This is a genomic window from Chromohalobacter sarecensis (assembly GCF_023061135.1).
In the GTDB taxonomy this organism is placed as follows: Bacteria; Pseudomonadota; Gammaproteobacteria; order Pseudomonadales; family Halomonadaceae; genus Chromohalobacter; species Chromohalobacter sarecensis.
Window position 1 is genome coordinate 1 of sequence record NZ_JAKGAN010000003.1, and the last position, 230686, is coordinate 230686.

The 230686-nt window shown below is 60.0% G+C and carries 209 protein-coding genes, 1 tRNA gene, 1 other RNA gene and 1 pseudogene (1 of these 212 cut by a window edge); 112 read left to right on the plus strand and 100 right to left on the minus strand.

Annotated features, from left to right (window positions below; all coding sequences use genetic code 11):
* Positions 1-1169 precede the first annotated feature (1169 nt).
* The 8 genes and pseudogenes from L1071_RS05790 to L1071_RS05820 all read left to right on the plus strand — a co-directional run bounded on the left by L1071_RS05790 (position 1170) and on the right by L1071_RS05820 (position 8691).
* The gene (locus tag L1071_RS05790; RefSeq protein ID WP_246969846.1) at positions 1170-3191 is read left to right on the plus strand and encodes an ATP-dependent nuclease; all 2022 of its coding nucleotides are present in this window, start codon (positions 1170-1172) and stop codon (positions 3189-3191) included.
* The gene (locus tag L1071_RS05795) at positions 3176-5200 is read left to right on the plus strand and encodes a UvrD-helicase domain-containing protein (protein ID WP_246969849.1); all 2025 of its coding nucleotides are present in this window, start codon (positions 3176-3178) and stop codon (positions 5198-5200) included. The genes L1071_RS05790 and L1071_RS05795 overlap by 16 nt, the downstream gene beginning before the upstream one ends.
* A gap of 515 nt (positions 5201-5715) precedes the next feature.
* Positions 5716-6312: a restriction endonuclease gene (locus tag L1071_RS05800; RefSeq protein WP_246969851.1), complete on the plus strand. Its 597-nt coding sequence runs from the start codon at positions 5716-5718 to the stop codon at positions 6310-6312.
* An 83-nt stretch (positions 6313-6395) separates the two neighbouring features.
* A complete protein-coding gene (locus tag L1071_RS05805) occupies positions 6396-6797 on the plus strand; it encodes a hypothetical protein (protein WP_246969853.1) in 402 nt (133 codons plus the stop codon).
* A 17-nt stretch (positions 6798-6814) separates the two neighbouring features.
* Positions 6815-6976 carry a hypothetical protein gene (locus tag L1071_RS05810; RefSeq protein ID WP_246969854.1) on the plus strand — a complete coding sequence of 54 codons (162 nt, stop codon included), beginning with the start codon at positions 6815-6817 and terminating at the stop codon, positions 6974-6976.
* Between the two features lie 575 nt (positions 6977-7551).
* Positions 7552-7932, plus strand: coding sequence for a VOC family protein (locus L1071_RS16300; RefSeq protein WP_378110383.1), 381 nt, complete (start codon positions 7552-7554; stop codon positions 7930-7932).
* 5 nt (positions 7933-7937) lie between these two features.
* A pseudogene (locus L1071_RS05815) lies at positions 7938-8062 on the plus strand (type II toxin-antitoxin system prevent-host-death family antitoxin); the annotation flags it as partial.
* Positions 8063-8214: 152 nt separating this feature from the next.
* On the plus strand, positions 8215-8691 hold the full coding sequence (locus tag L1071_RS05820; RefSeq protein ID WP_246969856.1) for a YbhB/YbcL family Raf kinase inhibitor-like protein: 477 nt from the start codon (positions 8215-8217) through the stop codon (positions 8689-8691).
* A gap of 247 nt (positions 8692-8938) precedes the next feature.
* Here the strand turns inward: L1071_RS05820 and L1071_RS05825 are convergent, their stop codons facing one another.
* From L1071_RS05825 to L1071_RS05850, 6 genes are all read right to left on the minus strand, one after another.
* Complete coding sequence (locus L1071_RS05825; RefSeq protein WP_246969858.1) at positions 8939-9781, minus strand: nitrilase-related carbon-nitrogen hydrolase; 843 nt, start codon at positions 9779-9781, stop codon at positions 8939-8941.
* Between the two features lie 12 nt (positions 9782-9793).
* Complete coding sequence (locus tag L1071_RS05830; RefSeq protein WP_246969860.1) at positions 9794-11113, minus strand: MmgE/PrpD family protein; 1320 nt, start codon at positions 11111-11113, stop codon at positions 9794-9796.
* 114 nt (positions 11114-11227) lie between these two features.
* Complete coding sequence (locus L1071_RS05835; protein ID WP_246969864.1) at positions 11228-12109, minus strand: glycine betaine ABC transporter substrate-binding protein; 882 nt, start codon at positions 12107-12109, stop codon at positions 11228-11230.
* A gap of 64 nt (positions 12110-12173) precedes the next feature.
* Positions 12174-12905: an ABC transporter permease gene (locus L1071_RS05840; RefSeq protein WP_246969867.1), complete on the minus strand. Its 732-nt coding sequence runs from the start codon at positions 12903-12905 to the stop codon at positions 12174-12176.
* 3 nt (positions 12906-12908) lie between these two features.
* Positions 12909-14090 (minus strand): ABC transporter ATP-binding protein, encoded by a 1182-nt coding sequence (locus L1071_RS05845; protein ID WP_246969870.1) that lies wholly within the window; start codon positions 14088-14090, stop codon positions 12909-12911.
* A gap of 62 nt (positions 14091-14152) precedes the next feature.
* On the minus strand, positions 14153-14818 hold the full coding sequence (locus L1071_RS05850; RefSeq protein ID WP_246969873.1) for an ABC transporter permease: 666 nt from the start codon (positions 14816-14818) through the stop codon (positions 14153-14155).
* A gap of 258 nt (positions 14819-15076) precedes the next feature.
* Between L1071_RS05850 and L1071_RS05855 the strand changes: the two genes are divergently transcribed.
* Positions 15077-15937 carry a nitrilase-related carbon-nitrogen hydrolase gene (locus L1071_RS05855; RefSeq protein ID WP_246969876.1) on the plus strand — a complete coding sequence of 287 codons (861 nt, stop codon included), beginning with the start codon at positions 15077-15079 and terminating at the stop codon, positions 15935-15937.
* 10 nt (positions 15938-15947) lie between these two features.
* On the opposite strand, the gene L1071_RS05860 is transcribed toward L1071_RS05855, so the two are convergent.
* The 6 genes from L1071_RS05860 to leuS all read right to left on the minus strand — a co-directional run bounded on the left by L1071_RS05860 (position 15948) and on the right by leuS (position 23856).
* Positions 15948-17987, minus strand: a complete 2040-nt coding sequence (locus L1071_RS05860) for a CocE/NonD family hydrolase (RefSeq protein WP_246969879.1) — start codon at positions 17985-17987, stop codon at positions 15948-15950.
* Between the two features lie 77 nt (positions 17988-18064).
* Entirely contained in the window at positions 18065-18964 is a 900-nt protein-coding gene (locus L1071_RS05865) for a glycine betaine ABC transporter substrate-binding protein (protein ID WP_246969881.1), read from the minus strand.
* A 172-nt stretch (positions 18965-19136) separates the two neighbouring features.
* Positions 19137-19613, minus strand: a complete 477-nt coding sequence (locus L1071_RS05870) for a DUF488 domain-containing protein (protein ID WP_246969884.1) — start codon at positions 19611-19613, stop codon at positions 19137-19139.
* A 54-nt stretch (positions 19614-19667) separates the two neighbouring features.
* On the minus strand, positions 19668-20726 hold the full coding sequence (gene holA, locus L1071_RS05875) for a DNA polymerase III subunit delta (RefSeq protein ID WP_246969887.1): 1059 nt from the start codon (positions 20724-20726) through the stop codon (positions 19668-19670).
* Positions 20723-21217, minus strand: a complete 495-nt coding sequence (locus tag L1071_RS05880) for an LPS-assembly lipoprotein LptE (protein WP_246969890.1) — start codon at positions 21215-21217, stop codon at positions 20723-20725. Before L1071_RS05880 ends, holA begins: the two co-directional genes overlap by 4 nt.
* A 56-nt stretch (positions 21218-21273) precedes the next feature.
* The gene (gene leuS / locus L1071_RS05885) at positions 21274-23856 is read right to left on the minus strand and encodes a leucine--tRNA ligase (protein ID WP_246969893.1); all 2583 of its coding nucleotides are present in this window, start codon (positions 23854-23856) and stop codon (positions 21274-21276) included.
* A 178-nt stretch (positions 23857-24034) separates the two neighbouring features.
* Between leuS and L1071_RS05890 the strand changes: the two genes are divergently transcribed.
* Positions 24035-24565, plus strand: coding sequence for a zinc ribbon-containing protein (locus L1071_RS05890; RefSeq protein ID WP_246969896.1), 531 nt, complete (start codon positions 24035-24037; stop codon positions 24563-24565).
* Positions 24566-24644: 79 nt separating this feature from the next.
* Here the strand turns inward: L1071_RS05890 and L1071_RS05895 are convergent, their stop codons facing one another.
* A complete protein-coding gene (locus L1071_RS05895; RefSeq protein WP_246969899.1) occupies positions 24645-25244 on the minus strand; it encodes a methyltransferase domain-containing protein in 600 nt (199 codons plus the stop codon).
* A 190-nt stretch (positions 25245-25434) separates the two neighbouring features.
* Here L1071_RS05895 and L1071_RS05900 point away from each other — a divergent pair, with 190 nt between their 5' ends.
* Both L1071_RS05900 and L1071_RS05905 read left to right on the plus strand, forming a co-directional pair.
* A complete protein-coding gene (locus tag L1071_RS05900) occupies positions 25435-26598 on the plus strand; it encodes a zinc-binding dehydrogenase (RefSeq protein WP_246969902.1) in 1164 nt (387 codons plus the stop codon).
* Entirely contained in the window at positions 26595-27683 is a 1089-nt protein-coding gene (locus tag L1071_RS05905; protein WP_246969904.1) for a proline racemase family protein, read from the plus strand. The genes L1071_RS05900 and L1071_RS05905 overlap by 4 nt, the downstream gene beginning before the upstream one ends.
* 70 nt (positions 27684-27753) lie before the next feature.
* Here the strand turns inward: L1071_RS05905 and lnt are convergent, their stop codons facing one another.
* From lnt to miaB, 5 genes are all read right to left on the minus strand, one after another.
* A complete protein-coding gene (lnt, locus tag L1071_RS05910) occupies positions 27754-29223 on the minus strand; it encodes an apolipoprotein N-acyltransferase (RefSeq protein WP_246969907.1) in 1470 nt (489 codons plus the stop codon).
* 77 nt (positions 29224-29300) lie between these two features.
* The gene (locus tag L1071_RS05915) at positions 29301-30194 is read right to left on the minus strand and encodes a CorC family transporter (RefSeq protein ID WP_246969910.1); all 894 of its coding nucleotides are present in this window, start codon (positions 30192-30194) and stop codon (positions 29301-29303) included.
* A 108-nt stretch (positions 30195-30302) separates the two neighbouring features.
* Complete coding sequence (ybeY, locus tag L1071_RS05920) at positions 30303-30764, minus strand: rRNA maturation RNase YbeY (protein ID WP_246969913.1); 462 nt, start codon at positions 30762-30764, stop codon at positions 30303-30305.
* Positions 30761-31843: a PhoH family protein gene (locus L1071_RS05925; protein ID WP_246969916.1), complete on the minus strand. Its 1083-nt coding sequence runs from the start codon at positions 31841-31843 to the stop codon at positions 30761-30763. The genes ybeY and L1071_RS05925 overlap by 4 nt, the downstream gene beginning before the upstream one ends.
* 117 nt (positions 31844-31960) lie before the next feature.
* Positions 31961-33307, minus strand: a complete 1347-nt coding sequence (miaB, locus tag L1071_RS05930) for a tRNA (N6-isopentenyl adenosine(37)-C2)-methylthiotransferase MiaB (protein WP_246969918.1) — start codon at positions 33305-33307, stop codon at positions 31961-31963.
* Positions 33308-33806: 499 nt separating this feature from the next.
* Here miaB and L1071_RS05935 point away from each other — a divergent pair, with 499 nt between their 5' ends.
* Entirely contained in the window at positions 33807-34424 is a 618-nt protein-coding gene (locus L1071_RS05935) for a TIGR04211 family SH3 domain-containing protein (RefSeq protein ID WP_246969920.1), read from the plus strand.
* Positions 34425-34484: 60 nt separating this feature from the next.
* On the plus strand, positions 34485-35126 hold the full coding sequence (gene tmpT, locus L1071_RS05940; protein ID WP_246969922.1) for a thiopurine S-methyltransferase: 642 nt from the start codon (positions 34485-34487) through the stop codon (positions 35124-35126).
* 24 nt (positions 35127-35150) lie between these two features.
* Here the strand turns inward: tmpT and L1071_RS05945 are convergent, their stop codons facing one another.
* Together L1071_RS05945 and ggt are read right to left on the minus strand one after the other, a co-directional pair.
* Positions 35151-35705, minus strand: coding sequence for a YajG family lipoprotein (locus tag L1071_RS05945; RefSeq protein ID WP_246969924.1), 555 nt, complete (start codon positions 35703-35705; stop codon positions 35151-35153).
* Positions 35706-35891: 186 nt separating this feature from the next.
* A complete protein-coding gene (gene ggt / locus L1071_RS05950; protein ID WP_246969926.1) occupies positions 35892-37622 on the minus strand; it encodes a gamma-glutamyltransferase in 1731 nt (576 codons plus the stop codon).
* Positions 37623-37808: 186 nt separating this feature from the next.
* Between ggt and rpe the strand changes: the two genes are divergently transcribed.
* Complete coding sequence (gene rpe, locus L1071_RS05955) at positions 37809-38495, plus strand: ribulose-phosphate 3-epimerase (RefSeq protein WP_246969928.1); 687 nt, start codon at positions 37809-37811, stop codon at positions 38493-38495.
* 12 nt (positions 38496-38507) lie between these two features.
* A complete protein-coding gene (locus L1071_RS05960; protein ID WP_246969931.1) occupies positions 38508-38807 on the plus strand; it encodes a GIY-YIG nuclease family protein in 300 nt (99 codons plus the stop codon).
* A 7-nt stretch (positions 38808-38814) separates the two neighbouring features.
* On the opposite strand, the gene L1071_RS05965 is transcribed toward L1071_RS05960, so the two are convergent.
* Entirely contained in the window at positions 38815-40464 is a 1650-nt protein-coding gene (locus L1071_RS05965; RefSeq protein WP_246969933.1) for a dihydroxyacetone kinase subunit DhaK, read from the minus strand.
* 55 nt (positions 40465-40519) lie between these two features.
* Positions 40520-41818 (minus strand): NAD(P)/FAD-dependent oxidoreductase, encoded by a 1299-nt coding sequence (locus L1071_RS05970; protein WP_246969935.1) that lies wholly within the window; start codon positions 41816-41818, stop codon positions 40520-40522.
* Positions 41819-42084: 266 nt separating this feature from the next.
* Between L1071_RS05970 and L1071_RS05975 the strand changes: the two genes are divergently transcribed.
* Both L1071_RS05975 and trpE read left to right on the plus strand, forming a co-directional pair.
* Positions 42085-42756: a phosphoglycolate phosphatase gene (locus L1071_RS05975; RefSeq protein WP_246969937.1), complete on the plus strand. Its 672-nt coding sequence runs from the start codon at positions 42085-42087 to the stop codon at positions 42754-42756.
* Positions 42757-42984: 228 nt separating this feature from the next.
* Positions 42985-44472, plus strand: coding sequence for an anthranilate synthase component I (gene trpE / locus L1071_RS05980; protein ID WP_246971093.1), 1488 nt, complete (start codon positions 42985-42987; stop codon positions 44470-44472).
* Between the two features lie 61 nt (positions 44473-44533).
* Here the strand turns inward: trpE and L1071_RS05985 are convergent, their stop codons facing one another.
* Together L1071_RS05985 and L1071_RS05990 are read right to left on the minus strand one after the other, a co-directional pair.
* Positions 44534-44674, minus strand: a complete 141-nt coding sequence (locus L1071_RS05985; protein WP_246969939.1) for a hypothetical protein — start codon at positions 44672-44674, stop codon at positions 44534-44536.
* A gap of 146 nt (positions 44675-44820) precedes the next feature.
* Entirely contained in the window at positions 44821-45273 is a 453-nt protein-coding gene (locus L1071_RS05990) for a DUF2501 domain-containing protein (RefSeq protein WP_246969941.1), read from the minus strand.
* 391 nt (positions 45274-45664) lie between these two features.
* Here L1071_RS05990 and L1071_RS05995 point away from each other — a divergent pair, with 391 nt between their 5' ends.
* From L1071_RS05995 to trpC, 3 genes are read left to right on the plus strand one after another with little or no spacing between them, the layout of a single operon-like run.
* A complete protein-coding gene (locus L1071_RS05995; protein WP_378110389.1) occupies positions 45665-46249 on the plus strand; it encodes an anthranilate synthase component II in 585 nt (194 codons plus the stop codon).
* A 13-nt stretch (positions 46250-46262) separates the two neighbouring features.
* Positions 46263-47294: an anthranilate phosphoribosyltransferase gene (gene trpD, locus L1071_RS06000; protein WP_246969946.1), complete on the plus strand. Its 1032-nt coding sequence runs from the start codon at positions 46263-46265 to the stop codon at positions 47292-47294.
* A complete protein-coding gene (trpC, locus tag L1071_RS06005) occupies positions 47294-48106 on the plus strand; it encodes an indole-3-glycerol phosphate synthase TrpC (protein WP_246969950.1) in 813 nt (270 codons plus the stop codon). The genes trpD and trpC overlap by 1 nt, the downstream gene beginning before the upstream one ends.
* 89 nt (positions 48107-48195) lie before the next feature.
* Here trpC and L1071_RS06010 read toward each other — a convergent pair whose 3' ends face one another.
* The 3 genes from L1071_RS06010 to ydiJ all read right to left on the minus strand — a co-directional run bounded on the left by L1071_RS06010 (position 48196) and on the right by ydiJ (position 53539).
* Positions 48196-49995 carry a cation:proton antiporter gene (locus L1071_RS06010; protein WP_246969953.1) on the minus strand — a complete coding sequence of 600 codons (1800 nt, stop codon included), beginning with the start codon at positions 49993-49995 and terminating at the stop codon, positions 48196-48198.
* Between the two features lie 153 nt (positions 49996-50148).
* Entirely contained in the window at positions 50149-50349 is a 201-nt protein-coding gene (locus tag L1071_RS06015) for a DUF2905 domain-containing protein (protein ID WP_246969956.1), read from the minus strand.
* 10 nt (positions 50350-50359) lie between these two features.
* The gene (ydiJ, locus tag L1071_RS06020) at positions 50360-53539 is read right to left on the minus strand and encodes a D-2-hydroxyglutarate dehydrogenase YdiJ (protein WP_246969959.1); all 3180 of its coding nucleotides are present in this window, start codon (positions 53537-53539) and stop codon (positions 50360-50362) included.
* 240 nt (positions 53540-53779) lie between these two features.
* Here ydiJ and serS point away from each other — a divergent pair, with 240 nt between their 5' ends.
* The 10 genes from serS (at position 53780) to urtE (ending at position 68438) form a co-directional block, all read left to right on the plus strand.
* Positions 53780-55057, plus strand: coding sequence for a serine--tRNA ligase (gene serS, locus L1071_RS06025; RefSeq protein WP_246969962.1), 1278 nt, complete (start codon positions 53780-53782; stop codon positions 55055-55057).
* A 165-nt stretch (positions 55058-55222) separates the two neighbouring features.
* Positions 55223-56095 (plus strand): uroporphyrinogen-III C-methyltransferase, encoded by an 873-nt coding sequence (gene cobA / locus L1071_RS06030; RefSeq protein ID WP_246969965.1) that lies wholly within the window; start codon positions 55223-55225, stop codon positions 56093-56095.
* 268 nt (positions 56096-56363) lie between these two features.
* Positions 56364-58241: an allophanate hydrolase gene (gene atzF, locus L1071_RS06035; RefSeq protein WP_246969968.1), complete on the plus strand. Its 1878-nt coding sequence runs from the start codon at positions 56364-56366 to the stop codon at positions 58239-58241.
* Positions 58238-61930, plus strand: a complete 3693-nt coding sequence (gene uca, locus L1071_RS06040; RefSeq protein ID WP_246969971.1) for an urea carboxylase — start codon at positions 58238-58240, stop codon at positions 61928-61930. Before atzF ends, uca begins: the two co-directional genes overlap by 4 nt.
* The gene (locus L1071_RS06045) at positions 61927-62676 is read left to right on the plus strand and encodes a GntR family transcriptional regulator (protein ID WP_246900887.1); all 750 of its coding nucleotides are present in this window, start codon (positions 61927-61929) and stop codon (positions 62674-62676) included. The genes uca and L1071_RS06045 overlap by 4 nt, the downstream gene beginning before the upstream one ends.
* A gap of 81 nt (positions 62677-62757) precedes the next feature.
* Positions 62758-64023, plus strand: coding sequence for an urea ABC transporter substrate-binding protein (gene urtA, locus L1071_RS06050; protein ID WP_246971109.1), 1266 nt, complete (start codon positions 62758-62760; stop codon positions 64021-64023).
* 221 nt (positions 64024-64244) lie between these two features.
* The gene (gene urtB / locus L1071_RS06055) at positions 64245-65813 is read left to right on the plus strand and encodes an urea ABC transporter permease subunit UrtB (protein ID WP_246971113.1); all 1569 of its coding nucleotides are present in this window, start codon (positions 64245-64247) and stop codon (positions 65811-65813) included.
* A complete protein-coding gene (gene urtC, locus L1071_RS06060; RefSeq protein WP_246900885.1) occupies positions 65810-66862 on the plus strand; it encodes an urea ABC transporter permease subunit UrtC in 1053 nt (350 codons plus the stop codon). Before urtB ends, urtC begins: the two co-directional genes overlap by 4 nt.
* On the plus strand, positions 66859-67728 hold the full coding sequence (urtD, locus tag L1071_RS06065; RefSeq protein WP_246969974.1) for an urea ABC transporter ATP-binding protein UrtD: 870 nt from the start codon (positions 66859-66861) through the stop codon (positions 67726-67728). Before urtC ends, urtD begins: the two co-directional genes overlap by 4 nt.
* Entirely contained in the window at positions 67728-68438 is a 711-nt protein-coding gene (gene urtE, locus L1071_RS06070; protein WP_246969977.1) for an urea ABC transporter ATP-binding subunit UrtE, read from the plus strand. The genes urtD and urtE overlap by 1 nt, the downstream gene beginning before the upstream one ends.
* Positions 68439-68587: 149 nt before the next feature.
* Here the strand turns inward: urtE and L1071_RS06075 are convergent, their stop codons facing one another.
* Positions 68588-69409 carry a DUF1206 domain-containing protein gene (locus tag L1071_RS06075; RefSeq protein ID WP_246969981.1) on the minus strand — a complete coding sequence of 274 codons (822 nt, stop codon included), beginning with the start codon at positions 69407-69409 and terminating at the stop codon, positions 68588-68590.
* A gap of 212 nt (positions 69410-69621) precedes the next feature.
* On the opposite strand from L1071_RS06075, the gene L1071_RS06080 reads away from it, so the two are divergent.
* The 4 genes from L1071_RS06080 to L1071_RS06095 all read left to right on the plus strand — a co-directional run bounded on the left by L1071_RS06080 (position 69622) and on the right by L1071_RS06095 (position 74035).
* Entirely contained in the window at positions 69622-69852 is a 231-nt protein-coding gene (locus tag L1071_RS06080) for a hypothetical protein (RefSeq protein ID WP_246969984.1), read from the plus strand.
* On the plus strand, positions 69842-71359 hold the full coding sequence (locus L1071_RS06085; protein WP_246969986.1) for a sodium:solute symporter family protein: 1518 nt from the start codon (positions 69842-69844) through the stop codon (positions 71357-71359). The genes L1071_RS06080 and L1071_RS06085 overlap by 11 nt, the downstream gene beginning before the upstream one ends.
* Before the next feature lie 441 nt (positions 71360-71800).
* Entirely contained in the window at positions 71801-73558 is a 1758-nt protein-coding gene (locus L1071_RS06090; protein ID WP_246969988.1) for a methyl-accepting chemotaxis protein, read from the plus strand.
* 102 nt (positions 73559-73660) lie between these two features.
* Positions 73661-74035: a Rap1a/Tai family immunity protein gene (locus tag L1071_RS06095; protein WP_246969990.1), complete on the plus strand. Its 375-nt coding sequence runs from the start codon at positions 73661-73663 to the stop codon at positions 74033-74035.
* Between the two features lie 347 nt (positions 74036-74382).
* Here the strand turns inward: L1071_RS06095 and L1071_RS06100 are convergent, their stop codons facing one another.
* Positions 74383-74535: a hypothetical protein gene (locus tag L1071_RS06100; RefSeq protein ID WP_246969992.1), complete on the minus strand. Its 153-nt coding sequence runs from the start codon at positions 74533-74535 to the stop codon at positions 74383-74385.
* Between the two features lie 180 nt (positions 74536-74715).
* On the opposite strand from L1071_RS06100, the gene L1071_RS06105 reads away from it, so the two are divergent.
* Positions 74716-74967, plus strand: a complete 252-nt coding sequence (locus tag L1071_RS06105) for a type II toxin-antitoxin system RelE family toxin (RefSeq protein ID WP_246969994.1) — start codon at positions 74716-74718, stop codon at positions 74965-74967.
* A gap of 27 nt (positions 74968-74994) precedes the next feature.
* Positions 74995-75357: a helix-turn-helix domain-containing protein gene (locus tag L1071_RS06110; protein ID WP_246969996.1), complete on the plus strand. Its 363-nt coding sequence runs from the start codon at positions 74995-74997 to the stop codon at positions 75355-75357.
* Between the two features lie 10 nt (positions 75358-75367).
* Here the strand turns inward: L1071_RS06110 and L1071_RS06115 are convergent, their stop codons facing one another.
* The 3 genes from L1071_RS06115 to bioB all read right to left on the minus strand — a co-directional run bounded on the left by L1071_RS06115 (position 75368) and on the right by bioB (position 76882).
* The gene (locus L1071_RS06115; RefSeq protein ID WP_246969999.1) at positions 75368-75517 is read right to left on the minus strand and encodes a hypothetical protein; all 150 of its coding nucleotides are present in this window, start codon (positions 75515-75517) and stop codon (positions 75368-75370) included.
* A gap of 128 nt (positions 75518-75645) precedes the next feature.
* Positions 75646-75730: transfer RNA gene (locus tag L1071_RS06120), tRNA-Leu, on the minus strand.
* Positions 75731-75832: 102 nt separating this feature from the next.
* Positions 75833-76882, minus strand: a complete 1050-nt coding sequence (gene bioB / locus L1071_RS06125; protein ID WP_246970002.1) for a biotin synthase BioB — start codon at positions 76880-76882, stop codon at positions 75833-75835.
* 94 nt (positions 76883-76976) lie between these two features.
* Between bioB and L1071_RS06130 the strand changes: the two genes are divergently transcribed.
* From L1071_RS06130 to L1071_RS06155, 6 genes are all read left to right on the plus strand, one after another.
* Entirely contained in the window at positions 76977-77675 is a 699-nt protein-coding gene (locus tag L1071_RS06130; RefSeq protein WP_246970005.1) for a ComFC family protein, read from the plus strand.
* A 33-nt stretch (positions 77676-77708) separates the two neighbouring features.
* Positions 77709-78692 carry a serine/threonine protein kinase gene (locus tag L1071_RS06135; protein ID WP_246970008.1) on the plus strand — a complete coding sequence of 328 codons (984 nt, stop codon included), beginning with the start codon at positions 77709-77711 and terminating at the stop codon, positions 78690-78692.
* Positions 78693-78864: 172 nt separating this feature from the next.
* Complete coding sequence (folE, locus tag L1071_RS06140; protein WP_246900859.1) at positions 78865-79419, plus strand: GTP cyclohydrolase I FolE; 555 nt, start codon at positions 78865-78867, stop codon at positions 79417-79419.
* Between the two features lie 58 nt (positions 79420-79477).
* A complete protein-coding gene (gene folX / locus L1071_RS06145) occupies positions 79478-79876 on the plus strand; it encodes a dihydroneopterin triphosphate 2'-epimerase (RefSeq protein WP_097023008.1) in 399 nt (132 codons plus the stop codon).
* A 44-nt stretch (positions 79877-79920) separates the two neighbouring features.
* Positions 79921-80361, plus strand: coding sequence for a hypothetical protein (locus L1071_RS06150; RefSeq protein ID WP_246970010.1), 441 nt, complete (start codon positions 79921-79923; stop codon positions 80359-80361).
* Between the two features lie 117 nt (positions 80362-80478).
* Entirely contained in the window at positions 80479-81936 is a 1458-nt protein-coding gene (locus L1071_RS06155; protein WP_246970012.1) for an NAD-dependent succinate-semialdehyde dehydrogenase, read from the plus strand.
* A gap of 128 nt (positions 81937-82064) precedes the next feature.
* On the opposite strand, the gene purH is transcribed toward L1071_RS06155, so the two are convergent.
* The 7 genes from purH to aroQ form a co-directional block, all read right to left on the minus strand.
* Positions 82065-83654 (minus strand): bifunctional phosphoribosylaminoimidazolecarboxamide formyltransferase/IMP cyclohydrolase, encoded by a 1590-nt coding sequence (purH, locus tag L1071_RS06160; protein WP_246970014.1) that lies wholly within the window; start codon positions 83652-83654, stop codon positions 82065-82067.
* Positions 83655-83754: 100 nt separating this feature from the next.
* Entirely contained in the window at positions 83755-84054 is a 300-nt protein-coding gene (gene fis / locus L1071_RS06165; RefSeq protein WP_246900847.1) for a DNA-binding transcriptional regulator Fis, read from the minus strand.
* The gene (dusB, locus tag L1071_RS06170; RefSeq protein ID WP_246970016.1) at positions 84051-85082 is read right to left on the minus strand and encodes a tRNA dihydrouridine synthase DusB; all 1032 of its coding nucleotides are present in this window, start codon (positions 85080-85082) and stop codon (positions 84051-84053) included. Before dusB ends, fis begins: the two co-directional genes overlap by 4 nt.
* A gap of 97 nt (positions 85083-85179) precedes the next feature.
* On the minus strand, positions 85180-86079 hold the full coding sequence (gene prmA, locus L1071_RS06175) for a 50S ribosomal protein L11 methyltransferase (RefSeq protein ID WP_246970017.1): 900 nt from the start codon (positions 86077-86079) through the stop codon (positions 85180-85182).
* Positions 86080-86147: 68 nt separating this feature from the next.
* Positions 86148-87494 (minus strand): acetyl-CoA carboxylase biotin carboxylase subunit, encoded by a 1347-nt coding sequence (accC, locus tag L1071_RS06180; RefSeq protein ID WP_246970019.1) that lies wholly within the window; start codon positions 87492-87494, stop codon positions 86148-86150.
* A gap of 70 nt (positions 87495-87564) precedes the next feature.
* Positions 87565-88029: an acetyl-CoA carboxylase biotin carboxyl carrier protein gene (accB, locus tag L1071_RS06185; RefSeq protein WP_246970022.1), complete on the minus strand. Its 465-nt coding sequence runs from the start codon at positions 88027-88029 to the stop codon at positions 87565-87567.
* A 62-nt stretch (positions 88030-88091) separates the two neighbouring features.
* A complete protein-coding gene (aroQ, locus tag L1071_RS06190) occupies positions 88092-88529 on the minus strand; it encodes a type II 3-dehydroquinate dehydratase (protein ID WP_246970025.1) in 438 nt (145 codons plus the stop codon).
* 215 nt (positions 88530-88744) lie between these two features.
* Between aroQ and L1071_RS06195 the strand changes: the two genes are divergently transcribed.
* Positions 88745-89755: a DUF2333 family protein gene (locus L1071_RS06195; RefSeq protein WP_246970028.1), complete on the plus strand. Its 1011-nt coding sequence runs from the start codon at positions 88745-88747 to the stop codon at positions 89753-89755.
* 64 nt (positions 89756-89819) lie between these two features.
* Here L1071_RS06195 and ppa read toward each other — a convergent pair whose 3' ends face one another.
* Positions 89820-90350 (minus strand): inorganic diphosphatase, encoded by a 531-nt coding sequence (gene ppa, locus L1071_RS06200; protein WP_246970031.1) that lies wholly within the window; start codon positions 90348-90350, stop codon positions 89820-89822.
* Positions 90351-90612: 262 nt separating this feature from the next.
* Between ppa and L1071_RS06205 the strand changes: the two genes are divergently transcribed.
* Entirely contained in the window at positions 90613-92259 is a 1647-nt protein-coding gene (locus tag L1071_RS06205; protein ID WP_378110387.1) for a protein kinase domain-containing protein, read from the plus strand.
* A gap of 205 nt (positions 92260-92464) precedes the next feature.
* On the opposite strand, the gene L1071_RS06210 is transcribed toward L1071_RS06205, so the two are convergent.
* The 16 genes from L1071_RS06210 to L1071_RS06285 all read right to left on the minus strand — a co-directional run bounded on the left by L1071_RS06210 (position 92465) and on the right by L1071_RS06285 (position 114075).
* Positions 92465-93538, minus strand: coding sequence for a DUF6708 domain-containing protein (locus L1071_RS06210; protein WP_246970036.1), 1074 nt, complete (start codon positions 93536-93538; stop codon positions 92465-92467).
* Position 93539: 1 nt separating this feature from the next.
* Positions 93540-94652: a hypothetical protein gene (locus tag L1071_RS06215; RefSeq protein WP_246970039.1), complete on the minus strand. Its 1113-nt coding sequence runs from the start codon at positions 94650-94652 to the stop codon at positions 93540-93542.
* A gap of 23 nt (positions 94653-94675) precedes the next feature.
* Positions 94676-95746 carry a DUF6708 domain-containing protein gene (locus L1071_RS06220; RefSeq protein WP_246970042.1) on the minus strand — a complete coding sequence of 357 codons (1071 nt, stop codon included), beginning with the start codon at positions 95744-95746 and terminating at the stop codon, positions 94676-94678.
* A 1-nt stretch (position 95747) separates the two neighbouring features.
* On the minus strand, positions 95748-96992 hold the full coding sequence (locus L1071_RS06225) for a hypothetical protein (protein ID WP_246970045.1): 1245 nt from the start codon (positions 96990-96992) through the stop codon (positions 95748-95750).
* Positions 96989-98065: a DUF6708 domain-containing protein gene (locus tag L1071_RS06230; protein ID WP_246970048.1), complete on the minus strand. Its 1077-nt coding sequence runs from the start codon at positions 98063-98065 to the stop codon at positions 96989-96991. The genes L1071_RS06225 and L1071_RS06230 overlap by 4 nt, the downstream gene beginning before the upstream one ends.
* A 1-nt stretch (position 98066) precedes the next feature.
* Positions 98067-100742 carry a T6SS effector BTH_I2691 family protein gene (locus L1071_RS06235; protein WP_246970051.1) on the minus strand — a complete coding sequence of 892 codons (2676 nt, stop codon included), beginning with the start codon at positions 100740-100742 and terminating at the stop codon, positions 98067-98069.
* Positions 100739-101581 carry a DUF4123 domain-containing protein gene (locus tag L1071_RS06240; RefSeq protein WP_246970053.1) on the minus strand — a complete coding sequence of 281 codons (843 nt, stop codon included), beginning with the start codon at positions 101579-101581 and terminating at the stop codon, positions 100739-100741. The genes L1071_RS06235 and L1071_RS06240 overlap by 4 nt, the downstream gene beginning before the upstream one ends.
* 48 nt (positions 101582-101629) lie before the next feature.
* A complete protein-coding gene (locus L1071_RS06245; RefSeq protein ID WP_246970055.1) occupies positions 101630-104284 on the minus strand; it encodes a type VI secretion system Vgr family protein in 2655 nt (884 codons plus the stop codon).
* Positions 104285-104325: 41 nt separating this feature from the next.
* Positions 104326-106995 carry a type VI secretion system ATPase TssH gene (tssH, locus tag L1071_RS06250; protein WP_246970057.1) on the minus strand — a complete coding sequence of 890 codons (2670 nt, stop codon included), beginning with the start codon at positions 106993-106995 and terminating at the stop codon, positions 104326-104328.
* Complete coding sequence (tssG, locus tag L1071_RS06255) at positions 106992-108068, minus strand: type VI secretion system baseplate subunit TssG (protein WP_246970059.1); 1077 nt, start codon at positions 108066-108068, stop codon at positions 106992-106994. Before tssG ends, tssH begins: the two co-directional genes overlap by 4 nt.
* Entirely contained in the window at positions 108032-109867 is a 1836-nt protein-coding gene (gene tssF, locus L1071_RS06260) for a type VI secretion system baseplate subunit TssF (RefSeq protein ID WP_246970061.1), read from the minus strand. Before tssF ends, tssG begins: the two co-directional genes overlap by 37 nt.
* Complete coding sequence (tssE, locus tag L1071_RS06265) at positions 109867-110349, minus strand: type VI secretion system baseplate subunit TssE (RefSeq protein WP_246901188.1); 483 nt, start codon at positions 110347-110349, stop codon at positions 109867-109869. The genes tssF and tssE overlap by 1 nt, the downstream gene beginning before the upstream one ends.
* 117 nt (positions 110350-110466) lie before the next feature.
* The gene (gene tssC, locus L1071_RS06270) at positions 110467-111966 is read right to left on the minus strand and encodes a type VI secretion system contractile sheath large subunit (protein WP_246901186.1); all 1500 of its coding nucleotides are present in this window, start codon (positions 111964-111966) and stop codon (positions 110467-110469) included.
* A 12-nt stretch (positions 111967-111978) separates the two neighbouring features.
* Positions 111979-112515: a type VI secretion system contractile sheath small subunit gene (gene tssB, locus L1071_RS06275; RefSeq protein ID WP_246901184.1), complete on the minus strand. Its 537-nt coding sequence runs from the start codon at positions 112513-112515 to the stop codon at positions 111979-111981.
* Between the two features lie 58 nt (positions 112516-112573).
* Complete coding sequence (locus L1071_RS06280) at positions 112574-113329, minus strand: hypothetical protein (protein WP_246901176.1); 756 nt, start codon at positions 113327-113329, stop codon at positions 112574-112576.
* 281 nt (positions 113330-113610) lie between these two features.
* Positions 113611-114075 (minus strand): copper resistance protein NlpE N-terminal domain-containing protein, encoded by a 465-nt coding sequence (locus L1071_RS06285; protein ID WP_246970063.1) that lies wholly within the window; start codon positions 114073-114075, stop codon positions 113611-113613.
* Positions 114076-114313: 238 nt separating this feature from the next.
* On the opposite strand from L1071_RS06285, the gene tssJ reads away from it, so the two are divergent.
* The 9 genes from tssJ (at position 114314) to L1071_RS06330 (ending at position 127913) form a co-directional block, all read left to right on the plus strand.
* On the plus strand, positions 114314-114820 hold the full coding sequence (tssJ, locus tag L1071_RS06290) for a type VI secretion system lipoprotein TssJ (RefSeq protein WP_246970065.1): 507 nt from the start codon (positions 114314-114316) through the stop codon (positions 114818-114820).
* A 79-nt stretch (positions 114821-114899) separates the two neighbouring features.
* Positions 114900-116246, plus strand: a complete 1347-nt coding sequence (tssK, locus tag L1071_RS06295; protein WP_246970068.1) for a type VI secretion system baseplate subunit TssK — start codon at positions 114900-114902, stop codon at positions 116244-116246.
* On the plus strand, positions 116243-116956 hold the full coding sequence (icmH, locus tag L1071_RS06300; RefSeq protein WP_246970071.1) for a type IVB secretion system protein IcmH/DotU: 714 nt from the start codon (positions 116243-116245) through the stop codon (positions 116954-116956). Before tssK ends, icmH begins: the two co-directional genes overlap by 4 nt.
* A 15-nt stretch (positions 116957-116971) precedes the next feature.
* Entirely contained in the window at positions 116972-121000 is a 4029-nt protein-coding gene (locus L1071_RS06305; RefSeq protein ID WP_246970074.1) for a type VI secretion protein IcmF/TssM N-terminal domain-containing protein, read from the plus strand.
* 33 nt (positions 121001-121033) lie between these two features.
* Complete coding sequence (gene tagF / locus L1071_RS06310; RefSeq protein WP_246970077.1) at positions 121034-121981, plus strand: type VI secretion system-associated protein TagF; 948 nt, start codon at positions 121034-121036, stop codon at positions 121979-121981.
* A complete protein-coding gene (tssM, locus tag L1071_RS06315) occupies positions 121978-124464 on the plus strand; it encodes a type VI secretion system membrane subunit TssM (protein WP_246970080.1) in 2487 nt (828 codons plus the stop codon). Before tagF ends, tssM begins: the two co-directional genes overlap by 4 nt.
* A 399-nt stretch (positions 124465-124863) precedes the next feature.
* A complete protein-coding gene (locus L1071_RS06320) occupies positions 124864-125394 on the plus strand; it encodes an Hcp family type VI secretion system effector (RefSeq protein WP_246970084.1) in 531 nt (176 codons plus the stop codon).
* Between the two features lie 258 nt (positions 125395-125652).
* Positions 125653-126759, plus strand: a complete 1107-nt coding sequence (gene tssA / locus L1071_RS06325) for a type VI secretion system protein TssA (RefSeq protein ID WP_246970087.1) — start codon at positions 125653-125655, stop codon at positions 126757-126759.
* 2 nt (positions 126760-126761) lie between these two features.
* Positions 126762-127913, plus strand: coding sequence for a hypothetical protein (locus L1071_RS06330; protein WP_246970089.1), 1152 nt, complete (start codon positions 126762-126764; stop codon positions 127911-127913).
* On the opposite strand, the gene L1071_RS06335 is transcribed toward L1071_RS06330, so the two are convergent.
* On the minus strand, positions 127904-128173 hold the full coding sequence (locus L1071_RS06335; protein WP_246970090.1) for a PAAR domain-containing protein: 270 nt from the start codon (positions 128171-128173) through the stop codon (positions 127904-127906). The genes L1071_RS06330 and L1071_RS06335 overlap by 10 nt on opposite strands.
* Positions 128174-128312: 139 nt before the next feature.
* Between L1071_RS06335 and L1071_RS06340 the strand changes: the two genes are divergently transcribed.
* Positions 128313-129533, plus strand: coding sequence for a type VI secretion system Vgr family protein (locus tag L1071_RS06340; protein WP_246970092.1), 1221 nt, complete (start codon positions 128313-128315; stop codon positions 129531-129533).
* Positions 129505-130871, plus strand: a protein-coding gene (locus L1071_RS06345; protein ID WP_246970094.1) for an IS3 family transposase whose coding sequence is annotated in 2 segments (ribosomal slippage) — positions 129505-129967 and positions 129967-130871 — 1368 coding nt in all. Because the reading frame shifts where the segments join, the coding sequence is not laid out codon by codon here. The genes L1071_RS06340 and L1071_RS06345 overlap by 29 nt, the downstream gene beginning before the upstream one ends.
* An 81-nt stretch (positions 130872-130952) precedes the next feature.
* Here the strand turns inward: L1071_RS06345 and gatB are convergent.
* From gatB to gatC, 3 genes are read right to left on the minus strand one after another with little or no spacing between them, the layout of a single operon-like run.
* A complete protein-coding gene (gene gatB / locus L1071_RS06350; RefSeq protein WP_246971121.1) occupies positions 130953-132404 on the minus strand; it encodes an Asp-tRNA(Asn)/Glu-tRNA(Gln) amidotransferase subunit GatB in 1452 nt (483 codons plus the stop codon).
* Positions 132404-133864 carry an Asp-tRNA(Asn)/Glu-tRNA(Gln) amidotransferase subunit GatA gene (gatA, locus tag L1071_RS06355; RefSeq protein WP_246970096.1) on the minus strand — a complete coding sequence of 487 codons (1461 nt, stop codon included), beginning with the start codon at positions 133862-133864 and terminating at the stop codon, positions 132404-132406. Before gatA ends, gatB begins: the two co-directional genes overlap by 1 nt.
* Positions 133865-133905: 41 nt before the next feature.
* Complete coding sequence (gene gatC, locus L1071_RS06360) at positions 133906-134193, minus strand: Asp-tRNA(Asn)/Glu-tRNA(Gln) amidotransferase subunit GatC (RefSeq protein ID WP_246970098.1); 288 nt, start codon at positions 134191-134193, stop codon at positions 133906-133908.
* A 189-nt stretch (positions 134194-134382) separates the two neighbouring features.
* Here gatC and L1071_RS06365 point away from each other — a divergent pair, with 189 nt between their 5' ends.
* The 7 genes from L1071_RS06365 (at position 134383) to tldD (ending at position 144442) form a co-directional block, all read left to right on the plus strand.
* Positions 134383-135420, plus strand: a complete 1038-nt coding sequence (locus tag L1071_RS06365) for a rod shape-determining protein (protein WP_040241875.1) — start codon at positions 134383-134385, stop codon at positions 135418-135420.
* Positions 135421-135543: 123 nt separating this feature from the next.
* Positions 135544-136467 carry a rod shape-determining protein MreC gene (mreC, locus tag L1071_RS06370; protein WP_343315508.1) on the plus strand — a complete coding sequence of 308 codons (924 nt, stop codon included), beginning with the start codon at positions 135544-135546 and terminating at the stop codon, positions 136465-136467.
* 20 nt (positions 136468-136487) lie between these two features.
* Positions 136488-136946, plus strand: a complete 459-nt coding sequence (mreD, locus tag L1071_RS06375; protein WP_378110470.1) for a rod shape-determining protein MreD — start codon at positions 136488-136490, stop codon at positions 136944-136946.
* A 52-nt stretch (positions 136947-136998) separates the two neighbouring features.
* Positions 136999-137601, plus strand: coding sequence for a Maf family protein (locus L1071_RS06380; RefSeq protein ID WP_246970105.1), 603 nt, complete (start codon positions 136999-137001; stop codon positions 137599-137601).
* Positions 137602-137632: 31 nt separating this feature from the next.
* The gene (rng, locus tag L1071_RS06385; protein WP_246970108.1) at positions 137633-139096 is read left to right on the plus strand and encodes a ribonuclease G; all 1464 of its coding nucleotides are present in this window, start codon (positions 137633-137635) and stop codon (positions 139094-139096) included.
* A 4-nt stretch (positions 139097-139100) separates the two neighbouring features.
* The gene (locus tag L1071_RS06390) at positions 139101-142991 is read left to right on the plus strand and encodes a YhdP family phospholipid transporter (protein ID WP_246970111.1); all 3891 of its coding nucleotides are present in this window, start codon (positions 139101-139103) and stop codon (positions 142989-142991) included.
* Positions 142988-144442, plus strand: coding sequence for a metalloprotease TldD (gene tldD, locus L1071_RS06395; protein ID WP_246970114.1), 1455 nt, complete (start codon positions 142988-142990; stop codon positions 144440-144442). Before L1071_RS06390 ends, tldD begins: the two co-directional genes overlap by 4 nt.
* Before the next feature lie 123 nt (positions 144443-144565).
* Here the strand turns inward: tldD and yjgA are convergent, their stop codons facing one another.
* Positions 144566-145084, minus strand: a complete 519-nt coding sequence (gene yjgA / locus L1071_RS06400) for a ribosome biogenesis factor YjgA (protein WP_246970117.1) — start codon at positions 145082-145084, stop codon at positions 144566-144568.
* A 109-nt stretch (positions 145085-145193) separates the two neighbouring features.
* Between yjgA and pmbA the strand changes: the two genes are divergently transcribed.
* Positions 145194-146534, plus strand: coding sequence for a metalloprotease PmbA (gene pmbA / locus L1071_RS06405; protein ID WP_246970118.1), 1341 nt, complete (start codon positions 145194-145196; stop codon positions 146532-146534).
* 73 nt (positions 146535-146607) lie between these two features.
* Here pmbA and mgtE read toward each other — a convergent pair whose 3' ends face one another.
* From mgtE to L1071_RS06465, 12 genes are all read right to left on the minus strand, one after another.
* Positions 146608-147960: a magnesium transporter gene (gene mgtE / locus L1071_RS06410; RefSeq protein ID WP_246970120.1), complete on the minus strand. Its 1353-nt coding sequence runs from the start codon at positions 147958-147960 to the stop codon at positions 146608-146610.
* A gap of 142 nt (positions 147961-148102) precedes the next feature.
* On the minus strand, positions 148103-148645 hold the full coding sequence (locus L1071_RS06415; protein WP_246970122.1) for a BUD32 family EKC/KEOPS complex subunit: 543 nt from the start codon (positions 148643-148645) through the stop codon (positions 148103-148105).
* Positions 148646-148684: 39 nt separating this feature from the next.
* Positions 148685-148954, minus strand: a complete 270-nt coding sequence (locus tag L1071_RS06420; protein WP_246970124.1) for an HPr family phosphocarrier protein — start codon at positions 148952-148954, stop codon at positions 148685-148687.
* Positions 148941-149837, minus strand: coding sequence for an RNase adapter RapZ (rapZ, locus tag L1071_RS06425; protein ID WP_246970126.1), 897 nt, complete (start codon positions 149835-149837; stop codon positions 148941-148943). The genes L1071_RS06420 and rapZ overlap by 14 nt, the downstream gene beginning before the upstream one ends.
* A gap of 41 nt (positions 149838-149878) precedes the next feature.
* The gene (gene ptsN / locus L1071_RS06430; RefSeq protein ID WP_246970128.1) at positions 149879-150355 is read right to left on the minus strand and encodes a PTS IIA-like nitrogen regulatory protein PtsN; all 477 of its coding nucleotides are present in this window, start codon (positions 150353-150355) and stop codon (positions 149879-149881) included.
* A 6-nt stretch (positions 150356-150361) separates the two neighbouring features.
* A complete protein-coding gene (gene hpf, locus L1071_RS06435; protein ID WP_040241842.1) occupies positions 150362-150670 on the minus strand; it encodes a ribosome hibernation-promoting factor, HPF/YfiA family in 309 nt (102 codons plus the stop codon).
* A gap of 136 nt (positions 150671-150806) precedes the next feature.
* Positions 150807-152240, minus strand: coding sequence for an RNA polymerase factor sigma-54 (locus L1071_RS06440; RefSeq protein WP_246970130.1), 1434 nt, complete (start codon positions 152238-152240; stop codon positions 150807-150809).
* 124 nt (positions 152241-152364) lie between these two features.
* Entirely contained in the window at positions 152365-153090 is a 726-nt protein-coding gene (lptB, locus tag L1071_RS06445; protein WP_246970133.1) for an LPS export ABC transporter ATP-binding protein, read from the minus strand.
* 48 nt (positions 153091-153138) lie between these two features.
* Complete coding sequence (gene lptA, locus L1071_RS06450; protein ID WP_246970135.1) at positions 153139-153663, minus strand: lipopolysaccharide transport periplasmic protein LptA; 525 nt, start codon at positions 153661-153663, stop codon at positions 153139-153141.
* Positions 153660-154247, minus strand: coding sequence for an LPS export ABC transporter periplasmic protein LptC (gene lptC / locus L1071_RS06455; RefSeq protein ID WP_246970136.1), 588 nt, complete (start codon positions 154245-154247; stop codon positions 153660-153662). Before lptC ends, lptA begins: the two co-directional genes overlap by 4 nt.
* An 8-nt stretch (positions 154248-154255) precedes the next feature.
* Positions 154256-154798, minus strand: a complete 543-nt coding sequence (locus tag L1071_RS06460; RefSeq protein WP_246970138.1) for a KdsC family phosphatase — start codon at positions 154796-154798, stop codon at positions 154256-154258.
* Between the two features lie 8 nt (positions 154799-154806).
* On the minus strand, positions 154807-155787 hold the full coding sequence (locus L1071_RS06465; RefSeq protein WP_246970140.1) for a KpsF/GutQ family sugar-phosphate isomerase: 981 nt from the start codon (positions 155785-155787) through the stop codon (positions 154807-154809).
* A gap of 144 nt (positions 155788-155931) precedes the next feature.
* On the opposite strand from L1071_RS06465, the gene L1071_RS06470 reads away from it, so the two are divergent.
* The 9 genes from L1071_RS06470 to hisD all read left to right on the plus strand — a co-directional run bounded on the left by L1071_RS06470 (position 155932) and on the right by hisD (position 162804).
* On the plus strand, positions 155932-156783 hold the full coding sequence (locus L1071_RS06470) for an ATP-binding cassette domain-containing protein (protein WP_281504462.1): 852 nt from the start codon (positions 155932-155934) through the stop codon (positions 156781-156783).
* Positions 156780-157562: a lipid asymmetry maintenance ABC transporter permease subunit MlaE gene (gene mlaE / locus L1071_RS06475; protein ID WP_246970144.1), complete on the plus strand. Its 783-nt coding sequence runs from the start codon at positions 156780-156782 to the stop codon at positions 157560-157562. Before L1071_RS06470 ends, mlaE begins: the two co-directional genes overlap by 4 nt.
* A complete protein-coding gene (gene mlaD / locus L1071_RS06480; RefSeq protein WP_246970147.1) occupies positions 157559-158023 on the plus strand; it encodes an outer membrane lipid asymmetry maintenance protein MlaD in 465 nt (154 codons plus the stop codon). Before mlaE ends, mlaD begins: the two co-directional genes overlap by 4 nt.
* Before the next feature lie 15 nt (positions 158024-158038).
* On the plus strand, positions 158039-158704 hold the full coding sequence (locus L1071_RS06485) for an MlaC/ttg2D family ABC transporter substrate-binding protein (protein WP_246970150.1): 666 nt from the start codon (positions 158039-158041) through the stop codon (positions 158702-158704).
* Positions 158701-159054: an STAS domain-containing protein gene (locus L1071_RS06490; RefSeq protein WP_246970153.1), complete on the plus strand. Its 354-nt coding sequence runs from the start codon at positions 158701-158703 to the stop codon at positions 159052-159054. Before L1071_RS06485 ends, L1071_RS06490 begins: the two co-directional genes overlap by 4 nt.
* Before the next feature lie 150 nt (positions 159055-159204).
* Positions 159205-159459, plus strand: a complete 255-nt coding sequence (locus L1071_RS06495) for a BolA family protein (protein ID WP_246970156.1) — start codon at positions 159205-159207, stop codon at positions 159457-159459.
* A 12-nt stretch (positions 159460-159471) separates the two neighbouring features.
* The gene (gene murA / locus L1071_RS06500) at positions 159472-160734 is read left to right on the plus strand and encodes a UDP-N-acetylglucosamine 1-carboxyvinyltransferase (RefSeq protein WP_246970159.1); all 1263 of its coding nucleotides are present in this window, start codon (positions 159472-159474) and stop codon (positions 160732-160734) included.
* Positions 160735-160801: 67 nt separating this feature from the next.
* Entirely contained in the window at positions 160802-161455 is a 654-nt protein-coding gene (gene hisG, locus L1071_RS06505) for an ATP phosphoribosyltransferase (protein WP_178997151.1), read from the plus strand.
* Between the two features lie 17 nt (positions 161456-161472).
* Positions 161473-162804: a histidinol dehydrogenase gene (hisD, locus tag L1071_RS06510; RefSeq protein ID WP_246970162.1), complete on the plus strand. Its 1332-nt coding sequence runs from the start codon at positions 161473-161475 to the stop codon at positions 162802-162804.
* A gap of 73 nt (positions 162805-162877) precedes the next feature.
* Here hisD and L1071_RS06515 read toward each other — a convergent pair whose 3' ends face one another.
* Positions 162878-164095, minus strand: coding sequence for a Do family serine endopeptidase (locus L1071_RS06515; protein WP_246970165.1), 1218 nt, complete (start codon positions 164093-164095; stop codon positions 162878-162880).
* 102 nt (positions 164096-164197) lie between these two features.
* Between L1071_RS06515 and L1071_RS06520 the strand changes: the two genes are divergently transcribed.
* Positions 164198-164956 carry a Nif3-like dinuclear metal center hexameric protein gene (locus tag L1071_RS06520; protein ID WP_246970168.1) on the plus strand — a complete coding sequence of 253 codons (759 nt, stop codon included), beginning with the start codon at positions 164198-164200 and terminating at the stop codon, positions 164954-164956.
* Between the two features lie 116 nt (positions 164957-165072).
* On the opposite strand, the gene L1071_RS06525 is transcribed toward L1071_RS06520, so the two are convergent.
* A complete protein-coding gene (locus L1071_RS06525) occupies positions 165073-165528 on the minus strand; it encodes a Z-ring associated ZapG family protein (protein ID WP_246970171.1) in 456 nt (151 codons plus the stop codon).
* Positions 165529-165734: 206 nt separating this feature from the next.
* On the opposite strand from L1071_RS06525, the gene zapE reads away from it, so the two are divergent.
* The 5 genes from zapE (at position 165735) to L1071_RS06550 (ending at position 169290) form a co-directional block, all read left to right on the plus strand.
* Complete coding sequence (gene zapE, locus L1071_RS06530; protein WP_246970173.1) at positions 165735-166898, plus strand: cell division protein ZapE; 1164 nt, start codon at positions 165735-165737, stop codon at positions 166896-166898.
* A gap of 170 nt (positions 166899-167068) precedes the next feature.
* A complete protein-coding gene (gene rplM / locus L1071_RS06535) occupies positions 167069-167497 on the plus strand; it encodes a 50S ribosomal protein L13 (protein ID WP_011507504.1) in 429 nt (142 codons plus the stop codon).
* Between the two features lie 13 nt (positions 167498-167510).
* Positions 167511-167900 (plus strand): 30S ribosomal protein S9, encoded by a 390-nt coding sequence (rpsI, locus tag L1071_RS06540; protein ID WP_133696846.1) that lies wholly within the window; start codon positions 167511-167513, stop codon positions 167898-167900.
* Positions 167901-168112: 212 nt separating this feature from the next.
* The gene (sspA, locus tag L1071_RS06545) at positions 168113-168739 is read left to right on the plus strand and encodes a stringent starvation protein SspA (RefSeq protein WP_246970175.1); all 627 of its coding nucleotides are present in this window, start codon (positions 168113-168115) and stop codon (positions 168737-168739) included.
* A gap of 65 nt (positions 168740-168804) precedes the next feature.
* Positions 168805-169290, plus strand: coding sequence for a ClpXP protease specificity-enhancing factor (locus L1071_RS06550; RefSeq protein WP_246970177.1), 486 nt, complete (start codon positions 168805-168807; stop codon positions 169288-169290).
* Between the two features lie 30 nt (positions 169291-169320).
* Here L1071_RS06550 and L1071_RS06555 read toward each other — a convergent pair whose 3' ends face one another.
* From L1071_RS06555 to L1071_RS06570, 4 genes are read right to left on the minus strand one after another with little or no spacing between them, the layout of a single operon-like run.
* Positions 169321-169887: a BON domain-containing protein gene (locus L1071_RS06555; RefSeq protein WP_246970179.1), complete on the minus strand. Its 567-nt coding sequence runs from the start codon at positions 169885-169887 to the stop codon at positions 169321-169323.
* A gap of 10 nt (positions 169888-169897) precedes the next feature.
* Positions 169898-170491, minus strand: a complete 594-nt coding sequence (locus L1071_RS06560; RefSeq protein ID WP_075369821.1) for a phosphoheptose isomerase — start codon at positions 170489-170491, stop codon at positions 169898-169900.
* Between the two features lie 20 nt (positions 170492-170511).
* A complete protein-coding gene (locus tag L1071_RS06565) occupies positions 170512-170883 on the minus strand; it encodes a YraN family protein (RefSeq protein ID WP_246970181.1) in 372 nt (123 codons plus the stop codon).
* Positions 170864-172669, minus strand: coding sequence for a penicillin-binding protein activator (locus L1071_RS06570; protein WP_246970183.1), 1806 nt, complete (start codon positions 172667-172669; stop codon positions 170864-170866). Before L1071_RS06570 ends, L1071_RS06565 begins: the two co-directional genes overlap by 20 nt.
* A gap of 165 nt (positions 172670-172834) precedes the next feature.
* Between L1071_RS06570 and rsmI the strand changes: the two genes are divergently transcribed.
* From rsmI to lpxC, 17 genes are all read left to right on the plus strand, one after another.
* The gene (gene rsmI, locus L1071_RS06575; RefSeq protein WP_246970185.1) at positions 172835-173695 is read left to right on the plus strand and encodes a 16S rRNA (cytidine(1402)-2'-O)-methyltransferase; all 861 of its coding nucleotides are present in this window, start codon (positions 172835-172837) and stop codon (positions 173693-173695) included.
* Between the two features lie 66 nt (positions 173696-173761).
* An RNA gene (gene rnpB / locus L1071_RS06580) (RNase P RNA component class A) lies at positions 173762-174115 on the plus strand.
* A 97-nt stretch (positions 174116-174212) separates the two neighbouring features.
* The gene (gene rsmH, locus L1071_RS06585) at positions 174213-175208 is read left to right on the plus strand and encodes a 16S rRNA (cytosine(1402)-N(4))-methyltransferase RsmH (RefSeq protein ID WP_246970188.1); all 996 of its coding nucleotides are present in this window, start codon (positions 174213-174215) and stop codon (positions 175206-175208) included.
* 8 nt (positions 175209-175216) lie between these two features.
* Complete coding sequence (gene ftsL / locus L1071_RS06590) at positions 175217-175543, plus strand: cell division protein FtsL (protein ID WP_246970191.1); 327 nt, start codon at positions 175217-175219, stop codon at positions 175541-175543.
* Positions 175540-177252: a peptidoglycan D,D-transpeptidase FtsI family protein gene (locus L1071_RS06595; RefSeq protein WP_246970193.1), complete on the plus strand. Its 1713-nt coding sequence runs from the start codon at positions 175540-175542 to the stop codon at positions 177250-177252. The genes ftsL and L1071_RS06595 overlap by 4 nt, the downstream gene beginning before the upstream one ends.
* Entirely contained in the window at positions 177252-178781 is a 1530-nt protein-coding gene (locus L1071_RS06600) for a UDP-N-acetylmuramoyl-L-alanyl-D-glutamate--2,6-diaminopimelate ligase (RefSeq protein ID WP_246970195.1), read from the plus strand. Before L1071_RS06595 ends, L1071_RS06600 begins: the two co-directional genes overlap by 1 nt.
* A complete protein-coding gene (locus tag L1071_RS06605; protein WP_246970197.1) occupies positions 178778-180136 on the plus strand; it encodes a UDP-N-acetylmuramoyl-tripeptide--D-alanyl-D-alanine ligase in 1359 nt (452 codons plus the stop codon). Before L1071_RS06600 ends, L1071_RS06605 begins: the two co-directional genes overlap by 4 nt.
* Positions 180137-180145: 9 nt before the next feature.
* Positions 180146-181228: a phospho-N-acetylmuramoyl-pentapeptide-transferase gene (gene mraY, locus L1071_RS06610; protein WP_246970199.1), complete on the plus strand. Its 1083-nt coding sequence runs from the start codon at positions 180146-180148 to the stop codon at positions 181226-181228.
* Position 181229: 1 nt separating this feature from the next.
* Entirely contained in the window at positions 181230-182597 is a 1368-nt protein-coding gene (gene murD, locus L1071_RS06615; protein ID WP_246970201.1) for a UDP-N-acetylmuramoyl-L-alanine--D-glutamate ligase, read from the plus strand.
* Positions 182591-183775 carry a putative lipid II flippase FtsW gene (gene ftsW / locus L1071_RS06620; protein ID WP_246970203.1) on the plus strand — a complete coding sequence of 395 codons (1185 nt, stop codon included), beginning with the start codon at positions 182591-182593 and terminating at the stop codon, positions 183773-183775. The genes murD and ftsW overlap by 7 nt, the downstream gene beginning before the upstream one ends.
* Before the next feature lie 32 nt (positions 183776-183807).
* The gene (gene murG / locus L1071_RS06625) at positions 183808-184869 is read left to right on the plus strand and encodes an undecaprenyldiphospho-muramoylpentapeptide beta-N-acetylglucosaminyltransferase (protein WP_246971123.1); all 1062 of its coding nucleotides are present in this window, start codon (positions 183808-183810) and stop codon (positions 184867-184869) included.
* Between the two features lie 40 nt (positions 184870-184909).
* Positions 184910-186322 carry a UDP-N-acetylmuramate--L-alanine ligase gene (gene murC / locus L1071_RS06630; RefSeq protein WP_246971126.1) on the plus strand — a complete coding sequence of 471 codons (1413 nt, stop codon included), beginning with the start codon at positions 184910-184912 and terminating at the stop codon, positions 186320-186322.
* Entirely contained in the window at positions 186319-187263 is a 945-nt protein-coding gene (locus L1071_RS06635) for a D-alanine--D-alanine ligase (RefSeq protein WP_246970206.1), read from the plus strand. Before murC ends, L1071_RS06635 begins: the two co-directional genes overlap by 4 nt.
* A gap of 6 nt (positions 187264-187269) precedes the next feature.
* Positions 187270-187992, plus strand: a complete 723-nt coding sequence (locus L1071_RS06640) for a cell division protein FtsQ/DivIB (protein ID WP_246970209.1) — start codon at positions 187270-187272, stop codon at positions 187990-187992.
* A 201-nt stretch (positions 187993-188193) separates the two neighbouring features.
* On the plus strand, positions 188194-189465 hold the full coding sequence (ftsA, locus tag L1071_RS06645; protein ID WP_246970212.1) for a cell division protein FtsA: 1272 nt from the start codon (positions 188194-188196) through the stop codon (positions 189463-189465).
* Between the two features lie 38 nt (positions 189466-189503).
* Positions 189504-190688, plus strand: a complete 1185-nt coding sequence (gene ftsZ / locus L1071_RS06650; protein ID WP_178997189.1) for a cell division protein FtsZ — start codon at positions 189504-189506, stop codon at positions 190686-190688.
* A gap of 115 nt (positions 190689-190803) precedes the next feature.
* Positions 190804-191715: a UDP-3-O-acyl-N-acetylglucosamine deacetylase gene (gene lpxC, locus L1071_RS06655; RefSeq protein ID WP_246970214.1), complete on the plus strand. Its 912-nt coding sequence runs from the start codon at positions 190804-190806 to the stop codon at positions 191713-191715.
* 92 nt (positions 191716-191807) lie between these two features.
* Here lpxC and L1071_RS06660 read toward each other — a convergent pair whose 3' ends face one another.
* A complete protein-coding gene (locus L1071_RS06660) occupies positions 191808-192269 on the minus strand; it encodes a DUF721 domain-containing protein (protein WP_246970217.1) in 462 nt (153 codons plus the stop codon).
* 68 nt (positions 192270-192337) lie between these two features.
* On the opposite strand from L1071_RS06660, the gene L1071_RS06665 reads away from it, so the two are divergent.
* The 4 genes from L1071_RS06665 (at position 192338) to L1071_RS06680 (ending at position 197812) form a co-directional block, all read left to right on the plus strand.
* Positions 192338-192712: a hypothetical protein gene (locus tag L1071_RS06665; RefSeq protein WP_246970220.1), complete on the plus strand. Its 375-nt coding sequence runs from the start codon at positions 192338-192340 to the stop codon at positions 192710-192712.
* 73 nt (positions 192713-192785) lie between these two features.
* Complete coding sequence (gene secA / locus L1071_RS06670) at positions 192786-195524, plus strand: preprotein translocase subunit SecA (protein WP_246970223.1); 2739 nt, start codon at positions 192786-192788, stop codon at positions 195522-195524.
* Between the two features lie 31 nt (positions 195525-195555).
* Positions 195556-196764 (plus strand): bifunctional glutamate N-acetyltransferase/amino-acid acetyltransferase ArgJ, encoded by a 1209-nt coding sequence (gene argJ, locus L1071_RS06675; RefSeq protein ID WP_246970226.1) that lies wholly within the window; start codon positions 195556-195558, stop codon positions 196762-196764.
* Between the two features lie 103 nt (positions 196765-196867).
* Positions 196868-197812, plus strand: a complete 945-nt coding sequence (locus tag L1071_RS06680; protein WP_246970229.1) for a Nudix family hydrolase — start codon at positions 196868-196870, stop codon at positions 197810-197812.
* A gap of 82 nt (positions 197813-197894) precedes the next feature.
* Here the strand turns inward: L1071_RS06680 and yacG are convergent, their stop codons facing one another.
* From yacG to pilB, 5 genes are all read right to left on the minus strand, one after another.
* On the minus strand, positions 197895-198128 hold the full coding sequence (gene yacG / locus L1071_RS06685) for a DNA gyrase inhibitor YacG (RefSeq protein WP_178997204.1): 234 nt from the start codon (positions 198126-198128) through the stop codon (positions 197895-197897).
* A 1-nt stretch (position 198129) separates the two neighbouring features.
* Positions 198130-198768: a dephospho-CoA kinase gene (gene coaE, locus L1071_RS06690; protein WP_246970232.1), complete on the minus strand. Its 639-nt coding sequence runs from the start codon at positions 198766-198768 to the stop codon at positions 198130-198132.
* A gap of 10 nt (positions 198769-198778) precedes the next feature.
* On the minus strand, positions 198779-199621 hold the full coding sequence (locus tag L1071_RS06695; protein WP_378110448.1) for a prepilin peptidase: 843 nt from the start codon (positions 199619-199621) through the stop codon (positions 198779-198781).
* Between the two features lie 70 nt (positions 199622-199691).
* Positions 199692-200924 (minus strand): type II secretion system F family protein, encoded by a 1233-nt coding sequence (locus L1071_RS06700; protein WP_246970235.1) that lies wholly within the window; start codon positions 200922-200924, stop codon positions 199692-199694.
* A gap of 32 nt (positions 200925-200956) precedes the next feature.
* The gene (gene pilB, locus L1071_RS06705) at positions 200957-202699 is read right to left on the minus strand and encodes a type IV-A pilus assembly ATPase PilB (protein ID WP_246970238.1); all 1743 of its coding nucleotides are present in this window, start codon (positions 202697-202699) and stop codon (positions 200957-200959) included.
* Between the two features lie 344 nt (positions 202700-203043).
* Here pilB and L1071_RS06710 point away from each other — a divergent pair, with 344 nt between their 5' ends.
* Positions 203044-203496, plus strand: coding sequence for a pilin (locus tag L1071_RS06710; protein WP_246970241.1), 453 nt, complete (start codon positions 203044-203046; stop codon positions 203494-203496).
* A 113-nt stretch (positions 203497-203609) separates the two neighbouring features.
* On the opposite strand, the gene L1071_RS06715 is transcribed toward L1071_RS06710, so the two are convergent.
* Entirely contained in the window at positions 203610-203897 is a 288-nt protein-coding gene (locus L1071_RS06715; RefSeq protein ID WP_246970243.1) for a hypothetical protein, read from the minus strand.
* Positions 203898-204229: 332 nt separating this feature from the next.
* Between L1071_RS06715 and L1071_RS06720 the strand changes: the two genes are divergently transcribed.
* Positions 204230-205675 carry a TrkH family potassium uptake protein gene (locus L1071_RS06720; protein ID WP_246971132.1) on the plus strand — a complete coding sequence of 482 codons (1446 nt, stop codon included), beginning with the start codon at positions 204230-204232 and terminating at the stop codon, positions 205673-205675.
* A gap of 4 nt (positions 205676-205679) precedes the next feature.
* On the opposite strand, the gene L1071_RS06725 is transcribed toward L1071_RS06720, so the two are convergent.
* Together L1071_RS06725 and L1071_RS06730 are read right to left on the minus strand one after the other, a co-directional pair.
* Positions 205680-206858 carry a 1-acyl-sn-glycerol-3-phosphate acyltransferase gene (locus tag L1071_RS06725; protein ID WP_246970246.1) on the minus strand — a complete coding sequence of 393 codons (1179 nt, stop codon included), beginning with the start codon at positions 206856-206858 and terminating at the stop codon, positions 205680-205682.
* A complete protein-coding gene (locus L1071_RS06730) occupies positions 206855-207784 on the minus strand; it encodes a recombination-associated protein RdgC (protein ID WP_246970249.1) in 930 nt (309 codons plus the stop codon). Before L1071_RS06730 ends, L1071_RS06725 begins: the two co-directional genes overlap by 4 nt.
* Positions 207785-208135: 351 nt before the next feature.
* Here L1071_RS06730 and gyrA point away from each other — a divergent pair, with 351 nt between their 5' ends.
* From gyrA to rpsA, 6 genes are all read left to right on the plus strand, one after another.
* On the plus strand, positions 208136-210832 hold the full coding sequence (gyrA, locus tag L1071_RS06735; RefSeq protein WP_246970252.1) for a DNA gyrase subunit A: 2697 nt from the start codon (positions 208136-208138) through the stop codon (positions 210830-210832).
* A gap of 55 nt (positions 210833-210887) precedes the next feature.
* Entirely contained in the window at positions 210888-211973 is a 1086-nt protein-coding gene (gene serC / locus L1071_RS06740; protein ID WP_246970255.1) for a 3-phosphoserine/phosphohydroxythreonine transaminase, read from the plus strand.
* Positions 211966-213087: a prephenate dehydratase gene (gene pheA, locus L1071_RS06745; RefSeq protein WP_378110444.1), complete on the plus strand. Its 1122-nt coding sequence runs from the start codon at positions 211966-211968 to the stop codon at positions 213085-213087. Before serC ends, pheA begins: the two co-directional genes overlap by 8 nt.
* Positions 213088-215340, plus strand: a complete 2253-nt coding sequence (locus L1071_RS06750; RefSeq protein ID WP_246970257.1) for a bifunctional prephenate dehydrogenase/3-phosphoshikimate 1-carboxyvinyltransferase — start codon at positions 213088-213090, stop codon at positions 215338-215340.
* Entirely contained in the window at positions 215337-216035 is a 699-nt protein-coding gene (gene cmk / locus L1071_RS06755; RefSeq protein WP_246970259.1) for a (d)CMP kinase, read from the plus strand. The genes L1071_RS06750 and cmk overlap by 4 nt, the downstream gene beginning before the upstream one ends.
* 194 nt (positions 216036-216229) lie before the next feature.
* Positions 216230-217909, plus strand: coding sequence for a 30S ribosomal protein S1 (gene rpsA, locus L1071_RS06760; RefSeq protein ID WP_246970261.1), 1680 nt, complete (start codon positions 216230-216232; stop codon positions 217907-217909).
* A gap of 134 nt (positions 217910-218043) precedes the next feature.
* Here the strand turns inward: rpsA and L1071_RS06765 are convergent, their stop codons facing one another.
* From L1071_RS06765 to L1071_RS06780, 4 genes are all read right to left on the minus strand, one after another.
* Entirely contained in the window at positions 218044-218781 is a 738-nt protein-coding gene (locus L1071_RS06765; RefSeq protein WP_246970263.1) for an RNA methyltransferase, read from the minus strand.
* Between the two features lie 159 nt (positions 218782-218940).
* Positions 218941-220584 (minus strand): chaperonin GroEL, encoded by a 1644-nt coding sequence (gene groL, locus L1071_RS06770; protein WP_246970276.1) that lies wholly within the window; start codon positions 220582-220584, stop codon positions 218941-218943.
* A gap of 76 nt (positions 220585-220660) precedes the next feature.
* A complete protein-coding gene (locus L1071_RS06775; RefSeq protein WP_246899302.1) occupies positions 220661-220951 on the minus strand; it encodes a co-chaperone GroES in 291 nt (96 codons plus the stop codon).
* A gap of 179 nt (positions 220952-221130) precedes the next feature.
* Complete coding sequence (locus tag L1071_RS06780) at positions 221131-221661, minus strand: FxsA family protein (RefSeq protein ID WP_246970278.1); 531 nt, start codon at positions 221659-221661, stop codon at positions 221131-221133.
* A gap of 196 nt (positions 221662-221857) precedes the next feature.
* On the opposite strand from L1071_RS06780, the gene L1071_RS06785 reads away from it, so the two are divergent.
* The gene (locus L1071_RS06785; RefSeq protein WP_246970281.1) at positions 221858-222619 is read left to right on the plus strand and encodes an SDR family oxidoreductase; all 762 of its coding nucleotides are present in this window, start codon (positions 221858-221860) and stop codon (positions 222617-222619) included.
* Positions 222620-222706: 87 nt separating this feature from the next.
* Here the strand turns inward: L1071_RS06785 and L1071_RS06790 are convergent, their stop codons facing one another.
* Positions 222707-222979 (minus strand): ComEA family DNA-binding protein, encoded by a 273-nt coding sequence (locus tag L1071_RS06790; protein ID WP_246970284.1) that lies wholly within the window; start codon positions 222977-222979, stop codon positions 222707-222709.
* 221 nt (positions 222980-223200) lie between these two features.
* On the opposite strand from L1071_RS06790, the gene pyrF reads away from it, so the two are divergent.
* Entirely contained in the window at positions 223201-223902 is a 702-nt protein-coding gene (gene pyrF, locus L1071_RS06795; RefSeq protein WP_246970287.1) for an orotidine-5'-phosphate decarboxylase, read from the plus strand.
* Between the two features lie 3 nt (positions 223903-223905).
* Here the strand turns inward: pyrF and lapB are convergent, their stop codons facing one another.
* From lapB to L1071_RS06810, 3 genes are read right to left on the minus strand one after another with little or no spacing between them, the layout of a single operon-like run.
* A complete protein-coding gene (lapB, locus tag L1071_RS06800; RefSeq protein WP_246970290.1) occupies positions 223906-225090 on the minus strand; it encodes a lipopolysaccharide assembly protein LapB in 1185 nt (394 codons plus the stop codon).
* On the minus strand, positions 225091-225396 hold the full coding sequence (locus tag L1071_RS06805) for a lipopolysaccharide assembly protein LapA domain-containing protein (RefSeq protein ID WP_246970293.1): 306 nt from the start codon (positions 225394-225396) through the stop codon (positions 225091-225093).
* A gap of 41 nt (positions 225397-225437) precedes the next feature.
* Entirely contained in the window at positions 225438-225734 is a 297-nt protein-coding gene (locus L1071_RS06810; RefSeq protein WP_040241697.1) for an integration host factor subunit beta, read from the minus strand.
* A gap of 224 nt (positions 225735-225958) precedes the next feature.
* On the opposite strand from L1071_RS06810, the gene L1071_RS06815 reads away from it, so the two are divergent.
* Both L1071_RS06815 and L1071_RS06820 read left to right on the plus strand, forming a co-directional pair.
* On the plus strand, positions 225959-226237 hold the full coding sequence (locus L1071_RS06815; protein ID WP_246970296.1) for an FAD assembly factor SdhE: 279 nt from the start codon (positions 225959-225961) through the stop codon (positions 226235-226237).
* Between the two features lie 55 nt (positions 226238-226292).
* The gene (locus L1071_RS06820) at positions 226293-226604 is read left to right on the plus strand and encodes a hypothetical protein (protein ID WP_246970298.1); all 312 of its coding nucleotides are present in this window, start codon (positions 226293-226295) and stop codon (positions 226602-226604) included.
* A 36-nt stretch (positions 226605-226640) separates the two neighbouring features.
* Here the strand turns inward: L1071_RS06820 and L1071_RS06825 are convergent, their stop codons facing one another.
* The 4 genes from L1071_RS06825 to L1071_RS06840 all read right to left on the minus strand — a co-directional run.
* Positions 226641-227813, minus strand: a complete 1173-nt coding sequence (locus tag L1071_RS06825) for an FUSC family protein (RefSeq protein ID WP_246970299.1) — start codon at positions 227811-227813, stop codon at positions 226641-226643.
* The gene (locus tag L1071_RS06830) at positions 227810-228076 is read right to left on the minus strand and encodes a hypothetical protein (RefSeq protein ID WP_246970309.1); all 267 of its coding nucleotides are present in this window, start codon (positions 228074-228076) and stop codon (positions 227810-227812) included. Before L1071_RS06830 ends, L1071_RS06825 begins: the two co-directional genes overlap by 4 nt.
* A 174-nt stretch (positions 228077-228250) precedes the next feature.
* A complete protein-coding gene (locus L1071_RS06835) occupies positions 228251-230215 on the minus strand; it encodes a DNA topoisomerase III (RefSeq protein ID WP_246970312.1) in 1965 nt (654 codons plus the stop codon).
* 100 nt (positions 230216-230315) lie between these two features.
* Positions 230316-230686: the 3' end of a hypothetical protein gene (locus tag L1071_RS06840; RefSeq protein ID WP_246970315.1), read on the minus strand. 1549 nt of this gene lie beyond the right edge of the window; the window shows 371 of its 1920 coding nt (coding positions 1550-1920); the start codon falls outside the window, past its right edge; the stop codon is at positions 230316-230318.

Consider the following 230686-nt stretch of genomic DNA (forward strand, 5'->3'; position numbering starts at 1 on the left):
GGAAACCGCCCAGTTCAGCTTCCCCTCCTAAGCCACACGCACCGCTGAACGCACGCCCGCGCCGCTCACTGAATTGACCCCCGATTGTTGGACGGTTGGTTCCCTTAACCGGTGGCCAACTCCTGACCCGACGAACAGGAACCGCATATGAGGCAGCCACATCTGGGCGAGAGGGCCATGAAACTCGAAGCCCAATAGCTATCCGGAAGATGTGGAAGTAGATGCGGCGGGTAGATGGGAGGAAGGTCGCGCGTCTTACCCTGGGAGGTCTGTTCGCCTGCCATTGGCTACCGATACCGTGAGGTGTCGGGAGGGGTGAACAGGAGTCAGCAGAGGCCATAGTAGGCTCTCTAACCAAGAGTTGAAGGGCTGAACCTGTCACGAGTGGATAGTTGACCGCTCTCTGATGTGTATGAGCAGAAGCCTCCTTGGAGGGCTCTCGATAACTGTATGGCGGGCCGGAAGCCCAAAGACTGTCGAAGCGCTCAGAGCACACAGGCGGGCGAATTCAGCAGAACGAAGCTCAGCCCAATAATGGGAGGCAGGAACCGCCGTGGTACGGATCCGTATGCCCGGTGGTGTGGGAGGACGGGGCTGGTGACGGCCCCTTTTACCCGATTGTACACCTTTCGTGTAGCGCTATGTTAATCGACGTTAAATTACGCTAGGTTAAGTATTGTTTGATTCTGCCGATACAACCTAATGAACCGGGCGGTGGAGTGTTCAGTGCTTCGCCTGGCGGTAGCGTGGGTGCAGCGGTAGCGGGGTAGGGTGTTGGTTCCAAGGTGACGGTGCCGGTAAAGACAGCAGGCACGCGAATTCTGCATAGGTTGCCTAATTATTCTGAGTAACGTTTAAAATCAATTGCTTGAATTCGGAATAACGGGCTATATAAGCTTTATTGAACACGCGTGCTCGTTCAAGTGGGGAAATGAGCGTGCCATCTAAAATGCTGTTAGCCTTAATGGTCGAGGATAGTCTTGGATGCGTCAAAATTCGATTAAATCCGGGCTCTCAAGATCAGCAATAATACTAAGGATACCTAGTTGTGGCTGAATATAAAAAATATAGAATAACTCCATGATAGATGCAATTCATGATGTGGTCGGTTTATTAAACGGATCGGAGTGGGAGTTTAATGATTCCCTATTTATTCGGAGGGATTAAAAATGCACATAAGTAAGGTACGCATACAGAATTTTAGGCTACTTAAAGACACAACGCTAGATTTAGTGGGTGATTCAAATAGCCAGCTCTCACTTTTGATTGGAAAGAATAACTCGGGCAAGACATCTTTTATTGTACTGTTTGAGAACTTTTTGAAATCCAAGCGCTTTTTCTACGATGACTTTCCTATGAGTCTGCGTAAGAAAATCCTTGAAATTTGTGACGAGACAGATGTCTATTCATTGGCAATAAGACTTTCCCTTAAGATAGAGTATGGTGAGGAAGATAATCTTCAGAACATCTCTGATTTTATTGTGGACCTAGATCCAATGTGCAACACTGTACGAATTGCCTTTGAAGCAACGGTCGACAAATCAAAATTATTGAAGGATCTTGAGGTTGTTACCAAAAGAAAAGATGAATTCATCAAAAAGAACCTCTCTGATTATATTCAAATTGGGTACTACATCTTTGATAGCTACAGTGATTTTGAGGCTGAGCATCGTTCAAACTTAATCAAGAAGGAAGCGTCCGATGTAAACAATCTAATCAACCTGAAGGTAATTCAAGCGAACAGAAGTGTTACAAGTTCAGATGCAAGTCCTCAAGACCGAAGAATTCTCTCACACTTAACAACGCGGTTCTATAACAGTAAAGTTAAGATGTCGCATGATGATCTTTACGACATCAATTCATCTATTATAGACGCTGATATTCAACTAAGTGCCAACTATAAAACCTTCTTTGAGCCATTTCTTGAAAACGCAAAGTCCTTTCTTGCGCTTACAGCCTTAAATGTTGTATCTGATCTTCAGTCCAAGGAGGTCATGGCAAGCCATTCCAAAATTACCTATGGAAAAGATGACACCGAACTTCCTGAACACCTAAACGGTTTGGGATACATGAACATACTCTACCTTCTTCTCAATATAGAGATTGAAAAGGCTGACTTTGAAGAGACGGGGCGAGATATAAATATTCTGTTTATTGAAGAACCTGAAGCTCACACCCACCCACAACTACAGTATATTTTCATTGAACAAATTTCCAAGATCTTAAACGGGATTAAGGGACTTCAAACTTTTATATCAACGCATTCAGCTCATATCGTCAAAAAATGTAATTTCAAGAATATTCGTTACTTTCAGATCCCAAAGGGCGAAGAGAATGTAGACATACGAAATTTCTATATAGAGTTACAAGGAAGGTATGCTGATGAAGAGAATGCTGAAATTGATAGGGTGGAAAAGAAACATTTTAAATTTCTAAACCAATACTTATCCATCGAGTCCTCAGAACTCTTCTTTGCTGAAAAGATAATCTTTATAGAAGGCGCATCTGAAAAGATGCTTCTTCCATACTTCATTAATCAGTTTGATGAAGATGATATGGGTGATGAGGATGATACTGCACTCACGTCTCAAAATATATCAATCCTTGAAGTCGGAGCAAACGCCAAAGCATTTAAGCATTTCCTTGACTTTCTTGAGATAAAGACTCTCATCATTACAGATCTAGATACAACAGTGCAGCAGATAAAGAAGGGAGAAAATGGTAAGAAGAATAGCGTTAGCTATCCGGCATGTCCTGCAAAGACCGGTACACATACTAGCAATTCAACCCTGCGGCATTACTATAACTCACCGGAGTTTGAGGATGAGAGCTTCCCTGCATGGATGGAAAAACTAAAAAACCATGATCATGATGACCCATCGCCATTAATCAAGATTGCCTATCAGAATATTGAAGAAAATGGGTACCAGGGTAGAAGCTTCGAGGAGGCATTCGTGAGTGCGAACATGGATAAAATAGGCAGTAACCTTGAGGATGTCGACGGACTTAAAAACAAGGACAATTTTGATGAGTGCAAGTCTGACCCTGATCAGTTTGTGGGTGATATGCTTGACAGTAAGGGGAAGTCCAGCTTTGCGTCATCTTTACTCTACCTCGCTCTCTCAAAAGAAGACCTGAAGTGGAATATCCCTTCGTATATTAAGGAGGGACTAAAGTGGATAGCCAAGTAACCCCACTGCAAAGAATTCAAGAATGCAAAGAAAACAAAAATAGTTTTGTTTTGCAAGGAGGGGCCGGATGTGGGAAGACAGAAACACTAAAACAAACTCTACAACTACTATCCAAAGATTATCCTAAGAAGAGAATTGCGTGCATTACCCATACCAACCTTGCGGTAAACGAAATCATAGACCGTGTAGGAGAAGACTACAACATATCCACCATACATTCATTTCTTAGCTCATTAATCAAGAACTACACCAGAGCCATCCATAAAGTTGTACATGAGATATTCACAGTGGATGAGCTAGAAAATGAGACCAAGGAAAGTTCAGAGTTAGTCGGTAATGAACTCAAGAAAGCAAATCATGACGACTACAAGAAGACCTATAAGAAGTATGCAAAGTTAAAATACATTGCCATAGGTGAAGCCTCACCAAAAGAGCTTGGCAAAAGAGAGTATGATAAAGCACCGGATGAGATCAATCAGACACTCAATGAAAATATAGCTGAATTGAATACTGAAGTTCGACAGATCATTGAGAGTAAGAATCATAGGCGTATAAGGTACAATGAATCACGTTTTGACAGATTCAATGACCTTTCATTTGGGCATGATAGCCTCCTCAAGATCACAAGTTTGCTCTTTCAACGTTATCCAAAGCTTGGAAAGATCTTGGCTGATAAGTACGACTTCATCTTGGTCGATGAATACCAAGATACACACGAGGACGTAGTTGAAGTGTTCTTAAAGCATCTCACTCAAGACAGGCAAACCACAATAGGATTATTTGGGGATGCAATGCAAAGCATATACTCAGATGGTATTGGGGATGTGCGTGCCTATATTGAATCAGGTGATCTTGTCGAGATACCAAAGGAAGATAACTTTCGATGTTCTGAACAGGTAATTAACTTTGTTAATGCTCTTAGAGGGGATGCTCTTAGGCAAGAACCAGTATTCAAGATTAGAAACGATGGCACCAAGGAGACCTTAGAAGATAGGCAAGGTCAGGTTAGGCTGCTTTATGCAATTTGGGGGGATAGTAAACCTCATACTCATAGTAGTCCTGAAGACAAGCAAGTATACCTTGATTTCGTCGACAAGTTAATTGACTTGGTTGACGATGAAGGGGGCCCTTATAAGAAGTTGATGCTTACAAACAAGTCAATTGCAGGGAAGGTTGGGTTTTTCGCGCTCTATAAGATATTTTCTGATAGATATACGGAAGTCAAAGACGAGCTCGAAAGGGTGTTTTCAAGCATTCAGGTACTTGACCTAGTAGAATTATGTAATGCCTATAGTGGATCAAAAAAGAGATATAATTTCATACTAACCGAACTGAAGAAGTCGGGGTTTGTGCTTAACAAGCTTGAAGATAAAGAGAAAATTGTTGCTGCATTTGAGAAGATTACTTCCGGTGATTTAAGTATTGCTCAAACGCTTGAGATTGCCTTTGAGAAAAGGATGATCAGGAAATCAGACAGTTACCTAGCGTATATAGAGCGTAGGGACACATTTTTGGCTGATCTAGAAAAAGATAATGAATACCAGAAATTCAAAAAGAGATTTGATTCAGGAGTTAACACCATAACTAGGATGGAAAGAGAAGGCATTGAACTGACTGAGGAAGTGTTTAATGAGTTAAAGTACAACCTTAAAAAAGAGAAGTTCTACGAGGAGCTATTCTCTGAGTCGATATCCTTTAATGAGGTAATCAACTATTATAGGTACCTTAATGAAGAGTGTGGCTATATCACAATGCACAAGACTAAAGGATCCGGTATTGAAAACGTTTTAGTTGTTCTCGATGAGTATTTCTGGTCTCGCTACAAGTTTAAGTTTAATCCTAGCAGTACTGAAGCTAGTAGCGTCTTCACGCCCCCAAACATGAAGCTATTTTATGTGGCATGTTCACGAACGATTAAGAATCTAACTGTTGTTAAAGTGGTAACCAGTGATGAGGAAGAACACCTACTAACAACATTTCCGGACTTTGAAAAGGTGGTTGTGGATTAGGGAAATGGTCATCCATTACAAGAAGTGAAGAAAGAAGAGGTATATCTTAACTATTGAAAAGAGAGATAAATCGGCTAACAAATAGCTGCACGGAAAAAATACTCGCTGCGCTCCTATTTTTCCGGTGAGCAAGCCGTTAAGCGGTATCTCTGTCTGGGGCCGCTCGTCAGTTCACATGCTAAAAATCGAAAATTTGAAGAGGTAAGATCATGGGGTTAGGTGGAATAAGTATCTGGCAGCTGATAATCATATCTTTAATCTTGTTTCCTCTCATTCATGTGCTTGCTTCGGGGCGGTCGCATGGTGGTGCAAAGTTTGGCTGGTTTGCAGCAGTGTTCCTCTTTTCGTGGCTTGCGTATATTGTTTTCCTCATAGTTACTCAGTCGGCCAAAGACGCGGCATCTGTTTCGAATGAGTAGCGCCCGGAAGCCGTTTAACAAGGCGCGTCAATTCGCACACTTCGTGCGCCGGACGCTCGCAAGCTCGCGCCGTTGCGCTTTGCGTTAGGAGATAAGATGAACACCATAGAAAAGGGGGATGCACTGGAAGATCAAGCTTTTGATCTCCTTCAGGTGGAGCTTAGTCAAGGTCGACTTGGTATGGATTCGGCATCAGGGAAGATCTTTAAGAAGAAAGGCTACTATTCAAGAGATCGCGAAAAAGACATCATTGTCGATATTTCTATTGAGGTCTGGCCTATCGGGGCACAGAACTATTCGCTTCTCTGGGTCTGTGAGTGTAAGAATTATGGTCATGCCGTCCCTGTTGACGATGTAGAAGAATTTAAGGCCAAGCTGGACCAAATTGCTGGGAAGAACGTTAAGGGGGTAATGGCTAGTAGGAATTCCTTCCAAGGCGGAGCGATTTCTTTCGCAAGGAATCAAGGAATTGGTCTGGTGCGGGTTATGCCCGGCGACCAGGTGACATGGATGATGCAACTGACGACGACCGACACATCATCTGCAAATCGACTTAATCCTCGAGAATTCAATTCGGCCTTATCCATTGAACGGCATAAGGCGATAGGACGGAGCTTTTATGCAGCCTATGATGGTTATATTTTTGGGAACTGGCAAAGCTTGCTGCGGCACAGCATCGGTGAAATCTCCTAACAATACGCTGCTGTCGGATAAATTTTCCGCTGCGCTCCAAATGTACCGCAGAGCGTGGCGTTATAGCGCCCTAGGTTGAAGGTATGAGGGTTGATCAAGATTATTTGAATAAGTTAACAAGGCCATTTGCCACTGAGTACAGCCTCACCGTTTCTCAATATTTCCAGAGGCTAGATGCCAACAATACTCCTTACGAGGAGTCGGAAGGAAAACTGAGCGAGAAGTTCCTACTCCATATAGAGCACCTTATTGATGATGGCTGCATTGTCGGCCCCAATCGAGAACAATCCGGCGCCTCCCAACTGGGGCTTAAAATTGGGGTCAATCGTCACGCCATTATAGTCAATGATGGTTGGGTTAAATACATAAAGCCATCGAAGGATGGAATAGTGAAACCAATGGTTATATGGCTTAGAGATCACACCTTAGGTGCGATATTGTCGGGTTTGGTGATTGCCATAATACTGGCAGCTCTGAACCTATAGAAATGAAGGAAATTTTAATGAAGGGGATTTTGGTTGAGTTGAACCCGGATCAAATCGAAAAAGCCAAAGAGATTAATGGAAGCGGAAAGAAAATTACGTATCAGTGGTCTGTGGTCGGTACGGACAGATTTTTGGCACAGAAAAGCAGTGCCGAAAATATTACTCCGCATGGAATGTGATATTCCCTAAGCTTTTCGATGGCGGTGAAGAGAGAAAAGGCTATGAGCCATCAAACTATGAATAAATATTCGGTCTGGTAAATATACTGATATCAGAGAATGATATTAGAAAATAGTAAAATTGCTATAACAAGGCCAGCCACAGCGACAGCTTTTCCGTTGCGGCTTTGCCTTCACTACAAAGCTGCGCGTGTTGGCGGCGTTGAGGCTGTAGAAACCCCCCGCTGACATCTTGGTCTTGGTAGGATCGGGAAAAGAGATGATGAGTGGTCGGCATGCCCCGCTTCAAGCCCTATAACCACGATTAGAGCGCCATGATGGTGATCAACTATAAAAACCCGCTTTAGCCGGGTACCTTTAGTATGCGGTGTACTACCTTATCGAGCACAATCTAGACTTGTCGATTTTCCACCCCAAGTACCGCCTTTAATCATCTTCAAGGGGCTTGAGTTGGTGAGCGACGATATCACGAAAATCGATCAGGTTGATGATTGGTAAAATTAAGGCGAGATGCAGTAGAGGCAACTCGAAACTAGGATTTATACGGCCTCGTTCATAATCTAGAGGAATTTTTTATGCATAAGAGTAGACTGCAGGCACTTGTAATAGATTGTGGAACTGATCAGTTAGACGGGGACGCGGCATTCTGGGGTGCGGCATTGGGCTGCAAGGTCTTCAGCTACAATGCGGAGCCGGAGGACGAAAACTACCGAGGGCTCGAGGTCGACCCGTCACAACCGTTGATGCTCGTTCAGAAGGTGAGTCATCCCAGTCGTGTCCACCTCGATATAGAAACCGATGACATTGACGCAGAGGTGGCACGGTTAGGGCGATTAGGCGCGAAGAAGGTAGGGCAAGTACGTGATTTTTCTATACTGGAAGCACCTAGCGGCCATCGTTTCTGTGTCGTTCCAGTGCAGCGGCCTGATTTCTATGAAAAGGCTAATATTTGGTAAAAGTAGATGGCCTGATGGAAACGGTCTATCTGCCGCGCTTCCCTGCTAATGCCGAGCATCTGAATAAATCAATTGCGCAATACAAGGCTGGAAAAGTGCCAAGCGGGAGTTGATAGATGGAGATGAATAGTCGCTTGCTCTGCTGGATAAAAGAATCAAATCCTACCGGTATCACTATTGAGGAGGGTTGAATCCTCCACTGACGCCATCACCTTCTAGGTAGCCGGCGTTGTTGTGGCGCCGGTCCGTTTTTTGATCCATCTCGCTTTCAGGGAGGCCTCCATGCCTTTTGCACCGTCCAGCATGCACGTCGAAAGCCCCGCCTTTACGCCGAATGGGGCGATTCCCACGCGGCATTCGGCGGAGGGTGATGATGTCTCGCCGGCCTTGAGCTGGAAGGATGCGCCGGAGGGGACCAAAGGTTTTGCGGTGATCTGCCACGATCCGGATGCGCCGTTGGTCAAGGATGGCAGTTATGGTTACGTGCATTGGCTGCTTTACAACCTGCCGGCGGATGTCACGTCGCTGGAGGAGAGTACGACGGTGGGCTCCGCCGGTCTAAACGATGGCGGCGCCGTCGGTTATGGTGGCCCCATGCCGCCGCAGGGCCACGGGCCGCATCAGTATTATTTCTGGGTGCTGGCGCTGGATACCCTTACCGAGTTGCCCGAGGGGCTGACGCAGCCGGAGCTTCTCAACGAGCTGGAGCCGCATATTCTCGGCATGAGTCGGTTGGTGGGGACTTATCGCCGCGACTAGGCAGTCTTTGTCTGAAACTGCCTGCGCTCGGCCATACTGCGTTAAAAATCAGCTCAAATTGCTCATTTACACCCCGTAAACTCCGCCTTTTCGCTGATTTTTGCCTTGTCTGACCTTCGCTCGTCGACGTTTCAGATAAAGCCTGATTAGCTATTAAAGGCTCAAAACTGCTGCACTCTGAACTCGGCGCCTTCCCTTGGGAGGCGCCGAGTGTCGTTTGGGCCCTGGCAATGCGGTGCGTTGCCGGTTAGCGGTGGCCGTTCATCAGCTCACGCACCAGCGGCGTGTCGGCGTTGCGATGAGTGGGCAGTTCGAAGCGGGCGCGGGCGATGTCAGTGCGTGACAGGGTCGCGTCGATCAGCATCTCGCGATCGTCGGCCACGGCCAGGGTGTCGCCTTGTGGTCCGAGAATGCGCGAGCCGCCCCAGAAGTGGCTGTCGCCTTCGGGGCCGAAGCGGTTGGCCATGATCACGGGCGTGCCGTAGGTCATGGCGTAGAACTGCAGGTTGAGGGGCCAATTCTGTTCGTTTGAGAAGTCGTCGCTGACGATGCCCGAGGCGGAGTTGATCGGCGCGCACAGCACCGTGGGCCGGTCCAGCAAGGCGGCGTGTACCAGCCCGGGGTTCCACAGGTCGGCGCAGATCAGCGAGGTCGCCGACCAACCAGGGCGCACCGGGAGATGCGTCAGCTTGTTGCCATGAGTGAACAGCTTGCCTTCTTCCAGACCGCCGTAGGTGGGCAGGTTGAGCTTGCGGTGCACGGCCTGGAGCTCGCCATGCTGGAGGATCGCCAGGGCGTTGTAGTATTCGCCGGGGCTGGCTTCCTCGACGAAGCCCACTACCACCTGCATCTCGCCGGCTGCCTGGGCGAGGTCGGCCAGGCGCGGGTCATGGGCGGGGTAGGCCACGTCGATCACCCGGTTGCCCAGGCCGTAGCCGCTCAGCGAAAGCTCGGGAAAGACCAGCAGCTCGAGCCCGCGTTGGTGGGCCTCGGCGATCCGTTCGCGGTGGCGCTCAAGGTTGGCGTCGACATCGCCGAGAGTGGCGTTGATCTGCGCGGCGCCGACGCGAAGGTGATCCTGGTAGTGCATGGTGGCGTCTCGCTATTGTTTGGAAAATGTGGGGGCGCCGAGCAGCGCCAGCAGGTCGCTTGCCGGGCGTATCTCGAGGCTCATCACTACGTCGTGCAGCCGGGCCGCACGTTCGCCCAGCACGGGTTCGGCCAGCGCCCAGTACTTGGCGAATATCTCGGCATCCGAAAGGGGCCGGTCCGGATTGCCGCGTGCCTCGAAGTCGGCACTTTCGATAACCTCGCCGCTGTCGAGATGCAGTCGGGCGCGCGCCCAGCGCTCGGCGGGAAAGCGCGCATTGAAGGTGTCATCCTCGTGGATTTCCACCTTGCTGGCCAGGGCCTTGAGGTCCGGGGCGTCGAGTTCATCGCTGACACCCGCGACATCCACGGTGCCGCGGCCTAGGGCGCAGGCGACGGGCCAGGGCAAGCTGTACTGGGCTTGCTCGGTGGTGGTCGGGTGCGTCACGTGCAGGCGCTTGCCTTCGTGGAAGGTGACGATCTCGATGCGCGCGATGGCGGAAGGGTCGCGCTGCTCGGCGTGCAGTGACAACACGGCTTCTACCGCGGGCTGGGCCCAGCGGCAGACCGGGTAGGCCTTGAAGTACTGCTCGTGGAGATACCAGCGCTGGCCCAGATCCTGCCAGATAGCGGCTACGTCCGGCGCGGTGACGGTCAACGCCGGGGCGCCGGTGAAGCCGTCTTCGGCCAGCAGCGCCGCCGAGACGCCGGTCATCGCGCCCCAGCCGGAGCCATCCTTGAGCATCGTGGGATGATCGATGCAGCGCATCATCTGGCTGCGCGGGCCGTAGAATTCGGCGATGCCGAGGGCATGATGCAGGGTCTCGACATCCGCCCCGCGCAGGCGCGCGGCCACGGCGGCGACGCCCAGGGCGTTCCAGGCGCCGGAGGTGTGATAATCCGGGCTGGTGGCGTGCAGGGCGATACCCGCGCGGGTGGCGATTTCGTAGCCGTAGGCGAGCAGGGCGAGGAAGTCGTGTCCTGAAAGCGCATTGACTTCGGGCAGCGCCAGCAAGCCCGGCAGCAGGGCCACGCCGGCATGCCCCTTGGTCAGCACCTGGCCGTCGTGGGCGTCGAGCGCGTCGATCAGCCAGGCGCCGTGCAGGGCGACGCCGGTGGGCGAGGCCTGGCCGGCGGCGAACAGCAACGGGCGCTCACCGCCGTGCTGGGAGATCGCGAAGCGCGCGGCCTTGTCGGCAAGCGGCGTACGGGTGGCGCCGGCGGCCACGCCCAGCAAATCGAGCAGGCAGCGCTTGGCCTGATGAAGCGCTTCATCGTCGAGGCTCGAAAGATCGAACCCATGCATCCAGTCGAGGGGCGTTTGGTCGTGCATGGCGGTGGCCTCAAAGGCGGGTGGTTGATGAAGACACGAGGGGCGTAAAAGAAGGCCGCGCGGAGCGGCCTTCGTGGTGATCTAGCACGGTGGGCGTGGCCTCTCAGGCGCCGATCACAGCAGGTCGTGTTCCTTGAGGAAGTTTTCGGCGACCCGCTCGATGGACGTCCTGTCGACATCGACCTTGGCGTTGAGCGAGGCCATGACATCGTCATCCAATAGCGCCGAGAGCTTGTTCATCTGATCGGCAAGATCGGGATGCTCGTCCAGCGTTTCTTGGCGCACCACCGGTGTCAGCGCATAGCTGGGGAAGAACTGCTTGTCGTCTTCTAGGGTCACCAGATCGTAGGCCGGGATACGCCCGTCGGTAGAGTAGGCGATGGAGACATCGACTTGCTCGTCGCGCAGTGACGGCAGGGTCAGACCGAAATCCATGCGCTTGATGTTGGAGCGGCCGAACTCAAAGTCGTAGGTCTTTTGCAGCGGACGCAGGCCGTCGTCACGAGCGTAGAACTCCGCATTAGAGGCGAAGGTGAGTGCTTCACCGCCGTTGATGGTGTCGGCAAGGTCGGAGATGGTTTCGATGTCTCTCGACTTGGCGTCGTCGGCACGCATGGTAAGGGCGTAGGTGTTGTTGGCATCGGAGGGTTCGAGCCACACGAGCCCCTTTTCGGCGTCGAGCTCTTTGACGCGCTGGTAAGTCTCATCAGGCGAGAGCTTCTCGGTAATCTTGTTATAGGTGATCAGCGATGTACCGGTGTACTCCCAGTACAGGTCGATCTGACCGTTTTCCTGCGCCTGGCGCAGTACGGCGGAGCCCATGCCGGAGCGCTTGTTGACGTCATAATCAAGGGCGTCGAGATATTGGCTGGTCATGCTGGCAAGGATCTGTTGCTCGGTGAAGTTCTTGCCACCGACTTCGATTTCGTCGGCCTGGGCGGAGGCCAGGCTGCCGGCCAGTGCCGCGCCGGTGAGTAGCGTCATCAAGGTTTTCATGGTGTCACTCCTGATTTGTTGTGACGGATGCGTCTTGGCGTATGTTCTGAATGTTACTGCGTCGTCAGGCGCGGGATGGGTTGACCCCGCGCGGTACCAGTAGAAAAGCGGTGATGGCGATGAGCATATCGACCACGACCGCCAGCAAGGCTGTGGGAATGGCGCCGGATAGCATCATCACCGGGTCGTAGAGGTCGATGCCGGTGAAGATCAGTTCGCCCAGGCCGCCCGCGCCGATCAAAAACGCCAGCGGCACCGTGCCGATGTTGATAGCCAGCGCGGTGCGGATGCCGGCGAAAATCACGTACAGGGCGTTGGGCAGTTCGACCCGCAGCAGCCGCTGGGTGGGCGACATGCCGATGCCGGCGGCGGCTTCCATCAGTGCCGGGTTGACGCCCTTGAGGCCTGTGTAGGTGTTGCGGGTGATGGGCAGCAGCGTGGCTACGAAGAGCCCGAACACCGCCGGCACGGTGCCGATGCCGAGAAAGCTCATCGACAGCGCCAACACTGCCAGCGTGGGGATGGTGGTGCCGACGTTGAGCACCTGCATCATGGATTCGGCGACGCGCGCCATGCTGGGGCGCGACAATAGAATGCCCAGCGGGATGGCGACGACAATCGCCAAGCAGCCTGACATGACGGTTAGCCACAGGTGCTGCACGACGAGATAGTGGACGTCAGGCAGATAAAAGATGAAGTCGTCGATCACGCCGCTGGACTGGCTCCAGATGCCGGCTAGAAAGACGGCCACCAGCACCAGCAAACGACCGGCGCCCGCGAGGTTCAGCGTCGGCATGGTTTACTCCTTGATGGCCGGTGAGGGAGAAGCCTCGGCGGCTTTGGCGCCACCCTCGCCCTTGGAGTGGGCGCGATAGCGCGAGCCCAGGTGGTGGGTGATCGCGCGCTGGGTGATCTGACCGATGATTCGCCCGTCGTCGTCGACGCAGGGCACCCAGGTCATGTCATTGGCGAACATCAGCGAGGCGACCTTGCGCAGGTCGTCGTCGAGGGTGACCACCACCGGCACGCTTTGGTAATGGTCGCGGCAGTGCCCCTGGGTGGTGCGGGCCACGGCGGCGTTGATGATGCCCACCGGTTGGCGCTTGTCGTTGACCATCACGATGCTGTTCACGTAACCGTAGGCTTCGATACGCTCAAGCGCGGCGTCGAGCGTATCGTCCGGGCGCACCAGGCCGATCTCTTCGCTTGCCAGATCGCGGACCTTGACCAGGTTGAGGCGCTTCAGTGCGCGGTCCTCGCCGAGGAAAGACTCGACGAAGTCGTTCTTGGGCGCGGCGAGCAAATCATCGGGTTCCGAGTACTGGACCAGCTTGCCCTCACGAAAGATGGCGATGCGGTCGCCCATCTTGATCGCTTCGTCGATGTCGTGACTAACGAACATGATGGTCTTGTTCAGTTCCTGCTGCATTTTCAGGAACTCGTCCTGAATCACCGCGCGGTTGATCGGGTCGATGGCACCGAAGGGCTCGTCCATCAACATCACCGGTGGGTCGGCGGCCAGTGCCCGCGCCACGCCGATGCGCTGTTGCTGTCCGCCGGAGAGCTCGCTGGGATAGCGCTTGAGAAAGGCATCCGGCTCCATGGCGATCATGCGCATCATTTCCCGAGCCCGCTCGCGGTACTTGGCCTTGTCCCAGCCCAGCAGCTTGGGCACCACGGTGATGTTTTCCTCGATGGTCATGTTGGGGAATAGACCGATCTGCTGGATCACGTAGCCGATGTTGCGGCGTAGATCCTGAGTGTCGAGGCTGGAGGTATCCTCGCCATTGATGAACACCTTGCCCGAGGTCGGCCGGACGATACGGTTGATCATCTTCAATGTGGTGGTCTTGCCGCAGCCCGAGGGGCCGAGCAGGATGCAGATCTCGCCGCTGGGGACTTCCATGCTGATGTGGTCGGCGGCGGTCACCGCGCCCTTGGGCGTATCGAAGACCTTGGTCAAGTTGTCGAGTCGAATCATGAAGTTATCCTTGTCGGGTCGGCAGCCTTTGCAAGTCGACAGAGAATGCCGTGGGTAACGGCTCAGGTCGCAGCGGCTTCGCGTTCCATGCCCTTGGGGGTCAGGCGTTTCTGCAGGGCCAGCAGCGCATAGTCGACGATGATCGCCAGCACACTGACGGCCACGGCGCCGAGGATCAGTTGACGCGGATCGGACTGGGAGATACCGCGGCTGATGAGCGTGCCGAGCCCGCCGGCGCCGATATAGGCGGCGATCGCCATGACGCCGATGTTGAGCACCACGGCGGTACGTACACCGGCCATGATCACCGGCACGGCGAGCGGAATCTCGACCATGCGCAGGCGCTGATTCTGGCTCATGCCGACGCCGCGCGCGGCTTCGCGCAGGGCCGGGTCGACGTTGTTGATGGCGGTGTAGGTGTTACGGATGATCGGCAATTGCGAGTACAGCAGCACCGCGATGACCGCCGGCATGTAACCGATGCCCTGACCGATGATCGACAGGATCGGAATCATGATCCCGAACAATGCGATGGAGGGAATCGTCACGATGATCGAGGCGATATACAGCACGGTCTTGGCGGCGCGCTCGTTTTTGGTAATAGCGATGCCGATGGGGACGCCAGTTAGTGTGGCGATACCCACCGCAACACCCACCAGACTGATGTGTTCGAGGGTAAGGGTCCCCAGCAACTCGAGATTGTCGAGAAAGTATTGCAGTAATTCCACGGGCACGGACCTCGCACTCGCGAACGAGTGTTTTGTTTGAGCGCTTAGAAATTTCTTATATGTAAGGAGTTTTATAAGTTCGTATTATGTAAAGAGCATAACACGCTCTTCGCGAGTGCCCGCCGTTTTGGGCATTAGGATGTGTCATATGATTCATTTTCAGTGGCAATGGGCATTCGGTAGGAAACTCATCGACTTCGCCGTATGCTCATTGGCGATAATCCAGTGTTTTGTTTTTCCTTGCAGGAGGCCTGCATTTTGAGCACTCGCAAGACGCATTACCGACTCGCCGCCGCCCAGATTCAATGCGCCTTGGCGGATGTCGCGTGCAATTTCGAGACGCATCATCGTGTCATCGAGGAAGCCCGTCATCGGGAGGTCGATGTGCTGGTTTTCCCTGAACTTTCCCTGACGGGTTACGACCTGGGAACGCGCGTCCCCGAGGTCGCGATGGACCGCGACGACCCGCGCCTGCTCCAACTGGCGGATGCCGCCGGTGACATGCTCACCGTGGTGGGCTTCGTCGAGCGCTGCGGTCGCGGCGAATATGCCAACGCCATGGCGTGCCTGTGCGAGGGCCGCATCGTCGCCGTGCATCGCAAGGTCAATCTCTGCACCTACGGCGGGCACGAGGAAGGCAAGCATTTCGGTAAAGGGCAGGCACTCACCGTCGCCGATGCCGACGGCCTCACCTGTGGTGTGATGATCTGCGCCGATCTCTGGAATCCGGGCCTCGCCCACGCGGCCATGCTGGAGCGGCCTGACGTGATGCTGGCCCCGGTCAATGCAGCGACGGGAATGGTCGACGGCGATTTCGATGACGAAGGCAATTGGCTGATCTGCCTGAAGTTCTACGCCATGATGTACGCCACGCCGATGGTCATGGCGCATCGTTACGGCGCCGAAGGCGACGCCTGGTTCTGGGGCGGCAGTTGCATCGTCGGCGTCGATGGCAAGGTGCTGGCACGGGCCGAGGACGGCGAGACGCTCGTTAGCGCCGAGATCGACACCGACGAGATTGCCGCCGCGCGTTTCGCGATGCCCACCCACCGCGACGCCGACACCCCGCTGATCGCCTCACTGATGGCGCAGCGGTTAGAGCGGGAACGGCGCGGTTGAGATCGAGCGCTTACACCCAGCGTCGCTGGCGGCGCGTTTTCCAGTGCCGGTCGATGAAGCGTTCGCCCTCCTCGAAGGCCTGCAGGCGCGCCTCTAGATAGAACCACTCGGCGTCGCAGCTCAGTTCCGCCCAGGTCTCGGTATGTACCTGCCAATCGCCGCGCTGGAAGGTCTGGTGCCAGCTCTTGCTCATGGTCGCGGTGGCCGGTGCTTCGGGGTGGATGGCGTAGCGTTCGTCCGCCGAGGCGATGTTGGTCAGGCCGTGGTCGTAGGCGATCTCGCCGAAGTCGTCGATGATGGCATGCCGTGTCCAACCGTCGGTTAGCGAGTGGGTGACATCTCGGGACTGCGTGCCCGCACGTTTGATTCGATGCTGCATGGGCCCGGAAAAGACTGCCGGTTCGAACTGCACGGGCGGCGTCTCATGCGAGGTGCGCTGGGGCAGGGTGAGCCGCGAGTCGGCTTCGTGCAGGGTCAGCGTGACCGGATAAGGGCTCGGCCAGACCAGCGGCCAGTAGGCGGTGGTCACCGAGACGCGCAACCGATGCCCGGCAATGAAGCGATAGCAGGTCTGGTTCAGTGACACGGTCACGTCGAGCGGTGTATAGCATGGTACGTCGGACGGCGTGACGTGGCTTTCGCGGTGGCAGAGGTTAAGCACACCGTAGGAGACGCGTTGCGAGACGTCCTCGGGCGAGACGTCACACACGCGAACGATCAGATTGGCGCGCGGCTGGTCGACGCTGACCCGCAGCGAGAGCGTGGGGCGCCCCAGGATCAGCGTGTCGGCATCCAGCGGATCGGTGTCGTAGGTCAGCGAGTGCGCGTCGTCGCCACGCTGGTCGCCGGCGATCTCGGGGCCGCTGCTGTGGGGGATGTACTCGCCGCATTGCAGGCCGTTGTCGGCGGGCGCACGCAGTTTGGCCACGCCGGGGCGGGCGGCGCCGTCGTTCGGGGCGTGTAGTTCGCCGTTGCCGAGTGCCAAGACCCGTGAGGATATGTGCGGGCTTGGCCACTGGGTTTCGGCGAGCCATTCGCCGGGAACCTCGAGCCGGTGCGGATCGGCCTCGGAAAAGGACGGACAGAACACGCGATACAGCGGTTCTTCCATGATGCCGGTGTCGCGATCCTTCAGCCAGTGATCCCACCAGCGCAACGCTTCCTGAAGAAAGCCGATGGTCGGCCCCGGCATCGCCAGATGCGGATAGGCATGCGGCCAGGGGCCGATGATGCCGCGCCGGGGGCAAGGCGCGTGCTCGAGAATCTCGGCGACGAAATTGACATAGGCATCGGCCCAGCCGGTGACGGCCAGCGTCGGCGTCGTCAGGCGCGAATAGTCCTCGCACACCGAGCCGTGACGCCAGTAGGCATCGCGCGTCTGGTGATCGAACCAGTTCTCGGCGACGAAGGGTTGCTGGGCGAGCCGGTGCCGCCAGAGGTCGCGCCAGTCGTTGCGCAAGGCGGGATCGGGCGGTCGCGACATGAAGGAAAGCGATGAAGCCGCCCAGCCGAAGTTCTCGTTGAGCACGCAGCCGCCCTTGTAGTGGACGTCGTCGTGATAGCGGTCGACGGTGGCGCCGACGGCGATGATCGCACCGAGTGCTGGCGGTTGGCGCGAGGCCACCTGCAGTGAATTGAAGCCGCCCCAGGAAATGCCCATCATGCCGACACGACCGCTGCACCAGGGTTGCTCGGCAATCCAGGCGATCGCCGCGACGATGTCGTCCTGCTCGCTGGCCAGGTATTCGTCCTCGAGCACGCCGTCCGAGTCGCCGCTGCCGCGCAGGTCGATACGCAGCGCGGCGTAGCCGTGGCCGGCGAAGTAGGGATGCATGCGTTCATCGTCGGCACTGGTGGCATCTCGCTTGCGATACGGGATGCACTCGATGATCGCGGGCACGGGATGGGTCTCGGCATTCGCCGGTCGCCACATTCGTGCCGCGAGTCGGCTACCGTCGGGCAGCGGAATGAACACTGCCGGTTCCTCGACGATCGGGTGCGGGAAGTCACGCACTTCCCGGGCATCGGGTTGGCTTCCACTCGGAAACATGGGGCGTCCTGTCGTCAGCAGGGGCGATGCAGGCATCGCCCCAGGGAAGGAAGAAAGGAAAAGAAGTGGACGAGGCGTTAGAGCAGGTCGTTTTCGGTCAAGAAGTCCTTGGCGACCTTTTCGATGTTCTGGTCGTCGATATCCACACGACGGTTAAGATCGATCAGCGTCGTGTCATTCAAGGCGGCAGACATGTCGTTGAGCAGGGGCTTGAGGTCGGGGTGCGCGTCGAGCGTTTCCTCGCGTACCACCGGTGCGAGTTGGTAAACCGGAAAGAATTGCTGGTCGTCGTCGAGCACTTCGAAGTCGAAGGCGCCGTTGCGGCCATCGGTGGCGAACACCAGCGCCACGTCGACTTCGCCTTCGCGCAGCGCGCTGTAGGTTAGCCCTGAGTCCATGCGCTTGACTTTCGAGCGCGGAAACTTGAATCCATAGGCTTCCTGCAGCGGCCGCAGACCGTCGTCACGGGCATAGAATTCGGCATTGGAGGCGAGCGTCAGATCGGTGCCATCGTTCATCGCCGTGGCTAGATCCGAAAGGGTGTGGATGTCGTGCTTCTCGGCGTCGGCCTCGCGCATGGCGAGCGCATAGGTGTTGTTGGTATCCGAGGGATCCAGCCAGATCAATCCTTTCTCGGCATCCAGGCGCTTGGCGGTGGCGTAGGTCTCGGCGGCGTTGTCGGGTTGCGGCTGATCATTGAACAGGATCACTGAATTGCCGGTGTATTCCCAATAGAGGTCGACCTGGCCGTTCTCTTGCGCCTGGCGTAGCACCGAGGTGCCCAGGCCGTCGCGCTTGTCGACGTTGTAGCCGTTGGCTTTCAGCAATTGGAAGGTAGCCGAGGTGAGAATCAGGTGCTCTGTATAGTTGAGACCGCCGACGACGATGGGGTCGTCATCTTGTGCGTGAGCCGTGGTGGCTGCGGCGGAAAGGCTCAGTCCCAGGGTGGTTAGCAGTGTCGTGATGGGGTGCTTCATGGCAGCGACATACCTCTGTTGTTATAGAGCGTTATCGGGTTGCGACTTTCGTCGTTACCCAGAGTAACGCACCCCGCTGCCAGGATTGATGAGAATCCATAATGCCTGCGATTTCGGACGCCAACAGATGACAAAGCAAGCGCCATGGCTGGGCAATAGTCAGTGGTGAGAGTCAGTGGTGAGGGGGAGGGGACTCCGTCGAAGACGCGTCGTCTGCGTCGGGCTGCTTGATCTGATCGGCATAGCACGGCGAGGAGGCGGGCGTGTGATCGCCTGTCTCGCGGTCTTCGTCTTCCAAGGCCTTGAGCAGCATGTCGCGTAAATACGGTAGATGCGAGCGCTGCGGCTCGCGGGAGGCGGTCAGCAAGGTGAGCGTGCCTTCGCGCGCCCAACGCATGAGGGGCAGCAAGACATCGGGATCGTCCTCGACCTCCCAGCGGTAGCGATAGCTGAACACGGTGTCGTTGAGCTCGCCCTGATGCCAGCCACGGCGCAAGGCGTTGGAGGGCGAGGCGTCGCGATACCAGTCGGTCAGTTGCAGCGACTCGCGGCGTTTACCGCGTGGCCATAGGCGGTCGACGAGAACGCGTGCACCATCGCCTTCTTCGGCGGCCTGATAGATACGTTTGAGTGCGATCGTATAAGACATCCGGTTCTCCTCCGCCAGCCACTTGTCATGTCGCAAGTGGCTCGCTCTCTCGGGCTAGGCGATACGATAGGAATATGCCATCTCGGCCAGGGGGCCACGTCCGCCGGCCAGGGTGAGCGAGAGATCGTGAAGCCCTTCCCAGACGGGCAATGCCGCAGCGCCCTTGATGGCCAAGTCCAAGCGCTGTGCGAACAATAATAGCTTGTGTAGCCGCTTGAGCGGCATCCGCTTCAAGGCCTGCTGATAGAGCGGACGACGCTTGTCGGGAATCGGCGGACGCTGTGCCTTGCAGGCGTGATCGAGGCTTTGCCCCTGATCGAGGTGCTGCGCCAGCGACAGGAAGATGCGTAGCTCACGCGTCAATGCCCACAGCACCACGGGGGCTTCGAGGCCTTCGCCGCGCAATCCACTGACGATGCGCGAGACGCGCACGCGGTCGCCGCGCAGGCAGGCGTCGATCAGCGTGAAGACATCATAACGTGCGTTGTCCTCCACGCCGCCGGCAATGGCCTGGGTATCGAGCCGCGCGTTGGGCGGATTGATCAGCGCGAGCTTCTGCAGCTCCTGGTCGGCGGCCAGCAGGTTGCCTTCGGTGCGCTCGCCGAGCAGGCGGGCGGCGTCCATGTCCAGCGACAGCCCATGGCGCGATGCGCGATCCCGCACCCAGAAGTGCAGGCGCTGGTGATCCACCGGCCACACCGGAACGAACACGCCGATCTTATCCAGCGCCTTGAACCAGGCACTCGACTGCGCGCGCCGGTCGAGGCGCGCGCTACTGATTAGGAGGATATCGTCGCTATCCTTGGCCTGGCGGGCGTAGGCATCGAGTGCCTTGGCGCCTTCCTGGCCCGGCGACTGACCGCCCAGGCGTAGCTCGATGAGCTTGCTCGAGGCGAACAGCGACATGCTGGCTGCCGACTCCGTCAGGCGTCCCCACTGAAAGCCATTTTCCACGTGGAGGACTTCGCGTTCCTCGACGCCACGCTGGCGTGCCGCGGCGCGGATGGCGTCGCAAGCCTCCATGTGGATCAACGGCTCGTCGCCGGCGACAATGTAGACCGGCTGGAGGCGCTTGCCGAGCGCCTCGTCGAGTTTATCGGGAAAAACCTTCATGGCGTCTCGAGCGCGCGTAGACGGTCGACGAGTTGACGTGCCGCCTCCTGACGCAATGAATCGAGCGCTTCGTCACGCAGTTCGTCCTGCGACAGCAGATTGTTGTTGTCGACGCTCAGCGTGGTGCTGGCCTCGAGGGTTTGCTGGTCGAGCAGGTAGGCATTGTCCTCGCTGCGTTGCACCGAGAACGGCACGCTGAGGGTCAGGCGGCGTTCCTGATTGCTACCGGCGCCTTGCGTCAGGCGTGTCTCGCGGATTTGCTCCTCGCTCAGGTTGACGCGTAACGGAGCCTCGTCTTCGAGCGTGGTGCCAGTGCCTTTCAGCGCTTGTTCCACGGCATCTTCGAAGCGTCCATCGGGGGACGATAGCGTCAGTGAGGGAACATTGAGCGCGGTGGCGTCGAGTCCACGCAGTTGAAAACCGCACCCGGCGAGCAGCGTCGTCAGGGTCAGCAGGAGCAGAGATTGGATGATGAGCGAACGGCGCTTCACGCAGGCCTCCTTGCGGGCTGGGACCCGCTCCTCGGGGAGCGGGCGTATGGGCCGAGTCAGTTGGCGACGATATTGACCAGCTTGCCGGGCACGACAATGACCTTGCGCACGGTCTTGCCCTCGGTATGGCGGCGCACGTTTTCCGCTTCGAGCGCCTGGGCTTCGACAGCGGCTTTGTCGGCCGCCGCCGGGACTTCGAGACGGGCCCGCAACTTGCCGTTGACCTGCACGGCGAGCTCGACACTGTCCTTGACCATGGCAGCCTCGTCGGCCTGGGGCCAGTCGGCGTCGATGACCGGCGTTTCATGCCCCAGGGCTTCCCACAGCGCATGGCAGGCATGCGGCACGATGGGTGCCAGGATCAGCACGCTGGCTTCCAGCGCTTCGCGCGTGACCGCCAGGCCTTGTGGCGTGTCGGCGTCGTCCTCGTTCTGGAAGCGACCCAGGGCGTTGACCAGTTCCATGACGGCAGCGATGGCGGTATTGAACGTCGTACGGCGCCCGATATCGTCGCTGGCCTTGGCAATGGTTTCGTGGGTCTTGCGGCGCAGCGTTTTCTGCTCGTCGTTGAGCGCGTCGACATCCAGCGTGGCGGGCGTGCCGGCGTCGAGGTGATCGGCGACGAGTTTCCAGAGCCGCTTCAAGAAGCGGTGCGCGCCCTCGACACCGGAGTCCGACCATTCCAGCGACTGCTCCGGCGGTGCGGCGAACATCATGAACAGGCGCACGGTGTCGGCGCCGAAACGGTCGATCATCGACTGTGGATCGACGCCGTTGTTCTTGGACTTGGACATCTTCTCGATGCCGCCCATTTCCACCGGTTGGCCGTCCTCACGCAGCACGGCGCTGACGGGGCGGCTCTTGTCGTCGCGTTTGACGTCGACATCGGCGGGGTTGAACCAGTCCTTGCTGCCGTCGGCGTTCACGCGATAGAAGGTCTCGGCGATGACCATGCCTTGGGTGAGCAGGCGCTGGAAGGGCTCATCGCTTTCGACCAGGCCGAAGTCGCGCATCAGCTTGTGGAAGAAGCGCGCGTAGAGCAGGTGCAGAATCGCATGCTCGATCCCGCCGATGTAGAGATCCACCGGCAGCCAGTAGTTGGCGCGTTCGTCGAGCATCGCCTCCATGTTATCGGCACTGGCGAAGCGCGCGTAGTACCAGGAGGATTCCATGAAGGTATCGAAGGTATCGGTCTCACGCGTCCAGCCCTCGCCGAGGTCATAGAAATCCGGCATCTTCTTGAGCGGCGAGCCGGAGGCGTCGACCTCGACTTCCATCGGCAGAGCGACGGGCAGTTCGTCATCGGTGAGCGGCACGGTCTGGCCTTCGGGCCCGTATTTGACCGGGATCGGCGCGCCCCAGTAACGCTGACGCGCCACGCCCCAGTCGCGCAGGCGGAAGTTGGTCTTGACCTGGCCGCGTCCTTCGGACTCGAGCCGCGTGGCGATGGCGTCGAAGGCCGCTTCGAAGTCGAGCCCGTCGTACTCGCCGGAGTTGATCAGCGGACCATGCTCGGCATGTGCGCCCTGGGATACATCCGGGGCGTTGCCCTCGGCATCGGCGATCACCGGTTCGATGGCGATGTCGTACTTGGTGGCGAATTCCCAGTCGCGCTGGTCATGGGCGGGCACGGCCATAACCGCGCCGGTGCCGTACTCCATGAGCACGAAGTTGGCCACGAAGATCGGCACTTCGCGCCCCGTCAGCGGGTGAAGCGCCTTGTAGCCGGTGTCCATGCCTTTCTTTTCCATGGTCGCCAGCTCGGCTTCGGAATTGCCGCCGTGCTGACATTCCACCAGGAAATCGGCCAATGCCGGATTGTCGGCGGCCGCCTGCTTGGCCAACGGATGGCCCGCAGCCAGCGCCATGTAGGTGGCGCCATAAAGCGTGTCGGGACGCGTGGTATAGACCACGAGCGGGTCGGCTTGGCCGGCGACATCGAAGGTCAGTTCGACGCCGGTGGACTTGCCGATCCAATTGCGCTGCATGGTCTTGACCTGCTCGGGCCAGTCGACCTCGTCCAGATCGGCGAGCAGTTCCTCGGCGTAGTCGGTGATCTTGAGGAACCACAAGGGGATTTCCTTGCGCTCGACCGGCGCGCCGCTGCGCCAGCCGCAGCCCTCGATGACCTGCTCGTTGGCGAGCACCGTCTGGTCCACTGGGTCCCAGTTGACGGTCGACATCTTCTTGTACACCAAACCTTTTTCGACCAGTTTGGTGAAGAACCACTGTTCCCAGCGGTAATAGTCGACGTCGCAGGTGGCGAATTCTCGGTTCCAGTCGTAGGCGAAACCCAACGCCTTGAGCTGACGGCGCATGGCGTCGATGTTGTCGTAGGTCCAGGCACCGGGCGGGACGCGGTTCTTGATCGCGGCGTTTTCGGCGGGCATGCCGAAGGCGTCCCAGCCCATGGGCTGAAGGACGTTCTTGCCCTGCATGCGCTGAAAACGCGAGACCACATCACCGATGGTGTAGTTGCGCACGTGCCCCATGTGCAGTTTGCCGCTGGGATAGGGGAACATCGACAGGCAGTAGAACTTCTCCCGGGTCGCGTCCTCGACGGCCTTGAAGCACTGGTTGGTGTCCCAGAAGGTCTGGGCGGCGGATTCGATTGCGTGCGGCGTGTACTGTGCGTCCATCGGTTTGATCTGGCACCTTGCGTTAGGCTTGGCTTGAAGCGGATAACGCCCGGCCTCGCGATGTGGTAGAACGGAGCTGGGCGGGACGTTGTCCGTATGTTATGACAGGCCGTCAGGATACCCCAGTCGTGCGCCTACAGGTAGGGGCATGACCTCGACGACAGGCAGGAGAAACGTTATGAGCGAACGTCACGATCAAGAGCATCGCCTGAGCCGTGCCTATGAGCGGGTTCTCGAACGTCTCGAAAAAGGCGCTGGTGACCTGTCGTGGGAATCATTGCAGCGCGAAATGGACGACGCTATCGAGTTTGAAGCGGAGTTCGAGAATTACACTAAGGATGAGTTGTCCTTGCTGCGTGCCTGGGTCGAGCGTGACATGCGCGACTTGCGGGGATTTCTGGCCCGAGGTGGCGAGGGCATCGCCACCTGGCTGGGAATCGATCTGGGGATCATCTCGCGGCGCGTCACCGAAGCGCTGTTCTCCATCGCCGACCGCACCACCGTCGATCAGGCCCGCTTCGAGGACGATCTCGAAGCCGCCCGCGCCGATTATGTCGAAGGCGAAATGGCAGTCCCTGGCCGCATGCGTTGCGTGCACTGCGACACAGAAGTGGTGCTCGAATCGATCACCCTACTCGAACCCTGCCATCAGTGCGGGCATCGTTACTTCGCGCGGACCTCGGGAGCGACACCGTCTGCAGACGTCTGAGCCGTGAGCGGTATGAGGGGTAACGGGCGGTGGCATGATGCCGCTCGTTATCGTGGCCTGTGGTGCTTGGCACGCCACGTCAGCAGCGCGTGAAGCAGACCATCTGCGTGGAGCTGCCGACAACGGGATCACGCGGGCCGACGTCTTCGAAGCGGGTCTGGTAACCGTGGCGTTCTGCGACGCCGTTGCACCACGATTGGAACTGCGCGCGGGTCCATTCGAAACGATGATCATCGTGGCGGCGCTCGTCGTCGGGCATGCCGTGGAGAGGGTTGTATTCCTTGTTGGGTGTCGTGATGACGACGAACTTGATCCCCAGCTTGCCGAAAATCGCTTTCTCGACTCGGGACAGGCGATCTGGATCGATGTGCTCGATGGTTTCCAGCATGACGGCGCCATCGATGCCGGTTTCGGCCCAATCGCAATTTTCGAAGGAGCCCAGACTGACGTGCAAGCGCTTATCGGGCCTGAGTATGTCCAGGTTGAGCCGGTCACGGGCGTAAGCCACGGCCCGGGCGTCGTTGTCGATACCTATCAGGCGGTTGAACTGCTTGTACTCGCTTAGCCAGCGCAACAAAACGCCGTGACCGCAGCCAAGATCGACAACGTGTTGTGCGCCGGATGCCACTAGATTATCGACGACGGCGTGCAGGCGGAGCTGATGAAGATTTGTCGCCATCAGCGAACGTTCCGCATAAGTGCTTGAGGGGGAGAGTTGAGCATGGCGCGAATTATCGCCGGAGTCTGTTTGCCATTCAACTAACAAGTCGCCTAATTAGGCGTCCTGTGAAGGGAGCAGTAATCCCTTGGCAGAGCAAAAGTTTGATATCGTCGCATCGCCAAGCAGCGACTATGAGGAGGACACAGACATGCGCAGCGAGACGCTACCCGACACGATGGCGGCGATGTTACTGACCGAGCATGGAGACATCGACAAGCTGGTCTACCGGCAAGACGTTTCCGCCCCCAGGCCCGCTAGAGGCGAGGTTCTGGTGCAGGTGACCGCGACGGCCAAGAACAATACCGACCGCAAGGCGCGAGAAGGGCTTTATCCGACCAAGGACAAGGGGGATACGACCTCATTCCAGATTGGAGGCTCACCGACGCTGACCTTTCCGCGCATTCAGGGCGCCGATGTGGCCGGGCGTGTGGTGGCTGTCGGCGAAGATGTGAGTGCTGAGCGCATTGGCCAGCGCGGATTGCTGGATTTCAATATCTACGCCGATGCGCGTCCCGACATCAATCTGACGCCCGACTATTACGGACATGGCGCCGATGGTGGCTTTGCCGAGTACATTGCGGTGCCGTCAGCGCAGTTCCACACGGTGGATAATCCCGAACTGGCCGATGCCGAACTCGCGGCGATGGGTATGTGCTCCTATCAGACCGCTCTGCACATGTTGAATGCGGCCAACGTCAAAGCCGGGGAACGTGTGCTGGTGACGGGCGCCAGTGGCGGCGTGGGTACGGCCCTGATTCGCCTCTGTCGTATCATGGGGGCGACGCCTTACGCTCTGAGCCAGCCGGACAAGGCGGAGGCGCTGCTGGCGCTGGGGGCGGAAGCCGTACTGGATCGCTCGGACATGCAGGACTTCACCGAGAAGGTGCGCGCACTGACGCAGGATCACCCCATCGACGCGGTCATGGATCTGGTCGGGGGTGAGATGACCGATCGCTTCATCGACACTATGATCTTCGACATGACGCGCCGTACCACCTATCCACGCTTGAGCATTGCCGGCGCCAGCGGCGGCAATATCAGCGAGATCATGTGGACGCGGATTTATTTGTATCAGGTGCAGATATTCGGCGTCTCCCATGGCACGCGCGACGAGGCCGAGCAGTTGGTGGCCTGGATTCGCGAGGGGAAATTGAAGCCGGTGCTGCACGCGGCCTTCAAGCTTTCCGAGCTGCATGACGCGGAGCGCTATTTCGTCAATCGCAACAGCAACTACCTGGGCAAGATCGTGATTGTCCCGGATTCGCAGTGGCAAGCGCATGGCGCGCCTTACGCGCTGAAGGAAGAAACATGAGTGAAAAACTGACGCTGCAACTAATCGACCTGCATGCCGGCGGCGACGTCAGTCGTATCGTGACCGGCGGTATCGACCCGCTGCCGGGCAACACGGTGCGCGAGAAGATGGAATATCTGCGTGAGGATGCCGATGGCCTGCGTCGGCTGCTGCTCAACGAGCCTTACGGTATTCCCGAGATGTCAGTGGACCTGCTGGTTCCCGCCAGCGATCCGGAAGCCGAGGTGGGTTACATCATCATGGAGGTGATGGGCTATCCCATTTACTCCGGCTCCAACACTATCTGCACTGCCACGGCCGTGTTGGAAAGCGGGATCGTCCCCAAGCGCGAGGGATACCAGCGCTTCATTCTGGAATCTGCGGCCGGTCTCGTCCATATCGAGGCGCGGGTGGAAAACGGCGTCGTGGAAGGCATTACCTGTGAAGGGTTGCCAAGTTACATCGACACCTACCGGGCCAGCATCCATGTGCCCTCGATCGGGGATGTAACCTACAGCGTGGCGTATAGCGGCGGATTCTACGCCCTGGTGGAAGCCGCTGAGCTGGGCTTCTCGCTGAATCGGGACGAAGAGGCGCGACTGGCGGAATGCGCGCATGCCATCGTCGAGGCGATCCAGGCCGAGCGGGGCTTCTCTCATTACACCCTGGGTGATGTGGGACCGTTACCGTTTCTGCACTTCATGGGCCCGGTGGAGCAGGTTGCGGATGGTTTCTTTCGTTCGCGCTCGACGACTTACGTGCATCCCGGTGTGATCTGCCGCAGCACAACCGGCACGGGTACTTCGGCGCGCCTGGCGCTGATGCACTACGAAGGCGCTCTCCAGCCGGGGGATAAGCTGGAGACCATATCGCTGCGTGGCACCGGCTTTATCGGCGAATTCACCGGCTCGCGTCAGGAAGACTCGCACTGGGTGGCCGAGAACACCATCACCGGGAAAGCCCATGTGCTGGCGCGCTCGGACATCGTCATCAACTGCAACGACCCGCTGGTGGAGTGTGGCAGCCTGCACCATATTCTCACCAGTGGTCATCGCAAGGCTGAGGCGGCATTGCCGGTCACCGAGGAGGCGTCCCTGTCGGACTAGGCCCATCCCGACACGACGCGCGGACTTGACCGTGCGTCGTGCCGCGAGAGGGCGTTGACCTCGACGCCCGCTACTGGCGGCGCCGCCAGCGCAGACCTGGGATGAGCAACAGAGCGGCGAGCAGCCAGGTGGGCCAACTGCCGGTGCGCGTGAACGGGGTAAGCCCTTGCATGGGCTGAACCTCGCCACTGATGCTGGCCGTTTCGAAGCGTGGGGCGCGCTGGGTGATATGGCCTCGGGCGTCGATGATGGCGGTGACGCCGTTACTCGTCGCACGCATTACATAGCGGCCGTTTTCCAGGGCACGTAGCTGGGCCATCTGCAAGTGCTGGAGCGGGCCGATGGAGTTCCCGAACCAGGTGTCGTTGGAGACGGTGAGCAGCACGTCGGCGCTGCGTGCGCGTTGGGCGACCAGGTCGGCATAGATGATCTCGTAGCAGATTGCGACGCCCAGGCGCATATCGGCGGCCTGGATCGGGGCTTGGTCGGAGGCGCCGGCGGTGAAGCTCGACATGGGGAGATCGAAGAAGGCGATGACGCCGCGCAGCAATCCTTCCAATGGTAAATACTCACCAAACGGGACCAGATGCTCTTTGCGATAGCTGCCTTGGCTGTCGCTCATCCCGATGACCGCATTGTAGTAATCGCCTTGATCGTCGCGCTGGACGATACCGGTCAGCAGGGCGGTATCGGCGGGTAGCGTCGCCTGTACGCGTTCCAGAATGGGGCGTGCCTGGGACGCGAACATCGGCAGGGCGGTTTCCGGCCACACGATCAGATCGGTGTCGTCGTCCTGATCACGGGTCAGCTCGGCGTAGGTGTTGGCGGCTTGGCGTTGCCCCTCGGGGCTCCACTTCGAGAGCTGCGGGAGATCGCCTTGCAACAGGGCGACTTCTTTGGGATCGCCCTGCGGCGAAGTCCACTGGTTGGGCAGCACGAGTGGCAGGCACCACATTGCGACGAGTGGCGCCAGTGCCCACAGGCGGCGCTTCAACAGCGCCACCAGCAAGGTGCCGCTGAGAGCGACGATCAGCGATAGCAGGTAGACGCCGCCGATGGGGGCCCACGGCGCCAACGGCGATTCGACATGAGCACTGCCGAGCAGCAACCAGGGGAAGCCCGAGAACGCCCAGGTACGCAGTACCTCACCGAGAACCCAGACGCCCGCGAAGGTGATCACGGACCATCGCGCGCTGGTGAAACGCCGATAGAGACCGAATACCACGCCATAAAACAGCGCCAGAGTGACCACGAGCAGTGCGGTGAGAAAGACCGCTAATGGGACGCCGGTGTAGCCGTAGTCATGAATCGACACATAGATCCACGACGTGCCGGTACCGAACAAACCCACGCCATAGCTCCAGCCGCGCAGCGCTGCCTGGCCGGGCGTGAGGTCGTGGAGACCGTAGAAGACCAGGGCGACGGCGAAGGGCCCCGCCCACCACCATTCGAAAGGGGCGAAGGTGAGCGTCGTGAGTGCGCCGGCAAGCAGCGCGACGAGATATCCCATCCAGGGGCGATAGGTGCGGGAAGACAGCATGAGGCACTCCTTGTCGAAGGTGCCTCTTATAACAGAGCGCGGCGCTGTGGACCATGCCATGTATGCGCCTGATTTACTTACTGCCTTGCGTCGCTCTCTAACGCTTGGGTCTCATCCTCGGGGCAGGGCGAGACCTGCAACAGGCGGATACGGCGATTGTCGGCATTGAGCACGGTGAAACGCCAGGTGCCCAGGTCGGCGTATTCGTTGCGTCGCGGCAGGTGCCCGAAACGTTGCATGACCAGGCCGCCGACGGTATCGAATTCCTCGTCGGGGAAGGCCGTGTCGAAGCGTTCGTTGAAGTCCTCGATGGGCGTCAGGGCGCGGATCGCATAGGTGCCGTCGCCCAAGTCGCGAATGTCGTCTTCTTCATCGATGTCGTGTTCGTCCTCGATGTCGCCGACGATCTGCTCGAGGATGTCTTCGATGGTCACGATGCCCGCGGTGCCACCGTATTCATCGACCACCACCGCCATATGATTGTGGGTGTCGCGAAATTCCTTGAGCAGGCTGTTGAGACGTTTCGACTCGGGAATGAACATCGCCGGGCGTAGGATGTCGCGCAGTTGGAAGCGTTGGCGCTCGGCGTCGCTGAGCTTGAGCAACGGCAGGAGATCCTTGACCAGCACGATGCCCAGCACCTCGTCGAGGTTTTCGTCGATGATCGGATAACGCGAGTGCGCGGTCTCGAGGATAATCGGCAGGCAGTCCTCGGGGCGCTGATCGACATGCAGGGCGGTTACCTGGGAACGCGGGATCATGACCTCGCGCGTTTGCTGATCGCTGATCTGGAAGGCGCCTTCGATGATGGTCAGCGCGTCCTGGTCGAGGCGCAGTCGTGTACCGGCCTCGCGCAGGAAAGTGAGCAATTCGTCTCGTGAACTCGGTTCATCGGAGTCGTTGGAAAAAGCGTTCAGCAGTTTATCCAGCCAGGATTTGCCACCCTGGCTGCTCGATCGGTCTTCGCTCATGCAATAGGTCTCTCGTTCCTCATGGACGATAAAGCAGGGATGATAAAAGTGCGTGCACGGCCACGGGCCGAGCATCGTGGGGCGTCGAGATGCGTCCCGGGCGGAGGTTTACTCGGCATAGGGATCACCGATCATGAAACCTGCCAGTAGCTCGCGCTCCAACGCTTCCATCTCTTCGGCTTCACGCTCATCTATATGATCGTAGCCGAGTAAATGCAAGGTGCCGTGGATCACCATATGGGTGTAATGATGCGCCAGGTGCTTACCCTGAGCAGCGGCCTCGGTGACGACGACGTCGTGGCAGATCGCCAAGTCGCCAAGCAGGGGCAAGGGGACGCCGGGCGGCGTTTCGAAAGGGAAGGAAAGCACGTTGGTGGGCTTGTCCTTGCCGCGATAGTCGCGATTGAGCGTCTGGCTCTCCTCCGGAGAGACGAAACGCACGGTCATTTCCGTGCGCACTTCATCGGGGTGACGAGCGAACACGGCGCCCACCCAGGCTTCGAGGTCGGCCTGGGTGGGAAGCGCGGTTTCCGTGTCAATGGCGACCTGGCGGTCGATATCGAGGCTCATGCGTCTGCCGGCTCGTCGTTATCGCGGCGGGTGTCGTTTTCTTCGCGCTTGGCTTGTGCACGCCGTTCGCGGCGGGTGCGTTCCTGCTCTTCCTCGACGCTCTCGAAAGCATCGTAGGCTTCGATGATGCGCTGGACCAGCGGATGGCGAACCACGTCCTTGGCGACGAAATGCGTGACCCCGATCCCGGCAGTGTCCTTGAGTACATCGAGCACTTGAATCAGCCCCGATTGATTGCCGCGCGGCAGGTCGACCTGGGTGATGTCGCCGGTGATCACGGCGGTGGAGCCGAAGCCAATGCGCGTCAGGAACATCTTCATCTGTTCGCGCGTGGTGTTCTGGCTCTCATCGAGAATGATGAAGGCATTGTTGAGCGTGCGCCCGCGCATATAGGCCAGCGGAGCGACCTCGATCACTTGCCGTTCGATCAGCTTGCCGACCTGTTCGAAGCCCAGCATCTCGTAGAGCGCATCGTAGAGCGGGCGCAAGTAGGGGTCGATCTTCTGTGCCAGGTCGCCGGGGAGGAAGCCCAGGCGCTCGCCGGCTTCTACCGCCGGGCGCACCAACAGGATCCGTCGTACCTGTTGCTGGTTGAGTGCCTCGACCGCTGCCGCGACCGCCAGATAGGTCTTGCCGGTGCCCGCCGGACCGACCCCGAAATTGATGTCGTGATCGTGAATGCTGGTCACGTAGGTCTGCTGGTTGTGACCGCGTGGCTTGATCAGGGCACGCGGGGTGCGGATGAGCACGCCGCCTTCGTCGAGGGTGTCCTCGGCGTCTTCTTCCAGTGACTCGAGGTCGGATTCCTGCAGGAAAAGATGCACGGTATCCGGCGTCAGCTCATTGGCTTCCGTCTCGCGGTAGAGGTGTTCGACGACATTGGCGGCTGCCTTGACGTGCGGGCCGGGGCCTGCGAGCTGAAAGGTGTTGCCGCGATTTCGCAACGTCACGCCCAGACGCGACTCGACGAGCTTGAGGTGTTCGTCCTGCTGCCCGCATAGGCTTGCCAGGCGCATGGGGTCATTGGGTTCGAGCGTCAGCGTGAGGATGCGATGTGCCTGCGAAGTGTTCTGGCTCAACTCGGAGAGATCCATGGGTTGGAAGTGTGATTTCAGCTTAGCGCCCCGGACAACGCCGGGGCAATGATCCCGCGCAAGGATTCGTCACGCTAGCAGACAAAGGTCGCTAGCAGTGCCTCAATAGCGCGCCGGAGAGGCCAGATCGCCACGCAGGGAGTTGGGCAGTGCTTCGGTGATCTCGACATCGACGAAGTAACCGATGAGCTCGGTCGGGTTGGGCGCGCGGAAGTTGACGACCCGGTTGTTCTCGGTGCGACCGGAGAGCTGGCCGGGGTCCTTGGGCGAGAAGCCAGTGACCAGGATGCGCTCGGTCTGGCCGACCATGCGCCGTGAAATCTGCATGGTCTGCTGGTTGAGGCGTTCCTGCAGGATCGCTAGACGCTGTTTCTTGGTCGCTTCCGGCGTTTCGTCTTCCAGATTCGCGGCCGGGGTACCCGGGCGCGGGGAATAGACGAAGCTGAACGAGGCGTCGTAACCGATGCGCTGGATCAGGTCCATGGTATTCATGAAGTCTTCTTCGGTCTCACCGGGGAAGCCGATGATGAAATCCGAGGAGAAGCTGATATCCGGACGCAGCGCACGGATGCGCTCCAGCTTGTCGACATATTCCTCGACGGTATGGCCGCGCTTCATGGCCGCCAGGACGCGGTCCGAACCGGCCTGCACGGGCAGGTGCAGGTGGCTGACTAGCTCTGGAATCTCGCCGTAGGCCTCGATCAGGCTGTCGGAGAATTCCACCGGGTGCGAGGTGGTGAAGCGGATGCGGTCGATGCCTTCCACGGCGGCGACGCAGCCGATCAGCTCGGCGAGGTCGATTTCATCGCCCAACTGGTTCTCGCCGCGATAGGCGTTGACGTTCTGGCCCAGCAGGTTGATCTCGCGCACGCCTTGATCGGCGAGGTGGATGACTTCTTCCATCACCGGCTCGAAGGGCCGCGAGACTTCTTCGCCACGGGTGTAGGGCACCACGCAGAACGTACAGTACTTCGAGCAGCCTTCCATGATCGAGACGAACGCGGTAGCGCCGTCCGCCGTGGGCTTGGGCAGGTGGTCGAATTTCTCGATCTCGGGGAAAGTGACATCGACCATGGAGATGGTCTCCGATCCTTTGCCCGAGTCGAGCATGCTCGGCAGCCGATGCATGGTCTGCGGCCCGAAGACCATGTCCACGTGCGGAGCGCGCTTCTGGATGTTGCCGCCTTCCTGGCTAGCCACGCAGCCTCCGACGCCGATCACGAGATCGGGATTGGCGGCCTTGAGCTTCTTCCAGCGCCCGAGCTGGTGGAAGACCTTCTCCTGGGCCTTCTCACGGATCGAGCAAGTATTGAGCAGGATGACATCGGCCTCCCGCTCGTCGTCGGTCAGCTCGAGTGCATGCGATTCGCCGAGTAGATCCGCCATGCGTGCGGAGTCGTACTCGTTCATCTGGCAGCCATGGGTCTTGATGAAGAGTTTCTTCGCCATACCGATCCGGTCGGTGCGTCGAGCGCCCGACATATGTCCGTGATTGGGGTGAGTAAAAGCGTGGCCTTGAAGCGTGGCCCAGCTTGTCCAGGATAAGACGAGATATTATACGGATTGACGGCACCGTGGGCCAGCCTTGCGGCTGAGTCGAATCGCCCGCGATGATGCCGAGGCTGTGATACGCTAGGATTTCTCGCGTGAGGTGCCTCGTGAAGGTACCCTGCGGACAGTCAAGAGCGGTTCAGGATGGCGGAATTTTCGTGTCCGATGCGCTGGTTATCGCGCGACGATGAGCGGTTAAAAATTGCACGATTTGTCGCTATGACAGACATTGCGGTGGTCTCGCCACCGTCAAGGTCCGGTTTTCCCAAGACTTATCCACAGAATGTGTGGATGGTCGCCCACCGAGTCGCGACAGGAGGTCCTCTCGGCTGGGCGATACAACGCGTGGAGCAGTACGTACTCGTGAGCCGTTCGTCATTCATGAAGAAGCCACGTTATGTCTAGAATCAAACCTTTGATGCTGAGCTTGGTCCTCGGGGCCTGCGCTTTCAACGCTCATGCACAAGACGATGGGCAGCACTGGGTCTCGGACAAGTTGCCGACCTATGTACGTAGCGGCCCCACCGAGGGCTATCGTATCGTCGGCACACTCGAGAGCGGCGACCCCGTGACGCTGCTCGAGCGCCAGGGCGACTATAGCCACGTCCGTGGCGACGATGGCGATGCCGTCTGGATACCCAGCCGCTACCTGCAGGACTCGCCGAGTGCCAGCTCGCGCTTGCCCGAGTTGCAAACGCGTGTGGATGAATTGACCTCGAAACTCGACGGCATCAATGAAGAATGGGAACAGCGCGTGGAGGACATGACCACGAAGCTGAATAGCAGAGCCGAGCGTATCGAGGAGTTGGAATCGCGTAACGCCGAATTGGATAGCGCTTACAGTGACGCCCAGGAAACCACGCGTGAGCTCAAGGCGCGGCTCGATACGCAGGAACAGGATCTCTTGATGCGCTATTTCACCTACGGTGCTGCCGTGGCCGGCGCCGGCTTGCTGGTGGGCTTGATCGTGCCGCACCTCCCGCGTCGGCGTAAGCGCCGTAGTGGATGGTTTTAATGGCGTGTCGAGGGCGTGTGCACGATGGATGGAAGAAGGAAAGAGGGGCGTTAACGACATATGGCGACGGATGAGTGGCTGGCGCGTTGGAAGGAAGGCCGGATCGGGTTCCATCGGTCGGCGCCGCATGACGCCTTGATGCGTCACTGGCCGTCACTCGGGGCGGAGCCCGGCGACAAGGTGCTGGTGCCTCTGTGTGGCAAGAGCCTGGATATGCGTTGGCTGGCCGAGCAGGGACATCCCGTGCTCGGCCTGGAGCTCTCGTCGTTGGCCATCGAGCAGTTTATGGCCGAGGGCGAGGCGCCGGTATCCCGCTACACGCAGGGTGCTTTCTCGTGCTGTCGTCAGGGCTGCATCGAGCTCTGGTGTGGCGATTTCTTTCATTTCCATACCGCACAGGCTGAGGAGTTGTCGGCGTTCTACGATCGCGCGGCGCTGATCGCGTTGCCCGAGGCCACGCGGCAACGCTATGCCTTTCACCTGGCGCAGTTATTGCTGCCCGGTACGCGCGGCTTGTTGATCAGCTTGATGGATATGCACTCACCGGAGGGCGGCCCGCCGTATTCGGTGGCCGATGACGAAGTCGAGCGTTTGTTCGCGGCGAACTTTGAACTCACGCACCTGGAAACGCGGCCACCGGATGATTCGGGCAAGCAGGAAAGCGTGTGGTCGCTGATACGGCGCGGGCCGCGACCGGCATGATCACCGTCGCGGCGCTGGCGTGCGTCAGTTCTTGAGCTGACGGGAAAGTTCGGGGTCGCTGAAGGCGCGCCGCAAGGCATTGCTTAACAGGTCGCTGACCATGCGGTTGTTGGAATCCCAGTCAGGCTTGATGGCGAAGCTCTGCTTGCGCTTGGCTGTATAGGTGCCGGTATAGGTACCGCCGTCGTTGGCGACCTGAGCGCGTAGTACGGCTTGTAGTTGGGCGGCGTCGAGCATTGGCGCATCGGCCTCGACGGGCGCGTAACTGAGATCGGCGAGCGTCAACGTCAACGTCGCATTGGCGCCACCGTTCTTGACGGGGGAGAAGCCCATGCGGCGCAACGCCTGTTCCGCCTGCGTCTGTAGCTTGGGAATGACGTCATGCGCGGGGACGCGGATCGTCGATGTCGATGCGGGTGAACCGGAGCGCGTGCCCAGCACATCGCTGCGGCGACCATCGACGACGTCGAGGGCGATTTCCTGCCCGTTTCCCGTGTGAGGAAGATCCGTTCCGATATCGGGCTTGACCTGAAGAATCTGGGGGCTCTGGGCGCAGCCAGTCATGAGCAGAGGTGTCATGAGTAGCGCGACGAGGGCGAACGCGGGACGTTTTGTGACGGGAATGAACCGGCGCATACGCATTGTGTGTCCTGGAAGAGAGTGAAAACAGGTAGCCGAAATCCGGCTGCGAGTATAGCGATCCTCGCAAGCGCGAACGAACCCCTTTTTGCCCCGACCCTGCGTCTTTATTCACAGCCCCAATATCTACAGCCCCAATGCGGAAGATGTCGAACGCCGTGGGTCGGCGCCGCCGTAATAGTGTCCGTCCTCGATCAGTACCGACTGCGCGGCGCCCATGGCGGCTTGTTGCGAGACCGTATGACCCATGGCTTCGAGCAGGCCGATGGTGTCCGGGCTGATACCTTCCTCGATGCGGATCTCGTCGGGCAGCCACTGGTGATGGATGCGTGGCACGCTCACCGCGCTTTGCACGTTCATGTCGTGATCGATGACGTTCATCACCACCTGCAGCGTCGTAGTGATGATGCGTGAGCCGCCGGGGCTACCGGTGATCAGGAAGTTCTTGCCCTCTTTCTTGACGATGGTGGGCGTCATCGACGACAGCATGCGCTTGTTGGGCTCGACCTTGTTGGCCTCGCCGCCGATCAAGCCATAGGCATTGGGTGTGCCCGGTTTGGCGGAGAAGTCGTCCATTTCATTGTTGAGCAAGAAGCCCGCGCCATCGACGACAATGCCCGAGCCATAGCTGAAGTTGAGGGTATAGGTGTTGGACACGGCCAGCCCGTTGTCGTCGGCGATCGAGAAGTGCGTGGTCTCGTTGGATTCGTAAGGCAGCGGGTCGCCCGCCGCAATGGTATCGCTGGGCGTGGCACGCCCCAGATCGATCTGCTCACGCAGCTCGTCGGCGTAGGCCTTGGAAGTGATGCCCTCGAGCGGAACATCGACGAAGTCGGTATCGCCCAGATACTCGGCGCGGTCGGCATAGGCGCGCTTCATCGCCTCGGACATGACGTGGATGGTGCGCGCCGAATTGAAGCCCATCCCGCCGATGTCATAGCCCTCGAGGATGTTGAGCATCTGCACGATATGCGCGCCACCGCTGGACGGTGGGCTCATGGCGTAGACGTCGTAGCCGCGATAGGTGCCATGCACCGGCTCGCGAATCGTCGGTTGGTAGGCAGCCAGATCCTCGGCCGTCATGAGCCCGTCGTGTTTTTCCATTTCCTGGGCGATGAGGTCGGCAGTCTTGCCCTCATAGAATTCGCGCGGGCCTTGGGCCGCAATGCGCTTGAGCGTTGCCGCGAGGTCCGGCTGGCGGAATGTTTCGCCGGCCGCATAAAGGCTGCCATCTTCCTTGTAGAACACGGCGCGTGAGGCATCCCATTGGCTCAGGCGTTCGCGTGCGTCGCGCAAGCCATTGGCAAAACGCGGCGGTATCTCGAAGCCGTCTTCCGCGAGCCGAATGGCGGGCGCCAGGGCCTCGGCGAGGCTGAGCGTGCCGTATTGCTCCAGCGCCATGGCCAGGCCGGCGACGGTTCCCGGGACGCCGGAGGCATTGTGGGTGTAGCGCGAGAGCTCGGAGACCGCCTCGCCTTGATCGTTCTGAAACATCGTCTCATAGGCCGCCGCCGGCGCTTTCTCGCGATAATCGATGGCGATGACCTTGTCGCTTTTTTCATCGGAAATCAGCATAAAACCGCCGCCACCGATATTGCCGGAGCGTGGCTGGGTGACGGCCAGTGCGAAGCCTGCGGTGACCGCCGCGTCGACGGCGTTGCCGCCGTCTTGCATGACGTCGCGGGCAATCTTCGAAGCCAGGTAATGGCTGGTGGCCGCCATGCCGTGTTGGCCTTCTTGCGGATGGAAACGCTCGCCTTCGAGAATCGCCTGCTGGGCACTAGCAGCAAGCGGCAGGGTGGCGAGTACCGCGCACAGTGCCAGACGTCGTCCATGGCGCAAGGTAAATCGAATCATGCCGGGCCTCTCGAGAGTGATGCGGTAATACGACGCCGCGTTTTTATGAGGAGTTGCTTTTACTATCGAAGGCGTCGCCTGAATATGCAAGGTCGTCGTGTTCGAGCAGACCCATGTGCCTGTTTTTCCGCCCGGCATTCGCTAGAATGAAGCCTTCATTTCCAGCCGACAGCACCTTTATTGCTTATGTCCGACTTCAAGATTGCACCTTCCATCCTGTCCGCCGATTTCGCCCGTCTCGGTCAGGAAACGGAGGATGTGTTGGCATCCGGCGCGGATATCGTGCATTTCGATGTCATGGACAATCATTACGTCCCCAACCTCACCATCGGTCCGATGGTGTGCAAGGCCCTGCGTGACCATGGCATTACCGCGCCCATCGACGCGCATTTGATGGTCAAGCCGGTGGATCGGCTGATCGGGGATTTCATCGAGGCAGGGGCGAGCTACGTCACCTTTCATCCCGAGGCCAGCGAACATATCGACCGCTCGCTGCAGTTGATTCGCGATGGCGGCTGCAAGGCCGGCCTGGTCTTCAATCCCGCCACGCCGCTGCATTACCTCGACTACGTCATGGACAAGCTCGACATGGTGCTGCTGATGAGCGTCAATCCCGGCTTCGGCGGGCAATCCTTCATCCCCGGCACGCTCGACAAGCTGCGCGAGGTGCGCCAACGCATCGATGCCAGCGGTCGCGACATTCGTCTGGAAGTCGACGGTGGCGTCAAGGTCGAGAATATCGCCGAGATCGCGCGGGCCGGGGCGGATACCTTCGTCGCCGGGTCAGCGGTGTTCAAGGCCCGCGACGAGGCGGATCCACACCGTTACGACAGCGTCATGCGGGCCTTCCGCGACGCTTTGGCACAGCGTTGAGTCAGTTGCCTCATGGTCGATGACGAGCGCGCCGCCCAGGCGCAGGTCTGGTATCTCTACCTGATCGAAACGGCGGCGGGCGCGCTGTATACCGGGGTGACGACCGATGTGACGCGGCGTTTGCGCGAACATCGCGATGGCAAGCGTGGTGCGCGGGCCTTGCGTGGCAAGGGGCCGTTGACCTTGCGTCACTCGGAATACGTGGGCAGCCATGGCGAGGCGCTGCGTCGCGAAGCCGCGCTCAAGAAACTCAGCCCCGCCGCCAAGCGTGCCTGGCTGGCGGCACGCGAGGGCGGGGCGTCGTCGTCATAGGTCGTCGTTATAGGCAGCGGGCCAGCGTTTCGAAGACCCGCGCAACGGCTTCAGCGCCAGGATCGACGACACCTTCCAATGCACTGTCGGGCACATAGGCGGCGCGTCCCGCCCGCGCGCGGGAGAGCGTCGCCGTGTGCTCTGCGCCTTGACGTGCCGCCTGGGCTGCGTCGGCGAGCGTGGCGTCTTTCTGGAGTGCCTGAAGCGCGGGAATCAAGGCGTCAAGTAGGGTGCGGTCGCCGAGTCGGGCGCCGCCATAGGTCTGCATGCGCTCGACCCCTTGCCAGAGACTGTCGATCAGGCCGCGCTGTTCGAGGGCGGTCGCCGTAGCGGTAAACAGGATCGACAGCAATACCCCGCTCGAGCCACCCATGCCGGTAGCCAGACATTGTCCCAGGCCTGCGAACAACCGCTCGGGGTGTGCGGTATCCAGGTGGCCCGCTGTCAATGCCTGTTCGATGGCATCGGCGCCTTCGACCAGGCTGCTGCCGGCATCGCCGTCGCCGCTGCGGGCGTCCAGCCCGTCGAGATCGTCACGTGCATCGCGCAAGACACTGAGTACTTGTGTGAGCGCCGCCGTAACGTGCGTCGCCTGGGGCGCATTGTCTTGCAGTGCGCCGTTGCGGGCGGTGAGGTTGGGCGTGAAGGTGTCTGGCGGACATACATCCCGGATGCCGGGCCAGGCGGGCGCATCAGTGGGCGCTAGCAGAGCCGTACGCATGGCGTCGTCGGCGGCCATTAGCGTCACCGAGAAGCCGTGCATGTCCAGCGAGGTCATCAAGGGCGCGGGGCCGATAAGCTGGGGCAGTCGTATCGGGCCGAGGTTGTCGATCAAGCTGCCGCTCAACACGCCCATCTCCTGGGTCGAACAGCCGCCGAGATTGTTGATTAGGGCGAGCCAGCCGTCGGCGTGGCCGCGTTCATCGAGGGCGGCCGCGAGGGGCGCAACGACGTGGTTCATGGCATCGCGCGCGCTATCTGGTGCGATATGCTGGACGCCCGGCTCGTTGTGGATGCCCAATCCTAGCTCGGGGCTTCGGTCGGGACGCGTTTGGCCCGGCAGGGTGGCCGGCGTGAGCGCCATGCCCATCGAGGCCATGCGCTCGCATGCGTGTTGAGCGAACGCTTGGATGTCGTCCAGTGTGCCTTGCTGCTGTGCGTGATAGCCGGCGATCTTGTGAATCAGCAAAGTGCCGGCAAGGCCGCGTGGCTGTGGTGTGTCGGGCAGAGAGATATCGTCGGCGACGATGACCATGGCGACCTTGAGACCTTCGCGACGCGCATGTTCGGCGGCCAGCCCGAAGTTGAGCCGGTCCCCGGTGTAGTTCTTGACCACCAGCAGACAGCCGGCTGGCCCGCAGACTTCTCGAATGGCGGCGAGCACGGCATCCATGCTGGGCGAGGCGAACAGGCTGCCGGATATCACCCCGGTCAACATACCCTCGCCGATGAAGCCGGCATGCGCGGGTTCGTGCCCTGCGCCACCGCCGGAGAGTACCGCGACCTGCCGTTGGCCGTGTGTGTCGCGGTCCCAGTCGCGGCGAATCAGGATGCGGACGCCGCTTTGCGGCTCGGCAATACGCAAGGGGGCGAGGTGGCCGGCGGCGTAGAGAACGTCGTCGACGACGCGTGAGGCGTCATTGAAAAAATGCTGCATGAACGGGCTCCATGATCGAGCGATAGGGGCTCTCGATCATGGTGGCCTCGCTGGATCAGTGCAACTTCATTCGTGGGCGGATATAGCGGTTGAGGCCGTCGACGACGACGGTCATACCGGTTTTGACCACGCCATGAATGGCTAGTTGATGCATACGGTAGAGCGAGGCATAGAACAGCTTGGCCAGGCGCCCCTCGATGAACAGGCTGCGCGCCGAGGTGCCTCGCATCAGGCTGCCCACGGCATCGAAGTGGGCTAGCGAGATCAACGAGCCACGGTCGCGAAAGACGAAGGGCTTGAGAGGCTTTTCATCCATGGCCGCGCGTAGGTTGTGATACAGCAGGGTGGCCTGCTGGTGGGCCGCTTGTGCGCGCGGTGGTACGCGCGTGTCGTCGGGCTGGGGGCAGGCGGCGCAATCGCCGAAGGCGAAGATGCGCTCGTCGTCGAGGCTCTGCAGCGTCTGGTTGACCTTGAGCTGATGATTACGCTCAGTGGCAAGGCCTAGCTCGGAGAGAAACGCCGGTGCGCGAATCCCTGCCGCCCAGACGTTCAGATCGGTGGCGATGCGCGTTTCGTCGGCGGTAATGAAACCGTGCTCATCGGCGCAGGTCACGCGGGTATCGACGTGGATCTGCACGCCGAGCTTTTCCAGTTCCTTATGCACGGCCTGGCTGATGCGTTCGGGGAGTGCCGGCAGAATGCGTGGTGCCGCCTCGATCAGGTGGATCTCCAGCTTGCCGCTGTCCATGGCGGTGAAGCCGTAGCTGTGCAGCATCTTCGAGGCGCCAATCAATTCTGCGGCGAGCTCGACGCCGGTGGCGCCGGCCCCTACCAGGCCCACGCTCAACTTGGGATGCGTCCGGCGTTCGGGGTCGCTGTAACGCAGGAAGGTGTTGAGCATGTTTTGACGGAAGTCTTCGGCTTGCCCGGGGCTGTCGATGAAGTGGCAGTGCTTGGCGACGCCGGGGGTGCCGAAATCGTTGGAGACACTGCCCAGCGCCATGACCAGATAGTCGTAGTCGATCGTACGCGCGGGGAGGATCACGACACCGTCGTCGTCGATGATCGGCGCCAGCGTGATGGTGCGGTTGTCACGATCGAGATTGCTTAGCGTGCCGCGTTGGAAGCGGTAACCATGGGTCTTGGAGTGACCTTGATAGGAGACTTCGTCGAGGCTGGAGTCGAGCACGCCCGTGGCCACTTCGTGCAGCAGGGGTTTCCAGATATGGGTCGAGTTGCGGTCGACGAGCACGATTTCGGCGCGTTGGCGCTTGCCGAGCTTGCGCCCCAGGCGGGTCACCAGTTCGAGGCCGCCGGCGCCGCCACCGACCACCACGATGCGGGGTGTGGACATACAGACTCCTGGAAAAGAAACGTTGAAAAGGGTGCGAAAAAGGGTCGCCAGGGTCGGGGCATCGCGATGGGTCAGCCAAGACGCAAGTAAGGTGGCAATGACTTGCGTGTCGTGCCGGGAGGGCGATGGCGCCTGGTGTCGGCGACGTCTGCGTATAGAATAACGCTGTTCGCGTATCAAGAACACCGTGAGGCACGCGCGACGCCGAGTTTTTGCGTAATATTACATGCATTATGCTAGGCGCTTTCTGGTTCAAGGAGACGAGTATGCCGTCCAGCGCGATACATCCCGCCCTCGAGGGCATTCGGCTCGCGGTCTTCGATCTCGACGGGACCCTGATCGACTCCGTGCCGGATTTGGCGGCGGCGGTCGATGGTGCGCTTTGCGAGCTGAGATTGCCGGAAGTCGGCGAGGCAGCGGTGAGAGACTGGGTCGGCAACGGTTCTCGCAAACTCGTCGAGCGAGCGCTTTATGCCGTCGGCGCGCAAGATAGGGACCTCGATGAGGTACATGAGGCCTTCTTGCGGCACTACCGGCAGGCGCCATGCCGATTGACGCAGGTCTATCCCGGCGTTCGCGAAGCGCTCGAAGCGCTTGCTACGCGTGGTGTGACAATAGGGTTGATCACCAACAAGCCGACGGCGTTCATCGCCCCGATCCTGGAATCTCTGGAGATTGAGCATTACTTCGCGCTGACGCTGGGTGGCGATGCATTGCCCACCCGGAAACCCGATCCGGCCCCGCTGCTGCATCTGGCGGACCGGCTCGGGGTCGCGCCGAGTGCATGCCTGATGGTGGGGGATTCACGCCACGACATAGAAGCCGGTCGGCGGGCGGGTTTTCGTACATTGGCGGTGCCATACGGGTACAATCACGGCGAACCGGTGGCCGCGAGCGAGCCGGATGTCGTGGTTGAATCGCTGGGGGAACTCGTTTAATGTTTTTTCGATGCTGGCGTTTATTACGCTAAGCCTTTGATAATCATCTGCTATAACGGATAGCGTTTCATGGATCTGGATGCCCCCTCATTGCGTAGAGCTCATGCGTTGATGCGCACAGTCAAACGCTGGCGATGGTGATGCTCGCCGACCCCTCCGAGTGTCGGCTCCATGCGGAAGTGCGAATTCGTCACGACGTAGACTCTCACCAAAGGAATGCAGGGCATGATGACCCCCGAACGCTTCACCGAGCTGGTGCAGGCCGGCTATAACCGCATCCCCGTGACCCGCGAAGTGCTCGCGGATCTCGATACGCCGCTCTCTACCTATCTCAAGCTGGCCGATGCGCCCTGGACCTTCCTTCTCGAGTCCGTGCAGGGCGGCGAGAAATGGGGGCGTTATTCGATCATCGGCTTGCCGAGTCGCGAGCGCATCGAAGTGCGCGGCCAGGTGGTGCGTCATATTGCCGACGGCGAAGTGCTCGGCGTGACCGAAGTCGATGACCCGCTGGCGTGGATCGAGCAGTTCCAGGCGCGCTTCAAGGTGCCGCAGGTCGACGATCAACCGCGTTTCGACGGCGGTTTGGTCGGCTATTTCGGCCACGACACCATCCGTTATATCGAGCCGCGCCTGCGGGGCGTGGAAAAGCCCGATCCCATCGGGGTGCCGGACATCCTGCTGATGGTTTGCGATGAACTGGTGGTTTTCGACAATCTTTCCGGGCGTCTGACGCTGTGGACGCACGCCGACCCCGATGTGACGGATGCCTATCTGCGAGCTCTGGAGCGTCTCGAAGCGCTGGAAATGAAGCTGCGCAGCGCCACGCTCAATACCGTCAGCCCCGGCACCGGCGGACCGGCGGTGGAAGAAGGGGACTTTACCTCCGGGTTTACCGAGGCAGGCTTCAAGGACGCGGTCGAGAAGATCAAGGAATACGTGCTGGCCGGCGATGTCATGCAATGCGTGCCCTCGCAGCGCATGACGATCCCGTATCGCGCGGCGCCGCTGGATCTGTATCGCGCGCTACGTAGCCTCAATCCGTCGCCCTATATGTTCTTCTTCAACCTCGACGATCATCATGTCGTCGGCTCGTCGCCGGAAATCCTCACGCGCCTGGAAGACGGCGAGGTCACGGTGCGCCCCATCGCCGGCACGCGGGTGCGCGGACAAAGCGAGGCGGAAGATAAAGCGCTGGAAGACGAACTGCTTGCCGACCCCAAGGAGATCGCTGAGCATTTGATGTTGATCGACCTGGGCCGCAACGATGTGGGGCGCATCAGCGAAACCGGCTCGGTCGAGGTCACCGACAACATGGCCATCGAGCGCTACTCGCACGTCATGCATATCGTCTCCCACGTGACCGGCAAGCTGAAGCCCGGCATGTCGGCACTCGACGTGCTGCGCGCCACCTTTCCCGCCGGCACGCTCTCCGGTGCGCCCAAGTTTCGCGCCTTGCAGATTCTCGACGAGCTAGAGCCGGTCAAGCGCGGGGTATACGGCGGGGCAGTCGGCTATCTTTCCTGGCACGGGAACATGGATACCGCCATCGCGATTCGCACGGCGGTCATCAAGGATGGCCAGCTGCATGTGCAGGCCGGCGCGGGAATCGTCGCCGACTCGGTGCCTGAGCAAGAGTGGCAGGAAACCCTCAATAAGGGCCGCGCGCTTTTCCGCGCGGTGGCGATGGCCGAGCGTGGTCTCGATAACCTGGGTTGAGGTTGTTGAATAAGGGCAAGGACGGCGCTGCGCGATGACGTAGCGCCGTGCTGGGACACGTTTAGCGAGAAGGCGATTTTTTGGACGACTTCTTGCGATTCTGATATTTCTCGGCCATCTGCTTGGCCGTTTGCTTTGCCTTCTCGCGGTTCTCGGGCTTGCGGAACCAGTTGGCAATGGCTGCGCCTATCATGCGTTTCATCGGTGCCTCCTGCGGATGGCGATATTCTAAGTATAGATATGGCATCGTCGTGCGGCGAGATCAAGTGCCCACCGTGAGCGTGCCGTCAATGCTCGGTACGGCACACCTTACGCGCAGTGGTTCCAATATGAGGTCCCTTGGAGGAGTTAGCCTCCAGCGAAAGACATGGCCTGGTCGGCTACCATCCCACAGGCTTTCTCGCCGACTTTGTCGCCGAGGGAGGCCAGATTGAATTCCTGGCCGTCGCCCTGAAGGAGACCGCTCAAGCCTTCTTGGTAGTCACTGTCATCGGTGGGTTCGGAATTGACTCCCAGTTGTTCCATTACCTGGTTCTTCGCGATATCGGCGGTGCTCCCGAGATAGCCGTTATCTTGGCAATAGCTGATCACGCCCGTGAGATTGGTCAGGCTTCCGGGATTGAAGGAACCGCTGGATAGCGTGCTCAGCAGGCCGGCGCTTTCGTTGCCTCCCCCCTCACTACCAGACATCATGTCCGTTGCCTCATCTTTCATGCTATCGAGAGAAAATGCCTGCGCTTGCCCAATAGACATGAGGCCTAGCAAACCGGCGAGGGCGAAGCTTTTAAAACGTGTATCCATGCAATCGTATCCATGTCAGTAAAGAGCGATCTCCACGTATGCAGCACGCAGGAGCTGTTCTTATGACCAGCTGTCTACACTGGCGTTCCTACTGGACGAGCATTCGCGCACGGGAATGCTCGGGAATGTCCGTGCGACTGCCTTGACAGCATCTGCCCGGCCCCACACTATAACGGTATGACTATGTTCACTACGGCAACCGCATGGCAAGGGCGTCTCTACATCTGACGGGGCGGCTTTCGCGTGTCTGAACATCAATGCCGCCTGCGAGGCGGCATTTTTGTGTCTGCCAACTCGCGGAAGGGATGATTCGGGCTTGGTGAGTAAGAATGTGGCTAATATTTGCTTGGCTTGTGGTTTTGCCATATAAAATCAGGAGTTTATGCCCGAAATGATCGTGATGATCGATAACTATGACAGCTTTACCTACAACGTCGTGCAATATCTGGCGGAGTTGGGGGCCGAGGTCGTCACCTACCGCAACGACGCTATTACTCTCGAGGAGATCGAGCGTCTGGCGCCGAGTCATCTGGTGATCTCGCCGGGGCCGTGCACGCCCAACGAGGCGGGTATTTCCCTCGAGGCCGTGCGCCATTTCGCGGGCAAGTTGCCGATCCTCGGCATCTGCCTGGGGCATCAAGCCATCGGCCAGGTCTTCGGTGGCGAGGTGGTGCGGGCACCGCAGGTGATGCACGGCAAGACCTCGCGGGTCGAGCACGATGGCCGTGGCGTGTTCGATGGTTTGGTCAATCCGCTCGAGGTGACGCGCTATCACTCGCTGGTAGTGGCCGAGCAGGGGCTGCCGGAGTGTCTCGAGATCTCGGCGCGCGTCGTGGCCGATGACGTCACGCCTGGTTTGATCATGGGCATGCGCCACAAGACGCTGGATATCGAGGGCGTGCAGTTCCACCCCGAATCGATCATGACCCGCCAGGGCCACGAGCTTCTGGCCAACTTTCTGAAACGCCGCGCGTAACGAGGAGCGAAACATGCAGATGCAAGAAGCCATCGGCGCGGTGATGCGTCGCCGCCACCTGAGCTTCGACGACACCCACGCGGTGATGAAAGCGATTATGACCGGTGAGGCCAGCGACGCCCAGATCGGCGGCTTTTTGATCGGCCTTTCGATGAAGGGCGAGACGGCTGACGAGATCACGGCGGCCGCGCAGGTGATGCGTGAATTGATGCTGCCCGTCGAGATCGACCGCACCCATCTGGTGGATATCGTCGGCACGGGGGGAGATGGCGCCAATCTGTTCAACGTTTCGACTGCCGCCAGCTTCGTGGTCGCCGCCGCCGGCGGGCGTGTCGCCAAGCACGGCAATCGTAGCGTGTCGTCGTCTTCCGGGAGTGCCGACCTGTTCGACGTGGCGGGGATTTCGCTCGATCTGCCGCCGAACGAGGTGGCGCGCTGCATTCAGGAAGTCGGGGTCGGCTTCATGTTCGCACCCATGCATCACCAGGCCATGCGTCATGCCATCGGTCCGCGTCGCGAGATGGGCGTGCGCACCGTGTTCAACATCCTCGGGCCACTGACCAACCCCGCCAATACGCCGAATCAGCTATTGGGCGTCTACGATCCCGCGTTGCTGACGATCATGGCGGAAGCCTTGAAGCGACTCGGCAGCGAGCATGTGCTGGTCGTCAACGCCGAGGACGGCCTGGACGAGATTTCCCTGGCCGCGCCGACGCGCGTCGCCGAGTTGCAGGACGGTGAGATTCGCGAATATACCATCGCACCGGAGGACTTCGGCCTCGAACGCCAGTCGCTGGCGCCGCTGAAAGTAGTGACCGCCGAGGATAGCCTCAAGCTGGTCAAGGCCGCGCTCGTCGGCGAAGGCCCGGCGGCGGATATCGTGGCGCTGAATGCGGGGGCGGCGCTTTATGCTGCCGGCGTGGCGGACACGTTGAAAGAGGGCGTGCTCCTGGCGCAGGATGCCCAAGGCTCCAAGCTTCCGCTGGAGAAGATGAAAGAGCTCGCGGATTTTACGCGCATTCTGGCCCATAAGGACGACCGCTGATGAGCCACGAACATGACACCGGCCTGCCGACGATCCTAGCCAAGATTCTGGCGCGCAAGAACGACGAGATTCGCGAGCGTCGTGCGCGCGTCAGCGAAGCACAGCTTCTGGAGCAGGCAGGCCAGCAAGACGCGCCGCGTGGCTTCGTCGCCGCGCTCGAGCGTGGCATTGCGGCGGGCGATCCGGCGGTGATCGCCGAGGTCAAGAAGGCCTCGCCCTCCAAGGGCGTGATACGTGAGGACTTCCAGCCGGACCAGATTGCCAAGGCCTACGCCGAGGCCGGGGCCAGTTGCCTCTCGGTATTGACCGATGCCGACTTCTTCCAGGGTCACGAGCGTGACTTGCAGGCGGCGCGCGAGGCCTGCGCACTGCCGGTGATCCGCAAGGACTTCATCGTCGATTCTTATCAGGTCAGCGAGGCGCGCGCTATCGGCGCGGATTGCATCCTGCTGATCGTCGCAGCACTCGATGACGCCCGCCTTAAAGCCTTGCACCAACAAGCGCATGACCTAGGCATGGATGTGTTGGTGGAAGTCCACGATGCCCATGAACTGGAGCGTGCACTGGCGCTGGATGTGACGCTGGTGGGGATCAATAATCGGGATTTGCGCACTTTCGAGACATCGCTGACGACGACCTTCGAGCTACTGCCGCGAATTCCGTCGCATATCACCGTCGTCACCGAGTCGGGTATTCATACACGTGACGATGTCGAGCACATGCGCGAGCACGATGTGAATGCCTTCCTGGTCGGCGAAGCCTTCATGCGGGAGCGGGATCCCGGGAGCGCGTTGCGCCGCTTGTTCTTCTAGGCGCTCATTCGCTAGTTTCTTATGCCGTCCCCTATCGGGCCGCCTTGTGCGGCCCGATGGCGTTGGGGGCATTCAGAATTGTGGGGTGTTCAGAATTCGGGCGAGTCGGGATAGACCAGACTGATGAGGGTATCCCCGGCACGCGGGGTGAGCGGCGTCCGGTCGTTGGCAACCCGAATACGGCCGTTGGGGCCGATGCAGAACAGGGGCAACAGGCGGTTGCGGTGCGCCTGACGGTAGTCCTTGATGCCGAAGTTGGCGCTCAGCTTGGCCTTGCGGATCTCGCCGCCACGATAGACCACGCTCGAGAGCTGGGCATAGGTCACGTCTTCGCCGAAGACCATGGGCAGGTGGTCCAGCGCCTGTTCCTGATGGCGGTGGGCGTGCTTGCTGTTACCTGCTGCGAGACGAAAGACCTTGCCGTGCCCCAGTACATGTTCGAAATGCAGGATCGCCAGGTTGTTCAGTTCGCGGTAGGGCGACAGCGGCAGCAGATGGCCGATACCGGTCAACTCGAGATGCTGCGTGGCATGCTCGGAGAGCGGGTTGCCGTAGTAGACCGGCAAGCCGGCCATACGCGCTTCCTGCACGGCGTCCCAACTGTTGTCGGTCAGGCGTACGGTGAAACCGGATTCTTCCAACGCCTTGGCGACGGTGCGCGCCACCGGGTTGGCGCCGATGATCAGAAAACCGGTGGGCGGCGGCTCGCTGACCTTCAATGCCAGTGCAATGGGGCGTGACAACAGGCTTTGCACCACGACAGTGCTGATGATGACCAGGAAGGTCACCGGCACCAGCATTTCCGCGCCCGGCATGTTCAGGTCCTCGAGCTTGAGGGCGAACAGCGATGCCACGGCAGCGGCGACGATACCGCGCGGCGAGAGCCACGCCAGCAGCGCTTTCTCTCGCCAGTTGAGGCGAGTGCCCAGAGTGCAGACCCACACCGCGAGGGGCCGGGCCACACCTACCAAAATGAGCAGGAACGCCCAGGCGGGCCAGGAAAGTTGCGCGAGCTGATCGACGGTCAAACGTGCGGCGAGCAGGATGAAAAGCCCCGAGATCAACAGCAACGAGAGCGTTTCCTTGAACTCGATGATCTGTTGCGTGGGTACCCCGCGCATATTGGCCAGCCACACGCCCATCACCGTTACCGTCAACAGCCCGGATTCATGAAAGAGCATGTTGGAAAGCGTGAACAGCGACAGCATGGCCATCAACGTGCCGAAGCTGTGCAATCGCTGTGGCAACCAGTGGTGACGCAGCACGCAACCCCATAGATAGCCACCGAGACCACCGAGCCCGAAACCGATCAGCGCCGTCTTGGCAAACAACACTAAGGCGTGGGTAGCGGCGCCGTTGGACGCGCCCAGGGCGACGTATTCGTACACCAGCACCGCGCCGATAGCGCCCACCGGGTCGATCAGAATGCCTTCCCAGCGCAGGATCTGCGAAAGATGCTCGCGGGCGCGCAGCGTCTGCAACATGGGCAGTACCACGGTCGGCCCCGTCACCACCAGCACGGCCCCCAGGACGCTGGCCATTTCCCACGACAGTCCTAGCGTATAGCGTGCCGCGACGATGGCGATGATGCCGGTGACTAGCGCGCCCCAGGTGACCAGCCGTCGGACGATATGACCGTGGCCGCGCAGGTCGCCGAAGTCGAGCGTCAGGCTGCCTTCGAAAAGGATCACTGCCACGGCCAGTGAGACGAGCGGAAACAGCAGGTCGCCGAGCAGCGCGTCGGGCTGGAGCAGACCGGTGACGGGGCCCATGACGATACCCACGATCAAAAGCGGCAGGATCGCCGGCAATTTGAGACGCCAGGCCAGCCATTGGCAGATCAGCGCGAGCAGGCCGATCAATGTCAGGTCGACGGCAGCGTGCTCCATGGTCGCGCTCCTTGGGTTGAACGAAAGCGCGAAGCCTAGCGTCGCCTCACGCTAGTTGCAATGCATGGCAAGCGTTAATGATGAATGTGTCGACATCGCGACTGGATGCCCCGTTATGGTATGTCTCGCTGCACCGTTTTGATGTATGTCGATTCAGCGATTGAATAGCCACAACAGGGCCGATATGACCACGCTGACCAGGATCATGGTGGTGATCGGAAAATAGAAGGCGAAGCCTTCACGCTTGATGGCGATATCGCCGGGCAGATGCCCGAGGGGTAGCTTGGAAAGCCAGGGCCATAACAAGCCGATGACCACGATAGCCAGGCCGATGAAGATGAGAGATCGGGACATGTCGACTCTCTTAAAGGGTGCGTTTGAGCGCCGTCAGCAAGCCCTGTAACGGATGCAGCAGTTCGGCCTCGGAGAGGCGCTTGGCCTGGCTGCGGCACGAGTAGCCGGTGGCCAGCAGGCGCCCAGCATTGGTGTCGTCCTCGACCGGCGCGCGCCACGAGAGATCGTAGATTTTCTCGGATGTCTCGCGGTTACGGGCTTCGTGGCCGTAGGTGCCGGACATGCCGCAACACCCGGTGGCGACGCTTTCCAGGTTCAGCCCGAACGTCGCGAATACCTGTTGCCAGGCTTTGGTAGCGCCCGGCGCATTGGTCTTCTCGGTGCAATGCGTCAGCAGTTTATAGCCTGGATCTGCGGCAGGTTCGAACCCGCTGGGTACCAGAGCGTGCCCCAGTGACAGCAGCCACTCCTGCAGCAGCAGTACCTCGGGCACGGCCTCGGGCCCCAGTGCCTTGACGTACTCCTGACGATAGGCGAGCGTCATGGCCGGGTCGATGCCCACCAATGGCACGCCGAAATCGGCGAGCGTTTTGAGACGCTTGGCCTGGGTCGTGGCGGTCTTTTCGAACGCGCCCAGAAAGCCTTGCACGTGCAGTGGTTTACCGTTGGCGCGGAAGGGCGCCACGAAGACGCGAATATCCAGCCGCGAAAGCAGCTCGACGATATCCATCACCAGCTTGGCTTCGAAGTGGCTCGTGAAAGCATCCTGAACGATGATCACGCTGCGCGCTTTCTGGCGTTCGGTCAACAGGCCCAGCGCGGTGGGCGTGGCCTCGGCGATGCCCCAGGCCCTGAGTTGTTTGGTGAGATCTGCCCGAGACAGGCGTGGGGTGTCGACCATGCCCAGCGGCCCGGCGAGCAGGCGCTCTGCCAGGCGTGTGTTCAGCAGGGCGTTATATGCGGGCGCTATCGGTTTGAGATAGGGCACGAAGAATTCCAGCGAGCCGATCAGGTAGTCGCGTGGCGGGCGCAAGTAGCGGTTGTGATAAAGCTCCAGGAACTGCGAGCGAAACTCGGGAACATTGACCTTGATCGGGCACTGGCCGGCGCAGGACTTGCACGCCAGGCAGCCGGCCATGGCGTCATACACCTCATGGGAGATATCTTCCTGGCCGCGTCGTTTGCGCAGGGTGTTGCGCAGGCGCTGCGGGAAGGCCTTGGTGGCGCCCCAGAAGCCCTCGGCTTGCTTCTGGCGTGATTCTTCGATGACATCGATGCCGGCCCGATCCTGCAGGCGCAGCCATTCGCGCATCAAGCTGGCGCGTCCCTTGGGCGAGTGGACGCGCTCGCGGGTGGCCTTCCACGAGGGGCACATGGCGTCATTGGGGTCGTAGTTGTAGCAGGCGCCGTTGCCGTTGCAATACACCGCGCTGGCATGGTGCTGCCAGACCCGCTCGTCGATCTGCCGGTCGCTTTGCCCTCGGGTCGGCACGCCGTCGATGGTTAGCAGCTCGGGGTCGACCCATTTGACCGGCTCCGCTTCGGTGGCTTCAGGCGAGCTAACCGTTGCATCGTTCGTGGAAGATGTATCGGCGGGCGTGGCGATCTTGCCGGGGTTGAGCTGATTGTGCGGGTCGAACGCTGCCTTGAGGCGTTGCAGGCTGGGATACAGCTCGCCGAAGAATTGAGGCGCGTACTCCGAGCGCACGCCCTTGCCGTGCTCGCCCCAAAGCAGGCCGTGATAGCGCTGGGTCAGGGCGGCGACCTGATCGGAGATCTCGCGGATCAGGGCTTCCTGCGCCGGGTCTTTCATGTCGATGGCCGGGCGCACGTGCAATACGCCGGCATCGACGTGGCCAAACATGCCGTAGGCCAGCCCGTGGGCGTCGAGCAGGGCGCGGAACTCGGCGATGTAGTCGGCCAGGTGCTCGGGCGGGACGGCGGTATCCTCGACGAAGGGAATCGGGCGCTTTTCGCCCTTGGCGTTGCCGAGCAGGCCCACCGCGCGTTTGCGCATGGCGTAGACACGGCCGATGGCCTCGCGGCCTTCGGCCAGGGTATAGCCCAGGCGCTCGACCTGGGTATCGGTGCCGAGGTGCGTGCAGAAGGTCTCGACCCGGGCCGCCAGGCGTTCGGGATCGTCGTCATTGAACTCGACCAGGTTGATGCCGTGGATATCCTCGCCCTCGGCGGGGAAGAACTCGGCCACGCCGTCCCAGACGAAGTCCTCCATGGCCAGCGTCAGCACCTTGTCGTCGACCGTCTCGATGGAGGTGGGACGCGGCTGGGGTGAGGTTGGAAGCCCCTGCGGCTGGGTCGATGAAGAGCTGCCGCCCATCAGCGCCTTGGCATCGCGCAGGGCATCCATGAAGCCTCGGTAGCGGATGTTGACCAGCGTCGAATGTTTGGGAATCGGCAGCACGTTAAGCGTCGCCTCGGCGAGAAAGCCAAGCGTTCCCTCCGCGCCGCACAATACGCTGTTGAGGTCGAAGTCGCCGTTGTCACGATACAGGTGCGCCAGGTCGTAACCCGTGAGGCAGCGGTTGAGCGGCGGAAAGGTGGCCGCGATCAACGCGCCTTGTGTGTCGGCGATCTCACGGACGGTGCGATGCGCCTCGCCGATGCGATCGTCGCGCGCGCAGGTCTGCGTTAGCGACTCATCGGTCAGCGGCTGGCTGTGCAGGCGTTCGCCGCCGAGCAGCAGCATGTCGAGTGCCAGCACGTGATCGCGGGTCTTGCCGTATTCGCAACTGCCTTGGCCGCTGGCATCGGTGGAAATCATGCCGCCGAGGGTGGCACGGTTGGAGGTCGACAGATCCGGGGCGAAGAACAGCCCATAAGGCTTGAGAGCGGCGTTCAACTGATCCTTGACCACCCCGGCTTGGACCCGCACGCGGCGGTTTTCTGCGTCGATCTCGAGGATCTGGTTCATGTGCCGTGACACGTCGATCACCAGGCCATCGGTGAGCGACTGGCCGTTGGTGCCGGTGCCCCCGCCGCGGGGTGCGAGCACGATGGCTTGAAACTCCTCGCGCCCGGCGAGACGTGCCAGACAGGCGAGATCCTCGGCATCGCGCGGATATAGCACAGCCTGCGGCAAGCGCTGATAGATGGAATTGTCGGTGGCCATCACCGTGCGATTGGCATAGTCCGGAGCGATCTCGCCGCTGAAACCGGCCTGGTCGAGCGCCTCGAGAAAGCGCAGATAGGGGGTGGCGGTGCGTTCCGGGGTATCCAGGGGTGCGATCATGAAGTCTCAAGCCATCGGTCAGCGCCGGGCGACGGTTTCTGCGACCATCTGGCCGTGCGGCGTCGTCGGGACGATACAGTCTGGGGGTACTTTATTGAGGGTATTTTACTGCAGCACGTTGCGTGACGCATCCCGCCAGTACGCTCGAGAAGGCGGCGAGCGTGGTGAACGGCGTGGCTTTTCCCTACAATGTGGGCCTATTCACGTGGCTTCATTATTTCTTTTCGACGGATAAGATCCATGCTCGATCCTAAATTGTTGCGTAGCGACCCGGCATTGGTCGCCGAACGACTGGCCCGTCGCGGCTTTACTCTCGACACGACGCACCTCGAGACGCTGGAATCGCAGCGCCGCGAGCTGCAGACCGAGACCGAACGCCTGCAGAACGAGCGCAATACGCGCTCCAAGGCGATCGGCCAGGCCAAGGCATCGGGCGAAGACATCCAACCGCTGCTCGACGAGGTCAGCGATCTGGGCGAGCGCCTCGACGCGGCGAAATCGCGCCTTGCCGACGTGCAGGCGCAGTGGGACGAGTTCGCGGCGGCGCTGCCCAATCTGCCCCATGACAGCGTGCCCCAGGGCCTTGATGAAGCCGATAACGTCGAGCTGCATCGTTGGGGAACGCCGGGCACGTACGACTTCGAGGTGCGCGATCATGTCGATCTGGGCGCCAAGTTCGGCTACCTCGACTTCGAGATGGCGGCCAAGTTGACCGGCTCGCGGTTCGCCGTCATGCGCGGGCCCATCGCGCGTCTGCATCGTGCACTGGCGCAGTTCATGCTCGACAAGCAGACCCGCGAGCACGGTTACGAGGAATGCTACGTCCCGTATATCGTCAATGACGATTCGCTCACCGGCACGGGGCAATTGCCCAAGTTCGGCGAAGATCTGTTCAAGCTGGAAGGGGAGAATGACTATTACTTGATCCCCACCGCCGAGGTGCCGCTGACCAACATGGCGCGCGAGCAGATCTTCACCCCGGCTGAATTGCCCTTGAAGCTGACGGCGCATACGCCGTGCTTTCGCAGCGAGGCCGGCGCCTATGGACGCGATACCCGCGGCATGATTCGTCAGCACCAGTTCGATAAAGTCGAGATGGTGCAGATCGTCGAGCCGGAAACCAGCTATGACGCGCTGGAAGCCATGCGTGGGCATGCCGAGGCGATCCTTCAGGCGCTCGAGCTGCCGTATCGCGTGGTCACCCTGTGTGCCGGCGATATGGGCTTCGGTGCCACCAAGACCTACGATCTCGAAGTCTGGCTGCCGAGCCAGGAGACGTATCGCGAGATTTCTTCGATCTCCAACTGCGAGGATTTCCAGGCGCGTCGCATGCAGGCCCGTGTTCGTCATCCCGAGCAGAAGAAGCCGCAACTCGTGCACACGCTCAATGGTTCCGGCCTGGCGGTGGGGCGCTGCCTGCTGGCGGTGCTCGAAAACTACCAGCAAGCCGATGGCGCGGTGGTGATTCCCCAGGCGCTGCGTGCCTATATGGACGGCGTCGAGCGGATCAACGCTTGATGGCTATATGAGCGGAGCATGTCATTGCCGTACGCGGGCAATGGCATGCCTGGTCACTTGGTTATAACCTTCCAACCAGACGTTCCTTCCTGCGGATAGTCTAGACCCTTATCTTTTCGGCTATATAATTTCGTGTTTTAAGTCGATTCGGGAATAAACGACGCCATGCCTGCATCTCCCCATGACGCCACATCACGTCAACCGAGCGCCACGCCCGGCCTTGGGCACGTCGCGTTGGTGGGCGCCGGCCCTGGCGATCCCGAACTATTGACGCTCAAGGCGCTACGTCTATTGCAGCAAGCCGATATGGTGCTGCATGACCGCTTGGTCAGTGATGAAATCATGGCGCTGGCCAATCCCGAGGCGCGGCGGCTTTATGTCGGCAAGGCGCGCTCCTCGCATAGCGTGCCCCAGGAAGGCATCAATCAAGCCCTGGTCGACTGGGCGCGCGCCGGTCATCGCGTGGTGCGGCTCAAGGGCGGCGATCCGTTCATTTTCGGGCGTGGTGGCGAAGAACTTGAGACCCTGGCCCAGGCGGGTATCGCCTTCGAGGTGGTGCCGGGTATCACGGCGGCGAGCGGTTGCGCCGCCTATGCGGGGATTCCGTTGACCCATCGCGATCATGCCCAGTCGGTGCGTTTCGTCACCGGGCACCTCAAGAACGGTGGCTGCGATCTCGAGTGGCCGACCCTGGCGCGCCCGGGGCAGACGCTGGTGTTCTATATGGGACTGGGGTCGCTGGCGAGCATCCGTCATGAATTGCAGGCGCATGGCTTGCCGGGGCAGACCCCGCTGGCGCTCATCGAGCAGGGCACCACGGCGCGCCAACGCGTGCATGTGGGCACTCTAGAGACACTCCCCGAGGCAATGCAGGCGGCCATCGATGCTGGCGATATCCGCCCGCCGACATTGATCGTGGTCGGCGACGTCGTCTCCCTGCACGGCACGTTGGACTGGTTCTCGCCCGATGCCGCGACCAGCCAAGGCTGGCAAGACGGCAAACATCCCACGCCGCTGGGTAACGCCTCCAGCATCTGATCTGCAAGCGTCTCGCGCATGTTGCGGCTATCGCTTCTCCTTTGCTCCCTTTTCCTTTCCTTTTTATGTGCCACAAAGGTGCGTTGCATCGTTGATGCTGGCCTTTATTGGTGCGACATCGGGTTGTGAGTGTCCTTGGTCGGTCGCGTTTACAACGAATTTTAAGAATAAGTTTTTGATATATAGGAATTTTATTGAGGATTCCTGATGTTGGCATGACCCCTGCAAGCGTCTTGTATACCAGATGGAATGCAGGGGATATATGCCGATGGCCACCGACCAAGTAGAAACGAATCGTGCCAACGAAACGCCATCCTCCCTTCAAACGAAAGGGTGGGCACTCGATGAATGGCGCCATCACCAGCGAGATGGAAAGGGACTCGCCCGACTTGGAGCATTGATCGAGCATCTATCCGAGGACGACCCCGCCTGGATTGAGCTCGCCGATCGCGCTTCGCTCGAACGTCAGTGGCAAGCGCTGGAGACGCTGGCAAACGAGAAGCAAGACGATGATCTACCCCTGTATGGCGTGCCCTTCGCCGTCAAGGACAATATCGACGCGGCAGGCTGGAAGACGACGGCGGCATGTGAAGCGTTTGCGCATTGTGCCGAAGCTGATGCGACCGTCGTCGCGCGTCTGCGCGCCGCTGGGGCGATTCTGGTCGGCAAGACCAACCTGGATCAGTTCGCGACGGGACTTGTGGGAACGCGTTCTCCCTGGGGGGCGGTGCCCAACACCCATCATCCGGATTATGTCGCGGGAGGCTCCAGCGCGGGATCGGCCTCCGTGGTGGCGCGTGGGCTGGTGCCTTTCGCGCTTGGCACCGATACGGCGGGATCGGGGCGCGTGCCCGCAGGGTTCAACAATATCGTCGGACTCAAGCCGACCCGAGGGTGGCTCTCGACGAAAGGGGTCGTGCCGGCTTGCCGCACTCTCGACTGCGTTTCCGCCTTTGCGCTGACGGTCGATGATGCGTGGGCCGTGGCGGAAGTCGCGGGGGGCTATGATGAGGAAGATCCCTATGCGCGCTGCAACCCTATGACAGCCCCCGTGGGGATGGCCGAGAAGCCACGCCTGGCGATTCCCGAGACGCTCGAGTTCTGCGGCGATACCGCCATGCAGGCGGCTTTCGAGGAAGCTCGCGAGCGGCTGTCTCTGCTCGCGGAAATGGTGACCATAGATTTCTCGCCTTTCCAGGAATTGGCAGCGTTGCTCTATCAGGGGCCATGGGTTGCTGAGCGTACCCATGCCGTGGCCGAGACGCTTGAACAAGCCCCCGCCTCGATGGACCCCTCGGTACGTACCATCGTCGCGTCGGGGTACGGTTACTCGGCACTGGATTACTTCGCTGCCGAATACCGTCGTGCCGAGTTGGCACGCCACATTCAGCGTGTGTTGGCAGACGTCGATGCGCTAGTTGTACCCACGTCGCCGACCATTCGCACCTTGGTAGAAATGGCGGAAGAGCCCATCGCCTACAACAGCGAATTCGGCACTTACACCAATTTCACCAACCTTGCTGACCTGAGTGCACTGGCATTGCCTGCAGCTTTCCGCGATGACGGTTTACCCGCGGGCATCACTTTGATCGCGCCCGCTTGGCACGACCGTGCTCTGGCGACATTCGGCAAGCGCTGGCAGCAACAGAGTGGTTTGACTCTCGGGGCCACCGGACGCTCGCTATCCGACGTCATCCAGACAGAAAGCTTTCAGCCAATCGAGCCGTCGTCGACCAGCATTCGTCTGGCCGTCGTCGGTGCCCACCTGCGTGGCATGCCGCTCAATTTCCAACTGACGACACGTAATGCGGTATTCATTGAGGCGACGCATACCGCCCCCGATTACCGCCTCTATGCCTTGGCGAATACGACACCGCCGAAGCCTGGGCTGGCGCGTGACGACCATGGTGCACCGATTGAGGTTGAACTGTGGGATGTACCGCTGGCGCGGTTCGGCGAATTCGTCGCCGAGATTCCGAGCCCCCTGGGGATAGGGTCGCTGGTCCTGGCCGATGGTCGCGTCGTCAAGGGGTTCATCTGCGAGCCATGGGCGATTCCCGAAGCCAAGGATATTACCTCGCTGGGGGGATGGCGCGCCTATATCGCCTCGTTGTCAGTATCGAATGATCAGGAGACAGACGCATGAACCGGACGTCGCTTTTCAAGACTGTGTTGATCGCCAATCGTGGTGAGATCGCTTGCCGCGCGATACGCAGCTTACGCCGGCTGGGAATTCAAAGCGTTGCCGTCTACAGCGATGGCGATCGCAATGCCATTCATGTGCGTGAGGCCGATGTCGCCGTGGCGCTTGGCGGTGAGCGTGCCGATGAAACCTATTTGTCGATCGACAAGCTGCTCGCCGCAGCGCGTGAGACAGGCACCAATGCTATCTATCCAGGCTACGGTTTTTTATCCGAGAGTGCTGAGTTCGCCGAGCGTTGTGAGGCCGAGGGCATTGTGTTCATTGGTCCGACGCCGGTTCAAATTCGTGACTTTGGCCTGAAACATCGCGCGCGGGAGCTCGCACAAGCGGCTGAAGTACCGCTGACGCCGGGTAGCGAACTGCTTGAAGATGTCGAGGCAGCGGTGATGGCTGCCGAACGGATCGGCTACCCGGTGATGCTCAAATCCACTGCCGGTGGTGGCGGTATCGGCATGATGCGCTGCGCCGATGCGTCCGAGTTGCGGGCGGCTTACGATTCCGTCGTGCGCCTGGGTACGCAATATTTCAGTGATAGCGGCGTTTTCCTCGAGCGATGCATCGACGATGCGCGTCACGTTGAGGTGCAAATACTTGGCGATGGGCGCGGTAATGTCGTGGCTCTTGGAGAGCGCGATTGCTCCTTGCAGCGCCGCCATCAGAAAGTCGTCGAGGAAACCCCGGCGCCCCACTTACCCCCCGCCACGCGAGAGCGCTTGCTCGAAGCATCCGTACGTCTCGGTGAGCAGGTCGGCTATCGCAGTGCGGGGACGATCGAATTCATCTTCGATCCAGTTCAAAACGCGTTCTACTTTCTCGAAGTCAACACGCGCCTGCAGGTCGAGCACCCCGTGACCGAGGCGGTAACGGGGCTCGATCTGATCGAGCAGATGCTGCGCGTGGCTGCTGGCGAGACGCTGGACCCGGGACTCGAAACGCTCGAGCCACAGGGTGCGGCCATTGAAGTACGCCTTTACGCCGAAAATCCACTCAAGGACTTTCAGCCTAGCCCTGGGATGCTGGACGCGGTGCAGTTTCCTTCAGGATTGCCTGGCGTACGCATCGATGCAGGTGTGGAAAGCGGAAGCGAAGTATCGGCGCATTTCGATCCGATGATCGCCAAGCTGATCGTCCACGGTTGCGACCGTGACGAGGCTATTGTGCGTATGCGGACGGCGCTTGAGTCGACACGGCTTTATGGGATTCCGACCAACCTGGACTATTTGCGCGCCATCGTTGCGAGTCCCATGTTCTCGCAGGGAGAGGTCTCGACACGAGCGTTGGAGTCGCTTCACTGGGCGCCGCGTTGCGTCGAGGTCATCACGCCAGGTACGTATACCAGCGTGCAAGATGTGCCTGGGCGCGTGGGCTACTGGGATATTGGCGTTCCGCCTTCCGGCCCCATGGATGATATGGCGTTTCGGCTCGCCAATCGTGTCGTGGGCAATCCGTCCGATGCCGCAGCGCTCGAGTGCACGCTGGTCGGCCCGAAGCTCAGGTTCCACCGCGATGGCGTGATCTCGCTCACTGGCGGGGCGACGTCGGCGACCCTCGATGACCAGTCGGTGCCTCACGATCACCCTGTGGCGGTCAAGGCGGGTCAGGTACTCGCCATCGGGCAGGTGCAGAGCGGCTGCCGTTGCTATCTGGCGGTGCGTGGAGGATTGGACGTGCCAATCTATCTTGGCAGCCGTTCAACTTTCGCACTTGGCCAATTCGGCGGTTACAGCGGGCGCACGCTGGTGACAGGCGATTTGCTCGACATCGCCGAGCACACCGAGGAACTGACAACCCCTGCGCCGGCGCCGGCATCCTTGCTGCCGTCCTTCGAGAGCGAATGGCGGATCGGCGTGCTCGTTGGACCGCACGGTGCGCCTGACTTCTTCACCCAAACCGCATTCGAGCAATTCTTCGCGACCGATTGGGAAGTTCACTACAACGCCAACCGCCTGGGCGTGCGCCTGGTGGGGCCGCAGCTTGAGTGGGCTCGCAGCGATGGTGGTGAAGCCGGACTTCATCCTTCCAACGTGCATGACTGTGAATACGCTATTGGAGCGGTCAACTTCACCGGCGATAGCCCCGTCATCCTGATGAAAGATGGTCCCAGTCTGGGAGGCTTCGTCTGTCCGGTCACGGTAGCCAAGGGAGAGCTCTGGAAAGTTGGCCAGGTCAAGCCGGGAGATCGCATTCGCTTCGTGCCGATCTCGCTTGATCAGGCACAGCGCATCGAGGTGGCGCGATTGGAGGTGATCGAGACGCTGAGCTTGCCGGATGGCAATGCAGTGTCGCTGCCCGAGACTGTCCCGCCAGCGCTTATTCAGCCGCGAGTTCAGCCGAGCGGTGCCGTACCGGTAGCGTCTCACTCGCCTTGTGTGCTGGCATCGCGTCCGGCCGAAAATGCGCGTCCGGCGGCGGTTTATCGTCAGGCCGGGGATAGCTACATCCTGCTTGAGTATGGCGAGAATGTCCTTGATCTCACCACGCGGCTGCGCGTGCATCTGTTGATGGAGGCGATTCGTGACGCCTCTATCGACGGCGTACTCGAACTCGCCCCCGGTGTGAGGTCATTGCAAATTCGCTACGACGGTCACCGTCTGGCGCAGCATGACCTGCTTACGCGTTTACAAGCGCTGGACGATGCGCTCGCTGATCCGCGCGAGCTGAAAATGCCGACCCGCGTTCTGCACCTGCCAATGGCGTTCGAGGACAGCGCGACACTCGATGCCGTCCAACGCTATAGCGAAACGGTTAAATCGGACGCTCCTTGGTTGCCCAACAATGTCGACTTCATTGCCCGAATCAATGGCATTGCGCGTGAGGAGGTCGAGCGCATCTTGTTCGAGGCGCGTTACTTGGTACTGGGCCTGGGTGATGTCTACCTCGGTGCGCCCTGCGCGGTACCCGTGGACCCACGCCATCGTCTGCTGAGTTCCAAGTACAACCCAGCGCGGACCCACACGGCGGAGGGTACGGTCGGCATCGGTGGCATGTACATGTGCATCTACGGCATGGATTCGCCTGGCGGTTATCAACTGGTAGGGCGGACCGTTCCGATCTGGAACACCTGGGGGCGCAACGCCCAGTTCGCACCAGGCGCGCCGTGGCTATTGCGTTTCTTCGATCAGGTACGTTTCTACCCGGTCAGTGAGTCGGAACTGGCGCGGTTGCGTGATGACTTTCGCCATGGGCGACTCGAGCTTCATATCGATGAAGAGACCTTCGACGTTGCCGAGTATCTGCAATTTCTGGAGTCGCATGCCGATAGCATCGCGAATTTCCATGAGCGCCAACGCAACGCCTTCGACGATGAGGTTAGCCGCTGGAACGCGGCCGATATTGCGCCGCCCGCGATCGAGCAAGCTGAAGCCGCACCGGTTGAGAACGTTCGTCCCGGGATGGAACAAGTGGCCGCTTCTATCGCTGGTAATGTTTGGAAATTTGTGGCGACGCCCGGGGCCTGGGTAGAGGCTGGAGAGCCGTTGGTGATTCTTGAAGCCATGAAAATGGAGGTGGCAGTCAATGCTCCCGTCTCTGGCAAGCTCGACACGCTATTATGCGAACCGGGGAGGGCCGTCAAGGCAGGTGAAGTAGTTGCGATGATCGATACTGCGGTTCAGGAAACGGAGCCAGCATGAATCAGCGATTATCCAGCTTGCATAAGTCACATTCGAGGCGTCCTAGACTAGCCGATCATGTGTACGCAAAACTCAAGAAGATGATCTTCGATTTTGAGCTTATACCTGGAGATCATTTCAGCGAAGCCGATGTTGTCGAGCGCTTTGAAGCGAGCAGGACGCCAGTACGTGAAGCATTACAGCGGCTTCAGCGCGAGGGGTATGTGGAAGTCCGGTTTCGCAGTGGCTGGCAGGTGAGGCCCTTTGATTTCGAGGTTTTCGAGCAGCTTTATGACGTCAGGATGGTGCTCGAATGTTCTGCCATCGAGCGCCTTTGCGCGATGAAAAGGCAACCGACAGTCATCGAAGAGCTCAGCGAATTCTGGCGAATACCTGTAGAGAAACGTTCACACGACATCCGTTTAAGCGATGACGATCAATATTTTCATACCTCTTTGGTGGCGGCAGCAGGCAATGCCGAGATGGCCAGTATTCATCGGGATGTAAGCGAGAGAATTCATATCATTCGTCGGCTGGATTTTACCCAGGCTTCCCGAATCGAAGCGACGTTCGATGAGCATGCCGAGATTATTCATGCTATTCGCAAGCAGCACGGTGAATACGCACAGCAATTGATGCGCACCCACATTGCGGCCAGCCGAGATGAGGTGCGCAAGATCACACTGCACATGTTGCATGAAGCCAGAAAACGTCATGAGGCTCATGAGGATGAAGAATTGGTGAAAGCCAATAATCGAGGCCGATGAAATCGACCGCTCCAAGACACCAAACAATCAATAGGTCAGGAGTTATTAATGAAGCCCAACAAACTTATAAAGTGGCTGGCAATGTCCGGGGTAGCGATCGGAAGTGTCAATATGGCGGTGGCGCAGGAAGACGACACCATCAAGGTCGGCATCCTGCATTCGCTCTCCGGCACCATGGCCATCAGCGAGTCGACGCTGAAAGACGAAATGCTGATGCTCATCGAAGAGCAGAACGAGAAAGGCGGGCTACTGGGGAAGAAGCTCGAGCCCGTGGTGATGGATCCGGCATCGGATTGGTCGCTATATGCCGAGCAGGCACGCGACATGCTGACCGGTGACGACAAGGTCGACGTGATCTTCGGCAACTGGACCTCGGCGTCGCGCAAGGCGGTATTGCCGGTGGTCGAGGAAGAAAACGGCCTGCTGTTCTATCCGGTTCAGTACGAGGGTGAAGAGTCTTCCGAAAACATCTTCTACACCGGCGCGGCACCCAATCAGCAGGCGATTCCCGCCGTCGATTACCTGAGAAGCCAGGGCGTGGAGCGCTGGGCGTTGCTGGGCACGGATTATGTCTATCCGCGCACCACCAACAAGATTCTCGAGGCGTACCTCAAGGAACATGGCGTCGCTGATGAAGACATCATGGTCAATTATACGCCGTTCGGCTTCAGCAACTGGCAGTCGATCGTCTCTGATGTGGCTGACTTCGGCAGCCAGGGCAAGAAGACCGCCGTGGTGTCGACCATCAATGGCGATGCCAACGTGCCGTTCTATACCGAGCTTTCCAACCAGGGGATCAGCGCTTCCGACATTCCGGTCGTCGCCTTCTCGGTGGGCGAGCAGGAACTCAGCGGGATCGATACCGGACCACTTGTAGGGCACATGGCGGCCTGGAACTACTTCATGAGTGTCGATAGCGATGCCAACTACGACTTCATCGACAATTGGGTCGAATTCACCGATGACGAGACCGCCGTTACCAACGATCCCATGGAAGCGCATTACATCGGCTTCAACATGTGGCTGGAAGCGGTGCGTGAAGCCGGCACGGCAGATGTCGACGCGGTGAAGGATTCCATCATCGGGGTCACGGTGCCTAACCTTTCCGGTGGCTCCTCGGCGATGATGCCCAACCACCACATCACCAAGCCGGTGATGATCGGCGAAATCCAGGATGACGGCCAGTTCAGCGTGGTTTGGGAAACCTCAGGCAACGTCGCGGGCGATGCCTGGTCCGACTATCTCCCGGAATCGCAGAACCTGATCAGCGATTGGCGCGCGCCGCTGCGCTGCGGAAAGCTGAACGTCGAGTCGATGACCTGTGAAGACGGCGCCGGCGACGAATAAGAACGCTTGCGGTGGGCGTATGTCGCTCACCGTTTCCTTCCAGTCAGGGCGCCCGTTGCGGCGGGCGCTCGCGAAACATGCGCCGCGATCCTTGTGGCGCGAGAAGGATTTCTTCGATGACGCCAACTCATACAACGATATTCCGTTTGCGGGGGGAGGCCGGGTCGAGGCGCGTGACTGGGCTTAAAATAGCGCCCCGGCATTGGTATTGCCTGCCGGTCATGGCTGTGCTGCTGGTGTGGTTCGCCCTCGCGTCGCCGGCGCAGGCCGATGTCTCACCGCAGCGCGCCCAGGCATTGCTGCAGGCCCTGGACACCGATGATTTCGACGCCAAGGCCGAGGCGGCCCAGGCCATCGCCGCCAGCGACGCGGCACAGAAAACCCGCTGGCTGGAGGCATTTCTCGACGGTCGCCTGGGGCGCGAACGCGATGGCGAGCGTTTCTACATCATCACCGATGATAGCGGCCGCGAATGGCCGATCATCGATGCCATTACCTTCGAGGATGCCGGGACGGGCTCCCGACGCAGTGTCGATGCCTTCCGCATCAACAATACGTTGCGCACGCAGCTTCAGGGCTTGATCGCCTCGCTGTCGCTCGATGAAGGCGACGAGGCCACGCGTCTCGACGCCGCCAAGCGTTTGATCGGCGAGGTCGATGCCCAGAGTGTCGATGCGGTTGCCACACAGCTCGACAACGAGGACAGCCCAGCGATACGCGCCGAGATCGAGACCGCGCTGGCGCTTTATCGCGTGGAGCAGGGAGAAGGCGAGGCGCTGGCGACCTTAGAGGGCAACCTCGACACCCGCGTGCGCAATTCGCTGACGACCATCGCCAATAGCGATGCCCCGATTGCTGCCGACGCCGAAAAGGTGCTGGCGGGTATCGAGAACAAGCGTGCCTGGTACGAGCGTGGGCAGACGCTGTTCTTCGGCTTGAGCGCCGGGTCGGTGCTGGTGCTGGCGGCGATTGGCCTGGCGATCACCTTCGGGGTGATGGGCGTGATCAACATGGCGCACGGCGAGTTGATCATGCTGGGCGCCTATACCACCTGGATGATCCAGCAGCTGTTACCCGGTCAGCCGGGGCTGGCATTGTTGCTGGCGATTCCCGGCGGCTTCCTGGTCGCGGGCGCGTTCGGCATTCTCATCGAGCGCAGCGTGATTCGTTTTCTCAAAGGCCGGCCGCTCGAGACATTGCTGGCGACCTTCGGCATCAGCCTGATTCTGCAGCAACTGGTGCGCACGGTGTTCTCGCCGCTCAATCGGCGCGTGAACTCGCCGGACTGGTTGCAGGGCGCATGGCACCTCAACGAGGCACTGTCGTTGACCCTCAATCGCCTGGGCGTGCTGATCTTCTGCCTGGTGGTGTTCGCCGCGCTATGGGCGTTGATGCGCTATACCCGTCTGGGCCTCGAAGTGCGCGCGGTGACCCAGAACCGTGCCATGGCACGCTCGATGGGTGTGCGCGCCGCGCGGGTGGACATGCTGACCTTCGGTCTGGGGGCCGGTGTAGCGGGGCTGGCGGGGGTCGCGCTGTCGCAGATCACCAATGTCGGCCCCAATCTGGGGCAGAGCTACATCGTCGACTCCTTCCTGGTGGTGGTCTTCGGCGGCGTCGGTAATCTGTGGGGCACCTTGGTCGCTGGCATGTCGCTGGGCGTGATCAATCAGGTCCTGCAGCCCTGGGTCGGCGCGGTGCTGGCCAAGGTGATCGTGCTGATCGGTGTCATTCTGTTCATCCAGAAACGTCCGCAGGGCCTCTTCGCGCCCAAGGGGCGGACGTCATGAGTCTCGCCACGATGTTCAAACGCAACTCCCTGCTCGATGAACGCTCGACCTGGGTTACCAGCGTCGTCCTGATCGTCGGCATGCTAGCGGTGGTCGTGCTGCATGCCTTGCCGTCGGATCATGCCTGGCATCTGAATGGGTCCGTCGTCTCGCTGCTGGGCAAGTACCTGACGTACATGCTGCTGGCGCTGGCGGTGGACCTGATCTGGGGATACCTGGGCATCCTGAGTCTGGGTCACGGCGCCTTCTTCGCTCTGGGTGGCTATGCCATGGGCCTCTATCTCACGGCGCAGGACGCCCCCCTGGCAGGCTGGCAAAGCGCCATGGTCCACTTTCCCGTGGCGGCGCTCGGCGTGGTGCTGGCGCCGGGGCTGCTGGCCCTGGTGTTCGGCTGGCTGGCGTTTCGCTCGCGCGTGACCGGGGTGTATTTCTCGATCATTACTCAGGCGTTGACGTTCGCGCTGATGCTGGCTTTCAACCGCAACGAGATGGGCATGGGCGGCAGCACCGGCCTGACGCGGTTCGATGAATTGCTGAGCTTTTCGCTGAGCAGCGAGGGCATGACGATAGCGCTGTTCGTGGCCTCCGGCGTGGCGGTCTTACTGGCCTTCTGGGGCTGCAAGGCGATCACCCGTTCGCGGCTCGGCCGGGTATGCATGGCCACGCGCGACGCCGAGGCGCGGGTGCGCTTCATAGGCTATCGCGTCGAGCACGTCAAGCTGGCGGTGTTCGTGCTCTCGGCGATGATCGCGGGTATCGCCGGGGCGCTCTACGTGCCCCAGGTGGGCATCATCAACCCCAGCACCTTCGCGCCGCTGTTCTCCATCGAAATCGTGGTATGGGTCGCGCTGGGCGGTCGGGCCACGCTTTATGGGGCGTTACTCGGTGCCTTGCTGGTCAATTATTTCAAGACGCTGCTGACCGGTGTGATGCCGGATGCCTGGCTGTTTCTCCTGGGTGGCTTGTTCGTGGTGGTCACCATGTTCCTGCCGCAGGGCGTGGCGGGCTTGATGGCACACCTGCGTCGGCGTCGGGAGGTGACCACATGAGCATGACCAATGTAGAACGCCTGCGCGAATTTGCGCGCCCTGACCGTGTTTTCGATTTCATGGCGCCGGCGCGTTCGCCCGTCGACGTGCGCCATGGGCCGATTCTCTATCTCGAGGATGTCAGCGTGAGCTTCGACGGCTTCAAGGCCATCGACGACCTCAACCTGACCATCGACGATGGCGAGCTACGCTGCATCATCGGCCCCAACGGCGCCGGCAAGACCACCATGATGGATATCATCACCGGCAAGACGCGTCCGGATCGTGGCCAGGCCTGGTTCGGCAGCCGCCACAATCTATTGCAGATGGACGAGCCGCAAATAGCCAACCTGGGCATCGGGCGCAAGTTCCAGAAGCCGACCGTGTTCGAGGCGTTGTCGGTGAGTGCTAACCTCGAGCTGGCGATGGCCGGTGACCGGCGCGTGTGGAAGACCTTGCTGGCGCGTCTCGATCATGAAGGGCGCGAACGCATCGACGAGGTGCTGGAGACCATCGCCTTGAGTGCCGAGCGCGACCGCCTGGCGGGAGTGCTTTCGCACGGCCAGAAGCAGTGGCTGGAGATCGGGATGCTGCTGATGCAGCGCCCGCGCTTATTGCTGGTCGATGAACCCGTGGCCGGCATGACCGAACCGGAGATGCACCGCACGGCGGATTTGATGACGCGCCTGGCCGGTCAGCAGTCGGTGGTCGTCGTCGAGCATGATATGGGCTTCGTGCGCTCCATCGCCCGCACCGTCACCGTCCTGCATCAGGGCAGCGTGCTTGCCGAGGGCAGCATGGACGAGGTCGCCAACGACCCGCGCGTGATCGACGTCTACCTGGGCGGCGGTGACGACGACTCAGACGATACGCGGGAGGAGGGATAATGCTCAGTGTCGACAAGCTCAATCAGTATTACGGCGAGAGTCATATCCTGCGCGATCTCTCGTTGGAGGTGCCGGAAGGGCGCTGCACCTGCGTGATGGGCCGCAACGGCGTGGGCAAGACCACCTTGCTCAAGGCCGTCATGGGCGAGGTGGCCGTGCGCGAGGGCCAGGTACGCTTCGCCGAAGAGGACCTGCTCAAGCGCCGCCCGGAGACGCGGGCCGATCTGGGTATCGGTTACGTGCCGCAGGGGCGTCAGATCTTCGCCACGCTGAGCGTGGAGGAAAACCTGCGCATCGGCCTGCCGGCGCGCCGCAAACGTGTGCAGGACGGGTCGCAACGCGGCATTCCCGAACGCATCTATGAGCTCTTTCCGGTGCTCAAGGAAATGCGCCACCGACGTGGCGGCGATCTTTCCGGGGGGCAGCAACAGCAATTGGCGATCGGCCGAGCGCTGGTGATCGAGCCGCGTCTGTTGATTCTCGATGAGCCCGGCGAAGGCATTCAACCCAATATCGTCGCCCAGATCGGCGAGGTGATCCGCCGTCTCAATCGCGAGGACGGCCTCACCGTGTTGCTGGTCGAGCAGAAGCTGCCCTTCGCGCGCAAGTTCGCCGATCGCTTCACAATCATGGATCGCGGCCAGACGGTGGCCGGCGGAGAAATCGGTGAGCTCGACGACGACCTGGTCAAACGGCATCTAACGGTATGACCCATTACGAATCGCCATCGCATCTTGCGCCGAGTGAGTCGGCCACCGCGAATGCCTCGGGGCATCGCTTTGACACCCAGCGGCACTGGGCGGCATCGCTGTAGCTGATGCCGGCGGCGCGCTGTTGATGGGCTAAGCGCCACATCCGGTCACAGGCGTGGGGTGCGTGTGCGCCGGTACCCCGCGTTGATGAAGCAGTAAAGGCCGTAGGCCATCAGCCCCACGGCGACACCGCCGAGCAGCCAGCGTCCATAAGGTTGTTCGGCGAGTGTGTCGAGGACCCCGCCCAGACCCTCGGCATTATCGGGATCGACTTCGATGGCGGCCACGCACAAGAAGGTCCCGATGATTCCGAACACGATACCGCGAGCCGCTAGCCCTAGACGGGCGACGCCCTCGAGGATGGGTAGCGGTCCATTGGGCATATCTTCGACGTGCCAATTGCGACGGTAGTGGCGTTTCCATGCACGCTGAAGCTGATGGAGCCCCACGCCGATGAAGGCAAGCCCCAGCCCGAATAATACGAAGACGCCGCCGGGATAGGTGAGCAGCTCGGCGGTTTGCTGTGAGGTGCTGCTTCCCCCGCCGTCGCTGGCAAGTGAGCGGACGAGCAAGGTGACACACTGCCAGGCGAGGGCGACATACAAGATACCGCTGATTGCGAACCCCAGACGTTGCAGGATGCCCTTCCAGTGATTGCCCTTGTGTTCGAGATCCCACCAGGCCTGAGCGAGCCGCCAGAGGACATAGGCCACCAGGCCGAGCCCCAAGAGTCCGATCAATAACGTTCCGAATGGCCACAACGCGATGGTACGAATGATCTCGCCCGTACCGGCATTCTGGCCGCCCATGCCGAGCGTGGTGAGCAGAGAAAGCCAGCCAATGGCGATATAGATCACCCCTTTGGCGATATAACCGGCACTTGCCGCGCCGCTGAGCGCGTTACGCAAGTCGGCCAGGGAAAATTTCATTGAAGACGTCCTTGTCGCCGGGAAGAAATGCACGGGAAACGGTAGGCGTCATGCCATGTGTACTGACGATGCTCATGGGGCATGAAGGACATGTGAGCAAGCGCCGATCCCCTAAAGCGAATGAATGCGCTACCATGAGCGCTTTTCGCGTATCGCCATTGTAAGGCATACGCCTTGGCAACGTAGACCATCTTTCCTGAGCGGAACGTTTCATGAAGCATTACATCGTGCGGCCGACCACGGGCCGTGGCTGGGGGTTGGTCCTGGCCTTCATCGTGCTCATCGCGGCGGGTATCTGGCCGGTGATCGGCTGGTTCAACCGAGCTTGTGTGGTACTTGGCTTGCCGCTGATCGCGGTATGGGCATACGTCATCGTGTTCGCCTGTTGCAGCGTCATGGCCATCGGCAATCGGCTCGTGGAGCGTTCTTCCGATGACGAGTAGCGTGCCGATTATCATGACACTCGCCTATCTGGGCGTGGCAATCTTCCTTGGTTTGCGCGCCCGGACAGGACGTTCAATGAACTCGCTGGAAGAGTGGGGCGTCGCCGGTCGCAGTATGGGGCCGGTCACGCTCTATCTGCTGATTGCTGCCGGCAGCGTAAGCGCTTACACCTTCATGGGTGCGCCAGGTTGGGCCTACACCAAGGGCGTGGCGGTCTTCTACGTCGTGATTTACTTGTCCTATCTGGCGCTGGTGGCCTGGTATTTCGGCCCCAAGGTATGGGCTTTCGGTCGGCGTTTCGGCCATGTCACGCAAGGAGCGGCCATTGCCGATCGCTATGAAAGCCCGCTGCTGGGGGCCCTGGCCGCAGGGGTAATGTCGATTGCGTCATTGGCCTATGCGGTACTGCAGACCATTGGGGCAGCGTACATTCTGCACGTCATGAGCGCTGGACGTTTGCCGATCTGGGTGGGGGTGCTGATGGTCTTGAGTTGCATCGCCCTCTATCTGTATGCCAGCGGCCAACGCGCGATCGGTATCACCAACGCCTTTCAGGGCGTACTGATGCTGGCGGTGGCATGGGCGATCGGGCTCTGGGCGTCGCAGCGTTTCGGCGGCGGTCTCTGGTTTGGCGACGTCTTCACCACGTTGCGTGAGCGTGACCCGACCTATCTGACCTTGCCGGGTGCTCAGGGAGACATGAGCTTCGCCTTCTGGACGACGTCGATCATCGTCTCGATGCTGTCGTTCATGCCGCCGGTCTGGACGCAATGGATGAGCGCGTCATCGGCGCGCACCATTCGTCGCAGCGCAACCTGGCTGCCCAGTTACTACGTGGTTATCTTGCCCATGGTGGTGGTGGGCTTCATTGGCATCTACAGCCTGCCCGAGCTGGCGCGTGCCGATACCGTGGCCCTGGAACTCGCCATGCAACAGATGCCGGTCTGGTTGGTGGGGTTGCTGGGGGCGGGCACACTGGCGGCCTCGATGTCGTCCTGCGAGCCCTTCTTGCATTCGGTGGCGCTGTCCTATGCCAAGGATATCGCCCAGCCGACCTTCAAGCTTTCCGATGCCGCCGCCGGCAAGCTGGCGCGGCGCCTGCTCTTGCCGATCATGGCGCTGATTGTCGCGCCGGTGGCCATCGCCGAACCCAGCAACCTGGTGATGATACTGCTCGTGGGATTGGGCTTCGCTACCCAGGTACTGCCTGCCTTTATTGGCATGTTCTTCTGGACCCGTGCCTCCAAACTGGGTGTTTTGAGCGGCATCGTGGTGGGGTTTTCCGTCACGCTGTTATTTACGCTGGTATGGCGCAATCCGCTGGGCATTCACGCCGGATTCTGGGGGCTTGTCGTCAATCTACCCACATTCGTGGTGGTGTCCTGTCTGACACGGCCGGCCTCCACGCTGGTGATCGAGCGTTTCTTCGCCATTGCGGCGCCAAGACGGCACTCGAGTGCCGAATCTGTACCGGGGGGGAAGGAATCTGCGTTACGAGCTGAGTAAGTACTTACGCTGTGTATTGTGCGAGGCTTTTCCACGTCCGCTCAGGCGTCTAAGATGGAGGTGATTCAAGCGATCACCGGTCACTGGGACGCTGCCAAGGAAATTGCGCGATTGCGCTGGTTGGTGGCCGGCAGCCAGGGAAAGGGGCGGATGTCGCCTCGCAGGCTCATGTGATCCGAATCGCCAAGGAAGACGCAAGTCTCATGTGTGTCTTTAGAGGTGGACAAGCAACCGCCTCCAACCGGTCTGTAAAGGCCGGCGTATGTCACTCGCCATGCAGTACATGGCGTCTCGCCGGTTGATTGTCAGCCGGCGTTTTTTTGCCCGCGTTTCGACGTTTGATGAATGCAAAACATTGGGAACTCGCCGATAACGCTTTAGAGGCGTCGGTCGTCGTGAGCGAAGCCCATCGTTTTTTCGCGTCCATGGAGTCGAAACGCAATGCCAGCTAGTGCGAAGCGCGTATCGCTGCAAAACCTGGGTTTACAACCCCGTATTCTCATGGCGACCTTATTGCCCCTGGTGCTTATCAGTGCGGTCATCTTGTGCGCTACGGTCTATCAGATGAAACAGCAGGCCGAGGAGGATCTTGAGGAGCGTCGTGCCTCTCTGATCGACGACCGACGCGATGCCCTGCGTGATTTGATCGATACCGCGGTATCGGCGATTGCACCGCTTCGTGACAGCGATAATGCCAATGTGGAAGAACTCAAGGCCGAAGCGGCGGATCTGCTACGCAGCATTCGCTATAGCAACAATGGCTATGTCTTTGTCTACGATTACGACGGCAATAATGTGGTGCTGCCGTTTTCGCCCGACAAGCAGGGTACCGACATGTCGGGCCTGCAGGCGCCCAACGGTGATTACCTGGTGCGCGAATTCGTGTCACGGGCGCGCGACGGTGGCGGCTTTTACGAATACCCGTGGCTCAATCCCGAGAGCGGTGAGGAAGAAGCCAAGCTTTCGTATATTGCGGATATAGACGAGTGGCAGTGGGCGGTCGGTACCGGTGTTTACATCGCCGATATCGATGCTGAAATTGCTGCCTTGCGCGAGGATCTCAACGCCGATATATGGCGTAATGCGCTGGTGACGATTGGGCTTGGCGTGATCGCGTTCGTGATCGTGGCATTACTGGCGGTCATCATGACGCGGCGTATCGTGGGGCCGATTCGTCGCACGTCCCAGGCGATGAGTGATATCGCTTCCGGGGAGGCTGATCTGACGCGGCGTTTGCCGGTGGAGCGTCACGATGAAGTCGGGGAATTGGCCGAACGCTTCAATGCCTTTGTCGAACGTATCCAGCATACGCTGGTCAAGGTGCGCGGCGCCTCGCATGCGGTTGACTCCGCATCGGGCGAGATCACGCAGGTCAGCCACGACCTCTCCAGCCGTACCGAGCAGACGGCGGCCAACCTGCAGCAGACCTCGGCCTCGATGGAAGAGCTCACTGGCACCGTCTCGCATTCCGCTGACTCGGCAGGGCAAGCCAATCAGCTGGCGCAGGATTCGGCCGGCGTTGCGCGCCGGGGTGGCGAGGTGATGAGTGAAGTCGAACAGACCATGGTGGATATCGATACCGCCTCGCGTCAGGTAGGGGAGATTATCACCTTGATGGACAGCATCGCCTTCCAGACCAATATTCTGGCGCTAAATGCTTCCGTCGAGGCGGCACGTGCCGGCGAGCATGGGCGCGGATTCGCCGTGGTGGCCAGCGAGGTGCGCATTCTTGCCAGCCGCAGTGCCGAAGCCGCCAAGGAAATACGCACGTTGATCGAGACTTCCACACAACGCACGCAACGCGGCACGGAGCTCGTCAAAAGTGCGGGCGCGACGATGCATGAGATTGTCGAGAGCGTGATGCGTGTCAGCGATGTCATCAACGAGATAAGTGCCGCCGGCAAGGAGCAGAGCGACGGCATCAGCCAGGTCAACACAGCGGTTGCCGAACTCGACCGCATGACCCAACAAAATGCCGCCATGGTGGAAGAGACCAGCACCGCAGCTGAAGAACTGAATGCCCAGGCGCAGTCACTGGCGCATACGCTGGCGGCGTTCCAGTTGGGTGATGACGAGCGTGCCTCCCTGACGTCACCTCGCCAAGCATCGCGGCCTAATGCAGGGAAAGACGCCACACCCGCCCATGCGCCGGTGACAATCCGACAATCGCAGTCTCAAGACGAATGGGCGGAGTTCTAGGTAGCGGTTGACGTCTTATCGATATCGCGGCTTACTCCTTCTCTCGGCGACCGTGACGGCGGTCGCCATGTCGTGCCTCAATTGAACAAGCAAGGAGCCAGGGTGAGTCATAAGAAACAAACCGCCAAACGGGCATTGAGCGTGGTATTGGTGGCCGGGTTGGGCTGCGCGGGAATCGGCAACGCCTGGGGCTATTTCTACAATGGTGCCGACCTTCTCGATTTTCAGCGCCATTACCAGCAATTTCGTGCTGATGAGTCCTACGATACCAGTAAGTTTTTCACCTATACCGGGTATGTACTAGGTATTTTCGACCGCTTGGAATCCCAGGAAAAGCTTTGTGCGCCAAGTGACGTTCGTGGCCGTGATATCTTGGATGAAGTGTCGCAATATCTGGAAAGCGCCTCCGAAAGCTGGAGCGAACCGGCCAGCGACGTAGTGACCGAGGCCTTGAAAAAGGCGTACGCCTGTCAATGACATGATGCCATGTGCAGGGTGAACAGCAGGTTTGTCTCCCCAAAAAAACGGGGCTGGACAGCCGCTAGGGGCATTCTGTTCCGTTCATGGACTCTTTGTTAATGCAGGTTAAGTTTATTGCATTCGCAATTTGCCAAAATACCTGCATCCAGGACGGATGCTCAGCCGCCAAGGACGTGCTGAATTCATTCAGATACATGGGCTTATGCTGATTGAGAGCTCCTGATCGTCCTCGGGGGCTCTCTCTTTCAACGTATCACCGGCCTGTTCATTTCAGCCCCGCCCGCAAGCTGGGCAATCTATTGAGATAGCAAAAAAGGCTCCACCCCCCCAGCTATCCCAAGTAATCAAGCGCTGTCAGCGTTTACGCTGATGATCTCAGACGGCTTATGATGGCGATCAATGATCGTGCGCGCTTCAGCTTCACTCTCCGCCTCGACCTCTTCGCTTCGGAGCTCATCCTCACCCGGCAGCTTGAATTCAACCGTGTACAAATCCATGTATGCGTTCCTCCATCGTTTGGATCATGCACCCATAGGTTTAGTAGCCAACGGAGGTCTACGCCCATGGTTGCTGTGTAATGCCCCTGGTTTCTGCACGCGCCGCCATTCGGCCTGGCTGGCGTTAGCTATTAGCTAAAAATATATTGCCCGTTTTTCGCTATGAGCTATAATGGGGCCATGAAGACGGTCACTTACCGAAAAAGCGCCTTGAAGGTATTGCAGCGTATGCCACGCCCAGAGGCAAAGCGCATACAGGCCAAAATCAAGGCCTACGTAGAAGATCCGGCAAGTCAGCGTAATAACGTGAAGGCGTTGAAGGGGAGCGATTATATTCGCCTGCGGGTGGGCGGTTGGCGGGTGATCATCGACGAACGTGGCGATGTGTTGGACATCATTAACATCGGTGCCCGTGGTGGCGTGTACCAATAACGCACCAGTAAATTGACAGGAGGCGAGATGAGCGCACCTCAGACGATTCAAACCCCAACCGGTGAACGGCTGGTGGTAATTCCCGAGCAGGAATACCACGCGTTGCTTGCGCGGCTGGAAGATCAAGACGATATCGACGCTGCCAATGCGGTCGTGGCGCGCGGTGAAGCATCGTTTCCCATGGCGGTAGTGGATGCGTTGCTGGACGGTGTCGCACCGGTAAAAGTGTTCCGCGAGCACCGAGGGCTGCGTGCCGGCGAACTCGCGGAGCGGGCGGGTATCAGCCAGGGATATCTGTCGGAGCTCGAAGCAGGCAAGAAAACCGGATCGCTGAGCGTGTTAAAGCGGCTTGCCGACGTACTGGAAGTTGAACTGAACGACCTGACGTAACGGCCCGATCTCACTGAATGACAGCGCCCCATCTCAACATGGCGCTCAAGTAGGGTGTGAGCAGGTAGTCACTGGCGATGATGATCACGGTCAGCAGCAGCGGGCGCCAGTTGCGCTGCAACCAACTCTTGCCGGTGTCTCCGGCCAGGATCACCTTCATCTGCGCATTGAAGCGTGTGCGTACGCGCCGGCTGGAGTTTCATAGATTTCGTGGGGACTTGGCGGGGACTGAGAAGCTGAGAAAATCGAAGATGCTTGATCAGTAAAAACAACAACTTACAGAAAAAATGGTGCGGATGGGGAGACTCGAACTCCCACGCCTTTCGGCACTAGAACCTAAATCTAGCGTGTCTACCAATTCCACCACATCCGCAGTCTGGCAGATCGAGCGATATTCTACGTATGCAGGAAGGGAAGTCAATCGCTACGGGCGCCGAGGCGACACGGTGAACGCCTCGGCGGGTGTCGGTATTGCTCACTCGAGCGTCGCGGTGGCGTTCGTGGCGTCGTAATATAACGCTTGGTGCGGGAAGGACGGTGGCGTCTGCGCTGCGTCATGCAGGCTGAGCGTTTCGGCATGCAGCCCGAGCTTGGCGAAGAGTTGACGGTCGCCATTGACCTCCGGATTGTCGGTGGTGAGCAGTTTGTCGCCATAAAAAATCGAGTTGGCGCCGGCGAGAAAGGCCAGTGCCTGGGTCGATTCGCTCATTTCACCGCGCCCGGCGGAAAGACGGACGTGGCTTTGCGGCATCATGATGCGGGCCACTGCGATGGCACGAATGAATTCGATAGGGTCGAGGTCCTCGGCGTTTTCCAAGGGGGTGCCGGCGACCTTGACCAGCATGTTGATGGGCACCGACTCCGGGTGCGGGGTCAGGTTCGCGAGTTGCTGGAGCATGGAGGCGCGGTCGCGCGGGGTTTCGCCCAGTCCCAAGATGCCGCCGCTGCAGATCTTCATGCCCGCGTTGCGAACATGCTCGAGCGTGTCGAGTCGGTCAGCGTAGCGCCGTGTGGTGATGATCTCGCCGTAGTACTCCGGCGAGGTGTCCAGGTTATGGTTGTAGTAATCGAGCCCGGCATCGGCCAGACGTTGGGCCTGGTCGCCGCCCAGCATGCCCAGCGTGACACAGGTTTCCAGCCCTAGAGCCTTGACCTCGCGCACCATGGCCTCGACGACTTGCAGATCGCGCTGGCGTGGGCTGCGCCAGGCGGCCCCCATGCAGAAGCGCGAAGCGCCAGCCTCCTTGGCGGCGCGGGCCTGGGCAACGACCTCGTCGACATCCATCAAGGTTTCCTTGCCCAAGCCGGTATTGTAGTGCCCGGATTGTGGACAGTATTTGCAGTCCTCGGGACAGGCGCCGGTCTTGATCGATAACAGCGTGGCAACCTGGATGGCATTGGCATCGAAGTGTTGGCGATGGAGGCGTTGTGCCTGAAAGAGCAGGTCGTTGAAAGGCTGATCGAAGAGGGCCTGGATTTCCTCGAGCGTCCAATCGTGACGCTGCGTGTGGGGCGTGGCAGGCATGCTAGTCTGCTCCTGTTGAGTTAGGGCCGGGCGGCTCTGTTAATCTTGGAAAAATAAAAGGTTGACTGTGATGATAGCGAAAAGCATCTGGTATTTGTCAACTAAAATAAAGTCACGGGTTGACTGCTCGGTGCGCGTGGGATTGCCGGGCCACTGTGCTTTTTGCCTTGGCAAGACGCCGCTGGGGTCGCCTTGGTGCGAGGCGTGCTTCGAGGAATTGCCCTGGAATCGCGTGGCCTGTGCGCGCTGTGCCGAGCCGTTGGCGCGTCCCGCTGAGCTTTGCGGCCACTGTCTGCGTCATGCGCCGTCCTTCGATGTGGCGCGGGCACCACTGCGTTACGAAGAGGCCTCGCAGGCGTTGCTGCAACGCTTCAAGTTCGGCGCGCAGCCGCGTGCGGGGATCTTGCTGGCAACGCTCTTCGCGCATAGCCGGGAAGGTGCGTTACCCGAGGCACTCGTGGCGGTGCCGACGCATCCGCAGCGGCGGCGTGAGCGCGGTTTCGATCACAGCGTCTGGTTGACGCGTGAGCTCTCGCGTCAACTGGGCGTGCCGTGTCGGCGTGCCTGGCGCGAGCGTGACACGCCGACCCAGCGCGGGCTGACACGCCGTGCACGTCGCGGCAACGTGCGCGGGGCTTTTCGCGTTGCGCCAGGCTTGCCGGCTCACGTGGCGCTCGTCGACGACGTGATGACCACCGGCAGTACGTTATCGGTACTGGCCGATGCCTGCCGAGAGGCGGGCGCACAGCATGTCGAAGCCTGGGCGATGACGCGTACGCCGCGAGGAATCTGATAGCATGAGGTGGCATCTTAAACAGGATACGCCATGACCGCCCCGAAGCACCCTTTTGAAACGTTGTCGCCCGCGCATGTGGTCGATGCCGTCGAGTCGTTGGGCTTTTGGTTGCCGGGCGAGCCGTTCGCGCTCAACAGTTACGAGAATCGCGTGTTCTTGTTGAGCGACGACGACCGCCGCCGTTGGGTGGCCAAGTTTTATCGTCCCGAGCGCTGGAGCGAGGCACAGATTCGCGAGGAGCATGCTTTTCTCGATGAGCTCGACGCTGCGGGCGTGCCCGGCGCGCCGCCGTGGCGCGACGATGATGATGAGACGCTCCACCATGCCTACGGATTCGCCTTCGCTTTATTTCCGCACGTCTCGGGGCAGGCGCCGGAACTCGAAAACCCCGCGCACCTCTTTGCCCTCGGTGACCTGATCGGCCAGGTGCATGCCGTGGCGCGCCGTAGTCCCTTCCAGACGCGACCGGTGCAGGAGCCAATAGCGATCAGCCAATCGAGTTGTGAGCGCGTGCTGGCAAGCGATTGGCTGAGTCGCCGTCAACGCCAGGCGTATACCCGCATCGCCGAGCGTCTGCAGGCGTTGCTAGTCGAACAGCGCTGGCCGGAGACGGCCTTACAACGCGTACATGGCGACTGCCATCTGGGCAATATTCTGGGGCGCGATGAAGATTTTGCGTTGGTCGACTTCGATGATTGCTGCACCGCGCCGGCTATCCAGGATTTGTGGATGTTATTGACGGCGTCTGAAGCCGACGAATGGCAGATGCAGTTATCCGAAGTGATCGAGGGCTACGAACAGCATGTCGAGTTCGACCGACGCCAACTGCGCTGGATCGAGCCACTACGCACGTTGCGCTTGATGCGCCACAGCGCCTGGTTGGTCGATCGCTGGGAAGATCCGGCGTTTCCCCGGGCCTTCCCGTGGGTGGCCAGCGAGGGGTATTGGGATCAGCACATCCGTATTCTTGAGCAACAGCGTCTGGCGTTGGAAAATCCGCGCTGGCTGGCGTGACCTTGCCGCCTCGAAGACCCATGCGTGACGTCGGGGAAGGCAGTATCGCCGACGTCGGCGTGAATCGCGCGTGCGTCGCGCTTTGCCCATGTGGCAAACTTCCGGTGGTTGTATTCATTTTGTAACGCATGCCCGGTCGGGCGTCATGACGAAGGCACTTAAAGGCACTTAAATGACAGAAGAACTCGCAACGCATTACCGCGACATCATCGCCGGCTTGGGCGAGGATCCCGACCGGGAAGGGCTGCGTGATACGCCCATGCGAGCCGCCAAGGCCATGCAGTTTCTCAATCAGGGCTATGGACAGACGCTCGAGTCGTTGGTCAACGGCGCGGTATTCGAATCCCAAACCGACGAAATGGTGCTAATCAAGGACATCGAGCTTTATTCGATGTGTGAACATCATCTGTTGCCATTCATCGGCAAGTGCCATATCGCGTATCTGCCCAAGGGCAAGGTGCTGGGGCTCTCCAAGTTCGCGCGTATCGTCGACATGTATGCGCGACGCATGCAGATCCAGGAAAACCTGACACGCCAGATCGCCGAGGCCGTACAGGAGGTGACCGAAGCGCGCGGGGTGGGGGTGATCGTCGAGGCGCAGCACATGTGCATGATGATGCGGGGGGTCGAGAAGCAGAATTCAAGCATGAAGACCTCCGTGATGTTGGGCGCCTTCCGCAACAACCTGAACACGCGTCAGGAGTTCTTGACGCTGGCGCATGGCTGAGCGGACATCGGTCACCACCGCGCGTGACGCGCGTTTCGCACTTTAGGAGCAATGCCGTATGGCCTTACATGCCCTGAACGATCAACACCTCGATCATGATCTGGCGACGATCAGCATCAAGAATCTTCGTCTGCGTACCCATATCGGTATCAAGGACGAGGAAATCCAGAACCGCCAGGATGTGGTAATCAATGCCACCATTCGTTATCGCGCCGAGCGTGCGGTCAAGTTCGATCATATCGAGCAGGCGCTCAATTATCGTACGATCACCAAACACATCATCGGCTATGTCGAAGATAACCGCTTTCTGTTGCTGGAACGCATGACCCGTGAAGTCCTGGATATCATCATGAGTTACGAGCAAGTCCTCACGGCGCAGGTGGAAATCGACAAGCCGTTCGCACTGCGTTTTTCCGACTCCGTGTCGGTGACGCTATCGGACTCGCGGCTGGACTGAGGCGGATATGATCATGCCATCGGGATGTGGCCGGGAGTCGCGTCGTGCACGGTAAGCTGGAAGCCTTCGACGATGTGACCCAGCGCGGCGTGATCGTCGGCGACGATGGGCATCGCTATACATTCACATTGACCGAGTGGCGCGGCCGAGGCCTTCCCAGGGAAGGCAGTCGGCTACGCTTCGATGGCGATGCCGGCCGTGCCGAGCAGGTGTTCGACGCGCCCGTGCCTCAGCGCACCGCGCGGCAGACGCGTGACGATCAGGGGCACGTCAAATCTTCCTCATTGTCTCCCTTGGCGGTGCTGGCGTTGGTGCTCGTTGCCGTGGCGCCGCTGCTAGCGTCGTATATGCTGTTAGTTGATGCACTGGCGGTGCTACTGGCAGTGCTCGGGATCCGGCAGGTACGGCGCTCGCCTTCGCGTTACCGAGGGCAGGCATTGTGCGGGGCTGTCATCGCCATCGCGGTGCTGAGTCTCTTTATCTGAGGTGTAGGGTGAATGGGATGTCAGTGAACGCTGCGCTTGGTGGCACCGAAAGACTCGGCATAAGATGAATTCACGGCGACGGCCAGCGTCGCCTTCATTGTCAGGAAGGAGAACGCCATGGAGTCCCTTCAGGAAAACTCGCTGTTTCGCCCCTTTGCCTATATCGACGGCAATTGGGTGGCAGCGGACAGCGGCGAACAGATAGAGGTCGACGACCCGGCCACCGGTGAGGTCGTGGGGCGCATGCCCAAGCTGGGGCGTGCCGAGACCGAGCGTGCCATCGAAGCCGCTGAGTCGGCCTGGCCGGCCTGGCGTGCCCTGACAGCGCAAGAGCGCGCCGATACCCTGATGAAATGGTACGACTTGATGCTCAAGCATCAGGACGAGCTAGCGGCGATCATGACCGCCGAACAGGGCAAGCCTCTCAAGGAGGCGGCTGGCGAGATCGCCTATGCGGCGAGCTTTCTGCGCTGGTTTGCCGAGGAGGCACGGCGTGTCTATGGCGATACCATTCCTGCCGCCAAGTCCAACCAGCGCATCGTGGTGCTCAAACAACCGGTCGGCGTCGTCGGGGCGATCACGCCGTGGAATTTTCCGTCGTCGATGATTACTCGCAAGGCGGCCGCAGCGTTGGCGGCAGGGTGCCCGATCGTCATCAAGCCGGCCAGTCAGACGCCGTTTTCCGCGACCGCGCTGGCGGCGTTGGCCGAGCAGGCTGGGGTGCCGCGCGGCGTGTTCAACGTGGTGCCGGGGCGTGCCAGCGAGATCGGCAAGGCGCTGACCGAATCGCCTGTGGTGCGCAAGATCACCTTCACCGGCTCAACCGAGGTGGGCAGCCAATTGATGGCCGGCGCCGCCGAGCATATCCAGAAGATTTCGCTGGAACTGGGCGGTAACGCGCCGTTTCTGGTCTTCGAGGATGCCGATCTCGATGCCGCCGTCGAGGGCGCGATGGCCAGCAAGTTCCGCAACGCCGGTCAGACCTGCGTGTGCACCAACCGCTTTCTGGTGCAGTCCAGCGTGATCAATGCCTTCAGTGAAAAGCTGGCGGCGGCCATGAACAGCGAATTGCAGGTCGGCCCGGGGACCGAAGAGGGCGTGAACATCGGGCCGTTGATCGACGATGACGCCGTCGCCAAGGTCTCCGAGCATATCCAGGATGCCGTCGACAAAGGTGCCGAGTTGCTGTTGGGCGGTCACACGCATCCGCTGGGTGGACGCTTCTTCACGCCGACACTGGTGAGTCACGCCAATGCCGATATGAAGGTCGCGCACGAGGAAACCTTCGGCCCACTGGCGGCGGTGATTCCGTTCGACGATGAGGAAGACGCCGTGCAGATGGCCAACGATACCCGCTTCGGGCTGGCATCGTACTTCTACGCCAACGACCTGAGCCGTGTCTGGCGTGTGGCCGAAGCGCTGGAATATGGCATGGTCGGCATCAACACGGGCTTGATCTCCAACGCCAGCGCGCCGTTCGGGGGCGTCAAGGCCTCGGGACTGGGGCGTGAGGGCTCCAAGTACGGGATCGACGAATACATGGAAACCAAGTATCTGTGTATGGATCTAGGCTGACTGGGCTTCGCCCGGAGCTCGAAGCGTGAAGAGCGGCGCTTCGCGCCTGGAAGTTTGAAGAAAAACACCCTGTCGGATGATCCGGCAGGGTGTTTTGCTTTCGGCGTGGCTCAGACTGGCTTCGAGCTTCAGTGCCTGAAGTGACGCATAGCGGTGAAGACCATGGCGATGCCGGCTTCGTTGGCGGCGTCGATCACTTCCTGGTCACGCATCGAGCCGCCGGGTTGAATGACGGCGGTGATGCCGGCTTCGGCGGCGGCGTCGATGCCATCGCGGAAGGGGAAGAAAGCGTCCGAGGCCATCACCGAGCCGGGGACTTCCAGGCCTTCGTCGGCAGCCTTGATGCCGGCGATCCTGGCCGAGTAGACGCGGCTCATCTGTCCGGCGCCCACGCCGATGGTCTGGCCGTGCTTGGCATAGACGATGGCGTTGGACTTGACGAACTTGGCGACCTTCCAGGCGAAGCTGAGATCGCTTAGTTCCTGCTCGCTGGGTGCGCGCTCGGTGACGGTGCGCAGTTGGTCGGCTTCGACCATGCCCTGATCGCGGTCCTGGACCAGAAGTCCGCCGGTGACGCGCTTGAGGTCATGGGTGGGACGTTGCTGGCTGGGCCAGTGCTCGCTGACATCGAGCAGGCGCACATTCTTCTTTTCGGCGACGATCTCGGCGGCGGTGGCGTCGATGCCCGGCGCGATGATCACCTCGACGAACTGACGGTCGACGATGGCGCGAGCCGTCTCGGCGTCCAGCGGGCGGTTGAAGGCGATGATGCCGCCGAAGGCGCTGGTGGGGTCGGTAGCGAACGCGTTCTGATAGGCCGCCAGCGGCGTGTCGGCGACGGCGACGCCGCAAGGGTTGGCGTGCTTGACGATGACGCAGGCGGTCTCGCTGAAGCCCTTGACGCACTCGAAGGCGGCGTCGGTGTCGGCGACGTTGTTGAATGACAATGCCTTGCCCTGACGCTGCTCTGCCGTGGTCACGCTGGCTTCGTCAGCGCAGGTTTCGGCATAGAAGGCCGCCTGCTGATGCGGATTTTCGCCGTAGCGCATCGCCTGTTTTTTCTGGAACTGCACGTTATAGGTTCGCGGGAAGTTGGCCTCGCCGCCTTCTACCAGGGTGCCCAGATAGTTGGCGATGGCACCGTCGTAGCCCGCAGTATGCTCGAAGGCCTTGACCGCCAGGTCGAAGCGTAGCGTGGCGCCGACGCCGCCGTGCGTGCGTAGATCGTCGAGCACGCGGCCATAGTCAGAGGCATTGACCACGATGCTGGTATGCGCGTGGTTCTTGGCGCAGGCACGCACCATGGTGGGGCCGCCGATGTCGATGTTCTCGATGGCTTCTTCCAGCGTGCAGCCGTCACGCGCGATGGTCTCGGCGAAGGGGTAGAGGTTGACCACGACCATATCGATGGCGTCGATGCCGTGCTCGGCCATTACTTCATCATCCTGTCCGCGACGCCCGAGAATGCCGCCGTGAATCTTGGGGTGCAGCGTCTTGACGCGGCCATCCATGATTTCCGGGAAGCCGGTATGCTGCGAGACTTCCGTGACCGGAATGCCGTGTTCATTGAGCAGGCGAAAGGTGCCGCCGGTGGAGAGCAGGGCAACGCCGTGCGTGCTGAGTTCGCGGGCGAAATCGACGATGCCGGTCTTGTCGGACACGCTGATCAATGCGCGACGCACGGGCTGGGGAGACGAGGATGCGGTGTGATCGGCCATGAGGCTCCACTCTTGAAAGGTGAGGGACGATTGACGCCAGACAATAGCGTGAAACGTTAAGGGCGCCTGGCGAGGGCGCCCTTGTTGGATCGATTCGGGTTTAGATCAGGTCGTACTGCTTGAGCTTCTTGCGCAGGGTGCCGCGATTGAGGCCCAGCATGTCGGCGGCGCGGGTTTGATTGCCGTCGGCATAGCGCATCACGGCTTCCAGCAAGGGCACTTCGACCTCGGTCAGCACCATGGCATAAAGGTCGCTGACCGTTTCGCCATCCAGGTGGCCGAAGTAGCGCTGCATGGCGAGCTCGACCGACTCACGCAGGGTTTGCTGATGTGCTGGCGATGCCGTGGCACTGGCATCGAGCGTATTCTGATCGATGGGAAATGCTTGCCTGCTGGTCATGCTGCATTGCTTCCATTTGAGGCCAACGCCGGCGCATCGTGGGCAAGCGCATCCACGAAGCGGTGTTGGGCCGAGGGCTGTTCCAGAACGTTGAAGCGTGCGCGCAATGCCGCCGCTTGTGGGCGAGTGGCGAGATACCAGCCCACATGCTTGCGTGCGATGCGCACCCCCATGTGCTCACCGTAAAAGGCATGCAGTGCCTCGAGATGACGCTGCATCACGGTAGCGATCTCTGCGGGCGTCGGGCGGGCCAGGACGTCACCGGTACGTAAATAGTGCTCGATCTCGCGAAAGATCCACGGATTGCCTTGGGCGCCGCGTCCGATCATGACCGCGTCCGCCTTAGTGTAGTCGAGGATGCGGGCGGCTTTTTCGGCACTGTCGATATCACCATTGGCGAACACCGGCAGCGACACCGCTTGCTTGATGGCGGCGATGGTATCGTATTCGGCGTCGCCACTATAGCGCTGTTCGCGAGTACGGCCATGCACCGCAAGCGCCTGGATGCCGGCAGCCTCGGCCAGTTGCGCCACACGTATGCCGTTGCGCGACGCCGCGCACCAGCCGGTGCGGATCTTCAATGTCACCGGCACGTCCACGGCCGCAACGACCGCTTCGAGAATCGCCGCGACCAAACGTTCATCACGCAATAGTGCGGAGCCGGCGGCCTTGTTGCAGACCTTCTTGGCGGGGCATCCCATGTTGATATCGACGATCTCGGCGCCTTGCGCGACGTTGAGGCGTGCGGCTTCGGCGAGCATTTCCGGGTCGCCACCGGCGATCTGGACATCGCGGGGGCCGGGCTCGCCGGCATGATCGAGACGCTGCCGCGACTTGCGGGTATGCCATAGGCGCGCATCGGCGGTGACCATTTCCGAGACCACCAGGCCCGCGCCGAGCTCCCGGCACAATTGCCGAAATGGGCGATCGGTCACGCCCGCCATGGGCGCGAGAATCGCTCGATTGGGCAATGCGTAAGGGCCGATGTGCGGCAACGGCGTCACCGGAGATGAGACGTAGGTCGGCATCACGAGGGGCGTCTAGGTGGTGAAAGGGGCTTATGATAGCCGTCAGCACGATGTTCTTGAAGGGGCTTTTCGTCGCCCCTGGCGTGGTTGGCCTTCATCATGAGGCGGCGACACCGGTAATGCGCACCCAACCTTCGCGCTCGCACGGGGTGTCGAGGTCGATGCCTTGGGCGCGATAGGCGTCCATGACCTCTTCGGCTTGCCCCGCGAGAATACCGGATAAAGCGAGGCGACCGCGGGGGGCGAGGTGGGCACAAAGCGTCGGCGCCAGTTCGACCAGGGGGCCGGCGAGAATATTGGCGACCACTACCTCGTAGCGTTGTGCCGCGAGCCGCTCCGGATAGCACAGCGACAACTGCTCATCGGTAATGGCATTACGCTGGGCGTTTTCACGACTGGCCTGCAGGGCCTGTGGGTCGATATCGGTGCCTGTGGCGTGCTCGGCCCCTAGTTTGAGCGCGGCGATGGCCAGAATGCCGGAGCCGCAGCCGAAATCCAGTACCTTGCTCGCGTCGAGATCGAGGCCGTCGAGCCAGCCGAGGCACAGCGCGGTGGTGGGGTGCGTGCCGGTGCCGAACGCCAGGCCGGGATCGAGCAGCAGATTGACGGCATCGGGCTCGGGAGCGGCATGCCAGCTGGGCACCACCCATAGCCGTTCGCCCATCTTGAGCGGAGTGAAATCGTCCATCCACTCGCGCTCCCAGTCGCGATCGGCGAGCAGCTCGTAGTCGATCTCGGGGCAGGGTTCGTCGGCCATCTCGGCGGCCCATTGCTGGCGGACTCGGTCGAGCATCGGCTCGATGTCCTCCAGGTCGTCGTAGAGACCGGTGAGCACGGTTTCATCCCACAGCGGCGTGGTACCGCTTTCAGGCTCGAAGACGGGGTCGTCGTAAGCGTCCTGCAGGGTGATGGCCTGAGCACCTTCGGCCAGCAGCAGCTCTTCCAGGGTCTCGGCATGCTGCGGGGCGATATGTGCCTTGAGTTGTAGCCAGGGCATGAAGTCTCCTTGAGCATCAACGCAAACGGGACGGCCAAGGCCGCCCCGTGTCGAGTCGCGTGGGCTGATTAGGTCAGGCCAAGCTTTTTCTCGAGGTAGTGAATATTTACCCCGCCTTGCTGGAACGCGCTATCGCGGACCAGATCCTTCTGTAGGTCGATATTGGTCTTGATGCCTTCGACCAGCAGTTCATCGAGGGCATTGCGCATGCGTGTCAGCGCGGTCTCGCGACTCGCCCCCCAGGTGATCAGCTTGCCGAGCAGCGAATCGTAGTGCGGCGGCACGCTATAGCCGGTGTAAATATGCGAGTCCATGCGTACGCCCAGGCCACCCGGGGCGTGATAGAGATCGATCTTACCCGGCGAGGGCATGAAGGTGCGCGAGTCCTCGGCGTTGATCCGGCACTCGAAGGCGTGCCCATGGAGCTGGACATCTTCCTGGGTGATCTCCAACGGCAAGCCGGAAGCGATGCGCAGCTGTTCCTTGACGATGTCCACGCCGGTGACCATTTCGGAGACCGGATGTTCGACCTGAACGCGGGTGTTCATCTCGATGAAGAAGAACTGGCCGTCTTCGTAGAGAAACTCGAAGGTGCCGGCGCCGCGGTAATTGATCTCGATGCAGGCGTCGATACAGGCCTTGAAAACGTTCTCGCGGGCTTTGGGGTCGAGATGCGGGGCGGGCGCCTCTTCCAGCACTTTCTGGTGACGGCGCTGCAGGGAGCAATCGCGATCGTAGAGATGAATGGCATTGCCCTGGCCGTCGGCCAGCACCTGCACCTCGATGTGACGCGGATTCTCGAGGTACTTCTCCATGTACAACGTGCCGTCGCCGAAGGCCGAATCGGCCTCGTTGCGCGTCACGCTGACTGAGGAAAGCAGGCTGTCCTCGCTGTGCACCACGCGCATGCCGCGTCCGCCACCGCCAGCGGCGGCCTTGATCATCACCGGGTAACCGATGCGTTGGGCGGTGGCCAGGATAGCTTCGTCGTTATCTTCGGGGAGCGGGCCATCGGAGCCGGGCACGGTGGGGACGCCGGCGGCCTTCATCGCTGAAATGGCGCTGACCTTGTCGCCCATCATGCGGATGGTTTCGGCGCGCGGGCCGACGAATACGAAGCCTGAACGCTCAACCTGCTCGGCGAAGTTGGCGTTCTCGGAGAGAAAGCCATAGCCGGGATGGATGGCGCTAGAATCGGTGACCTCGGCAGCGCTGATCAGCGCCGGGATGTTCAGATACGACTGCGCGGAGGAGGCCGGCCCGATGCACACGGCTTCGTCGGCCAGGCGCACATGCATGAGGTCACGGTCCGGCTTGGAGTGGACCGCAACGGTCTTGATGCCCAGTTCCTTGCAGGCGCGCAGTATACGAAGAGCGATCTCGCCACGGTTGGCGATGAGTACCTTGTCCAACATAGTGTCGTCCGTCTCTATGTAAGCTCGGAAGCGTTTCGCGATCGACAGTCAAAGGCGATCGCAAACGGCTTCAAGAGATGATGACCATCGGCTGGTCGAATTCGACTGGTTCGCCGTCCTCGACCATGATGGCTTCGATCACACCATCTTGGTCGGCTTCGATCTGGTTCATCATCTTCATGGCTTCGACGATGCACACGGTCTCGCCTTTCTTGACGCTTTGGCCGACTTCCACGAAGGCTTTGGCGCCCGGCGCCGGCGAGCGGTAAAAGGTACCGACCATGGGTGAGGTCACTGGATGGCCGCTGGGCTGCGCAGGTACTGTTTCAGATTCAGCCTCTGGAGCGGCCGCTGCGCTCGGCGCGGCAGGAGCAGGTGCTGCGGCCGGCGCAGGGGCCTGGGCGGCGGGCGGTGCGCTGAAACCACCGGTGTGGCGGCTGATACGCACGGATTCCTCGCCTTCCTGGATTTCGATCTCGCTGATATTGGACTCTTCCAGGAGTTCGATGAGTTTCTTGACCTTGCGAATATCCATAAGCCTGTCTCGATCAATGTGAAAGTGAGGTGGCGTGGTTTGCCATCGGAGCGTGGTCGCTGTCAGCCGAGCTGGCGTAGCGCGGCCTCCAGGGCAAGCTCGTAACTGTCGGCGCCGAATCCGGCGATGACGCCGCGAGCGACATCCGAAAAATACGAATGCGCGCGAAATGGCTCGCGCGCATGCACGTTGGAAAGATGCAGCTCGATGAAAGGGATGGCGACACCCGTGAGTGCATCGCGCAGGGCGACGCTGGTGTGCGTGAAAGCGGCCGGGTTGATCAGGATGAAGTCGGTGCCGTCGTCGCGTGCCGCATGCACCCGCTCGATGAGCTGGTGCTCGGCGTTGGACTGTAGCCAATCGAGTCGATGCCCGGCATCCAAGGCGCGCTGGGTCAGGCGCAGACGAATGTCCTCGAGGGTGGTGGTGCCGTAAACGCCTGGCTCGCGAGTGCCGAGCAGGTTGAGGTTAGGGCCGTTGAGTACGAGAAGCTTCGCCATGTCATGGGTCCTGATTGACGCTGTTAACCTGTTCAGGATTGGCTTAGATCACGGCACGATCACGCAAGATGCCGCCGCTGGTGCCATATATCGTTAGTGTGGGCGGAGTTTGCCCAAAAACGGACGAGCTGTCTAGTTTGCGTTGGCACAAGCAAAAACGCCACTGCATGATAGGATGGGAGTCACTGCTCTCAACTTCATCACAAGGACGTCTTATGGCTCTTTTTCGCAAGCGTGAGCGTCACCAGCGCAATGTTCTGGAATCGCCCCAGTATGGCTGGATCTGGAAGCCCTTGGTCGCCTTGCTGATCATCTACCTGGTGGTCTGCGTGGCGCTGGGCGTCTGGTGGAGCCAACGGCCCGATGACTTCAGCGTCGATGACGCGGTGGGCGTGCAGCGCGGTGCCGCGCAGTCATCCGGTGCCGAGGCCGCGTCGGACGCCCCTCGGCCTGGCGAGACCGTGACTGCAACGACCTTGACGCTTCTTGGTAGTTTACTCGACAAGCCCGGTGGTTATTTGCGCAACGATATCGCGCCGCCAGGACTGTGGCTGGATAACATGCCGAGCTGGGAGCATGGCGTGCTGGGGCAAGTGCGTGCTATGAGTGCGGCCCTCAATGATTCCATCGCCAGTGACGATGATGATCTTCAACAAGCCGTCGATTCCCTAGCAACGCGTAGTGATGCCTGGCGCTTTCCGTCAGCCGAGGGTCGTTACCAAGAAGCACGCGAGGCGCTGCGCGATTACCTGGGGCGCTTGAATGAACAGCAGGCGGATTTCTCACAGGAGGCGCCAGCGTTGGTTGCTTGGCTGGCGCGCGTGCAGACTCGACTCGACCAGCAGACGCAACGTCTGGCGGCGAGCGTGGGAAGCACCGAGCGTCGCAGTGCCGATATAGAGACCGGAGAGGATGGTGAGAGCACCCCGTGGGGGCGTATCGACAACGTCTTCTTCGAAGCGCGCGGCAATACCTGGGCCTTGATGCACCTGCTCGAGGCGGCCAAGCGTGACTTTGCACCGGCCATCGAGGCGGCAGGTGTCGGTGAAAAGCTCGATCGGTTGATCGACGAGCTTGAAGCGTCGCAGGCACGCGTGTGGAGTCCGGTAGTGCTCAATGGCAGCGGCTTTGGCATCTTCGCCAATCACTCGCTGATGATGGCCAACTACACGCTGCGGGCATCGCAACTGATCCAAGAGATACGCGGCGATCTCGAATCGCAATAAGCCCTAACAAAACACCCCGCGGCGGGGTTATCCGGCGCGGGGTGTTGGACGGGCGACGAGCGCTTCAGGCTTTGGTGTAAGCGTCCGCGGCCTTCTCGATCGCCTTGCGAGCGGCGTCAGCGCCGTCCCAAGAATCGATCTTCACCCATTTGCCTTTCTCGAGATCCTTGTAGTTCTCGAAGAAATGCGCGATCTGTTGGCGCAGCAGCTCGGGCAAGTCGGTGACTTCCTGTACGTCGTCATACAGCGCGCTCAGCTTGGCGTGCGGAACGCAGACCAGCTTGGCGTCTTCGCCGGCTTCGTCGGACATGTTGAGAACGCCGACCGGGCGGGCACGAATCACGCTCCCCGGCTGAACCGGGTACGGTGTGACCACCAGTGCGTCGAGCGGATCGCCGTCGTCGGCCAGGGTGTTGTTGATGAAGCCGTAGTTGGCCGGGTAGAACATCGGCGTGGCCATGAAGCGGTCGACGACCAGCGCGTCCATGTCCTTGTCGATCTCGTACTTGATCGGTGCGTGATTGGCGGGGATCTCGATCGCCACGTAGACGTCGTTGGGTAGATCCTTGCCTGCGGGAATGTCTTTGAAACTCATCGTCGAGTCCTTGCGGTTTGCAGGTTGAACACCAGCGGGGGAAAATCCGAAGAATTATACGAGTAGCGTCCAGCGTTTACCAACCGACGTGGGACGCAAATGGCATCATGCAATCGTCGTCTTGCGTTGTCATGCTCAGCGAACGCGAGAATTATCCGTCTCATCATCATCGACAAGGAGACGCTCGTTGACGGAAAGCAGCCTTTCTATCAGCTTCGGTCAGGCATTCGTGGCACCGGATCGGCGTCGCCATCGTAGTTCGATGTCGGTGCAAATACCCGGCGGTTCGCAATTGTCCGCCAAGGGCGCCTGCGCCCTGATCAGTGATTCCACCTGGCGCAATGCTATCGCCAAGCAAGCCGGAGACCTGAGCGTACGAGGCTTTCTCGCCGATTACTACTCGACACCCGAGCATTGGGACGTCAAGACATCGGCACATCGCGTGCTGCATGCCCTGAACGGCTGGAGCTATAGCCAAAGCGCCTACATCGAAGGCGGCAGTTATATTTGCTCGCTGTCGGCCATGGTGTTTCGTCATCGCGAGGTGCATCTCTTTCACATGGGGGACACCTTGGTGTTCCGCCTGCGCGGTGCGGAATTCGAGCAAATGTCTCGCGATCACGTTACCGATCTGGGCGGTTATCGCTATCCGTCACGTGCGTTAGGCATGGACGGTAGCCTCGACATCGATTACGTGACGGATTCGCTCAAGCAGGGCGATCTTTTCCTGTTCACCACCCAGGCCGTGCGCGGCACCTTGCTCCCCTCGGATTTCGTACAGTTGATCCGTGCCGATGTCAGCGATCTCGATGCGACTTGCGAGCGCCTGGCTGAAGCGTCGCTGGCCCGGGCACAGGAGCGTGGTTACGGCGGCGACCAATTCTGCTTCCAATTGGTGCGCATCGACCGACTGCCCGAGGAGGTCGAGCCTGAGCACCCCATGCCGTTATATGGTGACTTGCCGGTGCCCCCCGAATTGACGCCTGGGGAGCGTCTCGATGGGCTCGAGGTGCAGGAGGTGTTGTCGCGTACGGCCAAGTCGCGTGTCTATCGCGTGCATGATGCGCGTAACGAGCGCGAGATAGTGATGAAGGCGCCGAGCCCTGAATTATCGCTGCGCAACGCCTATCAGGAACATTTCGCGCTTCAGCAGTGGATCGTGCAGCGGGTCAACTCCCCGTTCGTCGCCAAGGTCGTGGACCCGGCCCGCCCGCGCCGTTACCAGTATTACCTGCTTGAGTACATCAAGGGCGAATCGCTCAGCGACTGGGCGCTACGCCACCCCCAGGCGAGTCTCGAGGCACGCCTGGATTTGGCGCGGCAATTGGTCAAGGCAGTGCAGGCGCTGCATCGCCGCGATGTGCTGCACCAGAACATTCACCCCGATAATCTGATGGTCGATTCGCATGGCCAACTGGTACTGACGGATTTCGGCGCTTGCCATTTACGCGAAAGCGATAGCCAGCAAGGGGCGCGCGAACTGGCGCGTCAGGTGGGATTGAACGAGCACAGCGCACCGGAATATGCGCTGGATACCGAAGTAGGGCGGCGCAGCGATCAATACGCGCTGGCCTCGACTATCTACTGGCTGCTGACCGGGCACCAGCCCTATGCGTTAGCGCCCAACGAGCTACGCAGCCATACCGATCTCGAGCGCATGAGTTATACCAGTGCACGGCGCTACAATCCCGCCATCGATACCGATCTCGATGGCGCCCTGCGGCGCTCGCTCGACCCCCAGCGTGCGCTGCGCTTTCGCCGCCTGGGCGAGTTCGCCTCCCATCTACGCACGCCCAAGCGCCGCGACGACTCCGAAGCCCGCCAGCCATGGCAACAACCGGCCACGCTATGGAAAATAGTGGCCGGCGTGCTGCTGCTACTGTTGTTGCTGTCCTGGTGGCTGGGGTAAAGCCTTCGGATACGTCGGGGCGCCGTCAGGCATTGTCGAGCACGCATAGGGCTCCGCTCCATGATCTTGCCGTAACGGCCTGCCTTGCAATGACACCGGCGACATCCCGCGCGCATGTTGACAGATCCGCCCAGCGTCTTCTGATTGAGGCACAAGCCTCGCAACAGCAGGTTGTCGTTGCTGATCTCGGCATCGTTCGATAGCTTCAAAAATACCCTCTGAAGCAGAAATACAGAATCACCAACACTTCCGCCCAGCCGAGCAGGTAGCAGAACAACGGCCAGAGAATTTCCTTTGCGGTCAGCGGGCGCTCGGTGTGGCGATTGCGCACGTAAGGGTCGTTTGGATCAACCCGGCATTTTTCCTCGACCCATTCGGGCCAGCGCGGCACGCGGCAGGTCCATTTGGCGATGATGCGGCCGGTGCCGGCCCACATGACCATGGGTGCCAGTACGGCCGCCATCATAGGGCTGTCCGCCATGAAGCGGGTCGCTTGTATCAGCGAATGGATAAAGCTCTCGCGCTTGCCCTCCAGATCCAGCAGGCGCTGATCGACTTGATAGGCCTGGATATGGCCGTCGGGTTCTTCCATATAGCGGCGTACCAGCTCCCAGATTTCCAGTGCGCCCAACATATTTTTCTTGCCTTGATATTTAAAGAACACCAGGTGATAAAGCATGTTGCCCGCGCGATCCCTGACATAGCCACGTATTTCATCACGCGCCATGCCACGGCGATCTTCCGAAGCTGTCGATTGGCTTGTGTAAAATTGAATATCATCCCAGTTCATGGTGACTACACCCATATCCTGCGACCAGGCGTAGACCTTGCGATCACGTCGATTGAACCGCATGGGGTAGTGGGTTTTACGGAACAGCTCTCTGCGTATCAATGAGTTGACAACTGGTAGCACCAATACTGAGCCAATAGCCAGTGTAATTAAGGAAAGGATGAGTACAAAAACAGGAAGGCGATCACTGTGATTGATAAGAACATATAGCAGACCCAGAAGCCCTGCCAGAAATGGTCCAATACCCATAAGGCCGAAAAATGATGGTACGCCGCGTAGACGGCTCCCTGAATCCACTACTTCCATAAATACTGAGTTAAGACTAATTATGGAGTTATTGAATTTTGCATTGCCACCATCTAGCGCTGAACGTTTTTTATTGAGTGAGTTCACTTCACCTTCTAGCTTTAAAAGCTTAGAGATAGTGCTAGAAAACCCCCAATGCCCTTTAATAAAAAGGTTGTAATAATCCTTGCCTGTCGGCCGCATATTAGTTTTCCTCATGAGTGACTTCTTTGAGGCGCTGCATTTCGTTTTCCAGGGCTATATTGCCCAAGTCTAGACTACCGCGCTCGCCAAAAGCACATTCGGCCAGCCACTCTTGTAGATCATCTTCTGTGAACCAAAAAATGGCGATGGCTACTGCGACTGCAATGATCCCCAACACACCAGCCACCCACCAGAGAGCAATGGTCGAGAATATCCCAGTCATGCCAGTTCCAATGGAAAAGATGATAAAGCTGACACCCATGGTGGATATACCAGACATCACATATAGAGAGCCTAACGTCCACTCACCGTCAGCCAGCTTTTCTCCTCCCTCCCATAGATCCATCGCCCCAAGAATAATTCCACCAGCCAAGCCCAGTACCCGACCAGCAATGAGCGAGAAACGCTGCAAGCCCAGAAATCTATCCGCTGACAGAAACACCTTGCGCCCATGCTCCAGCGTCTTGCCCACCAGTTCGGCGGCCCCGCCGGCCAAGGCGAGCCCCATCCCGACTAGACGTCCCTGGGCGCGGAGTCCCGCATCCAGCATGCCGTTCATCTTGCTGAGCTGATCGTTCAGGCTGACATATGCTAATGCCACCCCCACGATACCCGCCGAGAATTCCAACTGAGCACGGCCGGACAGGTGTGTGGAGAGTGCCGAGTCGTCAAGCAGGTCATCAAGTGGGCCGAAGTCGATCCGGCGCATATCGATGGTGACGGTGGCTTGCCCGTTGGCCGGAATGAGCGAACGCGTCTCTACCTGGACTTTCCGCTGAAACTGATTCAGCTCGCTCTCGCCCCAGTCGGGATGGATCAGCCGAAGCGGCTCGCGCATTTGAGGCAGGGCTTCCTTGATCGTCATGCTGGCGCGAGTAATCTGGATGGAGCGGCCGGAGATCATCCCCAGGGTGAGCAGAAATGGCGTCGGACTCTGCGCTGTTGCCACGGCACTTTGCAGCGGTCCCAACAAGTGACCGAGCATGCGGGCGGGCGAGGCTACTTCATCGGGATACTCTTCCGTCAGCCCCAGATAAGCGGCAATCAATGGCCCCCAGGGCAGGGTAGCGGGATTATTGCCCGGCTCGCTAAAGTTGACATCACTGGCGGCCATACCGATCTGTTCGGCTCGATATCTCAGAAATACCCTCTGAAGCAGAAATACAGAATCACCAACACTTCCGCCCAGCCGAGCAGAAAGCAAAACAGCGGCCAGAGGATTTCCTTTGCGGTCAGCGGGCGCTCGTTGTGGCGATTGCGCACGTAGGGGTCGTTCGGGTCAATGCGGCACTTTTCTTCGACCCATTCGGGCCAGCGCGGCACGCGGCAGGTGCATTTGGCGATGATGCGACCGGTGCCGGCCCACATGACCATGGGGGCAAAAATCAGTTGAACCGCACGGCTGTCGGCGAGAACCTGAGTGGCCTGAATCAGCGAATGGATAAAGCTCTCGCGCTTGCCCTCCAAATCCAGCAGGCGCTGATCGACCTGGTAGGCCTGAATATGACCGTCGGGCTCTTCCATATAGCGGCGCACCAGCTCCCAGATTTCCAGTACGCCCTTCATGCCTTTGAGGCCTTCATACTTGAAGAAGACCAAGTGATAAAGCATGTTGCCATTGCGATCCCGCACGAACCCGCGAATCTCTTCGCGTGACATACCCCGACGATCCTGGGATTTCGTCGCTTCGCTAGTGTAAAACTGAATATCGTCCCAGTTCATGGTGACCACACCCATATCCTGCGACCAGGCGTAGACCTTACGATCACGGCGATTGAATCGCATGGGATAGTGAGTTTTGCGGAACATGTCCCATCGAACCAGGATGTTTATTGCCACAATCACTGGCAATGTAACCACCCAAGCAAGCAGCAATAGGAAGTATACAATTATGGGAATTTCGCCAAACTTAAATAGCCCCCCTGTACCTAGCCAGTAAAACATTAATATCCCAGGAAGTGCCATCAAACCAAAAAAATAATTAACGCCACGTAGACGATTACCCGAGTCGACGGCTTCAAGAAAAGAGGAGTTGGCTGCAATTATAGAGTCATTAAATTTAGCGCCTACTCCATCAGTTGCTGGCTGATTTTTATCCAGAATCTGGGTGCGCCCCCCCATCCCTCTACCACGAGACATGGTGCTGGAGAATCCCCAGTTGGACTTTATTATTAAATTGCAAAAATCCTTGGCATTCGTAGATCGCATATCACGCATCCTTGTGGGTGATCGATTCGAGGTGCTTTAATTCAGCTTCCAACTTGGGGTTACCGAGCCCAAGCTTGCCACGTTCCCCAAAGGCACACTCAGCCAGCCACTCTTGCAGGTCATCCTCGGTGAAGTACCAGATGGCGATGGTGGTCGCGATGACAAAGACACCCAGTATCGCGCCACTCCACCATAATAGTGGCGCCGCTCGAGCCAATAGCGCTAATAGCATTGGTGTGCTACTGGAAACTTCTATGGCAGCGCCAATGGCTGCGAAAAACAAAGCAAAGCTCGTCACGCTAGTAAAAGCTCCAGAAGCAATGTAGAGGTAACCTAGAGCTTGATCTCCTTGTTCAAGGCGTTCTCGTCCCTCCCATATATCCATCGCCCCAAGAAGAAGTCCTCCCGCCAAACCAAGGCGTGCTCCCAGCTTCAGGAAAAACTTGCTGGACCCGGCCAGCAGATGATCTGATGCCACAAACACCTTGCGCCCATGCTCCAGCGTCTTGCCCACCAGTTCGGCGGCGCCGCCGGCCAGGGCAAGCCCCATCCCGACTAGACGCCCTTGGGCGCGGAGCCCCGCGTCCAGGAAGCCGTTCATCTTGCTGAGCTGATCGTTCAGGCTGACATACGCCAATGCCACCCCCACGATACCCGCCGAAAATTCCAACTGAGCACGACCGGACAGGTGTGGGGAGAGTGCCGGGTCGTCAAGCAACTCATCGAGCGGGCCGACGTCGATCCGGCGCATATCGAAGGTGACGGCGGGCTGGCCGTTGGCCGGAATGAGCGAACGCGTCTCTACCTGCACTTTCCGCTGAAACTGATTCAGCTCGCTCTCGCCCCAGTCGGGATGGATCAGCCGAAGCGGCTCGCGCATTTGAGGCAGGGCTTCCTCGATCGTCATGCTGACGCGAGTAATCTGGATCGAGCCTCCCGAGATCATCCCCAACGTCACCAGGAACGGCGCCGGCGTCTGGTCGCCCCCCACGGCACTTTGCAGCGGCCCCAGCAGGTGGCCGAGCATGCGGGCGGGCGAGGCCACTTCATCGGGATACTCTTCCGTCAGCCCTAGATAAGCGGCAATCAATGGCCCCCAGGGCAGAGTAGCGGGATTATTGGGCTGCGTGCCGACATTGGCGTCGCTAGCCGACATGACCTGTTCGACCAGCGTCTTCTGATTGAGGCACATGCCTCGCAACAGCAGGTTGTCGTCGGTGATATCGGCATCGTTCGATAGCTTCAAAAATACCCTCTGAAGCAGAAATACAGAATCACCAACACTTCCGCCCAGCCAAGCAGAAAGCAAAACAACGGCCAGAGGATTTCCTTCGCGGTCAGCGGGCGCTCGTTGTGGCGATTGCGCACGTAAGGGTCGTTCGGTGCGACCTGGCACTTTTCCTCGACCCACGCCGGCCAGCGCGGGACGCGGCAGGTCCATTTGGCGATGATGCGACCGGTGCCGGCCCACATGACCATGGGGGCAAAAATCAGTTGAACCGCACGGCTGTCGGCGAGAACTTGAGTGGCCTGTATCAGTGAGTGGATAAAGCTCTCGCGCTTGCCCTCTAGATCCAGCAGGCGCTGATCGACCTGGTAGGCTTGAATATGACCGTCGGGCTCTTCCATATAGCGCCGCACCAGCTCCCAGATTTCCAGTACGCCCTTCATGCCTTTGAGGCCTTCGTATTTGAAGAAGACCAAGTGATAAAGCATGTTGCCATTGCGATCCCGCACGAACCCGCGAATCTCTTCGCGTGACATACCCCGACGATCCTGGGACTTCGTCGCTTCGCTAGTGTAAAACTGAATATCGTCCCAGTTCATGGTGACCACGCCCATATCCTGAGACCAGGCGTAGACCTTGCGATCACGGCGATTGAATCGCATGGGGTAGTGGGTTTTGCGGAACATGTCCCATCTAATCAAAGTGTTTGATGCTGGCAAAACCAGAAAAAGAGCTATAAATAAAGCGAGCCAGCCAAATATAAAAGCGATTAAAGGAACATGGCTGCTGTATTTTATTAGCCCATAAATCAGCCATCCTGTTCCTATTATAATTGGGGCTGCGCTTATTATTCCAAAGACGGAGTTAATTCCCCTTAAGCGATTCCCGGGATCAACTACTTCCAAGCAAGTTGAGCTGACAGTAATGGTTGAGTCATTAAATCGTGCCGATTCAACATTATTTAATGAACTTTTTTTATTTAAGGCCTGGGTGTTTCCTCCAAGCCCTCTTGATTTAGACATGGTGCTGGAGAATCCCCAGTTCGCTTTTATTAACAAGCTGTAAAGGTCCTTGATAATGGTTGATCGCATATCACGCATCCTTGTGGGTGATCGATTCGAGGTGCTGTAATTCAGTTTGCAACTTGGCGTTACCAAGCCCAAACTCGCCACGTTCACCAAAAGCACATTCGGCCAGCCATTCCTGTAACTCATCCTCGGAATACCACCAAATTAAAACAGTTGCCGTAATGGCGATTACGCCGAGTATGCCGCCCATCCACCACCATGCCATTGCTAGCCTAGCCAGTAATGCCGTGCTTCCAGCAGCCTTAGCGGCGGAACCGACACCGGCTAGAAAAATAAAAACACTGGCGCCTATAGTGGAAAAGCCAGAGGTAACATAGAAAAAGCCTAGCGTTGGCTTATCATTTTGGAAGTTATCTATACCCTGCCAAGCGTCCATGGCTCCCAAAATAACCCCTCCCGCCAAACCAAGGCGTGCTCCCAGCTTCAGGAAAAATTTGCTGGACCCGGCCAACAGATGATCCGATGCCACAAACAGCTTGCGCCCATGCTCCAGCGTCTTGCCCACCAGTTCGGCGGCGCCGCCGGCCAGGGCAAGCCCCATCCCGACTAGACGCCCTTGGGCGCGGAGCCCCGCGTCCAGGAAGCCGTTCATCTTGCCGAGCTGATCGTTCAGGCTGACATACGCCAGCGCCACCCCGACGATGCCCGCCGAAAATTCCAATTGAGCACGACCGGACAGGTGTGCAGAGAGTGCCGGGTCGTCAAGCAGGTCATCGAGCGGGCCGACGTCGATCCGGCGCATATCGAAGGTGGCGGCGGGCTGGCCGTTGGCCGGAATGAGCGAACGTGTCTCTACCTGCACTTTCCGCTGAAACTGATTCAGCTCGCTCTCGCCCCAGTCAGGATGGATCAGCCGAAGCGGCTCACGCATGCGCGGCAGCGCCTCCTCGATCGTCATGCTGGCGCGAGTGATCTGGATGGAGCGGCCGGAGATCATCCCCAACGTCACCAGGAACGGCGCCGGCGTCTGGTCGCCCCCCACGGCACTTTGCAGCGGCCCCAGCAAGTGGCCGAGCATGCGGGCGGGCGAGGCCACTTCATCGGGATACTCTTCCGTCAGCCCCAGATAGGCGGCAATCAATGGCCCCCAGGGCAGGGTAGCGGGGTTGTTGCCCGATTCGCCGACATTGGCGTCGCTGGCGGCCATGACCTGTTCAACCAGCGTCTTCTGATTGAGACACATGCCTCGCAACAGCAGGTTGTCGTCGGTAATATCCGCTGCCGACAGCCACGCCACGTATTGCTTGAACGCCGGGGCGTAGCTCTGGGTGCCCAGCAGCACGAAGGAGATGACGGAGACAAAGGTGATACCCGATTCGACGTTAGCGTCATCGAACCGGCTGTTGAGGTAGATCAGCAGCGGATTGCCGGTCAACCAACTCACGTAGGCCGACGCGAGTGGCCGCATGTTGTCTGTATCGTATTTTGACAACTGCGTGCGGTAAGTATTTTCCATCCAGTCGTCGGGCTCGCCGGGGCGGAGCTTGTCGCCATACTTGCCCCAGGCATCGTCGGCGGCATCCTTGAGTTCATCCTCGCTGATGTCTCGAATCGTCTCCCGCCGAAAGGCCTCGACCTCCTGCCGGAAAGCGGGGTCTTCTTTCTGCCGGCGCTCGAAGTTGTCCTTGGCCGCTTTCTGGAAGCCCGGTGGGCCACCGTAGGTCTTGTAGTATTCGTCTTCCAAGTGGTTCTCGACGATCTCGTCGGCGCGTTGCTGCCGCGCCCGCTCCCGAAACCCGTCACGCAGGGCATTGACGACACCCGTCGTGACGAAGGGGCGCTTGATTGCTTCCTGTTCGTTGAACTCTTGCTCACGTGCCTCGAGTAGCGCGGCGAGGTCACTGGTGACACCGGCCGGGTCGTCGAGCACGAACAGCGCCGGCGCCATGCCACTTGGCTCCGCCTGACGCTGCGACCACTCGACGAAACCCTCGACATCGTCGCGCATGCCGTTGATCGGGGCGAGGCTGTGCGTCAGCGCACTCACTTCCGTACTCTGCGTCGCTGCGCTGCCTGTGTCACTCGATTGCCGTCGAATCCAGGGGAAATGGGCCTCGGCCACGTGATCCCCGAGTTCACTGAGCGGACGGGCATATTGAGCCGAGCCGCCTTTCCATTGCGTCATGGAAAGCTGGCGCATGGCGTCACGCCGACCGTTCTCGTTGGTGGCATGCTCCTTCCACACGCGCTTGGTCCAGCGGTCATCCGAGAACGCTAAATAGAGTGCTTCGGCATCCTGGGCCGAGGGGACCGTGATACAGCGCCCCGGATAGATATGATCGGGATTGGCGCGACACGGAAATTCATCGTCCTCGACCGGGGCATTGATGTCAGCATCCAGCGGCCCCGGCGCGTCGGGGTCGAGTGCCATCAGCTCGTCATGGCCGACATCGAGGTAAAGGCTGAGAAACCCTTCGTCGGTGACGTAGTACCCCTGCCAGCGCCCACGGGCGGCGTTGAAGACATAGAGAAAGCCTTCTCGCAACAGCCTCAGCGTGTAGTGCTGACCTCCCGACAGTGCGATCTGCGATACGGCATCATCCTGCAAGTCCGCCGGCAGCTCGGGGGCCTTGATGCTGACGTCATCGCTGCGGGCGACGGCATACCGCACGGGCAGGATAGGCAGACCGCCGCCGCCACAGAAGCTGCAATCGGGGCGACCGCCATTGGCGCTACTCATGTCCACTCCTTCAGTTCTGAAATAAGGGGATTCCATTCGGCGTCGCTCAACCGATCCAGGCGACCCGCAACGTCGGGAAAGCGTCGAGTGACCAGATTCAACAGCCGTTGCACCAGGTCCTGGATGGCAAGGTCCGGTAGATGACGCGCAGCCCTTTCTGCGAGACATTGTTGATCGTCGACCGACAAATCGAATGACGCTTCTGCATAGCGCATGATGTCATCCAGCCACTGCCAGTGCGTCGCGTCCTGCGGCCAGTCGGGAGCTATCGTCGCCAGCCGCCGCAGGCACCGGTTCAAGGCGGCGAAGCGATCGATGCTCGACCATTGGGCGCGGGTCAGTTCCATCCAGTCGATGGATATCGTAATTTCAGGGCGTTTCAGGGTATAAGATCGGCCCTGGACATCGAACCAGGACCATTGATCGAGAGGGCCCATCAAGCGTGCCAATTGTTTGGGCGTCAATAGCCACGTCAGGTGACGGAAGACGAGGGGGTCGTAATAGCGGAACCAGTGATATCGCCGATCCCCAGGACGCCGTTGCAACAGCTGGCGACGCAGGTGATAAGCCGTATCGTCGACATTCGCTTTTCCTGCCATCACCGCCGAGAAAAATAGCGCGCCGCGCTTGCGATAGCGCCTTGCGCGATCGATCAGGTCGTCGTATCTCTCATCGGGCAATGCGTCCAGGTCGACCAGTTGCGGTAAGCGATGCGGCCGCGCCGGGGCGGGCGACGTTTCCAAGGCACGCACAGGCAGGTCGTCCCAGTCTCGGGCTTGCACCACTAACGGATTGATCAGCGCGTAGTCGAACTGATGCAGCGCCTCTGCTGTTAGCATCGCGTCATTCATGCGACCCCGGGATGGCTCGATCAACACCGACATGGATCAGCCTCCGATGGGTGTGCTACCGGAAGACGACTTGTCAGCGCCCGCGAACTGTTTTTCACACTCATCCTCCGGCAACTCGGGCATGGGAGCATCTATGCTCGTCGGTCCGCCGAAGACATGCTGCGCGCCCTTGACGTCGATCTTGCCAGGGCCATGTACGTCGACGTTGCCGCCTTCGATCCGCACATAGCCGCCTCCGCTCTGCAGCAGGATGCCGTTGGCGGCGTTGATTTCGACGCGCCCTTCGGTGGAGGTGATCTTGACGTCCTTCTGTGCCGTCAGCGCCATCTCGTCGCCCTGGGCCTGAACTTCGACCTTGCCCTTGGCGGCGAAGAGTTTGATGCCGGCGCGGTAGACGAACAGCGAGAGCTTCTCCGAAATCGAGGCGACGAGACGCTTGCCGGTGGCGATGTTGACGTCTTCGCCGCTGGAGACGCTCAGTGAATGGCCCTGGGCCAGGTGGGTCGACTCCGGCGTGCTCATCGTGATGCCCGCCGGCGAGGCCAGGTGCAGCCAGGGGGCTTTCATGCGCGCCGCTTCGCCGCGGCCACCGCTGTCGGTGGCGCCGCTGGCATTGCTTTGGTCGGCGTCCGCGAGCTGTTCGCTGGTGCCGTAGGTATCGTCGGCGTCCGTGCCGGCCTGCTTGAGGTTGTCGCGGCTGTCGAGGGCGTCGGCGTTGTGGTCCTGGGCACTCTGGCTGAGCGTGTCGCTGAGCTGGTAGGCGCTGTCGAGCTGCTGCTTGGCCGGGGTGAGGTCGAGCTGGTCGCCGTTGGCGCCGAGCTGGCCCCAACTGGTGAGATACAGCCCCTGGTTGGCGCGGATGGCGCCATAGGCGTCGCTGCGCAGTTCGAACCCGCTGCCACGGAAGGCGCCGCGGGTGTTGCCGCTCTGGTGGATCAGGTAGCCGAGGTTGAGCTGGCTTTTCTCGGCTTCGGAGTTGAGGCGGACGCGTTCCTGGTCGGTGGCGTCGTCGAAGACCAGTTCGTTGTACTTGCTGCCGCGATAGGTCTTGCTCTTGAAGCCGGAGAGCAGGCCGTGGCTGTGCCACTCGGGGCGCTGGTCGCCGTTGTAGACGCGGCCGGTGATCAAAGGCCGGTCGGCATCGCCTTCGAGGAAGTCGATGAGGACTTCCTGGCCGATCCGCGGGACGAAGACGCCGCCCCAGCCGGCGCCGGCGTTGGGCTGGGCGACCCGCAGCCAGACGCTCGCGTTTTCGTCGTTCTGCCCCTGGCGGTCCCAGTGGAACTGCACGCGCACGCGGTTGAGATGATCGGTGTGGATCTCTTCATTCGCCGGGCCGACCACGGTGGCGGTCTGCGGCCCGCCGATGACGGGGCGATGATGGGTCAGTGGATGACGATACGGCTGGGTGCGGCGCTGGGCCTCGAGATCCACCAGGAAGTGACCGGTGCCGCCGGTGGCATAGTCAGAAAGGCGTTCGCCCGTCGGATCGGCCGTCTCACTCTCTAAGCCATGGGCGCGCTTGGCGGCGTCGAGCTGGGGCTGCAGGCTGCCGGGCAGCGCCTGGCGCTGGGCCGAGACCGGCAGGGCGTTTTCGGCGTGGACGGTGACGCCCAGCAGCAGGAACTGGCGTTCTTCCTCACCCCCGGTGTCATGCTGAGAGTGCTGGGTGAGCTCGAACCAGCGCCCGGCCTGGAGCTGACGGGCGCCGCCGCTGCCGCGAAAGCGCTTGGCCAGGGATTCATGCGCCTCGAGACGGTTTTCGGTGAGGCGCTCGCCGCGCTCAAAGCCGTGGTAGTAATACTCACCGGCGTAATCGTAGACCTCGGTGGCGGGCAGGTTGCCCTGGTCGCTCAGGGTGTCGAGGCCGGTGCGTTTGGTCAGTGACGGCTGCTTGTAGTCGAAGGTGCCGACACTGACGCGGGTAGGCTGCTGAGTACGCACGCCACCCCACTGGTTGAGGGCATCTTCGGTTTCGGTAGCGGCTTGGCGGTGGAAGCGGATCGTCTGTGGCGAGACCGGTTGGCAGGTGTCGACGTCGTCGGTAATGACCAGGCGGTGGCCATCGAAGGATTGGCTGTCGCCCTCGGTCTCCCCGTCGTCGTTGTCGGCGGATTCGGACGATTGATATTCAAAATAATACCACAGGCCTTCTTCTTCGCAGAGGCGACTGATGAAGTTGAAGTCGCTCTCGCGGTACTGCACGCAGTAGCTGCGCGCGGGATAGTCGCGGCGCAGGTCGAAACGGTAGCAGCCCTGGGCCAGGGCATGGCCCTCGAACACCTGGGTGAGCACGTCGACCACCGAGCGATCCTGGAAGATGCGGCTGTCGCGGCCAAGCTTCAGCATCGCCAGCCACGGCACCAGGGTGAGCTGGTAGTAGGTGACGCCGCCGTCTTCGCCCAGCAGCGCCGCCTCGGCAACCAGGCCATGCAACTGGCGATAACCGCCATCGGCCTGCAGAATCGACAGCCTCGCCGGCTGCGCCATCAGCGTCTTGAGTTCGAGATCATTCTGCTGGGAGATGCAGTCCAGCGTATAGCTGAAGGGTTCACTGACGCGCTCCTCGCCGACCAGCCGATGCGGCAGCAGCGATGCCCCGGCAATGTCCAACGTCAGCAGCCGCTGTGACGGCGACAGGTCAATATCGAAGGTGTCGAGTAAACTGTCCAGCGTTGTTAAATCTGCCATGACGTTACCTCGTTGGCTCTTTCACTAGATGCGGCATTGGCTCAGCGCAGGTCATATGCGAACTCGCCTTGGGCGTTTAGGCTGACGGTCAGCTTCTCTATCGCTTCGCCAGCGGCCATGCGGTCCAGTACCTGGGCGGCGATGGTCGGCATCAGGCTGCCGGAGAGGATGTTGTCGATGTTGCGTGCGCCGCTGTCGCTGTCGGTGCAGCGCTCGGCGACGGCTTCGATGATCGCCGGGTCGTACTCGAAGTCGGCGCGGTGGTTGTACTCGAAGCGATGCTTGATGCGGTCGAGCTTGAGCCGAACGATGTTGTGCAAAATCTCTTTCTGCACCGGGTAATAGGGAATGATGTTCAAGCGACCCAGGAAGGCTGGCTTGAAGACCGTATTGAGCTGATCGCGCAGGCTGTCGACGATGGTTTCGGGGGCGGGGAGCGTGTCGTTGCCCAGGCATTGCTGCATGATGTCGTCGGTGCCGACGTTGGAGGTGAGCAGGATCACGGTGTTGCGGAAATTGATCTCGCGGCCTTCGCCGTCGTCCAGTACGCCTTTGTCGAAGACCTGGAAGAAAAGCTCCAATACGTCCGGATGCGCTTTCTCGACTTCATCCAGCAGCACTACACTGTAGGGCTTGCGTCGCACGGCCTCGGTGAGTACGCCGCCTTCGCCGTAACCGACATAACCGGGAGGCGAGCCCTTGAGGCTGGAGACGGTATGCGCTTCCTGATATTCGGACATGTTGATGGTGATGACATTGCGCTCACCGCCGTAGAGCGTGTCGGCCAGCGACAGCGCAGTCTCGGTCTTGCCGACGCCGCTGGGGCCCAGCAGCAGGAAGACGCCGATCGGCTTGTCGGGATCTTCCATCCGCGCGCGTGAGATGGTGATGCGCTTACCGATCTCGGCGAGTGCATGGTCCTGCCCCAGTACGCGCTCGCCAAGCAGTGCGGGTAGGCGCTGTACGGTGGCGATCTCGTCGCGCATCATCTTGCCCAGCGGAATGCCGGTCCAGTTGGAAATCACCTCGGCGATCACGTTGCCATCGACATGGCCGTGCACCAGCGAATGCTCGCCCTGGACCTCGGCGAGTTCGCGTCGAATGTCGCCGATTTGCCGGCTCAGCGCATCGGCGTCTCCTTGGTGCTTGCCGGCCTCGATGGCTTCGCGCTCCGCTTCCAGTCCTTTGAGGCGCGTCACGATTTCCTGCTCACGCTCCCAGCGCGCGCTCAGATCATCGATCTCGCCCTGGGTTGCAGTGAGCTGTTCGTCGAGTGCGGTGAGCGTTTCAGTGTGGTCGGTGCCTTCACGCTGTTCGCGTTGGAGAACGGCGATCTCGCTTTCGAGGTTGTCGACGCGGCGGTAGGCATCTTCGAGTGCTGCCGGCTGCGAGGATTGCGCCAGGGCGACACGCGCACAGGCGGTGTCGAGCACGCTGACCGCCTTGTCCGGCAACTGGCGGCCGGTGATGTAGCGATGCGACAGGCGCACGGCCTGGACGATGGCGTCGTCGAGAATGGTGACCTTGTGGTGATCCTGCATGCGTTCGTTCAAGCCACGTAGCATGTTGATCGCCACCGGTTCCGCCGGCTCTTCGACCTTGACGACCTGGAAGCGGCGGGCCAGCGCCGCGTCCTTCTCGAAGTATTTCTTGTATTCCGCCCAGGTGGTGGCGGCGATGGTGCGTAGCTCGCCGCGAGCCAGTGCTGGCTTGAGCAGGTTGGCGGCATCACCCTGACCGGCTTGAGCGCCGCTGCCGATCAAAGTGTGGGCTTCGTCAATGAACAGGATGATCGGATGCAGACTGCGCTTGGTTTCCTCGATCACGTTCTTGAGGCGGTTCTCGAACTCGCCTTTGACGCCAGCTCCGGCCTGGAGGAGGCCGAGATCGAGCGTGCGCAGTTCGACGTTCTTGAGCGGCGGCGGCACGTCGCCGTCGACGATGCGCAGCGCCAGACCTTCGACGACGGCGGTCTTTCCGACGCCGGCTTCACCGGTGAGAATCGGATTGTTCTGGCGCCGGCGGGTGAGAATGTCCACCATCTGGCGCACTTCCTCTTCGCGACCGAGCACCGGGTCGATGCGACCGGCGCGGGCATTGCCGGTCAGATCGAGGGTGTACTGATCCAGTGCCGGCGTCTTGCTCTTGCTGGCACGTCCACTGCTGCGCTCGGCATCTGGTGACGGGCCAGCGGTTTGGCCGTCGCCGTGCGTGTCTTCGTCGAGCGGACGCACGTGCTGATCTTCGCTGCTGCCGCTGATCAGATCATTGAGATGCGCCTGGAGGTCGTCGACGTTGATGCGTTCGAGTTCACGGGCGCCATCGAGTAGCACGCGGCGCAGTTCGTCGTCCTTGAGCAGGGCCAACAGCAGGTGGCCGCTGCGAATCTGAGCCTCGCCCTGGTCGATCGAGGCGATCACCCAGGCACGTTCGATCAGCCGTGTGATGCGAGGTGACAGCGCCGGCGTGCGGGTGTTGCCGGTCTTGAAGGTCGAGACCGTTTCTTCGAGTTGTGTCGCCAGGCGCTCGAGTGACACGTCGTAATGACGCGTCACGCGCAAGAAGTCGTTGTCGTCGCTGTCCATAAGCTTGAGAAGCAGATGTTCGATGTCGACATCGTACTGGCGCTCGGCTAGGCAGAGAGCCGCCGCGCCTTCTGTGGCCTCGCGGCTAGGATCGTTGAGTTTGTCGAAGAGGGATTTGAGACTCACGCCGTGGCTCCATCAAAGGGAATGTCGAAGAGTGCATGGCCGTGGGAGGCGGCCGGTCGGTCGCTCGGGTTGAGCCAACCCAGGCGTCCTAGAATGGGGTTGCCGCCCGCTCCCAACTGGGGAGTGGGGATGCAATCCTTGTCGAGGATGAGTTCGATCTCGAAGTCGAGCTCAATGCCGGCATAGAAGCGCACCAGTTTCAGCAATTTCTGGTGGTCTTCGGTCTCTGGCAGCAACGAACGGTAGGCGTCCAAGTCGAGCGGGCCAAAGGAAATCCGGAATGCCGACTGGTAATCGCGCACCCGCGTGCCTGCGATGGCGCTTTCGCCAAGCTTGGCGTTGGCCTGACCGAGCCGTGTGTACTGTTCCGGGGCCAAGTTTATCCAGCGACCGGTGAAAGGCTTTACACGACAGGGGAGCTGGAAGGTGTATTCCAGAATCGCCTCGAGATTGCCGGCATTGCGAGGGCGTTGGCTCCAGAGTCCGGAAAACCAACTGAACAGGTTGCGCCGCAGCGATGCAGCGTCGTCGTTGCGGTCGAGCGTCTGTTCCATGGTCGTGGGCGTGAAGCCCACCAGGTGCAGCAGCCAATTCTCGAAGTCCGCGCTGCCTTTGCGCTCGTATTCGATATGGAAGCGATACTTCTGCCACGCCTCGTAGAACAGTGCCGTCATGCGGTGCGAGAAAACGTCCATGAACGCGTGAGCGGCGTCATCACGCTTTTCCATGTGTCGGTTGATCAGCAGCTCGGTATAGGGGCGTGGCAGTACCCCGGATGGGCCGACCAGGCCCATGAAAGTAACTTGAATTTCGCTCAACGGTTCGCCGTTGGCGGCGCGAGTCTTGTCGCTCTCGAATGTCAGGTCGCTGATTTCGCTGGGCGGGAAATTCAGCGATAGCAGCGAACGAAAGCGCAGAGGGTCCTGGTGTGGGCGGTTCTCCGGATCGATGCGTCCGTTGCGGCTATAGTGCAAACGCAGCAGGCGCACGAGCTGGAAGAACCCGAATCGCCAGGGCTCGGCGCGCGCTTGATCGATCAGACCAGGGGCTGAGTACCGGTTCTTGGTTGCCATTGAGCGACTCGCTGTTCGCGCTGACGAGAGCGCAGGGTAAGTTGAGTGAAACTGTTGAGGCTGCAGTACTGACCGAAGAAGTGATCCAGCACCATGCCGAACAGGTAAATCCCGCTGCCGGTGAACTGGCTCTCGTCGAGTTCCAGGGTAATGCCGGTGCCTCGCACGAAAGCGGGGCGCGGATGACCGATTCGCGTCATCACCGGTTCACTGGAAATCGAGACGATGCCGTTGATCTGCTTGCGGATCGCCGAGGCCTCACGGTAGTTATAAAGCGAGAGCAGCTCCATCAGCGCTTCACGGCCATTCGATACCAGCGACATATGATTGAGAGAAAGATGCGAGATCAGCCGCCAGATCACGCCCTTGCCCATGGGAGGGCGAGCCGGTGGCGTCGGCTTGCGCAGGCAGCGGATCTGCTGCACGACCTGCTCGCGCTCCAGCGTGAAGTCTCCCTGGGGGTGGCCGAAGGTCATCAACTGAGGGAGATCGCGATTGCTGCAGGTCAGCTTGAGGCTCAGGGTATCGCTGCTGGCATTCAGCATTTCGAGTTCGCGGTCGACCACGCGCAGGCGTAGTTCCGTGCCCGGGTCGCGCGCGTTCTCCGAGGCGACGCGGCGTGCTATCCAATAGCTTTGACGGGCTTGCTTCTCGCTATTGCGTGGCTCGAAGAATGGCAGGCAAGGAGCGACTTCATCTTGCGTCGCGGTGCGTACTACCCGGGTGACCTCGTCGATCGATACGATCTCGGTGGAGCGTGCATGGCGGACGTCCGGGACGACTGGATACTCGTGACGCGTGTGGCTGAGCTTGATCGGCTCGGCCTGTTGCGGGAACAGGTTGACCACTGGCGTGCAGCCGAGGCGGAAATTATGACGCCCTATGGTCTGTGCCAGCCGAGCAAGGCGTTCATGCTGGTCATAGTCCCCGAACAGGAAGTGGACCTGGACCTGTGTTACCGGCTTGCCGGCAAGGGGGCGTGCCAAGCCGTTAAGGTCGAAGAACAGGAATTTCTCGGGAAAGGTGAAATATTCATGGAGCAGGCGGTACCCGAGAAACGAGCGTTCCGAATAATCGATCAACCCCTCGTCGTGGCCGAAGCCGACCGGTGTGAGGGCGTCCGGTGCCAGCCCAACCTCACGCCTTTGACCGTTGTCGACGAAGCTCACCGAGATCCGCGCTACGTTGTTGAACAGCAATTCGTAGAGCGGGTGCATCAGGCTGCCTTCGCCGTCGAGAAAGATGCGCAGCCGGTCCATGCCCAATTTGCCGAAATCGGTGTTGCCGAGGCTCTCCAATGACAATGTCAGCTTGGCGACATTGTCATTGCCATGCGGGTTGAATGACGAGCGCTCGAGGCGAGTCATCTCGGCACCGCTGAGTGCCACCGGCCAGACGTCCACCGGATAGCAGGTGCGGAAACGGCAGAAGGTGTCCTCCACTGGGCGGGAATGCAGCGCAGTGTGTCGAGGCAAGTGATAAACACCGGTCAAGGACGTCTGGGCACCGGGATCGAACTCGACGATCGACAGCGCTGGCGTCGGACGCAGGTAATGGGGATAGAGCACATCGAGGAAAGACTCGACGATCTCGGGGAAGTCGTCGTCGAGTTTCTTGTGCACACGAGCACTGAGAAACGCGAACGATTCGATCATCCGCTCGGCATGCGGATCTTCGCAGTCATCTCCCTCGAGCAGGAGCCGCGAGGCGATCTTGGGATATCGTTGAGCGAACTCCTGACCTAAAAAGCGCAGGTGCGAGAGTTCCTTCTCGTAATAGGGGAGCAGGTCGTCGAGCATCAGATCAGGTTCTGCACCTTGTATTGACGGGTGTTGACTTGCAGTACGGCATCGAAGGCGACGCGCTGGCTCGCTTCGCTCAGAGAAAGCACCGCTTCGATACGAAACTGCAGGATACGATCGTGACTGTCCTGGTTGAGCAACTGGACGTGCACGCTATTGAAGCGTTTGTCACCTTGCTCGATGGTGCGCTCCAACTGACGTTGAATCAGTCGCCGGTCCTCGGTGCTGCGAACGCCGCGACTGATGAAGTCCGGTAGCCCATAGTCGAGCAGTGTGCCTTGCAACGTCGGCCACTCATCCAGTTCCTCCGCCACCAGTTCGCGTCTCGTGTTGACCAGTAGTTCCAGATCGCGTACCACCGATTGCTTGTAATCCGCCAAGGAACAGCGATGGCCGGGCTGCACTTCGCTTGAGTGCAGTGGCTCGTCGTCGAGCAGGCGGTCGAGCAGGGTGGGTATCATCTGCAACGGTTCGCTCATGACCACTCCTTGGCATATCGGCGGCGTCATTGACGTCTAGCTGGCTGGTGTCGACTACCATGGCACCGCAGGCACCGGGTGAGTCGAACCTCGGTGTCTGCGGTGCTGGTACGAGAATCAGGAACCACGAGTCGATTGCGGCAACTCGGAAACCAGGCGCAGTGATGCGGTCAGCTCGTCTAGCTGATAATGCGGGCGCAGGAAGGTGACCGCTTTATAGGAGCCCGGTTTACCAGGGACCTCGGCCACTTCCACTCGCGCTTCACGCAGAGGGTATTGGGCCTTGGCTTCCTGGCCGGCGTTGTCGTCCAACAGTACGTATTGCGACAGCCACTCATTGAGGTAGTCCTCGACGTTCTGGCGAGAGGCGAAGCTGCCGACCTTGTCGCGCATGATCGCTTTCATGAAGTGGGCGATACGCGAGGTGGCGAAGATGTACTGCAACTGCGAGGAAAGGCGCGCGTTGGCATTGGCCACGTCGGTGTTGTATTGCTTTGGCAACTGGGCCGACTGGGTGCCGAAGAACGCTGCATAATCGGTGCCCTTGCAATGCACCAGCGGGATGAAGCCCAGATCAGACAGTTCCTTCTCGCGCCGGTCGGTGATCGATATTTCGGTGGGGCACTTGAGTGCCACTTCGCCGTCGTCGGTCTGGAAGGTATGGGTCGGCAGGTCCTCGACCAGGCCACCACCTTCGACACCGCGAATCGCGACGCACCAGCCGTACTTGGAAAACGCATCGGTAACCCGGGCGCCCATGGTGTAGGCGGCATTCATCCACAGGTATTTGTGGTGGTCGCGTCCGTCGACGTTCTCGGTGAAGTTGAATTCTTCCACTGGGGTGGTGTCCTCGCCATAGGGCAAGCGACCCAGGACGTGCGGGAGTGTCAAACCGACGTAGCGGGCATCCTCCGAGTTGCGGAAGGATTTCCACTTGGCATATTCGACCGTATCGAAGATCTTGGCTAGATCTCTCGGCCCGGTCATGTCGGTGAACGAGTCCCAGCCGAACAGTTCCGGCGAGGCCGAGGAGATGAACGGGGCATGCGCGGCAGCCGCGACATGGGAAACCTGTTCCAGCAGGTACATGTCCTGTGGGTGGCGGCCGAACTCATAGTCGCCGATCATCATGCCGTAGGGCGCGCCACCGAAGGTGCCGTACTCTTCTTCGTAGACCTTCTTGAATAGCGCACTCTGGTCGAACTCGGACGCCGACTTGAGATCCTTGACCAGGTCTTTCTTGGACGCATTCAACATGTGGATCTTCATGTTGGTGCTGGTTTCGGACTGATCGGTCAGATACTTGAGGCCACGCCAGGATGACTCGAGTTGCTGGAACTCGCTGGCATGCATGACCTCGTTGAGCTGATCCGACAGCAATGAATCGATCTCGGCAATGCGTGAGTCGAGGACGGCGATCAGATCCTTGCTGGGCGTGACCTCCCCCTCCAGCACCTGATTGACCAGCTCGTCGATCAGGTCACGAGTACGCGTACGTTCGGTTTCCGAGCGCGCCACACGGCTTTCGGAAATGATGCTATCCAGCAGCGATGTCTCCGGTGCGAAGACTTCCTGGGATTCGGTCTGTGACGAGTTGTCGGTCTGATTGTCAGCCATGAAAAACTCCCGTTATTCCTTGTCTTCGTTCTGCGGTTTCGCAGCGGCTTCCCGACCCAGCTCTTCGCCCAGGGTCTGGAGCTTGTCCGTGTTCTGCAAAACATCCATCAACAGCTCTTCGAGCTTGTCGTTGCCGCCCATCTTGTTGCGTAGGTCGGCCAGCTTGTTACGCACTTCGAGCAGCTTGCGCAATGGTTCGACCTGGCGGACGACTTCCTGCGGCTCGAAGTCTTCCATGCGCTTGAAGTTGAGTTCCACTGGAAGCTGCGAGCCGTCGTTGGCCAGTGTGTTGTCGACACGGTAGCTCAGCCGCGGCTTGATGCCTTTCATGACGCTGTCGAAGTTGTCGCGATCGATATTGACGAACTTGCGATCCTTCAGGCGCGGCAAGGGCTCGAGCGGATTACCCGAATAGTCGCCCATGACACCGACCACGAACGGCAATTCTTTCTTCTCGATGCTGTCGCCGATTTCAACGTCATAGGTGAGGTGCACGCGAGGTGCCCTTACGCGGGAGAGTTTGTGCTGAGTACTTTCGTTCTTGGCCATGCAAATATCCTCTTTCGATATGGCGAGAGCGTTGTGGTATTGGGTATCTGTCACCCGGCTAGCGGGATGATGCTTCGCTGAGTGCCCGAATCAAGCGTTCACGGAGTTCATCCTGCATCGCGTCGATGGCGTCTTCGTCAATGAGCTCTTCAAAGCTGTCGTTGCCTGCGATTTCGGTGCTGTGTCGAATGATCTCGTCCGACGGGAGGGTCGAGGCGACCGGTGAGCCGATGACACAAAACGGCAGGTTGCCGAAGTCGTCCAGTTGCTGGAAGCCCACAGGAAAGCGCAATCCCTTGAACAGGCGACCCAGCCCAGGGGCGCGGCTAAAGCAGTGGAAAAGCATCAAGTAGTGCACCACGAAGCGATGCAGCTCCGAGCCGCTGCGGTTGGGATCGCTTATCACCTGGCGAAACCGGCTGAGGTCAAAAGAGGCATATCCCACCACCCAGCGAACTGGGCTGGTGACCCTTACTGTGCTGCCATCAGGCAGTGCATGATCATATTCCAGGGGGAACAGCTCGGGTGTCGAGTTGATGATGTTGAGCGGCACCTCGAGCTCGTTGATCAAATTGAAAGGGCGCCGTGCCGCATGCTCATCGAATAGTGTGCGGAATTCCTTGAAATGGTGCTGAGTCTCTCGGCCGCTGCCCTTCGGTGCGCCTTGCAGATATTCGCCAAAAAGGGGTTGCGGTCGCACGAGTGGCGCCAATGTAGCCAGGTAGTCGGCTGCCTGTGCCTTGAGCAAGTCGGATACGGCCCGTGTCTGTTTACGGGAGCGTATGAAGCTATCTATATCGAAAGACTGCGTCATGGTCGATTCCTGAGGCGAGCCCGTTAGCTGGAGCTCTATCCGATAAAACGTCTACGGCATATTTCGGTGACCGCATTGAAGCTCGATGCCATGCTGTACACACCCGCCGTGCCGTTAAATGATGGCTTGGTTAGCAACTGCATTGGATGTGTTGCAGGCGTTTCAGTGATACACCATTGGCGATGTAAGTGATCTCTTACAAATAAGCCAAAAACTGTTTGTACCTTACTCTAGCATAAGTCGTTACTTATCCGTCACCGTCACCGCCTGCAAGGCACTTGTTATTCTGTGGCTCTTGTCGGCAGATGCAGGCTCGGTGTCATGCGCTGAAGCGTGATGTCTTTGTCGTTGTCGTCGTTGAGTGGGGCGCCTTGTGCTCCCAGTGGCTGCAAATCGCCATTTTCCAGAGGAATGTAGACATGGGCTGCGCCGACTTCCGGTTGCAATACGTAGATTCTGCGTTCGAAGTCACTAACATCTCGACTTTTCGACCAATTTCCCCAGCTGGTGTCGACACGTTCGCTGCCGGGTGCGTCAATACGGGTCTGGTGCAAGTAGAAGCTGCGGGGCTCCCCGGTGATGGCGTCACGCTTTAACACGAGTGTCGTGTCAATGCCACTGCAGTCACCGCAGGGCAAGGTCCCTTCGAACTTCTCGGTGGAGGGGACATATTCTACCTGTGATTGAGGAGTACCGGCACAAGCGGTAAGCGTGAGAGAAATGAGTATCGGCAGATGCCAGCGCATGGGGAATGTCATCGTGTATCTCTATTTGTAAATAAATGTTACAATATAAGTGAATATTAAATTTTGTGCTTATTATAACGCCTAAATCTGTTAAGGTATCGCCCGATTGAGGCCGGCTTGTATATTTTCTTGTAGTAGTTAGCGGTATCAGCCGCTACAGGTCTTCCATTGGCTAAGCAAAAAGAGTAATGAGACGGCAATGAAAGCGTCCGTACGCAACTGGGGAGTGCTACTCCTAATGATCTCGATCGCCGGGTGTGGCGTAGCCGATCGGGTTGGTAACCGTTTTGAGGGCACCTGGGCGGGTGACCTTTTTGGTAATGAAGAGCGGGTGCGTGTCACCGTCGATGCCGACGAGATGGTGAATCCGGACGTAGATCACGATCCGCTTTCCGTGGTGGTTCGAATTTATCAACTGTCTGAGCAGGCATCCTTCGCTATGGCTTCGCCACGCGCGCTCTGGAGCGATGGCAAGAGAATGCTCGGCAGCAGCTTGATTTCCCGGCGTGAGATCACGCTCATGCCGAACCAACAGAAAGTCGATACCTCAGGACTGGACCCCAAGACCCAGTTCATAGGTGTGGCGGCGTTTTATCGCAATGCCGTTGATGACCGGTGGCATGTCATTTTCGATGCTGACGAGCTCCGCCGCGATGGCTTGCTGAGCGCTTCCGAGGGTATTCGTCTTCACCTGGTCGACAGCCGTATCGAGATCGAAAGAGGCCAGAATCTGCTTGATGAGTAGCGTGGTGAGCATTGGCAGCTCGTGAGCCGCGCATCGTCGGCTCTGGCAGGATTACCATCGAAAGATTCGGGGCAGGGACGTGAGCAAATACAATCGCATTATGTGGTCGGAGGGAATGTTCCTCCTCCCGCAGCATTTTCAGTACCAAGATGAGTTTCACCAGCGGCAGTTGACCGAGTTGCGCCATGCCCAGCATCCCTTTCAGTGGGGAGTGCAGGAGCTTGCCATCGACGATGGCGCGCTTGATCGAGGGACGCTGCGTCTGACACGTCTCAAACTGGTGTTTCCCGATGGCTCCATGATCGATGCGCCACAGCACGATCCCTTGCCGCCGGGGCGCAGTCTGGACGATTTGGCACGCAATGGTGAGGTCAAGATTTATGCGGCATTGCGTGCTTTAGAGCCTCAGTCGCCAAGCTATCTCTATAATGACGCGCCCCGTCATGGAGGGCGTCGCTTCGTACAGCATTTCGAAACACGCCCCGACCTCAATGAAGGTACGGTCGAAAACGAGCTGGGAACGCTAGAGCTCAATGTGACCCTGCTCATGGAAGGGGACAGCCTGGATGGTTTCACTCACTGCCCGATCGCGTTGCTCAAACGCAATGCCGCCGGAGGGTTTCGCCTCGACAGTGACGCGTTCATGCCCCCCGCACTGCATCTTGATGCGGTTTCATTGCCATTTGATATTGCCAATCGGCTGATTGGCATGCTCCAGGCGCGCAGTGAGGCGCTTTCGGGGCGTCGCAGGGAGCGGGCGGATCAGGTGGCGGAATTCGGGTCCAGCGATGTCACGCTTTTCTGGCTGCTGCAGACCATCAATCGTGCGTATCCGCAACTGGCCCACCTGTTGTCACACCCCAGGTTCCATCCCGAGATGCTCTACCGTTTCCTGGCGGAGCTGGCTGCCAGTTTGATGACATTCTCGATGTCTCATCGGCTGGCGGACATTCCGGAATACGATCATCGCGATCCGGCCCCGGCGTTACTAGGACTGGAAAGCATCGTACGCGAGTTGCTCGAGGTCGTGGTGCCTAATCAGTACATCCCGATCCCGCTCGAGCAGACGCGTTCCTCCTATTATGTCGGTCGTCTCAACGACGCTCGACTCAAGGATGCCGACTTTTACATAAGCGTTCATGCCGACATGCCTGGGGCAAGGATTCTCGAGCTGGTGCCCAGAGCGTTCAAGGTTGGTTCGCCGGAGGATATCGAGGTCGTGGTCAACACCGCGATGCCGGGCGGCACCTTGACGCACGCGGCGCGACTGCCAAGCGCGATTCCGGTGCGGTTGGACAATCATTACTTTGCACTCGAGCCTCACGGTGCCGTTTACGAGCGGATGATGGAGGCTCAGGCGATTGCTTTTTACGTCCCCAGTGGGTTCAAGAATCTCAGCATTGAACTGATGGCGGTAATGAAATGACCGAAGCCCTTGCTACTCCTTCCGACTTCTCCGAGCCGCGCACACTGAAGGCACTGGCTCGCGATTTCATCTCTATGGTGCTGATGGTACGGCGCGGTCAGCAGGCCGACAGCGTCGAGCGCTTTCTTGAACGGGTCGATCAGTGGTTGCGCGAGTTTGAAGAGAAGGCGCGTGCGTCGAACTATAGTGCCGATGCTGTTCAGGACACCCAGTATGCGCTGTGCGCCTTTCTCGATGAGAGTGTGCTCAAAGGTGGTGCGGGTAACATTCGTGAGCATGTCGAGTTGCATCCTTTTCAGTATCGCTACTTTGGGATGCATCTAGCGGGTGAGGGCTTTTTCGATCGTCTGGAAAGCCTGCGCAGTGACGTGCGCTCCAACCTCGACGTACTCGAGGTCTACCATCTGTGTCTGGCGCTTGGCTTCGAAGGGAAATATAGCCTGGAGAACCGTGATCAGCTGAAGTATCTAGCCAGTACGTTGGGCCAGGATATCGCGCGTTATCGCCAATCCTCGGGAGATGCGGCAGAGAGCTGGAAATTGCCAGATCAGGTTGGTCAGTTGCTGCGCTATGAAATTCCACTCTGGGTATACCTGTTGGGCATCGCCATGGCTTGCCTGATCGTCTATGGCAGTTTGAGCTGGTGGCTTGGCAGCGAGACCAATGCGTTGATCGCGCAAATCCAGCGGCTTTTCAACACTCACAACTAAGAAGCGAGCGACGAAATGCGTTTTCTACGATTTTTGCGCTCCTTCAAAGGATTCTGGCCACTCTCCATCGTTCTCTGGCTGGCTGGGCTGGCACTCTGTGTACTGCTATTACCGTTGCTGACGAGCGAACGCGAGCTGATCTTCATTGCTATGGCACTGGTCACGGCAACTTGGTTGCTGGTGGTCGTGCTGCGTCAATACCATCGAATTCGCGCCGAGCGAAACATCGAAAACTTGGTAGAGCTCGAGGTGCATCGCGAGGCTGCCGAAAGCGAGCCGGGCGATTACCAGGTGCTCAGGGAACGCCTCAAACACTCCATGGCGATGCAGCGAGCGGCGCGTTCCGTCGATGGTGGCAAGGCGTCGCTCTACGAGTTGCCATGGTATCTGGTCATCGGTATGGCGGCTTCAGGCAAGACTTCGCTGCTTACGCGCTCTTCGCTTTCCGCCACGATGGCCGGGGGGAGCAATCTGTCTGCGGTCAGCGGAACTCAACATTGCGATTGGTACTTCAGTCGTGAGGCGGTCATGGTCGATACCGCCGGGCGTTATCTGGTCGAGGACCGCCCGGCTAGCGAGTTCTCCGATTTCCTCAAGACGCTACGCAAACAGAGACGCAAACCGGCGATCAACGGCCTTGTACTAGTAGTCAGCCTGCCAGAACTCCTTGAGCAGTCACGCGAGGATGCATATGCGCTGGCGGAGAAGTTGGTCTCGCGCGTAGCAGAATACCGCGCTTGTCTGGGTGTTAATCCGCCCATCTATCTGTTCTTTAGTAAAGTCGACCTGCTGCCTGGCTTCACGCGGACTTTCGAGGCCCTGGACGCTCGCGAGCGCCAGCGCCCTTGGGGGCTGACATTCTCATTGGATGAACTGCGTGATCAAGGCGTTTCGAATGCTTTCCACGAGCGTTTCCCAGGGCTGGTGGACACGTTGCGCCACCGCGTCGATGGTCGGATCGTAGAAGAGGGGACGGCTGTCGACAGCGAGTTGCTGCGTTTCCCAGATTATTTTGCCGAATTGCGCGGAGTGTTAAGCGATTTTCTCGAGCGATTCGATAGTCAGCACAACACTGGTCAAGCCCCGATCTTGCGCGGTGCCTATTTCACTAGTGCATTGCAGACGGGGCCGACGTTGCCGGCGTTGCTCGACGAGCAGACACGAGAGGCTTTCGCACTCGAGCCTGAACCTGCGAGCGAGGCGGCTGGTCCTGAAGGAGAAAAGAGCTATTTCATCACCGATACGTTCCGCGAGATCGTCTTTCCTGATCGCAACCTCAGCCTCTATTACTCTCAACAAGGTGATCGCCGCTCTCTACCGACCTTCATGATAGGCACCGTGGGCTTAATTGGAATGGCTGCAGTTGCCGCTCAAGGGTGGACGGCATACAACAACAAGCAGTGGGTGGATCAACTTCAGGACCGAGTCGATGCGCTGACAGCCGGGAATAGCACGGGGTACCTCGAGGCCAGTGAACGGCAGACGCTACGCGACGAGCTCGAACACAAATTGGCGACCATCGAACGCTACCGCGACGACGGCGTGCCGCTAAAACTCGACTTGGGCCTGTATCAAGGGGAGCGTCTTCGCGAACCGCTTAAGCATGCGTGGTCTGAATTGATGCGTCGTGATGTACTCGAGCCACTGCAGAAACGTCTTGAACGTCAGCTTCGTCTGCTGGCGGTATTCGACAAGCGTAGCGAGGGCAATGAAAGTCTCGACACAGCGGTAGGTGCCGAGCAAGGAACGTCAAGCAGGCGTGTCACTAGCGGTGATTCGACGGATCACGCGGCTAGCAGTCTGGGTGATGCTAATGCACAAGGCCAGGCGATCGGAGAGGAGGCCGTGGACCGGATGCAGTCGCGTTCGACCTCGAAACCGACACTCGGTGACGTTCCCAGCAGTCCTTCGGAACTGGGGAGTCGGGCCCGTAGCGAGTTGCGGTCGCGCACGACGGACAGTGCACGGGATGCTTGGTACTCCGCGCGGAGTAATGCGGAGACCGAACTGGAGCAAGGCCTGCGCGATCGTACCAATGAAATGAGCGCGTCTGCTGGTGGCAAGGAGGCGGATGATGAATCGGCGTTGATGCTTTCCGGTGAACAAGGCCCGTCACTCTCCGAAGAATTGTTGACGCAGTTGAGTCAGCGAGATGTCGAGCAACTGATCGAGAGTTATTCCGCGCTCAAGCTCTATCTCATTTTGACCGATCCCGCCGAGCACCGAGATCAAGGTGAATTTGTCGCCTCGACATTGCCGAAGTTGTGGTCGAACCTGGCTGAATGGCGTGATCGCGATGCGGACGGGAGTAGCATAGAAGACAACGCTGAACTCTATGTGCACTACTTGGAGGAGGGCGTGGCGCCAGCGTTGGAGCGCGACGCTAGTTTGGTTGCCGAGAGCCGTGACCGCCTGAATGCCTTCTTGATCGATAGTAGCCTGGTTGATCGCGAGTACCTGCGCTATCAGCTCGCGGTCGAAGAGCAATATGACCCACTGACACTATCCCGGATGGTGCCGGATATGCCAGGGCGACTTTTCTATTCGAGCCGTGCAGTACCAGCCTTTTTTACGCGTCAAGTCTGGGAAGAATACCTGCGGCCGGCGATCATCAAAACGGTCTCCGGTGACTTGCAGCGAGAGTCTGATTGGGTGCTGGACGATGAGAATGTCGACGATGCTGTGCAAACGAAAGCGCGCTTTGTAAGTCGATTAATGACGCGATACAAGCGCGACTATGCAATTGCATGGGAGCGCTTTCTCGCGAATACACATGTGGCTGATTTCGACACCCTGGATCAAGCTGGTGAGCGGCTTTCCGAGCTCAGTGATCTTCGCGGATCGCCTCTACGACAAGTGCTGGTGTCGGTCAAAGATAATACTGGGTGGGATGATCCTGAGAACCAGGGTGATGCTGGCAATGCCGATGATACATCATCCGAGCAAGGTTTTTGGGGGCGTGTCATGAGTGTATTCAATAGCAATGACAGTGCTGCTAAGACGATTGATATGGCATCACTACCGAAGATAAAGGATGGCACTCTTGCAGGTTATTTCCGGCCAGTTAGCCGTATGCTTTCCGCTGACAAAGCGACGGGTAGCGATGATTCTATACTCAATCAATATCTGCTAGACCTGCGTCAGCTAAAGGTTCGTATCGATAATGTCCAAAGCGCACAGGACACAGGGCGTAGCAGCAAGTTGCTGATAATGGAAACGCTGTCTGGTAAGCCTACGGAGGTGAATGCGCTACGTAACTTCGTTGCTTCTCGAGTCGATACATCACGCACACCACTGGTTGAAGCACTTAAACCGCTGTTTCAAAAACCAATAGAAAGTACCTGGAAAGCACTCAATGAGCCTGCGCGGGACCAGCTCAACACTGCTTGGGACGATAAGATTGCGACGCCATGGGATCAGATGATTGCTGGACGTTATCCCGTCGCCGACTCGGTTAATGAGGCTTCAGTCCGAGATATGGAGCATTTTATCGATCCAGATCAGGGGGTTTTGTCGAAGTTCCGAGAGGAAGAGATTGGTGATTTGGCTAGCTCGGGAGCCGGAGAGCGTTCAGACATGGTGGATCCCAGAATGCTTTCTAGCATCGACGATGCCACTGAGCTAGGACGCGTTATCGATAGCTTATCTGATCTGCGTAATGGCTTTGAAATACAGGTGAATCCGACGCCCGGATTGACTGATATCATTTTGACTATTGATGGACAGCGGATCCATTATCGCAATAATACCCAGTCTTGGGAGCGTTTAACTTGGCCCGGGAAGGGAGAGTCATTTGGCGCACGTCTGGATATCATCAATAAGGATGGTCGTCGGCATACAGTGTTCGACTATCCAAGCCGATGGGGCTTTCTACATATGATAGAGAGTGCTCATGTGATGCAAATTGATGGTGCGCGACAACGCTTCAGCTGGCGTACCTATATGGGGGCGATAAGTTTTGATGTGCGCAACTTTGGAGGCGTCAAAATATCTGATTTGCGACAGATAAAGGCGCTAAAGATTCCGAAGGTGAGCCATCAATAATGCGTTCAAGTAAGCAATGAAAAGGGATCCGGAATGATCGGGTGCTTTGGAAAAATTCCTACGAAGTCGGATTTTGTGGGACTTAATGCCGCCGGCTCTGTGGTTCAGGAGCTTGATCAATGGTTGCAGAAAGCCCTGTTACAGTTTCTCGATCACGAAGACTGGAAACAACGGTTTGATGCTTTACCGGTATGTTTTTTCAACTACCATGCTCGTGATGGTAGCGACGTGATGGGGGCGATGATCAGCTCCATGGATGCTTCGGAGAGGCGCTACCCTTTCTTTATTTTTCAGCTACTTAAATCTGGAGGGCGCACATCGATTCTGCCATGCCTGCATACGCTTGGTGAGATATTTGCTGGACCTGCGCGAGATATTTTGACGAATTCTGTCCATGGAAAAGCTCCTATCGACCCTGTGGCTGCCATTCAGGAATTACGTAGTTGGAACGAATATGATGTCGCCTTGTATAAGCAAGTGAACGAACGATTTTTACAGGATTATAGCTTTGAAGACATTGTAAAATCGCTACAGTGGGGGTGGCCGGAATTTATCGGTAGCGCGTGCTTGCATCGTTTGTATTATGCCCGTGCTTGCTGGAAAGCCGGCAGCTCGTTAGCAGTATTGTTACCGCTTCCTGCAGAAAGTGGTTTGAAGCGACCTGTCGCGGATCTCTGGCAACAATGGCTGGGTAGCGCTAGCCCCGGAGGGGCGCCAGCTATGAGCTTATTGATCGATGATTTTATGAGGCCACGCTTATTACTCATGCCGGCATGGGAAAGTGCGGAGCAGTTTTTCGAAGTGCTATCGACACCGAGTGACCGACGTATTTGTATCGATGTGATGGCACCATTCGATGACGACGAGCCTCATCCAGGAATTTTGTCATTGCCAAATACCTGGCTAAGTTTGGCCGACTTTATGGCCTGTTTTCCAAGTCAAGACGCATCGCAAACAGGCAAGCCTGAGCAGGCATTATGAAACGTTTTAATTTTTCTTATGTAAAATATGTATTCTTAAAGTATCAGCCCTATATTCTAGGATTGATATTCTTTAGCGCCATTTTTCTCGTTTGGTGGCTGGGCGTTGTGTTTGGGTACTCGTCGCTTGCCAGCTTGCTGACAGGCATCGTCTTGTTTCTGCTGGCCTCGGCGATATACGTGGTCCTGCTCTACCGCGGCGTAGGTCAACAGCGCAATCTCGAACATTTACTGATGGAAGATGCCGACAGAGCGGTATTGGAGGCCGACCCGCAAGATCGCGAAGAGATCAGTTTGTTACGCGAACGCATGCTGAAATCAGTCGAGCGATTGAAACGGAGCGGAAAGGGTAAGCGTGGCCAGGATGCACTATATTCCTTGCCCTGGTACATGATCGTGGGGCAGCCTGCTGCAGGCAAAAGTACCATGGTCTATCAATCCGGCCTCAATTTTCCGTTTGCTGAACGTGAAAATGCTCGTGTCGCCGGTATGGGGGGGACACGTCACTGTGATTGGTTCTTTAGTTCCGACGCTATTCTGCTAGATACCGCAGGCCGCTATATGAATAGCGAAGAAGAAGCGGGTAAGTGGAAAGGTTTTTTGTCGTTGCTTAAGGAACATCGGCGTCGCTGTCCACTGAATGGTTTGATTGTAGCCGTTAATATTAGTGATGTTATACAGGCCAACGAAAGTCAGCGTAATCACCTCGCTCGACGTTTGCGTGAACGCATTCAAGAAGCGCGGGATCAACTTGAAGTCCGGCTCCCTATCTACCTGGTTTTTACCAAGTGTGACCTGATCGAAGGGTTTACTACATTTTTCGAGCGTCTTGACCCGAAGTATCAGAGTGAGGTTCTTGGGCACACCTTTCCCCATCAGCAGCCAGCCGATGTAAACTGGGGATACCAGTTCGACGGTGCGCTAGCCCAACTTTGTAAGCACTGGCAACAAATTGGCGATGCCGAAATCGTTCGGCGGGATACCGTCGATACGGAGCGCGATATTGCCGCTTTCCGCTTTCCATTGGAATTAGCCGCATTACGCGAGCCTCTAGCACGTTTCGTTGAAGTGCTGACTAATGCAAACCCTTACCAGAGTGCCTTGCTGCTGCGTGGGTTCTACTTCGTTAGTGCGCTGCAGGAGGGAGATGCTATCGAGGGTGAGCACGCCGCCAGGGTCGGCCGTCACTTCGCTCTCGCCAAGCCAGAATCCCTGAACGGGGAACGTGCCAATCGTTCGTTTTTTATCACCAATCTGTTTCGTCGAGTGATCGTTGCCGACCGGCACTTAGCGGCTCTGTATTCGAGCGATGTGCGCGGGCGACGTCGTAAGCTACGTTGGATTCTGACTGCCGGTTTTACCGGAACGCTCGTTTGCGCGCTATGGATCCTCTCGGCGATGCATAACTACGGTGAAATCAAGGCGATGTCCGGTACATTCACCGACGCCGTGCGCAACGATGATGACCGCTCAAGCGAGTACGCTCGTTGGGCTAGTCTCGATGCGTTACGGGAGTGGGGATATCACTATTATCAGCGTCACCACGATAGTGGTGTACCCTGGATGCTTGGGTTGGGGCTCTATCAAGGCGATGAGATAGAACCGGTCATTCGCGAGCGCTACTTCGACCGACTCAAAACCGTTATGCTCGATCCTATCGACCGGAATCTCACGCGTTCGCTTTTCACGTTAACCACCTTTGATGTTTATCGGCGCAATACCGATGAATTGCATCCGGTAGAGGGCCCCAAGACAGTCGCGCCCTATGCTAGACCTAAGGATAATAGCGCCGAATCCTTGGTTAAATTTGGCCGTGCCACTCTGGATGCCTATCTGATGATGTCTGATATGGATCGACAGAAAATCGACGCCGATGTACTGCGCTCGCGGCTTCCTGCATTCTGGTATCCCGCGATTCAGCAGCGCACTGGAGTTGAGATTGATGATGATCAGTTCGATTATCGTTATGCTGGCCGCCAGATAGATTTCTATAGCCAGCAAATCTCCGATGCCGATGTGCCGCGTATTTCCTCAAACGCGTTCCTGATATCGAGTAGTCGCAATTATATCGATAGCTTGATTGAGCAGACATTGACCAGCTCTGAAACCATTGTGCTGGAATCCGACACGTTATTCGCTTTCGGACGCGGCGACTATGCAGGTTTGCAAGAGGCAGGCCAAAAAGAATTGGATGATCTTGCCGAGCGTCTGCTTAATACTCAAGACCTTGGGCAGATCCTTATTACTGGTCACGCCGACCCGATCGGTAATGAAGCGGCCAACCAGAAACTATCCCTGCAACGTGCGATGACGGTTCGTCAGTACCTGGTGGGCAAAGGCTTGCCGGCCGGCTTGATCGATGCCAAGGGGGCAGGCAGTGAACGTCCGCTGGTTACCTGCGATCGCAATCAATCACGCGCGCAGTTAGTCGAGTGCTTGGCGCCTAATCGTCGGGTGGAGATCGAAGTTCGTAAGCAGGAGTGATGCGTACCACTGGATTGCGGTCGCGAATGTAACGAAATGAAAGAGAGTGTTGGTTTTTATTATTACTTTAAAAATTAATACAATACAATATAATATAATTTACGTTGCCCATGAGGTAATGGATGGCAGCCATGAGGAGCACGTTCGCCATGATGCGCTTCTGTTGATAAGCATATGGCTTGTGTTTCTTATGGAGGTCTAGGGGAGAGCCCGATCGAGAAATGTCGATTTGCATCTCCCCGTGTGAAGGTGGGGCCTTTCGGAGGTCGCTTGAGTTGGGAGTTGTCGCCATGGCGGCAAATAAAAGTGGGTCACAGGTCACGTTTTATCAAGTGAAAGCTCTTGAATATTGAACGTGGTAGTGGCTTCAGTGTGTGAGTGAAAAGGAGCAATGAGATAATGGCTTTTGATGCGTACTTGAAAATAGATGGCATTCCCGGTGAGAGCCTGGATGACAAGCACCCGGACTGGATCGAGCTAAAGAGCTTCGATTTTGGTGCCAGTCAGGCAACGTCTGCTACGGCAAGCTCTTCCGGTGGCGCTTCCGCAGAGCGTGTGAACCTTAGTGAGTTCCGCGTCCAAAAATTCGTTGACAAGGCTTCTGCCAAACTCTTCGAATCTTGCTGTAAAGGTCAGCACATCAAGGAAGTCGTGCTGCATGTCAACCGTGCTGGTGGCGATAAAGTCCGCTACATGGAGATCAAACTGGAAGAAGTGATCGTCTCTTCCACCGAGATGGAAGGAACTTCCTCTGCCACTGGCTTTGAGCAGAGCGAAAATGAAGATCGCCATGATCTGCCTTTCGAAACAGTCAAGTTCAACTATGCGCGGATCAAGATCACTTACACCCAGCAGAAGCGTTCCGATGGTCAGGGCGGCGGCAATGTTGCCGGTGGCTGGGATCGTACCCGCAACAAGGTTTATTCCTAAGCTGCGGTGCCCACGCCTTGTGGGTGATTGAGCGATATGCCCATCCCCGGTGTCGGGGGTGGGTCTGTCTTTTTTTTGAATATGGCCATCTTCATGCAGGCGAAGTATCACGGGTATATGGTGGCGTTGAGTGACCCAGCTGGACGAGATACGGAGTTTTGTCCCACTGCGTGAGTCATCGCTAAAATGTATTCATAGCGCTCGCTGGCTCGAGAATATTGAAGTCTCTAGCGGTACGTAAAGAGGACGAAGTACGTCATGGAGCAACTCGGTGAACTCTCTGTCGATGCATTGCTTATGCCTATTGGTGGCAGCAGCCATGCTGGAGGTGAGGACCTATCGTTCTCGCTCCTCTTCGATGAAATCAAAGAGGCACGTCGTGCCGACCCAACTTACTTGCCCCAGGGTGAGTGGCAGACCGAACTGAAACAATCCGATTGGGGGCAGGTCATCAGTCTGACCAGTGATGCGTTGGTGACGCAGAGCAAGGATCTGCAACTGGTGGGATGGCTATGTGAAGGGCTATCTCACCGTGAGGGGTTTCAGGGGATCGACTTTGGCTTGACGATGGCCGCGCGTTTGCTCGATGAATTCTGGGAAACACTCTATCCCGAGCTTGATGAAGACGATCTCGATGAGCGCGCGGCGCGCTTGAGTTGGCTAGGTGATACTTTGATCGGTGTGGTGCGGACGCTGCCATTGATGGCAGAAGAAGGATACTCACTGGCCGATTACGATGAGTCGCGTCAGGTCGAAAATCAGGCTCGCAACGATCCCGAAGCAATGGAACGTGCACTGAGCGATGGCAAGATCAACGACGAAATATTTCAACGCTCAGTGGTGTTGACCGGCACTGATTTCTTTCAAAAGCGTCATGCGGATATTGTGACCGCGCTGACGGCGTTGGGGCAGTTGGAGCATAGCAGTGAGCAGCGTTTCGGACGTGATGCGCCGAACTTTTCCGAACTTGAGAAAGTGCTTGTCCAGTGTCGCGACCTCACTGAAAGGCTGCTTCGCGAGCGTGGGGTCAGCGTTTCCTCGAAAGACGAAGCGAACGCTCCGAAGGAGGTGAAGGATGCGACTTCGGAACGTGTAGAGCCCAGTGTTGAGCTGCCGACTCAGGTGCCCGGTACATTGCGAACGGTGCCAAATAGCCGTGAAGAAGCCTTCGAGATGCTTAATGGGGTTGCCCGCTACTTCAAGGATCGTGAGCCCCACAGCCCAGTGCCTTACCTGATCGAGCGCGCGGTGAAATGGGGCCGCATGCCACTGGAAGAGTGGCTTAAAGATGTGATCAAGGATCACGGAGTGATCGACAATATCCGCGATACCTTGGGTACTCAGTCTAGGGACGATGACTATTGACCATGAAACGTGCTTCGATCTTCGATCGTCTTCAGCAGCGTCACTCGGTCAGCGAACCCCTGGAAGAGCCGAGCGTGGCGCGTTGCGATTACGTAAGCGGCAGGCTTCGGATTATTGACGGCCTGGCGTTGACAGCGGGTGGCTTTATCAGGAGTGGGGATATTCCTGAGCCACCGACGCCGGAACTCTCGTCGACGCTTTACGGCTCGGATGGCTGTCGTCTGCTGATGCACCCAGTCAGTGACACGACCTCGGTGAACGAGCCGCAACTAGGTCGGCTCGATGCCAAGGCGCTCAGGCTGCATCAACTGGTGCAGACGGTGATGGCCGAAGCGCTGATGATGCTTGAGGCGGTCCCGAAAGAGAGTGCATTCGACATTCTGCTCAGTGCGCCGGTTCGATCGCCGGAGGCCGCTTCTCTCATTCAGGAGCGCCTAAGTGGCGCGGTTGCTGATACGCAGTATGGTGCGTACCTGGGAGAAATCCGTCTTGCCGAGCAGCAGGATCCGCATGCGGCGTTGGCGGTTGGCGAGCAGGGGGGCATGCCCTACGTGCTCTGGATCGGTGTGGATTCACTGGTCAACGAAGGTGACATAGCGTCGATGCAGTATCGCGACATACTGGTGCGATCTTCTCGAGGGGACGGGCTCTACCCCGGTGAAGCCGTTGCGGTGCTGCTGGTGCAGCGGCTGACGGCGGAGGTTCTCGAATTCAATAGCGGTTGGCGGCTCGACGCGGGTATTCGGCGAGAGCACGCACCGCGTGCCGGGCGTCGCGATTATGACAAGCGCTCGGCGCTGGTCGAGCTACTCGGCGACCTCTGGCCGGCGACCCAGGACGACGCTTCGTCACCGGCCCCTTCACGCCTCGTGGTCGACGCCATCGGGATGCCAGGACGTGGGGTGGAACTTGGTGGGGCGGTCATCGAGCGCTGGCCCGGTATTGATACGATCGACGACGCCCTAGGCGTCGACGCTCTGGTTGGCTGGAGTGGGGAAGCTACTCAAGTATTGCTATTCGTGCTTGCGGCGGCTGCGATCGAGCCCGAGGGGCATGCAGTGGTGTTGGCTCTCCACGCAGAGAGTCATACCCAGGCCTGGGCCTTGAGAAGCTATGCAGTGGAAGTCGCGCGGCGCGTAGAGGATCATTCGTGACCGCTGTCGCCGTTGTGCGAGGAGATCAGCGACGCGCCACAGGCCGTCTTGTGGCCATGCAGGGCGATCGGCTTGCCATTGATCTTCATGGTCGGGTGGCCCTCGACGATCACCGTGGTGTTGCCATGGCCGTCCTTGGGGCAGGTGACTTTGTCACCGACGCAGGCGACGGGTTTTCCGTCGATCAGGTAACTGCTCTGCGCGGTAATGACTTTTCCGCCATGGCTCGTGGCGTCACCGAGTACAACGATGCCTTTCATCGATCTGGGCTTCCTGACAAGTGTGAAAGGTCGAGCCTGGCTAAGCAGGCTTATCAACGAGCATTAATTTAGCCATCTATGCCGTGATGATACAAGCTGCAGGTGGTGTGACGGCGGAGAGACCAATATGGAAGAGACGATGCCTGACAGTTTACTCGACACCTTCGATATTGACCTGTCGCCGTCGCAGCGGCTGCTGACACTGGACATTGCCGGGGCGTCGCTGCTGCCGCACCGGCTGGTGGGCGAGGAGTACGTCAGCGCGCCGTTCAGCTATACCCTGGACTGCATCTCCCAGCAGAATGATCTCGAACTCAAGACGCTGATGGCCCAGCCGGCCAGCCTGTCGATCCGGCAGGCCGACGGCGGTTATCGCCAGTTGCATGGCCTGGTTGCCGAGGCCGCGCTGCTGGGCGAAGACGGCGGCGTCACCTACTACCAGCTCACCCTGGTGCCGTGGCTCAAGATGCTCGCGCTGGGCCGTGACAGCCGGATCTTCCAGGATCGCTCGGTGGTCGAGGTGCTGACCCAGGTGTTCGAGGGTCATGAACTGGCCAGGGGCCGCTACCGTTTCGACTTGCGACGTGACTATCCCGCGCGCAGCTACTGCGTGCAGTACCGCGAGAGCGACTTCAACTTCATCAGTCGCCTCTGCGAAGAAGAAGGCCTGTGGTATTATTTTGAATATCAATCGTCCGAATCCGCCGGCAACGACGACGGTGAGACCGATAACGGCAGCGGAGCTAACGCCAACGGCAGCAATAGTGCCGACGGTGACCGCCAATCCTTCGATGGCCACCGCCTGGTCATTACCGACGACGTCGACACCTGCCAACCGGTCTCGCCACAGACGATCCGCTTCCACCGCCAGGATGCCACCGAGCGCGAGGATGCCCTCAATCAGTGGGGCGGCGTGCGTACTCAGCAGCCCACCCGTGTCAGTGTCGGCACCTTCGACTACAAGCAGCCGTCACTGACCAAACGCACCGGCCTCGACACCCTGAGCGACCAGGGCAACCTGCCTGACACCGAGGTCTACGACTACGCCGGTGAGTATTACTACTACGGCTTTGAGCGCGGCGAACGCCTCACCGAGAATCGCCTCGAGGCGGACGAATCCCTGGCCAAGCGCTTCCGCGGCAGCGGCGGCGCCCGTCAGCTCCAGGCTGGGCGCTGGTTCGAACTCACCCAGCACTCGCTGCACGACACCGGCGGTGAAGAAGAACGCCAATTTCTGCTGCTGGGCATTAGCGTGCATGCCGAGAACGCCCTGCCGATCTTGAACTGCACACCGAAAGTTGGACACCCAATCCAACCTTCGGGGTGTTTTTATGAAGAACCAGTACAGCGACCAGTTTAAGCTGCAAGTGGTGCAGCACTACCTGAATGGAGATGTCGGCCTAGAAATGGTTGCCCATCAGTTGGGTCTGGACTATTCCATGGTCAGGCGATGGGTGGAGCAGTACCGGCAGCATGGGCCGTTGGGATGGCGCCAGACACGCCGTCACTACAGCCCAGCGTTCAAGCGTGAGGTGCTGGAAAAGATGTGGCGCGACGGCTTGTCGATCCGACAGACCGAGATATTGTTTGATATCCGTGCCGCTGGCGCTATTGGCAGATGGGAACGCCAGTACCATAGTGGTGGCCTAATCGCCTTGGAACCGAAACGTACGGGACGCCGCCCGATGCCCCAGAAGCCCCCATCTTCACCGCTCGAGCCTCCCACCGATGGTGAGCGCTCCCATGAGGAACTGCTCGAGGAGCTGGCCTATCTGCGGGCGGAGAATGCCTATCTAAAAAAGCTCGATGCCTTGACCCGAGAGAAACGGGCGACGACACGAGGCAAAAAGCCCAAGCCGTCCAAGGGTTAAGGCATGAGCACTCACTGGCGCTGCTGCTGCGTGCGGCATCGCTACCGCGCAGCACGTTCTACTACCAGCTCAAGGTCCTGAGGGCTGGCGATCTGTATGCGTCTCTAAAGGCGCGTATCCAAGCGATCTATGATCATCACAAGGGACGCTATGGCTATCGCCGTATCACCGCTGTACTGCGCCAGGCAGGCGAGGCGATCAACCACAAGATCGTCCAGCGGTTGATGCAACGACTGGGCTTGAAATCCCTCGTTCGCCCCAAGCGGTATCGAGCTTATCGAGGAGCCGAGGGCTACGCCGCCCCGAATACGCTACGGCGTCGGTTTCAGGCCCAAGGACCGAATCAACGCTGGGTGACAGACATCACCGAATTCAAGGTCGGTGACCAGAAGCTCTACCTGTCACCGGTCATGGATCTGTATAACGGCGAGATTATCGCCTTCCAGACCGGGCCACGACCGGTATTCGGCCTGGTGAAGCACATGTTGAGGCGTGCCTTCGACCGGCTGAGGCCAGGTGATCGGCCTCTATTGCACTCGGATCAGGGTTGGCATTACCGCCACCCCAACTATCGACGCCTGGTGGTGGAGAAGCGAATACTGCGCAGCATGTCACGGAAAGGGAATTGTCTGGACAATGCCGCCATGGAGAGTTTTTTCGGTACCCTGAAAGCCGAATACTTCCATCTGAACCGGTTCGATACCGTTGAGCAATTGCAGCAAGGCATTGCCGAGTACATCCATTACTACAACCATCAGCGGATCAAGCAGAGACTAAAAGACCTGAGCCCCGTGCAATACAGGACTCAGGCCATGGCCGCCGGTTAAGAGAACTAACCGTCCAACGATTGGGGGTCAGTTCAAAAGCCATGGGCTTTTTTCCAGCTTGCTGCTTGCCAATCAGTCGGATCAAGCCTGATCCAGCTTCTGCTTGAGCAAGCTATTTACTTGCTGTGGATTGGCAGTGCCGCGTGAGGCCTTCATGACTTGTCCCACGAAGTAGCCGATCATCTTGCCGCGTTTGGCTTCATCGGCCTCGCGGTACTGGGCCACCTGAATCGGGCTGTCGGCGATGACCTGATCGACCATGCCCTCGATGGCGCCGGTATCGGTGACCTGCTTGAGACCGCGCGCGTCGATGATGGCATCGGCGCTGTCCGCTTCGCCGTCCCACAGCGCCTGGAAGACTTGCTTGGCGGCCTTGCCGCTGATGGTGTCGTCCATTACGCGTTGGATGAGGCCGCCGAGCTGCTCGGCGGTGACCGGGCTGTCGCCGATCTCCAGGTTTTCACGATTGAGGTTGGCCGATAGCTCGCCCTGTACCCAGTTGGCGGCTTGTTTGGCATCGCCGCAGGCTTCCTTGACGGCTTCGAAGTATTCGGCCATGGCACGGCTCGAGGCGAGCACGCCGGCATCGTAGGCAGATAGGCCCAACTGATTCTCGAAACGCTGACGCTTCTCGCTGGGAAGCTCAGGCATGAGCGCGCGTTGGTGGTCGATATAGGCGCTGTCGAGGGTCACCGGCAGAAGGTCGGGGCAGGGGAAGTAACGGTAATCGTTGGCTTCCTCCTTGGTGCGCATGGCACGCGTTTCGTCGCGCTCGGGGTCGAACAGGCGGGTTTCCTGAATGACCTGCCCGCCGTCCTCGATGAGTTCGATCTGGCGCTCCACCTCGAAGGCGATGGCCTTTTCGACGAAACGGAACGAGTTGACGTTCTTGATTTCCGCGCGTGTGCCGAATGCCGCCTGGCCCTTGGGGCGTACCGAGACGTTGACGTCACAGCGCATCGAGCCTTCGGCCATGTTGCCGTCGGAGATGCCGAGATAGGTGACGATGGCATGAATCGCGCGAATATAGGCGACGGCTTCCTTGGCCGAACGCATGTCGGGTTCGGAAACGATCTCCAGAAGCGGTGTGCCGGCACGGTTGAGGTCGATGCCGGTCATACCGTGATAGTCCTCGTGGAGCGACTTGCCAGCATCTTCCTCGAGATGGGCGTGATGAACGCGGATCGTGCGCGTTGTCCCGTCGTCGAGGGTGATTTCGACATTACCCATGCCGACGATGGGTTGCGCCATCTGGCTGGTCTGATACCCCTTGGGTAGATCGGGGTAGAAGTAATTCTTGCGCTCGAACAGCGAGGTCTCGGGAATCTCGGCGTCGATGGCAAGACCGAACTTCACCGCCATGGCCACGGCATTTTCATTGAGCACTGGCAGCACGCCGGGCATGCCAAGATCGACGGCGCAGGCCTGGGTGTTGGGCTCGGCACCGAAGGCGGTGGAGGCACCGGAAAAAATCTTCGACTGGGTGGCGAGCTGAACGTGAACCTCGAGCCCGATCACGGTTTCCCACTGCATCATGCCGTCTCCTTGCCGAATGCTGGACGCTTGAGGTGCCAGTCGGTGGCTTGCTGGAACTGGTGTGCCACGCCGAGTAGTTGCGCTTCAGCGAAGTGCGGTGCCAGTACCTGGAGGCCTACAGGGCGGCTACCGGCGAAGCCGGCGGGAACGCTTATGCCCGGGATGCCGGCTAGATTGACGGCGATGGTGTAGATATCCTGCAAGTACATGGAGACCGGATCTTTCTGCGCGCCCAGATCGAACGCGGGCGTCGGTGCGGTCGGGCCCATCAGCACGTCGACTTCATCGAAGGCATCGAGGAAATCCTGGCGGATCAGGCGGCGTACCTGCTGTGCCTTGAGGTAATAGGCATCGAAGAAGCCCTCAGACAGGGTGTGCGTGCCAATCAGGATGCGTCGCTTGACCTCCTCGCCGAAGCCTTCGGCCCGCGTGCGCTTGTATAGGTCTTCGAGATCCGTCGGATCGTCGCAACGATGACCGAAGCGCACGCCATCGAAACGCGATAGGTTGGATGACGCCTCCGCCGGGGCAATGACGTAGTAGGCGGGAATCGCTAGATGGGTATGCGGTAGGCTGACCTCGCAGACCTTGGCGCCCAGCGATTCATAGACCTTGATCGCCTCGCGCACCGCGGTTTCGACTTCGGGGTCGAGACCATCGCCGAAATATTCCTTGGGCAGACCGATCTTGAGGCCCGCGAGCGACGTATCGAGTTCAGCGGTGTAATCGGGTACGACACGCGCCACGCTGGTGGAGTCGCGAACATCGTGGCCGGCGATGGCTTCGAGCAACAAGGCGCAGTCGGCGGCGCTACGCGCCAGCGGGCCGCCTTGGTCAAGGCTCGAAGCAAAAGCCACCATGCCATAGCGCGAAACACGCCCGTAGGTGGGCTTCAAGCCCGTGATGCCGCAGAAAGCCGCCGGCTGGCGGATCGAGCCGCCGGTATCGGTGCCCAGTGCCGCCGGTACTAATCCCGCGGCGACGGCTGCGGCACTGCCGCCGGAGGAGCCGCCGGGCACGGCACTGAGATCCCATGGGTTCTTGACCGGTCCATAGAAGCTGCTCTCATTGGACGAGCCCATGGCAAACTCGTCCATGTTGGTCTTGCCGAGGTTGACGGCGCCAGCCTGGCGCAGCTTTTCGACGACCGAGGCATCGTAGGGCGAGACGAAGTCGTCGAGCATCTTCGAACCGCAGCTGGTGCGCACGCCCTGGGTACAGAAGATGTCCTTGAGCGCCAGCGGCAGGCCGGCGAGAGGGCCGGCGTCGCCGGCTTCGCGTGCACTGTCGGCGGCATCGGCGTTGGCCAGTGCCTGCTCGGCGGTCACGGTAATGAAGCTGTTGAGCTCGCCATCGAGGCGCTCGATGCGATCGAGAGCCGCCTGGCACAGCTCACGGCTGGAGAACTTGCCTGCTTGAAGACCGGCGGCAAGCTCCGTGAGGGTCTTGTCATGCATGGAAAAATATGACTCCTGGTTCGAATCCTGAAGAGGATGCTTCACTCGACGACGCGCGGGACGAGATAGAGGCCGTCCTCGGTGGCCGGGGCGCAGGCCTGGAAGCGTTCGCGCTGGCTATGTTCGGTCACCTCGTCGGGGCGCAGGCGCTGGGTGGCATCCAGTGGATGCGCCAATGGGGAGATGCCTTGAGTATCGACGGCCTGAAGTTGATCGACCATCTCCAGGATGCGGCTCAAGTCGTCGACGTAACCGGTTGCTTCGTCGTCACTCAAGCCGACGCGGGCCAAGTGGGCGGCGCGGAGCACGTCTGCATGTTCGATCGCCATATCGATTGCCTTTTATGGATTACTGCGCGGCGTGTCATCGCCACGCCAATGAAGGTCTGACGCCGGGGATAACCCCAGAATTTACCATATCTGGCGAGCGCTGACAGGCCTTTGCTTGCCGCGCCACCCCCGCAATGGTACCGTTTGCGTCCGCACAGGGTTCCGGTCTGGACTAGGTGAAAGACTTCCATGTTTAAACGTTTACGGGGGCTTTTCTCGAGCGATCTGTCGATCGACTTGGGTACCGCCAACACACTGATTTACGTACGCGGCCGCGGCATCGTGCTCGACGAGCCGTCGGTCGTGGCGATCCGCCAGTCTGGCAATATGCGTACCGTCGCGTCTGTGGGGATCGATGCCAAGCGTATGCTGGGTCGTACCCCTGGCAACATTACCGCGATCCGTCCCATGAAGGACGGTGTCATCGCTGATTTTACCGTCACCGAGCAGATGCTCCAGCACTTCATTCGCAAGGTGCATCAGAGTACGTTCTTGACGCCGAGCCCGCGTGTTCTGGTCTGTGTACCGTGCATGTCGACTCAGGTCGAGCGGCGCGCCATCAAGGAATCCGCAGAAGGCGCCGGCGCACGTGAGGTTTTTCTCATCGAAGAGCCCATGGCGGCGGCCATCGGCGCGGGCCTGCCGGTCGAGGAGGCTACGGGGTCGATGGTCGTCGATATCGGCGGCGGGACCTCCGAGATCGCGATCATCTCGCTCAACGGCGTGGTGTATTCCGAGTCTATCCGCGTCGGGGGCGACCGCTTCGATGAGGCGATTACGGCGTATGTGCGCCGTCATTACGGCAGCCTTATCGGTGAGGCGACCGCTGAGCGTATCAAGGAAGAAATCGGCTGTGCCTATCCCGGCGGCGAGTTGCGTGAGATCGATGTGCGTGGTCGCAATCTGGCGGAAGGCATCCCGCGCAGCTTTACGCTCAATTCGCACGAGATTCTCGACGCTTTGCAGGATCCGCTCTCGTCCATCGTCGCGGCGGTCAAGAGTGCCTTGGAGCAATCGCCTCCCGAGCTGGCCTCGGACATCGCCGAGCGCGGCGTGGTATTGACTGGCGGTGGCGCGTTATTGCGTGACATCGACAAGTTGATCGCCGAAGAGACGGGCTTGCCGGTGATCGTCGCCGAGGACTCACTGACGTGTGTGGCCCGTGGTGGCGGCAAGGCGCTGGAAATGATCGATCAGCGGACCTTCGAGTTGCTGTCCAGCGATTGACGCACTCGGGCGCTCGTCCTATTAGCGCCGATACGCTTGCCTGGAAGCCACGCGCGTCGCGAGTGGCTTCCAGCGTGTGTCCAGTCGTTATGGGTCTTGCGCCCCGTCTGCGGAGGAAAGCTTATTAAACCTCTGTTTTCGCACGGCCCGGTGCCTAGCTATCGCATGCTGTTATGTGCGGTAGCCGCCTTCGCCTTGATGTTCGCGGAGCATCGTCTGCCCTTCATGGATGACATGCGCGCGCACTTGACGACCGTTGTGGCGCCGGTGCAATGGGCGGTGAGCCTGCCCAGCGAGGGGTTGTCCTGGGCGGCACTGGTCTTTTCTGATCAGCGTGCCCTGGTGGAAGAGAATCAGCGCTTGCGCCAGCAGTTGCTGACGCTGTCGCATCGCGTGCAGCGCATGGCCAACCTGACGGCGGAAAACGTGCGCCTGCGAGAGTTACTCAACGCTGCGCCGCGCGATGAGGTGCCCTATATAACGGCCGAGCTATTGTCGTTGGATTCCGACCCTTTCACCCAGCAGATGGTGATCGGACGGGGACGTCGTGATGGTGTCTATTCCGGGCAACCGGTTATGGATGCCTCCGGCTTGATCGGGCAGGTCATTGCCGTATCCGCGTATACCAGCCGTGTACTGATGGTGAGCGACGCCAATAATGCGGTACCGGTTCAGGTCAATCGCAGTGGGCAGCGTTTCATCGTCCAGGGTTCCGGCAGCCTCGATACGCTGAATGTCCTCAATGTGCCGGCGACCGCTGATATCAAGGAAGGTGACTTGCTCACGACCTCGGGCTTGGGCGGGCGCTTTCCCGAGGGCTATCCTGTCGCGGAGATCACACAGGTGGATAAGGATGGCCAGCATTCTTTCGCTAGAGTCGAAGCGCGACCGCTTGCGCAACCCGAGCGCTCACGGCACTTCTTGCTGCTATTTCCCTCGCCTGCGGCAGCGGCGGTCACCAGCGATGTCAATATCGAGGCCGCATTGCAGTTGATGGAGGGTGACGCGGGGAACATGTCCCACAAGCGCGAGGGGGCGCGTCCATGATGCGCTTGCCAGGACTTCTCATGATCTGGTTCACCCTGCTGGTGAGTTTGTGCTTGCAGGTCATGCCGCTGCCCGATGCATGGCTGATGTGGCGACCCAATTGGCTCGGTCTGGCATTGGCTTATTGGTGTATTGCCGCCCCTCAGCGCGTCGGCGTCTTCCATGGTTTTGTGCTCGGCTTGCTGCTGGATCTGATCGAAGGTACGCCCTTGGGTCAAAACGCGTTGACGTTGTCGCTGCTCACCTATTTGTGTCTCTTGCTCTATCAACGCCTGCGTGCCTATTCCATCTGGCAGCAGGCCGTCCTGATGTTCGTCCTGCTGGGCTTGATTCAATTGGTCGAGCAATGGCTGCGCACGATCTTCGGCCCAGTCTCTATCCATCTGGCATTCTTGCTGCCCGCGCTCATAGGCGCAGCCCTGTGGCCATGGTTGTTTACCATGATGCAAGTATTGCGGCGTCGCTTGAAAATCGTGTGACCGCTGCCTCGACCCGCGTCGCCTCTGCCACCTCAGTCTGAGGAAAAATCACATGTCCACATCCCAGGGGGCGTCGTTGCGCCTGGCCTCGGCTTCGCCGCGGCGCCGTGAGTTGTTGGCGTCGATCGGCGTCACGCTCGAAGTAGCACCGGCCGATATCGATGAGACACCATGGGAGGGGGAAGTGCCTGGCGCTTATGTAGAGCGTCTGGCGAGAGAAAAGGCGCAGGCCGGCGCGGCAGGAACGTCGTTACCCACATTGGGGGCCGACACAGCCGTGGTGTTGGAACAGCGCATCCTGGGGAAGCCGCGTGATCGCGAAGATGCCGTCGCCATGCTCACGGCGTTATCGGGTACCACGCATGATGTGATGACGGGCGTCGCGGTGGCGGGGCCGCGTGGCGTGTTGTCGGTTTGCGTGACGACGCGGGTGACACTGCGTTCGCTCTCAGCCCATGAGATCGATGCGTACTGGCGCAGTGGCGAGCCCGTTGACAAGGCCGGTGCCTATGCCATTCAAGGGTTGGCGGCAATCTTCGTTGAGCACATCGAAGGCAGTCACTCCGCAGTGGTGGGGTTGCCCCTTTTCGAGACCGCCAAGTTATTGACGCGCCAAGGTGTATCGCTGTGGGGCGAGCGCTTGGCTGTGCCATAATGCCGACAGATAATCTGGTTAGGGGCAACGCATGAGCGGCGAGGTACTGATCAATTTGACGCCCATGGAGACGCGCGTCGCCGTGGTCGAGAACGGTGTCTTGCAAGAAGCCTTCATCGAACGCAGCCGCCGACGTGGCATCGTGGGCAATATCTACAAGGGTAAGGTGGTGCGGGTACTGCCGGGCATGCAGGCCGCCTTCGTGGATATCGGGCTCGAAAAGGCGGCCTTCATCCATGTCAACGAGGTCGTTGCGCCCAACGCGAGCATCGATGAACACACCACGATCTCGCATTTGCTCCAGGAAGGGCAGACTTTGGTCGTGCAGGTCACCAAGGACCCCATCGCCTCGAAAGGGGCGCGCCTGACCACGCATCTGTCGGTGCCGTCGCGCTATCTGGTGTATATGCCCGACTCGCCGCATACGGGTGTCTCCCAGCGTATCGAGGATGAAGGCGAACGCGAGCGACTCAAGACGTTGATCGAAGCCTCCCAGGCGGCAATGCACGATGAGGCGCCGGGGGGTGTGATCATCCGCACGGCTGCCGAGGGTGTGGGGCAGGAAGAGCTGGCGACCGACATGCATTTTTTGTTGCGGCTCTGGCGCAAGGTCGATGAGCGACGCCACAGCGCTACGCCGCCGGCACTTCTTTACGACGACCTGCCGCTATTCATCCGCACGCTGCGCGACGTGATGCGCGCCGATATCGAGCGCGTACGCATAGACTCGCGTGAAAACTACGCCAAGCTCAAGGAGTTCGCCAAGGAGTTCATGCCCGATGTCGAGTCGTGCATCGAATATTATCCTGGTGAGCGTCCGTTGTTCGATCTCTATAGTGTCGAAGACGAGATCCAGAAAGCGCTGGGGCGTAAGGTACAGCTCAAATCGGGCGGATATCTGGTGATCGACCAGACCGAGGCGATGACCACCATCGATGTCAATACCGGCGGTTACGTGGGGCATCGCAATCTCGAGGAGACCATCTTCAAGACCAACCTCGAGGCGGCCACGGCGATTGCGCGGCAACTGCGGCTACGCAATCTGGGTGGCATCATCATCATCGATTTCATCGATATGGAAGAACTCGAGCATCAGCGACAGGTCTTACGTGTTCTCGAGAAGGCGCTGGAACGCGACCACGCCAAGAACAAGTTGACCGGCGTGACCGAACTCGGTTTGGTGCAGGTCACGCGCAAGCGAACCCGTGAAAGTCTCGAGCAGACCCTGTGCGAACCTTGCCTGACCTGCCAGGGACGCGGAACGCTCAAGACACCGGAGACCGTGTGCTACGAGATATTTCGGGAAATCCTGCGCGAGGAGCGTGCCTACAGTCCGGAAACCTACATGGTGCTGGCTTCTCAGGGGGTGGTGGATCGCCTGCTCGACGAGGAATCGACGGCGGTGGCGGATCTGGAAGCCTTCATCGGCAAGACGATTCGCTTCCAGGTCGAAGCCCATTATTCTCAGGAGCAGTACGACATCGTGCTGATGTGAGCCCATGAACGCGTTGCGAGGAGGGTGGCGCTGGACACTCACGATCGTGGCGGTGGTGCTGAGCATCATCGCGCTGGCGCTGCTGGTGGCGCGCGGCCTGGCGACGCAGGCTGACGCGTTTAGCGATGATATCGAAGCCCAGCTTGCCGAGCGTTTTAGCGCCGATGCCGAGCTCGAGCATCTCGGTGCCGATTGGCATGGTTGGGATCCGTCGGCGAGGCTTTCGGGTATGACCTTGCGCGCCAAGGCGCCCCAAGCGCCGCCTCTGCTGAGTATCGATAGCGCCCATGCGCGTCTCGATACCTTGGCGTCGCTGCGCGCGGGGTATCCCGTTTTCGAAAAGGCCGAGGTCGAACAAGCGACGCTTCATCTCTACCAGAATGCCGAAGGCGGGTGGGGCTGGCCCTCGGCGGAAGTGCCCGATGAGATTCAGGCGCCGGGGCGTTTCCGCCTCGCCGATATCGACCGTTGGGTCGGCGCTCTTCTGCGTCAGCGTGTCGCTATTCATGATGTGCGCGTGGTGCTGCATGGACGACAGGACGATGTCACGCTCGTTGCACCGCGTGTGTTGATGGCTGGCGGTGATTCAAAGGCTCATCTCGAAGGCCAGATGCATGTCGACGGCCAACCGGAGGCTGCCTTGAGCGCGGTGCTTGAGGTGCTACCTGGACGTCGTGGACTGGGCGCCTTCAATGCCGCCCTGCAAGTCGACGTCAACGCTCAAGGGCTGCGTGCCTTGGGCCAGGTCTTGACGGCTCAGCAACGCTACACATTGGAGACGGTAGAGGGCGACGCCCGGCTGTGGGCCCGCTGGCATGATGCCCGCCTCGAGGACGCTCGCCTGCGCTTGTCGCTACCCAAACTGGGTATCACGCGGCGTGATGGCCCGCCGCTGGCGTTCGAGGATATCGGCGTGCGTGCTCAGGCGTTACGGGATGACGAGGGCGACTGGGATATCTGGGCCAACGGTCTGGTTGCCAAGCGTGACGGCGACGACCGTGAAGGGTCCCCCTTGCCCGAGCGATTACAGGCACGCGTTGAAGGTGGCGATTGGTGGCTGCGTAGCAGTGATTTTTCTCTCGGTGCATTGGCCGCCTGGGGCGGCATGTTGCCGTTATCGGATGAGCATGCACGAATGCTCGAGCGCTTGTCTCCGCAGGGGCATGTCGACGGCCTCGAGGTCGGGCGTCATGACGGCCGCTGGTTTTCACGCACAGCGTTGACGGGCGCACGCGTGTCAGCTTGGAACGGGATTCCCGGTGGCGGGCCATTCAGCGCTTGGGTGACCACCGACAATGCCTCGGGCAGCGTGCGTTTTCGCCATGAGCCGGAGATGACGCTCGCGTTTCCCGACGTCTACCCCCAGCCGATTGCGGTGGATGCCGCGACCGGGCGTGTCGACTGGCAACGTGACGACAACGCCTTCGATATCAAAGGCCAGGCGTTGCAAGCCAATTGGCGTGGGGCAGAGGTGAGCGGTACCTTCGCGACGCACCTACCGATGGCCGAGGATACGCCCGGGCGTCTCGATCTCGACCTGGCGTTTTCCAATGCCGATGCGATCGATACGCCGCTGCTCGACTGGTTACCCACCCAAACCATGGACGACGAACTGCTCGATTGGCTATCGCAGGTTAGTGGGCGTGTCTCCCAAGGCAGCCTGTCGTTGTCGCAGACGCTGACCGAGCGCGAGGCACCCGAAGGGGAGTTGTTCGTCAATCCTGATGATCATCTGCAACTGGAGCTCGATGTCGAGCAGGGCCGGATCCCCTATGATCCCGAGTGGCCAGCGTTGGAAAACGTTGCCGGTCATCTGGATGTCGATAACCAGACCTTGGTTGCGCAAGTCGATCACGCTACGAGCATGGGCCTGGAAACGCGCGATGCCCGCGTCTTGATGGTCGGCGATACGTTGGGAGTGCGCGGGCCGATTACGGGCTCGAGCCAGGCCTTGCTGGATTATCTCGCCGAGGCACCGCTGGAAGGTCTCAGCGACACCTTTGCCGCTTGGCAAAGCGAGGGCCAGGTCGAGGCCGATCTCGACATGACGATTCCGCTGGCGATCCCTGAAACGATGAAGGCCGACATTCAGGGGCGTATCGAGGCTTCGCGACTGTATCTCGGCATGTTGCGCCTTCCGCTCGAGGATGTTGAGGGCGATTTGCGTTATCGCCATCTCAAGGATCAGGACCTGCTGACCGGTGACGTGAGCGCGCGGGCATTGGGGGGCGACATGAAGGGCACGCTGGACATGGGGGGTGACGGTTTCACCTTCACGGGCGGTGCCAGCGCCGAGGGACTCTTGAGCTGGGCGCGCCTGGCGCCGCAGCCTGCGCTTGCCGAAGGAACATTGCCATATCGCGCGCGGGTCACCTTCGACGACGAGGACAATGCGAGCGTGCGGGTTACCAGCGACCTCGAAGGCCTGGCGCTGCGCCTGCCAACTCCCTTTGGCAAGGCCGTTGACGAAACGGAGCCCCTAGAAATCAACGCGGATGTAGCATCGGGCAGTGGCCAGGTCCAGATATCGGACTGGGGGCGGTTGCGCTGGCGTACGCGAGACGAGCGCTTGCAGGGCCAGGCATGGTTGGAGAATTGGCCCCAAGCGCCGCAGTGGCCACAGCAGGATGGCTGGAGCGTAAACTGGGAGCCGCCTCGCCTGGATCCGCAACAATGGATATCGCTGCTGCGTGAACGTGATCTCAACCGTCAAGTCACCACGCAACCCAAGGGCTTGCCGGACGATATATCCAGCGGTGGGGGCGAGGACGTCTCGAGTGGTGTGCAGCGTATTACTGTCTCGACGCCTTGTGTCATTCTCGACGACCAATGTCAGGGGGCATTACAAGCCGATGTCACCCCGCTCGAGGATGGATGGCAATTGGCGCTGGCGGGCCCCGTTGCGGCGGGAGAAGCGCAGTGGCGACCCGAGGCGCCGCGTCCGGTGGATATTAATCTCACGCGCCTCGATCTCGACACTCTGTGGCCTGCCGAGGATGATGCTCAAGGCGATGGTAAGGTGAAACTTAGTGATGAAATCGCCACGCCTCCCGACCCCGTAGCGCTGCCGGATGGCATGCAAGACTGGCCGGATGGGCGCCTGCATGTCGGCGAGCTGCATCGTGACGGACAAAACTTCGGGCCGCTCGACGCCGACTGGCAGACCTCATCACAGCGTCTGGATATCAAGCCATTGTCGCTGGTGGTCAACGGCGTGACGGCGAGCGGTGAACTGGCTTGGGAAACTGCCGGACGCGAAGACAGCCTGACGCGTGCGCGGTTGGCCCTGAAGGGCAGCAATCTCGGCGACGCCCTGGTTCGTCTGGGGCAGCCTGAAGTGGTCAATAGCGAAAGCGTGGACCTGAATGCGCGCTTGGCATGGCCCGGCGCGCCATGGCAATTTGCCGTGGAACGCTCGCAGGGCAGCGCGTCGCTGGCGTTGACCAATGGTCGTTTCCGGCAGGTCGACTCGGGCCCGGCCAAGCTGGTGGGGCTGCTCAATCTGGATAACATCTTCCGTCGATTGACGCTGGACTTCTCCGATATTACCCAGGAGGGGACGGCTTTCAATAGCATGAACGGTGAGGCGACGCTGTTCGACGGCAAGCTCGTGACCCGAGGCCCGGTTGAAATCGACGGTTCGGCCACCCATTTTACCTTGCAAGGCGAAGCCGATCTCGTGCAGCGTACACTGAATCAACGACTGGGTATCACTGTGCCGGTGAGCCAGAATTTACCGCTGGCGGCCGTGCTCGTTGGTGCGCCGCAAGTAGGTGTGGGGTTGTACCTTGCCCACAAGCTTTTCGGCGGCTGGCTCGATAAGGCAACGCAGATACATTACCGCGTGCACGGCCCATGGTCGTCGCCGCAACTGACACTGGAAAGCGCCCGATGAACGCACTCAACGACAGCGCCCTGAATCAGGCGACCTCATTGCTCCTCGCGCCGGGCGGTCTCGACCTGGCGGCGCTGGATACTGGCCTGGGCCACGCCATGGGGCCGGGCATCGATTATGCCGACTTATATTTTCAACGTACCTGGCAAGAAAGCTGGATTCTCGAGGACGGCGACGTCAAGGAGGCTGGCTACAGCATCGACGGCGGTGTCGGTGTGCGTACCCTGACCGGGGAAAAGACCGGCTTTGCCTACTCCAACCAGATAAGTGCCGATGCGCTGGCCGATACCGGGCGTATCGCAGCGGGCATTGCGCGGAGCGGCGAACGCTTGCCGCCCCAGGCGGTGCAGACTGCCATGCCTACGCGTCACTATGCCGATGTCGATCCTCTGGCAGGGCTTTCCGCCGAGGATAAAATCGCCATGCTCAAGACGGCGGATCGCGTGGCACGGGCTGCTGATCCGAGTATCACGCAGGTCAGTGCTTCGCTGTCGGGCACCTATGAAGTGGTCATGGTGCGTGCCAGCGATGGTACGCTCGCGGCCGATGTTCGTCCCTTGGTGCGTTTCAATGTCAGTGTCATCGCCATGCGTGACGGGCGTCGCGAACGCGGTAGCGCTGGCGGTGGTGGTCGCTACTCGATGGCACGGCTGCGCGACGAGAACGTGGCGGAGCGCTTCGCCAAGGAGGCGGTACGTCAGGCAAAGGTCAACCTGGAAGCGGTCGATGCGCCGGCCGGACAGATGCCGGTGGTGTTGGGCAACGGCTGGCCCGGTATTCTGCTTCACGAGGCGGTGGGGCACGGTCTTGAAGGGGACTTCAACCGCAAAGGCAGCTCGGCTTTCGCAGGGCGCATCGGTGAGCGCGTGGCCGCGCCCGGTGTGACGGTCATCGACGACGGGACGCTATCCGACCGTCGCGGATCGTTGAGCGTGGATGACGAGGGGACGCCGAGTCAGCGCAACACGCTGATCGAGGACGGTATTCTCAAGGGTTACATGCAGGACAAGCTCAACGCACGCTTGATGGGCATGGCCCCCACCGGCAATGCGCGTCGCGAGTCCTACGCACACGTCACCATGCCGCGCATGACCAATACCTGCATGCTGGCCGGCCAGGATGATCCCGAGGATATCGTCAAGAGCGTCAAGCGGGGCATCTATGCGGTGAGCTTCGGTGGTGGCCAGGTCGATATCACCTCGGGACGTTTCGTGTTCTCCGCCTCCGAGGCCTATTTGATCGAGGACGGCAAGATCACCGCGCCGGTCAAAGGGGCGACCTTGATCGGCAACGGGCCAGAGGTGATGCAGCAGGTATCGATGATCGGACACGACCTCGAGCTGGATACCGGTATTGGTGTCTGCGGTAAGGAAGGCCAAGGCGTGCCGGTCGGCGTGGGCCAGCCGACACTCAAGATCGACGAACTCACCGTCGGCGGAACGCAGTCCTGAGGGCAGAGCGAAGAAGTAAGCAAAAAGAAGGAAGAGCGAAGAGAAAGCCAAGGTATGTGATTTCCTTCCTTCTTCCAGGCGCGAAGCGCCGGTCTTCCTTCTTGGAGGCACGGAGTGCCGATCTTACATTCCGGCGGTATCACGGATCAGTTTGAACAGTTTGCGAGCACTCGTCGGCGGTTTTTCGCGCTGACGCTCGCTTCTGGCGTTGCGGGTGAGTTGCCGCAGCGTCTGGCGGTCGACCTCGGGGTATTCGGCGATGAAAGCCTCCAGCGCGTCGGCATTGTCGTCCTCGATGAGCCGGTCGCGCCAGTGCTCGAGACGATGAAAGGCGTTATCGCGTTGTAAGTTTTCCTGCTCGATGGCGTCGAACGTGGCCTGGATGGCCGCAAGGTCTTCGCGGCGCATGACCTTGCCCACGTACTGCATGTGGCGACGCCGTCCTTCGTGGGAGCGGATACGCGAGGTTTCCTCGACCGCGAAGAGCATGTCGTCGGAAAGCGGTAGGCGTGCGCGCTGGGCATCGCTCATGGCGATGATGCGCTCACCCATCGCTTGGAGGGCTTTCATTTCGTTCTTGCGCTGGGTCTTGCTGGGGCGTCCCGCCTCTTCATCGTGCGGGTCGGGGAGGTCGATCGACATTGCATTACCATCATGCTTCGGGGATGACCGTGCAGTATATCAGGCTTCCTCGACAATCCTACCGAGCCCTTGAGCAGTGTCTCGGGCCTTATGAGTACAGGAGTAGACCATGAGCCAGGCCTTCGATGCCGTAGAGCAGCAAGCACGCTTGGAGGCACGCGTCGCGCAGGCCTTGGAATTGGCCAAGCGATTGGGCGCCGATGCGTGTGAAGTGGGTGCCAGCGTGGACCAGGGAATCGAGGTCGGTGTACGCCTGGGCGACGTAGAAAACGTCGAGCTATCGCGCGACCAGGGGATCGCGGTAACCGTCTATGTCGGGCAGCGCAAGGGCAGCGTATCGACCTCCGACGCCAGCGATGAGTCCCTGCATGCGGTGGTCGAGAAAGCGTTGGATATTGCGCGCTATACCGCGGAAGACCCGGCCTCGGGCTTGGCCGACGCGGCGCTGATGGCCACGGAATTGCCGGATCTCGGTGTCCATTATCCCTGGCCGTTGAGCACCGACGACGCTATCGAGCTGGCGCTCGCTTGCGAGTCAGCCGGTCGTGGGGTCGAGGGTATCGCCAATTCCGAGGGGGCGAGCCTCTCCAGTGGTGAAGGCGTGCGCGTCTACGGCAACAGCCATGGGTTTCTGGGGAGCCAGCGCGGAAGCCGCCACTCGCTGTCGTGCATGTTGATCGCCGGTGAGGGAGCGGACATGCAGCGCGATTACGACTATACCTCGGTGCGCAATCCGGCGGACTTGGCATCGCCCGAGGTGGTAGGGCGGCGTGCCGCCGAGAAGACCTTGGCCCGGTTGGGGGCAACCTCCCCCGCGACAGGGCGGATGCCGGTGCTCTTTGCGCCCGAGCTTGCCAGTGGGCTGGTGGGTAGCTTTATGGGCGCCATTGCCGGGGGCGCTTTGTACCGTGAGGCATCCTTCCTCTGCGATCAGCTGGGTGAAACGATCTTCCCCGAATGGTTCACGCTGCGCGAACGGCCGCGCGAATATGGCGCCATGGCGAGCACGGCCTTCGATAACGATGGCGTCGCCACGCGCGATAACGTTTTCCTCGATCATGGGCGTTTGGCGAGTTACATGCTGTCGACGTATAGCGCGCGGCGTCTAGGAATGACCACGACCGGCAATGCCGGCGGCGCGCGCAATCTGCGTATCGATGCGCCTCTGGTCTCGCGGGATGAATTGCTCGCGCAGATGGGGCGCGGCGTACTCGTTACCGAGTTGATGGGGCAGGGCGTCAATGGCGTGACCGGCGATTATTCGCGTGGTGCGTCGGGCTTCTGGGTCGAGGATGGCAAGATTCAGCATCCCGTCGAGGAATTCACCATTGCCGGCAACTTGCGCGATATGTTCGCCAACCTCCAAGGCGTGGGCAGCGATATCGATACGCGCGGTAGCGTGCATACCGGGAGCTGGTTGATCGGCGACATGATGGTGGCGGGCGAGTAGAACGCTCGGCGACGCGGAACTTCGATGCCGCGTCGTCAAGCGGCTCATGCGATGGCGCGGCGCTCGCCGCGCCTCAATAAAAGGCTGCGGCGAGTCCCAGGAACGCGACGAAGCCGACCACATCGGTGATCGTCGTCAATAGCACGCCCCCCGAGAGCGCTGGATCGATCTTCAGGCGCTTGAGTAACACAGGAATCAGGGTGCCGGCCAGCGCGGCGACGGTCAGGTTGATGACCATCGCCAAGGCGATGATGCCACCGAGCTTATAGTCGTCGAAGCGCACGATGGCGACCAGTGCCACGATCACTGCCCAGAGCACCCCGTTCATCATCCCCGAGAGCATTTCGCGGACCAACAGCCACTGTACGTTGGCGCCGCCGACGTGTCCCAGGGCGATCCCGCGAATCAGCACGGTTAGCGTCTGTGACCCGGCTATCCCGCCCATGCTGGAGACGATGGGCATCAACACGGCCAGTGCGGTGATCTGCTGAATGGTCGATTCGAAGATGCCGATGGCGAACGACACGATGGTCGCCGCGATCAGGTTGATGCCCAGCCACACGGCGCGCCGACGCCCGGTGCGCCAAGCGGGGGCGAAAGTATCCTCGTCCTCGTCGAGACCGGCCATGCTCATGACCTGGTGCTCGGCATCCTCGCGGATGACGTCGACCACGTCGTCGATGGTGATACGGCCCAGTAGCGCGCCGTCGGTGCTCACTACCGGCGCTGAAATTAGATCGAATTTCTCGAATAAGCTGGCGACATCGGTGTCCGAAGCCGTGGCCTGCACCGAGGCAAAATCGGTGTTCATGACCTCGCGCACCAGGATCGACGGGTCGGACACCAGCAGCAAATTGAGCGGTAGCGTGCCGATCAGTTCGTCGCGGCGGGTGACGACGAGCAGTGTATCGGTGGAGTCGGGCAGCTTCTCGTGTCGACGTAGATAACGCAGCACCACGTCCAGGGTAATATCCGGACGAATGGTGATGGTGTCGGTGTTCATCAAGCCGCCCGCGGTGTCCTCGGGATAAGACAGTACGGTCTCGATCCGCTGGCGTTCCTGCGTCTCCATGGCTTGCAGGACTTCGTGGATGACCGTGTTGGGCAAGCGTTGCAGCAAGTCGGCGAGGTCGTCGACGTCGAGCCCCTCGGTCGCCGACACGAGCTGCTCGGCGTCCATGCGGCTCAGGAACTCGCTTTGAATATCGTCGCCCAGGTATTGCAGCACCTCGCCCTGCAAGTCGGGCTCGACCAGCTCCCAAAGCACATTGCGCTCACGCGGCGGCGTCGACTCGAGGAGATGAGCGACGTCAACCGGGGCCAGGCCACGATTGAGCATGCGGCGCGCCTGATCCAGCGCACCGCTTTCCAAGGCCTCGCTGAGGCGGTCCAGGCGAGGTTGCAGTTGCTTGTGGTCGAGGCTCATGAATCGGCATCCTTTGTCGATTCTACGCTGTGTCTGAAAAATGCCTGCGCTCGTCGGTTTTCAGGCAGAGCTTAGGGCGAAGCGCTATTCTAGCACTGCTTGCCAAGGCCGCGAACACCGTTCTCTAATGGTGAGACGCGCTTTAGTCGGGTAAGGGCCGATAGTCTGTATCGAGCGCTAGTCTTTTTAGCAGCCTATCGAATAGGAACGTTTCGTTGCCTTTCAGAGAGCGTTGCAGGCAATCCAGAAATTCACGCTTTGAATACTTGAAAAACCTTGGCGCTTTGTAGGCATCAAGATCAATAGCGTAAATCTCGTTATTTTTGACAAGGAAGTTATCGGTATGCAAGCCCCGACAATGAATGTCGTTATGGTAGTAACTCACCAGGATATCGAGATAGCGCTCTTGTAATAAAGGGGAGTCGAGGATGAGCTCCTTGAGCGCAACGCCGTGGACATTGGTGGTGACCAGATAACGCTTCTTCGCAGTGACAATTTCTGGGGTAGCAATACCCAGCGACTTAAGCTTGGCCGCGATCATGGCAAAGTTATGGCCAGGATGGGGGCGTACGCCGAGTGAATAGCGTAAGTGGTCGACGGGCTTGGGGTGGAACGTTTTTATAAAAGTATCGTTTTGCGGATCGTAATAAACTGTCGAATATTTACTGTGCTGGATGAGTTGCATGCTGGTGTCATGGTCTAGTTTATAAATATTCGAGAAGTATCAAGCATCTTCCTCGAAGCGTGACTCGAACAAGGCGGTGAGGGCCTCGAGTACCTCATCGGCGTCGTCGCCTTCGGCTTGAATGTCGAGTTCGGTGCCGCAGGGTGCCGCCAACATGAGCAGCGACATAATATTGGTGGCATCCGCTTCACGCTGGCCATGGAAGACACAGACGCGTGCTGCGTAGGGCTGGCAGCATTGCACGAGCTTGGTCGCGGCGCGTGCATGGAGACCGCGCTGGTTGATGAGTTGCAGCCTACGACGCGGCATCGCCAGTCTCCGGCAATGACGCTTGTACGCCTAGTTCGCGATGGCGCAGGCGTACGCCACTCATCTGTGTCGCAAAATGCCGAGCTAGCCCTTCGATCAGGTATACCGAACGGTGCTGGCCACCAGTGCAGCCGATCGCCACGGTCAGGTAGCTACGATTGCTGGCGAGATAGGCGGGTAGCCAGCGTTCCAGCCATTGACGTATATCGTCGGCCATGGCGTGCACATCGGGGTAAGCTTCGAGAAACGCGACGATCTGTGAATCGCGACCGTCGAAACCACGCAGCTGGGGGTCCCAGTAAGGGTTGGGCAGGCAGCGGGCATCGAACACCATGTCGGCATCCAGCGGGACGCCACGTTTGTAGCCGAACGACTCGAACGTCAAGGTCAGGTGGCGACCACTGTGGCGTGCCACCTGCTCGGCGATACGGCCACGCAATTCATGCACCGACAGGTTGGAGGTGTCGATGACCAAATCGGCGATATCGCGAATCGACGAAAGGTAGGTCTGTTCCTGCTCGATGGCCTCGGCGAGTGTCATTTCGCTGGTTCGCGTCAACGGATGACGACGGCGTGTCGCCGAGTAGCGTTCCAGCAATATGCGCGAGTCGGCAGTCAAATAGACGACCTGGCACTGAATGCCTCGGGCGCGGATCTCTTCGAGCAGCACCGGAAAGCGTCGCAAGGCGTCGGGAAGATTGCGCGCGTCGATACTGACCGCGATATGCGTGCGTGAAGGCGGGCCTTCACGCAGCTCATCGATCAGGGGCGCCATGAGACTGGCCGGCAGATTGTCGATCGCGTAGTAGCCGAGATCCTCGAGTGCCTGCAGGGCAATCGATTTGCCGGAGCCGGAACGGCCGCTGATGATCACGAGCTGCATGGGCGCCCCTTGTGTTGCGTGAGTATCGGTTTACGCGGGTGTCAGTTTGCGCTGGTATCGTGCTGGCGGATGGTCTCGATCAGGGTATCGTAGAGCTGCCGCTGAGTCTGTGCCTGGCGCAGCTTGGTGCGGGTGGCGCTATCGTTCATGATAGCGGCAACCTGAGCAAGCAATGACAGGTGGGCATCGTCGGCTTCTTCTGGCACTAGTAGGACGAAGATCAGATCGACGGGGTCGCCGTCGATGGCATCGAAGTCGATGGGGTCCTGCAGGCGTAGAAAGCCGGCAATCGGCTCCTTGCAGTGCGGATTGCGTGCATGCGGTATGGCGACACCATTGCCGATACCGGTGCTGCCTAGCCGCTCGCGGCCGATGAGACGTCCGAAGACTTCCTGGCTATCGAGGCTCGGTGTGTTCTGGGCGATGAAGGTGCTGAAAAATTCCAGCACGCGCTTTTTGCTCCCCCCGGCAACGCCGAAGAGCGCGCGCTCGGGGGGTAGGATGCTTTCCAATATCATGGCGAATTAACGGGCACCGGCGCCCTGAGCGCGTGCCTGCACCTTTTCCTTGTGTTTGACGAGCTGACGGTCGAGCTTGTCGGTTAGGGCGTCGATAGCGGCGTACATGTCGTCGCTTTGCGTATCGGCGTGCAGGTCTGCGCCTGCGGCATGGAGCGTGCATGCAGCCAGATGACGTTCCTTCTCGATGGATAACGTGACCTGGACGGTGGTGATGTTGTCATAGTGGCGTTCCAGACGCGCGAGCTTTTCATTGACGTAGTCGCGTAGAGCATCGGTCAATTCGATGTGATGACCGGTGATATTGGCTTGCATGGCACGCTCCTATTCCATCGGTTGGCACTTCGATTGTAACCCTTTTTAGAGCGCTGCATAGCCCTAGACAAACGCTGGATAACGAAGGCCGCGGCGAGTCTACGCAGCGTGGATGATACGTGCAAACCGCCCACGTTCAGGCGAGTCGCTTACGCTCGCTGGAGGAAGGGAATCCCATCGCTTCGCGGTACTTGGCAACGGTGCGTCGTGCGACCTGGATACCGTCCTGAGCCAGCAGGTCGACGAGCTTGCTGTCGGATAGAGGTTTGCGTGGCGACTCGTCGCCGATCAGTTTCTTCAAGCGGGCGCGAATCGCCGTACTGGAATGGGCATTGGTTTCGCCTTGCCCGCCGACGTGGCTGGAGAAGAAATACTTGAGCTCGAAGACGCCGCGTGGGGTATGGATGAATTTCTGTGTGGTCACGCGGGAAATGGTCGATTCGTGCATCTCCACCGCGCCGGCGATATCGGCTAGGATCAGCGGCTTCATGGCTTCCTCGCCGTGTTCGAGAAAGTCGAGCTGGCGTGTCATGATCTCCTGGCCCACGCGCAGCAAGGTGTCGTTACGGCTCGAAAGGCTCTTGAGCAGCCATTTGGCCTCTTGCAGGTGCTGCTTGAGGAAGGTGTTGTCATCGCTTTTGTCAGCACGCTTGATGAGCGCGGCGTAATCCGGTTGGATGCGCACGCGGGGCAGGGCCTCGGGATTGAGTTCGATGCGCCAATCCTGTCGAACGCGCCGTGCGATGAGATCGGGGATGACATAATCGTTGCTGCTGTCCTCGAAGGCCAGACCGGGGCGCGGATCGAGCGACCGAATGAGGGCAATGACGTGATCGAGTTCTTCCTCGTCGAGGCGCAGGCGGCGCTTGAGCAACTTGCGGTCGTTGCCGGCGAGCGCTTCGAGGAACTGGCGTACCAGGCGTTTGGCTTGAGTCAGTAACGGCATGTCGTCGGGGAGGGCGCCGAGCTGCAGCAATAGGCACTCGCGTAGATCGCGGGCGCCGACCCCGGTGGGATCGAATTGCTGCACACGCATCATGACGTGTTCGACATCCCCCACCTTGAGTCCGGAAAGCCCTTGGCCGCGCAAACCGTCGACGAGCTCGTCGAGAGGCAGGGTGAGGTAACCGTCGGCACCTACGGCATCGATCAGGCTTTCGGCAATGTCATGTTCGCGGGGGGTCATGTCTGCCATGGCGAGTTGCCAGGTCAGATGGTCGTGAAGGCTTGTATGCGCGGTATTGCGCTCTATATCGGGGCCTTCCTCGCTGCCACTGCCGCCGCCCGTCAGTGAAGGCCCTGCATCTTGATAGGTGTCGCTCCATTCGCTATCCAGCGACAGGTTCTCGGGGATGTCACTCGTCCAATCGTCGTCCTGCGGCGCCTCGCTGACCTCACGCTCCTCGAAGTCTTCCTCGAGTTCCAGCATGGGATTGGAGTCCAGCGCTTGCTGGATCTCCTGGCGCAAATCCAGCGTTGAAAGCTGCAAGAGCTGAATGGCTTGCTGCAACTGGGGCGTCATCGTCAGCTGTGTGCCGACGCGAAGCTGCAAGGTAGGTTTCATGGACATGGAAAGTCGGTCATCGCTTCCTGAAACGGTGCCCGTACGTTATCTCGCGATGACGCGACTTGCAAGAATGGAAGCAACAATCATGCCATTTATATAAGCATGCGGCGGTTCCAGTAGTTTGCGCCTAAAGCCGGAACTCATGGCCGAGATAGACGTCACGTACTTTCTGGTTGGCGAGAATGGCCTCGGCATGCCCTTCGGCGATGATCTGGCCGTCACCGACGATATAGGCGTTGTCACAGATATCCAGGGTTTCACGCACATTGTGGTCGGTAATCAAGACGCCGATGTCGCGGTCGCGCAATTGGCGGATGATGCCCTTGATCTCGCCGACGGAGATCGGGTCGACCCCGGCGAAAGGCTCATCGAGCAGGATAAAAGCGGGCTCGGTGGCCAGGGCGCGGGCGATTTCGACACGACGACGTTCGCCCCCGGACAGACTCATGCCGGGGTTGTCACGGATATGGGTGACATGAAATTCCTCCAGGAGGCGCTCGAGTTGTGCCTTGCGTGTGGCCTTGTCGAGATCGCGGCGCGTCTCGAGAATCGCCATGATGTTGTCGGCGACCGAGAGCTTGCGAAAGATCGACGCTTCCTGAGGAAGATAGCCGATGCCGGCGCGGGCGCGTTCGTGCATGGCCGCCTGGGACAGGTTGCGCTCGTCGATGTGCACGCTGCCCGCATCGGCGCCCACCAGCCCGACGATCATGTAGAACGAGGTGGTCTTGCCGGCGCCGTTGGGGCCGAGCAGGCCGACGATGCTGCCCTGACGGATGGTCAGGCTGATGTCATGCACCACGCGGCGGCCCTTGTAGCTCTTGGCGAGGTTGGCGGCACTCAGGGTCTTCATGGGCGTCGTGTCCTAGCTAACAGGGATGAGTGATCACGAGACACGTCACTACTCGCTATCACGGGGCGTCAGCGTCATGCGAACGCGCTGGTCGCCGTCGCCATCATCGTCGGAACGAGCCTGCACTTGGCGGCGGTCGAGGAAGTATTCGACGTAGGCGCCGTTGAACGTATCCCGTGCCTGGTGCAACTCGGCATTATCGATGAGTTCCACGCGACGTTCGGCGGCATGGTAGATCACCGTGTCGCCCCAGCCTTTGGCTATCGGTTCGTCCGGCGCTGGTTTCTGTTCGAGGTAGGCGCGTTCGCCTCCGCCTCCATGGGCAGTGACCGTGGAGACTTCACCCTGCGCGTTGCGTTCGATTTCCACGCGGGCGGCCGTCAGTTGCATGCTGCCTTGTTGCATATCGACATCGCCGGTGTAGACCGCCGTGCCGGCGTTGTCGTCGAGATCCAACTGGTCGGCGGCGATCTCGATAGGCTGGCTGGCATCGCTTTCCAGCGCTAGCGCCGTGTGGCTGGCGAGTCCCAGCGCGGCGCATGCCAGTGCCGTCGTCAATGGTCGTGTCATCATGATTCGTCCTCGGCAAGCTGTGGATGGTGGCCTCGCACATCACCGCTCAGACGCGCTTGATCGGTGTCGATCCAGGCATCGAAACGATTGCCGCGCACGCGTTGCTCATGCTGCCGCAACACAGCCTCGGTGTCACTCCAGGCGTGGCCATCGCTGGACTGGTAGTACAGTACGTCGGTGTCGAGGCGCCAGCCCTGCTCGGGCTGTACGAGCTGGGCGTTGCCGGTCAGGGTGAGCAGATCGCGTTGCGGCCCCAGGCTTCCCTTGTCGCCGGAAATGTCCCACTTGCGTCCTGCCTCGTCACGTACCTTGGCCTGCGGTGAGTCGGCGCGAATGACATCGTCGACGGGAGTATGCACGAGACGCGGCGATTCAAGCGTTTGATGGGCAATGCCTTGCGCGTTGAAGCGCGTCATGGTGACGCCTTCGAGGTAATAATCGGGCTCGCCCGCGTCATCGCTGGGGACCGGGCCCGGGGAAGAAGAGTCGCGTTGTTCGACGATGGCCAAGCCGATGCCGAGGGCGATGAGCAGCAGCAGTAGCCCCAGGCGTGCCCATTTGCGAGAAGACAGAAAAGTCGGCATGACGCGCTTCATCCTTGATCCTGGAGATAGGGCGCGAGGCAGGCATCCCAGCGTCCCTGACAGTTCAGCAGGGCATCGCAGATCTCACGCACTGCGCCTTGGCCACCCGAGCGTGCGGGAATCCAGTCGGCGTGCTCGCGGATGTAATCCGGCGCATTGTTCACACTCAGGCCGAGCCCTGCGGCGCGAATCGCGGCCAGATCCGGCAAGTCGTCGCCACAATAGGCGACTGCCTCCAGCGGCAGGTCGAGTTGTGTACATAGGGCGTTGAGTGCCACGAGTTTATCCTCGCGGCCTTGTGCGACGTGAACGATGCCAAGCGCTTCGGCACGCCGGCTGACCATGGGCGACTCACGCCCGGTGATCAATGCTACAGCGATGCCGTTTTGCTGCAGCAGTTTGATGCCGAGGCCGTCGAGGATGTTGAAGCTCTTGGTTTCCTGACCATCGCTTTGAAAGTGCAGCGTGCCGTCGGTGAGCACGCCGTCCACGTCCAATGCCAGGAGGCGGACGCGGCGTGCCTTGTCGCGCCAGTCGTCGGGATATGTCATGAGGCTCCTCAAATGACGCCGCTGACCAATAGGTCGTGCATGTGCAGCGCGCCGACCGGTCGTCCGTCGTCGTCGACCACGGCGAGTGCCGTGATGCGGTTGTCTTCCATGATCTTGACGGCCTCGGCGGCGAGTAGTTCCGGCCGAATCGTCTTGCCGCCGTGGGTCATGACGTCATCGACGCGCAGACGGCGTAGGTCGTCGTGTCGGTCGAGCGTACGTCGCAAGTCGCCATCAGTATAAATGCCGGCGAGATAACCGGCATCATCGATCACGCACGTAAAGCCCAGACCTTGGCGAGTGATTTCCAGCAGGGCGTCGCGTAGTGGGCTGCCCAGCGTGACACATGGCAGGCGCTCGCCATGATGCATGAGATCTTCGACCTTGAGCAGCAGGCGGCGTCCCAGGCTGCCGCCAGGGTGCGACAAGGCGAAGTCCTCGGCAGTGAAGCCGCGTGCCTCGAGCAGGGCCACCGCCAGGGCGTCGCCCATGGCCAGCGCGGCGGTCGTCGAGGTGGTCGGCGCCAGGTCGAGCGGACAAGCCTCGCGGGCTACGGCGGTATCTAGATGGGCTTCGGCGTGACGCGACAGGGTCGAGCCGGGTCGCCCGGTCATGCTGACCAGAGGAGCCCCCATACGTTTGAGAAGCGGCAATAGCGCCGTGACCTCGGCCGTCTCGCCCGAGTTGGAGAGAGCCAGCACGACGTCACGAGATGTGATCATGCCCATGTCGCCGTGGCTGGCTTCGCCGGGATGGACGAAGAAAGCCGGCGTGCCGGTGCTGGCCAGCGTCGCTGCGATCTTGCGGGCGATATGCCCGGACTTGCCCATGCCGGTGACGACGACACGTCCCTCGCAGGCTAGCAGTAGTCGGCAAGCATGATCGAAGGCCTCGTCGAGGCGCTCGATCAAGGCGACGATGGCGTGTGATTCGAGTGTCAGCGTGCGTCGCGCGCTAGCTCGGTAATCGTAATCGGTAACAGTGTTCATGGTAGTGATTGTTGCCCTTCGCGGCCTTGGGCTCAAGCATCGCTGACTCTTGCTGAGTGACGAGCAAATCGGGGCGCTCATTAAACGCACTCGACGAGAGTGTTGCAAGGCGAGGCTGGCGGTGATCGCTAGAGTTAGGATACGATGTTCGATAATTATCGAGACGTGGATGAGCGTTACGTGACTGACACGACCCTGGTCGACGTCGAGGGGTTACATTTCTCGCTGGGCGAGAATGACATCTTTCGTGGCGTCGATCTGCGTATTCCCAAAGGCAAGATTACTGCGGTCATGGGACCCAGTGGCACGGGCAAGACGACGCTGCTCAAGTTGATCGGCGGCCAGTTGGTGCCGGATGCCGGGCGTATATGCATCGATGGACAGGACGTGCATCGCCTGCCGCGTCGTGCATTATTTCGCTTGCGACGGCGTATGGGCATGCTGTTCCAGAGCGGCGCACTGTTTTCGGATCTGAGCGTTTTCGAGAACGTGGCCTTTCCATTGCGCGTGCACACCGACCTGCCGGAAGCCATGGTGCGCGATATCGTGCTGATGAAGCTTCAGGCGGTGGGCCTTCGTGGGGCGCGCAACTTGTCGCCGGCGGAGCTGTCCGGCGGTATGGCTAGGCGCGTGGCGCTGGCGCGTGCGGTGGCACTCGATCCTGAATTGGTGCTCTACGACGAGCCTTTCGTCGGCCAGGACCCGATTTCAATGGGCGTGCTGGTACAGCTGATCAAGACGGTCAATCAAGCCCTGGGGCTGACGGCGGTCATCGTCTCGCACGATATCAAAGAGACGCTGTCCATCGCCGATTACGTGTATATCATCGCCGACGGCCAGGTCATGGCCCATGGCACGCCGCAAACGTTGGACGTCAATCGCGACGCACGCGTCAAGCAGTTCGTGCACGGGGAGCCCGACGGCCCGGTGCCGTTTCATTACCCGGCGCCGGAGTTTTATCGCGACATCCTGTCCACCAAGGGGGAGCGTACATGATCCGCTATATTGCCTCGCTTGGGCGGGGCACGCTGGAGGCGCTGAGTGCCTTGGGCCGGGCGGCGATGTTCCTGGCGCAGTCAGCGGTGGGCGTTCCTTCTCGCGAAGGGTGGCATCTTTGGCTGCGTCAGATGCATTTCATCGGCGTCATGTCGTTGGCGATCGTGCTGGTGTCGGGGCTATTCATCGGTATGGTGCTGGGCCTGCAGGGCTACACCATTCTGGTCGGTTTCGGCGCGGAGGATGCGCTGGGGCAGATGGTGGCGTTGTCGCTGCTGCGTGAGCTTGCGCCGGTGGTGGCGGCGTTGCTGTTCGCGGGTCGTGCCGGTTCGGCACTGACGGCCGAAATCGGGCTCATGAAAGCGACCGAGCAACTGACCAGCATGGAAATGATTGGGATCGACCCGCTGCGGCGCATCGTGGCGCCACGCCTCTGGGCAGGGTTTATCTCGATGCCGTTGTTGACCGTGGGTTTCAGCGTGGTGGGTATCTGGGGTGGTTATCTGGTCGGCGTGCAGTGGCTGGGCGTGTTCGACGGTTCGTACTGGAGCAATATGCAAAGCAGCGTCGCGTTCGTCGACGATATTCTCAACGGCATGCTCAAGAGCGTGGTGTTCGGTCTCGTGGTTACATGGATTGCGGTGTTTCAGGGGTATGACCTGATCCCGACGTCGGAAGGCATCTCGCGGGCGACGACCCGCACGGTGGTCTATTCCTCCCTGGCGGTGCTCGGATTGGATTTCGTGCTGACCGCGCTGATGTTTGGAGAACTTGGATGAAACGCAGCAAGATGATGGAGTTCGGCGTGGGGTTGTTCGTCCTGGCCGGGATTCTGGGCATGGTGTTTCTTGGCTTGCGGGTCAGTGGTATCAGTCTTGGGGTACCGCAGGACACATTCACGCTGGAAGCCAATTTCGCCAACATAGGCGGACTCAAGTCGGGCTCTAGGGTTGCCATGGCGGGCGTAACCGTGGGGCGCATCAGCGACGTCGAACTCGACACCGAATGGCTCGATGCCCGCGTGACCATGGAGCTTGACGAGGATCTCGAGGGCAAGATCTCGCGGGACAGTACGGCGTCGATTCTCACCTCGGGGTTGTTGGGTGAGCAATATGTCGGTCTGAGCGTGGGCGGCGACCCCGAGATGCTCGAAGAGGGCGACACCATCCGCGATACACAGCAGGCGCTGGTGCTGGAGCAGTTGATTCAGCAGTTCGTGTCGAACATGACAAACGATTGAGCCAAGGAGGTTCCCATGACATCAAGGCAATTCACTCCCCGGCGCTTCAGTCTTTGCGCACTACTGCTGTCGGTTCTGTGGTGTGTGGCATTGACGGCGCAGGCCCAGCAAGCGCCCCAGCAGCTGATCGAAGACAACGTGGAAGCGTTGATGCAGGAGTTGGACGGGCGCAAGGACTATTACGTCGAGCATGAAGGCGAGCTTGAGTCACTGGTCGACGACAGCCTCGATGATGTGGCTGATTTTCGCTATATCGGTGCCAGCGTGATGGGGCGCTATTTCAGCAATGCTTCGCCGGAGCAACGTTCGCGCTTCGTCGATACATTCCGCAAGACGCTGATCGAGACGTATGCCAAAGGGCTGGTGACGTTCGATTACCAGGATATTCGGGTGCTCGAAGATAATAGCGATGGTCGCTATGACGACCAGGCCAGCGTCGATATGGAAGTAGTGTCCACCAATGGCGATGTCTATCCCGTGGTGTACACGTTGCATCAGCGTGACGGTGAGTGGCGCGTGATCAATGTCATCGTCAATGGCATCAACCTGGGGCTGACGTTCCGCAACCAGTTCGATCAGGCCATGCGCGACAACAATCGCGATTACGATGCGGTCATCGATGGCTGGGCGCCGGACGTCGCCACCGATGAGCTCGAAGAAGGCGGTGACGACGACCAATGAATGTCTTGCTCGAGCGTGACGACGCCCGGCTCGAAGTGCGCGACGAGCGTATTCTGAAAGTCGACGGCGAGGCGGACTTCGATAGCGCCGCCTCGCTGGCGGCCAAGGGTCGGGAGTGGTTGCAACGCTTGCCGCGCGATGCCGAGGTCGAGTTCGATCTGACCGGCGTGAGCTGTGCCAGCAGCGCAGTGCTCAGTGTCCTGCTCGAGTGGCTGCGGTGCGCGCAGTCGCACGACGTGCATATCGTGCACGTGGCTCTTTCGCATCCCTTGGCGCGGTTGACAGCCATGGCGGGATTGGACCCTTTGCTGCCCATTGACGAGACGCGAGTGGCTGCACAAATGCCATGATAGCGCGGGTATCGTCTCGTGGGTTCTGCTTGCAAGCGGGCGTCGCCAACGGCGTCCGTTTTCTTTATCATGCCTGTTCGAAACCCCGACTCAATTACCGCACTCGTGCGTGTCACGCGCGCCGTGCCGTAGAACAGGAGCCAACGCCTTATGCAACCCAGCGACGTCAAGGCCTTACTCGAATCGCGTATCGACGATTGCCAGTTTCATATTCAAGGTGAAGGCTGCAATTTCCAGGTGGTCGCCGTCGGTGACGTTTTTGAGGGGCTATTGCCGGTCAAGCGTCAGCAGCTGATTTATTCAGCGCTGTCAGATGAAATCGCCAGTGGCGCCCTGCATGCCATCAGTATCAAGACCTACACCCCGTCTCAGTGGGAGACAGCCCCTGAAAATGCGGGCGTCTAAGTACGGAATTTCATGGACAAATTGATCATTACCGGTAATGGGCCGCTCGACGGGGAAGTGTGGGCGAGCGGAGCCAAGAATTCCGCTTTGCCGATTCTGGCGGCGACTCTATTGGCTGATGAGCCGGTGACCATCGGCAATCTGCCGCATTTGCAGGATATCACCACCACGCTGGAGCTACTGGGACGCATGGGCGTCGAGCCCGTGATGGGCGACAAGATGAGTATCCAGCTCGATGGCTCTCAAGTGACGCATTGCCATGCGCCCTACGAGCTGGTCAAAAAGATGCGTGCGTCGATTCTCGTGCTCGGTCCCTTGCTGGCCCACTTCGGCACGGCGGATGTGTCCTTGCCGGGCGGCTGCGCGATCGGCTCGCGTCCCGTCGATCTGCATTTGCGTGGGCTCGAGGCCATGGGTGCCGAGATCGATGTCGATGGCGGCTATGTGAAGGCGCGCTGTGCTGGGCGCCTCAAGGGCGCCACGATCTTCTTCGACACCGTGACCGTGACCGGCACCGAGAACCTGTTGATGGCCGCTACCTTGGCCGAGGGGACGACGGTGCTCGAGAACGCTGCGCGTGAGCCGGAAGTGGTGGATCTCGCCGAATGCCTGATCGCCATGGGCGCTCGGATTCGTGGCCACGGCACGGATACCATCGTGATCGAGGGCGTGTCGCGCCTACATGGATGCCATTACGATGTCATGCCGGACCGCATCGAAACCGGTACCTTCCTGGTGGCGGCTGCAGTGACCAGTGGTCGCGTCCGGGTACGTAACACCCGCGCCGATACGCTGGAGGCCGTGCTCGCCAAGCTCGATGAAGCCGGAGCGCGCGTCGAAGTGGGCGATGGCTGGCTGGAGCTCGACATGCGTGGGCGGCGTCCACGCGCTGTCAATTTGCGCACCGCGCCTTATCCCGCGTTTCCCACCGACATGCAGGCGCAGTTCGTCGCGCTCAACTGTGTCGCCGAAGGCTCGGGGACCGTCGTCGAGACGATCTTCGAGAATCGCTTCATGCATGTGCAGGAACTCAACCGCATGGGCGCGCGGATCGCACTGGAGGGTAACGCGGCGATGATCACGGGCGTCGAGCATCTCTCCGGCGCGCCGGTGATGGCCACCGACTTGCGGGCGTCGGCGAGCCTGGTCATCGCGGCCATGATGGCGGAAGGCGAAACCCAGGTCGACCGCATCTATCATATTGACCGCGGCTACGAATGTATCGAGGAGAAGCTGCAATTGCTCGGTGCCAAGATTCGTCGCGTGCCCGGTTGATCGGTGGCTTCATTCTCCCGCTCCGCCACGATGGCGGAGCGCCAAGTTCAATAGATGTGTCAACATCATGTCAAAGCAACTGATTCTGGCCCTGTCCAAAGGGCGCATATTGGAAGAAACGCTCCCGCTGTTGGCCGATGCGGGCATCGAGCCGGCGGAAGACTTCGGCAAGAGCCGCAAGTTGCTGTTCGATACCAATCTTCCCGATGTCAAATTGGTCGTGATCCGCGCTGTCGATGTGCCGACGTATGTGCAACTGGGTGCCGCCGATGTCGGCGTGGCGGGCAAGGATACCTTGCTCGAGCACGGGGCCGAAGGGCTGTATGAGCCTCTGGATCTGGAGATATCGCGCTGCAAGTTGATGACGGCCGGCGTGGTGGGGGCGCAGCCGACCCATGCGCGGCGGCGGGTGGCCACCAAGTTCGTCAATGTGGCGCGCCGTTACTATGCCCGACAGGGCATTCAGGCCGAGGTTATCAAGCTCTACGGTGCCATGGAGTTGGCGCCGCTGATGAATCTGGCCGACGAGATCGTCGATATCGTCGATACCGGTAATACCTTGCGCGCTAATGGCATGGAGCCGCGCGAGTTGATCGACGAGGTCAGCTCGCGGCTAGTGGTCAACAAGGCTTCGATGACTATGAAACATGACCGCCTCAAGCCGCTGATCGAGCGCCTGGGGCGCGCGGTCGAGTCGCGGCGCGGTGAGACGCAGGCGTAAGAACACGAGAGGGCGAGATGACTGACAATGCCGTGAAGGTGGCGCGTCTAAGCACCACACAAGACGATTTCGATACACGCCTGTCAGCGTTGCTGGCGTGGGAAGGCGTCTCCGACAAGCAGGTGGCCGAACGCGTCGAGGAGATCATCGATGCCGTGCGTTCGCAGGGCGACGCCGCGGTGGTCGAGTACACCAATCGCCTGGATCGTATGCAGGCGCGTGACATGAGTGAATTGACGCTGGGGGCGGCGCGGTTGCGCGAAGCTTATGAGAGCTTGCCGGAAGCACAGCGTGAGGCACTGGCACATGCCGCCGAGCGCATTCGCCTCTATCATCAGCGTCAGAAGCCTGAGTCCTGGCAGTACACCGAGGCCGATGGCAGCGTGCTGGGTCAGAAGGTCACGCCGCTCGATCGCGCGGGTATTTATGTGCCGGGCGGCAAGGCCGCTTATCCGTCCTCGGTGTTGATGAATGCCATTCCTGCGCATGTTGCCGGGGTGCGCGAAATCGTCATGGTGGTGCCCACGCCCGACGGGGTGCTCAATGATCTCGTGCTGGCGGCTGCGCATCTGGCCGGTGTCGATTATGTGTTCACCGTGGGAGGCGCCCAGGCTGTGGCGGCGCTGGCATATGGTACCCAGAGTATTCCACGTGTGGACAAGGTCGTCGGGCCGGGCAATATCTATGTGGCCACGGCCAAGCGTGCGGTGTTCGGTCAGGTGGGGATCGACATGATCGCCGGACCTTCCGAAATTCTGGTCGTGACCGATGGTGAGACGGATCCTGAGTGGCTGGCCATGGATCTGTTCTCGCAGGCCGAACACGACGAGGATGCTCAGGCGATTCTCGTAGGCTGGGATCCAGCTCACCTCGATGCGGTCCAGGCTGCTATCGAACGTTTGCTGCCTACCATGGAGCGCGAGGCGATCATCCGCGAGTCGCTGGCGTCACGCGGGGCCTTGATCGAGTGCCGCGATCGCGACGAGGCGCTGACGATCATCAACCGCATTGCGCCCGAGCACTTGGAGCTATCGGTCGCTGACCCTGAGGAGATGGCGGAAGGCGTGCGTCACGCCGGGGCTATCTTCATGGGGCGCTATACGGCGGAAGCGCTGGGCGATTACTGTGCCGGGCCCAATCATGTGTTGCCGACCTCGGGCACCGCGCGTTTCTCCTCGCCACTGGGCGTTTACGATTTCCAGAAACGCTCGTCGCTGATCCATTGCTCGCCGGAAGGCGCGGCCACCTTGGGGCGTACCGCCTCGGTGTTGGCGCGAGGCGAGTCGCTGACGGCGCATGCGCGTTCAGCGGAGAACCGTCTCGCGGAGAATCGTCTCGGCGATACCTGACGACGATTGAGCACCCTGTAGTCAGTCTTCTCATGCCCTCACCGGTGCGCCGGTGGGGGCATGCTGCTTTGGGTTACTGCACCTCTGAGGCTTCGGGGCGTTCACCGGCCGTCAGTGTAATCTCACGTTTCTCTCCATCACGCACGATGGTAATGGGAAGCTGTGTGCCGGGAGATATCTCGGCGATATCGGCCATGGCTTCGCGGGCATCGACGATCGGCTCGCCATCGATGGACATGAGCACGTCACCCGGTTGCAGGTCAGCCTTGTCGCCTGGGCCGTCGGGCACGACGCTGGCGATGACCACGCCGGTCAGGGTCTTGAGGCCGAATGACGAGGCCAGATCGGGTGTCATCGCCTGAACATCGATGCCCAGCCAGCCGCGGATGACGCGGCCATGGGCGACGATCTGATCGAGCACCTGGTGCGCCAGGTTGGCGGGGATGGCGAAGCCGATGCCTTGCGAGCCCCCCGAACGCGAAAAGATCGCGGTATTGATCCCCACCAGTGCGCCCTCGGCATTAACCAGTGCTCCGCCGGAGTTGCCGGGGTTGATGGCGGCATCGGTCTGGATGAAGTCTTCGTAAGCGTTCAAGCCGAGATGGTTGCGCCCCGTGGCACTGATGATGCCCATGGTAACGGTTTGTCCGACCCCAAAGGGGTTGCCGATGGCGAGGCTGACATCGCCGATGGCGACTTGTTCGGAGTCACTGAGCTGGATGACGGGAAGGTCATCACTGGGAATCTTGAGCACCGCCAGGTCGCTCTCGGGATCGGTGCCCACGACCTTGGCAAGTGTCTCGCGGCCGTCGCGCAGGGCGACCTGGATCTCATCGGCATCGTTTATGACATGGTTGTTGGTGAGCACGTACCCTTCGGTGCTGACGATGACGCCCGAGCCCAGGCTAGAGAGCATGCGCTGGCGTTGCGGCATGTCCTTGCCGAAAAATTGTTGGAAAAACGGGTCGGACATCAGTGGGTGTTCGCTGCGCTCGACCATGCGTGATGAGTAGATGTTGACGACGGCGGGAGCCGCCTTGTTCACGGCACTGGCATAGCTCGCGGGACCTTGGGATCTGTCCAGGGGCGCGGCCTCGATGACTTCCGGCGCGCGTTCGGCGGTATCGGTACGTTCGGCGATGGCGCGCACGGCGCTGGTATCGGGCACGGGCGTGGCGGCATCGTCGGTGGTGCGCTCGCCCAGCAGTTGGGGGAAAGCATTGAGCAGCACGATAGCGAGCAGGATGCCACTGATGATGGGCCAGACGAGCGACATCAGTGAGCGACGCATGTACGGTTCCTTGTCGGCGAGCGGGCAGTCGCTGCCCTGTGGGGCAGCCGTTACAATGGCGCCGAGTGTAACATTGCATCCCTAAGCTGTCTGGAGTCGCCCATGAGTGCTCGACAAGAATTGATCGCCGCGATTGAGTCTGAATTGCAATCCGGCGACTTCAAGGACTACACCCTCAATGGCCTGCAAGTGGAAGGGCGAGAGACGGTGGTGCGCGTGATGACTGGCGTCACCGCCAATCAGGCATTACTTGACGAAGCCGTGGCCTGGAAGGCGGATCTGGTGCTCGTCCATCATGGCTATTTCTGGAAGAACGAACCGGTAGCGGTCACGGGGATGAAGCGCCGCCGCCTGGCGACGTTGATGACGCATGATATCAATTTGTTGGCGTATCACCTGCCGCTGGATGCGCATGCGACGTTGGGCAATAACATGCAGCTTGCCAAGCGGCTCGATCTTGCACCGTCAGGCTGTCTGGATGGCGAGCTCGGGCGGGGGCTTTTGTGGCATGGGGAAATGTCGTCGTCGATGGACCATGCCGCGTTCGCGGCGCATGTCGAACGTCGATTGGGGCGTCAGCCCTTGGTCATCGCAGGCCACGCTCGGCCAATCGAGCGTGTCGCGTGGTGCACGGGTGGCGCTCAGGATATGCTGCCGCTGGCGGCCGAAGCGGGTGTCGATGCATTCATCTCGGGAGAAATTTCCGAGCGCACCACGCATATGGCGCGTGAGATGGGCGTGACCTATGTGGCGGCCGGTCATCACGCCACCGAGCGTGATGGCGTCAGGGTGCTGGGGGATTGGCTGGCGTCACGTTTCGACATCACGCATCGTTTCGTGGATATCGATAACCCCGCTTGAGCGCGTCCTGAACGAGAAAGCGCCGAGCGTGGAAGCGCGCCCGGCGCATTGCGTTGTGTCGATCAGTCGATCATGAGAGGCATCCGGCATGCATGGATGCCCGGCAGCGTCTGAGGTTAGTAGCGCTGCGGTGTCTCTGTCTCGGTGGCGCGCTGGTTGCGTGGCTCGAGGCCATAGTTTTCGGAGAGTGTGCCCTGAGCGCCCTCAGCGTAATCGCGTGGCATCTGGGGTGGGTCGGTGTCTTCTTCTTGCGTCTCACCCTCTTGGCGCGGATGCAAGCGACGCTTGAGCTGCAGGTCGTCGACGAGACGGTCGGCACCTTGAGATAATTGCTGCTCAAGCTCATGGCTCTGACGCTGAATGCTGGTGACCAGCTCAGAAGCCTTGGTGAAGTGGTCGTTCAGTGCATCCTTCACTTGACTGAGTTCCAGCTCCGTCTCGGCCAGTCGTTGGCGAACTTTCTGATTGCGGGCCACGTTGGCGTTCAGCAGATGGTAGCCGAGGGCACCAATGCCGATGCCTGCCAGAAAGCACGCGATGGCCAGGATCCAGTCGATGTTGCTCTCGTTCACAATGCTCTCCTTGATCGTCACGGGGCACGCAGTGTGCGATGCGATGGCATACCAAGCACAGCCATTATATCGGTGTCCTGGCGCAGCGGGTCAAACCTAAAAGTGCGGCATCATGCCGTGCGTGTCCATGCAAGCGTCGTGATGACGCGTATAATGATAGCTTTCATTATTTAGCCGAGGTGTGTTTCGCCCCCATGAGTGCCCCCATGCCGCCGTCCGTGGACGCACGTACGCCCCTGGAAAAATACCGCCAGGACTTGCAGCGCGACGATTTTCAGTACGATCCCGATCAGGAAGAGGCCGTCAAGCATTTGCAGCGGCTCTATGACGAGTTGGTAAACGCGCCGCGTCAATCGTCGAGCGCGCCATCGGTAAGTGACGATGGCCTCAAGTCCAAGGTCGCCAAGCTTTTCGGCAAGAAGTCCGCACCTTCTCCCTTCGAGGCGCCTCCGGCGGTTCTGGGGCTGTATTTCTGGGGAGGCGTAGGACGCGGCAAAACGTACTTGGTGGATACGTTCTACGAGACGTTGCCGTTCGCCGACAAGATACGCACGCATTTTCACCGCTTCATGCAACGTGTGCACAATGAGCTGACGCATTACAAAGGGGAGAAAAATCCACTGACGCTGATTGCGGCCAAGTTCGCCGCCGAAGCCAGGGTCATCTGCCTCGATGAGTTTTTCGTCAAGGACATCACCGATGCGATGATTCTTGCCAATCTGCTCGAGGCGTTGTTTGCGCAGGGGGTGGTATTGGTCACGACCTCCAACATCGTACCCGACGATCTCTACAAGGATGGCCTGCAACGCGCACGTTTCATTCCGGCTATCGACTTGCTCAAGCGCCACTGCGAAGTGGTCAATGTCGACTCGGGGGTCGATTACCGCTTGCGGGCGCTGGAGCAGGTGAAAATCTTTTACCATCCGTGGGGCGAAGCCGCCGACAGCGCATTGGAAAAGAGCTTTAGCGCGATTGCGGGGGCTGACGGCGAAAAAGATGCCGAGATCGATGTCAATCACCGTGTCCTGCAACCCCGGCGGCTGTATGAAGATGTGGTATGGTTCGAGTTCAAGACGCTATGCGATGGCCCGCGAAGCCAGAACGACTACATCGAGTTGTCCCGCGAGTTTCATACCGTTCTCGTCTCCAACGTGCCTCAGATGAGCGGGGCGACGGAAGACCTGGCGCGGCGATTCATCAATCTGGTCGATGAGTTCTACGATCGCGGCGTCAAGCTGCTGCTTTCCGCCGAGGTTGCCATTGAGTCGCTTTACACTCACGGTCAGTTGGAGTTCGAGTTCGAGCGGACGCTGTCGCGCTTGCAGGAAATGCAGTCCAAGGAATACCTGGCATTGCCACACAAGCCGTGATGGTGCCGTGAAGCGCGAAATTGGGCTTTATGGCCGTGGGAACGTGATGTACAATGCGCGCTCGCTCTAACGTTGTCCGTCTTGCGAGACGTGGCAACCAAGAAAAATAGGGATTGGCTGATCACGCCCTTACACGCGTGACGTCCACACAAGCAATTGGTGATTCACCCATGAAGACGTTCAGTGCTAAGCCACAGTCCGTCACTCGCGACTGGTATGTCGTCGATGCGACTGACAAGACGCTCGGCCGCCTGGCCACCGAAATCGCTCGCCGCTTGCGCGGCAAGCACAAGCCGGAATATACCCCGCACGTCGATACCGGCGATTACATCGTCGTCGTCAACGCCGAAAAAGTGCGCGTGACCGGCAACAAGGCGCAAGCCAAGAATTATTACCGTCATACCGGGTATCCGGGCGGTCTGCGCTCCATGTCCTTCGAGAAATTGATCGATCATGCGCCCGAGCGCGTCATCGAAAGTGCGGTCAAGGGCATGCTGCCGAAGGGGCCTTTGGGCCGCGCCATGTACTCCAAGCTCAAGGTGTATGCTGGTGCCGAGCATCCGCATGCCGCGCAGCAGCCGCTTGAACTGAACCTCTAAGGGATTCTTCGCCATGACACAGCAGTATTACGGTACCGGGCGCCGCAAGACTTCCACGGCTCGGGTGTTTCTGAAGCCGGGCACCGGCAAGATCGCCGTCAACAACCGTGAGTTGCACGACTATTTCGGTCGTGTCACCGGTGAGATGGTCGTTCGTCAGCCGTTCGAGTTGACTGAAACCACTGGCCAGTTCGATGTCTATGTCACCGTGAGCGGTGGCGGCGGCTCTGCGCAGGCGGGTGCGATTCGTCACGGTATTACACGTGCCTTGCTCGCCTATAACGAAGACTTCCGTCGTCCGCTGCGTGATGCGGGCTACGTGACGCGTGACGCCCGCCAGGTTGAGCGTAAGAAGATCGGTCTGCGCAAGGCGCGTCGGCGTCCGCAGTTCTCCAAGCGTTAAGACGCGACGCTTCGCACCCCTCGGTGCGTGCTACGCAAAGGCCCGGACCTGTCGTCCGGGCCTTTTTGCGTGACGCACTCGACAGGGGGCGCTTGTATGGGGGCATGACCTTATCTACCCTCCTGGCACGCTCAATGAGTGGCGGCGGGTGGCATTCGTGCCCCCTATTAACGTGTTATCATCTGGGTTCGAACTGAAGCGAGGAATGTTTCATGGGTGTAGTGGCCAAGCGGTCGTCGATGACCTTTTATTCTGGCAGCGATGATCATTATAGCCATCGCGTGCGTATCGTGTTGGCGGAAAAGGGAGTGGCCGTCGATGTCATCGAGGTCAACGATGACAATCGCCCTGAAGAGCTTGCCGATCTCAACCCGTACAACAGCGTGCCGACCTTATTGGATCGTGATCTGGTGCTTTACGAGTCCAAGGTCATGATGGAGTACTTGGACGAACGTTTTCCGCATCCGCCGCTACTGCCGGTCTATCCTGTGGCGCGTGCGCAGAGCCGTTTGTGGATGCATCGCATCGAACGCGAGTGGTGCCCGTTGGTCGAAACGATTCAGCACGGCAGTAAGAAAGAAGCCGAGAAGGCGCGCAAAGAGCTGCGTGAAAGCATCACGGGGATTTCGCCGATCTTTGAGGACATGCCGTTTTTCATGACCGATGAGTTTTCGCTGGTGGATTGCTGCATTGCACCGATTCTCTGGCGGCTGCCGTCACTAGGTGTCGAGCTTCCGGAAAAGCAGGTCAAGCCGCTGATGAACTACATGGAGCGCCTCTTCAGTCGTGATGCCTTCAAGGCTTCCCTGCTGGAGACAGAGAAGGAAATGCGCACTTAGCGTTGCCATGCATGCGCGTGTAGCGCTGATGAACCGTTGCCGCGAACCGAAAGAGGAAGTCGTCTATGCTTTCCAGTCGCCCTTACTTGGCCCGTGCACTCTATGAGTGGTTGCTGGACAACGAACATACGCCGTATATCGTTGTCGATGCCGAGCGTGAAGGTGTGAACGTACCCCGTCAGTCTGTGCAAAACGGACAAATCGTCCTCAATATTGCGCCTTCCGCCGTGCGTGATTTGTATATCGAGAATGCCGCCGTGACCTTCGGGGCGCGTTTTTCCGGCCAGCCGATGCAGGTCATCGTGCCCATGGACGCATTGATCGCACTTTATGCGCGTGAGAATGGGGTCGGCATGGTCTTTGGCCATGAGCCGGTCATGCCGGAAGCTGAGGCAAGCGAGAGTGACGACACCCAGGCGCAAGATGATGGCGAGCGTCCTGCGCTGGAAAGCGTCGAGTCGCCTGACGCTGAAGAAGCCAGTGAATCTGAGAGCGAAGGTGACGACGCCCCGCGTACCAAGGGGCGCCCATCACTGCGTGTCGTGAAGTGAAGAAGCAGGGTCTTCGACCCTGCCAGGCGCTCAATCGAGATATTCGAAGACTTTGACGATCCGTTGAATGCCACCCACCTGTGAAGCGATATTGGTCACGACGTCTGCTTCCTGGTGGGTCACCATGCCCATCAGATAAACCGTGCTGTTTTCGGTGATTACCCGAATGCGGCTGCCGTCGATGCGCTCGTCGGTCGCGAGGCTCGCCTTGATCCGTCCGGTGATCCAGGTATCCGTCATGCGCTGGCCGATAGGGGAGTTGGCGGCGACTTCCAGCTCGTTGTGAACGCGACGCACCTGTCGAGCCTGCTCGGCTACGTTGCCGGCTTTTTTCTTGAGCTCGTCGCTCGCTACCTGACCGCTCAGCAGCACCATGCCGTTGTAACTGTCGATGTTGATATGCGCGTCGCGAAAGCGTGCGTCGGTGCTGGCAAGATTGTCGGAAATCTTGTCCTGGATGCTGTCGTCTTCCACCTTCATGCCGGGGGTGCGCTTGCCGTAGTTTTCACCGTTCTGATTGTCGGTGGCGGGAGAAGCGCAGCCCGCCAGCGCTAGCGCGACGCCAAGGAGAAGCGGGAGGATAACCTGTCGTGTCATGATGAATTCCTTATTCGGTGCTGCCAAACAGCTGTTGATCGATGAGATCGCACAGACAGTGTATTGCAAGCAAGTGCACTTCCTGTATGCGGGCTGTAGATGTGGAGGGAACACGGATTTCGCAGTCGTCCTGACCGAGGAGTGATGCCATGTCGCCGCCATCGCGCCCCGTCAATGCCACGATATGCATGTCGCGGTCATGTGCGGCTTGAATGGCTTGTACCACGTTGGCCGAGTTGCCGCTCGTGGAGATTGCCAGCAATACGTCGCCGGGCTGGCCTAGCGCGCGTATCTGTTTGGAGAAGATCTCGTTATAGCTGTAGTCATTGGCGATCGAGGTGAGTGTCGAGGTGTCGGTGGTCAGCGCCAAAGCGGGCAGGCTAGGGCGTTCGCGCTCGAATCGATTGAGCAGTTCGGAAGAGAAGTGCTGGCTATCGCCAGCGCTACCGCCGTTACCGCAGGCAAGAATTTTGCCTTCGTTGACGAGGCACTGAACCATCATCTGGCTAGCGACTTCGATGAAGGCCGGCAGGACCTCGCTGGCATAGGTCTTGGCATCGATGCTGGCGTTGAAGTGGCCGAGTATACGTGATTGAAAATCCATGGGTAGAGGCCTTGCTTGGGTCAAAAGGCGTCGAATGCCGAACGAATCCACTCGAACGACACGTTGGGTGGCGTGCCGGTGACGCCTACGACGTCGAAACGACATGCACATGATAGCCCGTTGCGATGGAGATAAAAACGTGCCGCGCTGACCAGGCGGCGCTGCTTGGCAGCGGTCACGGTCTCGAATGGATGCCCATGGCTGACATGGGTGCGATGCCTTACCTCGATGAATACCAAAGTCTCGCCATCGCGCATGACGATATCGATCTCGCCGCGCTTGGCGTGCTGATTGGTATCCACCAACTGTAAGCCATGCGTGCTCAGCCAGTCGGCGGCGCGACGCTCCATTTCGAGGCCGCGCCGCCGTGGGTCATGGGTCGAGCGTGACATTGCCGATATCCAGGTCGGACTCGCCGGTCAGTAGCGGTGCGGGCACGCCGGACTGGAATTGGGCCCAAGGTAATGTGCGTTGGATCCGTCCGTCCTCGCGTGCTTGAAGCGTGCCGGTTGCGCCGAAGACTTCCAACGAGTGCAGTGCCTGCATTAGCGGGAGACGACGTGCTAGTTCGTAGGCATCGACGCCCATGGCGTTGAGCTTGAGCAGGCTTGGATCATCCTGGGCGCCGAGCTCGCGGTAGGTGGAGTAGAACGGCAATGCTTCTTCGCCGCCGGCCGCCGCATCCGGTATCAACCAGGGAATATCCATGAACATTACGTCGTTGAGGTCATGGTCGGCGCGCGGTTGGGGTTGGCCGCTGTAGACCTGAGACGTCGCGTAGACGGGGAGGTCGCCCGCATAGTAATAGTCCAGCGTGGGCGGCACTTGGCGCGCATAGCTAGGCAAGGCCACCAGGAAGAGCATGTCGATATCCTCGTTACCACTGCGCTTGCCGCTGGCATTCAGCAGGCGCTTGGCCGCCTCGCTGACGGAGCCCTTGGGATCATAGTGCACGACGGCATCGAGCTCGCCTTCGCGGTCTTCCCAATCCGTGCGGAAGGCTTTGAAGATGCGTTCGCCCCATGCGTTGTCGGGAATCAGTGCGGCGGCTTCGTGATGGCCATCCAGGCGCGCGCGCTTGGCGGCCTGGCGTGCCTCGTCTTCGGCCGATAGCCCATACTGGAAAAGCTCGTCCGCTTGGTTGCGATCGTGCTCGCCGTAGTTGAGAGCTAGTGTCGGCAGGGCGACGTCATCACGCTGCTCGAGTTGCGATACCTGATCCTTGTCGAGCGGTCCGAGCACCACTTGTGCACCGTCCATGGTGGCTTGTGCATACAGGGCTTCGATATCTCCCGTGCTGCTATCGTAGTACGTCAGTTGTGGAGTCTGTTCGCCCTGATTGAGGGCATCCATGTGACGCGCCTCGATGCCCTTCTTGATCGCTTTGGCCACGTTGGCCAGCGGGCCGGACTCAGGGAGGAAGATGGCAATGTGCTTGACGTCATTGCCGCGCAGGTCCTTCAGTGCGGATAGGTCGCTCGGCAGGCGGCGGGCAGCGGGATGGTTGGAATAATTCGAGCGCCAATCGTTCAGCGCCTCGGTGAGGCGAGACATGTCGCCGCCGCTTTGACGGTAGAGTCGTGCGAGCTCGACCCAGCCTTGGGTGAGGGTGTCGTCCTGGTCCTCCATGCGGTCGAGCGCGCTCTCGCTCAGTCGTGACAGTGGTTTCCAGATGTCGTCGTTGAGTTCGAAAGGTGCCTCGTCGCGTTGCAGATCGATCAGAGACTCCGCCGCCGTACGCGATTCGCCCATCAGTGTCAGGGCGAGGCCGCGACGATGGCGTAATGTTTGCTGCGCGTCGCGCGGCATGTCGCCGATGTCGTCGAGTATCTGTGTGGCAGCCAGGGCGCTCCGGCCATCTTCCTTGCGCAGGCTGAGCTCGGAGATCAGAAGGGCCCGATCGATGTGGTCCTCGCGGGTTAACTGCGATGCATCAAGGTCTCGAGCGATGTCCAGCGCCTGCTCGTCATTGCCTTGCCGTGATAAGATATTGGCCGCCTGAAGCCTGCTTTTTGCTGCCTGCGAGGCAGATTGCTCCTGGGCCTTGTCGAGCAGTTCGCCGGCGCTGAGACCCTGCGAGGTGGGGCGTGTATCGCTGGGCCCCGGGCCGCTGGCGCACCCGGCGAGGAGTAGAGCGATCAAGGCGAGCCCGAACAGGCTGCGCAACGATTTGGGCATGGTGTCATTCCTTTATGGCGGTGTGACTCGGACGATTCCCTGTTCCGGATGATGTCTGACGCATGCTGAGCCTGGCGCCGACCGCATGATCCACTGGCGCGTGGCGCTGGCGACATGACACGACGCAAGTTATCCAATAGAGCGTCGCAACCGGGATGTTAACGAATGAGCGAAGGATGTGAAGGGTCATTGTACGTGGTCGCCACGCCGATTGGGAATCTCGAGGATCTGAGTCCTCGTGCGGCTCGTCTACTCGGTGAGGTGTCCTGGGTAGCTGCGGAGGATACGCGGCACAGCGCACGCTTGTTGCGCCATCTGGGCATTGATAAGCCGCTGGTGTCGCTGCATGAGCACAATGAAGCGTCGCGGGTGACGGCGTTGCGCGATGCGCTGGCCTCCGGTCAGGATGTGGCGTTGATCAGCGATGCAGGGACGCCATTGATCTCAGATCCTGGCTTCGTGGTGGTGCGGGAGCTGCGTGCCAGTGGTCATCGAGTCATTCCCATACCCGGCGCCTGTGCACTGATCGCGGCGCTGTCGGCGGCCGGTTTGGCGACGGATCGCTTTCTCTTTGAAGGGTTTTTACCCGCTAAGGGAGGCGCGCGACGCCAGCGTCTGACAGCCGCGCTGGAGCGTGAAGAAACTCTCGTCTATTACGAATCGCCGCATCGCATTCAGGCGACTCTTCAGGATATCGCGACGCTATTCGGCTCGCGGCGCGTGGTTCTGGCGCGGGAATTGACCAAGACGTTCGAAACCTTTCTCGACGCTGATGCCGAAACATTGCTGACGCGCATGCGCGAAGACCCCAACCAGGCGCGTGGCGAATTCGTGATCATGGTGGCAGGCGCCGAGCCTCGGGACGACGAAACGCAAGCCTCGGCCGAAGGCGAGGCATGGCTTGCAGCGATGCTTGCCGAAGGCGTCGGCGTCAAGGCCGCAGCGACGGTCGTGGCCAGCCGTCTGGGAGGGCGCAAGAAATATTGGTACCAATGCGCACAGGCCCTCAAGGACGGCGATGCGTAACAATGTGCCCTGGCGGGGCTTGGGCGCTTGAGGGGCCTGCGAGGGGCTGTTATTCTTGCGCGCTTGGGAGCCGGCCGGACAGTCGCCGCCGCGTATTGCGTGGGGGAGGAAAGTCCGGGCTCCATAGGGCAGGGTGCCAGGTAACTCCTGGGCGGCGTGAGTCGACGGAAAGTGCAGCAGAGAGTAGACCGCCTAAGCGGGCTTTGGCCCGCCGGTAAGGGTGAAAGGGTGCGGTAAGAGCGCACCGCGCGCCTGGTAACAGTGCGTGGCAAGGTAAACCCCACCCGGAGCAAGACCAAATAGGAACCCAAAGGCGTGGCCCGCGCTGGGTTCGGGTAGGTTGCTTGAGGGTCGTGGTGACGCGACCCCTAGAGGAATGGCTGTCCTCGACAGAACCCGGCTTATAGGCTGGCTCCCATTCGAATTTCAGATCTCCGGGTCTGTGCGCGTCATGCCGCGATGTCTGCCTTCGGGCGGTCCAAAACAGCGGCGGCAGGCCCTAACGCCCGAGTGATTCATGCAGCATCGTGACAATCCCGAGAAGGACCCGCTTTCCGATACGCCGAGTGCGGTCGATGATCGGGCGGCTGATTACCGACACGCGAGTGTGTTGCTCGACGGTGCGGTAGACGCACTGATCACCGACCCCGACGGCTGCTATCTGGATGGCACCTTCGGTCGCGGTGGGCATTCCCGCGCGATCCTCGAGCGGTTATCGCCACAAGGACGCTTGTTGGCCATCGACCGCGATCCGGCGGCGCTTGCCGAAGGCGCCGCACTGGACGATCCGCGCTTTTCCCTTCAATACGGCCGCTTCGCCGAGCTGGATAGCATCGCCCGCGACCATGCATTGCACGGCCGCTTAGGGGGCGTGTTACTCGATGTCGGCGTTTCATCGCCGCAGCTTGACGACCCTTCGCGTGGTTTCAGCTTCTTGCGTGATGGTCCGCTCGATATGCGCATGGATCCCACCCAGGGAGAAAGTGCCGCCGATTGGCTGGCCCGTGTCGCCGAGCGCGAAATGAGCGATGTCTTCAAGCGTTATGGCGAGGAGCGCTTTGCGCGTCGCATTGCCAAGGCGATCATCGCGCGCCGCGCCGAGCAGCCGATCACACATACCGGAGACCTGGCGGAACTCGTCAAGGCCGCGCACCCGGCCTGGGAGAAAGGCAAGCACCCCGCGACGCGGGTGTTTCAGGCGATTCGCATTCATATCAACGGTGAGCTCGAGCAGCTCGAGGCTGCGCTTGCCGCCGCACTCGAGGCGCTGGCGCCGGGTGGGCGTTTGGTGGTGATCAGTTTTCATTCCCTGGAGGATAGGCTGGTCAAACGCTTCATTCGCGACCAAGCGCGTGGCGATACGCATCTGCCACGCGATTTCCCGATTCGCGATACGCAGTTGAATCGACGTCTGGCCATGGTCGGCAAGGCGAGTCGTCCCGGGGAGCGCGAGGTGGAGGAGAACCCGCGTGCGCGCAGTGCCGTGATGCGTGTGGCCCGAAAACTCGACTGAGGTTCGTGATGGCGGCTCAAGGACGAAACACCGCACTCAAGTCAGGCTGGCCGTTTGCCAGCCGCTTGCGTTGGCGTCATATCATCCTGCTAGTGCTGATTGGCGTGATGCTGATCAGTTCGCTGGCATCCATTGCCAGCACCCACCTGACGCGTGTGCAATATGCGCGTTTTCAAGAGCTGGAAAGCGAGCGTGATAGCTTGCAGACCGTTTGGGGGCGGCTGCTTCTCGAGGAGAGTACTTGGTCGGCGCCGGCACGGGTGGAAGACATGGCCGTCGAACGCCTGGAAATGCGCGTCCCTGATGTCGATGACGTCGAGGTGATTCGTCCATGAGCCGCGAGCGTCGATCCACCACGGGGCGTCGTGCGCCGAATAACGGGCCGATGGGCCGTGGGCGCTACCTTTTCTTGCTGGCCATCATCATCATCGGGCTGGGCGCTCTGGTCGGTCGCATCACCTATCTCAACGTCATCGATCGTGACTTCCTGCAAAACCAGGGCGATTCGCGAACGCTGCGTGTCGAGCCGATCAATGCGCACCGAGGGATGGTATCCGACCGCAATGGCGATCCGCTGGCGATCTCCACGCCGGTGGTCACGCTATGGGCCAACCCTCAGGAGCTACCTTCCGACCCGATCCAACTGGCGACACTTGCGCGCGCCTTGAAAATGGATCCCGATGCACTCGAAGCGCGTGTCGAGCGTTATTCCGAACATGAGTTCATGTATCTGCGGCGGCGTCTGACACCAGAAGCGGCAAAACCCGCCCGCGATCTCGATATACCGGGTGTTTACGCTAAAGACGAGTACAAGCGTTATTACCCCTCGGGGGATGTTGCCGCGCAGCTAGTGGGTGTCACCAATGTCGACGACCATGGCCAGGAAGGCTTGGAGCTGGCCTACGACGACTATCTCAGTGGCCAGCCTGGCAAGCGTCGTGTGCTCAAGGATCGCAAGGGCCGTCTGGTGCGCGATCTACACTTGCTCAAGGATGCCAAGCCAGGGGGCGATCTGACGCTATCGATCGACCTGCGCTTGCAGTACATGGCATACCGCGAATTGCAGAAATCCGTCGACGATCATGATGCCGACGGTGGCTCCCTGGTCATGATGGATGCGCGCAGTGGCGAAGTCCTGGCGATGGCCAACCTTCCGTCTTATAACCCCAATAATCGCACTTCGATCGACATCAATGGCTTGCGCAATCAGGCGGTGACCGACGCCATCGAGCCGGGGTCGGTCATGAAACCGTTGGCAATGTCGGCGGCGTTGGCGACGGACAAAATCGACCCCGATACGATCATCGATACCTCGCCGGGGTGGATGGTCATCGATGGGTACACGATCAGCGACTTTCGCAATTACGGCAAGCTGACCCCTGGGGGGATTCTGCTGCATTCGTCCAATATCGGGATGTCGCATATCGCCTTGCAACTGGACAAGGGCACTATCTGGGAACAGTACCAGAAGTTGGGGCTAGGGCAGCCCCCGGGGACCGGCTTTCCGGGCGAAGGCAGTGGTAGTCTGCCGTCTTTAACCGGCTTATCGCGCAGTGCCCAGGCGTCCATGGCTTATGGCTATGGTATTGCGCTGACGCCGCTGCAACTCGCCAGTGCGTACACGGCGATCGCCAATGATGGCCGGCGTTTGCATCCCTCGCTGTTGAAGCGCCCCTCGGCGCCGATCGGTGACCAGGTCATGTCACCCACGATCGCGCATGAGTTACTGGGCATGTTGGAGAAGATCGTCCAGCCCGATGCCGGTGGCTCGCACGCGATGGTGGAGGGATATCGCATCGCAGGCAAGACCGGTACGGTTCGCAAAGTGACCGCCGGAGGGTATCAGCAGAAAGCCTATCGCAGTCTATTTGCGGGTATCGCGCCGGTCTCCGACCCCCGCATCGTGACGGTGGTGATGATCGACAATCCCAAGGGAGATGATTATTACGGCGGTCTGGTGGCGGCACCGGTCTTTGGTCGTGTGGTCGGCAAGGCGCTGCGCCTTCTCGATGTGCCCCCCGATAAACAGGAGACGTCCGAGTGATGGAAATCGATACGCAACGTTTGGTAGACGTCCTGGCGTTGCTCTGGCCATCGCATGCCACGCCCGCGCTGCTAGAGGGCTGGTGTCCTGCGCTATCTACCTGCGAGATGACGCTCGATAGTCGCGAAGCGGGGCCTGGCGTCGTGTTCGTGGCTGTGCCGGGAGTGGATGCCGATGGACGTGCCTTCATCGGGCAGGCGCTCGCCTCTGGCGCGGACGCGGTGCTCTACGATAAGGATGCGGTGCCGGAAGGCGTTCCTCTGCAGGACGCGCGCGTGCTCGGCGTGCCGGAATTGCGTGCGCACCTCGGCGAGTTCGGGCGTTATTTGTTCGCCGTTCCCGAGACGCTGGAGTTGATTGGTGTGACCGGTACCAATGGCAAGAGTTCGGTCACCCATTACATGGCTGCGCTGTCGGAATCGCTGGGGACGGCGACGGCGGTGATCGGTACCCTGGGAGTCGGGCGCCCCGGGCAATTAGAGTCCGCTGCACTGACGACACCGGGGCCGCTGGCGCTTCAGGCATCATTGGGGAGCCTGGGCGCGCAGGGTATCGAGCGTGTCGCCATGGAGGTCTCATCGCATGCGCTCGCACAAGGGCGCGTGACCGGGTGCCGGTTCCAGGCGGCGGTGTTCACCAATATCAGCCGCGATCATCTTGATTATCACGGCAGCATGGCCGCCTACGCAGCGGCCAAGGCGCGTCTTTTCAAGCATCGCGAGCTATCGTTGGCGGTGGTCAATGGCGATGATCGCTTGGCACCGTTGATGCTCGCTGGCCTGCCCAAGGGCGTGCGTGTGCTCGCCACGGGATGTGATGAAGCGACCACCTTGCGTGTCATCGACTGGTTTCCGCATGCGCTCGGGCAGCGTGCCTTGATCGCGACGCCGGAGGGCGAGCGTGAGCTGGAGCTGTCGCTGCTGGGGCGTTTCAATCTCGACAACGTGCTCTTGGCGATGGCGACACTCTATGGCCTGGGAAGCGACTTGACCGCGTTGTTCGACGCCGCGGCGAAGCTTGCGCCGGTGCCGGGGCGCATGCAGCGACTGGTCGCGGACGGCGCACCGACGGTGGTGGTCGACTACGCACATACGCCGGAGGCACTGCGTAACGCACTCGATGCGTTACGCGCGCATGTGCCCGCCGAAGAAGGGGCCAAGCTATGGTGCGTTTTTGGGTGCGGCGGTGATCGTGATCGCGGCAAGCGTCCGCTGATGGCGCAAGCCGCCGAGGCGCTGGCCGACCGCTTGGTGGTCACCGACGACAACCCGCGTGGCGAGCCGGCAGCGGCGATTCGCGACGAGATCGTGGCTGGGCTCTCGAGTACAGGCAAGGCTTGCACGCAATGCGTGGCGGGACGTGGCGAGGCGATCGAGCATACCTTGCAGGAAGCCGGTGCGGACGACATCGTGCTGATCGCTGGCAAAGGACATGAAACCTATCAAGATATCGACGGCCGGCGTTATCCGTTCAGCGATGTCGAGGTGGTGCAGGCGGCACTCGACCGACGCCGGGAGCATGAGGCATGAGCGCGACGACGCTACACGATATCGCCGCCTGGCTGGGGGTGTCGCCTCCTGCGGAGGATGCCGAGGCGGTGCAGGTGGTGAGCGATACACGCTGTATAGCCCAGGGTGACGTCTTCCTGGCCTTGGTCGGCGAGCGCTTCGATGGCCATGATTTCCTGGAAGAGGCGCGCGCCAAGGGAGCGGCCGGGGCGATCGTCTCGCGCCCCGTGGCGAGTGCCTTGGTCCAGGTCGAAGTCGCCGACACGCGCCTGGCGCTGGGTATGCTAGGACGCGTTCGTCGGCGCGCCTGGTCGGGTGAATTGGTGGCGGTTACTGGCAACAGCGGCAAGACTACGGTCAAGGAAATGCTTGCCTCGATCTTGTCCTGCTCGCAGCCCACCCTCGCCACGCAAGGTAATCTCAACAACGATATCGGCGTGCCGCAGACATTGCTGGGCTTGTCGCCGGCATATCGCCGTGCGGTCATCGAGTTGGGCGCCAATCACCTGGGGGAAATCGCCTGGACGACGGCGCTGGCACGTCCCGATGTGGCGGTGATTACCAATGTCACGGGCGCGCATATCGGCGAGTTCGGTGGTCTCGGGCAGATCGCGCAGGCCAAGGCGGAAATTCTTCAGGGCCTGCCGGCCTCAGGTACGGCGGTGCTTAATCGCGACGATCGGTTTTATCCTCTGTGGCGGGAACTGGCCGGCGAAGCTGAGGTGCTCGATTTCGGGCTCGACGCCACGGCGAGAGTGCGTGCCCAGGCGCTGGTCTGTGACGACGCCGGGCGTTATGCTTTCACGCTATCCGTGGATGGCGAGCCATTGGGCCGGGTTCAACTGGCCCTGCTGGGGCGCCACAATGTGCTCAATGCGCTGGCCAGTGCGGCGGCGGCATGGGCACTGGGTGTTTCGGGCGAGGATATCGTTGCCGGGCTCGAAGCCTGTGAGGCAATGGCGGGGCGCATGGCGAGCGTGCCGGGGCTGCGCGGCTCGCGGCTGCTAGACGATACCTACAATGCCAACCCCGGTGCGGTTCGCGCCGCCTTGGCGGTGCTGGCCGATATGCCCGCGCCTCGCTGGTGCTTCTTGGGCGCCATGGGAGAGCTGGGCTGCGATAGCGAGCGCTTGCACGCTGAGCTAGGCCGTGCCGCGCGGGAACTGAAGATCGACTTTCTCGGCACGTTCGGTGCCGATGCTCGCCCTGCGGTGGCGGCATTCGGCGATTCGGCGTGTCATTTCGATGATTGGGCGACGCTCGTGCGTTATGCCCACGACCATCTCCCCTCTGGGGCCAGTGTGCTGGTCAAAGGGTCGCGCAGTGCCGGCATGGAACGCTTGATTGCCGAACTGCGCACGGATGCACCAAGGTGAACGCGACTCATGCTGCTTTTCCTGGCTGACTTATTGGCGAATTTTCAAAGCGCCTTCAACGTTTTCAACTACCTGACCCTGCGCGTAATCCTGGGAACGCTGACCGCGCTCATGCTGTGCCTATGGTTGGGGCCTCAGGTCATCAAACGCCTGGTCGAGCGTCAGATCGGTCAAGCGGTGCGCGACGATGGACCGCAATCGCATCTTTCCAAGGCCGGCACGCCGACCATGGGCGGCGCGATGATTCTCATCGCCATCGCCATCAGTACCTTGCTATGGGGAGATCTGACCAACCACTACGTGTGGCTGGTGTTGGCCGTGACGCTAGGCTTTGGTGCCATCGGCTGGGTCGACGATTACCGCAAGGTCGTGGAGAAAAACCCGCGCGGTCTACCGGCACGCTGGAAGTATTTCTGGCAATCGGCCATTGGCCTCGGCGCGGCGGCGGTGTTGTACCTGACGGCTGCCAGCCCCGTCGAAGTCAGCCTGATCGTGCCCTTATTCAAGGACGTCGTAGTGCCGCTGGGGCTGTTCTATATCGTGCTGACCTATTTCGTCATCGTCGGCAGCTCCAACGCGGTCAATCTCACTGATGGCCTCGACGGCCTGGCGATTATGCCCACGGTGCTCGTTGCCATGGGGTTGGCGATCTTCGCCTATGCGAGCGGGAATACCGTCTTCGCACAATATCTGCATATTCCTTTGATTCCGGGGGCCGGCGAATTGGCCGTCTTCTGCGGCACCATCGCGGGGGCCGGACTGGGGTTCCTGTGGTTCAACACCTATCCGGCCCAGGTGTTCATGGGCGATGTCGGGGCGCTGGCATTGGGCGCGGCGCTGGGCGTGGTCGCCGTCATCGTGCGTCAGGAAATCGTGCTGTTCATCATGGGCGGCGTGTTCGTGATGGAAACGGTCTCGGTGATCCTGCAGGTGGGCTCCTACAAACTGACGGGGCGACGCATCTTCCGCATGGCCCCGCTGCACCACCATTTCGAGCTCAAGGGCTGGCCGGAGCCGCGGGTGATCGTGCGTTTCTGGATCATTACGGTCGTGCTGGTATTGCTGGGACTGGCTACGTTGAAGATTCGCTGACATGACCAAGGTGCCCGCCGACTATACGTTGATCATCGGGTTAGGCGTCTCCGGCCAGGCGATCGCGCGGCATCTGACCCGTCAGGGGGTGCCGTTCATGATCGCCGATACGCGCGAGACGCCCGCCGGCCTGGAGACTTTTCGCGCTGTTTATCCGCACGTCGAGGTGGCGTGCGGTCCGCTGCAAGCGCTGGATATGCGCCAGGCGCGTGAAATCGTGGTTAGCCCAGGGATTGATTTACGCACGCCAGGGCTTGCCGAGTACGCGAATGCCGAGGGCGAAGGCCCACCCATAGTCGGCGAAATCGCGCTTTTCGTGCGTGCGTGTCGCGCACCGATCGCCGCCATCACCGGATCCAATGCCAAGTCGACGGTAACCACGTTGCTCGGCGAAATGGCGAGAGAAGCGGGGCGACGCGTCGCGGTCGGGGGGAATCTCGGCACACCGGCGCTCGACCTGCTCGCCCAGGTGCCGGACGCCGAGCTGTTCGTGCTCGAACTCTCCAGTTTCCAGTTGGAAACCACCGCCCGGATGGGTGCCGAGACGGCGGCGTTTCTCAATCTTTGTGAAGACCACCTGGATCGCCATGGCGACATGCATGGCTACCGGGCGGCAAAGCAGCGTGTCTTTCGCGGCGCGCGGCATGCCGTCGTCAATGCCGACGATGCCGCCACATGGCCTGATGCCGAGGTCCACGAAGTGGCACGATTCACTACCGGCTCCCCTGCTGGCGACGATTGGGGCATCGCCGAACATGCAGGGGAATCCTGGCTCATGCACGGTGACACGCCACTGATGCCGACGCGGGATGTGCGTATGCCGGGGCGGCACAATCATGCCAATGCGCTGGCGGCCCTGGCGATGGGCGCGCAATTGGAACTGCCGCTGGCGGCGATGTGCCGCGTACTCGAGTATTTTCCTGGCTTGCCGCACCGAGGCGAGTTGGTAGTCGAGCGCGACGGGGTGCGCTGGATCAACGACTCCAAAGGCACCAATGTGGGCGCGACATTGGCGGCGATTGACGGGGTCGGGCCGGTACTCGAGGGGCGCCTGATCTTGCTGGCGGGGGGTGACGGCAAGGGCGCCGATTTCACACCACTGGTCGAGCCGCTGAGGCGCTATGCGCGCGAGGTGGTCGTGTTCGGGCGTGATGCTCAGCGTCTCGAGCATGTCATGTCCGGGCATGTCCCGGTCACCCGTGTTGCCGACCTCGACGCCGCCATGCGACGGGCACAGGCCATTGCGTGTGCCGGCGATGCTGTTCTGCTGTCGCCCGCGTGCGCAAGCCTCGATCAGTTTCCTCATTACATGGCGCGCGGTGACGCCTTCCGACAGTGGCTGACGCAGGGCGGAGCGACGACATGCTAGCGCGTTGGGAAAAGCGGCTTTCCACCCGAGGACAGGCTACCGATGGGTGGTTGCTGCTGGCGACATTCTCGTTGTTGTTGGTGGGTTGGATAATGGTGACCTCGGCGTCGTCTGAGATCGCGACCAGTCTTACCGGGAACCCTTATTACTTCAGTATTCGGCATGGCATTTTCGTGCTTTTTTCGGTCTTGCTCGGGCTTGTGGCGTTGTGTATACCGCTCGAGCGCTGGCGTTCCTGGGGGCCGGGGTTGCTGTTGCTGGGTATCGTGCTGCTTATCGCGGTGCTGCTCATCGGTCACGAAGTCAATGGCAGCAAGCGGTGGATCCCCTTGGGCTTTGCCAATATCCAGGCCTCGGAAGTTGCCAAGTTTTGCCTGATCGTTTACTTCGCCGACTACTTGCAACGCTACCTGCCCGAGGTGCGTCGTGATTGGGGCGCTTTCTTGCGGCCGTTCGTGGTGCTGGGCGTTTACGTGGCGCTGTTGATCTTCGAGCCGGACTACGGTGCCGTCGTGGTGATCGGCAGTTGCATGATGGGCATGCTGTTGATGTCGGGTGCGCCGTTGGGACGTTTTGGGCTCGTCATGATCGTGGTAGTAGCCGCCGGTGGCTTGCTGGCCGTGGCCGAGCCCTATCGTCTGGAGCGCATTACCAGCTTCGCCAACCCCTGGGCCGATCAGTACTCCAGTGGCTATCAGTTGACGCAAGCATTGATCGCTTTCGGGCGCGGGCATTGGCTGGGCCTGGGGCTCGGGAACAGTGTCCAGAAGTTGTTTTATCTACCCGAGGCGCATACCGATTTCGTGTTCGCGGTGCTGGCGGAAGAGCTGGGGCTGATCGGGGCCGTCGGCGTCGTTTGCATGTTCGCTCTGCTCGTCTTTCGTGGTCTCCGTATCGGGCGCAAGGCCGAGTTGCGTGGCTGGGCCTTCTCCGCTTGCCTGTGTTATGGCATTTCGCTGGTGTTCGGGGCGCAGGCATTCATCAATATCGCCGTCAGCACCGGCATGCTGCCCACCAAGGGGCTGACGTTGCCGCTCTTGAGTTATGGAGGCTCCAGCCTAGCGGTCAGCTGTGTCATGGTCGCCTTGTTGCTGCGCGTCGATGCCGAAATGCGGGCCAAGACACGTGCCACCCAGGCGGCACGCCAAGCCAAGAAGCAAGAAAGAGGAGAGCGCTAGTGCCTGACCAGCAAGTGTCCCGTGTTCTGATCATGGCCGGCGGGACCGGCGGCCATGTGGTGCCTGCGCTATCGCTGGCCAAGGCGCTGCGCGAGCGCGGTGTCGTGGTGGAATGGTTGGGCAGCCCTCGGGGCATCGAAAACCAATTGGTACCGGCGGCGGATATCCCCCTGCATCGCGTGCAAGTCTCAGGCCTGCGTGGAAACGGTATCGCCGGGTGGCTGTTGGCCCCATGGCGCCTGGCCAAGGCCGTCTGGCAGGCACGCCAGGTGATCGCCACATTCGACCCGCAACTGGTGATCGGGCTGGGCGGTTTCGCCAGTGGTCCCGGCGGGCTGGCCGCCTGGTTGATGCGGCGGCGTTTGATCATTCATGAACAAAACGCCGTGGCCGGGATGACCAATCGCTATCTAGCGCGTCTGGCGGATCGCGTCTATGCCGCGTTTCCAGGTGCGTTCGGCGAACGCCAGGCGGAGGTGGTGGGCAATCCCGTGCGCGGTGACATCGCGACGTTGGGCGAGACCCCGCGGGATGTCGAGACGCTTGGCGCGCGGCCCTTGCGGTTGCTGGTATTGGGCGGCTCGCTGGGGGCGCAGGCGCTGAATACCCATGTGCCCCGCGCTGTGGCGCAATTGCCGGCGGCAAGTCGTCCTGCGGTGCGTCATCAAGCAGGGCGCGACAAGGAAGCCGCGACGCAAGCGGAATACGCCGAGGTGGAGGTCAACGCTGAGGTCAGCGCCTTCATCGACGATATGGCGGCGGCCTATGACTGGGCGGACCTGATTGTCTGTCGTGCCGGCGCCTTGACGGTTGCCGAACTCGCTGCAGCGGCCAAGCCCTCGGTATTGGTGCCGTTTCCGCATGCCGTCGACGATCATCAGACACTCAACGCGCGGCAATTGGTCGATGCCGGCGCCGCGCGTTTGATGCCGCAGGAACAATTGTCGGCGGCGAGCCTCGCCGAGACATTGGCGGCACTTCTCGAACCCGAGACCTTGGCCACCATGGCGATCGCGGCACGCTCCGAGGCGCGCCTGGAAGCGGTCGAGCGCATGGTGGCAGGGTGCATGGAGGCAAATCTTGACAGCCAATAACGTTCCCGGTCCAACTCGCCCGAGCCGCACCGGGTTGGGTATGCGCCGCATTCATCATATTCATTTCGTGGGCATCGGCGGTGCCGGCATGTGCGGGATCGCCGAAGTGCTGACCAATCAGGGCTATGCGGTCAGCGGCAGCGACCTGCGTGAGTCGCCTGTCACGCGACATCTTCGCGAGTGCGGCATTCGCGTGTGCATTGGGCACGTCGATGAGCACGCCCAGGGCGCCGATGTGCTGGTCGTCTCCACGGCGGTCGACACCGAGAACCCGGAGATTCGCTGGGCGCGCGAGCATCGCATTCCCGTCGTCCGGCGTGCGGAGATGCTTGCCGAATTGATGCGGTTTCGCCATGGCATCGCCGTGGCGGGAACGCATGGCAAGACGACCACCACCAGCCTGACCTCGACCCTGCTCGGTGAGGGAGGGCTCGACCCGACCTTCGTGATCGGCGGCAAGCTGACCAGTGCCGGCGCCAACGCACGCCTGGGCGAGGGCGATTACCTGGTGGCCGAGGCCGACGAATCGGATGCCTCGTTCCTGCACTTGCAACCGATGGTCTCGATCGTCACCAATATCGATGCCGATCACATGGCGACCTACGGGGGCGACTTCACGCGGCTCAAGGATACCTTCCTGGAGTTCTTGCACAATCTGCCCTTCTATGGGTTGGCGGTGCTGTGCCTCGACGATGACAACGTGCGTAGTCTGATTCCGCGCCTCCAGCGTCAGTTCGTCACCTACGGTTTCGCCGAGGATGCCGATTACCGATTATGCGATTTCGTCCAGCGCGGTGGCGTGGTGCATTTTACCGCCGAGCGCCCGCCGGGCATGGCACCGCTCGAGATCCAGTTGGGGATGCCGGGGCGCCATAATGCTCTCAATGCGTTGGCGGCGATCGCCGTGGCCAGCGATGCGGGCGTCGATGACGCGGCCATCCAGCGTGGTCTGGCACACTTTGCCGGCGTGGGGCGGCGTTTCCAGGTACATGGACAGTTTCCGGCGCCGGCTGCCGATGGCGAGGTCATGTTGGTCGACGATTACGGCCACCATCCGCGTGAGGTGGAAATGGTCATCGACGCGGTGCGTGCGGGCTGGCCCGAGCGTCGTCTGGTCATGCTGTACCAGCCGCATCGCTATTCGCGCACGCGTGATCTGTACGAGGATTTCGTGCGTGTGCTTTCGGGCGTGGATACGCTGTTGCTGCTGGATGTCTACAGCGCCGGGGAAGCCCCCATTCCGGGTGCGGAGGGTCGGACATTGGCCGGCTCGATTCGTCAACGTGGCCAGGTCGATCCGCTGTTCGTCGAAAGCAAGCAGGAGCTGCCGGCGCTGTTGTCACGCGTGCTGCGCCCCGACGATATTCTGATCACCCAAGGCGCCGGTGATATCGGTGGGATCTCGTTGCGCCTTGCCGGTTGTCGGTTACATCTGGATGGAATGGAATTATGAATGACAGCGTGACGAACCAGGACCCAAAGCGCCTGCATCCGGGACGCGTCGTGGTGGTATACGGTGGTCGTTCCGCTGAACGTGAAGTGTCGTTGCTCAGTGGTCGCGCGATTCTGGCATCGCTCGAGCGTAGCGGTGTGGACGTGCGCGGATTCGATTTCGCCGGCGGTGGGCTGAGTGGGTTAGAAGCGCTTGCGCCGGAGTGTGTCTTCATCGCCATGCACGGCCGGGACGGCGAGGATGGCTCTTTGCAGGGCGCTCTGGAGCTGCTGGATATCCCCTATACCGGCAGCGGTGTGCTGGCTTCTGCGTTGGGGATGGATAAGGAACGCACCAAACAGTTCTGGCGTGCCCATGGTCTGCCCACACCGGAAAGCGTCATGCTGGAAGGGGCGGTGGACTGGGATGCCGTCATCGAGACCCTGGAGCTGCCTTTGATCGTCAAGCCGGTGCATGAAGGCTCGACCCTCGGGATCAGTATCGTCGGCACACGGGAAGAGTTAATCGCAGCGCATGCCGAAGCGTCGCGCTTCGATAGCGCCATCATGGCCGAACGTTTCGTGCAGGGTGAGGAATATACCGTGTCGCTACTTGGCGACGAGGTCTTGCCGGCGATTCGCGTTGAGGTGCCCAGCGGCTTTTACGATTACCAGGCCAAGTATCATTCCGATACCACGCGTTATCTACTGCCTTGCGGTCTCGAGGCTGCCGATGAGCGGGCGTTGGGCGAGCTGTGCCGCCGCGCGTTCGAGGTGATCGGCGGTAGCGGCTGGGGACGTGTCGATGTGATGCGCGATGCGCAGGGACGCTTCTGGCTTCTCGAAGTCAACACGGTGCCGGGCATGACCGATCATAGCCTGGTGCCGCAGGCGGCAGCGCATGCGGGTCTCGACTTCGACGCGCTGGTGTTGCGAATTCTCGACACCACGACCGGTGAGTGACGCAGAATGAAGGAGTCCGGTTTGCGCGGTGCCTTGTTAGGCTTGATCTTGTTAGCCGTTTTGCTCGGCGCAGGTGGGCGTACGTTGTGGCTGTGGCTCGACCGGCCCATCGAGCGGGTCTCCATCGGCGGTGATCTGCACTACGTTTCGGCGGCTTACTTGCAGCGCAATCTCGCGCCCTTGGTCAGCGGTGAGACCTGGCTATCCATCGATCTCGACCAGGTGCGCGACACGGCCCGCGATATCGACTGGCTGTCGGAGGTGAAAGTCTCGCGAGAATGGCCGGATGCGCTACGCTTCGAGCTTTTCGAGCAAACACCGGTCGCCCGCTGGAACGACGACAAGCTACTCAATACGCATGGCGAACCTTTCTCACCGGGGCCAGTCGATGACTTCGATGAACCCTTGCCGGATTTGGCGGGTCCCAAGGGCAGCGGGCCGGAAGTATTGGCGTACCTGGACTCATTGCTACGCCGTCTTGGGACCTTGGACTTGCGTGTGACGCAATTGCGATTGGAAGACCGTGGCGCTTGGCGTTTTCAGGTCAATGACAGTGTGTGGGTTATCCTGGGGCGCGCCGATCTCGAGTCTCGTCTGGCGCGTTTTACCGCAGCTTGGCAACGACAACTTGGAACGCAGGCGTCGCAAATTCGCTACATCGATTTACGCTACCCTAATGGCGTTTCCGTCGCCTGGCATGGACAGACCGAAACAGATGCGACAGAGTAATGGCGCAGTTGCCTTTTTCGGCGCCAGGCCACGAAATCCGGGCGGCGGGGGTTTCCCTTTTTGCAAAAATCACCGTATTCTGAGGCCGGTTTCATTTGTTGGGTGGTGATGTGAAGTCACATGTTCCTATAATTGGCCCAGCGCGTTTTTATAGATCAATGAATTTCAAACCCAGTGCAGTTCGAGGAGTGACCCCGACCTATGGCAGGACAATCCAATGCTTCCAATATGGTGGTCGGGCTGGATATCGGAACGTCCAAGGTAGTGGCTATCGTTGGTCAGCCTTCCGATGACGGAAGCATCGAGATATCAGGTATCGGCTCGCACCCCTCGCGCGGCATGAAAAAAGGGGTCGTCATCAATATCGAGTCGACCGTGCAGTCGATTCAGCGCGCCGTCGAGGAAGCTGAGTTGATGGCGGGTTGCGATATTCACTCGGTGTATGTTGGCGTGGCAGGTAGTCATATCAGCTCGATGAATTCCGACGGTGTCGTGGCCATCAAGGAGCGGGAAGTAACACCCTCGGATATTGATCGTGTCATCGATTCGGCCCGTGCACGTGCTATTTCCGAAGGGCAGCGTATTCTTCATGTGTTGCCCCAGGAATTCGCCATCGACAACCAAGAAGGTATCCGTGAGCCCATGGGGATGTCCGGTGTGCGTCTCGAGGCGCGGGTTCACTTGGTCACGGCGGCACTGAATGCCGTGCAGAACATCGAAAAATGCGTGCGTCGCTGCGGTCTGGAAGTCGATGACATCATTCTGGAGCAGTTGGCCTCCAGTTATGCGGTATTGACAGAAGACGAACGCGAGCTGGGCGTGTGCATGGTGGATATCGGCGGCGGTACCACCGATATCGCCGTGTTTACCGAAGGGGCCATTCGCCATACGGCAGTGATTCCCATCGCGGGTGATCAGGTGACCAACGATATCGCCATGGCATTGCGCACGCCGACGCAGTACGCGGAAGACATCAAGGTCAAATATGCCTGCGCGCTGACCCAGCTCGCGAGCAGTGACGAAATGATCAAGGTTCCCAGCGTGGGAGACAGGCCGGCGCGCGATCTTTCTCGCCAGGCGTTGGCCGAAGTGGTCGAACCGCGCTATGAAGAATTGTTTACATTGGTACGCGAAGAATTACGGCGTAGTGGCTACGAAGATCTCGTGGCGGCCGGCGTGGTACTGACCGGTGGTACGTCGCGCATGGAGGGTGTCGTCGAGCTGGCTGAAGAAATCTTTCACATGCCCGTGCGAATTGCTTATCCCCAAAACGTTCGCGGCCTCGCCGATGTCGTTCGTAACCCGATTTATTCGACGGGAGTGGGTTTGCTACTCTACGGTATGAATGATGCCAAACGTAATGCCGTCGTGTCGGCTCAGCCCCGTAGAGAAGAGGCTCATACCCGACGTGGACAAAGGCAGGAACGCTCGGGATTGGAAAGGATCAAAGGCTGGTTTAAAGGAAATTTCTGAGAGGGCCGCACTGGTAGCGGTCACAGGAGACGGGGCTTATGTTCGAACTGGTAGATAACGCACCTTCTAGCAGCGCGGTTATCAAGGTGATTGGCGTCGGTGGTGGCGGTGGTAATGCCGTCAACCACATGGTCGAAAGCAACATCGAAGGCGTTGAGTTCATCTGCGCCAATACCGACGCTCAGGCACTCAAGCGCGTCGCTGCCAAGACCGTGCTTCAGCTTGGCAGTGAAATCACCAAGGGGCTGGGAGCTGGCGCCAGCCCCGAGGTTGGTCGTCAAGCGGCGACGGAAGACCGTGAGCGGATCGCCGAGTTGCTGCAAGGCGCCGACATGGTGTTCATCACGGCTGGCATGGGCGGTGGTACCGGTACCGGTGGCGCGCCTATCGTGGCGCAGGTTGCCAAGGAACTGGGTATTCTGACCGTGGCGGTGGTGACGCGTCCGTTCCCCTTCGAGGGGCCCAAGCGCATGCGGGCCGCCGAAGAGGGGATGGAGGCGCTGTCCGAGTATGTCGACTCGCTGATTACCATTCCCAACGAGAAGCTGCTCGCGGTGCTCGGCAAGAATGCCAGCCTGCTGTCGGCATTCAGTGCCGCCAACGACGTGCTGCTGGGCGCGGTCCAGGGGATCGCCGAGCTGATTACCAGCCCGGGGATCATCAACGTCGACTTTGCCGACGTGCGCACCGTGATGTCCGAGATGGGCATGGCGATGATGGGGACCGGCGCAGCGACTGGCGAAAATCGCGCTCGTGAAGCCGCCGAAAAGGCTATCCGTAGTCCCTTGCTGGAAGATATCGATCTGCATGGCGCGCGCGGCATTCTGGTCAACATCACGGCGGGGCCGGACCTTTCCATCGGCGAGTTCAACGATGTCGGGGCTACCGTGCAGGAATTCGCTTCCCAAGACGCGACGATCGTGGTGGGGACGTCCATCGATATGGAGTTGTCCGACGAGTTGCGCGTCACCGTGGTGGCGGCAGGTCTCGAGGGGCTCAAGGAAAAAGCGACAGTCGCTACACCGCAACGCGAGACCGTCGCGGCGGCGCGCAGTGCCGAATCGCCCGATTATCGCAAGCTGCAGCAGCCAACGGTCATGCGTCAGCAGGCCGCCAAGGAACAGGATGAGTCGGCGAAGTCTCGGCAGGAGTCGCGCCGTAAGTCGCAAGAGCTCGACGACTACCTGGATATCCCGGCGTTTCTGCGTCGCCAGGCCGATTGATCGGACGACATGCTGGGCGCATAGGCGTGGCCAGGCGACATTTTTTTGTTGAAACGCTTGTTCGGTGTTATAGTGAACAGCGTTTCATAACGATTTCCAAGCTTGGCTTACGCCCATGATTAGACAACGTACATTAAAGAATACCATCCGTGCCACTGGTGTGGGTTTGCACTCAGGTGAAAAGGTCTATCTGACGTTGCGCCCTGCGCCGGTCAATACTGGCGTCGTCTTCGTGCGTACCGATCTCGATCCAGTGGTGCAGATTGCTGCCAACGCCGAATACGTGACCGACACGACGCTTTGTACCGCGCTTTCGCGTGACGGCGTCAAGGTGGCGACGGTAGAGCATCTGATGTCGGCGTTTGCCGGCTTGGGGATCGACAATATTTTCGTCGAACTCAGTGCCCCGGAAGTGCCCATCATGGATGGCAGTGCCGGTCCGTTCGTTTTCTTGATTCAGTCGGCAGGTATCGCTGAACAAGGGGCAGCCAAGAAGTTCATCCGCATCAAGCGTGAGATCGTGGTGGAAGAGGATGACAAGGAAGCGCGCTTCTTGCCGCATAACGGTTTTAAAGTAGCGTTTGCCATCGACTTCGATCATCCGGTCTTTGCGCATCAGAAGCAGACGGCAAGCGTCGATTTCTCGACGACTTCGTTCGTGAAGGAAGTTTCCCGTGCGCGTACTTTCGGGTTCATGCGTGATTTGGAGTTCCTGCGTGCCCAGAATCTGGCGCTTGGCGGAAGTCTAGATAATGCCATCGTCGTCGATGATTACCGTATCGTGAACGAAGGTGGGTTGCGCTATGAAGATGAGTTCGTCAAGCACAAGGTGCTCGACGCGATCGGCGATCTGTATCAACTCGGGCATAGCCTTATCGGTGAATTCCGTGGCGTCAAATCCGGTCATGGCTTGAATAACAAGCTATGTCGCGCCTTGATGGCGCAACAGGATGCCTGGGAAATCGTGACTTTCGAAGACGAAACGCAAGCAGCGCCTATCTCTTATGCGGCGCCAGCATTGGCTTGATAGCCACGCCGTTTGTAAGATGTAAGCGTAAGACCAAGCTTTTATTGACGCCGACCGATGGTCGGCGTTTTTTATGGGCATGACGCGGCTATCTAGGTGTTGTTCGGGGCATGGGACGCTAAGCGTGCCAACGCTTTTTTAAGCTTGGGGTCCGTGGTGTCGTCTGCGCATGCTTTGAGGTGATGCGCCGCCTCGGGAGAAAGTGCGCGTGCCTGGTAAGTGGGCGCTTTGAGAGGGTGTACAGGGCGGACCTTGAAATTGAGCGCCAGTACGGCTTCGAATTCGGGAAGTTGACGCAGCAGTTTGAGGAGTCGCTGGCGTTCGTAGCGTAGCCACGTCAACCATACGGCGCCATCGGTGATGAGGGTCAGGGCGCCTTCCCGATAGCCACCGACATAGACGTGTTCGGCGATTTCGCTGGGAAGCCCGGCACGTAGGTGCTGTTGGGCCCGTTGCAGCAGTGTCGCCATGCGTACCACCGATCCCAGCTCGCCGGAACCGTCGATGAGATGGTGGATGGACTGGGCTCGGAAACGCTTAGCCTTTATACTCATGGGCTTGCCCGCGCGAAGGAAAGCAGAATGTCTGCGCAATCTACCATGAGCCGGAGCTCGTCGATAGCATGACCAGCACCACGCCCCATAGCTCAACGCCACCGCGTCGCGTTCGCACGCGCCATCGTGCGCAATGGTGGCTTGCCGGTCTGTTGGTCGGGTGTTTATTGCCGGCGGGGTTAGTGCACCCCGACGCACTGCGTATCGCCGAGCGATTGACGCAGATCTGCCTGATGGCGCCTGAAGCCATTCGTGCCCAATCGCGTCGGGTAGCGAGGCGCAAGCGATTGCTGGTCATCGCACGACGACGCCCTCGATCTTCTCGGCTGTGGCGCTTGCCACAGCGTTTCTATCATGTGTTGAGCGTGGGGTTAGATGTCCTCTCGCGCCGAGGTCCACCAAGCAGTGTCTTGTTTCGAGATGTCGGGCGGCTAATCGCCTGATATCGACGTCGGCACCGCGTTGATGCGGTAGTCGATATGACGTTTTAGGCACTTTTGGATTTCAGGATTTCATATGCTCAATACTATCGTACGTAAGCTGGTCGGCTCGAAGAACGACCGCGAAGTCAAGCGTATGCGCAAGGCCACAGAAGCCATTAGCGCGCTGGAGCCCACGTTCGAGTCTCTCGATGATACCGCGCTGACGGCCAAGACCAGCGAATTCCGCAAGCGCCTGGAGTCAGGCGAGTCCATTGACAAAATACTTCCCGAAGCTTTTGCCGTGGTGCGCGAGGCGAGTAAGCGCGTGATGGGGATGCGTCACTTCGATGTGCAGATGGTCGGCGGCATGACGCTGCACGAAGGGCGTATCGCCGAGATGAAGACCGGTGAGGGCAAGACCCTGGTCGGGACCCTGTCGGTCTATCTCAATGCGTTGCCGGCCAAGGGCGTGCATGTGGTGACGGTCAACGACTATCTGGCGAGCCGTGATGCCGAGTGGATGCGCCCTCTCTATGAGTTTCTCGGCCTCAGCGTGGGCACGATCTACTCTGGCCAGGCCTCGCCCCAGAAGCGTGAAGCCTACGCCTGCGACATTACCTACGGAACCAACAATGAATTCGGGTTCGACTATCTGCGCGATAACATGGCGTTTTCGCTGGATGACAAGGTCCAACGCGCGCTGCACTACGCGATCATCGACGAGGTCGACTCGATCCTCATCGACGAAGCGCGCACGCCGCTAATCATTTCCGGCCCGGTCGAAGAAAACGTCGAACTCTATCGGCGTATCAATCAGCTCTCATTGGGACTCGACGAGTGCAGCGATGAAGAGGACCCGACCAGCGGGGACTTTATTCTCGATGAGAAACAAAAGCAGGTGGAGCTGACTGAAACCGGTCACCAGAAGCTGGAAGATATGTTGAGAGAGGCAGAGCTTCTGGGCGCGGACGACTCGCTGTACTCGGCGCAGAATCTGGGACTTCTACAGCATGTGCATTCGGCGTTGCGTGCGCGCCATCTTTATCATCGCGACGTCGATTACATCGTCAACAACGACGAAGTGGTCATCGTCGACGAGCACACCGGGCGTAGCATGCCGGGTCGCCGTTGGTCCGAGGGTCTTCACCAAGCGGTCGAGGCCAAGGAAAGCGTGACGATCCAGAAAGAGAGCCAGACACTGGCCTCGACGACTTTCCAGAATTACTTTCGCCTGTATGACAAGCTTTCGGGGATGACGGGGACCGCCGATACCGAGGCCTTCGAGTTCCGCCAGATCTACGGGCTGGATGTCATGGTGATTCCCACCAATCGCCCGTTGGTCCGTGTGGACCATAATGACTTGGTCTATATGAGCAGTGAGGAGAAATTCGAAGCCATCATCGACGACGTCAAGACGCAACGCGAAGCGGGGCGTCCCGTCTTGGTGGGCACGGCGTCGATCGAAACCTCCGAATACCTCGCCCAGCTGATGCGGCAGTATCAGATGCCGCACAATGTGCTTAACGCCAAGCAGCACCAGAGCGAAGCGGAAATCATCGCCCAGGCGGGCCAGCCCGGTGCCGTGACCATCGCTACCAACATGGCCGGGCGTGGTACCGATATCGTGCTGGGCGGTAACTGGGAAGCCGAAGCGGCGGCCCTCGATGACCCTTCCGAAGATCAAGTCGCCTCACTCAAGGCGGCATGGCAAGAACGCCACGATGCTGTACTGGCGGCGGGCGGTCTCCACGTGATTGGTTCCGAGCGCCACGAATCGCGACGCATCGACAATCAGCTGCGCGGGCGCTCCGGTCGTCAGGGCGATCCGGGGTCGACGCGCTTCTTCCTCTCGCTGGAAGACAACCTCATGCGGTTGTTCGGTTCCGATCGCGTGCAACGGTTGATGAATGCACTGGGCTTGGAGCACGGCGAGGCGATCGAGCACAAGATGGTGTCCAACGCCGTCGAGCGTGCCCAGAAAAAGGTCGAGGGTCGCAACTTCGATATCCGCAAGCAGTTGCTGGAATACGATGACGTCTCCAACGATCAGCGCCGTGTCGTCTACCAGCAGCGCGATGAAGTGCTCGCCACGGATGATCTCTCATCCAATATCGCCGAGATTCGCGAGCAGGTCTTGTCCGAGGCCATCACCAGTTATGTGCCGGCCCAGAGTCTGGCCGAGCAGTGGGACCTTCCTGGGTTGCAGGACTATCTCAAGCAGGAGTTCAACCTCGACGTACCGCTGGTGCAGTGGGCCCAAGAGGACGAACACTTCCATGAAGATCTGCTGCGTGAACGTCTGCATGACCAGCACCGGGGCCTCTTTGCCAGCAAGGCCGAGGCGGTTGGGCCGGAGCTGATGCGCCGCTTCGAAAAGCAGGTCATGTTGCAGGTGCTTGACACGCGCTGGAAGGAACACCTGCAGCACATGGACCATCTGCGTCGCGGGATTCATTTGCGTGGGTATGCACAAAAGAATCCCAAGCAGGAATACAAGCGTGAAGCCTTCGAGCTTTTTCAATCGCTGCTGGCCAATATCAAGCACGATGTCATTCGCATCCTGAGTCATGTGCAAGTGCGGCGTCAGGAGGAAGTCGATGAGCTGGAACGTGAGCGACGTGCCACGCTGGAGCGCGAACGCGCGGTCAGCCAGCCGGTTCATGAAGACGCCGTGGCCTCGGCCGAGGCGGTGGCTGCCGAAGGCGAAGAACGTACTGGCGACGAAGACGACGGACAGCCGGTACGCCGCGAAGGTCCCAAGGTGGGTCGCAACGACCTGTGCTATTGCGGCTCCGGCAAAAAATACAAGCATTGCCACGGCAAGTTGAGCTGAGCTCAGCAAGCGTGGCGTGAGGAGAGGCGACATGGCGGTGGGTGAAGCGTGTTTTCCGGCGATGCCGGCCATCGAAGGTATTCGCCTGGGAACGGCGATGGCGGGCATCAAAACATCGGGACGCCGTGATCTTGTGGTGATCGAGTTACCCGAGGCGACGACGCTGGCGGCGGCGTTTACGCGCAATGCATTTTGCGCAGCACCGGTGCATGTGGCGCGACACCATCTCGAGACGGGCAAGCCACGTTATCTGCTGGTCAATACCGGTAATGCCAATGCCGGCACCGGCGAGCAGGGCATGCACGATGCCGAGACGAGTTGCCAAGCGTTGGGTGAGCTGGCGGGTGTTGCCGCACAGTCTGTCCTGCCGTTTTCGACCGGTGTGATCGGCGAGCTCCTGCCGGTGAATCGGCTATGCGATGCCTTGCCGCAGGCGCTTGCCGCGTTGACGGCGGATGGCTGGCAAGCGGCGGCCGAAGGCATTCTGACGACGGATACGCGTGCCAAAGGGGCCACGAGGTGTCTCGAGATCGACGGCCAAACGGTGACGATCAACGGCATTGCCAAAGGCTCGGGCATGATCAAGCCCGACATGGCGACGATGCTGAGTTTCGTCTTCACCGATGCCGCCATCGACGATGCGCGTCTGCAAGTACTGCTGCGGCATGCCGTCGACGACTCCTTCAACTGCATCACCGTGGATTCGGATACCTCGACCAATGACGCCTGTACATTGGCTGCCACCGGACGTAGCGCTCGCATCGACACCGCCGAGCACGAGTCACGCTTTGCTGCGGCCTTGACCGAGGTGCTGGTAGAATTGGCGCAGGCCATCATTCGTGATGCGGAAGGCGCGACCAAGTTCGTTACCCTCCAGGTCGAAGGGGCAACGACTCGGCAGGAAGCGTTGGATGTTGCTTTTACCGTGGCGCATTCGCCATTGGTGAAAACGGCGCTTTATGCCAGCGACGCCAATTGGGGGCGCATATTGGCGGCAGTCGGGCGTGCGCCGGTACCCGACCTGGATGTGTCGCGTATCGCGATCGATCTCGGTGAGGTGGCGCTCGTCGAGCGTGGTGGTCGTGCGGCTTCGTATACCGAGGAGGCGGGCAGCGCGGTCATGGTCGAGCCCGAAATCACGATCCGTATTCATCTGGGGCGCGGCGGTGTTGCGGCGACGGTCTGGACGTCGGACCTGTCACACGATTATGTCTCCATCAATGCCGACTACCGTAGTTGATACGCGCCTAAATACGGCTAGCCGAGTGCGGATGGCAGCAGCGATAAGCGGACCGGCTTCGGTCCGCAGATCATGAATAGTCAGTCAAGGTGAAATGACCAACATGGTGAAGAGAAGGGTACACGTAGCGGCGGCTGCCATCATTCGCGAGGATGGTCATGTGCTACTGGCACGCCGTCCCTCGATCGTCGATCAGGGTGGGCTATGGGAATTTCCCGGGGGCAAACTGGCACCCTACGAAACCGGTTATGAAGCGCTCAGGCGTGAGCTTCGCGAAGAGTTGGGCATCGAGATCCTGCGCGCTCAACCGCTCATTCGCGTTCACCATGAATATGCCGATAAGCGTATTTTGCTCGATGTCTGGCAAGTGCACGACTTCGAAGGCGAGCCCTTCGGTCGCGAGGGCCAGGCGGTGCGCTGGGTACCACAGGCGGAGCTCAACAATTATCCGTTCCCGGAAGCCAATCATCCGATCTTGCGCGCGGTATGTCTGCCGCACGAGTATCTGATCAGTGACGAGGAAGCCGATGACACGGTATTTCTCGACAAGCTCGAACGTGCCCTACGCGACGATAACATCCGTCTGGTGCAGTTGCGGGCCAAGACGCTGGATGACAGTGCGTATCTCAAGCGTGCCGAGCAAGCACTGGCACTCTGCCGGCGCTACGAGGCACGCCTGATTCTCAATGGCGATCCCGCGCTGCTCGACAGCATCGATGCCGATGGCATTCACCTACCCAGTCGTGTCCTGATGGCGCTCAAGCATCGTCCCCTCGCCGATGATAAATGGCTGGGGGCATCGACGCACGATCCCCAACAGCTCGAACAGGCGGCCGCAATTGGTTGCGACTTCGTGACGTTCTCGCCGGTGCGCGTGACGCCAAGTCACCCGGGCGCTGCGCCGGTCGGCTGGCACGACTTCCAGCAATTGGTGGAAACGGCGGGCATGCCGGTCTATGCGCTGGGCGGCGTCACGCGGGACGATATCGACCAGGCACGTGCGGTGGGCGCTCAAGGGATTGCGACGATTCGCGATCTCTGGAAATAACGCTTTCGAAGCATCGCGATAATGCGATATCGCTTACCAACGGCTCGCCATTTTGGCGAGCCGTTGGTGTTTACGCTCTATCCTATTGGCGAGGTTCGCCGCGCTCCAGATCGTCGATCAAGCGGTCGAGATCGGTTTCATCCATGGCGGGTTCGCCCGCGATACGATGGGATTCATCGGCCCAGGCGCCAAGGTCGAGCAAGCGACAGCGCTTCGAGCAGAAGGGGCGATACGGGTTGTCGGTTGTCCAGGCGACCTTGGTGCGACACTGGGGACAAGCGACTTCAAGGGGGCGGTCTTGGGATGTCTCCGTCATGCTAAAGCGAGTGCTCCTGATGAGTGCCATCGAATAGTTGCCGGTAACGCGCATCGAGCTTGGCGACCTGCGCTTTCAGCGCCGTCATGTCGCCATGATTTTCGATCACGTCGTCGGCAAGCGCCAGCCGCTCTTGGCGGGGCATCTGTGCTGCAAGGATAGCATGCGCCTGGGTCTCGCTCACTTCGTCGCGTGCCTGGGTACGTGTCACCTGAAGCGCTTCGGGGATATCGATCACCAAGCGACGGTCGACGAGCGAGACTTGATCGGTCTCGAACAGCAGCGGTGACACCAGCAAGCCATAGGGCGCGTCGCCCTGGCGTATCGTCTCGAGCCGCTCGTGCAATCGCTGACGGATGCGTGGATGCGTGACGCTTTCCAGCCACTGACGCTCGCCGTCATCGGCGAAGACAATGTCGCGCAAGGCACGACGTTGCAAGTGACCCTGGGCATCGAGCAGCGAGGAGCCGTAGCGTGCCACGATTTCATCCAGCGCAGGCTCGCCGGGCGCGACGATATCGCGTGCCACGAGGTCGGCATCGACCCAGGGAATGCCCAGTTCGGTGAACATGGCGGCGACGGTGGACTTGCCCGAGGCGATGCCACCGGTCACGCCGATGATGGGGGCGGTGGATGTCATGGCAAATTCCTCATAAGCCGGTCCAGGCGCGTAGCGGTGCGCCGAAGAGTACCGCGATCCACCCGGCGAGAGCGAGAAAGGGACCGAACGGCAACGGCATGCCGCGCAGGCGCGGCAGCGAGAGCTGCAGCAGCACCCCGATGATGGCACCCAGCCCGGCGGAGAGCATCAGTAGCATCGGCAGCATCGTCCAGCCGAACCAGGCGCCCAGCGCCGCCAGCAGCTTGAAGTCACCGTAGCCCATGCCTTCCTTCTTGGTCAGCCACTTGAACAGCCAGTAGAAACTCCACAGCAGCAGATAGCCGGCCATGGCGCCGACGACGGCATTCTCGAGCATATAGGGCTGAAAGAAGAGCTGATAAAGCAGGCCGGCCCAGAGCAAAGGCAGCGTGATGATATCGGGCAGTAACTGGGTGCGCAGATCGATGACGGCCAGCACCAGCAACGCCAGGCACAGTCCGCTCCAGGCCAGCGCCGCCCAGGTGGCACCATGCACGATGATGACGCTCGCCATCAACAGACCCGCCATCAGCTCGATCAATGGGTACTGCACGCTGATGCGCGTCTGGCAATGCGCGCAGCGGCCACGGCGCTTGAACCAGCCGATGAGGGGCAGGTTGTCGTGCCAGGCGATCGGCTGGCGGCAACTCGGGCATTGCGAGCGTGGCGTGCACAGGTTGTAGCGCGTCACTTCCTCCTCGGGAAGCGCCAGTGAATCGCGTGCTTCCTGGCGCCATTGCTGCATCAGCATCACCGGCAGACGCACGATCACGACATTGAGAAAACTGCCCAGCAAGGCACCGAGGACGAACGCCATCACGGCCAGCCACGCTAAAGGGATTTCGGCGAGCAACGTGCTACTCCTGAAACGAACGCACCCGGCGACATGCCGGGGCGGATAAATTGGGGAACGCGCTAGCGTTCTAGATTGCCGAGCCCATCTCGAAGATTGGCAGATACATCGACACCACGAGGCCGCCGACCAGAACGCCCAGCACCACGATGATGAAGGGTTCGAGCAACGATGTCAGGGCGTCGACCTTGGTGTCGACGTCTTCCTCGTAGAAATCCGCTACCTTGTTGAGCATTGTGTCCAGCGCGCCCGACTCTTCGCCGACCCCGATCATCTGTACGGCCAGATTGGGGAAGCGCCCGGTGGCGCGCATGGCGAAGTTGAGTTGCTGGCCACTGGCGACGTGTTCACGCACCTCGTTGATGGCGCGCTGGTAGACGCGATTGCCGGTCGAGCCTGCTGCAGTATGCAGTGATTCGACCAAGGGCACCCCCGCGCTGAAAGTCGTCGCCAGCGTTCGCGAGAAACGTGCCACCGACGACTTGTCGAGGATATCGCCGATCACCGGCAGGCGCAGCATCAGCCCGTCGACCCGATAGGCGAAGCGCGGCGAGCGCCGTATGCCGAGACGTATCAGCAAGCCGGCAGCGATGAAGACACCCAGCAAGTGCAGCCAATAGGCCTGGACCCATTCCGAGAGATGGATGGTCAATTGCGTGAAGGCGGGCAGGTCGGCACCGAAGCCGCGAAACAGGCTCTCGAATTGGGGGACGACTTTGATCAGCAGCAGGGCGGTCACCCCCATGCCCACTAGCACGACGGCGGCGGGATAATAAAGCGCCTTGCGTACGCGGGACCGCAGCGAGTCGATCTTTTCCTTATAGCTGGCGACACGTTCCAGCATGCGATCCAGCGAGCCGGATTGCTCGCCGGCTTCGACCATGTTGACGAACATCCGGTCGAAATGTTGTGGATGCTGCGAGAGTGCTTCGGAAAAGCTGGCGCCGGCCGAGACTTCATTCATAAGCGTCTCGATGAGGTGATGCATGGCGGGGCGCTTGAGGCTTTCCGAGACAACGCTGAACGCCTGTAGCAAGGGGATGCCGGCACGGATCATGGTCGCCATCTGGCGTGCGAACAGGGTGATGTCCTGCGGACGTATGCGGCCCAGCCCGAAAGGGCTGCGCACGCGTTGAATGCGCTTGACGAGGATGTTCTGACGCCCGAGTTCCTGGCGCACGCCCATTTCATCTGCGGCGACCAGTTCGCCTTGAATGGTCTCGCCGCGCGAGTTCTTGCCCTTCCACCGCCAGCGGTGCAGGACGACGCGCCGAGGCGCCTTGCTGCGTGTCGCTACCGCCATGTCGTTGTCCTCATGTCACTTGACCGGATCGCTTATTCCAGCACCACGCGATTGATTTCCTCGAGGCTGGTAATGCCCGCAAGTACTTTGCTCAGACCGCTGCGCCGCAAATCGGGATGGCCTTCTTGACGGGCCAGTTCGCCGAGTTCCAATGAATTGCCGTCGGCCATGATCAGTTTGCTCATGGCCTCGCTGACGGGGAGTACCTCATAGAGACCGACGCGTCCTTTGTAGCCGTGGGTGCATTGTGCACAGCCCGTGGCGCGATAGCAGGTCGCGGTCTCGATTTCCTCTGTCGTGAAGCCTGCATCGAGAAAGAGTTCCCGAGGCAGCTCGACGGATGCTTTGCAATGGGGGCACAACTGACGTACCAGGCGCTGGGCGACGATCAGGGTCACTGAGCTGGCAATATTGTAGGCCGCCACGCCCATGTTGCGCAGCCGCGTCAGGGTTTCCGCCGCCGAGTTGGTGTGCAGCGTCGAGAGTACCAGGTGGCCGGTCTGCGCGGCCTTGACGGAGATCTCTGCGGTTTCCAGGTCACGGACCTCGCCAACCATCACCACATCGGGATCCTGACGCAGGAAGGCGCGCAGCGCGCTGGCAAAATCCAGCCCGATCTTGGGCAGCACATTGACCTGATTGATGCCGTCCAGCTTGAGCTCGACGGGGTCCTCGGCGGTGGCGATATTGCGCGCATCGGTATTGAGGATGTTGAGCCCGGTATACAGGGTTACGGTCTTGCCGCTACCGGTAGGGCCGGTGGCGAGTATCATCCCCTGCGGCTGCACCAAGGCGTGTTCGAACAGTGCCTTTTGTGATTCGCTAAAGCCCAGTGCATCGATGCCCAGGCGTGTGGCGCCGGCATCCAGCAGGCGCAGCACGATTTTTTCGCCATGTACCGTGGGTAGCGTGCTGACACGAAAGTCGATGGTACGCGAGGCCGAGACACGCAGCTTGATGGCGCCATCCTGTGGCAAGCGGCGCTCGGAAATATCCAGGCGCGACATGACCTTGAGGCGTGCCGACAGGCGCGCGCGCAGATTGAACGGTGGTCGCGCCACCTCGACCAGGATGCCATCGATGCGAAAGCGGATGCGAAAGGTCGACTCATAAGGCTCGAAGTGGATATCCGAGGCGCCACGCCGTGCGGCATCGAGCATCATCTTGTGTACGAAACGCACCACCGGGGCGTCGTCGTCATCGGTGTCGAGCCCTTCGTTGAGGGGCTCGACATCATCGAGATCGAGCGTCTCGAGCGCCTCGCTGGCATCGTCGAGGGCTTCGAGCATACCGTGCGTCTCGCGCTGGACGAGATAACGCTCGATGGCCGGCTGCAACTGATCGGCGGCGACCAATACGCCCTCGGCGGTGAGTCCGGTGGTGAACTGCAGTTCGTCGAGGCTTGCCAGCGTCGAAGGATAGGGGATCGCCACGCTGATGTGGCGCTCGCCACGCGCCAGCGGCAAGACCCCGAGACGACGGATCAGCGTGTCGGACAGCCCCTCGCCGATGGGCAGACGCTCGGGGCTGACGGCCTCCAGGTCGACGAACGGCAGGCCATATTCCCACGCGGCACTCTGGGTGGCTTCGCGCGCGGGAACCCAGCGCTGCTCGATGACGTACTCGAGCACCGACTGATGCGTATCGTGCACGGCCTCCATGGCACGCTGCGCCTTGGATTCCTCGAGCAGGCCTTCCGAGACCAGACGCTCGGCGAGCCCTTTCAAAAGCGGTGTGCCGGGGGCGGGAGGAGACGACGATGAAGACGAATGCATAAGCGTTTCGACACCAAAAGGAGTGACCAGGTGGGGCGGCCTCTACCCCGTGACTTCTCGCATCCTACCCCATGCATGGTCGCCATGGTGACCCTGGGCATGAGATATCTCGTCAATTAGCGTGTTTGGATATGATCGGCCGATGTTAGGAAAACTTTAACGTCGAGCATCTTGCCAGCATGAGAAGTGTAATTTAACGTAACATTCTAGGGGATTGCCTCGCAGAAAGCCGGCAGATACCGGCACCTCGCCGGAGCGCCCGCAACGCGTTATCATCCGCCCGCGTCGGGCTCGCCAAAAAGGCGAACAACAGGGCATTCAACAAGGGGTCACAGGAGAACTCAATGGAACGTCAACAACGCGGTTTTACACTCATCGAACTAATGATCGTCGTCGCGATCATCGGCATCCTCGCCGCCATCGCTATACCGCAGTACCAGAACTACGTCGCACGCTCGGAAGTCAGCTCCGCACTCGCGACCCTCAAGTCACTGCAAACACCGGCAGAACTGGCGGTGCAAGAAGGTAATACTGTCGACGCGGCGTCCGATCTTGGTCTTGCCGATGACGCTGTTCAGAATGGCAGTATCGGCGTGACCGGTTTCAATGGTGGCCAAGATGACGACGGTAATGAGTTAACGCCATCCATCACATTTACATTTGATGATGAAGGCAATTTTGCTGGCGACACTTTGACGCTGGAACGCCAAGAAGAAGGTGGGTGGCAGTGTACGGCATCGGACGGCATTGGTGACGACGTCGTGCCCGATAGTTGTGTGGCTAACACGACTTCCTGAGGTATAAGCAAACGGTTTCCTGATATAAAAGGCCGGCATTCGCCGGCCTTTCAAGTTCTCTCTAACACCCTTCGTTCTTCTTCCTTCCTTCTTCCTTCTCAAAACTTCCAGCTTCAGTACAACGCCTTCCCTTCGTTGACGACTTCCTTCAACACTTCCAGAAACAGCCGGTCGGCTTCCGAGTGTTCGCTGGGATCTTCGGGGATATGCACGCTGGTGTTGTCCGAGATCTCGTTGGCGATGGTGGCCCACATCTGGCGGCTGTCGCCGTCGTCGGTGTAATGCGCTCGGGCGATGGTGAGCGACTGCTCGAGAATCGCCGGATCTTGCAGCAGCTTCTTGATGAATTCACGCAGCTCATTGATGATCCGGATTTTCTGCATTTCGGACGCGGAACTCATGGGGCTCTCTCCGTATGGCCGTGTGGCCGTGTGGCGCATGCGGGATCGCGTGCCGTGCATTCACGGTATTGCGAATCGACGCGCAGGACGATGTCGCGGACGATAGCACATCGTCGCGGTGGACGGCAGTAGGCTGGTACGGTGCATGGGCGGCCGCAGGATGTGCGAGTGCAGTCATACGAGTAGAGAAACGCCCGCGCCCCCTTTATAGTAGCGCTCGTTTATAATGACGCGCCGTTTGTGGCGCCTTCGTGAGTCATGGGACGTCGGCGACGCAGGGGCGAGGAGGAGGGCAGGTGGCGGTGATTCACCCACGCATCAAGCGTAGTCTGATGGTGTCGGCGCCAGTGGTCAGGATTCTGGCGGTGCTGCTTGGCGTGTTGGCGGCCTTGATGATCGTGCCGCTGGGCGTGCTGACCCTGGAGGGCGACCCTGACCGCATTGCCTTTGCGCTGTCGATCGCCATCGTGGCGGGGGCTGCATGTCTCATGTGGTTGGTCACGCATGGCATCGAGATTCTGCTGCGACCGCGTCAGATGTTCATCCTGACCACCTTGAGCTGGGTGCTGGTGAGTGCCGGGGCGAGCCTGCCGTTGATCCTGGGGGCGCCTCAGTTGTCCTTTGCCGATGCCGTCTTCGAGTCCGTCTCGGCGATCACCACTACCGGGTCGACGGTGCTGGTGGACATTGACGACCTCTCTGACGGTCTCAAGTTGTGGCGCGGCCTGATGCAGTGGCTGGGCGGCATCGGCATCATCGTCATGGCGATCGCCATCCTGCCGTTTCTCAAGGTTGGCGGCATGCGTTTGTTCCAGACCGAGTCGTCGGACTGGTCCGACAAGGTGCTGCCACGCGCTGGCGGTATCGCCAAGGCGAGTGGCGCCATCTACCTGGGCGGGACCTTGCTGGCAATGCTGACGTACTACCTGGCGGGCATGACGCCGCTGGATGCCGTCGTGCATGCCATGAGTTCCATGGCCACCGGTGGCTTCGCCAATTCGGATGCGTCTTTCGGCGTCTATCACGATCGTCCGCTGATTCTGTGGCTGGCCTCGTTCTTCATGCTCTGTGGCGCGTTACCGTTCGTGCTGTTCATCCGTGCGCTGCGCGATACACCGCACGTCCTGTGGCGGGATCAGCAGGTGCGGGGATTAATTGGACTGTTGGCGGTGGTGATCCTGGGGTTGACCGTGTATCGCGTCGCCGGGGGGGAGCCGTTCTTCGAGGCGCTGACCCAGGTCGCCTTCAATGTCATCTCGGTGGTCACCACCACCGGCTATGCGTCCGACGACTACACTCAATGGGGGCCGCTGGTCGTCGCCACGTTCTTTTATCTGACTTTCGTCGGTGGCTGTAGCGGGTCCACCAGTGGCGGCATGAAAATATTCCGCTTTCAGATCGGCGCCATCATGCTGTTCACCCAGTTGCGCCATCTCGTGCATGCTCAGGGAGTCTTCGCGCAACGCTATAACGGCAATCCGCTGAGCGACGAGGTCGTGCGCGGAGTCATTGCTTTTTCCTTCTTCTTTTTCCTGACGATTGCGGGACTGGCGCTGGGGCTGGCGCTGCTGGGGCTGGATTTGGTGACCGCACTATCGGGGGCGGCCACCGCCGTGGCCAATGTCGGCCCCGGTTTGGGGCCGGTCATCGGGCCGGCGGGGAATTTCTCGTCATTGCCCGATGCCGCCAAGTGGCTTCTGAGTCTGGGGATGTTGATGGGGCGCCTGGAAATCCTCACCGTGCTGGTGCTATTGACGCCCACATTCTGGCGGAAGTGACGCTTCAGGCGTCTTCTTCGACATATCCGGCGCGGTTGAGAATGGGGTTGGCGTACTGGCGCAGCCACCAATGGCGCAGGTGGTCGGGCACCGTGGCCAGGCGTGCCTCGAAGCGTGCGCGGTCGGCGTCGGTGACTTCGCTGAGATCGACCAGTTCCGGTGCCAGCCCCGTGGCTTCGAGCGCGAGTTGATGGCTGGGAAACATATGGTAGTTCGCCAGCACCTGACGATCGATTTCCTCGGTGACGGCCTCCGGGGTCGCGAAGTCGTTCCCCAGGGGCGTGCCGAAGGTCAGGCGGATACGCCCCTTGTGGCCCGTGATGCCGGCGACGATGGACTGAATATCCTCGAATTCGACCTTGTCGTAGCGGCCGTCCGTGTGGCGGGCGTACAGCTCGCGTGCCTTCTGCAGGTCGCAGGGGTCGTATTCGTAGCTGATGGACACCGGCACGAGGCGTAGCTCGGATACCGCGGCACCGATATCGGCCTCGCCGTCGTCCATGCGTTGGGCCATGCCCAGCATCTTGACGATAGCGGTGTCGGCGCGGTCGATGCCGTCCTTGGCACGCCCTTCGCGTTCGGCGATCCAGATCGAGTGGTTATCGGCGGTGATCGAATGACGGATATAGCGCGATAACGTCTGGTACGCCTGCAACATTGCCCGCTTGCCCTTGGCCGAGCGCGGCACGATGAAGCTCTTGTTGAGGCGCATCAGATCATTGACGAACGGCTTTTGCAGCAGGTTGTCGCCGATCGCAATGCGCACGGTATTGCGACCTTTCTGGTAGAGCGCGTAATTGACGAACGCCGGGTCCATGGCGATATCGCGATGGTTGCCGATGAACAGACAGGCCTTGTCGGCGTCGAGGTGCTCGAGCCCCTCGATTTCGAAGGCGTCCGTGGTGGTGGTGATCATGCGTTCCATGTAGCGCGCGATGCGTTGCTGAAAGGCCGTGACGCTCTCGATATTGCGCATTTCGTGCTGTATCCCCAGGCGCGCCATGAAGCGCGCCACGGGCGGCGCGTAACGCGCCAGCCGGGGAAGACGAAAATGCGTGATCGCATCGAGCAATTCGTCGCAGTGGGCCAGGCGGTCGAGTACCGTCGCCACCTCGTCGTCATGATAAGGACGAATGGCGTCGAAATCGTGGGGAGCGGTTTGGGGAGTCGGTGCGTGCGTCATGATGTAGGTGCTGCCGGGTCGGCTTCGCCGCCCAGCCAGTCGATGAGTTGTTCGATGAATCCAGAGAGCACTTGGGCCATGAGGGCGAAGTCCGTTTCCAGGCGTAGCGTGGGGTCGTCATCGGTTTCTTGTTGAGAAGCTTCGTCGAGCAAGGCGTCGGCGAAGCGCAGCGATTTGAGTGTCAGGTCGTCGTGCAGAACCAGCGATAGCTGATCTTCGACATCCAGCGCCAAGCGACTGGCCTGACGCCCGCTGGCGAGCACACTCTGCACTTCTTCGCCGTCGAGGTCGATACCGCGTGCACGCCACACGCCATCGTCGCCGTTGGCATCCTTGAGCTCAACCTGGTCGCCCAGTTGCAGCCCCTCGGGACGCGAGGCGATATCCTCGAGCCAGGCGGTCATGCTGCGCGAGGGCAGTTGGCGCACGGCCAGTGGCGTGACTTGCAGCGACCCCAGCGACTGACGCAGCAGATCGAGAGCCTCTTCGGCGCGGGCGCGGCTGGCGCAATTGACGCCGATGAGGCCGCGCCGAGTGTCCCACCATATATCAATGCGCTGGCTACGCGTGAAGGCGCGTGGCAGGAATTCCCCCACGACCTTTTCCTTGAGTGCCTGGCGTTCGCGGCGCGGCAACGGGCCACCTTCGGCGGCCTCGCGCTCGGCGGCACGTTCCTCGACTTCCTCACGCACCACCGAGGCCGGCAGCAGGCGCTCCTGGCGCAGCAATGACAGCAGGCGGTGACCCTGGATCTCATGAGCGAGCTGTTGACCGTGTCGCCCTGCAGGGCGTTGCCAGCCGAGGCGCTTGCCTTCACTCGGCGACACCGGACGAAAGGCGAAGGCCTCCAGGGCCGATTCGAGTGCCTCGAGCGCGATGGGCGTCGTGTCGTGCAGGCGATAGAGATGCAAGTGCTTGAACCACATGAGCCTATTCCGTCACAAAGGGGCTCATTATGGCGAAACGCCAAGGCGGGTGCCACTCCCCCGGTCGGACGCGTTTATTCAACGGGGCAGGAAGGGGTTATTTTCTCGGGCTTGCGTGATGGGCGCGATTGCATTGCTAAGCCTGCCGCATCGCCATGTGAAATGGTATGATGGCGTGATTCGGGCCCCCTTGAGGTGGGCCCGCCATCGAAGCTCAATGATTGCTGTGACGGCCATTGGCGTCGAGCGCTGAAGAGTGGCCTGCGGGGCTTGGTGCTTCGCAAGGTCGCTGTTCGTTTCATTCAGTGCCATGACCGATGGTATGGCGCGGTGCAAAGGATTGAACGACCCATGGGTGAGATCGCCAGAGAAATTCTGCCAGTCAATATCGAGGACGAACTTAAACAGTCGTATCTCGATTACGCCATGAGCGTGATCATCGGCCGTGCGTTGCCGGATGTACGAGATGGCCTCAAGCCAGTGCATCGGCGCGTATTGTTTGCCATGCATGAGCTCAGCAATGACTGGAACAAAGCCTACAAGAAATCGGCGCGTGTCGTGGGTGACGTGATCGGTAAATATCACCCGCACGGGGATAGCGCGGTCTACGACACCATCGTACGTATGGCGCAGACATTCTCGATGCGCTATGTGCTGGTCGATGGCCAGGGTAACTTCGGTTCCATCGACGGCGACAGTGCGGCGGCCATGCGTTACACCGAGGTGCGAATGGCGCGCCTTGCCCATGAGCTTCTCGCCGACCTGGAAAAAGATACCGTCGACTGGGTCGACAACTACGATGGCACCGAACGCATTCCCGAGGTGCTGCCGACCAAGGTTCCTAACCTGCTGGTCAATGGGGCCTCGGGCATCGCCGTGGGCATGGCGACCAACATCCCGCCGCATAACATGCGCGAGGTGATCGATGGCTGCCTGGCGCTGATCGACGATTACACGCTCAGCATCGACGATCTCATGGCGTATATTCCGGCCCCCGACTTCCCCACCGGCGGGATCATCAACGGGCGCGCGGGGATTCTCGATGCGTACCGTACCGGACGCGGGCGCATCTATGTGCGGGCTCGTCATACTATCGAGCACCACGACAAGACCGGTCGCGATCACATCATCGTCACCGAACTGCCGTATCAGGTGAACAAGGCGCGCCTGATCGAGAAGATCGCCGAGCTGGTCAAGGACAAGCGTATCGACGGCATCGCCGAGCTGCGCGACGAGTCCGACAAGGAAGGCCTGCGCGTGGTGATCGAGGTCAAGCGCGGCGAGTCCGGCGAAGTGGTCGTCAACAACCTGTTCGCGCATACTCAACTGCAGACCGTGTTCGGCATCAACATGGTGGCGTTGGATGGCGGCCAGCCGAAGATTCTCAATCTCAAGGAGATTCTCGAGGCGTTCATTCGTCACCGTCGTGAGGTGGTGACGCGGCGCACGCTGTTCGAGCTCAAGAAGGCGCGCGACCGTGGGCATATCCTCGAAGGCCTGGCCGTGGCGATCTCCAACATCGACGATGTGATCGAGCTCATCAAGGCGTCGCCCTCGGCGACCGAGGCCAAGGAAAAGCTGGTCGCGCGTGCCTGGCAACCGGGGCAGGTCACCGGCATGCTCGAGCGCGCCGGGGCGACATCCTGCAAGCCGGAAGATCTCGACGAAAGCTACGGACTCGACGACAACGAGCGTGAATACCGCCTGTCGCCGGCCCAGGCGCAGGCAATTTTGGAATTGCGCCTGCACCGTTTGACAGGGCTCGAAACCGAGAAGCTGCTCGACGAATATCTGTCGATTCTCAAGCGTATCGCCGAGCTCAATGAGATTCTCGCTTCGCCGGAGCGCCTGCTGGAGGTCATTCGCGAGGAACTTGGCGCGATTCGCGATCAGTACGGCGACGACCGCAAGACCGAGATCCAGGCCAGTCATCTGGACCTGAGTATCGAGGATCTGATCAACGAAGAAGACATGGTGGTCACCATCTCGCGCAGCGGCTATGCCAAGACGCAGCCGCTTTCCGACTATCAAGCCCAGCGACGTGGCGGGCGTGGCAAATCGGCGACCACCATGAAAGACGAGGACATCATCGAGCATCTGTTGGTGGCCTCGACGCATGACACCATGTTGCTGTTCTCCAATCGCGGCAAGGTCTACTGGCTCAAAGTCTACGAGATGCCCAACGCCAGCCGTGGTTCGCGGGGTAAGCCGCTGGTCAATATGCTGCCGCTGGATGATGGCGAGTCGATCAACGCCATCCTGCCGGTACGCGAATACCGCGACGATTGCTATATCTTCTTCGCCACTGCCAAGGGAACCGTCAAGCGGACCTCGCTGGAGCAATTCTCGCGGCCGCGCAGTGTGGGCTTGATCGCCATCGACCTCGAAGAGGACGACCGTCTGGTCGGCGCTGCGATCACCTCCGGCAACGATCACGCGATGCTATTCTCGTCCAACGGCAAGGCCATTCGCTTCGAGGAAAGCAAGGCGCGCGCCATGGGACGCACTGCTCGCGGGGTACGTGGCATGCGCCTGCAGGGCGACGCCGAGGTGATCAGCTTGATTATTCCGCAGTCGTTGACCATCGATGCCGAGGCCGACGACACCGATGGCGTTGCCGAAGAAGCGTCGGTCCAGACGGTGAGTGAAGATCAGGTCTATATCCTGACCGCCTCCGAGAATGGCTATGGCAAGCGTACGCGTCTCGAAGAGTTCCCGCTGCGTGGACGCGGTGGCCAAGGGGTGATCGCCATGCAGACATCGCGGCGCAACGGCGCCCTGGTGGCGGCGATTCAGGTCCGCGACAGCGATGAAATGATGCTGATCACCGACAAGGGCACGTTGGTGCGCACACGGGTCGAAGAAATCTCGGTAAGCTCGCGTAATACGCAAGGGGTTACCCTGATTCGCACCGGCGAAGGCGAGCATTTGGTCGCCACGGTGCGGGTCGACGAGCCGGTCGATGAACCAGCCCCCGATGAAGAAGGGGCAGTGGTCGACGAGGTGGCGCCCGCCCCGGATGACGACGCGGCGCCACAAGGCGATTGAGTCTCAATGCGGCCGCTTCTTCGGGAGTGGTCGCTTTACGTTTGGAATCACGCTGATGACACGCAAGTTCAATTTCTGTGCCGGTCCAGCGGCACTTCCCGCCCCCGTGCTCGAGCGGGCCCGCGATGAGTTGCTCGACTATCAGGGCCATGGATTGTCGGTCATGGAAATGAGTCACCGCAGCGAGGCCTTCGCGGAGATCGCCGCGCGTGCCGAGCGCGACCTACGCGCGCTGCTGGCTGTGCCCGACAATTATCGCGTGCTGTTCATGCAGGGTGGTGCCTCCAGCCAGTTCGCGATGGTGCCCTATAACCTGTTGGGGACGGGCGGTACGCCGAACTATCTGTATACCGGTATCTGGGGCAAGAAAGCGATTGCCGAGGCACGTCATCTTGCCGGCGCGCACGTCGCGGCTTCCAGTGAGGCCAATGGACTGACGGCGGTGCCGCGGCCCGGGGACATCGCCTTGTCGTCGGATGCTGCCTATCTGCATTACACGGCCAACGAAACCATCGGTGGCCTGGCATTCGACTACATTCCCGATGTCGGCGATGTGCCGCTGGTATGCGATATGTCGTCGTCGATTCTCTCGGAGCCGCTGGATGTGTCCCGCTTCGGCGTCATCTATGCCGGGGCGCAGAAGAATATCGGCCCGGCGGGGCTGACATTGGTCATCGTGCGTGACGACCTGCTCGAGCGCGCCTTGCCGAACACCCCGACCATGTTCAACTATCGGGTCATGGCCGAGAATGGCTCGATGTTCAATACGCCGCCGACGTATGCCTGGTATCTCGCGGGGCTGGTTTTCGACTGGTTGCGCCACGACATGGGCGGGGTCGAAGCAATGGACCGACTCAACGCACGCAAGTCCGAAAAGCTCTATGCGGCCATCGATACCAGCGACTTCTATTCCAACCCCATCGCCCTGGCCAATCGGTCGCGCATGAACGTGCCTTTCGTGCTGGCGGATGAGACGCTCAATGCCGCGTTCTTGAAAGATGCCGAGGCGGCGGGGCTGTTGAATCTCAAGGGCCACCGCAGCGTGGGTGGCATGCGTGCCAGCCTCTACAACGCCGTGCCGGAAGCCGCAGTGGATGCGTTGGTCGATTTCATGCAGGAGTTCGAACGACGCCATGGCTGATCACGATATGTCCGATAACAATGCTCCTATCACATCGGCCGACCTGCCGGCACTGCGCGAGCGTATCGATACGCTGGACAGCAAGATTCTCGAGCTGATCAGCGAGCGCGCGCACTGCGCACAGCAGGTAGCGCAGGTGAAAACTGACAGCGATCCGCAGGCGACGTTCTATCGCCCCGAGCGCGAGGCTCAGGTACTGCGTCGTATCATGGCGCTCAACAAGGGTCCCCTCGATGACGAGGAAATGGCGCGCTTGTTCCGCGAGATCATGTCGGCGTGCCTGGCGCTGGAGCGGCCGGTCAAGGTGGCCTATCTGGGCCCCGAGGGGACGTTTACTCAGCAGGCGGCGCTCAAGCATTTCGGCGACAGCGCGGTGAGCCTGCCGATGGCGGCCATCGATGAGGTCTTTCGCGAAGTGGAAGCGGGGGCCGCGCATTTTGGCGTGGTGCCGGTGGAAAACTCCACCGAGGGCATCGTCAATAGCACCTTGGATACCTTCATGGATGCCAGCCTGCGCATCTGTGGCGAAGTAGTGCTGCGCATTCATCATCATCTGCTGGTGTCCAGCAATACGCGCCGCGACAAGGTCTCGCGCATTTATTCGCATCCCCAGTCCCTGGCGCAGTGCCGCAAGTGGTTGGACGCGCATTATCCCCATGCCGAGCGGGTGCCGGTGTCGTCCAATGCCGAGGCGGCGCGACTGATCAAGAGCGAATGGCACAGCGCCGCGATTGCCGGCGATATGGCCGCCAAGCGTTACGAGCTCGAGAAGGTCGCCGAGAAGATCGAGGACCGTCCCGACAACTCGACACGCTTTTTGATCATCGGGCACCAGGACACGCCGGTCTCCGAAGATGATAAGACGTCCATTGTCGTGGCCATGCGCAACCAGCCCGGAGCACTGCACGACCTACTCGAGCCGTTCCACCGCCACAAGATCGATCTGACGCGCGTCGAGACGCGACCGTCACGCACCGGAATATGGAATTACGTGTTCTTCATCGACTTCAAGGGCCATCGTGACGATCCGCAGGTCGCGGCGGTACTGGAAGAGATTACGTTGCGTGCTGCCGAGCTCAAGGTGCTGGGGTCCTACCCCGTGGGTGTGCTGTAAATGTCGGAGCAGTCCTGTGCGCCGACCGAGCGCGGTATCCTCATCATCGGGTTGGGCCTGATCGGCGGTTCGCTGGCGGCAGCCTTGAAGGAAGCGGGCTTCGAGGGGCGGATTGTAGCCTGTGACCGTGATGCCGACGAAGTGGCGCGCGGCATCGATATGGGACTGATCGATGCCGGCAGCACCGAGCTGGCGCCTTGGGTGGCCGACAGCAGCCTGATCGTGCTGGCGGTGCCGGTATTGGCGATGGAGGCCGTGCTGCGCGAATTGGCGCCACATCTCGGTGATCAGGTGATTACCGATGTCGGCAGTACCAAGGGCGCCATCGAGGCGGCGGTCGAGCGCGTTTTCGGTGGCATGCCGCCGCGTTTCGTGCCCGGACACCCGATCGCAGGATCCGAAAAAAGTGGCGTGGCGGCATCCAATCCCGCGCTTTATCGTCGCCATAAGGTGATACTGACGCCGCGCGCCGATACCGACCCCGACGCCTTGGCCCGCGTGCGAGCGCTATGGGCAGCGTGTGGGGCGGAATTGTTGGAAATGGACGTGGCGCGTCACGATCAGGTCTTGGCCCGCACCAGTCATCTCCCGCATTTGTTGGCGTTTTCGTTGGTCGACACCTTGGCGCGTCAGGATGAGCGCCTGGAAATCTTTCGCTATGCGGCAGGGGGCTTTCGCGACTTTACGCGCATCGCCGGTAGCGACCCGGTCATGTGGCGCGATATCTTCAGTGCCAACCGCGAGGCGGTGCTGGGCGCACTGGATGAGTTCGAGGCAGGCGTTGCTCGTTTACGACGCGCCATGACCGACAATGATGGCGATGCCATGCTGGCGGTTTTCGATCGTGCCAGTCATGCGCGGCAGTATTTCGATACGCTTTTGAACCAGACGAGTTATCAAGCGATGGAACAACGCAATATCCGTTACCGCGTGACTCCCGGTGGCGATGTGCGCGGCCGGATCCGCGTGCCGGGGGACAAATCGATCTCGCACCGCTCGATCATGCTCGGTGCGCTTGCCGAGGGCGTGACCGAAGTGCATGGCTTTCTCGAGGGCGAGGATAGCCTGGCGACGCTGCAGGCGTTTCGTGAAATGGGCGTGGCCATCGAGGGGCCGCACCAGGGGCGCGTGACCATCCATGGCGTCGGCTTGCATGGCCTGACGGCGCCCGCCGGCCCTCTTTATGTGGGCAATTCGGGTACGGCCATGCGTCTGTTCGCAGGATTGCTGGCCGGGCAGGCCTTCGATACCGAGTTGACCGGCGATGTGTCGCTCAATAAGCGGCCGATGGGGCGGGTCGCCGATCCGCTGCGCGAGATGGGCGCAGTGATCGAAACCGCTGAAGGCGGCCGGCCACCGCTGACTATTCGCGGTGGCCAGGCACTTCGCGGCATTCGTTATGACATGCCCATGGCCAGTGCCCAGGTGAAGTCCTGCCTGTTGTTGGCGGGGCTCTATGCCGAGGGTGAGACGCGGGTGCGCGAGCCGGCGCCGACGCGCGATCACACCGAACGGATGCTCAATGGCTTCGGTTATGCGGTGCAGCGTGCTGCTGACGAGGCCTGGTTACAGGGCGATGGCCGCTTGACGGCGTCACCCATCGACGTGCCATCGGATATTTCGTCGGCGGCGTTTTATCTGGTGGCGGCGGCCATCACGCCGGGGTCGGACCTGCTCCTGGAGCATGTGGGTACCAATCCGACACGTATCGGGGTCATCAATATCCTCAAGGCCATGGGCGCCGATCTTGAATTGCTCAATCCTCGGGAAGTCGGCGGTGAGCCGGTCGCCGATATTCGTGTGCGCCATGCGCCGCTCAAGGGGATCGATATTCCCGTGGACCAAGTGCCGTTGGCCATTGACGAGTTTCCCGTGCTGTTCATCGCCGCGGCCAATGCCGAAGGTGTGACACGCTTGCGAGGCGCGGAAGAATTGCGCGTCAAGGAATCCGATCGCATCAAGGCGATGGCCGATGGCCTGGCGATCCTTGGCGTCGAGAATACCGTCCATCCCGATGGCATCGATATCGTCGGTCGCGCCGACGCCAGCGATACGCATGTCGCGCATTATCGCGGCGGGCATGTCGATAGCCTGGGTGATCATCGCATCGCCATGGCCTTCGCCATTGCCGCCTTGCGTGCCGAGAGCGAGATCGTGATCGATGACTGCGCCAATGTGGCTACGTCGTTCCCGGGGTTCGTTGACCTAGCGCGTCGCGTGGGGCTGGCGCTCGAAGAACAGGAGGTGTCATGAGCTTGTCGCACGACGAAGTGCCCGTACTGACCGTCGACGGGCCGGGCGGCGCGGGCAAGGGGACGGTCAGTCGCTTGATCGCCGAGCGGCTGGGCTGGCACTTGCTGGACTCCGGTGCGCTGTATCGTCTCACCGCGTTGGCGGCACTCAAGCACGGCCTGGCGCTGGACGATGAAGCCGCGTTGGCGACGTGTGCCGAAACCTTGGATGTCCGCTTCGTGGCGTGCGATGGCGAAACGCGTATCGAGCTGGAAGGCCATGACGTGAGTGGCGACATTCGTACCGAAGAGGTCGGCGACGTTGCCTCTCAGGTGGCCTCGTTACCTCGGGTGCGTGATGCGCTGTTGACACGCCAACGTGACTTTCGCGATATGCCGGGTCTGGTGGCGGATGGGCGCGATATGGGCACGGTGGTATTCCCCGACGCGCCCCTGAAAGTCTACCTGACAGCCTCGGCGGAAGAGCGGGCGCGGCGACGCCATGAACAGTTGCTGAATGCTGGTCGGGATGCTAATCTAACGAGTCTTCTAGAGGAAATTAAGGCTCGTGACGCACGTGACATGCAGCGTGCCGTGGCGCCACTCAAGCCGGCAGACGATGCCGTCTTGTTGGATAGTACGAGTCTTGCGATACCGGACGTGGTGGAGTGTATCGAAAGGCTGCTCAGTGCACGTAGGCTCGGCCTCCCGAACTGAGTAGCTGGGGTGAAACGGGCACCCATCCGGAGACCCTGGTCAGACGTCATGACGTGTGCGGGCGATAATCGAGAGCCTTCGCAGGTCGAACCAGCGCCAACGTCCCCAGGGATATGTAGGAAAGGCCCGCGCTTGCTGGTGGTGCGGAGAATGAGCGGCCTGGCCGCTATTAACGTTGATCACGTAGGAACAACATGAGCGAAAGCTTTGCTGAACTGTTCGAACAGTCTCTCCAGGACATCAATATGGAACCCGGTGCCATCGTCATGGCAACCGTGGTCGATATCGAAGGTGACTGGATTACCGTCAATGCGGGTCTGAAGTCCGAGGGGCAAATCCCCGTGGCGCAGTTCCGTGATGACAACGGCGAATTGACCATTGCGGTGGGCGATGAAGTCAAGGTTGCCCTTGAAGCCGTCGAAGACGGTTTCGGCGAGACGCGTCTGTCTCGCGAAAAGGCCAAGCGTGCCGAGGCCTGGAAAGAGCTGGAAGCGGCCTTCGAGAAGGACGAAATCGTCAAGGGCGTGATCAACGGCAAGGTCAAGGGCGGCTTCACGGTCGACGTTTCTTCCATCCGTGCTTTCTTGCCCGGTTCTCTCGTCGATGTTCGTCCGGTACGCGATACTGCTCACCTCGAGCACAAAGAGCTGGACTTCAAGGTCATCAAGCTCGATCCCAAGCGTAACAACGTCGTTGTTTCCCGCCGTGCCGTTCTCGAAGCCGAGAACAGCGCCGAGCGTGAAGCGCTGCTGTCTACGCTTCAGGAAGGTCAGCAGATCGACGGTATCGTCAAGAACCTCACCGACTACGGTGCGTTCGTCGATCTGGGCGGCGTCGATGGCCTGCTGCACATCACCGACATGGCGTGGAAGCGCATCAAGCATCCCAGCGAGATCGTGGCCGTTGGTGATGAGGTCAACGTCAAGGTGCTCAAGTTCGATCGCGAGCGCAACCGTGTGTCTCTCGGCTTGAAGCAGTTGGGCGAAGATCCGTGGGTCAACATCAAGGATCGTTATCCGGAAAACACCCGCGTCAATGCCCGCGTCACCAACCTGACCGACTACGGCTGCTTTGCCGAGCTCGAGGAAGGTGTCGAAGGCCTGGTTCACGTCTCGGAAATGGACTGGACCAACAAGAACATCCATCCCTCGAAAGTCGTCCAGGTCGGTGATGACGTGGAAGTCATGGTGCTGGATATCGACGAAGAACGTCGTCGTATCTCCTTGGGTATCAAGCAGTGCACCACCAACCCGTGGGAAGACTTCAGCGCGCGCTATAACAAGGGCGATCGCGTCTCGGGCACCATCAAGTCGATCACCGACTTCGGTATCTTCATCGGTCTGGAAGGTGGCATCGACGGTCTGGTCCACCTGTCCGATATCTCCTGGAGCGAAACCGGCGAAGAAGCCGTGCGTAGTTTCAAGAAGGGCGACGAAGCCGAAGCGGTCATTCTCTCGATCGATCCGGAACGCGAGCGTATCTCGCTCGGCATCAAGCAGCTCGAAACCGATCCGGTTTCCGAGTACCTGGCCGTCAACGACAAGGGCGCCGTCGTCACTGGTCGCGTTGTCGAAGTCGATGCCAAGGAAGCGCACGTCGAGTTGGCGACTGATGTCGTGGCTGTACTCAAGGCCTCCGAGATCAGCCCTGATCGCGTCGAAGATGCACGCAACGTGCTCAACGAAGGCGATAGTGTCGAAGCCAAGATTGTCGGTGTCGATCGCAAAAACCGTGCGATCAACCTGTCGGTCAAGGCGAAGGATCAGGTCGATACACGCCGTGCGATGGGCAAACTGCGCGATCAGGAAGCTGAGCCGCAGAAAGGCCCGACCACCATCGGTGATCTGATCAAGCAGCAGATGGGCGGCGAATAAGCTACGTCGTCGCCGCGTCTTTGACGCGGCGACGGGTGCTTTATTGAGCCGTACAAAAAACCGCGCCCTCGAAAGAGGCGCGGTTTTTTTATGTCCGCCAGGAGGCATATTGCTCAGGGTCGACTGGTTTTTCTTCAGTCATCGTGTTTTGTGCCGGCGTTTTCCAATGTCGTCAAGACACCGCGCAGGATGGAGAGCTCCTTGCGACTGGGTTGGGCGCGGGCGAAAAGTGCGCGTAGATGGTCTTCAGTGCGCGCATGAGGCTGAGTCAGAAACCCCGAGGACGTCAGCGCCTGGTGAAGATGAGTCTCGAAGTGAGCCATCTGTTCGCGCGTCGGCAAGGCCCGCTGTTTGGATTTGGGCTGAGCGGCGCAGGGTGTTTGGTGGCGCCAAGCACGGCGTACTTCGTAGGCGAGTATCTGCACGGCCTGAGCCAGATTGAGGACGCCGTAATCGGGGTTGGCGGGAATGCTGACCTGATGTGTGCAATGTCGAATTTCATCGTTGGTCAGTCCAAAGCGCTCGCGACCGAACACCATTGCCACCGGGGCTTGATGCGCATACTCGACCATTTGCACGGCCATGGGCTCGGGATCGTCGAAATGGGGTAGGGGGAGACTGCGCAGACGGGCGCTGGCGCCGACGACCTGGACGCAATCCCCGATGGCTTGCGAAATGTGCTCGACGACGCGTGCGTTGTCGAGCACATCGGTCGCCCCAGCGGCGAGCCGAGTGGCCTCTTCGTCGGGGAAGCTGCGGGGATTGACCAACACCAGGTCGCTTAGGCCCATGGTTTTCATGGCACGTGCGGCCTGGCCGATGTTACCGGGGTGGAATGTCTGAACGAGTACGATACGAATATTGGAGAGCATAGAACATCGCGATACAGTCGAAGGCAGGGCGATAGTGTACTTGGGCTACGGGCTACGGGCTACGTCAGACTGATCTATCCCTCCTGACATGAAAAACCCCCACCGGTTGCCCGGCGGGGGTTCGAGTCACGGGACAGTGCCCGGGAGTCTAGGCAGCGATTACATCATGCCGCCCATGCCTCCCATACCGCCCATGTCCGGTGCGCCGCCGCCGGCTTCCTTCTCGTCCGGATCGTCGGCGATCATGGCTTCGGTGGTGATCATCAAACCAGCCACGGAGCCTGCAGATTGCACTGCGCTACGCGTGACCTTGGCCGGATCGAGAACGCCCATTTCGAACAGGTCGCCATACTCGTCGGTTTGTGCGTTGTAACCGTAGTTACCTTCACCGGCTTTGACCTGATTGACGACGATGGACGCTTCCTGGCCTGCGTTAGTCACGATCTGACGCAGCGGCGATTCCATGGCACGCAGGGCAATGGCAATGCCGTGGGTCTGGTCTTCGTTCTCGCCCTTGAGGTTGGCGAGATTGCCCAGGATGCGTACCAGCGCGGTACCACCGCCAGGCACGACGCCTTCTTCGACGGCGGCACGTGTGGAGTGCAGCGCATCTTCGACGCGGGCCTTCTTCTCTTTCATCTCGAACTCGGTCGCGGCACCCACGCGGATGACGGCGACGCCGCCGGCCAGCTTGGCGACACGTTCCTGAAGTTTTTCACGGTCGTAGTCGGAGCTGGTGTCTTCGATCTGGGCGCGGATCTGGCTGACACGCGCTTCGATGTCGGACTCGACACCAGAGCCATCGATGATGGTGGTGTTTTCCTTGGACATGGTGACGCGCTTGGCGCTACCCAGATGATCCAGGTTGGCTTGTTCGAGCGTCAGGCCGACTTCCTCGGAAATCACGGTGCCACCGGTAAGGATGGCGATGTCCTGCAGCATGGCCTTGCGACGGTCGCCGAAGCCGGGTGCCTTGGTCGCCGCAACCTTGACGATGCCGCGCATGGTGTTGACCACCAGTGTCGCCAACGCTTCGCCTTCGATGTCCTCGGCGATGATGCCCAACGGCTTGCCGGACTTGGCAACCGCTTCCAGCACCGGCAGCAATTCGCGGATGTTGGAGATCTTCTTGTCGACCATCAGCAGGTACGGATCTTCCAGTTCCACCATCATGGTGTCCTGGTTGGTCACGAAGTAGGGCGACAGGTAGCCACGATCGAACTGCATACCTTCGACGACTTCTAGCTCGTCTTCGAAGCCGCGGCCTTCGTCGACGGTGATAACGCCTTCCTTGCCGACTTTCTGCATGGCGTCGGCGATGATCTCACCGATACGCTGGTCGCCGTTGGCGGAAATGGTGCCGACCTGGGCGATGGCTTTGGCATCGGTGCAGGGCACGGAAAGCTTGTGGATTTCCTTAACGGCAGCTTCGACGGCCTGGTCGATGCCACGCTTGAGATCCATCGGGTTCATGCCCGCCGTCACGCCTTTCATGCCTTCGGTGACGATGGACTGGGCGAGAACGGTCGCGGTAGTAGTGCCGTCACCGGCCACGTCAGAGGTCTTGGAAGCAACTTCCTTGACCATCTGCGCGCCCATGTTCTCGAATTTGTCCTTGAGCTCGATTTCCTTGGCGACGGAAACACCATCCTTGGTCACGGTCGGTGAACCGAAGGATTTTTCCAGTACGACGTTACGTCCTTTGGGCCCGAGGGTAACCTTGACGGCGTCGGCCAGGGTATTAACACCGCGCGCCATGCGCTTGCGGGCATCATCGGAGAATTTGATCTGTTTAGCTGCCATTTCTAGCTCTTCCCATTAATGGCGCGATCAAGTCGCGCAAACGTGAAACGAAAATGTGACTGGTGAGCGTTGTGAATTACTCGGCAACGGCCAGAATATCGCTTTCGCTCATGATCAGGACTTCTTCGCCGTCGATTTTCTCTTTCTCGACGCCAAAGCCATCCTTGAAAATCACGGTATCACCCACCTTGACGTCCAGCGGGCGCACTTCGCCATTTTCGAGAATACGACCATTGCCGACAGCAAGGATTTCACCGCGGGTCGGTTTCTCTTGAGCGTTACCCGGAAGCACGATGCCGCCAGCGGTCTTTTGCTCTTCTTCCGTGCGACGGACAACGACGCGATCGTGCAAAGGACGGATTTTCATTGCTCACGTTCTCCTGATGGTTCTATGGATCATAGGATAATCCCGTTGAGCCAAGCTCAAGGGTGAAGGCTGTGCCTTCTGTTTATAAGGCCGACGCATCAAGGCGTTGTGGCCGAATCATCTGTTAGGGGCTTGATTGGGTCGACGTATCCACTTTCAAGGGCCCTTCATGAATTTTTTCAATGCCGGGAATCATCCTTCCCTATGTAGTCGCCTTCGATCGGCTGTTCGGCATCCGCCTGGCTGTTTTGCGAGGTCTTATTTTGAGACGTCTTATCCGTGCGCCGCGTGTGTTCGTGCCATTCACTGTCGGTAGCTTTTTCCTGCGTCGTACCACCGGAGCTCATGGTAAAAATGCGGCTGCGCCATCCACCGCGCTGTAGCCCTCGGCCCAGCAAGCGACGGCTACTTGGAATAAGGCAAAGCAGCCCCAAGCCGTCCGACAGGAAGCCGGGGGCGACCAGTAATGCTCCACCGAAGATCAAGGCAGCCCCGGTAATCAACTCGTCCGAGGGGATTTCTCCCTGAGCGAATCGAGCCTGGGCGCGTTGCAGGGTCTGCACCCCTTCGCGTCGAATCAAGTGAAGGCCGAGCGCCCCGGATAGCAGGACCAATGCCAGCGTTGGCAGCAGACCGATCTGTCCGCCGATCGCGAACAGCACCACGAAATCGAGTAGCCCGAAAAGCGTAATGAAAAGTAACAGTGGCATGGCGGCTCCGTGTAGTCTCGGCTTCACAGTAGATGGTGGCATGAGTGTGAATTGCAAGGGAAACGAGGCGGTGATGCAAGTGCGCTGTGAGCGTTTCGTGGAGCCGTCAAGCATCGCATGCTAAGCTTTGCATGTTGCGGTGCACAAAAAGAGCCCTGAGATTCCGGCTCGTCACTTGAATGCAGGAGGGATTGCCATGCAGCTTGATAGGGCGGTGGTCGGTATAACGGGAGGCGCCCAAGGGTTGGGATTGGCGATGGCAGCCGAGTTAGGGGCTCAGGGCGCGCGTATTGCATTGTTCGACCTTCAAGAAGAGGTTTTGAGCGCTGCGGTGGCTTCACTGATGGAGCGTGAGATCCATGCGTACGGCTTCCAGGTCGACGTGACTGATGAAGATGCCGTGATCCGCGCATTCGCTCAGCAACGCGAGTCACTGGGGCCGCTTGATGTGTTGGTCAATAATGCCGGCGTCACTCACGACGGTCTGTTGGTTAAAGGTGGTGCCGGCCATATCGAAAAACGCATGACGTTGCAACAGTGGCGACAGGTCATCGACGTCAATCTCACGGGCGTCTTCTTGTGCGGTCGTGAAGGTGCGACACAAATGGTCGAGGCGGGTCATGGAGGTGTCATCGTCAATGTCTCGAGTATCTCGCGAGCCGGCAACATGGGGCAGGGCAATTACAGTGCTTCCAAGGCCGGAGTGGCGGCGCTGACGGTAACCTGGGCGAAGGAGCTGGCACGCCAAGGCATCCGCGTGGCGGCGGTGGCGCCGGGGTTCATCGAAACTGAGATGACGGCGTCCATGCGTGCTGAAGTACTCGAGAAAATCAGCAAGGGGATTCCCTTAGGACACCTGGGACAGCCGTCCGATATCGCCTCGAGCGTGCGTTATATCATCGAAAACGACTACTTCACGGGGCGGGTGCTGGAATGCGATGGCGGACTGAGAATCTAATGATGCGTCGACGTTTCAAACAACAGCTGACGCCGGCCGAAAAGACGCTCGCCGAGTGCTACCCGTACGAGCGTCGATAGCGTGGCATCAGAACGTGACGCGATCGTCCAGGTTTTGCGCCGTTCCTTCGCCGATACCTTTGACGCGGGTCAAGTCTTCGGCCGAGGCGAAAGGTCCATTCGCGTCGCGGTCCTCGATGATCGCCTGTGCCTTGACGTCACCGATGCCCGGCAGTTCGGTCAATGCTTCAATAGAAGCATGATTGATGTCGATAGGCGCGGAGGCGTCTTCCTGGGCGACCGCGAGGGTAGTGACGCTTAGCGCCAGCGTCAGTAGGGCACAGCTCAGTATTTTTTTCATACGACCACTCCTTTAGGTGTGTCTTATTTAGCATCTTTACCATACCCAGATTTCCATGTCCGAAATGTCATCTTTCAATGACATTTTTTGTAAGATAATGACTACAATATCAATTTATTCTTATTGACTGGCGGGCGGTCGGAATACTCGTCAGGCGCTAGGTTGCGACGTGGGGGCGGCGGTATAATGCCGCCATCATCATATTGCTAGCAGGAGACACCATGCCGCGCCCCGACACGCCGTTGATCATCGCTCTCGATTACCCTGATCTCGACCAGGCGCTTGCCATGACCGACCGGTTGGATCCCGCACGCTGCCGGGTCAAGGTTGGCAAGGAGCTATTCACACGCAGTGGCCCGCGGGTACTCGAGGTACTGCATGCACGTGGCTTCGAGGTGTTTCTGGATCTCAAGTTTCACGATATTCCCCATACGGTGGCGGGCGCCGTCGAAGCGGCGGCGGATCATGGCGTATGGATGGTTAACGTCCACGCCGGTGGCGGGCGGCGCATGATGGAAGCGGCTAGAGAACGGCTTGAGAATCGTCGGCTCACCACGCACCTGATCGCAGTCACTGTACTGACCAGTATGGCGCGTGAGGATCTCGTCGAGATTGGCGTCGATGACGAGCCGTTGACTCAGGTCGAGCGTTTGGCGGCGTTAGCGCAATGTAGCGGCATGGATGGAGTAGTGTGTTCCGCGCAGGAAGCCACGGCGTTGCGCGCACTATGTGGCGATACTTTCTTGAAAGTCACGCCGGGTATACGACCTAGCGCTTCGAGTGGCGATGACCAGCGTCGTACGTTGACCCCAGCCCAGGCATTGGAGGCGGGAAGCACGCATCTGGTGATCGGCCGGCCGGTGACGCAAGCCTCGGATCCGATGGCGGCATTGGGTGCTATCGAGCACGAGCTTGACCGCTAGCGACTATTCGCCTTCCAGCCCGGTGATGGGCTTGGTGGTCCCCCAGCTTTGGCAGCGCGGGCATTGCCAGTGCAATTGGGCGCTGCCGAAACCGCAGCGATGGCAGCGGTGACGGGGGCGTGACGCGAGTAGCTTCTGGGTGTGCTGTTTGAGCAGCAGCAGGCGCTCGCGGTCCCCATGGTCCTCGCCGATCAGGTAAAGATCCATGAGGTAATCGACACCCCGTAAGCTGGGATGTGTTTGCAACTGCTCACTGACGAGCTCGATGGCGGCTTCCTGACTATCCGTGCGTAGGCGAGATGCCGCCAGCATGATCACCACGCTGGTGAAGTGCGTTTCCTGCAACTTGGTCTCGAGAAACGCGCGCCAGCCCGGTTCGTCCTCCAGGCGGCGATATGCCTCGTGCAAGGGCTCGAGGATGACGGGGAGGAAGCCGGGGTCTTGCTCAGGGATGCGCTTGAGATGGCGGATCACGGCCTTGTAGTGGCCAGTGTCGCGTTCGAGTTCAGCGAGCAACCACGTGGCACGGACACAGTGCTCATCGATCGATAGGGCCTGGCGCAGACGCTTGCGGGCCACGCTAGGACTCGCATTGTGCCGGTCCTGTTGGGCGAGTTCGCAAAGCCAGTGAGCGGCAGCGCGCTTGATATCGGTATCCTGGCGAATGAGCTGCGGCGTGGCGACATCCAACGCTTGTTGCCATTCCTTTTCTTGCTGTAGCAGATCGACCAGCAGGCGTTTGGCAGCGTCGCGCAGCCCCTCGTCGGGAGTGTCTTTCACCAGTGTTTGCAGTAGGCGTTCGGCGCGATCGAGCAGCCCCAGGTTCAGAAAATCCCGTGACAATTCCAACTGCACGAGTCCGCCTTGATAAGGGGTCAGCGTTGGGCGCGCTAACAGATTTTGATGGATCTTGACGGCACGGTCGGCTTCGCCGCGCGAACGAAACAGGTTGCCCAGCGCAATGTGCGTCTCGATGGTGTCGCTGTTGACCTCAAGCGCTTGTACAAACGTCTCGATGGCCTGATCCGGCTGCTCGTTGAGCAGATGATTGAGACCAATGAAATAGTCCTTGGGCAACGACACTTCGGAAGATAGGGGGTCGCGAGCGCGGCGGCGCTCGCGACGTCCGAGCCACCAGCCGATGGCAATCGCCGCGACCAATAGGCCAAGCAGCAGTGGATCAAGCATTCAGGGCGCTTCCTTGAGCTCCTGGGTGCGTAGCCGATCCAGTTCCTTGCGTTGCTGTTGATTGTGGCGTTGGGCACGGGTCAGGAGCGTGCGCAGCCGCAGGTAGATGCCGGTCATGGCCAGCATGCCGAGAATCACGCCACAAGCCAGCGATATCAGCAGCCAAAGAGACAGTGAAGCGGGTGGCAGTTCGACCCATATCAAGTCGAGCGGCATGGCTTGTTGGTTGTTGACGGCAAACAGAATGCCGAGCAACAGGACGACCAGCAAGATGATAGCCAGCACGACACCTTTAAACCAACGCATGGGCAGGTTCCTTTTGCATGGAGATTGGCGCCCAGGGGGCTTTAGTAGCCGAGTGCACGGCTGGCGTTGACCTGTTCGCGCAACTCCTTGCCGGGCTTGAAATGCGGCACGAACTTGCCCTGCAGGTCGACGGGGTCGCCGGTTTTGGGGTTGCGTCCGGTCCGGGGTTCCCGAAAGTGTAGGGAGAAGCTACCGAACCCGCGAATTTCGACACGCCCGCCGCTGGAAAGCGAGTGGGTGATGTCTTCGAGGATGATCTTGACCGCTGCCTCGACCTCTTTGGCCGACAGCTCTGGCTGCCGAATGGCAATCTGTTCAATCAACTCGGACTTGGTCATCGGATGTCTCCAAGCGACTTTGCCGCTCGCTGCACAGGGGCAATAAAGCGACCACGGTATTGTTGTGAATTCAGCATACTGCTCAAACCTTGATAAAACAACGCACTAGCACATTGCAAGTCAATCTTAGCCGGTTTTGAACAAGGAGTGGAAACGATGTGTCTCGCCAAGTCCTCGGGTATACTCGTCATCTATTCATGTCATGACATCGCTTGGGAGTCTCCATGCAGGACGATGTAACCATCAAACGGCTTTACTGGCACTCGCGGCGTGGCATGTGGGAGCTGGATCTACTGCTGATCCCGTTTCTCGAACATTGCTACCCCCAGCTCGATGATGCTGACAAGGCCCGTTATCAGACGCTGATCGATCAGGAAGATCAAGATCTCTTCATCTGGCTAATGCGCCGGGAGTGGCCCGCCGACGCTGAGTTGCGTCGCATCGTCCAAATGATCGTCGATTATGCCGAAAGCACTTCCAACAATCAGTATCGTACCCTCTAGGCTCGACTTGGCGCTTCATGCCTTCGTCTGGGGAGTGGTGAGTGGCTTGGCGCTCATGCTGAGCACATGGTGGCTAACGTCAGTGATAGCGCTTAGCGGTGCGGCACTGGTGAGCTACTGGTGGCGTGGTCAGCGGCGCTGGGAATTGCGCGAGCGGCTCGACGGGGAACACGCCACCTGGGAGTGGCGTGAGGCTGCGGGGCAGTGGCAGAACGCGGCGCCAAGACCTCTGCGTATCGGCGCATGGTTGATCGGATTGCGCATCGGACGCCGCGTTATTTGGCTGTGGCCGGATAGCACGGCACCCACCTCGCGTCGCCTCCTGCGTATACGATTGCTGGAGGCTATGCCGTCGGGACGGCACTGACGCGCATCAGGAATGATGCTCACCGGCATCTTGGCATCAGCGAAGGTCATCATCGGCGTGTTCCGGGGTGTCCCGCGATGTATCCAGCGGCATCGCCAGGCGATCGCGAATCAGGGTGTGACGCGAGGCGCGGCGACGCAAGCGGGCGCTGGGCAGACGGTCGAGCGTTTGCAAGGTGTCGATGAGTGCCTGAGTCAGACGGGCCAGCTCGCGATTGAGCCACAAATAGCCGCTCGGGCTGAACAGGACGCGGCCGTTTTCGCCGCGTGCCTCCAGGGCGGCTTGTGCATGGCGCTGTAAGTCGAAGGCGACCACCGTGATGTCGATGGTCTGCCCCGTGCGCACCTGGAATGCCAGGCTGCCGAGCGCACGCGCCAAGCGGTGCTGTTCGTCACGCAAGCCATCGAGTTCGGCGATGATGTCGTGACCGGCCCGCGTGGCCCAATGCGTTTCCAGGAGTAGCTCGATCGTCGACAGCATGCGGCGTTCCAGCGACAAAATGCGCTCCAGGTCGTCGCGATGCAGACGGCGCTCGCTATGGATGGCATCCACCAGGCCGCGTTGCTTGACCAGTTGATCCGTCGTGCTCTTCAGCAACTGGCGGGTATCGACGTCGTCATGCTGTGTCGCATTGGTGTGCGCATGATACAGGCGCGCTAGCTTGTCGAGGTTGTCGGCGAGCAGGAAGCGAAATAAATCGGTGGCTTTCTGGGGCAGAATGAACAAGGTGGCGAGGATACCGATGCTTGTCCCGATCAGCACGTCGAAGGCGCGCCACAGCGCGATTCCCAAATCCTGGTGGCCGTCGCCCACCACCATCAGCAATGTCACGCCGAACATCAGCGCGCTGTAGCCATAACGCGTGGCGAACGTGGTATGCGTAGCGATCGCGATGCCAATCAAGGTCCAGGCCGGCACCACCCACGGTGCCGGCGCGGGAATCAGGACCAGCAGGATACCCCAGATCGCCCCGAGTACCGTGCCCAGCAGGCGTTGCCCCCCTTTGTCGATGACGCCACCGATATGCGGCAAATTGCCCATGACCATCATTGTGCTGACCAGCGCCCAACTGCCATGAGGAATCTGCAGCGTCAGGATGACGATGAAGGTGATCGCCAACGCTAGTGAGGTACGCAGGACGTGCAGTCGATGGCGGTAACGGTAGATGAAATACGGATCGCGCAGACGAGTGGGTGACATCACGGTCATGATGCTCCGTGTTGGTGTCCGGCAGGTACTTTGGCTTTAGCGCGCGCCAATGTGGCCGCATGCACCAGGCTTGCCGTCCACAGCACGAGTAGCAACAGCAACCAGATGAAACTTAGCCAGCGAATGGGGATCATCATCAGTGCCATCAGTGCGATGAATCCGCCGAGCCACAGTGCCGCCCAGCCCCAACGGCGCAGGAACAGGTGGCCCAGGCCCGGCAGCAGGAAGGCGAGCAAGAGCGTGATGAAGAGGCGATGGCGCATGGAAACTCCGTTCGTCGTGGTCCGGGTATTCATGATGGAGTGTCATGATACAGCGTCTCGAGTGTCAGCGCGGTGCATCGTGGGCGTTCGGTGACAGCGTGGTCGTCAAGCAGGCGGCGAAGCGTCGCCCCAGCGCGCCGGCGCCGAGAATCCACCATGTGGGCGATGAGTCCATCAAGTCTCACCTTTTTTAGTGGTGGATTTTCGAGGCGTGGTGCGTTTTCGGGTGCGCCGCTGCGTGGTCGACGGTTTGTCGCTTGCGCTGCGCTTGGCGTTGCGGCGCTTACCGCGCGATGGTGCGGTGGGTTCGGCGCCGCCTGGCGTGGCCAGGGCCTGACGCATGCGCTCGGCGTCCGCCTGACTCAGTAGTTGGTGGACATCGCCCACCAGAGTGTCGAGGAACGCGGTGGCGTCGGCGTTGCCTTCGGCGATTTCGGCCAGTCGTTGCTCCCAGAGGGCAGTGCGCTCTGGGCGCGTGGCGGTATCCGGTAAGGCTTGAATCAGCGCGCGGCCGGTTCGCGTGGCGCGCAGTGCGCTTTGCTGACGAATCACGTAGCCGCGCGTGATGAGCGTCTCCAGAATGCCGGCGCGTGTCGCCTCGGTGCCCAGTCCGTCGGTGTCGCGCAGAGTACGACGCACCGCGTCATCGTCGACGTAGCGGGCGATGTTCATCATCGCCTTGATCAGGCTGGCGTCGGAGAACGGCTCCGGCGGGCGCGTCTGACGATCCTCAACGGCGCACGCCTGGACCCGCGTGGTTTCGCCTTCGCGCAACGCGGGCAGCGGCGGTGCTTCATCGCGGGTGGTAAATAGCGGCTTCCATCCGGCGACGAGTATCTCACTGCCCTGGGCGCGAAAGCGCTCACCGAGGATCGAGAACTCGGCCTTGACGTCGCGCGTTTCCAGCGGCGGGTAGAATTGCGCCAGCACATTGCGCGCGATCAGCCGGAAGACGTTGGCCTCATCATTGGACAGGCGGGCCGCATCGAAAGGGCGTCCGGTGGGCGCCAGCGCGTGGTGAGCGCCGACCTGCTTGTCGTTCCAGGCGCGTGAGCGGCGGCTGAAGTCGGCGCCGCGCAGCCAACCAGCAAGGGTGTCGTCAGAGGCGCAGGCCGCAGAAAGTGTCTGCTTCGCGGCGGTGAAATGCCCTTCGGGCAGGTAGCGGCAATCCGAACGCGGATAGGTGATAAGTTGATGGCGCTCGTAGAGCGTCTGGCAGATATCCAGTACACGCTTGGCCGGTAGCTTGTAACGGCGTGCGGCATCGACCTGCAGCGCCGAGAGCGAATACGGCAGCGGGGCCGTCAGGGACTTCTTCTTGCTTTGTAGGGTGCTCAGGTGTCCCTCGGCGCCGGGTAGGCGGGCTGCCAGTGCCTCGGCCGGTTCGCGCGCCAATAGTCGCTTCTGGTCGTCGAGCGGATGCGGCGGTTGCGGTTGCCACCAGGCACGTAGCGTGCCGTGCTCGACGCCGAGATCCGCCCACAGCGTATAAAAGGGGCGCGAGACAAAACGTTCGATTTCCAGGTCGCGGCGCACGATGAGTCCCAACACGGGCGTCTGCACGCGCCCCACCGAGAGTACACCCGAGTGGCCGGCTTGGCGGCCGGTCAAGGTCCAGGCGCGCGACAGGTTGATACCATACAACCAGTCGGCGCGTGAGCGTGCCTCGGCGGCCGCGAAAAGTGACTGATAGCGTGCATTGTCTTCGAGGCGTTGCAGTGCTTGTTGCACGGCGGGGCGGTTGAGATCGCTGATCAACAGTCGCGACATCGGACCACGCCAGCCGAGGCGTTCGATGACCTGTTGCACCAGCAATTGCCCTTCGCGGTCCGGATCGCCGGCATGCACCACGCTATCGGCACGCTTGAGGAGTTTACGAATCACGGCCAACTGTGCACGGGCCTTGGTGCGCGGTATGAGCTGCCATTGTTTTGGCACGATGGGTAAATCGTCGAGGCGCCATTGCTGATAGCGTGTGTCGTAGGCGTCGGGTGGCGCCTGCTCAAGAAGATGCCCGACGCACCAACTGATACAGGTCTCCCCGCATTCGAGATAGCCGTCCTGACGTTGCGCTTTGGTGGGCAAGGCCTCGGCGATGGCGCGTGCCAGACTGGGTTTTTCGGCGACGATCAGGCGCATGACGTTAGGCGATCCAGCATGAACATGGCGCTTATTCTGCCACGTTCGATCCGGTGTGTGGGGCGAATCGGCGCAGCGCGCAGCCAGTTTTGGACAGTATCTAGCGGCGTCCGAAGAGACGTCGCGCACGCACCAAGGCGCGATACCAGTCGCGGTGGGGTGTTCCCACGGCCGGCGGGCGATGACTGAGAAAGCTGATGTTGCGCGCGTCGCCGCGTCCCGTCAGGTTGATGTTGGAGAGCATCTGCAACGTGCTGTCGCGGGCGCCATACTGGCGCTTGAGAAACTCGATGGCGGCGGGTTCGAGTTCCACGCGATAGTGGCGCACCAATGCCAACGCCAACGATTCCGCCGCGCGTGACAACTCGGTATCCACTTCACGGACCATCGAGGCACCCAGCGCCGCCTTGGCGGCCGCCGACAGGTTGGGCTCAATCTGACCGAAATCAGCAGCGTTGGAGCTATTGATGG

What these genes read in the sequence shown, in the direction of transcription:
- L1071_RS05790 (WP_246969846.1), top strand. Translation starts at nt 1,170, where the DNA reads ATGCACATAAGTAAGGTACGCATACAGAATTTTAGGCTACTTAAAGAC.
- L1071_RS05800 (WP_246969851.1), top strand. Translation starts at nt 5,716, where the DNA reads ATGAACACCATAGAAAAGGGGGATGCACTGGAAGATCAAGCTTTTGAT.
- L1071_RS05805 (WP_246969853.1), top strand. Translation starts at nt 6,396, where the DNA reads ATGAGGGTTGATCAAGATTATTTGAATAAGTTAACAAGGCCATTTGCC.
- L1071_RS05810 (WP_246969854.1), top strand. Translation starts at nt 6,815, where the DNA reads ATGAAGGGGATTTTGGTTGAGTTGAACCCGGATCAAATCGAAAAAGCC.
- L1071_RS16300 (WP_378110383.1), top strand. Translation starts at nt 7,552, where the DNA reads ATGCATAAGAGTAGACTGCAGGCACTTGTAATAGATTGTGGAACTGAT.
- L1071_RS05820 (WP_246969856.1), top strand. Translation starts at nt 8,215, where the DNA reads ATGCCTTTTGCACCGTCCAGCATGCACGTCGAAAGCCCCGCCTTTACG.
- L1071_RS05825 (WP_246969858.1), bottom strand. Translation starts at nt 9,781, where the DNA reads ATGCACTACCAGGATCACCTTCGCGTCGGCGCCGCGCAGATCAACGCC.
- L1071_RS05830 (WP_246969860.1), bottom strand. Translation starts at nt 11,113, where the DNA reads ATGCACGACCAAACGCCCCTCGACTGGATGCATGGGTTCGATCTTTCG.
- L1071_RS05835 (WP_246969864.1), bottom strand. Translation starts at nt 12,109, where the DNA reads ATGAAAACCTTGATGACGCTACTCACCGGCGCGGCACTGGCCGGCAGC.
- L1071_RS05840 (WP_246969867.1), bottom strand. Translation starts at nt 12,905, where the DNA reads ATGCCGACGCTGAACCTCGCGGGCGCCGGTCGTTTGCTGGTGCTGGTG.
- L1071_RS05845 (WP_246969870.1), bottom strand. Translation starts at nt 14,090, where the DNA reads ATGATTCGACTCGACAACTTGACCAAGGTCTTCGATACGCCCAAGGGC.
- L1071_RS05860 (WP_246969879.1), bottom strand. Translation starts at nt 17,987, where the DNA reads ATGTTTCCGAGTGGAAGCCAACCCGATGCCCGGGAAGTGCGTGACTTC.
- L1071_RS05865 (WP_246969881.1), bottom strand. Translation starts at nt 18,964, where the DNA reads ATGAAGCACCCCATCACGACACTGCTAACCACCCTGGGACTGAGCCTT.
- L1071_RS05870 (WP_246969884.1), bottom strand. Translation starts at nt 19,613, where the DNA reads ATGTCTTATACGATCGCACTCAAACGTATCTATCAGGCCGCCGAAGAA.
- holA (WP_246969887.1), bottom strand. Translation starts at nt 20,726, where the DNA reads ATGAAGGTTTTTCCCGATAAACTCGACGAGGCGCTCGGCAAGCGCCTC.
- leuS (WP_246969893.1), bottom strand. Translation starts at nt 23,856, where the DNA reads ATGGACGCACAGTACACGCCGCACGCAATCGAATCCGCCGCCCAGACC.
- L1071_RS05890 (WP_246969896.1), top strand. Translation starts at nt 24,035, where the DNA reads ATGAGCGAACGTCACGATCAAGAGCATCGCCTGAGCCGTGCCTATGAG.
- L1071_RS05895 (WP_246969899.1), bottom strand. Translation starts at nt 25,244, where the DNA reads ATGGCGACAAATCTTCATCAGCTCCGCCTGCACGCCGTCGTCGATAAT.
- L1071_RS05900 (WP_246969902.1), top strand. Translation starts at nt 25,435, where the DNA reads ATGCGCAGCGAGACGCTACCCGACACGATGGCGGCGATGTTACTGACC.
- L1071_RS05905 (WP_246969904.1), top strand. Translation starts at nt 26,595, where the DNA reads ATGAGTGAAAAACTGACGCTGCAACTAATCGACCTGCATGCCGGCGGC.
- lnt (WP_246969907.1), bottom strand. Translation starts at nt 29,223, where the DNA reads ATGCTGTCTTCCCGCACCTATCGCCCCTGGATGGGATATCTCGTCGCG.
- L1071_RS05915 (WP_246969910.1), bottom strand. Translation starts at nt 30,194, where the DNA reads ATGAGCGAAGACCGATCGAGCAGCCAGGGTGGCAAATCCTGGCTGGAT.
- ybeY (WP_246969913.1), bottom strand. Translation starts at nt 30,764, where the DNA reads ATGAGCCTCGATATCGACCGCCAGGTCGCCATTGACACGGAAACCGCG.
- miaB (WP_246969918.1), bottom strand. Translation starts at nt 33,307, where the DNA reads ATGGCGAAGAAACTCTTCATCAAGACCCATGGCTGCCAGATGAACGAG.
- L1071_RS05935 (WP_246969920.1), top strand. Translation starts at nt 33,807, where the DNA reads ATGTCTAGAATCAAACCTTTGATGCTGAGCTTGGTCCTCGGGGCCTGC.
- tmpT (WP_246969922.1), top strand. Translation starts at nt 34,485, where the DNA reads ATGGCGACGGATGAGTGGCTGGCGCGTTGGAAGGAAGGCCGGATCGGG.
- L1071_RS05945 (WP_246969924.1), bottom strand. Translation starts at nt 35,705, where the DNA reads ATGACACCTCTGCTCATGACTGGCTGCGCCCAGAGCCCCCAGATTCTT.
- ggt (WP_246969926.1), bottom strand. Translation starts at nt 37,622, where the DNA reads ATGATTCGATTTACCTTGCGCCATGGACGACGTCTGGCACTGTGCGCG.
- rpe (WP_246969928.1), top strand. Translation starts at nt 37,809, where the DNA reads ATGTCCGACTTCAAGATTGCACCTTCCATCCTGTCCGCCGATTTCGCC.
- L1071_RS05960 (WP_246969931.1), top strand. Translation starts at nt 38,508, where the DNA reads ATGGTCGATGACGAGCGCGCCGCCCAGGCGCAGGTCTGGTATCTCTAC.
- L1071_RS05965 (WP_246969933.1), bottom strand. Translation starts at nt 40,464, where the DNA reads ATGCAGCATTTTTTCAATGACGCCTCACGCGTCGTCGACGACGTTCTC.
- L1071_RS05970 (WP_246969935.1), bottom strand. Translation starts at nt 41,818, where the DNA reads ATGTCCACACCCCGCATCGTGGTGGTCGGTGGCGGCGCCGGCGGCCTC.
- L1071_RS05975 (WP_246969937.1), top strand. Translation starts at nt 42,085, where the DNA reads ATGCCGTCCAGCGCGATACATCCCGCCCTCGAGGGCATTCGGCTCGCG.
- trpE (WP_246971093.1), top strand. Translation starts at nt 42,985, where the DNA reads ATGACCCCCGAACGCTTCACCGAGCTGGTGCAGGCCGGCTATAACCGC.
- L1071_RS05985 (WP_246969939.1), bottom strand. Translation starts at nt 44,674, where the DNA reads ATGAAACGCATGATAGGCGCAGCCATTGCCAACTGGTTCCGCAAGCCC.
- L1071_RS05990 (WP_246969941.1), bottom strand. Translation starts at nt 45,273, where the DNA reads ATGGATACACGTTTTAAAAGCTTCGCCCTCGCCGGTTTGCTAGGCCTC.
- L1071_RS05995 (WP_378110389.1), top strand. Translation starts at nt 45,665, where the DNA reads ATGATCGTGATGATCGATAACTATGACAGCTTTACCTACAACGTCGTG.
- trpD (WP_246969946.1), top strand. Translation starts at nt 46,263, where the DNA reads ATGCAGATGCAAGAAGCCATCGGCGCGGTGATGCGTCGCCGCCACCTG.
- trpC (WP_246969950.1), top strand. Translation starts at nt 47,294, where the DNA reads ATGAGCCACGAACATGACACCGGCCTGCCGACGATCCTAGCCAAGATT.
- L1071_RS06010 (WP_246969953.1), bottom strand. Translation starts at nt 49,995, where the DNA reads ATGGAGCACGCTGCCGTCGACCTGACATTGATCGGCCTGCTCGCGCTG.
- L1071_RS06015 (WP_246969956.1), bottom strand. Translation starts at nt 50,349, where the DNA reads ATGTCCCGATCTCTCATCTTCATCGGCCTGGCTATCGTGGTCATCGGC.
- ydiJ (WP_246969959.1), bottom strand. Translation starts at nt 53,539, where the DNA reads ATGATCGCACCCCTGGATACCCCGGAACGCACCGCCACCCCCTATCTG.
- serS (WP_246969962.1), top strand. Translation starts at nt 53,780, where the DNA reads ATGCTCGATCCTAAATTGTTGCGTAGCGACCCGGCATTGGTCGCCGAA.
- cobA (WP_246969965.1), top strand. Translation starts at nt 55,223, where the DNA reads ATGCCTGCATCTCCCCATGACGCCACATCACGTCAACCGAGCGCCACG.
- atzF (WP_246969968.1), top strand. Translation starts at nt 56,364, where the DNA reads ATGGCCACCGACCAAGTAGAAACGAATCGTGCCAACGAAACGCCATCC.
- uca (WP_246969971.1), top strand. Translation starts at nt 58,238, where the DNA reads ATGAACCGGACGTCGCTTTTCAAGACTGTGTTGATCGCCAATCGTGGT.
- L1071_RS06045 (WP_246900887.1), top strand. Translation starts at nt 61,927, where the DNA reads ATGAATCAGCGATTATCCAGCTTGCATAAGTCACATTCGAGGCGTCCT.
- urtA (WP_246971109.1), top strand. Translation starts at nt 62,758, where the DNA reads ATGTCCGGGGTAGCGATCGGAAGTGTCAATATGGCGGTGGCGCAGGAA.
- urtB (WP_246971113.1), top strand. Translation starts at nt 64,245, where the DNA reads ATGGCTGTGCTGCTGGTGTGGTTCGCCCTCGCGTCGCCGGCGCAGGCC.
- urtC (WP_246900885.1), top strand. Translation starts at nt 65,810, where the DNA reads ATGAGTCTCGCCACGATGTTCAAACGCAACTCCCTGCTCGATGAACGC.
- urtD (WP_246969974.1), top strand. Translation starts at nt 66,859, where the DNA reads ATGAGCATGACCAATGTAGAACGCCTGCGCGAATTTGCGCGCCCTGAC.
- urtE (WP_246969977.1), top strand. Translation starts at nt 67,728, where the DNA reads ATGCTCAGTGTCGACAAGCTCAATCAGTATTACGGCGAGAGTCATATC.
- L1071_RS06075 (WP_246969981.1), bottom strand. Translation starts at nt 69,409, where the DNA reads ATGAAATTTTCCCTGGCCGACTTGCGTAACGCGCTCAGCGGCGCGGCA.
- L1071_RS06080 (WP_246969984.1), top strand. Translation starts at nt 69,622, where the DNA reads ATGAAGCATTACATCGTGCGGCCGACCACGGGCCGTGGCTGGGGGTTG.
- L1071_RS06085 (WP_246969986.1), top strand. Translation starts at nt 69,842, where the DNA reads ATGACGAGTAGCGTGCCGATTATCATGACACTCGCCTATCTGGGCGTG.
- L1071_RS06090 (WP_246969988.1), top strand. Translation starts at nt 71,801, where the DNA reads ATGCCAGCTAGTGCGAAGCGCGTATCGCTGCAAAACCTGGGTTTACAA.
- L1071_RS06100 (WP_246969992.1), bottom strand. Translation starts at nt 74,535, where the DNA reads ATGGATTTGTACACGGTTGAATTCAAGCTGCCGGGTGAGGATGAGCTC.
- L1071_RS06105 (WP_246969994.1), top strand. Translation starts at nt 74,716, where the DNA reads ATGAAGACGGTCACTTACCGAAAAAGCGCCTTGAAGGTATTGCAGCGT.
- L1071_RS06110 (WP_246969996.1), top strand. Translation starts at nt 74,995, where the DNA reads ATGAGCGCACCTCAGACGATTCAAACCCCAACCGGTGAACGGCTGGTG.
- L1071_RS06115 (WP_246969999.1), bottom strand. Translation starts at nt 75,517, where the DNA reads ATGAAGGTGATCCTGGCCGGAGACACCGGCAAGAGTTGGTTGCAGCGC.
- bioB (WP_246970002.1), bottom strand. Translation starts at nt 76,882, where the DNA reads ATGCCTGCCACGCCCCACACGCAGCGTCACGATTGGACGCTCGAGGAA.
- L1071_RS06135 (WP_246970008.1), top strand. Translation starts at nt 77,709, where the DNA reads ATGACCGCCCCGAAGCACCCTTTTGAAACGTTGTCGCCCGCGCATGTG.
- folE (WP_246900859.1), top strand. Translation starts at nt 78,865, where the DNA reads ATGACAGAAGAACTCGCAACGCATTACCGCGACATCATCGCCGGCTTG.
- folX (WP_097023008.1), top strand. Translation starts at nt 79,478, where the DNA reads ATGGCCTTACATGCCCTGAACGATCAACACCTCGATCATGATCTGGCG.
- L1071_RS06155 (WP_246970012.1), top strand. Translation starts at nt 80,479, where the DNA reads ATGGAGTCCCTTCAGGAAAACTCGCTGTTTCGCCCCTTTGCCTATATC.
- purH (WP_246970014.1), bottom strand. Translation starts at nt 83,654, where the DNA reads ATGGCCGATCACACCGCATCCTCGTCTCCCCAGCCCGTGCGTCGCGCA.
- fis (WP_246900847.1), bottom strand. Translation starts at nt 84,054, where the DNA reads ATGACCAGCAGGCAAGCATTTCCCATCGATCAGAATACGCTCGATGCC.
- dusB (WP_246970016.1), bottom strand. Translation starts at nt 85,082, where the DNA reads ATGCCGACCTACGTCTCATCTCCGGTGACGCCGTTGCCGCACATCGGC.
- prmA (WP_246970017.1), bottom strand. Translation starts at nt 86,079, where the DNA reads ATGCCCTGGCTACAACTCAAGGCACATATCGCCCCGCAGCATGCCGAG.
- accC (WP_246970019.1), bottom strand. Translation starts at nt 87,494, where the DNA reads ATGTTGGACAAGGTACTCATCGCCAACCGTGGCGAGATCGCTCTTCGT.
- accB (WP_246970022.1), bottom strand. Translation starts at nt 88,029, where the DNA reads ATGGATATTCGCAAGGTCAAGAAACTCATCGAACTCCTGGAAGAGTCC.
- aroQ (WP_246970025.1), bottom strand. Translation starts at nt 88,529, where the DNA reads ATGGCGAAGCTTCTCGTACTCAACGGCCCTAACCTCAACCTGCTCGGC.
- L1071_RS06195 (WP_246970028.1), top strand. Translation starts at nt 88,745, where the DNA reads ATGGCTCTTTTTCGCAAGCGTGAGCGTCACCAGCGCAATGTTCTGGAA.
- ppa (WP_246970031.1), bottom strand. Translation starts at nt 90,350, where the DNA reads ATGAGTTTCAAAGACATTCCCGCAGGCAAGGATCTACCCAACGACGTC.
- L1071_RS06205 (WP_378110387.1), top strand. Translation starts at nt 90,613, where the DNA reads ATGTCGGTGCAAATACCCGGCGGTTCGCAATTGTCCGCCAAGGGCGCC.
- L1071_RS06210 (WP_246970036.1), bottom strand. Translation starts at nt 93,538, where the DNA reads ATGCGGCCGACAGGCAAGGATTATTACAACCTTTTTATTAAAGGGCAT.
- L1071_RS06215 (WP_246970039.1), bottom strand. Translation starts at nt 94,652, where the DNA reads ATGGCCGCCAGTGATGTCAACTTTAGCGAGCCGGGCAATAATCCCGCT.
- L1071_RS06220 (WP_246970042.1), bottom strand. Translation starts at nt 95,746, where the DNA reads ATGCGATCTACGAATGCCAAGGATTTTTGCAATTTAATAATAAAGTCC.
- L1071_RS06230 (WP_246970048.1), bottom strand. Translation starts at nt 98,065, where the DNA reads ATGCGATCAACCATTATCAAGGACCTTTACAGCTTGTTAATAAAAGCG.
- L1071_RS06235 (WP_246970051.1), bottom strand. Translation starts at nt 100,742, where the DNA reads ATGAGTAGCGCCAATGGCGGTCGCCCCGATTGCAGCTTCTGTGGCGGC.
- L1071_RS06240 (WP_246970053.1), bottom strand. Translation starts at nt 101,581, where the DNA reads ATGCTAACAGCAGAGGCGCTGCATCAGTTCGACTACGCGCTGATCAAT.
- L1071_RS06245 (WP_246970055.1), bottom strand. Translation starts at nt 104,284, where the DNA reads ATGGCAGATTTAACAACGCTGGACAGTTTACTCGACACCTTCGATATT.
- tssG (WP_246970059.1), bottom strand. Translation starts at nt 108,068, where the DNA reads ATGGCAACCAAGAACCGGTACTCAGCCCCTGGTCTGATCGATCAAGCG.
- tssF (WP_246970061.1), bottom strand. Translation starts at nt 109,867, where the DNA reads ATGCTCGACGACCTGCTCCCCTATTACGAGAAGGAACTCTCGCACCTG.
- tssE (WP_246901188.1), bottom strand. Translation starts at nt 110,349, where the DNA reads ATGAGCGAACCGTTGCAGATGATACCCACCCTGCTCGACCGCCTGCTC.
- tssC (WP_246901186.1), bottom strand. Translation starts at nt 111,966, where the DNA reads ATGGCTGACAATCAGACCGACAACTCGTCACAGACCGAATCCCAGGAA.
- tssB (WP_246901184.1), bottom strand. Translation starts at nt 112,515, where the DNA reads ATGGCCAAGAACGAAAGTACTCAGCACAAACTCTCCCGCGTAAGGGCA.
- L1071_RS06280 (WP_246901176.1), bottom strand. Translation starts at nt 113,329, where the DNA reads ATGACGCAGTCTTTCGATATAGATAGCTTCATACGCTCCCGTAAACAG.
- L1071_RS06285 (WP_246970063.1), bottom strand. Translation starts at nt 114,075, where the DNA reads ATGCGCTGGCATCTGCCGATACTCATTTCTCTCACGCTTACCGCTTGT.
- tssJ (WP_246970065.1), top strand. Translation starts at nt 114,314, where the DNA reads ATGATCTCGATCGCCGGGTGTGGCGTAGCCGATCGGGTTGGTAACCGT.
- icmH (WP_246970071.1), top strand. Translation starts at nt 116,243, where the DNA reads ATGACCGAAGCCCTTGCTACTCCTTCCGACTTCTCCGAGCCGCGCACA.
- L1071_RS06305 (WP_246970074.1), top strand. Translation starts at nt 116,972, where the DNA reads ATGCGTTTTCTACGATTTTTGCGCTCCTTCAAAGGATTCTGGCCACTC.
- tagF (WP_246970077.1), top strand. Translation starts at nt 121,034, where the DNA reads ATGATCGGGTGCTTTGGAAAAATTCCTACGAAGTCGGATTTTGTGGGA.
- tssM (WP_246970080.1), top strand. Translation starts at nt 121,978, where the DNA reads ATGAAACGTTTTAATTTTTCTTATGTAAAATATGTATTCTTAAAGTAT.
- L1071_RS06320 (WP_246970084.1), top strand. Translation starts at nt 124,864, where the DNA reads ATGGCTTTTGATGCGTACTTGAAAATAGATGGCATTCCCGGTGAGAGC.
- tssA (WP_246970087.1), top strand. Translation starts at nt 125,653, where the DNA reads ATGGAGCAACTCGGTGAACTCTCTGTCGATGCATTGCTTATGCCTATT.
- L1071_RS06330 (WP_246970089.1), top strand. Translation starts at nt 126,762, where the DNA reads ATGAAACGTGCTTCGATCTTCGATCGTCTTCAGCAGCGTCACTCGGTC.
- L1071_RS06335 (WP_246970090.1), bottom strand. Translation starts at nt 128,173, where the DNA reads ATGAAAGGCATCGTTGTACTCGGTGACGCCACGAGCCATGGCGGAAAA.
- L1071_RS06340 (WP_246970092.1), top strand. Translation starts at nt 128,313, where the DNA reads ATGCCTGACAGTTTACTCGACACCTTCGATATTGACCTGTCGCCGTCG.
- gatB (WP_246971121.1), bottom strand. Translation starts at nt 132,404, where the DNA reads ATGCAGTGGGAAACCGTGATCGGGCTCGAGGTTCACGTTCAGCTCGCC.
- gatA (WP_246970096.1), bottom strand. Translation starts at nt 133,864, where the DNA reads ATGCATGACAAGACCCTCACGGAGCTTGCCGCCGGTCTTCAAGCAGGC.
- gatC (WP_246970098.1), bottom strand. Translation starts at nt 134,193, where the DNA reads ATGGCGATCGAACATGCAGACGTGCTCCGCGCCGCCCACTTGGCCCGC.
- L1071_RS06365 (WP_040241875.1), top strand. Translation starts at nt 134,383, where the DNA reads ATGTTTAAACGTTTACGGGGGCTTTTCTCGAGCGATCTGTCGATCGAC.
- mreD (WP_378110470.1), top strand. Translation starts at nt 136,488, where the DNA reads ATGATCTGGTTCACCCTGCTGGTGAGTTTGTGCTTGCAGGTCATGCCG.
- L1071_RS06380 (WP_246970105.1), top strand. Translation starts at nt 136,999, where the DNA reads ATGTCCACATCCCAGGGGGCGTCGTTGCGCCTGGCCTCGGCTTCGCCG.
- rng (WP_246970108.1), top strand. Translation starts at nt 137,633, where the DNA reads ATGAGCGGCGAGGTACTGATCAATTTGACGCCCATGGAGACGCGCGTC.
- L1071_RS06390 (WP_246970111.1), top strand. Translation starts at nt 139,101, where the DNA reads ATGAACGCGTTGCGAGGAGGGTGGCGCTGGACACTCACGATCGTGGCG.
- tldD (WP_246970114.1), top strand. Translation starts at nt 142,988, where the DNA reads ATGAACGCACTCAACGACAGCGCCCTGAATCAGGCGACCTCATTGCTC.
- yjgA (WP_246970117.1), bottom strand. Translation starts at nt 145,084, where the DNA reads ATGTCGATCGACCTCCCCGACCCGCACGATGAAGAGGCGGGACGCCCC.
- pmbA (WP_246970118.1), top strand. Translation starts at nt 145,194, where the DNA reads ATGAGCCAGGCCTTCGATGCCGTAGAGCAGCAAGCACGCTTGGAGGCA.
- mgtE (WP_246970120.1), bottom strand. Translation starts at nt 147,960, where the DNA reads ATGAGCCTCGACCACAAGCAACTGCAACCTCGCCTGGACCGCCTCAGC.
- L1071_RS06415 (WP_246970122.1), bottom strand. Translation starts at nt 148,645, where the DNA reads ATGCAACTCATCCAGCACAGTAAATATTCGACAGTTTATTACGATCCG.
- L1071_RS06420 (WP_246970124.1), bottom strand. Translation starts at nt 148,954, where the DNA reads ATGCCGCGTCGTAGGCTGCAACTCATCAACCAGCGCGGTCTCCATGCA.
- rapZ (WP_246970126.1), bottom strand. Translation starts at nt 149,837, where the DNA reads ATGCAGCTCGTGATCATCAGCGGCCGTTCCGGCTCCGGCAAATCGATT.
- ptsN (WP_246970128.1), bottom strand. Translation starts at nt 150,355, where the DNA reads ATGATATTGGAAAGCATCCTACCCCCCGAGCGCGCGCTCTTCGGCGTT.
- hpf (WP_040241842.1), bottom strand. Translation starts at nt 150,670, where the DNA reads ATGCAAGCCAATATCACCGGTCATCACATCGAATTGACCGATGCTCTA.
- L1071_RS06440 (WP_246970130.1), bottom strand. Translation starts at nt 152,240, where the DNA reads ATGTCCATGAAACCTACCTTGCAGCTTCGCGTCGGCACACAGCTGACG.
- lptB (WP_246970133.1), bottom strand. Translation starts at nt 153,090, where the DNA reads ATGAAGACCCTGAGTGCCGCCAACCTCGCCAAGAGCTACAAGGGCCGC.
- lptA (WP_246970135.1), bottom strand. Translation starts at nt 153,663, where the DNA reads ATGATGACACGACCATTGACGACGGCACTGGCATGCGCCGCGCTGGGA.
- lptC (WP_246970136.1), bottom strand. Translation starts at nt 154,247, where the DNA reads ATGCCGACTTTTCTGTCTTCTCGCAAATGGGCACGCCTGGGGCTACTG.
- L1071_RS06460 (WP_246970138.1), bottom strand. Translation starts at nt 154,798, where the DNA reads ATGACATATCCCGACGACTGGCGCGACAAGGCACGCCGCGTCCGCCTC.
- L1071_RS06465 (WP_246970140.1), bottom strand. Translation starts at nt 155,787, where the DNA reads ATGAACACTGTTACCGATTACGATTACCGAGCTAGCGCGCGACGCACG.
- L1071_RS06470 (WP_281504462.1), top strand. Translation starts at nt 155,932, where the DNA reads ATGTTCGATAATTATCGAGACGTGGATGAGCGTTACGTGACTGACACG.
- mlaE (WP_246970144.1), top strand. Translation starts at nt 156,780, where the DNA reads ATGATCCGCTATATTGCCTCGCTTGGGCGGGGCACGCTGGAGGCGCTG.
- mlaD (WP_246970147.1), top strand. Translation starts at nt 157,559, where the DNA reads ATGAAACGCAGCAAGATGATGGAGTTCGGCGTGGGGTTGTTCGTCCTG.
- L1071_RS06485 (WP_246970150.1), top strand. Translation starts at nt 158,039, where the DNA reads ATGACATCAAGGCAATTCACTCCCCGGCGCTTCAGTCTTTGCGCACTA.
- L1071_RS06490 (WP_246970153.1), top strand. Translation starts at nt 158,701, where the DNA reads ATGAATGTCTTGCTCGAGCGTGACGACGCCCGGCTCGAAGTGCGCGAC.
- L1071_RS06495 (WP_246970156.1), top strand. Translation starts at nt 159,205, where the DNA reads ATGCAACCCAGCGACGTCAAGGCCTTACTCGAATCGCGTATCGACGAT.
- murA (WP_246970159.1), top strand. Translation starts at nt 159,472, where the DNA reads ATGGACAAATTGATCATTACCGGTAATGGGCCGCTCGACGGGGAAGTG.
- hisG (WP_178997151.1), top strand. Translation starts at nt 160,802, where the DNA reads ATGTCAAAGCAACTGATTCTGGCCCTGTCCAAAGGGCGCATATTGGAA.
- hisD (WP_246970162.1), top strand. Translation starts at nt 161,473, where the DNA reads ATGACTGACAATGCCGTGAAGGTGGCGCGTCTAAGCACCACACAAGAC.
- L1071_RS06515 (WP_246970165.1), bottom strand. Translation starts at nt 164,095, where the DNA reads ATGCGTCGCTCACTGATGTCGCTCGTCTGGCCCATCATCAGTGGCATC.
- L1071_RS06520 (WP_246970168.1), top strand. Translation starts at nt 164,198, where the DNA reads ATGAGTGCTCGACAAGAATTGATCGCCGCGATTGAGTCTGAATTGCAA.
- zapE (WP_246970173.1), top strand. Translation starts at nt 165,735, where the DNA reads ATGCCGCCGTCCGTGGACGCACGTACGCCCCTGGAAAAATACCGCCAG.
- rplM (WP_011507504.1), top strand. Translation starts at nt 167,069, where the DNA reads ATGAAGACGTTCAGTGCTAAGCCACAGTCCGTCACTCGCGACTGGTAT.
- rpsI (WP_133696846.1), top strand. Translation starts at nt 167,511, where the DNA reads ATGACACAGCAGTATTACGGTACCGGGCGCCGCAAGACTTCCACGGCT.
- sspA (WP_246970175.1), top strand. Translation starts at nt 168,113, where the DNA reads ATGGGTGTAGTGGCCAAGCGGTCGTCGATGACCTTTTATTCTGGCAGC.
- L1071_RS06550 (WP_246970177.1), top strand. Translation starts at nt 168,805, where the DNA reads ATGCTTTCCAGTCGCCCTTACTTGGCCCGTGCACTCTATGAGTGGTTG.
- L1071_RS06555 (WP_246970179.1), bottom strand. Translation starts at nt 169,887, where the DNA reads ATGACACGACAGGTTATCCTCCCGCTTCTCCTTGGCGTCGCGCTAGCG.
- L1071_RS06560 (WP_075369821.1), bottom strand. Translation starts at nt 170,491, where the DNA reads ATGGATTTTCAATCACGTATACTCGGCCACTTCAACGCCAGCATCGAT.
- L1071_RS06565 (WP_246970181.1), bottom strand. Translation starts at nt 170,883, where the DNA reads ATGTCACGCTCGACCCATGACCCACGGCGGCGCGGCCTCGAAATGGAG.
- L1071_RS06570 (WP_246970183.1), bottom strand. Translation starts at nt 172,669, where the DNA reads ATGCCCAAATCGTTGCGCAGCCTGTTCGGGCTCGCCTTGATCGCTCTA.
- rsmI (WP_246970185.1), top strand. Translation starts at nt 172,835, where the DNA reads ATGAGCGAAGGATGTGAAGGGTCATTGTACGTGGTCGCCACGCCGATT.
- rsmH (WP_246970188.1), top strand. Translation starts at nt 174,213, where the DNA reads ATGCAGCATCGTGACAATCCCGAGAAGGACCCGCTTTCCGATACGCCG.
- ftsL (WP_246970191.1), top strand. Translation starts at nt 175,217, where the DNA reads ATGGCGGCTCAAGGACGAAACACCGCACTCAAGTCAGGCTGGCCGTTT.
- L1071_RS06595 (WP_246970193.1), top strand. Translation starts at nt 175,540, where the DNA reads ATGAGCCGCGAGCGTCGATCCACCACGGGGCGTCGTGCGCCGAATAAC.
- L1071_RS06600 (WP_246970195.1), top strand. Translation starts at nt 177,252, where the DNA reads ATGGAAATCGATACGCAACGTTTGGTAGACGTCCTGGCGTTGCTCTGG.
- L1071_RS06605 (WP_246970197.1), top strand. Translation starts at nt 178,778, where the DNA reads ATGAGCGCGACGACGCTACACGATATCGCCGCCTGGCTGGGGGTGTCG.
- mraY (WP_246970199.1), top strand. Translation starts at nt 180,146, where the DNA reads ATGCTGCTTTTCCTGGCTGACTTATTGGCGAATTTTCAAAGCGCCTTC.
- murD (WP_246970201.1), top strand. Translation starts at nt 181,230, where the DNA reads ATGACCAAGGTGCCCGCCGACTATACGTTGATCATCGGGTTAGGCGTC.
- ftsW (WP_246970203.1), top strand. Translation starts at nt 182,591, where the DNA reads ATGCTAGCGCGTTGGGAAAAGCGGCTTTCCACCCGAGGACAGGCTACC.
- murG (WP_246971123.1), top strand. Translation starts at nt 183,808, where the DNA reads ATGGCCGGCGGGACCGGCGGCCATGTGGTGCCTGCGCTATCGCTGGCC.
- murC (WP_246971126.1), top strand. Translation starts at nt 184,910, where the DNA reads ATGCGCCGCATTCATCATATTCATTTCGTGGGCATCGGCGGTGCCGGC.
- L1071_RS06635 (WP_246970206.1), top strand. Translation starts at nt 186,319, where the DNA reads ATGAATGACAGCGTGACGAACCAGGACCCAAAGCGCCTGCATCCGGGA.
- L1071_RS06640 (WP_246970209.1), top strand. Translation starts at nt 187,270, where the DNA reads ATGAAGGAGTCCGGTTTGCGCGGTGCCTTGTTAGGCTTGATCTTGTTA.
- ftsA (WP_246970212.1), top strand. Translation starts at nt 188,194, where the DNA reads ATGGCAGGACAATCCAATGCTTCCAATATGGTGGTCGGGCTGGATATC.
- ftsZ (WP_178997189.1), top strand. Translation starts at nt 189,504, where the DNA reads ATGTTCGAACTGGTAGATAACGCACCTTCTAGCAGCGCGGTTATCAAG.
- lpxC (WP_246970214.1), top strand. Translation starts at nt 190,804, where the DNA reads ATGATTAGACAACGTACATTAAAGAATACCATCCGTGCCACTGGTGTG.
- L1071_RS06660 (WP_246970217.1), bottom strand. Translation starts at nt 192,269, where the DNA reads ATGAGTATAAAGGCTAAGCGTTTCCGAGCCCAGTCCATCCACCATCTC.
- L1071_RS06665 (WP_246970220.1), top strand. Translation starts at nt 192,338, where the DNA reads ATGACCAGCACCACGCCCCATAGCTCAACGCCACCGCGTCGCGTTCGC.
- secA (WP_246970223.1), top strand. Translation starts at nt 192,786, where the DNA reads ATGCTCAATACTATCGTACGTAAGCTGGTCGGCTCGAAGAACGACCGC.
- argJ (WP_246970226.1), top strand. Translation starts at nt 195,556, where the DNA reads ATGGCGGTGGGTGAAGCGTGTTTTCCGGCGATGCCGGCCATCGAAGGT.
- L1071_RS06680 (WP_246970229.1), top strand. Translation starts at nt 196,868, where the DNA reads ATGGTGAAGAGAAGGGTACACGTAGCGGCGGCTGCCATCATTCGCGAG.
- yacG (WP_178997204.1), bottom strand. Translation starts at nt 198,128, where the DNA reads ATGACGGAGACATCCCAAGACCGCCCCCTTGAAGTCGCTTGTCCCCAG.
- coaE (WP_246970232.1), bottom strand. Translation starts at nt 198,768, where the DNA reads ATGACATCCACCGCCCCCATCATCGGCGTGACCGGTGGCATCGCCTCG.
- L1071_RS06700 (WP_246970235.1), bottom strand. Translation starts at nt 200,924, where the DNA reads ATGGCGGTAGCGACACGCAGCAAGGCGCCTCGGCGCGTCGTCCTGCAC.
- pilB (WP_246970238.1), bottom strand. Translation starts at nt 202,699, where the DNA reads ATGCATTCGTCTTCATCGTCGTCTCCTCCCGCCCCCGGCACACCGCTT.
- L1071_RS06710 (WP_246970241.1), top strand. Translation starts at nt 203,044, where the DNA reads ATGGAACGTCAACAACGCGGTTTTACACTCATCGAACTAATGATCGTC.
- L1071_RS06715 (WP_246970243.1), bottom strand. Translation starts at nt 203,897, where the DNA reads ATGAGTTCCGCGTCCGAAATGCAGAAAATCCGGATCATCAATGAGCTG.
- L1071_RS06720 (WP_246971132.1), top strand. Translation starts at nt 204,230, where the DNA reads ATGGTGTCGGCGCCAGTGGTCAGGATTCTGGCGGTGCTGCTTGGCGTG.
- L1071_RS06725 (WP_246970246.1), bottom strand. Translation starts at nt 206,858, where the DNA reads ATGACGCACGCACCGACTCCCCAAACCGCTCCCCACGATTTCGACGCC.
- L1071_RS06730 (WP_246970249.1), bottom strand. Translation starts at nt 207,784, where the DNA reads ATGTGGTTCAAGCACTTGCATCTCTATCGCCTGCACGACACGACGCCC.
- gyrA (WP_246970252.1), top strand. Translation starts at nt 208,136, where the DNA reads ATGGGTGAGATCGCCAGAGAAATTCTGCCAGTCAATATCGAGGACGAA.
- serC (WP_246970255.1), top strand. Translation starts at nt 210,888, where the DNA reads ATGACACGCAAGTTCAATTTCTGTGCCGGTCCAGCGGCACTTCCCGCC.
- pheA (WP_378110444.1), top strand. Translation starts at nt 211,966, where the DNA reads ATGGCTGATCACGATATGTCCGATAACAATGCTCCTATCACATCGGCC.
- L1071_RS06750 (WP_246970257.1), top strand. Translation starts at nt 213,088, where the DNA reads ATGTCGGAGCAGTCCTGTGCGCCGACCGAGCGCGGTATCCTCATCATC.
- cmk (WP_246970259.1), top strand. Translation starts at nt 215,337, where the DNA reads ATGAGCTTGTCGCACGACGAAGTGCCCGTACTGACCGTCGACGGGCCG.
- rpsA (WP_246970261.1), top strand. Translation starts at nt 216,230, where the DNA reads ATGAGCGAAAGCTTTGCTGAACTGTTCGAACAGTCTCTCCAGGACATC.
- L1071_RS06765 (WP_246970263.1), bottom strand. Translation starts at nt 218,781, where the DNA reads ATGCTCTCCAATATTCGTATCGTACTCGTTCAGACATTCCACCCCGGT.
- groL (WP_246970276.1), bottom strand. Translation starts at nt 220,584, where the DNA reads ATGGCAGCTAAACAGATCAAATTCTCCGATGATGCCCGCAAGCGCATG.
- L1071_RS06775 (WP_246899302.1), bottom strand. Translation starts at nt 220,951, where the DNA reads ATGAAAATCCGTCCTTTGCACGATCGCGTCGTTGTCCGTCGCACGGAA.
- L1071_RS06780 (WP_246970278.1), bottom strand. Translation starts at nt 221,661, where the DNA reads ATGCCACTGTTACTTTTCATTACGCTTTTCGGGCTACTCGATTTCGTG.
- L1071_RS06785 (WP_246970281.1), top strand. Translation starts at nt 221,858, where the DNA reads ATGCAGCTTGATAGGGCGGTGGTCGGTATAACGGGAGGCGCCCAAGGG.
- L1071_RS06790 (WP_246970284.1), bottom strand. Translation starts at nt 222,979, where the DNA reads ATGAAAAAAATACTGAGCTGTGCCCTACTGACGCTGGCGCTAAGCGTC.
- pyrF (WP_246970287.1), top strand. Translation starts at nt 223,201, where the DNA reads ATGCCGCGCCCCGACACGCCGTTGATCATCGCTCTCGATTACCCTGAT.
- lapB (WP_246970290.1), bottom strand. Translation starts at nt 225,090, where the DNA reads ATGCTTGATCCACTGCTGCTTGGCCTATTGGTCGCGGCGATTGCCATC.
- L1071_RS06805 (WP_246970293.1), bottom strand. Translation starts at nt 225,396, where the DNA reads ATGCGTTGGTTTAAAGGTGTCGTGCTGGCTATCATCTTGCTGGTCGTC.
- L1071_RS06810 (WP_040241697.1), bottom strand. Translation starts at nt 225,734, where the DNA reads ATGACCAAGTCCGAGTTGATTGAACAGATTGCCATTCGGCAGCCAGAG.
- L1071_RS06815 (WP_246970296.1), top strand. Translation starts at nt 225,959, where the DNA reads ATGCAGGACGATGTAACCATCAAACGGCTTTACTGGCACTCGCGGCGT.
- L1071_RS06820 (WP_246970298.1), top strand. Translation starts at nt 226,293, where the DNA reads ATGCTGAGCACATGGTGGCTAACGTCAGTGATAGCGCTTAGCGGTGCG.
- L1071_RS06825 (WP_246970299.1), bottom strand. Translation starts at nt 227,813, where the DNA reads ATGACCGTGATGTCACCCACTCGTCTGCGCGATCCGTATTTCATCTAC.
- L1071_RS06830 (WP_246970309.1), bottom strand. Translation starts at nt 228,076, where the DNA reads ATGCGCCATCGCCTCTTCATCACGCTCTTGCTCGCCTTCCTGCTGCCG.
- L1071_RS06835 (WP_246970312.1), bottom strand. Translation starts at nt 230,215, where the DNA reads ATGCGCCTGATCGTCGCCGAAAAACCCAGTCTGGCACGCGCCATCGCC.